General features: G+C 60.1%; 241 protein-coding genes, 3 tRNA genes, 1 other RNA gene and 1 riboswitch (2 of these 246 running past the window's edge). Of the genes, 121 read left to right on the top strand and 124 right to left on the bottom strand.

Annotated elements, in window-relative coordinates:
• Both WNY37_RS04135 and WNY37_RS04130 read right to left on the bottom strand, forming a co-directional pair.
• A protein-coding gene (locus WNY37_RS04135) for a hypothetical protein (RefSeq protein ID WP_342972194.1) crosses the window boundary here: on the bottom strand, positions 1-361 show its 5' end (the start). The gene continues 1,013 nt to the left of window position 1, outside the view; the window shows 361 of its 1,374 coding nt (coding positions 1-361); the start codon lies at positions 359-361; its stop codon lies beyond the left edge, outside the window.
• Positions 362-371: 10 nt separating this feature from the next.
• Positions 372-773 (bottom strand): hypothetical protein, encoded by a 402-nt coding sequence (locus WNY37_RS04130; RefSeq protein ID WP_342972193.1) that lies wholly within the window; start codon positions 771-773, stop codon positions 372-374.
• 151 nt (positions 774-924) lie between these two features.
• On the opposite strand from WNY37_RS04130, the gene WNY37_RS04125 reads away from it, so the two are divergent.
• The 4 genes from WNY37_RS04125 to WNY37_RS04110 all read left to right on the top strand — a co-directional run bounded on the left by WNY37_RS04125 (position 925) and on the right by WNY37_RS04110 (position 4,384).
• On the top strand, positions 925-1,752 hold the full coding sequence (locus WNY37_RS04125) for a methyltransferase domain-containing protein (RefSeq protein WP_342972192.1): 828 nt from the start codon (positions 925-927) through the stop codon (positions 1,750-1,752).
• A gap of 66 nt (positions 1,753-1,818) precedes the next feature.
• Positions 1,819-2,298 (top strand): MarR family winged helix-turn-helix transcriptional regulator, encoded by a 480-nt coding sequence (locus tag WNY37_RS04120; protein WP_342972191.1) that lies wholly within the window; start codon positions 1,819-1,821, stop codon positions 2,296-2,298.
• Positions 2,291-3,049, top strand: coding sequence for an enoyl-CoA hydratase-related protein (locus tag WNY37_RS04115; protein ID WP_342972190.1), 759 nt, complete (start codon positions 2,291-2,293; stop codon positions 3,047-3,049). The genes WNY37_RS04120 and WNY37_RS04115 overlap by 8 nt, the downstream gene beginning before the upstream one ends.
• Positions 3,050-3,133: 84 nt before the next feature.
• On the top strand, positions 3,134-4,384 hold the full coding sequence (locus WNY37_RS04110; RefSeq protein ID WP_342972189.1) for a serpin family protein: 1,251 nt from the start codon (positions 3,134-3,136) through the stop codon (positions 4,382-4,384).
• Positions 4,385-4,387: 3 nt separating this feature from the next.
• On the opposite strand, the gene hemN is transcribed toward WNY37_RS04110, so the two are convergent.
• The 3 genes from hemN to WNY37_RS04095 are packed head-to-tail and all read right to left on the bottom strand — an operon-like array spanning position 4,388 to position 7,243.
• Entirely contained in the window at positions 4,388-5,743 is a 1,356-nt protein-coding gene (gene hemN, locus WNY37_RS04105) for an oxygen-independent coproporphyrinogen III oxidase (RefSeq protein ID WP_342972188.1), read from the bottom strand.
• Between the two features lie 49 nt (positions 5,744-5,792).
• Positions 5,793-6,743 (bottom strand): S41 family peptidase, encoded by a 951-nt coding sequence (locus WNY37_RS04100; RefSeq protein ID WP_342972187.1) that lies wholly within the window; start codon positions 6,741-6,743, stop codon positions 5,793-5,795.
• On the bottom strand, positions 6,740-7,243 hold the full coding sequence (locus WNY37_RS04095; protein WP_342972186.1) for a MarR family transcriptional regulator: 504 nt from the start codon (positions 7,241-7,243) through the stop codon (positions 6,740-6,742). The genes WNY37_RS04100 and WNY37_RS04095 overlap by 4 nt, the downstream gene beginning before the upstream one ends.
• Positions 7,244-7,524: 281 nt before the next feature.
• Here WNY37_RS04095 and gyrB point away from each other — a divergent pair, with 281 nt between their 5' ends.
• Together gyrB and WNY37_RS04085 are read left to right on the top strand one after the other, a co-directional pair.
• Entirely contained in the window at positions 7,525-9,948 is a 2,424-nt protein-coding gene (gene gyrB / locus WNY37_RS04090) for a DNA topoisomerase (ATP-hydrolyzing) subunit B (RefSeq protein ID WP_342972185.1), read from the top strand.
• A 105-nt stretch (positions 9,949-10,053) separates the two neighbouring features.
• Positions 10,054-10,962, top strand: coding sequence for a hypothetical protein (locus WNY37_RS04085; RefSeq protein ID WP_342972184.1), 909 nt, complete (start codon positions 10,054-10,056; stop codon positions 10,960-10,962).
• Positions 10,963-11,430: 468 nt separating this feature from the next.
• On the opposite strand, the gene WNY37_RS04080 is transcribed toward WNY37_RS04085, so the two are convergent.
• On the bottom strand, positions 11,431-11,715 hold the full coding sequence (locus WNY37_RS04080) for a GIY-YIG nuclease family protein (protein ID WP_342972183.1): 285 nt from the start codon (positions 11,713-11,715) through the stop codon (positions 11,431-11,433).
• Positions 11,716-11,860: 145 nt separating this feature from the next.
• Positions 11,861-12,229, bottom strand: coding sequence for a hypothetical protein (locus WNY37_RS04075; RefSeq protein WP_342972182.1), 369 nt, complete (start codon positions 12,227-12,229; stop codon positions 11,861-11,863).
• Between the two features lie 108 nt (positions 12,230-12,337).
• On the opposite strand from WNY37_RS04075, the gene WNY37_RS04070 reads away from it, so the two are divergent.
• A complete protein-coding gene (locus tag WNY37_RS04070; protein WP_342972181.1) occupies positions 12,338-12,622 on the top strand; it encodes a hypothetical protein in 285 nt (94 codons plus the stop codon).
• Here the strand turns inward: WNY37_RS04070 and WNY37_RS04065 are convergent.
• A complete protein-coding gene (locus WNY37_RS04065; protein ID WP_342972180.1) occupies positions 12,619-12,747 on the bottom strand; it encodes a hypothetical protein in 129 nt (42 codons plus the stop codon). The two genes, WNY37_RS04070 and WNY37_RS04065, sit on opposite strands and share 4 nt — an antisense overlap.
• A gap of 30 nt (positions 12,748-12,777) precedes the next feature.
• Entirely contained in the window at positions 12,778-13,215 is a 438-nt protein-coding gene (locus WNY37_RS04060; RefSeq protein ID WP_342972179.1) for a hypothetical protein, read from the bottom strand.
• A gap of 161 nt (positions 13,216-13,376) precedes the next feature.
• Here WNY37_RS04060 and WNY37_RS04055 point away from each other — a divergent pair, with 161 nt between their 5' ends.
• Complete coding sequence (locus WNY37_RS04055) at positions 13,377-13,745, top strand: hypothetical protein (protein ID WP_342972178.1); 369 nt, start codon at positions 13,377-13,379, stop codon at positions 13,743-13,745.
• Here WNY37_RS04055 and WNY37_RS04050 read toward each other — a convergent pair.
• Positions 13,742-15,538, bottom strand: coding sequence for a glycosyltransferase family 39 protein (locus tag WNY37_RS04050; protein WP_342972177.1), 1,797 nt, complete (start codon positions 15,536-15,538; stop codon positions 13,742-13,744). The two genes, WNY37_RS04055 and WNY37_RS04050, sit on opposite strands and share 4 nt — an antisense overlap.
• A gap of 131 nt (positions 15,539-15,669) precedes the next feature.
• Between WNY37_RS04050 and WNY37_RS04045 the strand changes: the two genes are divergently transcribed.
• Positions 15,670-17,022, top strand: coding sequence for a dicarboxylate/amino acid:cation symporter (locus WNY37_RS04045; protein ID WP_342972176.1), 1,353 nt, complete (start codon positions 15,670-15,672; stop codon positions 17,020-17,022).
• Here the strand turns inward: WNY37_RS04045 and WNY37_RS04040 are convergent.
• Complete coding sequence (locus WNY37_RS04040) at positions 17,019-17,924, bottom strand: hydrogen peroxide-inducible genes activator (RefSeq protein WP_342972175.1); 906 nt, start codon at positions 17,922-17,924, stop codon at positions 17,019-17,021. The genes WNY37_RS04045 and WNY37_RS04040 overlap by 4 nt on opposite strands.
• 126 nt (positions 17,925-18,050) lie before the next feature.
• On the opposite strand from WNY37_RS04040, the gene WNY37_RS04035 reads away from it, so the two are divergent.
• The 7 genes from WNY37_RS04035 (at position 18,051) to rpsP (ending at position 22,899) form a co-directional block, all read left to right on the top strand.
• On the top strand, positions 18,051-18,614 hold the full coding sequence (locus WNY37_RS04035) for a peroxiredoxin (RefSeq protein WP_342972174.1): 564 nt from the start codon (positions 18,051-18,053) through the stop codon (positions 18,612-18,614).
• Positions 18,615-18,725: 111 nt separating this feature from the next.
• Positions 18,726-19,259 (top strand): carboxymuconolactone decarboxylase family protein, encoded by a 534-nt coding sequence (locus WNY37_RS04030; RefSeq protein WP_342972173.1) that lies wholly within the window; start codon positions 18,726-18,728, stop codon positions 19,257-19,259.
• A gap of 162 nt (positions 19,260-19,421) precedes the next feature.
• A complete protein-coding gene (locus tag WNY37_RS04025; protein ID WP_342972172.1) occupies positions 19,422-20,021 on the top strand; it encodes a GNAT family protein in 600 nt (199 codons plus the stop codon).
• A 187-nt stretch (positions 20,022-20,208) separates the two neighbouring features.
• Positions 20,209-21,663: a signal recognition particle protein gene (gene ffh / locus WNY37_RS04020; RefSeq protein ID WP_342972171.1), complete on the top strand. Its 1,455-nt coding sequence runs from the start codon at positions 20,209-20,211 to the stop codon at positions 21,661-21,663.
• Positions 21,660-21,869: a hypothetical protein gene (locus tag WNY37_RS04015; protein ID WP_342972170.1), complete on the top strand. Its 210-nt coding sequence runs from the start codon at positions 21,660-21,662 to the stop codon at positions 21,867-21,869. The genes ffh and WNY37_RS04015 overlap by 4 nt, the downstream gene beginning before the upstream one ends.
• The gene (locus WNY37_RS04010; RefSeq protein ID WP_342972169.1) at positions 21,866-22,159 is read left to right on the top strand and encodes a chorismate mutase; all 294 of its coding nucleotides are present in this window, start codon (positions 21,866-21,868) and stop codon (positions 22,157-22,159) included. Before WNY37_RS04015 ends, WNY37_RS04010 begins: the two co-directional genes overlap by 4 nt.
• Positions 22,160-22,407: 248 nt before the next feature.
• Entirely contained in the window at positions 22,408-22,899 is a 492-nt protein-coding gene (rpsP, locus tag WNY37_RS04005; protein ID WP_342972168.1) for a 30S ribosomal protein S16, read from the top strand.
• A gap of 160 nt (positions 22,900-23,059) precedes the next feature.
• Here rpsP and lpdA read toward each other — a convergent pair whose 3' ends face one another.
• From lpdA to WNY37_RS03985, 4 genes are all read right to left on the bottom strand, one after another.
• A complete protein-coding gene (gene lpdA / locus WNY37_RS04000; RefSeq protein ID WP_342972167.1) occupies positions 23,060-24,448 on the bottom strand; it encodes a dihydrolipoyl dehydrogenase in 1,389 nt (462 codons plus the stop codon).
• 84 nt (positions 24,449-24,532) lie between these two features.
• Positions 24,533-24,898 (bottom strand): hypothetical protein, encoded by a 366-nt coding sequence (locus WNY37_RS03995; RefSeq protein WP_342972166.1) that lies wholly within the window; start codon positions 24,896-24,898, stop codon positions 24,533-24,535.
• An 83-nt stretch (positions 24,899-24,981) separates the two neighbouring features.
• A complete protein-coding gene (locus tag WNY37_RS03990) occupies positions 24,982-25,398 on the bottom strand; it encodes a hypothetical protein (RefSeq protein WP_342972165.1) in 417 nt (138 codons plus the stop codon).
• 102 nt (positions 25,399-25,500) lie between these two features.
• On the bottom strand, positions 25,501-26,139 hold the full coding sequence (locus WNY37_RS03985) for a hypothetical protein (protein WP_342972164.1): 639 nt from the start codon (positions 26,137-26,139) through the stop codon (positions 25,501-25,503).
• Between the two features lie 133 nt (positions 26,140-26,272).
• On the opposite strand from WNY37_RS03985, the gene WNY37_RS03980 reads away from it, so the two are divergent.
• Complete coding sequence (locus tag WNY37_RS03980) at positions 26,273-26,731, top strand: DUF3429 domain-containing protein (RefSeq protein WP_342972163.1); 459 nt, start codon at positions 26,273-26,275, stop codon at positions 26,729-26,731.
• On the opposite strand, the gene WNY37_RS03975 is transcribed toward WNY37_RS03980, so the two are convergent.
• Together WNY37_RS03975 and WNY37_RS03970 are read right to left on the bottom strand one after the other, a co-directional pair.
• Positions 26,728-27,249: a disulfide bond formation protein B gene (locus tag WNY37_RS03975; RefSeq protein WP_342972162.1), complete on the bottom strand. Its 522-nt coding sequence runs from the start codon at positions 27,247-27,249 to the stop codon at positions 26,728-26,730. The two genes, WNY37_RS03980 and WNY37_RS03975, sit on opposite strands and share 4 nt — an antisense overlap.
• 91 nt (positions 27,250-27,340) lie before the next feature.
• The gene (locus WNY37_RS03970) at positions 27,341-28,015 is read right to left on the bottom strand and encodes an exopolysaccharide biosynthesis protein (RefSeq protein ID WP_342972161.1); all 675 of its coding nucleotides are present in this window, start codon (positions 28,013-28,015) and stop codon (positions 27,341-27,343) included.
• Between the two features lie 15 nt (positions 28,016-28,030).
• Here WNY37_RS03970 and WNY37_RS03965 point away from each other — a divergent pair.
• Together WNY37_RS03965 and WNY37_RS03960 are read left to right on the top strand one after the other, a co-directional pair.
• A tRNA-Leu gene (locus tag WNY37_RS03965) sits at positions 28,031-28,117 on the top strand.
• A 60-nt stretch (positions 28,118-28,177) separates the two neighbouring features.
• On the top strand, positions 28,178-28,891 hold the full coding sequence (locus tag WNY37_RS03960) for an SDR family NAD(P)-dependent oxidoreductase (protein WP_342972160.1): 714 nt from the start codon (positions 28,178-28,180) through the stop codon (positions 28,889-28,891).
• Here WNY37_RS03960 and WNY37_RS03955 read toward each other — a convergent pair.
• The 3 genes from WNY37_RS03955 to hisC all read right to left on the bottom strand — a co-directional run bounded on the left by WNY37_RS03955 (position 28,888) and on the right by hisC (position 31,672).
• Positions 28,888-29,364 (bottom strand): hypothetical protein, encoded by a 477-nt coding sequence (locus WNY37_RS03955; protein ID WP_342972159.1) that lies wholly within the window; start codon positions 29,362-29,364, stop codon positions 28,888-28,890. The two genes, WNY37_RS03960 and WNY37_RS03955, sit on opposite strands and share 4 nt — an antisense overlap.
• A gap of 287 nt (positions 29,365-29,651) precedes the next feature.
• A complete protein-coding gene (locus WNY37_RS03950; RefSeq protein ID WP_342972158.1) occupies positions 29,652-30,587 on the bottom strand; it encodes a prephenate/arogenate dehydrogenase family protein in 936 nt (311 codons plus the stop codon).
• Positions 30,588-30,589: 2 nt separating this feature from the next.
• Entirely contained in the window at positions 30,590-31,672 is a 1,083-nt protein-coding gene (hisC, locus tag WNY37_RS03945) for a histidinol-phosphate transaminase (protein ID WP_342972157.1), read from the bottom strand.
• A 167-nt stretch (positions 31,673-31,839) separates the two neighbouring features.
• Here hisC and WNY37_RS03940 point away from each other — a divergent pair, with 167 nt between their 5' ends.
• Both WNY37_RS03940 and WNY37_RS03935 read left to right on the top strand, forming a co-directional pair.
• Positions 31,840-32,979: a homoserine O-acetyltransferase gene (locus WNY37_RS03940; RefSeq protein ID WP_342974869.1), complete on the top strand. Its 1,140-nt coding sequence runs from the start codon at positions 31,840-31,842 to the stop codon at positions 32,977-32,979.
• Positions 32,976-33,581 (top strand): methionine biosynthesis protein MetW, encoded by a 606-nt coding sequence (locus WNY37_RS03935; protein ID WP_342972156.1) that lies wholly within the window; start codon positions 32,976-32,978, stop codon positions 33,579-33,581. The genes WNY37_RS03940 and WNY37_RS03935 overlap by 4 nt, the downstream gene beginning before the upstream one ends.
• A gap of 64 nt (positions 33,582-33,645) precedes the next feature.
• Here the strand turns inward: WNY37_RS03935 and WNY37_RS03930 are convergent, their stop codons facing one another.
• Positions 33,646-33,990 carry a P-II family nitrogen regulator gene (locus tag WNY37_RS03930; protein ID WP_342972155.1) on the bottom strand — a complete coding sequence of 115 codons (345 nt, stop codon included), beginning with the start codon at positions 33,988-33,990 and terminating at the stop codon, positions 33,646-33,648.
• 5 nt (positions 33,991-33,995) lie between these two features.
• The gene (locus tag WNY37_RS03925) at positions 33,996-34,829 is read right to left on the bottom strand and encodes a methyltransferase domain-containing protein (RefSeq protein ID WP_342972154.1); all 834 of its coding nucleotides are present in this window, start codon (positions 34,827-34,829) and stop codon (positions 33,996-33,998) included.
• A gap of 44 nt (positions 34,830-34,873) precedes the next feature.
• Between WNY37_RS03925 and gloB the strand changes: the two genes are divergently transcribed.
• The 3 genes from gloB to WNY37_RS03910 all read left to right on the top strand — a co-directional run bounded on the left by gloB (position 34,874) and on the right by WNY37_RS03910 (position 37,463).
• Entirely contained in the window at positions 34,874-35,635 is a 762-nt protein-coding gene (gene gloB / locus WNY37_RS03920; protein WP_342972153.1) for a hydroxyacylglutathione hydrolase, read from the top strand.
• A gap of 3 nt (positions 35,636-35,638) precedes the next feature.
• Positions 35,639-36,082 (top strand): cupin domain-containing protein, encoded by a 444-nt coding sequence (locus WNY37_RS03915; protein ID WP_342972152.1) that lies wholly within the window; start codon positions 35,639-35,641, stop codon positions 36,080-36,082.
• A gap of 91 nt (positions 36,083-36,173) precedes the next feature.
• Positions 36,174-37,463 carry a serpin family protein gene (locus WNY37_RS03910; RefSeq protein WP_342972151.1) on the top strand — a complete coding sequence of 430 codons (1,290 nt, stop codon included), beginning with the start codon at positions 36,174-36,176 and terminating at the stop codon, positions 37,461-37,463.
• On the opposite strand, the gene WNY37_RS03905 is transcribed toward WNY37_RS03910, so the two are convergent.
• From WNY37_RS03905 to WNY37_RS03895, 3 genes are all read right to left on the bottom strand, one after another.
• On the bottom strand, positions 37,460-38,356 hold the full coding sequence (locus WNY37_RS03905; protein ID WP_342972150.1) for a hydroxymethylglutaryl-CoA lyase: 897 nt from the start codon (positions 38,354-38,356) through the stop codon (positions 37,460-37,462). The genes WNY37_RS03910 and WNY37_RS03905 overlap by 4 nt on opposite strands.
• Before the next feature lie 11 nt (positions 38,357-38,367).
• Positions 38,368-39,198: an enoyl-CoA hydratase gene (locus WNY37_RS03900; protein WP_342972149.1), complete on the bottom strand. Its 831-nt coding sequence runs from the start codon at positions 39,196-39,198 to the stop codon at positions 38,368-38,370.
• A gap of 72 nt (positions 39,199-39,270) precedes the next feature.
• The gene (locus tag WNY37_RS03895) at positions 39,271-39,837 is read right to left on the bottom strand and encodes a YetF domain-containing protein (protein ID WP_342972148.1); all 567 of its coding nucleotides are present in this window, start codon (positions 39,835-39,837) and stop codon (positions 39,271-39,273) included.
• 38 nt (positions 39,838-39,875) lie between these two features.
• Between WNY37_RS03895 and WNY37_RS03890 the strand changes: the two genes are divergently transcribed.
• From WNY37_RS03890 to WNY37_RS03880, 3 genes are read left to right on the top strand one after another with little or no spacing between them, the layout of a single operon-like run.
• On the top strand, positions 39,876-41,078 hold the full coding sequence (locus tag WNY37_RS03890) for a CoA transferase (RefSeq protein WP_342972147.1): 1,203 nt from the start codon (positions 39,876-39,878) through the stop codon (positions 41,076-41,078).
• Positions 41,079-41,089: 11 nt separating this feature from the next.
• Positions 41,090-41,491: a phosphoribosyl-AMP cyclohydrolase gene (hisI, locus tag WNY37_RS03885; protein WP_342972146.1), complete on the top strand. Its 402-nt coding sequence runs from the start codon at positions 41,090-41,092 to the stop codon at positions 41,489-41,491.
• 29 nt (positions 41,492-41,520) lie between these two features.
• The gene (locus tag WNY37_RS03880; RefSeq protein ID WP_342972145.1) at positions 41,521-42,477 is read left to right on the top strand and encodes an N-acyl homoserine lactonase family protein; all 957 of its coding nucleotides are present in this window, start codon (positions 41,521-41,523) and stop codon (positions 42,475-42,477) included.
• On the opposite strand, the gene WNY37_RS03875 is transcribed toward WNY37_RS03880, so the two are convergent.
• A complete protein-coding gene (locus WNY37_RS03875; RefSeq protein WP_342972144.1) occupies positions 42,474-43,307 on the bottom strand; it encodes an alpha/beta hydrolase in 834 nt (277 codons plus the stop codon). The genes WNY37_RS03880 and WNY37_RS03875 overlap by 4 nt on opposite strands.
• A 232-nt stretch (positions 43,308-43,539) precedes the next feature.
• Between WNY37_RS03875 and WNY37_RS03870 the strand changes: the two genes are divergently transcribed.
• On the top strand, positions 43,540-44,769 hold the full coding sequence (locus WNY37_RS03870) for an aminotransferase class V-fold PLP-dependent enzyme (protein ID WP_342972143.1): 1,230 nt from the start codon (positions 43,540-43,542) through the stop codon (positions 44,767-44,769).
• 2 nt (positions 44,770-44,771) lie between these two features.
• On the opposite strand, the gene WNY37_RS03865 is transcribed toward WNY37_RS03870, so the two are convergent.
• Positions 44,772-44,848, bottom strand: a tRNA-Arg gene (locus WNY37_RS03865).
• 48 nt (positions 44,849-44,896) lie between these two features.
• On the opposite strand from WNY37_RS03865, the gene WNY37_RS03860 reads away from it, so the two are divergent.
• Positions 44,897-45,676 carry a thermonuclease family protein gene (locus WNY37_RS03860; protein ID WP_342972142.1) on the top strand — a complete coding sequence of 260 codons (780 nt, stop codon included), beginning with the start codon at positions 44,897-44,899 and terminating at the stop codon, positions 45,674-45,676.
• Here the strand turns inward: WNY37_RS03860 and phbB are convergent.
• Positions 45,673-46,398: an acetoacetyl-CoA reductase gene (gene phbB / locus WNY37_RS03855; RefSeq protein WP_342972141.1), complete on the bottom strand. Its 726-nt coding sequence runs from the start codon at positions 46,396-46,398 to the stop codon at positions 45,673-45,675. The two genes, WNY37_RS03860 and phbB, sit on opposite strands and share 4 nt — an antisense overlap.
• 172 nt (positions 46,399-46,570) lie before the next feature.
• On the opposite strand from phbB, the gene phaR reads away from it, so the two are divergent.
• Positions 46,571-47,170: a polyhydroxyalkanoate synthesis repressor PhaR gene (gene phaR, locus WNY37_RS03850; RefSeq protein WP_342972140.1), complete on the top strand. Its 600-nt coding sequence runs from the start codon at positions 46,571-46,573 to the stop codon at positions 47,168-47,170.
• Between the two features lie 7 nt (positions 47,171-47,177).
• Here the strand turns inward: phaR and WNY37_RS03845 are convergent, their stop codons facing one another.
• Positions 47,178-47,825, bottom strand: a complete 648-nt coding sequence (locus tag WNY37_RS03845) for a DUF1223 domain-containing protein (RefSeq protein ID WP_342972139.1) — start codon at positions 47,823-47,825, stop codon at positions 47,178-47,180.
• A gap of 113 nt (positions 47,826-47,938) precedes the next feature.
• Positions 47,939-50,710 carry an aconitate hydratase AcnA gene (acnA, locus tag WNY37_RS03840; RefSeq protein ID WP_342972138.1) on the bottom strand — a complete coding sequence of 924 codons (2,772 nt, stop codon included), beginning with the start codon at positions 50,708-50,710 and terminating at the stop codon, positions 47,939-47,941.
• Positions 50,711-50,845: 135 nt separating this feature from the next.
• On the opposite strand from acnA, the gene ccmA reads away from it, so the two are divergent.
• From ccmA to WNY37_RS03815, 5 genes are read left to right on the top strand one after another with little or no spacing between them, the layout of a single operon-like run.
• Entirely contained in the window at positions 50,846-51,421 is a 576-nt protein-coding gene (ccmA, locus tag WNY37_RS03835; protein ID WP_342972137.1) for a heme ABC exporter ATP-binding protein CcmA, read from the top strand.
• On the top strand, positions 51,418-52,080 hold the full coding sequence (locus WNY37_RS03830) for a heme exporter protein CcmB (RefSeq protein ID WP_342972136.1): 663 nt from the start codon (positions 51,418-51,420) through the stop codon (positions 52,078-52,080). Before ccmA ends, WNY37_RS03830 begins: the two co-directional genes overlap by 4 nt.
• 20 nt (positions 52,081-52,100) lie before the next feature.
• Positions 52,101-52,832: a heme ABC transporter permease CcmC gene (gene ccmC / locus WNY37_RS03825; RefSeq protein WP_342972135.1), complete on the top strand. Its 732-nt coding sequence runs from the start codon at positions 52,101-52,103 to the stop codon at positions 52,830-52,832.
• A gap of 4 nt (positions 52,833-52,836) precedes the next feature.
• Entirely contained in the window at positions 52,837-52,989 is a 153-nt protein-coding gene (locus WNY37_RS03820) for a hypothetical protein (RefSeq protein WP_342972134.1), read from the top strand.
• Positions 52,986-53,507, top strand: coding sequence for a redoxin family protein (locus WNY37_RS03815; RefSeq protein ID WP_342972133.1), 522 nt, complete (start codon positions 52,986-52,988; stop codon positions 53,505-53,507). Before WNY37_RS03820 ends, WNY37_RS03815 begins: the two co-directional genes overlap by 4 nt.
• Positions 53,508-53,509: 2 nt before the next feature.
• On the opposite strand, the gene WNY37_RS03810 is transcribed toward WNY37_RS03815, so the two are convergent.
• Positions 53,510-54,193 (bottom strand): MarR family winged helix-turn-helix transcriptional regulator, encoded by a 684-nt coding sequence (locus tag WNY37_RS03810; protein ID WP_342972132.1) that lies wholly within the window; start codon positions 54,191-54,193, stop codon positions 53,510-53,512.
• A 79-nt stretch (positions 54,194-54,272) separates the two neighbouring features.
• On the opposite strand from WNY37_RS03810, the gene WNY37_RS03805 reads away from it, so the two are divergent.
• The gene (locus WNY37_RS03805) at positions 54,273-54,812 is read left to right on the top strand and encodes an NUDIX hydrolase (protein ID WP_342972131.1); all 540 of its coding nucleotides are present in this window, start codon (positions 54,273-54,275) and stop codon (positions 54,810-54,812) included.
• On the opposite strand, the gene WNY37_RS03800 is transcribed toward WNY37_RS03805, so the two are convergent.
• The 4 genes from WNY37_RS03800 to ssrS all read right to left on the bottom strand — a co-directional run bounded on the left by WNY37_RS03800 (position 54,809) and on the right by ssrS (position 58,106).
• Entirely contained in the window at positions 54,809-55,525 is a 717-nt protein-coding gene (locus WNY37_RS03800; protein ID WP_342972130.1) for a septation protein IspZ, read from the bottom strand. The two genes, WNY37_RS03805 and WNY37_RS03800, sit on opposite strands and share 4 nt — an antisense overlap.
• A 7-nt stretch (positions 55,526-55,532) precedes the next feature.
• A complete protein-coding gene (locus WNY37_RS03795) occupies positions 55,533-56,987 on the bottom strand; it encodes a lipopolysaccharide biosynthesis protein (RefSeq protein WP_342972129.1) in 1,455 nt (484 codons plus the stop codon).
• Positions 56,988-57,027: 40 nt separating this feature from the next.
• Positions 57,028-57,882, bottom strand: a complete 855-nt coding sequence (locus WNY37_RS03790) for a DMT family transporter (RefSeq protein ID WP_342972128.1) — start codon at positions 57,880-57,882, stop codon at positions 57,028-57,030.
• 68 nt (positions 57,883-57,950) lie between these two features.
• Positions 57,951-58,106: non-coding RNA, 6S RNA (gene ssrS, locus WNY37_RS03785), on the bottom strand.
• A gap of 164 nt (positions 58,107-58,270) precedes the next feature.
• Between ssrS and WNY37_RS03780 the strand changes: the two genes are divergently transcribed.
• Both WNY37_RS03780 and WNY37_RS03775 read left to right on the top strand, forming a co-directional pair.
• Complete coding sequence (locus WNY37_RS03780; protein WP_342972127.1) at positions 58,271-58,774, top strand: hypothetical protein; 504 nt, start codon at positions 58,271-58,273, stop codon at positions 58,772-58,774.
• Positions 58,775-58,918: 144 nt separating this feature from the next.
• Complete coding sequence (locus tag WNY37_RS03775) at positions 58,919-59,161, top strand: DUF465 domain-containing protein (RefSeq protein WP_342972126.1); 243 nt, start codon at positions 58,919-58,921, stop codon at positions 59,159-59,161.
• Between the two features lie 6 nt (positions 59,162-59,167).
• Here WNY37_RS03775 and WNY37_RS03770 read toward each other — a convergent pair whose 3' ends face one another.
• The 3 genes from WNY37_RS03770 to WNY37_RS03760 form a co-directional block, all read right to left on the bottom strand.
• Positions 59,168-59,584 (bottom strand): VOC family protein, encoded by a 417-nt coding sequence (locus WNY37_RS03770; protein WP_342972125.1) that lies wholly within the window; start codon positions 59,582-59,584, stop codon positions 59,168-59,170.
• A 32-nt stretch (positions 59,585-59,616) separates the two neighbouring features.
• Entirely contained in the window at positions 59,617-59,964 is a 348-nt protein-coding gene (locus WNY37_RS03765) for a hypothetical protein (RefSeq protein WP_342972124.1), read from the bottom strand.
• A gap of 110 nt (positions 59,965-60,074) precedes the next feature.
• Positions 60,075-60,452, bottom strand: coding sequence for a hypothetical protein (locus WNY37_RS03760; protein WP_342972123.1), 378 nt, complete (start codon positions 60,450-60,452; stop codon positions 60,075-60,077).
• Positions 60,453-60,691: 239 nt separating this feature from the next.
• On the opposite strand from WNY37_RS03760, the gene WNY37_RS03755 reads away from it, so the two are divergent.
• Positions 60,692-61,069 (top strand): DUF4168 domain-containing protein, encoded by a 378-nt coding sequence (locus tag WNY37_RS03755; protein WP_342972122.1) that lies wholly within the window; start codon positions 60,692-60,694, stop codon positions 61,067-61,069.
• 59 nt (positions 61,070-61,128) lie between these two features.
• Here WNY37_RS03755 and WNY37_RS03750 read toward each other — a convergent pair whose 3' ends face one another.
• From WNY37_RS03750 to WNY37_RS03715, 8 genes are all read right to left on the bottom strand, one after another.
• Positions 61,129-61,347, bottom strand: a complete 219-nt coding sequence (locus tag WNY37_RS03750; RefSeq protein WP_342972121.1) for a hypothetical protein — start codon at positions 61,345-61,347, stop codon at positions 61,129-61,131.
• A gap of 145 nt (positions 61,348-61,492) precedes the next feature.
• The gene (locus WNY37_RS03745; RefSeq protein WP_342972120.1) at positions 61,493-61,963 is read right to left on the bottom strand and encodes a hypothetical protein; all 471 of its coding nucleotides are present in this window, start codon (positions 61,961-61,963) and stop codon (positions 61,493-61,495) included.
• 189 nt (positions 61,964-62,152) lie between these two features.
• Positions 62,153-62,374: a SlyX family protein gene (locus tag WNY37_RS03740; protein ID WP_342972119.1), complete on the bottom strand. Its 222-nt coding sequence runs from the start codon at positions 62,372-62,374 to the stop codon at positions 62,153-62,155.
• Between the two features lie 435 nt (positions 62,375-62,809).
• Positions 62,810-64,528 (bottom strand): AIPR family protein, encoded by a 1,719-nt coding sequence (locus tag WNY37_RS03735; RefSeq protein ID WP_342972118.1) that lies wholly within the window; start codon positions 64,526-64,528, stop codon positions 62,810-62,812.
• Complete coding sequence (thiC, locus tag WNY37_RS03730) at positions 64,525-66,471, bottom strand: phosphomethylpyrimidine synthase ThiC (protein ID WP_342972117.1); 1,947 nt, start codon at positions 66,469-66,471, stop codon at positions 64,525-64,527. Before thiC ends, WNY37_RS03735 begins: the two co-directional genes overlap by 4 nt.
• Positions 66,468-66,947 (bottom strand): hypothetical protein, encoded by a 480-nt coding sequence (locus tag WNY37_RS03725; protein ID WP_342972116.1) that lies wholly within the window; start codon positions 66,945-66,947, stop codon positions 66,468-66,470. Before WNY37_RS03725 ends, thiC begins: the two co-directional genes overlap by 4 nt.
• A 60-nt stretch (positions 66,948-67,007) precedes the next feature.
• The gene (locus WNY37_RS03720) at positions 67,008-67,430 is read right to left on the bottom strand and encodes a DUF1801 domain-containing protein (RefSeq protein WP_342972115.1); all 423 of its coding nucleotides are present in this window, start codon (positions 67,428-67,430) and stop codon (positions 67,008-67,010) included.
• Positions 67,425-67,560: riboswitch (TPP riboswitch) on the bottom strand. Its footprint overlaps the gene before it by 6 nt.
• A 62-nt stretch (positions 67,561-67,622) precedes the next feature.
• Positions 67,623-68,375 (bottom strand): 2OG-Fe(II) oxygenase, encoded by a 753-nt coding sequence (locus WNY37_RS03715; RefSeq protein ID WP_342972114.1) that lies wholly within the window; start codon positions 68,373-68,375, stop codon positions 67,623-67,625.
• A 253-nt stretch (positions 68,376-68,628) separates the two neighbouring features.
• Between WNY37_RS03715 and WNY37_RS03710 the strand changes: the two genes are divergently transcribed.
• Entirely contained in the window at positions 68,629-69,513 is an 885-nt protein-coding gene (locus WNY37_RS03710; RefSeq protein WP_342972113.1) for an arylamine N-acetyltransferase, read from the top strand.
• 32 nt (positions 69,514-69,545) lie between these two features.
• On the opposite strand, the gene WNY37_RS03705 is transcribed toward WNY37_RS03710, so the two are convergent.
• Positions 69,546-70,304: an SDR family oxidoreductase gene (locus WNY37_RS03705; RefSeq protein ID WP_342972112.1), complete on the bottom strand. Its 759-nt coding sequence runs from the start codon at positions 70,302-70,304 to the stop codon at positions 69,546-69,548.
• Positions 70,305-70,425: 121 nt separating this feature from the next.
• On the opposite strand from WNY37_RS03705, the gene WNY37_RS03700 reads away from it, so the two are divergent.
• Positions 70,426-70,839, top strand: a complete 414-nt coding sequence (locus WNY37_RS03700; protein ID WP_342972111.1) for a helix-turn-helix domain-containing protein — start codon at positions 70,426-70,428, stop codon at positions 70,837-70,839.
• Positions 70,840-70,899: 60 nt separating this feature from the next.
• Here the strand turns inward: WNY37_RS03700 and WNY37_RS03695 are convergent, their stop codons facing one another.
• Positions 70,900-71,622 carry a hypothetical protein gene (locus WNY37_RS03695; RefSeq protein ID WP_342972110.1) on the bottom strand — a complete coding sequence of 241 codons (723 nt, stop codon included), beginning with the start codon at positions 71,620-71,622 and terminating at the stop codon, positions 70,900-70,902.
• 120 nt (positions 71,623-71,742) lie between these two features.
• Between WNY37_RS03695 and WNY37_RS03690 the strand changes: the two genes are divergently transcribed.
• The 6 genes from WNY37_RS03690 (at position 71,743) to WNY37_RS03665 (ending at position 78,191) form a co-directional block, all read left to right on the top strand.
• Positions 71,743-72,729: an acyl-CoA thioester hydrolase/BAAT C-terminal domain-containing protein gene (locus tag WNY37_RS03690; protein ID WP_342972109.1), complete on the top strand. Its 987-nt coding sequence runs from the start codon at positions 71,743-71,745 to the stop codon at positions 72,727-72,729.
• 111 nt (positions 72,730-72,840) lie between these two features.
• Entirely contained in the window at positions 72,841-73,644 is an 804-nt protein-coding gene (locus WNY37_RS03685; protein WP_342972108.1) for a hypothetical protein, read from the top strand.
• Between the two features lie 67 nt (positions 73,645-73,711).
• Positions 73,712-74,470 carry an SDR family oxidoreductase gene (locus WNY37_RS03680; protein ID WP_342972107.1) on the top strand — a complete coding sequence of 253 codons (759 nt, stop codon included), beginning with the start codon at positions 73,712-73,714 and terminating at the stop codon, positions 74,468-74,470.
• Between the two features lie 130 nt (positions 74,471-74,600).
• Complete coding sequence (locus tag WNY37_RS03675; protein WP_342972106.1) at positions 74,601-75,401, top strand: hypothetical protein; 801 nt, start codon at positions 74,601-74,603, stop codon at positions 75,399-75,401.
• A gap of 101 nt (positions 75,402-75,502) precedes the next feature.
• On the top strand, positions 75,503-76,600 hold the full coding sequence (locus WNY37_RS03670; protein WP_342972105.1) for an alpha/beta hydrolase: 1,098 nt from the start codon (positions 75,503-75,505) through the stop codon (positions 76,598-76,600).
• A 103-nt stretch (positions 76,601-76,703) separates the two neighbouring features.
• Positions 76,704-78,191 carry a serine hydrolase domain-containing protein gene (locus WNY37_RS03665; protein ID WP_342972104.1) on the top strand — a complete coding sequence of 496 codons (1,488 nt, stop codon included), beginning with the start codon at positions 76,704-76,706 and terminating at the stop codon, positions 78,189-78,191.
• A 12-nt stretch (positions 78,192-78,203) separates the two neighbouring features.
• On the opposite strand, the gene WNY37_RS03660 is transcribed toward WNY37_RS03665, so the two are convergent.
• Complete coding sequence (locus tag WNY37_RS03660; protein WP_342972103.1) at positions 78,204-78,962, bottom strand: dienelactone hydrolase family protein; 759 nt, start codon at positions 78,960-78,962, stop codon at positions 78,204-78,206.
• A gap of 177 nt (positions 78,963-79,139) precedes the next feature.
• Between WNY37_RS03660 and WNY37_RS03655 the strand changes: the two genes are divergently transcribed.
• Positions 79,140-79,574 (top strand): hypothetical protein, encoded by a 435-nt coding sequence (locus tag WNY37_RS03655; protein WP_342972102.1) that lies wholly within the window; start codon positions 79,140-79,142, stop codon positions 79,572-79,574.
• A gap of 4 nt (positions 79,575-79,578) precedes the next feature.
• Here WNY37_RS03655 and WNY37_RS03650 read toward each other — a convergent pair whose 3' ends face one another.
• Together WNY37_RS03650 and WNY37_RS03645 are read right to left on the bottom strand one after the other, a co-directional pair.
• Positions 79,579-80,127 (bottom strand): pseudouridine synthase, encoded by a 549-nt coding sequence (locus WNY37_RS03650; protein WP_342974868.1) that lies wholly within the window; start codon positions 80,125-80,127, stop codon positions 79,579-79,581.
• Positions 80,128-80,253: 126 nt separating this feature from the next.
• On the bottom strand, positions 80,254-80,595 hold the full coding sequence (locus WNY37_RS03645; protein WP_342972101.1) for a hypothetical protein: 342 nt from the start codon (positions 80,593-80,595) through the stop codon (positions 80,254-80,256).
• A gap of 221 nt (positions 80,596-80,816) precedes the next feature.
• Here WNY37_RS03645 and WNY37_RS03640 point away from each other — a divergent pair, with 221 nt between their 5' ends.
• Entirely contained in the window at positions 80,817-81,209 is a 393-nt protein-coding gene (locus WNY37_RS03640; protein ID WP_342972100.1) for an MAPEG family protein, read from the top strand.
• A 4-nt stretch (positions 81,210-81,213) separates the two neighbouring features.
• Here WNY37_RS03640 and WNY37_RS03635 read toward each other — a convergent pair whose 3' ends face one another.
• Positions 81,214-81,558: an ArsC/Spx/MgsR family protein gene (locus WNY37_RS03635; protein WP_342972099.1), complete on the bottom strand. Its 345-nt coding sequence runs from the start codon at positions 81,556-81,558 to the stop codon at positions 81,214-81,216.
• 168 nt (positions 81,559-81,726) lie between these two features.
• On the opposite strand from WNY37_RS03635, the gene WNY37_RS03630 reads away from it, so the two are divergent.
• On the top strand, positions 81,727-81,939 hold the full coding sequence (locus tag WNY37_RS03630) for a hypothetical protein (RefSeq protein ID WP_342972098.1): 213 nt from the start codon (positions 81,727-81,729) through the stop codon (positions 81,937-81,939).
• Here the strand turns inward: WNY37_RS03630 and WNY37_RS03625 are convergent.
• The 9 genes from WNY37_RS03625 to WNY37_RS03585 all read right to left on the bottom strand — a co-directional run bounded on the left by WNY37_RS03625 (position 81,936) and on the right by WNY37_RS03585 (position 88,407).
• Positions 81,936-82,148: a helix-turn-helix domain-containing protein gene (locus WNY37_RS03625; protein WP_342972097.1), complete on the bottom strand. Its 213-nt coding sequence runs from the start codon at positions 82,146-82,148 to the stop codon at positions 81,936-81,938. The two genes, WNY37_RS03630 and WNY37_RS03625, sit on opposite strands and share 4 nt — an antisense overlap.
• The gene (locus WNY37_RS03620) at positions 82,141-82,578 is read right to left on the bottom strand and encodes a hypothetical protein (protein ID WP_342972096.1); all 438 of its coding nucleotides are present in this window, start codon (positions 82,576-82,578) and stop codon (positions 82,141-82,143) included. Before WNY37_RS03620 ends, WNY37_RS03625 begins: the two co-directional genes overlap by 8 nt.
• A gap of 76 nt (positions 82,579-82,654) precedes the next feature.
• Positions 82,655-82,891 carry a DUF2164 domain-containing protein gene (locus WNY37_RS03615; protein ID WP_342972095.1) on the bottom strand — a complete coding sequence of 79 codons (237 nt, stop codon included), beginning with the start codon at positions 82,889-82,891 and terminating at the stop codon, positions 82,655-82,657.
• Entirely contained in the window at positions 82,888-83,643 is a 756-nt protein-coding gene (locus tag WNY37_RS03610; protein WP_342972094.1) for a phosphodiester glycosidase family protein, read from the bottom strand. The genes WNY37_RS03615 and WNY37_RS03610 overlap by 4 nt, the downstream gene beginning before the upstream one ends.
• 155 nt (positions 83,644-83,798) lie before the next feature.
• On the bottom strand, positions 83,799-85,685 hold the full coding sequence (locus tag WNY37_RS03605; protein WP_342972093.1) for an ABC-F family ATP-binding cassette domain-containing protein: 1,887 nt from the start codon (positions 85,683-85,685) through the stop codon (positions 83,799-83,801).
• Positions 85,686-85,782: 97 nt separating this feature from the next.
• On the bottom strand, positions 85,783-86,100 hold the full coding sequence (locus WNY37_RS03600; protein ID WP_342972092.1) for a hypothetical protein: 318 nt from the start codon (positions 86,098-86,100) through the stop codon (positions 85,783-85,785).
• 22 nt (positions 86,101-86,122) lie between these two features.
• Positions 86,123-86,725, bottom strand: coding sequence for a hypothetical protein (locus WNY37_RS03595; protein WP_342972091.1), 603 nt, complete (start codon positions 86,723-86,725; stop codon positions 86,123-86,125).
• A gap of 364 nt (positions 86,726-87,089) precedes the next feature.
• Positions 87,090-87,524 carry a hypothetical protein gene (locus WNY37_RS03590; protein WP_342972090.1) on the bottom strand — a complete coding sequence of 145 codons (435 nt, stop codon included), beginning with the start codon at positions 87,522-87,524 and terminating at the stop codon, positions 87,090-87,092.
• A gap of 1 nt (position 87,525) precedes the next feature.
• Positions 87,526-88,407, bottom strand: coding sequence for an acyl-CoA thioesterase II (locus WNY37_RS03585; protein WP_342972089.1), 882 nt, complete (start codon positions 88,405-88,407; stop codon positions 87,526-87,528).
• Positions 88,408-88,538: 131 nt separating this feature from the next.
• On the opposite strand from WNY37_RS03585, the gene WNY37_RS03580 reads away from it, so the two are divergent.
• A complete protein-coding gene (locus tag WNY37_RS03580) occupies positions 88,539-90,329 on the top strand; it encodes a long-chain-acyl-CoA synthetase (RefSeq protein WP_342972088.1) in 1,791 nt (596 codons plus the stop codon).
• Here the strand turns inward: WNY37_RS03580 and WNY37_RS03575 are convergent.
• A complete protein-coding gene (locus tag WNY37_RS03575; protein ID WP_342972087.1) occupies positions 90,326-93,010 on the bottom strand; it encodes a ligase-associated DNA damage response DEXH box helicase in 2,685 nt (894 codons plus the stop codon). The two genes, WNY37_RS03580 and WNY37_RS03575, sit on opposite strands and share 4 nt — an antisense overlap.
• Before the next feature lie 96 nt (positions 93,011-93,106).
• Here WNY37_RS03575 and WNY37_RS03570 point away from each other — a divergent pair, with 96 nt between their 5' ends.
• Positions 93,107-93,784: a hypothetical protein gene (locus WNY37_RS03570; protein ID WP_342972086.1), complete on the top strand. Its 678-nt coding sequence runs from the start codon at positions 93,107-93,109 to the stop codon at positions 93,782-93,784.
• Between the two features lie 6 nt (positions 93,785-93,790).
• Here the strand turns inward: WNY37_RS03570 and WNY37_RS03565 are convergent, their stop codons facing one another.
• Positions 93,791-95,263, bottom strand: coding sequence for a serine hydrolase (locus WNY37_RS03565; RefSeq protein ID WP_342972085.1), 1,473 nt, complete (start codon positions 95,261-95,263; stop codon positions 93,791-93,793).
• 124 nt (positions 95,264-95,387) lie between these two features.
• Here WNY37_RS03565 and WNY37_RS03560 point away from each other — a divergent pair, with 124 nt between their 5' ends.
• Positions 95,388-96,419, top strand: a complete 1,032-nt coding sequence (locus WNY37_RS03560; RefSeq protein ID WP_342972084.1) for a ligase-associated DNA damage response exonuclease — start codon at positions 95,388-95,390, stop codon at positions 96,417-96,419.
• A gap of 63 nt (positions 96,420-96,482) precedes the next feature.
• Entirely contained in the window at positions 96,483-96,821 is a 339-nt protein-coding gene (locus WNY37_RS03555; protein WP_342972083.1) for a hypothetical protein, read from the top strand.
• Here WNY37_RS03555 and WNY37_RS03550 read toward each other — a convergent pair whose 3' ends face one another.
• Entirely contained in the window at positions 96,822-97,262 is a 441-nt protein-coding gene (locus WNY37_RS03550; RefSeq protein ID WP_342972082.1) for a PaaI family thioesterase, read from the bottom strand. It abuts the gene before it with no gap.
• A 29-nt stretch (positions 97,263-97,291) separates the two neighbouring features.
• Between WNY37_RS03550 and WNY37_RS03545 the strand changes: the two genes are divergently transcribed.
• A complete protein-coding gene (locus WNY37_RS03545; protein WP_342972081.1) occupies positions 97,292-98,923 on the top strand; it encodes a cisplatin damage response ATP-dependent DNA ligase in 1,632 nt (543 codons plus the stop codon).
• 53 nt (positions 98,924-98,976) lie between these two features.
• Positions 98,977-99,729, top strand: coding sequence for a hypothetical protein (locus WNY37_RS03540; protein WP_342972080.1), 753 nt, complete (start codon positions 98,977-98,979; stop codon positions 99,727-99,729).
• Between the two features lie 10 nt (positions 99,730-99,739).
• Here the strand turns inward: WNY37_RS03540 and WNY37_RS03535 are convergent, their stop codons facing one another.
• Positions 99,740-103,369, bottom strand: a complete 3,630-nt coding sequence (locus WNY37_RS03535) for a peptidoglycan-binding protein (protein ID WP_342972079.1) — start codon at positions 103,367-103,369, stop codon at positions 99,740-99,742.
• A gap of 215 nt (positions 103,370-103,584) precedes the next feature.
• Here WNY37_RS03535 and WNY37_RS03530 point away from each other — a divergent pair, with 215 nt between their 5' ends.
• The 7 genes from WNY37_RS03530 to WNY37_RS03500 all read left to right on the top strand — a co-directional run bounded on the left by WNY37_RS03530 (position 103,585) and on the right by WNY37_RS03500 (position 111,886).
• Positions 103,585-104,061, top strand: a complete 477-nt coding sequence (locus tag WNY37_RS03530) for a MerR family DNA-binding transcriptional regulator (protein WP_342972078.1) — start codon at positions 103,585-103,587, stop codon at positions 104,059-104,061.
• An 83-nt stretch (positions 104,062-104,144) separates the two neighbouring features.
• Complete coding sequence (locus WNY37_RS03525; protein WP_342972077.1) at positions 104,145-105,926, top strand: acyl-CoA dehydrogenase C-terminal domain-containing protein; 1,782 nt, start codon at positions 104,145-104,147, stop codon at positions 105,924-105,926.
• A gap of 163 nt (positions 105,927-106,089) precedes the next feature.
• Positions 106,090-107,253, top strand: coding sequence for an acyl-CoA dehydrogenase family protein (locus WNY37_RS03520; RefSeq protein ID WP_342972076.1), 1,164 nt, complete (start codon positions 106,090-106,092; stop codon positions 107,251-107,253).
• A 2-nt stretch (positions 107,254-107,255) separates the two neighbouring features.
• Positions 107,256-107,441 (top strand): hypothetical protein, encoded by a 186-nt coding sequence (locus WNY37_RS03515; RefSeq protein ID WP_342972075.1) that lies wholly within the window; start codon positions 107,256-107,258, stop codon positions 107,439-107,441.
• A 25-nt stretch (positions 107,442-107,466) separates the two neighbouring features.
• Positions 107,467-108,672, top strand: a complete 1,206-nt coding sequence (locus WNY37_RS03510; protein WP_342972074.1) for an acetyl-CoA C-acetyltransferase — start codon at positions 107,467-107,469, stop codon at positions 108,670-108,672.
• 14 nt (positions 108,673-108,686) lie between these two features.
• On the top strand, positions 108,687-110,918 hold the full coding sequence (locus WNY37_RS03505) for a 3-hydroxyacyl-CoA dehydrogenase NAD-binding domain-containing protein (protein WP_342972073.1): 2,232 nt from the start codon (positions 108,687-108,689) through the stop codon (positions 110,916-110,918).
• A gap of 296 nt (positions 110,919-111,214) precedes the next feature.
• Entirely contained in the window at positions 111,215-111,886 is a 672-nt protein-coding gene (locus tag WNY37_RS03500; RefSeq protein WP_342972072.1) for a hypothetical protein, read from the top strand.
• Between the two features lie 78 nt (positions 111,887-111,964).
• Here the strand turns inward: WNY37_RS03500 and WNY37_RS03495 are convergent, their stop codons facing one another.
• Positions 111,965-112,603, bottom strand: a complete 639-nt coding sequence (locus WNY37_RS03495) for an OmpA family protein (RefSeq protein ID WP_342972071.1) — start codon at positions 112,601-112,603, stop codon at positions 111,965-111,967.
• Positions 112,604-112,720: 117 nt separating this feature from the next.
• On the opposite strand from WNY37_RS03495, the gene WNY37_RS03490 reads away from it, so the two are divergent.
• Positions 112,721-113,392 carry an SOS response-associated peptidase gene (locus WNY37_RS03490; RefSeq protein ID WP_342972070.1) on the top strand — a complete coding sequence of 224 codons (672 nt, stop codon included), beginning with the start codon at positions 112,721-112,723 and terminating at the stop codon, positions 113,390-113,392.
• Positions 113,393-113,497: 105 nt separating this feature from the next.
• Here WNY37_RS03490 and WNY37_RS03485 read toward each other — a convergent pair whose 3' ends face one another.
• The 5 genes from WNY37_RS03485 to WNY37_RS03465 all read right to left on the bottom strand — a co-directional run bounded on the left by WNY37_RS03485 (position 113,498) and on the right by WNY37_RS03465 (position 118,025).
• Entirely contained in the window at positions 113,498-114,547 is a 1,050-nt protein-coding gene (locus WNY37_RS03485) for an alpha/beta hydrolase (protein ID WP_342972069.1), read from the bottom strand.
• A gap of 13 nt (positions 114,548-114,560) precedes the next feature.
• Positions 114,561-115,187: a helix-turn-helix domain-containing protein gene (locus WNY37_RS03480; protein ID WP_342972068.1), complete on the bottom strand. Its 627-nt coding sequence runs from the start codon at positions 115,185-115,187 to the stop codon at positions 114,561-114,563.
• A gap of 31 nt (positions 115,188-115,218) precedes the next feature.
• Positions 115,219-115,923 carry a DUF6498-containing protein gene (locus tag WNY37_RS03475; RefSeq protein WP_342972067.1) on the bottom strand — a complete coding sequence of 235 codons (705 nt, stop codon included), beginning with the start codon at positions 115,921-115,923 and terminating at the stop codon, positions 115,219-115,221.
• Positions 115,924-115,996: 73 nt separating this feature from the next.
• On the bottom strand, positions 115,997-116,665 hold the full coding sequence (locus WNY37_RS03470; RefSeq protein WP_342972066.1) for a M23 family metallopeptidase: 669 nt from the start codon (positions 116,663-116,665) through the stop codon (positions 115,997-115,999).
• 28 nt (positions 116,666-116,693) lie between these two features.
• Positions 116,694-118,025 (bottom strand): NAD(P)-binding domain-containing protein, encoded by a 1,332-nt coding sequence (locus WNY37_RS03465; RefSeq protein WP_342972065.1) that lies wholly within the window; start codon positions 118,023-118,025, stop codon positions 116,694-116,696.
• Positions 118,026-118,125: 100 nt separating this feature from the next.
• Here WNY37_RS03465 and WNY37_RS03460 point away from each other — a divergent pair, with 100 nt between their 5' ends.
• Positions 118,126-118,641: a PaaI family thioesterase gene (locus WNY37_RS03460; RefSeq protein ID WP_342972064.1), complete on the top strand. Its 516-nt coding sequence runs from the start codon at positions 118,126-118,128 to the stop codon at positions 118,639-118,641.
• A complete protein-coding gene (locus WNY37_RS03455; RefSeq protein ID WP_342972063.1) occupies positions 118,638-119,060 on the top strand; it encodes a PaaI family thioesterase in 423 nt (140 codons plus the stop codon). The genes WNY37_RS03460 and WNY37_RS03455 overlap by 4 nt, the downstream gene beginning before the upstream one ends.
• Here the strand turns inward: WNY37_RS03455 and WNY37_RS03450 are convergent.
• From WNY37_RS03450 to WNY37_RS03435, 4 genes are all read right to left on the bottom strand, one after another.
• Positions 119,025-120,329: an MFS transporter gene (locus WNY37_RS03450; protein WP_342972062.1), complete on the bottom strand. Its 1,305-nt coding sequence runs from the start codon at positions 120,327-120,329 to the stop codon at positions 119,025-119,027. The genes WNY37_RS03455 and WNY37_RS03450 overlap by 36 nt on opposite strands.
• Positions 120,326-121,879, bottom strand: a complete 1,554-nt coding sequence (locus WNY37_RS03445) for a GNAT family N-acetyltransferase (protein WP_342972061.1) — start codon at positions 121,877-121,879, stop codon at positions 120,326-120,328. Before WNY37_RS03445 ends, WNY37_RS03450 begins: the two co-directional genes overlap by 4 nt.
• Before the next feature lie 76 nt (positions 121,880-121,955).
• Positions 121,956-123,797 carry a DNA helicase RecQ gene (recQ, locus tag WNY37_RS03440; protein ID WP_342972060.1) on the bottom strand — a complete coding sequence of 614 codons (1,842 nt, stop codon included), beginning with the start codon at positions 123,795-123,797 and terminating at the stop codon, positions 121,956-121,958.
• A gap of 42 nt (positions 123,798-123,839) precedes the next feature.
• A complete protein-coding gene (locus WNY37_RS03435; protein WP_342972059.1) occupies positions 123,840-124,745 on the bottom strand; it encodes a histone deacetylase in 906 nt (301 codons plus the stop codon).
• A 102-nt stretch (positions 124,746-124,847) separates the two neighbouring features.
• On the opposite strand from WNY37_RS03435, the gene WNY37_RS03430 reads away from it, so the two are divergent.
• Both WNY37_RS03430 and WNY37_RS03425 read left to right on the top strand, forming a co-directional pair.
• Positions 124,848-125,765, top strand: a complete 918-nt coding sequence (locus tag WNY37_RS03430; protein ID WP_342972058.1) for a hypothetical protein — start codon at positions 124,848-124,850, stop codon at positions 125,763-125,765.
• Between the two features lie 52 nt (positions 125,766-125,817).
• Complete coding sequence (locus WNY37_RS03425) at positions 125,818-127,146, top strand: MATE family efflux transporter (protein ID WP_342972057.1); 1,329 nt, start codon at positions 125,818-125,820, stop codon at positions 127,144-127,146.
• On the opposite strand, the gene WNY37_RS03420 is transcribed toward WNY37_RS03425, so the two are convergent.
• The gene (locus WNY37_RS03420) at positions 127,094-128,221 is read right to left on the bottom strand and encodes a quinone-dependent dihydroorotate dehydrogenase (RefSeq protein ID WP_342972056.1); all 1,128 of its coding nucleotides are present in this window, start codon (positions 128,219-128,221) and stop codon (positions 127,094-127,096) included. The genes WNY37_RS03425 and WNY37_RS03420 overlap by 53 nt on opposite strands.
• On the bottom strand, positions 128,221-128,580 hold the full coding sequence (locus tag WNY37_RS03415; protein WP_342972055.1) for a DUF952 domain-containing protein: 360 nt from the start codon (positions 128,578-128,580) through the stop codon (positions 128,221-128,223). The genes WNY37_RS03420 and WNY37_RS03415 overlap by 1 nt, the downstream gene beginning before the upstream one ends.
• A 91-nt stretch (positions 128,581-128,671) precedes the next feature.
• Between WNY37_RS03415 and WNY37_RS03410 the strand changes: the two genes are divergently transcribed.
• Positions 128,672-129,289, top strand: coding sequence for a helix-turn-helix transcriptional regulator (locus tag WNY37_RS03410; protein WP_342972054.1), 618 nt, complete (start codon positions 128,672-128,674; stop codon positions 129,287-129,289).
• A gap of 73 nt (positions 129,290-129,362) precedes the next feature.
• Positions 129,363-130,277 carry a LysR family transcriptional regulator gene (locus WNY37_RS03405; protein ID WP_342972053.1) on the top strand — a complete coding sequence of 305 codons (915 nt, stop codon included), beginning with the start codon at positions 129,363-129,365 and terminating at the stop codon, positions 130,275-130,277.
• Between the two features lie 217 nt (positions 130,278-130,494).
• Here WNY37_RS03405 and WNY37_RS03400 read toward each other — a convergent pair whose 3' ends face one another.
• A complete protein-coding gene (locus WNY37_RS03400) occupies positions 130,495-130,956 on the bottom strand; it encodes a Dps family protein (protein ID WP_342972052.1) in 462 nt (153 codons plus the stop codon).
• 91 nt (positions 130,957-131,047) lie between these two features.
• The gene (locus WNY37_RS03395) at positions 131,048-132,259 is read right to left on the bottom strand and encodes a pyridoxal phosphate-dependent aminotransferase (protein ID WP_342972051.1); all 1,212 of its coding nucleotides are present in this window, start codon (positions 132,257-132,259) and stop codon (positions 131,048-131,050) included.
• 209 nt (positions 132,260-132,468) lie between these two features.
• Between WNY37_RS03395 and WNY37_RS03390 the strand changes: the two genes are divergently transcribed.
• The 3 genes from WNY37_RS03390 to WNY37_RS03380 are packed head-to-tail and all read left to right on the top strand — an operon-like array spanning position 132,469 to position 135,340.
• Positions 132,469-132,777: a hypothetical protein gene (locus WNY37_RS03390; RefSeq protein ID WP_342972050.1), complete on the top strand. Its 309-nt coding sequence runs from the start codon at positions 132,469-132,471 to the stop codon at positions 132,775-132,777.
• A 46-nt stretch (positions 132,778-132,823) separates the two neighbouring features.
• Entirely contained in the window at positions 132,824-134,713 is a 1,890-nt protein-coding gene (gene uvrC, locus WNY37_RS03385) for an excinuclease ABC subunit UvrC (RefSeq protein WP_342972049.1), read from the top strand.
• Between the two features lie 21 nt (positions 134,714-134,734).
• Positions 134,735-135,340 carry a CDP-alcohol phosphatidyltransferase family protein gene (locus WNY37_RS03380; protein ID WP_342972048.1) on the top strand — a complete coding sequence of 202 codons (606 nt, stop codon included), beginning with the start codon at positions 134,735-134,737 and terminating at the stop codon, positions 135,338-135,340.
• A gap of 1 nt (position 135,341) precedes the next feature.
• Here WNY37_RS03380 and WNY37_RS03375 read toward each other — a convergent pair whose 3' ends face one another.
• On the bottom strand, positions 135,342-135,800 hold the full coding sequence (locus tag WNY37_RS03375) for an NUDIX domain-containing protein (protein ID WP_342972047.1): 459 nt from the start codon (positions 135,798-135,800) through the stop codon (positions 135,342-135,344).
• A 186-nt stretch (positions 135,801-135,986) separates the two neighbouring features.
• On the opposite strand from WNY37_RS03375, the gene WNY37_RS03370 reads away from it, so the two are divergent.
• From WNY37_RS03370 to WNY37_RS03360, 3 genes are read left to right on the top strand one after another with little or no spacing between them, the layout of a single operon-like run.
• Entirely contained in the window at positions 135,987-136,976 is a 990-nt protein-coding gene (locus WNY37_RS03370) for a calcium/sodium antiporter (protein ID WP_342972046.1), read from the top strand.
• Positions 136,963-137,730: an SDR family oxidoreductase gene (locus tag WNY37_RS03365; protein ID WP_342972045.1), complete on the top strand. Its 768-nt coding sequence runs from the start codon at positions 136,963-136,965 to the stop codon at positions 137,728-137,730. Before WNY37_RS03370 ends, WNY37_RS03365 begins: the two co-directional genes overlap by 14 nt.
• Positions 137,730-138,752, top strand: coding sequence for a beta-eliminating lyase-related protein (locus WNY37_RS03360; RefSeq protein WP_342972044.1), 1,023 nt, complete (start codon positions 137,730-137,732; stop codon positions 138,750-138,752). Before WNY37_RS03365 ends, WNY37_RS03360 begins: the two co-directional genes overlap by 1 nt.
• On the opposite strand, the gene WNY37_RS03355 is transcribed toward WNY37_RS03360, so the two are convergent.
• The 5 genes from WNY37_RS03355 to WNY37_RS03335 all read right to left on the bottom strand — a co-directional run bounded on the left by WNY37_RS03355 (position 138,738) and on the right by WNY37_RS03335 (position 142,717).
• Complete coding sequence (locus WNY37_RS03355; protein WP_342972043.1) at positions 138,738-139,379, bottom strand: hypothetical protein; 642 nt, start codon at positions 139,377-139,379, stop codon at positions 138,738-138,740. The two genes, WNY37_RS03360 and WNY37_RS03355, sit on opposite strands and share 15 nt — an antisense overlap.
• Positions 139,380-139,467: 88 nt before the next feature.
• Positions 139,468-141,207 carry a pilus assembly protein TadG-related protein gene (locus WNY37_RS03350; RefSeq protein WP_342972042.1) on the bottom strand — a complete coding sequence of 580 codons (1,740 nt, stop codon included), beginning with the start codon at positions 141,205-141,207 and terminating at the stop codon, positions 139,468-139,470.
• 1 nt (position 141,208) lies between these two features.
• Positions 141,209-141,634: a TadE/TadG family type IV pilus assembly protein gene (locus WNY37_RS03345; RefSeq protein WP_342972041.1), complete on the bottom strand. Its 426-nt coding sequence runs from the start codon at positions 141,632-141,634 to the stop codon at positions 141,209-141,211.
• Positions 141,635-142,215: 581 nt separating this feature from the next.
• Positions 142,216-142,290 (bottom strand) — tRNA-Val (locus tag WNY37_RS03340).
• Between the two features lie 67 nt (positions 142,291-142,357).
• Complete coding sequence (locus WNY37_RS03335; protein WP_119375949.1) at positions 142,358-142,717, bottom strand: response regulator; 360 nt, start codon at positions 142,715-142,717, stop codon at positions 142,358-142,360.
• Positions 142,718-142,849: 132 nt separating this feature from the next.
• On the opposite strand from WNY37_RS03335, the gene WNY37_RS03330 reads away from it, so the two are divergent.
• From WNY37_RS03330 to WNY37_RS03300, 7 genes are all read left to right on the top strand, one after another.
• The gene (locus WNY37_RS03330) at positions 142,850-143,731 is read left to right on the top strand and encodes an N-formylglutamate amidohydrolase (protein WP_342972040.1); all 882 of its coding nucleotides are present in this window, start codon (positions 142,850-142,852) and stop codon (positions 143,729-143,731) included.
• A gap of 246 nt (positions 143,732-143,977) precedes the next feature.
• Positions 143,978-144,370, top strand: coding sequence for a helix-turn-helix transcriptional regulator (locus WNY37_RS03325; RefSeq protein ID WP_342972039.1), 393 nt, complete (start codon positions 143,978-143,980; stop codon positions 144,368-144,370).
• Positions 144,371-144,403: 33 nt separating this feature from the next.
• Positions 144,404-145,210: an inositol monophosphatase family protein gene (locus tag WNY37_RS03320; protein WP_342972038.1), complete on the top strand. Its 807-nt coding sequence runs from the start codon at positions 144,404-144,406 to the stop codon at positions 145,208-145,210.
• Positions 145,211-145,265: 55 nt separating this feature from the next.
• Positions 145,266-148,091 carry a [protein-PII] uridylyltransferase gene (locus WNY37_RS03315; protein WP_342972037.1) on the top strand — a complete coding sequence of 942 codons (2,826 nt, stop codon included), beginning with the start codon at positions 145,266-145,268 and terminating at the stop codon, positions 148,089-148,091.
• A gap of 28 nt (positions 148,092-148,119) precedes the next feature.
• Complete coding sequence (gene murJ, locus WNY37_RS03310) at positions 148,120-149,673, top strand: murein biosynthesis integral membrane protein MurJ (protein WP_342972036.1); 1,554 nt, start codon at positions 148,120-148,122, stop codon at positions 149,671-149,673.
• Between the two features lie 23 nt (positions 149,674-149,696).
• Positions 149,697-150,737 (top strand): tryptophan--tRNA ligase, encoded by a 1,041-nt coding sequence (trpS, locus tag WNY37_RS03305; RefSeq protein WP_342972035.1) that lies wholly within the window; start codon positions 149,697-149,699, stop codon positions 150,735-150,737.
• A gap of 42 nt (positions 150,738-150,779) precedes the next feature.
• Complete coding sequence (locus WNY37_RS03300) at positions 150,780-151,265, top strand: copper chaperone PCu(A)C (RefSeq protein ID WP_342972034.1); 486 nt, start codon at positions 150,780-150,782, stop codon at positions 151,263-151,265.
• Between the two features lie 13 nt (positions 151,266-151,278).
• On the opposite strand, the gene phaZ is transcribed toward WNY37_RS03300, so the two are convergent.
• Both phaZ and WNY37_RS03290 read right to left on the bottom strand, forming a co-directional pair.
• Positions 151,279-152,514, bottom strand: coding sequence for a polyhydroxyalkanoate depolymerase (gene phaZ, locus WNY37_RS03295; protein ID WP_342972033.1), 1,236 nt, complete (start codon positions 152,512-152,514; stop codon positions 151,279-151,281).
• Between the two features lie 62 nt (positions 152,515-152,576).
• Positions 152,577-153,191 carry an SCO family protein gene (locus WNY37_RS03290; protein WP_342972032.1) on the bottom strand — a complete coding sequence of 205 codons (615 nt, stop codon included), beginning with the start codon at positions 153,189-153,191 and terminating at the stop codon, positions 152,577-152,579.
• 93 nt (positions 153,192-153,284) lie between these two features.
• Between WNY37_RS03290 and WNY37_RS03285 the strand changes: the two genes are divergently transcribed.
• Both WNY37_RS03285 and WNY37_RS03280 read left to right on the top strand, forming a co-directional pair.
• Positions 153,285-154,682: an ActS/PrrB/RegB family redox-sensitive histidine kinase gene (locus WNY37_RS03285; protein ID WP_342972031.1), complete on the top strand. Its 1,398-nt coding sequence runs from the start codon at positions 153,285-153,287 to the stop codon at positions 154,680-154,682.
• A gap of 2 nt (positions 154,683-154,684) precedes the next feature.
• Complete coding sequence (locus WNY37_RS03280) at positions 154,685-155,257, top strand: ActR/PrrA/RegA family redox response regulator transcription factor (protein WP_342972030.1); 573 nt, start codon at positions 154,685-154,687, stop codon at positions 155,255-155,257.
• Between the two features lie 141 nt (positions 155,258-155,398).
• Here the strand turns inward: WNY37_RS03280 and WNY37_RS03275 are convergent, their stop codons facing one another.
• The gene (locus WNY37_RS03275) at positions 155,399-156,172 is read right to left on the bottom strand and encodes a tetratricopeptide repeat protein (protein ID WP_342972029.1); all 774 of its coding nucleotides are present in this window, start codon (positions 156,170-156,172) and stop codon (positions 155,399-155,401) included.
• 322 nt (positions 156,173-156,494) lie between these two features.
• The gene (nth, locus tag WNY37_RS03270; RefSeq protein WP_342972028.1) at positions 156,495-157,217 is read right to left on the bottom strand and encodes an endonuclease III; all 723 of its coding nucleotides are present in this window, start codon (positions 157,215-157,217) and stop codon (positions 156,495-156,497) included.
• 61 nt (positions 157,218-157,278) lie between these two features.
• Here nth and WNY37_RS03265 point away from each other — a divergent pair, with 61 nt between their 5' ends.
• Positions 157,279-157,779: a DUF2244 domain-containing protein gene (locus WNY37_RS03265; protein ID WP_342972027.1), complete on the top strand. Its 501-nt coding sequence runs from the start codon at positions 157,279-157,281 to the stop codon at positions 157,777-157,779.
• Positions 157,780-157,879: 100 nt separating this feature from the next.
• Positions 157,880-159,211 carry a cytochrome P450 gene (locus WNY37_RS03260; RefSeq protein WP_342972026.1) on the top strand — a complete coding sequence of 444 codons (1,332 nt, stop codon included), beginning with the start codon at positions 157,880-157,882 and terminating at the stop codon, positions 159,209-159,211.
• A gap of 57 nt (positions 159,212-159,268) precedes the next feature.
• On the opposite strand, the gene WNY37_RS03255 is transcribed toward WNY37_RS03260, so the two are convergent.
• The 3 genes from WNY37_RS03255 to WNY37_RS03245 form a co-directional block, all read right to left on the bottom strand.
• Positions 159,269-160,042: an SDR family oxidoreductase gene (locus WNY37_RS03255; protein ID WP_342972025.1), complete on the bottom strand. Its 774-nt coding sequence runs from the start codon at positions 160,040-160,042 to the stop codon at positions 159,269-159,271.
• Between the two features lie 56 nt (positions 160,043-160,098).
• The gene (locus tag WNY37_RS03250) at positions 160,099-160,266 is read right to left on the bottom strand and encodes a DUF465 domain-containing protein (RefSeq protein ID WP_342972024.1); all 168 of its coding nucleotides are present in this window, start codon (positions 160,264-160,266) and stop codon (positions 160,099-160,101) included.
• A 113-nt stretch (positions 160,267-160,379) separates the two neighbouring features.
• Entirely contained in the window at positions 160,380-161,060 is a 681-nt protein-coding gene (locus WNY37_RS03245; RefSeq protein ID WP_342972023.1) for a GGDEF domain-containing protein, read from the bottom strand.
• A gap of 101 nt (positions 161,061-161,161) precedes the next feature.
• Between WNY37_RS03245 and purE the strand changes: the two genes are divergently transcribed.
• The 3 genes from purE to WNY37_RS03230 are packed head-to-tail and all read left to right on the top strand — an operon-like array spanning position 161,162 to position 162,904.
• Positions 161,162-161,653, top strand: coding sequence for a 5-(carboxyamino)imidazole ribonucleotide mutase (purE, locus tag WNY37_RS03240; protein ID WP_342972022.1), 492 nt, complete (start codon positions 161,162-161,164; stop codon positions 161,651-161,653).
• Positions 161,650-162,732, top strand: a complete 1,083-nt coding sequence (locus tag WNY37_RS03235; protein WP_342972021.1) for a 5-(carboxyamino)imidazole ribonucleotide synthase — start codon at positions 161,650-161,652, stop codon at positions 162,730-162,732. The genes purE and WNY37_RS03235 overlap by 4 nt, the downstream gene beginning before the upstream one ends.
• Positions 162,656-162,904, top strand: a complete 249-nt coding sequence (locus WNY37_RS03230; protein WP_342972020.1) for a histidine phosphatase family protein — start codon at positions 162,656-162,658, stop codon at positions 162,902-162,904. Before WNY37_RS03235 ends, WNY37_RS03230 begins: the two co-directional genes overlap by 77 nt.
• Here the strand turns inward: WNY37_RS03230 and WNY37_RS03225 are convergent.
• On the bottom strand, positions 162,849-163,676 hold the full coding sequence (locus WNY37_RS03225) for a DUF481 domain-containing protein (RefSeq protein WP_342972019.1): 828 nt from the start codon (positions 163,674-163,676) through the stop codon (positions 162,849-162,851). The two genes, WNY37_RS03230 and WNY37_RS03225, sit on opposite strands and share 56 nt — an antisense overlap.
• Before the next feature lie 190 nt (positions 163,677-163,866).
• Positions 163,867-164,499 carry a COQ9 family protein gene (locus WNY37_RS03220; protein WP_342972018.1) on the bottom strand — a complete coding sequence of 211 codons (633 nt, stop codon included), beginning with the start codon at positions 164,497-164,499 and terminating at the stop codon, positions 163,867-163,869.
• Between the two features lie 118 nt (positions 164,500-164,617).
• Between WNY37_RS03220 and rpsU the strand changes: the two genes are divergently transcribed.
• Positions 164,618-164,827 (top strand): 30S ribosomal protein S21, encoded by a 210-nt coding sequence (rpsU, locus tag WNY37_RS03215; RefSeq protein ID WP_026180774.1) that lies wholly within the window; start codon positions 164,618-164,620, stop codon positions 164,825-164,827.
• A 173-nt stretch (positions 164,828-165,000) separates the two neighbouring features.
• Complete coding sequence (locus WNY37_RS03210) at positions 165,001-165,492, top strand: N-acetyltransferase (RefSeq protein WP_342972017.1); 492 nt, start codon at positions 165,001-165,003, stop codon at positions 165,490-165,492.
• Between the two features lie 18 nt (positions 165,493-165,510).
• Here the strand turns inward: WNY37_RS03210 and WNY37_RS03205 are convergent, their stop codons facing one another.
• Together WNY37_RS03205 and WNY37_RS03200 are read right to left on the bottom strand one after the other, a co-directional pair.
• Positions 165,511-166,968: an ABC transporter permease gene (locus WNY37_RS03205; RefSeq protein ID WP_342972016.1), complete on the bottom strand. Its 1,458-nt coding sequence runs from the start codon at positions 166,966-166,968 to the stop codon at positions 165,511-165,513.
• Positions 166,968-167,930 carry an ATP-binding cassette domain-containing protein gene (locus tag WNY37_RS03200; RefSeq protein ID WP_342972015.1) on the bottom strand — a complete coding sequence of 321 codons (963 nt, stop codon included), beginning with the start codon at positions 167,928-167,930 and terminating at the stop codon, positions 166,968-166,970. The genes WNY37_RS03205 and WNY37_RS03200 overlap by 1 nt, the downstream gene beginning before the upstream one ends.
• Positions 167,931-168,034: 104 nt before the next feature.
• Between WNY37_RS03200 and WNY37_RS03195 the strand changes: the two genes are divergently transcribed.
• Entirely contained in the window at positions 168,035-168,289 is a 255-nt protein-coding gene (locus tag WNY37_RS03195; protein ID WP_342972014.1) for a hypothetical protein, read from the top strand.
• A gap of 12 nt (positions 168,290-168,301) precedes the next feature.
• Here the strand turns inward: WNY37_RS03195 and sugE are convergent, their stop codons facing one another.
• The 4 genes from sugE to WNY37_RS03175 all read right to left on the bottom strand — a co-directional run bounded on the left by sugE (position 168,302) and on the right by WNY37_RS03175 (position 170,679).
• Positions 168,302-168,622 (bottom strand): quaternary ammonium compound efflux SMR transporter SugE, encoded by a 321-nt coding sequence (sugE, locus tag WNY37_RS03190; RefSeq protein WP_342972013.1) that lies wholly within the window; start codon positions 168,620-168,622, stop codon positions 168,302-168,304.
• Positions 168,623-168,718: 96 nt separating this feature from the next.
• A complete protein-coding gene (locus tag WNY37_RS03185; protein ID WP_342972012.1) occupies positions 168,719-169,681 on the bottom strand; it encodes an acetyl-CoA carboxylase carboxyltransferase subunit alpha in 963 nt (320 codons plus the stop codon).
• A gap of 33 nt (positions 169,682-169,714) precedes the next feature.
• Complete coding sequence (locus WNY37_RS03180) at positions 169,715-170,263, bottom strand: GNAT family N-acetyltransferase (protein WP_342972011.1); 549 nt, start codon at positions 170,261-170,263, stop codon at positions 169,715-169,717.
• Positions 170,260-170,679: a nuclear transport factor 2 family protein gene (locus tag WNY37_RS03175; RefSeq protein WP_342972010.1), complete on the bottom strand. Its 420-nt coding sequence runs from the start codon at positions 170,677-170,679 to the stop codon at positions 170,260-170,262. The genes WNY37_RS03180 and WNY37_RS03175 overlap by 4 nt, the downstream gene beginning before the upstream one ends.
• A gap of 143 nt (positions 170,680-170,822) precedes the next feature.
• Here WNY37_RS03175 and WNY37_RS03170 point away from each other — a divergent pair, with 143 nt between their 5' ends.
• Complete coding sequence (locus tag WNY37_RS03170) at positions 170,823-171,023, top strand: dodecin family protein (RefSeq protein WP_342972009.1); 201 nt, start codon at positions 170,823-170,825, stop codon at positions 171,021-171,023.
• Positions 171,024-171,082: 59 nt separating this feature from the next.
• Here WNY37_RS03170 and WNY37_RS03165 read toward each other — a convergent pair whose 3' ends face one another.
• The 7 genes from WNY37_RS03165 to WNY37_RS03135 form a co-directional block, all read right to left on the bottom strand.
• A complete protein-coding gene (locus WNY37_RS03165) occupies positions 171,083-171,634 on the bottom strand; it encodes an energy transducer TonB (protein WP_342972008.1) in 552 nt (183 codons plus the stop codon).
• Positions 171,635-171,671: 37 nt separating this feature from the next.
• Positions 171,672-172,727 (bottom strand): CoA ester lyase, encoded by a 1,056-nt coding sequence (locus WNY37_RS03160; protein WP_342972007.1) that lies wholly within the window; start codon positions 172,725-172,727, stop codon positions 171,672-171,674.
• Positions 172,728-172,803: 76 nt separating this feature from the next.
• Positions 172,804-173,040 carry a hypothetical protein gene (locus WNY37_RS03155; protein WP_342972006.1) on the bottom strand — a complete coding sequence of 79 codons (237 nt, stop codon included), beginning with the start codon at positions 173,038-173,040 and terminating at the stop codon, positions 172,804-172,806.
• A gap of 90 nt (positions 173,041-173,130) precedes the next feature.
• A complete protein-coding gene (locus WNY37_RS03150) occupies positions 173,131-174,045 on the bottom strand; it encodes a tyrosine recombinase (RefSeq protein WP_342972005.1) in 915 nt (304 codons plus the stop codon).
• 99 nt (positions 174,046-174,144) lie between these two features.
• Positions 174,145-175,836 (bottom strand): alanine/glycine:cation symporter family protein, encoded by a 1,692-nt coding sequence (locus WNY37_RS03145; protein WP_342974867.1) that lies wholly within the window; start codon positions 175,834-175,836, stop codon positions 174,145-174,147.
• 139 nt (positions 175,837-175,975) lie between these two features.
• On the bottom strand, positions 175,976-176,443 hold the full coding sequence (locus tag WNY37_RS03140; protein WP_342972004.1) for a hypothetical protein: 468 nt from the start codon (positions 176,441-176,443) through the stop codon (positions 175,976-175,978).
• A 204-nt stretch (positions 176,444-176,647) separates the two neighbouring features.
• Positions 176,648-177,379, bottom strand: a complete 732-nt coding sequence (locus WNY37_RS03135) for a glycosyltransferase family 2 protein (RefSeq protein ID WP_342972003.1) — start codon at positions 177,377-177,379, stop codon at positions 176,648-176,650.
• 131 nt (positions 177,380-177,510) lie between these two features.
• Between WNY37_RS03135 and hrpB the strand changes: the two genes are divergently transcribed.
• A complete protein-coding gene (gene hrpB, locus WNY37_RS03130) occupies positions 177,511-179,958 on the top strand; it encodes an ATP-dependent helicase HrpB (protein ID WP_342972002.1) in 2,448 nt (815 codons plus the stop codon).
• Positions 179,959-180,010: 52 nt separating this feature from the next.
• On the opposite strand, the gene WNY37_RS03125 is transcribed toward hrpB, so the two are convergent.
• The 5 genes from WNY37_RS03125 to folE form a co-directional block, all read right to left on the bottom strand.
• Positions 180,011-180,436: a hypothetical protein gene (locus WNY37_RS03125; protein WP_342972001.1), complete on the bottom strand. Its 426-nt coding sequence runs from the start codon at positions 180,434-180,436 to the stop codon at positions 180,011-180,013.
• 105 nt (positions 180,437-180,541) lie between these two features.
• Positions 180,542-181,633, bottom strand: a complete 1,092-nt coding sequence (locus WNY37_RS03120) for a transporter (RefSeq protein WP_342972000.1) — start codon at positions 181,631-181,633, stop codon at positions 180,542-180,544.
• A 63-nt stretch (positions 181,634-181,696) separates the two neighbouring features.
• A complete protein-coding gene (locus WNY37_RS03115) occupies positions 181,697-182,053 on the bottom strand; it encodes a hypothetical protein (protein WP_342971999.1) in 357 nt (118 codons plus the stop codon).
• A 48-nt stretch (positions 182,054-182,101) separates the two neighbouring features.
• Positions 182,102-182,863 carry a ThuA domain-containing protein gene (locus tag WNY37_RS03110; protein ID WP_342971998.1) on the bottom strand — a complete coding sequence of 254 codons (762 nt, stop codon included), beginning with the start codon at positions 182,861-182,863 and terminating at the stop codon, positions 182,102-182,104.
• Positions 182,864-182,980: 117 nt separating this feature from the next.
• A complete protein-coding gene (folE, locus tag WNY37_RS03105) occupies positions 182,981-183,595 on the bottom strand; it encodes a GTP cyclohydrolase I FolE (protein WP_342974866.1) in 615 nt (204 codons plus the stop codon).
• Between the two features lie 382 nt (positions 183,596-183,977).
• Here folE and cysS point away from each other — a divergent pair, with 382 nt between their 5' ends.
• From cysS to WNY37_RS03060, 9 genes are all read left to right on the top strand, one after another.
• Positions 183,978-185,363, top strand: coding sequence for a cysteine--tRNA ligase (cysS, locus tag WNY37_RS03100; RefSeq protein WP_342971997.1), 1,386 nt, complete (start codon positions 183,978-183,980; stop codon positions 185,361-185,363).
• Positions 185,364-185,457: 94 nt separating this feature from the next.
• Entirely contained in the window at positions 185,458-186,009 is a 552-nt protein-coding gene (locus tag WNY37_RS03095; protein ID WP_342971996.1) for a hypothetical protein, read from the top strand.
• A gap of 161 nt (positions 186,010-186,170) precedes the next feature.
• Positions 186,171-186,722 (top strand): phosphoglycerate mutase family protein, encoded by a 552-nt coding sequence (locus tag WNY37_RS03090; protein WP_342971995.1) that lies wholly within the window; start codon positions 186,171-186,173, stop codon positions 186,720-186,722.
• Positions 186,703-187,332: an exopolysaccharide biosynthesis protein gene (locus WNY37_RS03085; RefSeq protein ID WP_342971994.1), complete on the top strand. Its 630-nt coding sequence runs from the start codon at positions 186,703-186,705 to the stop codon at positions 187,330-187,332. The genes WNY37_RS03090 and WNY37_RS03085 overlap by 20 nt, the downstream gene beginning before the upstream one ends.
• Before the next feature lie 40 nt (positions 187,333-187,372).
• Positions 187,373-187,822: an iron-sulfur cluster assembly scaffold protein gene (locus tag WNY37_RS03080; protein WP_342971993.1), complete on the top strand. Its 450-nt coding sequence runs from the start codon at positions 187,373-187,375 to the stop codon at positions 187,820-187,822.
• Positions 187,823-187,943: 121 nt separating this feature from the next.
• The gene (yidD, locus tag WNY37_RS03075) at positions 187,944-188,279 is read left to right on the top strand and encodes a membrane protein insertion efficiency factor YidD (RefSeq protein WP_342971992.1); all 336 of its coding nucleotides are present in this window, start codon (positions 187,944-187,946) and stop codon (positions 188,277-188,279) included.
• 18 nt (positions 188,280-188,297) lie between these two features.
• The gene (gene thrS / locus WNY37_RS03070; RefSeq protein WP_342971991.1) at positions 188,298-190,271 is read left to right on the top strand and encodes a threonine--tRNA ligase; all 1,974 of its coding nucleotides are present in this window, start codon (positions 188,298-188,300) and stop codon (positions 190,269-190,271) included.
• 7 nt (positions 190,272-190,278) lie between these two features.
• Positions 190,279-191,553 carry an O-antigen ligase family protein gene (locus WNY37_RS03065; RefSeq protein ID WP_342971990.1) on the top strand — a complete coding sequence of 425 codons (1,275 nt, stop codon included), beginning with the start codon at positions 190,279-190,281 and terminating at the stop codon, positions 191,551-191,553.
• Positions 191,550-192,377, top strand: a complete 828-nt coding sequence (locus WNY37_RS03060; protein ID WP_342971989.1) for a glycosyltransferase family 2 protein — start codon at positions 191,550-191,552, stop codon at positions 192,375-192,377. The genes WNY37_RS03065 and WNY37_RS03060 overlap by 4 nt, the downstream gene beginning before the upstream one ends.
• A 3-nt stretch (positions 192,378-192,380) precedes the next feature.
• Here the strand turns inward: WNY37_RS03060 and WNY37_RS03055 are convergent, their stop codons facing one another.
• The 4 genes from WNY37_RS03055 to WNY37_RS03040 are packed head-to-tail and all read right to left on the bottom strand — an operon-like array spanning position 192,381 to position 196,823.
• Positions 192,381-193,451 carry a DUF4340 domain-containing protein gene (locus WNY37_RS03055; protein WP_342971988.1) on the bottom strand — a complete coding sequence of 357 codons (1,071 nt, stop codon included), beginning with the start codon at positions 193,449-193,451 and terminating at the stop codon, positions 192,381-192,383.
• Positions 193,448-195,337, bottom strand: coding sequence for a Gldg family protein (locus tag WNY37_RS03050; protein WP_342971987.1), 1,890 nt, complete (start codon positions 195,335-195,337; stop codon positions 193,448-193,450). The genes WNY37_RS03055 and WNY37_RS03050 overlap by 4 nt, the downstream gene beginning before the upstream one ends.
• Positions 195,334-196,098: an ABC transporter permease subunit gene (locus tag WNY37_RS03045; protein ID WP_342971986.1), complete on the bottom strand. Its 765-nt coding sequence runs from the start codon at positions 196,096-196,098 to the stop codon at positions 195,334-195,336. Before WNY37_RS03045 ends, WNY37_RS03050 begins: the two co-directional genes overlap by 4 nt.
• The gene (locus WNY37_RS03040; protein WP_342971985.1) at positions 196,095-196,823 is read right to left on the bottom strand and encodes an ABC transporter ATP-binding protein; all 729 of its coding nucleotides are present in this window, start codon (positions 196,821-196,823) and stop codon (positions 196,095-196,097) included. The genes WNY37_RS03045 and WNY37_RS03040 overlap by 4 nt, the downstream gene beginning before the upstream one ends.
• A 359-nt stretch (positions 196,824-197,182) precedes the next feature.
• On the opposite strand from WNY37_RS03040, the gene WNY37_RS03035 reads away from it, so the two are divergent.
• Positions 197,183-197,524 (top strand): DUF2794 domain-containing protein, encoded by a 342-nt coding sequence (locus WNY37_RS03035; protein ID WP_342971984.1) that lies wholly within the window; start codon positions 197,183-197,185, stop codon positions 197,522-197,524.
• Positions 197,525-197,528: 4 nt separating this feature from the next.
• On the opposite strand, the gene WNY37_RS03030 is transcribed toward WNY37_RS03035, so the two are convergent.
• Positions 197,529-198,200: a cupin domain-containing protein gene (locus WNY37_RS03030; RefSeq protein WP_342971983.1), complete on the bottom strand. Its 672-nt coding sequence runs from the start codon at positions 198,198-198,200 to the stop codon at positions 197,529-197,531.
• A 109-nt stretch (positions 198,201-198,309) separates the two neighbouring features.
• A complete protein-coding gene (locus WNY37_RS03025; RefSeq protein ID WP_342971982.1) occupies positions 198,310-198,885 on the bottom strand; it encodes a sigma-70 family RNA polymerase sigma factor in 576 nt (191 codons plus the stop codon).
• Between the two features lie 177 nt (positions 198,886-199,062).
• Here WNY37_RS03025 and WNY37_RS03020 point away from each other — a divergent pair, with 177 nt between their 5' ends.
• The gene (locus tag WNY37_RS03020) at positions 199,063-199,563 is read left to right on the top strand and encodes an invasion associated locus B family protein (protein ID WP_342971981.1); all 501 of its coding nucleotides are present in this window, start codon (positions 199,063-199,065) and stop codon (positions 199,561-199,563) included.
• Between the two features lie 52 nt (positions 199,564-199,615).
• Positions 199,616-200,782 (top strand): 23S rRNA (adenine(2503)-C(2))-methyltransferase RlmN, encoded by a 1,167-nt coding sequence (gene rlmN, locus WNY37_RS03015; RefSeq protein ID WP_342971980.1) that lies wholly within the window; start codon positions 199,616-199,618, stop codon positions 200,780-200,782.
• On the opposite strand, the gene WNY37_RS03010 is transcribed toward rlmN, so the two are convergent.
• Positions 200,779-202,155, bottom strand: coding sequence for a TAXI family TRAP transporter solute-binding subunit (locus tag WNY37_RS03010; protein ID WP_342971979.1), 1,377 nt, complete (start codon positions 202,153-202,155; stop codon positions 200,779-200,781). The genes rlmN and WNY37_RS03010 overlap by 4 nt on opposite strands.
• A 132-nt stretch (positions 202,156-202,287) precedes the next feature.
• Here WNY37_RS03010 and ftsH point away from each other — a divergent pair, with 132 nt between their 5' ends.
• From ftsH to WNY37_RS02985, 5 genes are all read left to right on the top strand, one after another.
• Complete coding sequence (ftsH, locus tag WNY37_RS03005; protein ID WP_342971978.1) at positions 202,288-204,189, top strand: ATP-dependent zinc metalloprotease FtsH; 1,902 nt, start codon at positions 202,288-202,290, stop codon at positions 204,187-204,189.
• Positions 204,190-204,240: 51 nt separating this feature from the next.
• Entirely contained in the window at positions 204,241-204,822 is a 582-nt protein-coding gene (locus tag WNY37_RS03000; RefSeq protein ID WP_342971977.1) for a hypothetical protein, read from the top strand.
• 56 nt (positions 204,823-204,878) lie between these two features.
• Positions 204,879-205,703 (top strand): bifunctional hydroxymethylpyrimidine kinase/phosphomethylpyrimidine kinase, encoded by an 825-nt coding sequence (gene thiD, locus WNY37_RS02995; protein WP_342974865.1) that lies wholly within the window; start codon positions 204,879-204,881, stop codon positions 205,701-205,703.
• Positions 205,704-205,833: 130 nt separating this feature from the next.
• Complete coding sequence (locus WNY37_RS02990; RefSeq protein ID WP_342971976.1) at positions 205,834-206,646, top strand: PhzF family phenazine biosynthesis protein; 813 nt, start codon at positions 205,834-205,836, stop codon at positions 206,644-206,646.
• Between the two features lie 68 nt (positions 206,647-206,714).
• Positions 206,715-207,305, top strand: coding sequence for a DUF998 domain-containing protein (locus WNY37_RS02985; RefSeq protein WP_342971975.1), 591 nt, complete (start codon positions 206,715-206,717; stop codon positions 207,303-207,305).
• Between the two features lie 12 nt (positions 207,306-207,317).
• On the opposite strand, the gene WNY37_RS02980 is transcribed toward WNY37_RS02985, so the two are convergent.
• Together WNY37_RS02980 and WNY37_RS02975 are read right to left on the bottom strand one after the other, a co-directional pair.
• Positions 207,318-208,157: a TauD/TfdA family dioxygenase gene (locus WNY37_RS02980; protein WP_342971974.1), complete on the bottom strand. Its 840-nt coding sequence runs from the start codon at positions 208,155-208,157 to the stop codon at positions 207,318-207,320.
• Positions 208,158-208,230: 73 nt separating this feature from the next.
• On the bottom strand, positions 208,231-209,133 hold the full coding sequence (locus tag WNY37_RS02975) for a DMT family transporter (protein WP_342971973.1): 903 nt from the start codon (positions 209,131-209,133) through the stop codon (positions 208,231-208,233).
• Between the two features lie 187 nt (positions 209,134-209,320).
• Between WNY37_RS02975 and WNY37_RS02970 the strand changes: the two genes are divergently transcribed.
• From WNY37_RS02970 to WNY37_RS02945, 6 genes are all read left to right on the top strand, one after another.
• A complete protein-coding gene (locus WNY37_RS02970; protein ID WP_342971972.1) occupies positions 209,321-210,493 on the top strand; it encodes a phosphoserine transaminase in 1,173 nt (390 codons plus the stop codon).
• Between the two features lie 159 nt (positions 210,494-210,652).
• Positions 210,653-212,248: a phosphoglycerate dehydrogenase gene (gene serA / locus WNY37_RS02965; RefSeq protein ID WP_342971971.1), complete on the top strand. Its 1,596-nt coding sequence runs from the start codon at positions 210,653-210,655 to the stop codon at positions 212,246-212,248.
• Between the two features lie 101 nt (positions 212,249-212,349).
• Positions 212,350-212,940, top strand: coding sequence for a flavodoxin family protein (locus tag WNY37_RS02960; protein WP_342971970.1), 591 nt, complete (start codon positions 212,350-212,352; stop codon positions 212,938-212,940).
• A 93-nt stretch (positions 212,941-213,033) separates the two neighbouring features.
• Positions 213,034-213,621: an acyloxyacyl hydrolase gene (locus WNY37_RS02955; RefSeq protein WP_342971969.1), complete on the top strand. Its 588-nt coding sequence runs from the start codon at positions 213,034-213,036 to the stop codon at positions 213,619-213,621.
• A 77-nt stretch (positions 213,622-213,698) separates the two neighbouring features.
• Entirely contained in the window at positions 213,699-215,165 is a 1,467-nt protein-coding gene (locus WNY37_RS02950; protein WP_342971968.1) for an NAD(P)/FAD-dependent oxidoreductase, read from the top strand.
• Positions 215,166-215,260: 95 nt separating this feature from the next.
• Positions 215,261-216,556 (top strand): adenylosuccinate synthase, encoded by a 1,296-nt coding sequence (locus tag WNY37_RS02945; RefSeq protein ID WP_342971967.1) that lies wholly within the window; start codon positions 215,261-215,263, stop codon positions 216,554-216,556.
• Here the strand turns inward: WNY37_RS02945 and WNY37_RS02940 are convergent.
• Complete coding sequence (locus WNY37_RS02940) at positions 216,553-216,879, bottom strand: RcnB family protein (protein ID WP_342971966.1); 327 nt, start codon at positions 216,877-216,879, stop codon at positions 216,553-216,555. The two genes, WNY37_RS02945 and WNY37_RS02940, sit on opposite strands and share 4 nt — an antisense overlap.
• Positions 216,880-216,963: 84 nt before the next feature.
• Positions 216,964-217,758 carry an RNA methyltransferase gene (locus tag WNY37_RS02935; RefSeq protein ID WP_342971965.1) on the bottom strand — a complete coding sequence of 265 codons (795 nt, stop codon included), beginning with the start codon at positions 217,756-217,758 and terminating at the stop codon, positions 216,964-216,966.
• 83 nt (positions 217,759-217,841) lie between these two features.
• Between WNY37_RS02935 and WNY37_RS02930 the strand changes: the two genes are divergently transcribed.
• Positions 217,842-219,050 carry a hypothetical protein gene (locus WNY37_RS02930; RefSeq protein ID WP_342971964.1) on the top strand — a complete coding sequence of 403 codons (1,209 nt, stop codon included), beginning with the start codon at positions 217,842-217,844 and terminating at the stop codon, positions 219,048-219,050.
• Here WNY37_RS02930 and rpoH read toward each other — a convergent pair.
• Positions 219,047-219,934 carry an RNA polymerase sigma factor RpoH gene (rpoH, locus tag WNY37_RS02925; protein ID WP_342971963.1) on the bottom strand — a complete coding sequence of 296 codons (888 nt, stop codon included), beginning with the start codon at positions 219,932-219,934 and terminating at the stop codon, positions 219,047-219,049. The two genes, WNY37_RS02930 and rpoH, sit on opposite strands and share 4 nt — an antisense overlap.
• A gap of 264 nt (positions 219,935-220,198) precedes the next feature.
• On the opposite strand from rpoH, the gene WNY37_RS02920 reads away from it, so the two are divergent.
• Entirely contained in the window at positions 220,199-220,426 is a 228-nt protein-coding gene (locus WNY37_RS02920; RefSeq protein WP_342971962.1) for a hypothetical protein, read from the top strand.
• 548 nt (positions 220,427-220,974) lie between these two features.
• Positions 220,975-221,096, top strand: partial view of a twin transmembrane helix small protein gene (locus WNY37_RS02915; protein WP_342971961.1) — the 5' portion only. Its footprint extends 82 nt past the window's final position; only the first 122 of its 204 coding nucleotides appear in the window; the start codon lies at positions 220,975-220,977; its stop codon lies beyond the right edge, outside the window.

The following is a 221,096-nucleotide window of genomic DNA, read 5'->3' as shown; positions in this document are numbered from 1 at the left end:
ACGCCTGGCTGACACTGTCGGCACGCTGGATTTCCCGCGCGAGATCGGCCTGCCGACGGGCCGCCTCATTCTCTTCGCGAATGGCAACGATAGCGGCCTGCGTCGATTCTCGCTGGCGCCCAGCCTCTCCGGCAACGATACGCAAATTCATCTCGTTGAGACGCGTCTGTTCGGCATATTGCTGCTTCAGGCCGGACAGCTGCATGTAGAAATAGATCACGCTGCCCGCCACGATGACGGCCGCCATGCCAATGATCGCCGCGAGCGCTGTCATCAGGAAGCGGAAACTCTGTTGCTCTTCCCGCAGCTCGGCGAGCAGGTCGGCCGATGTGATCTGATGCTCTTTCGTCGTGTCAGTCATTCAATTTCCTTCACGCACGCGCGCTGATTGTCTGTCCATCGGTCTCATCCCAGACCTCGTCGCCGAAGACCGGTTCAAGCAAGAGTTTCATGGCGGTATCCTGATCGTCTTCCCGGATGAACGCCTCGGCGATCATCAGCTTGACCCTCATCTGCCGAAACCGCCACATCCGCAGCGCCGCGCCGATCGCAGTCATCATGAAAAAATTGGTCGCGCCGAGCAACCGCTCCGGCTTTCCGGCAAAAATCTCGGCCCCGATGGGGAGAGGGTAGTCGCCGGACAAGGCCGAAATGAAGGTCGCAAAACAGGTCAGCGTCGCCATGATCGCGAGCAGCAGGATGTAGCGCGATCTGCGCGACCTTTCCTTGATCTGCGCTCTATGGCGCCCGATGAGCGAGTTCAACGTCCCCATGACGGAAAAAGGAATCCGCCTTCCCGCCCGCGAAGTCAATTCATTTCCAGATCGCGCCTCAAGGCTCAGCCATGCTGCAAATCAGGCGCATGATGACTGTACGCGCTGTCGGAAATCCTTACAGAATAACCGGGTGAGGGAGGCGAAAGCGATGCCAGGTCCGGTCAGTGATCACTACAATTCTATCGATTTATTATCGCGCATAGAGCGGGCCCTGGGCACTATAGATCGCACGCCTGACACGGTGACGATCGAAGAGATTGCACCGCTCGAGGAATTCCATATCGGCGCTCGCGCGGCGACCGCGGCCCTTATTCCGAAACTCGAACTGAAATCCAGCCATCGCGCGCTTGATGTTGGCTGCGCCACAGGCGGCGTGTCCCGCTACGCCGCCAACCGCTACGGATGCGCGGTGGATGGCGTGGACCTGACCGCCACTTTCATCGAAGCTGGAAAGACGATCTCATCCTGGCTCAACCTGACCAGCAAGGTGCGTCTGCATCACCGCAATGCCGCAGAGACCGACTTCGAAGACGACACATTCGATTGCGCGTGGATGTTCCATGTAGGCATGAATATCGAGCACAAAGGCGAGCTCTTTTCCGAAGTTAAGCGCGTCGTGAAACCCGGTGGCCGCTTTCTCATTTACGACATCATGCGCGGGCGGGATGCGAGCACGCCGCTCCGCTTTCCGATGCCATGGGCCAGCGAAGGCTCGATCAGCTTCGTTGAACCGGTCGAAACCTATGAGGATGGCCTCGAAGCCGCCGGGTTCGCAATCCATAGCAGCGTGCCTCAGTCGGATATCGCCGGCGCTTTCTTTGAGCGACTGGCAGAGCAGACAGGCAAGAAGCCCTCAGCGATCAGCACGGCCACCCTGATGGGTGACGGCGCCGGCGAAAAAAGCGCCAATCTGCTTGCCGCATGGCAGGCAGAGCAGATCATGCCGACCGCAATCCTGGCGAAAGTCCCCGGGTAAGCCAACATCCGAATTGATTTTTCCAGATACTCCCCTTAGACGTGTAAAGTACGAATCCGTACTATTATGCACCAACCCAGAATCTTCCACCTCCTCCAGCGCGCCCATGGCGCCCTGTTTCGCGCCGCCGACCGCAAGCTGCGCAGCGATGCAGGCATATCCTCCTCTCAGCAGGGCGTGCTGTTCGTGCTGCATCAGAAGGACGGCCGCCCCATTGGAGAGATCGCCAAAGTTCTGAGCATGAGCAAATCGACCCTGACCAGCATCGTTGACCGCCTTGTCGAAGACGGTCTGGCGCGCCGCGAAACGAGCTTTGACGACGGGCGCAACCAGCTGGTCTATATCGAAGACAAGGGCCGCGCCCTCATCGAACGCGCTGCCATCCAGACGCGCGCGGTCAACGCAGCGCTGCTTGAGGGCTTCACAACAACAGAAATCGCGGCAGTCGAGCGATTTCTCACCCATGTTTCGGAGAATGGCGACCGCATCGTGTCCGGCATCTCCCACCCCAATTCAGCAGATCAGACGGAGACACATCATGACTGAGCACATCAAGACGACGACCCAGGACCGCATCCTCACCATCATGATCAACCGCCCCGAGCGCAAGAATGCACTGACGCAGGCGATGTACGGCGCCATGGCCGACGCGATCAAGGATGCCAATAGCGACAAAGGCGTCCGCGCCATCGTCATTACCGGCAATGGCGACCTCTTCACCGCCGGCAATGATCTCACCGATTTCGCGGCCGGCATGGAAGAGGGAGAGCCACCGGTTCAGCGGTTTCTCAACACGATCCGCGATGCGGAAAAAACCATCATTGCCGCCGTGAATGGTCCAGCCATCGGCGTCGGCCTGACCATGCTGCTCCACTGCGACATCGCCTACGCCGCCGAAACCGCTGACTTCCGGGCGCCCTTCACCGCGCTCGGCCTTGTACCGGAGGCGGGCTCCTCCATGCTGCTGCCGCTGACCGTCGGAAACTCCATGGCGAACGAAATCCTGCTCGCTGGCCGCGCCCTCAGCGCGGAAGAAGCGCTCTCCTGTGGACTGGTCTCGCGTGTCCTGCCGGCCGGTAAAGTAGTCGAAGCAGCCATGAAATGTGCCGGCAAGATCGCGGCCTCGGCCCCGCAAGCCACGCGGCTGGCGAAAACCCTCATCCGTCACAACCGTGACGCCGTCGCCGCCCAGATGCAGGCCGAAGGCAAGATCTTCTCCGCCCAGCTGAAATCGCCCGAATTTGCCGAGGCCGCCGCCGCCTTCATGCAGAAACGCGCGCCGGTCTTCGAGGACTAGGACAAACACCAGCTTCTGGACCGATAACGCCCCTTTCTGCGCCTTCTTTATTGAGCCTGTATCGGCTCGGTATTGGAGGCGCTCATGACCACCCCTTCGCTCAGAAACATCATCTCAAGCGTTCGACAGAATGCAGACGCGCCCGCAAAGCCACCGGAAAGCTTCGCGGCTGCGCTTTACAACACCGTCCGCGACCGGCCGGGCAACCTGTTCATATCGCCGGTCAGCCTCGAAGCGTGTCTTGCGCTGCTGCTGCCGGGCGCTCGCGGCGAAACGCTAGCGGGCTTGCAGGAAACGCTCGGGCATGGCGGCGACGCCGATGCCACCATTGAAGCCAGCAGTTTCCTTCAAAGACGCCTCGCCACGGGCGACACGCTGTCTGAACGTGACGAAGCCATGGGCCGGGAGCCCGAACCGCAGCCCATCTACATCAACAACTCGGTCTGGTTCGATCCGTGCGTGGTCGTCGAACAGGCCTGGCTGGATGCCGTTGCGCAGTATTTTGACGCCGAGGAACACCGCGCACCGTTCAGGGAGGACCGGGGCGAAGCGGCCAGCACGATCAACCGCTGGGTCGAGGACAAAACAAATAACCGCATCAAGAATCTGCTGGACGCAGGGTCGATGTCGCCCGACATCCGCGCCGTTCTGGTCAACACGATCTACATGAAAGCGGGCTGGGCCACTGAGTTCAGCCACAGAGACACAACCGATCATGATTTTGAGCTGGCTAGCGGACAGACGGTGCAGGTGCCCATGATGGGACAAACGCGGCGCTATCAGTTCCATCGCGGCAAGTCGTTCAGCGTGGCGCGTCTGGCCTATCGCCCGGCTGGGCTTTGCATGGACGTGATCCTGCCCTTAAAAGGTGTTTCGGTCAGCGAGGTCGAACGACTCCTCGTCTCAGGTGACACGCTGACCGAAGAGCTGGACCTCTCGAACGCTGACTTTGAGAAACTTGACCTCAAGCTCCCGAAATTCCGGGTCGAGAAAACCTACGAGCTGTCTCCTGCTCTCAACGCCATGGGCCTGCGCAAATGCTTCGGTCTGGACGCCGATTTTTCAGGCATCGCAGACCCTGCGCGCCAGCCCGATGGCAAAGGCATTGCGTTTGACGAGGTCATCCAGAAGACCTTTGTCGAGGTCGACGAGGAAGGCACAGAAGCAGCCGCTGCCACCGCCATTGAGATGGTTGACATGATGATAGCCCCTTCCGGCTATGAGCCGCCTCCGACACCCTTTCATTGCGACCGGCCTTTCCTTTTCGTGATCCGTGAGCAGGAGACCGGTGCCATTCCCTTCATGGGCCGCATCGAAGACCCTAGGGCCGGCTGACGGTCACACCGCCTTGGCGTGACGGGGCGCGGCGGTCTCATCCGGGACATAGGCATCGAAGCAGCGCGCGACGGTCCGCATCAGGGCGCGGGCAGGCTCCGGCACGGTTATCCGTGTCCCCTCGATCACGCAGAGGCCTGCTGCCGCAAGCGGCGCAGCGCGCGTCAGCGCGTCATCCAGAGCGTGTGGGTCCGCCCCCATCTCGCGGCAGACCGCCTCAACATCGACGGTCAGTGAACACATCAGGGCTTCGATCGCCCGGCCGCGCAGCCGGTCTTCTTCGGTCACGACGACACCCCGCTCGGTCGGCAGCTGGCCCATCAAAACGGAGGTTTCCCAGGCCCGCCGGTCCTTGGTCGATTGCACGAAGCCCTGCCGGAACGCCGAAATGGACGACACACCGAGCCCGATAAGTGTTTCGCAGGGGTCGGTCGTATAGCCCTGGAAATTGCGGTGCAGGAGCCCTTCTCGCGCCGCAGCGGCCATTTCGTCGCCGGGCCTTGCAAAGTGGTCCAGTCCGACGGGCTCATATCCAGCCGCCGCCAGCGTCCCGGCGACGGCTTCGGCCTGCCTGAAGCGCTCGGTCAGCCCCGGTAGCGCCGCCTCATCGATCGCCCTCTGATGCTTGGCGAACCATGGGACGTGCGCATAGCCGAAGACCGCGACGCGGTCGGCGCCTGCCGCCGCGGCGAAGCAGGCCGTATCGATGACGTCGTCCACCGTCTGGTGCGGCAGACCGTACATGAGATCCATATTGATCCCGGAAATCCCGGCACCGCGCATGTCCTCAACGGCACGCGCGAGCATGTCTCGCGGCTGGATGCGGTTGATCGCTTCCTGCACATGCGGCGCGAGCGTCTGGACGCCGAGGCTGGCACGGGTCACGCCGCTCATGGCGAGCGCGCCGATCCGCTCAGGGGTGAGCGAGCGCGGGTCCAGCTCCACAGCGAACTCGGCGTCGGGCAACAAACCAAACGCCTCACAGATATGCTCGGAGACCTCGATGAAATCATCGGCTGAGAGAGCGTTGGGAGAGCCGCCCCCGAAGTGAAGATGCTTTACCCCACCATGCGTGGGCACATGGCTCGCCCAGAGCTCGATTTCCTTGTGCAGCAGGTCGACATAGCGCGTGACGCGCGAATAGCCGTTGGGCACGCTCGTATGGCACCCGCAATACCAGCAGAGGCGCTCACAGAAGGGGATATGGACATAGACCGAGATCGGCTTGTCATGATCGACACTATCAGCCCAGCGCTCGGCCTCTACCGCGCCAACGCCATCGTGAAACTGCACCGCCGTCGGGTAGCTCGTATAACGCGGCACCGCAGCGCGCGCATAGGGGATCCATTCGTTTTTCATGCCGTGTAGAAACACGATGCAGAACGGTCCCCGCTATCCGGGGTTTCCCTTAGTCGGCCGTCTCTGCTGCAAGCAATATCGTCAGGTCATCGAGCGCCGCATCGAGCGCGTCGCTTGCGTCAACCACAAGATCGGGCGGCACGCCGGCGCCTTCCCAGTTACCGCCAGTATGCGGGCTGATCGGGCGCTCTTCTGGCATGTAAAGGCTGAAACTATCTGACAAGGCCAGGCCATCGCCGACCATGTGAGCCCCGCCGCCTGTCGCTTCGCCGACCACGCGCGCACGACCTGCGGCCTGCAAACCATAAGTGACCGCTTCGGCCGCTGAAAATGTTCGGCCACTGGTCAGGATGTAGAGCGGCCGCCGGGCGCCATAGCGCGGCCAGTCAATTTCCGGCACGGGCCGCTGCTCCAGGCCATCGGCGCCCCGATCCATGACGATCGGCGGTGTGGTACCCGGCTCAAGCATCGACCATTGAACGCGCAGCTCTGCTTCAGGAGACCCGCCACCATTGCCGCGCAGGTCAAGAATCAGGGCTTCAGTGTCCTGCAACAGGGTGAAGGCCGCGCCATAGCGCGCCCATGTCTCAGGCAGGTCGTAGAAACTGGTAAGCTTCAGATAGCCGATATTGCCGTCGAGAATCTCGACTGCGGCAACGCCATGGTTTTTCGATGGTGCAGCCGCATACCAGTCCTCGATCCACGACCCGCCCTCATCGGCCTCGGCGTCCTCTGGCGATGCGCGTGTGGCGTCCAGTTTCACATGCCTGTCGTTCGACACATCGCGCAGATAGGCTGTCGCCTCATCCGCAAAACGCTCGGGGGCCTGACAGGCATCACTGCGCGGTAGCACGGCAGCGTCCTCGCGGATCGCCAGCGCGATTGAAGGCGCCCGGTCCTGCAACACATAGTGCGCCTCAAATGCACGGGCAGCCTCGTCCATCACATCGGCCTCGACCGGGCAAAGCGCAGCGAGGGCCGCTGCAAGAAGAACGCTCATATCTGATTTTCCTTTTCAGTTTTCCGCGCGGCCTCAATCCGCGCAGCAAAGCCCTTCGCCTCGAGCGCCGTATCCAGCCGGTCGAGGCTCGTCATGAAGTCAGGCGCGGCTTCTTCGAGCAGCGCCTTTGCCGCCATATCAACGCGACGGCTGACGGTTCGGACACGCGAAAGCACATCCTGGCCGGCATCGCTCAGCGCAATCAGGGACACGCGCCTGTCGGCCTCGTCTGCGCGTTTCTCGACAAGGCCCTTGCGGGTCATCTCGGTCACCGAATGGACGATTGCGACATGGCTGACGCCGAGCGCGCTTGCCGCCTCCCCCATTCTCACCTCTCCGCGATCGCCGAGCAGCTGAAGCAGCGCAAACCAACGTTGCTCAAAACCAAGCTCATCGCGGTAAAGCTGCGTCACCGGCCCATTGAGCCGCTCCAGCAGCCGCCTGAGCCGCGTCCCCAGCGCCGACACGCCGAGCCGTTTGAGAAAATCATCATCCGTCATATTTTATGTAATAACTTACACATCCATAAGTGACAAGCCCCGTAAGTGCGCCTGGCAGTGCGGCCGGCAGCCCCGTAATTTCCATGAAAACACCTCATGGATCAGGGTCAGAAACACCGGTCTGGGAGCGGCAGAATTCCAGCCCCTGTAACCCCATGTTTTCATTGCGGAAAATACCCCGTTTTTGTGGCGGATTTACCACAGCTCGCGATTTCCCTTTCGGGGCCGAATCCTGTATATTTTCAGGGTATTTTGACGAATCAAACAGCGGCGGGAAGAACATGGCTGAACCAGCAGAAAATATGCCGGAGTATGGTGCCGATTCCATCAAGGTCCTGAAGGGCCTCGAAGCGGTCCGCAAACGCCCTGGCATGTATATCGGCGACACGGATGACGGCTCTGGTCTCCACCACATGATCTACGAGGTTGTCGACAATGCGATTGACGAGGCGCTGGCCGGCCATGCCGACGAAGTGACCGTCACGCTGCACGCCGATGGCTCTGCCGAAATCACCGACAATGGCCGGGGCATCCCGGTTGAGATGCACAAGGAAGAGGGCGTTTCGGCCGCCGAGGTCATCATGACCCAGCTGCATGCGGGCGGGAAGTTCGACCAGAATTCCTACAAGGTCTCCGGCGGCCTGCACGGGGTTGGCGTATCCGTTGTGAACGCCCTGTCGGACTGGCTCGAGCTGCGCATCCACCGCGCTGGCAAGGAGCACTATGTCCGCTTCATCGATGGCGGCATTGTCGAAGCGCCCCTGAAAGAGGTCGGCGTGTCCCCGATGCGCGAGAACGGCAAGCCGCTGACCGGTACGGCCGTCCGCTTCATGGTGTCGGCCTCGACCTTCACCATGACCGAATATGACAGGAAGACGCTGGAGCACCGCCTGCGCGAGCTCGCCTTCCTCAATTCCGGCGTTCGCATCGTCTTCCGCGACGAGCGGGGCCCCGAGACTTACGAAACCGTGCTGGAATATGATGGCGGCGTGAAAGCCTTCGTCGAGCATGTCGACCGCCAGAAGACCGCCCTCATCCCTGAGCCGATCTACGCGATCGGCGAGAAAGACGGCATCACGGTCGAAGTCGCGATGGAGTGGAACGACACCTATCACGAGCAGGTGCTCTGCTTCACCAACAACATCCCTCAGCGCGATGGCGGCACCCACCTTGCCGGTTTCCGCGGCGCGCTGACCCGCATCATCAACAAATACGCCGCCGAGACCGGCATCGCCAAGAAAGAGAAAGTCGACATCTCTGGCGATGATGCCCGCGAAGGCCTCACCTGCATCCTCTCGGTCAAGGTGCCAGACCCGAAATTCTCCTCGCAGACGAAGGACAAGCTCGTCTCCTCCGAGGTCCGCCCCGTCGTCGAGAGCCTGATGGGCGAGAAACTGTCTGAATGGTTCGAAGAGCATCCCAAGGAAGCTCAGATGATCATGATGAAGATCGTCGAAGCTGCCGCCGCCCGTGAGGCTGCTCGCAAGGCTCGTGATCTCACCCGCCGCAAGACTGCGCTCGACATCACCTCCCTGCCCGGCAAGCTCGCCGACTGTCAGGAGAAAGACCCGTCCAAATCCGAAATCTTCATCGTCGAGGGTGACTCCGCTGGCGGCTCGGCCAAACAGGGCCGCGACCGCTCCAACCAGGCCATCCTGCCCCTGCGCGGCAAGATCCTCAACGTCGAGCGCGCCCGCTTCGACAAGATGCTCAGCTCAGACCAGGTCGGCACGCTGATCATGGCGCTTGGCGCAGGCATTGGCCGCGACGAGTTCGACATCAACAAGCTGCGCTATCACAAGATCATCATCATGACTGACGCCGATGTCGACGGCGCGCACATCCGCACCCTGCTGCTCACCTTCTTCTATCGCCAGATGCCGGAAGTGATCGAGCAGGGCTATCTCTACATCGCCCAGCCGCCGCTCTACAAAGTCTCGCGCGGCAAGTCCGAGCGCTACCTCAAGGACGATATGGAGATGGACAATTACCTCATCGAGGAAGGCACCACCGGCGAGACGCTGATCCTCGCGGACGGCACGCAGATCGCCGCCGAGGACCTGCGTGAGAATGTCCGTCAGGCCGCCGCCTTCAAGACGGCCCTCTGGCGCCTCAGCCTGCGGGCCCCCGGCGCGATCGTGGAACAGGCCGCCATGGCCGGTGCCCTCGCCCCCGGCGCTGCCGATGAAGCGGCTCAGAAAACCGCCGCCCGCCTCAACCTCATCGCCGAAGAAGGCGAGGACACATGGGAAGGCCGGTTCGAGGACGGCAATCTCATTCTCGTGCGCGAGGTTCGCTCGGTCGAGGAGAAGGCCGTGCTCGACAAGGCTCTGCTTGCCAGCCAGGACGCAATCCGCCTCAACAATCACGCGACCGCCATTCGCCACCTCTATGTGGAGCCATCCGTGCTGCGCAATGACAAGGCCGGCGAGACCGTCATCCACGGCCCGGTTGCCCTGTTCGAAGCTGTCCTCGCCTCAGGCCGCAAGGGCCTCAAGATCCAGCGCTATAAGGGTCTTGGCGAGATGAACGCCGACCAGCTCTGGGAAACCACACTCGACGCCAACGCCCGCACCCTCCTCCAGGTCAAAGTCGCCCACGCCGACGAAGCCGACGAGATGTTCACAAGACTGATGGGCGACGTGGTGGAGCCGAGGCGCGAGTTCATCCAGGACAATGCGCTGGAAGCTGAGGTGGATGTTTAGGCTTAGCTCTACGAAGTGTTCTAGATGGCTGGACTAAGCCTACCAGAGCCCGACTACGAGATTTGGCACCAAAACGGACGAGCCAGCATTTGGTGGGCAGGTCTCATGCTTCTGAGCACTGGACTACTGACTGGTGCTTTGTGCCTAACTTGGACCTCCACCAATTCCATTGAATTGAAAGTCTTCCTCACGTTCATCGAAATCGGGCTATTTTTCTATTTCCTTGTTTATCAAGGTGCGCGCGAGCAAGCCTACCTTCGACGTCGCGAAGCAGCTAAAAAGGAAGGCTTGTCTCGTCCGATTTGGCGACTCTCTGAAAAGCAACTGATTCAACGCGCCTACAAATTTTCTGGCTCGCACGGCGGCATCAAGGTTTACTCAAAAGAGTGCTCCACAAAACGCGCTGCGCAGCCGAGAGTGGAAGTTGTTCTACAAATTGAAGGTGACACCGTCGCCTTCGCTGACATTTACGTCATTCACCACGAAGCCTGCTGGTACAAACGTAGCAGCCACCATTTTGAACTTGATGGAGAAGAGCTTTCAATTTCGAGCGTGTTCGAAACCGACGATGTTAGGACGCTAGTCGCGGAAGCTCAGGCTGAAGGAGCGGAATTCATTACTATCGGGTTGGCGTCGTACATAGATGATGCTCCGGTTGAATCCGACGGACGAATATTAACCCGCGAACGCGCAGCACGTCTGGCGGAGGGATTAATCCGGTATGCTAGAGCAAGTACGGCAAAAAGCCGGTTTCGAGCGGCGGGCTTGGGGATATCAACCCAGCCGACATCAGCAAATTCAAGAGAGGCAAGACTTCAAAGATCAGCAGTTGTTCTGGCCCTAAAGAGGAGAATGTCCGTCGAGGCCGAACTCTCTCTTGAAGAGGCGGCATCGGTAGTCATCCAGCAAACCAATTCAGATCGCGTCAATCTATCGGAGTATTATCTCTCCAGATCAGCTTTCGATCAGTTGAAGGAAAGAATTGTCGACTTGGCAGGCGACGGCGCTCGCTAGATTGGCTGTGTCGCCAATGTAGCCATCATCTTCACGGCGAATGGCACGGCGTCCTTGGACACGTTCAGGATGAGGGCCGCCTGGCCTTTAGGGCTGAAACAGATCGGACACCTCCCAAAGCCGCCATGGTGAGCGAAGTCGAACCACAGCGGCGGGTGCGCCAGGTTTCCTCATGGTTCGCCCCTCATCCTGAGCGTGTCGAAGGACGCTCAACATGGCGTTGTACGGTGCCGCCGGTTCCTGCGAAAGCAGGAACCCATGGCGCATCGCTTCAGCCGGTTGAGCCATGGATACCTGCCTGCGCAGGTATCTGCGGACATGCGCGCCCAAACCCAACTCCGATCATCCCCGCGAAGGCGGGGATCTCGGGCCGTAAAAGTCAGACGTAGCCGCACAAGATTCCCGCCTGCGCGGGAATGAACGGATGGAGGCGGGAATGAGCGGGTGTTGGGGTTTATGTAATGGACTTCAAATCAGCACGTCGGCCAAGTCCCGCCAGTCCGGGTTCATCTCCTCGATGAGACGAACCTTCCACGCCCGCTCCCATTTCTTGATCCGCCGCTCGCGCTCAAATGCGGATTCGCGCGTCTCGTGCGCCTCATACCATACGAGCGTCTCGCAATTGTACTTGGACGTGAAGCCTTTCAGAATATGCTCCCGGTGCTCATAGGCCCGCCGATTGATGTCGTCCGTCATGCCAATATAAAGGACGCCGCCCGGCTTGTTGGTCATGATGTAGACGTAGAAGGCCATCTGGTTCTGTAACCATTTCCAACGCTAACCCAAACACCGCTCATCCCCGCGAAGGCGGGGATCTCAGGCAGGTGAGGTCTGACCTAGCCGCACGAGATTCCCGCCTTCGCGGGAATGAGCGGAGGGAGGCGGGTTGGAGCAACCCTCAAACCCCCGCCCGCAACACCGCCACAACCTTCTCGCGCACCTTCCAGGGCCGCCAGCTCGTATGCAGCCGTGAGAGCCAGTGCGAATTGGCCTGGCCGAGCCCGTCCGTTACCTGCCAGGGGCGTGGCAGCACTTTTTGCCCCAACACCTCGGCGACATGCGCCATCTCCTCCGGTGAGGCAAAGCGCAATTCCCGGCCCTGATGCTCAAGGATCCAGACCGGCCAGCCCTTGCCCATTTCCTTTGGCGGCATGGGCGGATCAGTCTGCGAAAGCTCGCGCGCCACGCCCGCATTCACCCGCCGGTGCACATAAAGACTGACAGGGGTAAACACCCGCTCGGCGCGATACTCCTTGCGCAGTTTCATGGCTCGTCCTTCCCAACCTGCCGCAAACGCATCAGGATTACCCCGTAATGACACGCCTTCGCCCGGTCCGCCATCATGGCGGCACCTGAAGAAAGGGAGACGCCCATCATGTCCATGCCATCAAGACTGGCCATCGCCGCCCTGAGCCTCAGCGCTGTCGCCGCCTGTGAGCCAGCGGCAAACGATTATGACACATTCATCGACAAGTGCCTGCCCGTCGCCCAGATGCAGGAACAGCCCGGCACGTCGACCAATCTCATGAGCGCCCAGAACGCCGCTGCTGCCTGCGATTGCGCGTGGGACCGCTACAATCATGATGGCGGCTCGGCCTCCTCCGGCGCCATCCGCAGCATGGTCTCCAGCTGCCTCGCCGAGATGGCCGTACAAGGCTAGTCCAGCACCAGCTGCATCTTGTCGACGACCAGGGGCAGGTCAGCAGGCGGGCCGAAGACAGCGCAGCCGGAAATGACCCGCAATCGGCCTAGGATCGGCCCGTAATCGGCCTGCTTTCGGCCCATCCAAAACGCATGGAATCTCGCGAAATTTCCCTAGCCGCGGAACCCGGCCTGGCGATTGAGCATGGCCATCTTGCGATGCATGTCAGCCACGTCCGAAACCTCGATACGCTGCACCTGATCGAACTCGAAATCGCGCTTCTGGCCATACTGGGCCTCATAGGCGCGGTCGAATTTCTCGGCCGTCAGCTTGCCCTCAAACGCGTACTGATCGTACGCGTCGGACGCATCTGCACGTCGGCCGCCCGGCAGGTAGATGGCGCCGGACCCGAAATCGACAGCAAAGGCGATGAGGCCAGGTACCAGGAATAGCAGCAGGCCCAGCCCATCGAGGATCACAACGGCGGTATCAAGGCGCCCGCCTGTCTGCCCGCGGCGTTCGGGGTAAAGCAGCGTTCCGCAGGCGCTGAGCGGTGCGGCAAGCGCGGTGGTTCCGGCCAGCATGAGCAGGCGGCGACGGGACTGATCCATGAGATACCCTCCTTGGGTGGCGACCCCTCTTCTGGGGGCGAGAACAGACTGCATTCGACTGATGATAGCTGTAAACGCTGCCCGGCCCGATTTAATTTGCCGTTAATGTCTGCCGCGCGCGGCTTGACCAATGCAGCCCCATACGCCAATCGCTCCTGCGCATGTCTCTCAAGGATTACCCCCACACCCCCGACGGTCGCTACTTCGTCGCCAATGGCAAACTCTGGCGCTGTTCGAATCCGCGCCTGACGCCAGCAGGGCGCAAGGCGCTCATGAAAAATCTGATGGCGGCCCGCCGCAAGGTGAAGGAAGTCCAGAACAATGAGCGCCTGCTGAGGGCGGCCCGGCGTCAGGTCAACGCCGCCAAGGAAGCGCTTGGGGAACGCGGCCCGGTCTGGTGGGATGACGGCGCACCCGACGAGACGATGAAACACCCGAAGGGGTCATCCTATGCCGACTGGTGGGACAGCCTGCCCGAAGAGGCAAAGGAACGGGGCCTCGCCGCGCCCCGCAGCGCCAGGACTGACTAGCCAGCCGGGCAGTCGGCCTCATAGCGAACCGCGATGAAGGCGACCGGATCATTGTTCGAATAGTTTAGCGCGTAGAACGGGTCAGACCGCGTTTCACATCGGCCGAGCGCCGCCGAAGACGCCTCCACTTCGGCAAATTCAACCTGCGCACGCTGGTCTTCGAGATTGACCAGATAAACAACCGGATAGGCAGCCTCATCATCCGGCAGGACGCTCGGCGTCTCAGGCGGATGAAGGTTCTGCGTACCGAGCGTCAGCACATAGGACGGCTCTGCATAACCGAGCGCCAGCACGCGGTCCGGCCCGGCCTCGCCGTCGCAAGCCTGATGCGGAATCCCGCACACCTCTTCCAGCGCGAGCTTGGCCGTTTCGGTTGCCTGCACCCAGGTTTGCGTCGGCAGGACAAAGATGCGCGCCTGCCAGCCAAGGAGTATACTTGCCAGAACACCGCCCAGTACTGCGAGGGGAATGCGGCGCACAGCCAGGGCAATACCACCAAGAAGGACAGCGCCCGCGCCCATATACCAGAAAAACATCGGATAATCGGTTGCGCCGGCCCACTGCGCCATGACGGCGCTTTCTTCGACGGTCTTGAAATCACCCGCCTTGTCCGCCTGCAGCGCCTCAACTGCCCACGGTGAGGTGAAGCCCGCAAGCGCGACACCACCGATCAGGAACAGAATGAGTGAGACGTAGCGTGAAATCACAGCCCGGTTACCCTCGATCAGCTTCACCGCCGCCCAGCCGCACAGAAGGGCAAAGGCAGGATAAGCCGGAAGGATATAATGGCTGAGCTTGGTGAGGAGTAATTCGAAGAAAATCCAGGTGGTCACGGCCCAGGCGACGAGGAATTTCAGCCCGTCACGGTCGACATCTCCGAGCGATTCCAGCGTCTTGTGACGCAAATACCGCCAGGTCAAAGCGACAGCCGGGACCAGTAATAGAATGCCCGGGAAGAACCAGGCCGGCAGGTGCATGAGATGATAGCCCGGCAATCCGCCATGCCCCTCGGATGCTGACACCAGCTTGTCCTTGAGGTCCTTACCGACGGCGCCCTCGACATAGGTGCCCTGCGTCGCGATCTGGATCATGATGAACCATGGCAGCACCATCAACACGGTGATCAGCGGTCCCGGCCACCACCACAGCGCGCGCATCCAGTCACGGTCGCGCCGGTCCCAGAGCCAGAGTACCAGCACCGCCATTCCGGCCACGAGCGTGATGACCGGCCCTTTGATCAGGAAGCCCGCGCCATGGATTATCCAGAACGCCAGGGCGAGCCGCTTGTCATTATCCTTGCGAAGATAGAGCCGCAGCAGACAGCCCATCGCCGCCGTGATCAGGAAGACGAGAACGCCATCCGTCTTTGAGATGTGCGCTTCCGATGTCAGCAAAAGACTGGAGCCAAACAAGGCCGCGCCAATGAAAGCGCCGCGCCGACCAATCGCTGCGATACCTAGCCAAAAGCAAGCAAGCGTCGCAAGCCCGGCCCCGATCCAGCTCGGCACACGATACGTCCAGACCTCCAGATGTTCGCCTTCGCCGAAAGCGGCTGTCGCGCCTGCCTGAAGCCAGTGAATGCCAGCCGGCTTCTTGTTACGGTACTCATCCTGATATCGGATCGTGATGTAGTCGCCGGTTTCGAGATATTGCTTCGAGGCTTGCGCGAAGCGGCTCTCGTCACGGTCAAGCGCCGGCAGATTGAACACGCCAGGTGCGGCTGCCGTAATCGTCAGCGCAAACAGCAGGACCCAGGCTTTCCAGCCGGTCGAGAGGCGATCAATCCAGTTCATCTGCGCTGCGTTGTAGACTGTATTGGCTGTCGGCGAAACGGCTTTGGCTCGTCTCTTACATATGCAGCTTTGATTTCGGTGCGGCCCACTCTAGGCTGCGCGGCAAGGATTGGCATTTAAGGGGTTGCGGCATGAAGGCCTGGTTCAGGATTGATCTGTGGAAGCGCGTGATGATCGGCCTCGTGCTCGGCACTGCGATCGGCCTCGTCATTCGCTATACGATGAGCGAAGCTGAAGCCTCAGCCGTCGGCAACTACTTCAAGCCTTTTGGCGACCTCTTCCTCAATCTTATCCGGATGCTGGTCGTCCCGCTCATCTTCCTGACGCTGGTCTCAGGCGTTCTGGCGATGGGAGACCCGAAGAAGCTCGGCAGTCTCGGTGGCCGCGCCATTGCCATCTATATGGGCACAACGGCCGTCGCCGTTACGATTGGCCTCATCATGGGCACGCTGCTGCAGCCCGGCGCAGGCTTTGATGTCAATTCAGTATCCGCTGACGATATCGAGGCGACGCGCCAGCGGCTTGAAAGCGGCGGTGCCATGGAAACGGTCGGCGTGTTCGAGCAGATCATGCGGACCGTTCTTTCCATCGTCCCGACCAATCCTGTCGCCGCGATGACAAATGGCGATGTCCTGCCCGTCATCTTCTTCGCCATCATGTTTGGCATTGGTATCCTGCTCGCGGGCGATGCCGGCAAGCCGGTTGCAGATGTCTTCAACTCCGCCTCTGAAGCGATCCTGAAGCTTACTCTGCTTATCATGGAAGTCGCACCGTTCGGCGTGCTCGCCCTGATGGCCTGGGTGATGGCCGCCTACGGCCTTTCTGTGGTCGCAGCGCTCGGCATGATGACGCTCGCTCTTTATCTTGCGTGCGGCCTGCACATGCTGCTGACGCATGGTTTCCTGATCAAATTCGTCGCGAAACTGCCGCTGCTTCCCTTCTATCGCGGCATTACCGACGCGCAGATGGTCGCCTTCTCAACCTCGTCCTCGAACGCGACCCTTCCCGTCACCATGTCCGTGGCGCAGAAGAATCTCGGCGTCAAAAAGCCCGTCGCCTCCTCCGTGCTGCCGCTCGGCGCGACCATTAATATGGACGGCACGGCGCTTTATCAGGGGCTGATTGCGCTGTTTGCGGCCCAGGCGCTCGGTCTCGAGGTCGATTTCGGCATGTATGTGACGGTCGCCGTGATGGCGACGCTGGTCTCAATCGGCACCGCCGGTATCCCATCCGTCAGCCTGTTCCTTGCCACAACAACGCTTGGCGTCATTGGCGCCAACGAAACCCAGATGCTGCTCATCCTCGCGCCGCTTTTTGCCTTCGACCGCCTGCTCGACATGATGCGGACCGTGACCAACATCACAGGTGACCTCGCTGTCTCGACGGTCGTGGCGAAATGGGAAAACGAATTTGATGAGGGGATCTACCGCGCCGAGGACAATGTCACCGCCGAGATCGACCGGACAGTGACTCACGAGACTTAGGCTCGAGCGGCCAAAGTCTTCTTCACGCTCTTGCCGATCATCCGCGCTTCTTTTTCGCGCGGGCTTCCAGCGCGCCAGGCAATACCGATCTGACGTCCGATAACCGGCTTGTCGAACTGACGAATTTTCACGTCCGTACCCGTCCCGAGACCGGCTTCGGCCGCGATTTTCGGCACGAGCGAAATACCAAGGCCACCCGCCACCATCTGAACGAGCGTTGCCAGCGACGTCGCCGACACGTTGGACGGCGACGCAGAAGGAGACAGCGCACATGCCGCGATCGCATGATCGCGCAGGCAATGGCCGTCTTCGAGCAGCAACACATCTTCACCATTCAGGTCTTTGGGCGACAGCTTCTTGGCTTTTGAAAGCTTGTGGTCCTTTGGGGCAATGAACAGGAACTCATCGTCCCCCAGTGTTTCGGTTTCGATGCCGGGCGACTCCCAGGGCAAGGCGATCAAGGCGGCGTCCAGCGTGCGGTTGCGCAATCCCTCTATGAGCCGATCGGTCTGGTCCTCTCGAAGGTATAGCTTCAGTTCGGGGTGCCCGGACCTCAAGGCCGATAGCGTACGCGGCAGCAGATAGGGCGCAAGCGTCGGAATGGCCCCAAGATGAAACGGGCCGGTCAACGGCGTGCCCGCCTGGTGGGCGGCAGAGACCAGATCGGCAGCGCTCGAAAGAATGGCCCGGGCGCGTTCAACGGTTTCTTCGCCAGCCCGCGTCAGGGACGCTCCCCGCGCCTCTCTCTCGACCAGTTGAACCCCAAGAATGGCTTCCACTTCCTTGATAGCTGACGATAGCGTCGGCTGCGTCACATTCGAGACGTCGGCCGCGCGCGAGAAAGAACGCTCATCGGCGAGCGCACAGAGAAATTGAAGCTGTCTCAACGTAGGCAGGTGCATAGATATAATCTATCGAAACAATTTTATTTATCAATTGGATTTTACCAACAACTGCATGCCAAAGATGCATTACAGAAGCAACTTGCAATGCATTTTCGCATAGCAGATATTACGAAAGGTCCTCCCATGCTTGGTATTGGCGACATCCTCCCTGACTTCAAAGTCGTCGGCGTAAAGCCGAAGTTCATGCAACACGAGCAGAACGGCGAAAGCGCGTTCGAAGAGCTCAACCGCGACAGCTTTGACGGTAAGTGGAAAGTTATCTTCTTCTACCCGAAGGACTTCACCTTCGTCTGCCCGACCGAGATCGCAGAGTTCGGCCGCCTTGCGGGCGAATTCGAAGACCGTGACTGTGTCGTTCTCGGCGGCTCCACCGACAATGAATTCGTCAAGCTCGCTTGGCGCCGCGACCACCAGGACCTCAACGAATTGCCGATCTGGCAGTTTGCTGACACGAATGGCTCGCTCGTCGACGGCCTTGGCGTGCGCAACCAGGACGAAGGTGTCGCCTATCGCGCGACCTTCCTGGTCGACCCGCACAACGTCATCCAGCACGTCTACGTCAACAACCTCAATGTCGGCCGCAACCCTCAGGATACGCTGCGCGTTCTCGATGGCCTGCAAACCGACGAGCTTTGCCCGTGCAACCGCCCGGTTGGCGGAGATGTCCTGAACATCGCGGCCGAATAAGCCGCTGACGTTCAAGCGTTAAATAGCAATGACAGTCCAGCGCCGCCCGGCCCGTTCGGGCGGCGTGTTCCTGTCTACCCTCTCAGACTTCAAGATATCCGGAACAATACAATGTCGATCGACACACTGAAATCGGCCCTGCCCGATTATGCCAAGGACCTGAAGCTCAACCTCGGCTCCCTGTTTAACGAAACCATCCTCGACGATGAGCAGAAATATGGCTGCATGCTCGCCTGCGCCTACGCGGTCGGTACAGGCGATATCGTCAAGGGCATCGCGGCCGAGACAGACGGTAAGCTGAGCGAGGAAGCGACGAAGGCCGCGAAGGCTGCCGCGGCGATCATGGGCATGAACAATGTCTATTACCGCTCCATCCACCTTCTCTCCAACGAGACCTACCGCACCCTGCCAGCGCGGCTGCGCATGAATGTGATCGGCGCGCCCGGGATTTCGAAAGCGAATTTCGAACTGTTTTCCATGGCGGTCTCTGCCGTGAATGGTTGCGGCATGTGCCTTGACGCGCACGAAGCCGAGCTGCGCAAGGCCGGCATGACATCAGAGCAGATCCAGGCGTCGCTGCGCATTGCATCGGTCGTCAATGCAGTCGCCCGCGTGCTGGAAGCAGAGAAAGCTGCCAGCGAATAGCGGCACGCAGAATAATTGGGACTGCCCGCTTGAGTGTTTCCCGTTCGTCGCCCCTGAATTGAATACTGTTCACATTCAGGGGCGACGGCGGCGTGGACGGGGATCACATTTTTGCGCGCAGCGTTGCACAGCGTTCGCTTTCGAACGACAATGGACCTCGCAATGGAACTCAATGCTCCCGGTCTCGAAACATCAATGATTCGACTTCAGCCCCTGGCTGAAGAGCATCGCGCCGTGATCCACAACAGGAACGCGATCAATGACATGTGGAAGTTCATGCCGGTCATTCCTGACGGTCACAATCTGAACGCCTATTTCGACCATACGCTACGCATGTCGCAGCTCGGCACAGGTCAGGCTCTGGTTGTCCTGTCAAAGGAAACCGATGAACTGATCGGGATCGCGGCGTTCATCCTTCCGAACCGGCTGCACCGGCGTGTACGCGTCGGCTATACCTGGCTGGAAGAGGCTCACCGCGGGACCGGCGTTGCAACACATGTCCAGTACCTCATGATCAAGCGATCGATTGAATGGCGGGCCCGACGGGTCGAATGGCTGATGTCATCACGCAGCGAGCGGGCCTTCGCGCACATCGAAAGCCTTGGTGCCATCCACGAGGGCACATTGCGAAAATACTCCAGAATGGCGGATGGCAGCTGGGCAGACGTTTATGTGTTTTCGCTGATCGATGACGAGATAAGAGCCGCGCTGGACAAGATCGGCGCAATGATTGGTGAGACGCTACCAGCGCCTGGCGCTTGATTTACCGGCCATGACGTGCTTTACGCACGCGAAATCCGCGCAAAACATGAAGCGCGCTTTTCCGAGGCTATGAACTCGGCGAAGCCCCCGCCCGGCGAAGTTTCGCTCAGCGGGGCTCTCATGCTTTGCGCGAATGGCACGGAGCGCTTACCTGTCACCTATTGGCAGACGAGCAAGGAGTATCGCGATGTTTGACGCGCTGACAGACCGCCTTGGCGGCATATTTGACGGACTGACCGGGCGCGGCGCCCTGTCGGAGAAAGACGTCACGGCAGCCCTTCGCGAAATCCGCGTGGCGCTGCTGGAAGCCGACGTCGCCCTGCCGGTCGTCAAGGACTTCATCAGCAAGATCAAGGAACGCGCGGTTGGCGAGGAAGTCATCCGTTCGGTGAAACCTGGCCAGCAGGTCATCAAGATCGTCCATGACGGCCTTGTCGACATGCTGGGCGGCGAGGATGCCGAGACAGGCCTTCGCGTCGACAATCCGCCTTCCGTCATCATGATGGCCGGCCTTCAGGGCTCTGGTAAAACAACGACCACGGCCAAGATCGCCAAGCGCCTTGCCGAACGTGACAAGAAGAAAGTCCTCCTGGCCTCGCTCGACGTTCGCCGTCCGGCCGCGATGGAGCAGCTTGCCATCCTCGCCAAACAGGTTGGCGGAAGCGTTACCTCGCTGCCGATCGTCGAAGGTCAGATGCCGGCAGAGATCGCCAGGCGCGCGCTGCAGGCGGCCAAGCTTGGCGGCCATGATGTCGTCTTCCTCGACACCGCTGGCCGCACGTCCATCGATGAGCAGATGATGGCCGAGGCGGCCGAGATCGCGAAGATCGCGCAGCCCAAGGAAACCCTCCTCGTCGCTGACGCGCTGACCGGTCAGGACGCTGTCGAGACGGCCCGTCGCTTCCATGAGCGCCTGCCGCTCACCGGCCTCGTCCTCACCCGTATGGACGGTGACGGCCGCGGCGGCGCCGCGCTCTCCATGCGCGCGGTCACGGGCCTCCCGATCAAATTCCTCGGCACGGGCGAGAAGCTCGACGGCCTCGACGCCTTCGAAGCCAAACGCGTGGCCGGACGCATCCTCGGCCAGGGCGACATCGTCTCCCTCGTCGAAAAAGCCGGCGACCAGCTCGACGCTGAAAAAGCCGAGCGCATGGCCAAGAAAATGCGCAAGGGCGAGTTCGACCTCAATGACCTCGCCGACCAGCTCAAGCAGATGCAGAAAATGGGCGGCCTTGGCGGCATCATGGGCATGCTGCCCGGCGCCAAGAAAGCCAAGCAGGCCCTCGCCGCCGCGAATATGGATGACAGCGTCCTGAAGCGTCAGGAAGCGATCATCTCCTCCATGACCAAGAAAGAGCGCGCCAAGCCCGCCCTCCTCAATGCCTCACGCCGCAAGCGGGTCGCCGCTGGTGCGGGCGTTTCGGTGCAGGACGTCAACAAGGTGCTGAAAATGCACCGCCAGATGGCCGACATGATGAAAAAGCTCGGCAAGGGCGGCATGAAGGGCATGATGAATGCGCTCGGCGGCGCGGGCGTCTCTCCGACAGATATCGCCAAGATGGGCAAGGGCGGAATGCCGGGAATGGGCGGCGCCATGCCTCCAGGCGGTCTTCCCGGCCTTGGCGGGGGGAAGAAGAAGTGAGCGACGAGAAAAAGACCTTCACCATTACCGAGACAAGACTTCGTGTTGTCCGGGCGATTGGCGCGTTTGTGATCCTCAGCGGCCTGTTTCTCGAATTTGTAGACCTTGGCAGCTTGAGCAATTTCAGCGACAAACTCATGTATCTTGGTTTCGGATGGGTGGTCGCGACGCTGATCCTTGACCCGAAAATGAGGGCGAATAAATGAGCGCCCTCCCAGAACTCGAACGCCTCCGCGCCAGCATCGACAATATGGATGCGATCCTGCTGCATACGCTGGCAGAGCGCTTCAAGCTGACCCAGCAGGTCGGCCACCTGAAGGCCGAGCATGATCTGCCACCATCGGACAAAGCCCGCGAAGCCCGCCAGATCGAGCGCCTGCAGCGCCTCGCCAAGGAGAGCGGCCTAGACCCGGCCTTTGCCGAGAAATTCCTCAATTTCATCGTGGCCGAAGTCATTCGCCACCATGAGCAGATCAGGGATGGCCAACACTCATGAGCCATTCCGCACAATATCCGCAGACACCTGCACAGGCAGGTGTCCATGGACAGCCCTTTCCCCGTCGTGCAGCCGCTGAGGTCGCACCATGGGTCCCTGCCTTCGCAGGGACCGGCGGCAAAGGATTACGCCCCAGTCTTGCTCCTCACAAGCAAGGCGAAGGCGCAGTGGCCGCTGGCGCATACCAGCGATCAGCCACGAGCAAACACTAAACCAGAGACGCCATAAGACACTTAAGGAGATACACCATGGCCCTGAAAATCAGACTCGCCCGAGGCGGGTCCAAGAAACGCCCCTTCTACCGCGTTGTCGTTGCTGACAGCCGCGCCCCGCGCGACGGCCGTTACATCGAGAAGATCGGCACCTACGACCCTCGCCAGCCGAAAGACAGCGAAGAGCGCATCAAGATCGACGCCGAGAAAGCCGCTGAATGGGTCGCCAAAGGCGCCAAGCCGACCGACCGCGTCGCTCGCTTCCTGAGCCAGATGGAAGTTGACGGCAAGCCAGTGGTCGCCTGGGAGCATGGCAACAACCCGAACAAGGGTGAGCCAGGCACGAAGGCGAAAGAACGCATCGAGGAGAAGGCTGAAAAAGAAGCTGCCCGCAAGGAAGCTGAAGCCGAAGCCAAGAAAGCCGCTGAAGAAGCCAAAAACGCTCCAGCCGAAGAAGAAGCGCCTGCTGAAGCCGAAGCTGAAGAAGCACCGGCCGAAGAGGCTGCTGAAGAAGAGAAAGCCAGCTAAGGCGGGTCTCTTTCGAGCATTTCAGGCCGGGCGGGAAACCGTCCGGCTTTTTTTGTTCGCAATGGGATTGGAATACTGTTCGCGTGCTGCATCTGGCCGCTTCATCCTTCGACAGGCTCAGGATGAAGCGGCCGAGTGCTGTGACAGAACCCGGCGCTGCCTACATCTGCATCGTCCAGCCTTCGACGCCCATGGCGGCCTGGCGGACGGCTTCTGACATGGTCGGGTGCGCATGGCAGGTGCGGGCCACATCTTCCGATGCCGCGCCAAATTCCATGGCAACGCAGATTTCGTGGATCATCTCGCCAACGCCGACGCCCATCATGTGGGCACCGAGGATGCGATCGGTCTTCGCGTCTGCGAGGACTTTCACGAAGCCTGTCGTCTCATGATTGGTGCGCGCGCGGGAATTGGCCTGGAAGGGGAATTTGCCCTTCTTGTACTCGATGCCCGCTTCCTTGAGTTGCTCCTCGGTCTTGCCGACCCAAGCGATCTCCGGATTCGTGTAAACGACGCTAGGCACGAGATTGTAATCGACATGGCCCGCCTTACCGGCGATCAGCTCAGCGACGGCCGCACCATCATCCTCAGCCTTGTGGGCAAGCATCGGGCCGGGGATACAATCGCCAACAGCCCAGACACCATCTGCCACCTTGAAGTGGTCGGTGACCTCGATCACCCCGCGCTTGTCGGTCTTCCCGCCAACCGCTTCGAGGCCGAGGCCTTCAGTGTATGGACGGCGTCCGACGGCAACAATGACAGCATCAGCATCAAGCACTTCCTCATCGCCGCCCTTGGCCGGCTCCATGAAGAGCTTGAGTTTGGATTTCATCTTTTCGACGCCGGTCACCTTCATGCCGAGACGGAAGTCGAGGCCCTGTTTCTTGAAGACGCGCTGGGCTTCCTTGGCGATCTCATTGTCAGCGCCCGGCATGATCCGGTCGAGATATTCGACAACGGTCACATCTGAGCCGAGGCGCGACCAGACAGAACCAAGCTCAAGACCGATCACGCCCGCCCCGATGAGGATCAGCTTCTTCGGTACCTCTTTCAACGCGATGGCGCCGGTATTGGTCACGACGCGCTCTTCATCGATTTCGATGTTGGGCAGCGTCGAAGGCTCGGAGCCAGTTGCGATGACGATGTTCTTTGTGGTCAGCGTCTTGCCGTCGACGTCGACCTTGCCGGGGCCGGTGATCTTGCCGAAGCCCTTGATGTAGTCGACCTTGTTTTTCTTCATCAGGAATTCGACGCCCTGGGTGAGGCCTTCGACGGCATCATCCTTCTGGCCCATCATGGATTTCAGATCGAGCTCTACCTTGCCTGTCTTGATGCCAAGGCCTGCGAACTGGTTCTTGGCGGCATCGAACAGCTCGGACGCATGCAGCAGAGCTTTTGAAGGGATACAACCGACGTTCAGGCAGGTCCCGCCCAGCTTGCCGCGCTTCTCGATGATCGCCGTCTTGAGGCCAAGCTGGCCCGCGCGGATCGCGCAATTATAGCCGCCGGGGCCACCGCCGATGATGACGACGTCATATGTGTCTGCCATGGAATGTCTGCCTTGTAGGATCGCAAGTGATTGACTCGTCGCGAACCTAAGCACTGATCTGTCGAAATCAATGCGGCTTTGTCGTCAATTCCTGTGGGTCAGAAGCAGCACGCCGCTGATCACCATCAGGAAAGGGGCGAGCACCGCCTCATCGCGCCAGAGGGTGTAATCGGAGCCGTACCCGACCAGAGCGCCTGTCAGGACAGCGAAGACCAGCGCGCCGGCCGTGAACACGTATGCACCGCCGCGCACGCTCAGCACGGCCAGAATACCCCCAACAATCATGAGCGGCGTTGAAATGAAACGAAGAAGCGTGGTCGGTGGATTGAGCAGTTCCGTCACGAAGTCAGATCCAAACGAGATCTGCCGCATCACCGGATTGATAGTTTCCCAGAGCATCCAGGTCGCGACAACGATTCCGACAAATCCAGCGAGACGCCTGATCAGCATGGCACACCCTCCCCTGTCTCATCATGGGGTCCTGCAATTGCCAGTCGTGAGGTATGGCAAGCCGGGCAAACCGGCAAGGGGTGCTATGAGACGGGCTCAGCCGTATCGTAGACGACCTCGTCATCATGTTCGGCCTCGCGGCGCAGAACCACCAGGGCGAGGAAAAGAATGGTGAGGATGGAGAGATACAGGTAATCGTCGCGCCAGACGGAAATGTCGTGGCGTCCCTGGATCACACCAAAGGCGACGCAGGCGAACATGAAGGTTGAAAGCCCAGCGAGCCAGGCCCCGCCCTTTCGTTCAGTGAGGGCTGCAAGACCGGCAAGAAAGGCCGCCAGCGCCGACATGATACGCATGGTCACGCTGGGCTCCATTATCGCGCCCGGAATCGTCACATTGTAGGTGGAGTGGATGAAGTGAGCCAAGCCAACGCCGACTTGCCACATGAACCATGTACCGAGGAGGCCGAGGCAGAAGCCGCAAAACTGTCGGAATCTCATCTTGGTTGGCTCCCTCTCGCCGAGACTGCCTCGAACGCTAGCCACATGTCCTCAAAACTTTCTGAACAAGGTCGTCAAAGTTGACACGAACCTGGTAGGGTTTCAGCGTCCACGCCGTGCCTTCATGCGGCGGCCTTCGGCAGCAAAATGCGCGCGCTGGCGAGCAATCGCGGCCGGAACGGGGCCCCGGCGGCGAACCGGGCGTACTGTCTCTTCAGCGGGCGCCGAGCGCGCCTCTGATCTGGCGATTAACGCCTCGAACTGCTCCTTGCTGAGCTGTACGCTGCCATCTTCTTCACCGTCTTCGCTCACCACTTCGCCGACACGTCGTCTCCGCAGGAGCGCCACTGCAATGCCAAGCAGGATGATCATCACAGCCCCACCCGCGACCATGCCCTCCGGGCCACTGGGGTTGCGCCACCAGCCCTGCTCGAAATCAACCAGATAGAAGCTTGGTGTCGCCGACACACAGCCCATGATGTACCAGATGATCGATCCCTTGCGCCGCGATGCGACACAGATCGATGAGGCGTAGAAACAAAGCGCTGCCAGGAAGTATGGCGCGCCATAAGCAAAGCCGAGTTCCCGCCAGTTAATATTGCTGAGACCCAGCGACGGGTCGGGATGAAAGAACAGGCCCAGAAACATCATGATGCTCGGCCAGCGGATCGCCGTCAGCGCGCCAAAGGCGAACACGATGGAAATGCCGGAAATAAGGAGGGCAATCAGGCGACGAGGCATGACAGAGTTGTAAACAATCGTGATTTACACGGCATGAATGCATAGTTTCAATTTCACACAATCCGACAACGAGTTGTTCACGAATTAGAGCAAATCGCTGGACCGCTGCATCGTCGGCCCCATATTGGCCTGCATGATTGATCATAGCTCCGCCTTTCGCCGCACCGCGCTCATTCTGACCGCCGCTGGCGCTCTACCGTTTCTCGGTTTCTCGGTCGCCACGGCGACACTTGAAGCCCCTACCAATGCGACGGCTGGATTGTGGCTTCAGACCTATGCTGCCGTCATCCTCAGCTTTCTCGGCGGGATCAGGTGGGGGATGTCACTGACGTCCGACAGGTCGCGGTCCTCGACGCTCATCCTGTCCGTCATGCCGGCCCTGCTTGGCTGGGTCATCCTGCCATTCGCCATTATCCTGCTGCCAAACCCGAACTGGTATCTGGCGCTCGCCGCCCTCTTCGTGATCCAGCTGGCCTGGGACTGGACGTCGACCAGGGTGCCAGCCTGGTTCAAGCCGATGCGGCTCGGCGCGACTGTGGCGGCAGCGGGCAGTCTGGTTTTCGCCTGGGCTGTTCCAAGTTTCGGGCTTTAGGCGAGATCCTTTGGAAGCGCCTTGGTTGCAGCTATAAAACTGAACGCGGCCAGCACGATCGAAGCGAGCGCATTCCAGCCGGCCATGGACAGACCCAGAATGCGGAACGGCGCATCGAGACACGACGCCGTGGCCGTGCGCTCATCAAGGCCGCCCATATCAATACTCATCACATCGACAGGCCCATCCACGCACCCTGTCGGGGCGGGCCACCAGCGCCATTCAACGCCCGAATGGTAAACCGCGACAACGGCTCCTGTCAGGAAAACCAGCGCAAGCATGACATTGAAGGCAACCAGGAAGCGTCGGTTCTGGCGAAAGTTCCAGAGAACCAGTCCGGTGACCGCCATTGCTGCGGCCGCCCAGTACACCTCTCTCTGGCGCAGGCAAAGCTGGCAGGGGAGAAAATAGGCAAGACGCTCGAACGCATGGGCAGAAGCCAGCATGGCAAGCGAAGCCAACAGCGCGATCAACGGCCAGCGCCACGTTCTGAAAACCGGTGCCAGAAATGCGGTCATTCGTCCCTAATGTCCAAATCTTGGTCGTTTGATTAGCTGGACAATGACCAAGGCGAGAGCATGGCGCAATGCGGCGTTCAAGCGCGCCTCGTCATGAACCTGTGACAGTCTTGATGCCGAGAGCGACGAGGATGATCAACGTCGCGATCCAGGCCGTTCCGATAATCGACCCCAGGATCACGAGGATTCCATCGCGGGCCATCAGACCGAATGCAACAATTGCAACGCCGATTCCGGGAACTGTATTGGTCGACGGCAACGGCACTAGAATGGACGCGCAAAAGAAGACCAGGAAAAGTCCGATAATTCGCTCACCACGATTGCCCATCAGGAAAGTGAACCGCGGCCTGGCGATTTTCTCCAGCCAGCCAAACCACTTACGTCCCCCTTTGGCTGTCCGCGTGAGTCCCTTTTTGTCGATCATCCGCTTCGCGAATTTCTCCGGCAGCCACGGCTCTTCCCGGCCCGCCACCATTTGGGCGGCAAGCGCCATCATTGGCAGTGAGACGACCTGTGGGACGCCGTAGAGAAAAGGGATGCAGCAGGGCAATGCCAGAATGAACAGCGCCGCGCCAAATGCGCGCTCGTCGAGCCGGTCAAAGATCTGGCGCAGGGAAAATCCCTCCTCCGTCGCCTCGTCGGCCATGCGCTCAATCGACTGCAAAAAGGTGTGCGGAGTGATCTGTTCGGTCATGAAAATCGGGTATCGCGCTTTTGTGTGGTGGTCGAGACGATTGACGCATCTTTCCTCTTGAGGCAGGAGCATGCCTTCCATCCGAGTGCCTCTGTGGCGGAATCGGTAGACGCGACGGATTCAAAATCCGTTTCTGGCAACAGAGTGCCGGTTCGAGTCCGGCCAGAGGTACCATTCGCGATGGATAGAGCGGCAAAGCCTTGCCAATTTCTCTGAAACACTACCTCATTCTCCATGTCAGCAGTCATCATCGGTGCTAGCGGAGGTATTGGCCGCGCCCTCACCCTCGCTCTCAGCCATAACAGCAAGTTTGGGACCATTCACGCCTTCTCGAGACGCGAGGTTCGCGATTGGCCTGCCGGTGTCGTGCCCGGGCATATCGACATTCTGGATGAAGCCACCATCAAGGCAGCGGCAAACCAGGTCGCAAAGGCTGGGCACCCAGAGCTCGTTATCGTGGCATCCGGCCTTCTGTCCGAGGGCGACACGCAGCCTGAAAAAAGCTGGCGTCATCAGGGTTTGGACTCCTACCGGCGGGTGTTCGATATCAATACATTCGGCCCGGCGCTCATCGCCAAGCACTTCCTGTCGATCATGCCAAATGATCGACGCGCAGTGTTCGCAGCCGTCTCTGCGCGTGTCGGCTCCATCAGCGATAATCGCCTCGGCGGCTGGCACGCCTACCGCGCTTCCAAAGCCGCACTGAACATGCTGATCCGCAACTTCGCAATCGAATGGCGGCGCAAGAATGACCAGTCGATCTGTGTCGGCCTGCATCCGGGAACGGTTGATACCGATCTCTCGAAACCCTTTCAGGCCAACGTTCCTGGCAAACAGCTCTTCAGTGCTGAACAATCAGCAGGCTACCTGCTCGGCGTCGTCGATCGCCTGACGCCAGAGGACACCGGAAAAGTCTTCGATTGGGCCGGGAAGGAAGTCCCGGCCTAGTATCCTGCCGTGTTCACCAGGACTGACCGCGCATCATAGGCGTTCGGTTCATCGGGCTTTGATCCCGATCCGGTTATGATTTCAAGGGCTTCAGTGGTCTTGGAGTCTCCGCCGCCGAGGGGAAGACCAATACCGACACCGACACCCACGCCAGAATAGCGACCGCCCGACGATCCGCCGACCGAAACAGACGACCCGCCGGACCGGGAGTAATCCTGGTCGGTATAGTTAGAAACGACGCGGAACCAGTCCGCACCCTGCTCCACGGTCACTTCAGCCGCACGGCGCAACGCATACCGACGCGCCTCGTCGGGCGTCAGGGCCGTATAGGAGACGCGGTAGCGATTGGTCTCAATCGGCTGGACCAGGTAGCCCTGCGCTGTTGCGGACGCTGCGGGCCCATACGGTTTGGCCGTGGTGCAGCCCATGAGGCCTGCCGCGAGGATGGCGATGGCGCTTGCAGTTCTGATCATTGGTGCAACCTCTCTTGGTTTGTCGCTTCAGCTATCAGTTCATATCCGAACGCAGCATGAACACAAAGCAACGCGTGTGCGGCGCACCTGTTCAGCTTGGGTCCGTTAAATTGCGAATATCAGCGCCGGTGGCCTTCTCCCCTGAACCACAGAAGGCGCTGTGCGGCTTCGCGCCGCCCTGTCCTTGATGCGTTCAAGCGGCAGGGCAGGCCGCGCGATCGCGTTGCAGAACGCGCGCGGGGGCGGACAGGCCTGAGGGGACAGCGTCCGCCCCACCGCTCTGCTTTTCAGTCGTTCTTGTCAGGTGTGTTTCGGCCGAAATTGGTCTCGTCCGTATCCTGCCCGGCCTCGATGATCGCCTTGCGTATGCCGCGAGCCCGCTCGAACTCCCGCATCAGCGTGTCGCCATCGCCCCAGCGGATCGCGCGCTGAAGCGCTGCCAGATCCTCGCTAAAACGCCCCAGCGTCTCCAGCACGGCGTCCTTGTTGTTGAGGAACACGTCTCGCCACATTGTCGGGTCGGACGCGGCAATACGGGTAAAATCGCGAAAACCGCCAGCCGAGTATTTCACCACCTCGCCCTCGCCGACGCTTTCCATATCGTAGGCGGTGGAGACGATATTGTAGGCGATGAGGTGCGGCAGGTGAGACGTGATGGCGAGGACGCGATCATGACGAGCGGCATCCATGATCTCAACACGCGCGCCAAGGCGCTCCCAGAACGCGGCGAGCCGGTCAACCGCGCCATTATAGGCTTCGCCCTGCTTCGGAATAGGCGTCAGGATATGCCATGCACCGCGAAAAAGGCTCGCAAACCCGGCTTCGGGACCAGACTTCTCCGTGCCGGCGATGGGGTGACCCGGAATCAGGTGCACATGGGCCGGGCAATGCGCCTGCATCGCCGTCAGCGCGCTTTCCTTGACCGAGCCAACATCTGTGATGATGGAGGCAGGCTTCAGGTAGGGCGCAATCTCCTGCATCGTTGCCTCAATCGCACCAACCGGCACGCAGAGAAGGACACAGTCAGCAGACTGGCAGACCGATTTCAGATCATCGCAGACATGACCAAGGCCCAGCCTTGATGCAGTGCTGCGCACCTCTTCATTGGCGTCGTAAAGGCTGACTTTCGTAGCAGCGCCGGTTTCCCTGGCGGCGCGCGCCAGCGACGAGCCGATGAGGCCAATGCCGATAATGGCAATCTCATCGAAGGTCGCGGGGCTCATTTTCAGCTGGCTTTCTTGAAGGCTTTAAACGCCGCGAGCACATCGTCATTGGCTTGCTTGGTGCCAATCGAGAGGCGCAGGCATTTCGGCAAGCCGTAAGCATTCATGTCACGGATCACGATGCCGCGTTCACGCAGGAAGGCGTCCGCATCTGTCGAGCGACGGCCATCCTTGTCTTCAAACTCTATCAGCAGGAAATTGCCGACGCTTGGATAGATCTTGAAGCCCAGCTTTTCGAGACCAGCGCCAACACGCTCAAGCTCGGAATTATTGTGTTCGACCGATTCAGATACAAACCGCTCGTCGCTGAGCGCTGCAATTGCCGCGGCCTGTGCGACAGAGGTCGTGTTGAACGGGCCGCGCACGCGGTGGATAGCATCGATCACGCTTTCAGGGCCGTAAGCCCAGCCCATGCGCAGACCGGCGAGCCCGTGAATCTTCGAGAAGGTTCGCGTGACCAGAACGTTCGGCGCTTCGCCCGCCAGCTCCATGCCGGCGGCGTAGTCATTCTTCTGAACATATTCAGCATAGGCCCCGTCCAGAACCAGCAGGATGTCGTCGCGCAGACCGGCATGCAGCCGCTTGACCTCCTTGAACGGAATGTAGCTGCCCGTCGGATTGTTGGGATTAGCAAGGAAGATGATCTTCGTCTTGTCGGTGACGCGCTCGAGAATGGCGTCGACATCGGCTTTCAGGTCCTGTTCGGGCGCACTGATGCATTTCGCACCAGACTGCTGGGCCACCAGCCGGTAAACCAGAAAACCGTGCTCGGACTGGATAATCTCATCGCCCGGCGAGAGATAAGCGCGGCCAAGCAATTGAAAGATCTCATCCGACCCGGCGCCGCAGACGATCCGGTCGGGATCAATTCCGTATTTCTTGCCAATGGCTTCGCGCAATTTGAGCGCCGAGCCATCAGGGTAGAGTTCAAGATGCTCTGCCGTTTTCGAAAGGGCTTCGCGCGCCGCCGCACTGCAGCCGAGCGGGTTCTCATTCGACGACAGCTTCCAGCCATGGTCGAGTTTCTGCCCGCCCTTGTACGGCGTGATCTCAAGAATATTCGCAAGCGGCTTCGGCCCGGTCATGTGTCCTGCTCCTCAACTTGCCCTCCTCGTGATCAAAGACGGAGGGAAAATCAAGTCAGCCAATGCGTTCTGCGCATCTGCACCGATAAGTTCCAGATGATTATTGCGCATCTCCATCAGTCTGAATTGACTTGACTTCACCCACTGCTGCCGACACCTCAGGCGCGATGTCCGACCGGTCAAACCTTGCCATCAGCGAAGTGAACCATCTGACGCTGCCCGATCCGCTCCCGCTCGATTGTGGAGAGCGATTGCAAAACGTGCGCATTGCCTACGAGACCTGGGGCGAGTTGAACGCCGACAAGTCGAACGCCATCCTGATATGTCACGCGCTGACCGGCGACCAGTTTGCAGCCTCCCCGAACCCGATTACCGAGCGACCCGCCTGGTGGACGCGCATGATCGGCCCCGGCCTGCCAATCGACACAAATCGCTTCCATGTCATCGCGACCAATGTCCTCGGTGGCTGCATGGGCACGACCGGACCTGCATCGGACGCCCCCGACGGCAAGCCCTGGGGCACACGGTTTCCTGTGATCACGATCAGCGACATGGTACGGGCCCAGATCGCCTTCATCGATGCGCTCGGCATCGACACGCTGTTCTCTGTGATTGGCGGCTCAATGGGCGGCATGCAGGTGCTGGACTGGGCTGAGAAGGCGCCGGACCGTGTCTTCACGGCCATTCCAATTGCAACCGCCGCCCGCCATTCGGCGCAGAACATTGCCTTCTATGAGGTCGGACGCCAGTCGATCATGGCGGACCCTGACTGGTGCGGCGGCCAATACCTCGCGCAGAACAAGCGGCCGTCACGCGGTCTCGCCATTGCGCGTATGGCCGCACACATCACCTATGTCTCCGAAGAGGCGCTGAAGCGGAAATTCGATCGCGGCCTCCAGGACCGCGACAAGACGAGCTTCAGCTTTGACGCAGACTTCCAGGTCGAATCCTATCTGCGTCACCAGGGCCACTCATTCGTCGACCGGTTTGACGCCAACTCCTATCTCTATGTGACGCGGGCCATGGACTATTATGACCTTGCCGCCCGCCATGATGGCCGCCTGGCAGACGCTTTCGTCGACACTCCCGTCCGCTTTTGCCTGTTCTCCTTCTCATCGGACTGGCACTACCCACCCTCGACGACGCGGGAAATCACCCGCGCCCTCGCGGCGGCTGGGGCCGAAGTCAGCTATCTCGAAATCGAGACCGATAACGGGCATGATGCGTTCTTCCTTGAAGAGCCACTTTTTGAAGATGCGCTCGCGGGCTTCCTGTCCGCCAATGCCGTCAAACGAGGCATTCAATGACCGAGCCGTCCCTGTCCCGCGCCGACCACAAGGCGATCGCAGAGCGCGTGCCGGAAGGCGCACGCGTGCTTGATGTTGGCTGTGGCAATGGAGACCTGCTCGCCCTTCTTGTCGCTGAACGGAATGTTCGGGCGAGGGGTCTGGAGCTGTCTGGTGAGCTTGCCGGCGCTGCAATGGCGCGCGGCCTGTCTGTCATTCAGGGAGACGCCGATAGCGACCTTGAAGTCTTTCCCGACAATGGCTTCGATTTCGCGATCCTGTCCAAGGCGATCCAGCAAATGCGCCGGCCGCACCTGGTGCTGCGGGAGCTGGCGCGTATCGCGCCCGATGTGATCGTGTCGTTCAGGAATTACGGTCTCTGGCGTCGCCGCCTGTCGCTCTTCTCGTCGGGCCGTATGCCGGGCCATCGCATCTGGCACGACGAAGCCGCGCTACATCCGTCAACGGCCCGCGACATGGTGGAGCTTTGCGGTGACCTCGGCCTTGAAACTGTGGCCATGGCCGCTGTGAGAGACGGAAAGGTTGGCGGTTTCAGGGAAGCCGGGCTGTCGCGCCTAAACTGGGGCGCCGACGAGGTTATCCTGCATCTTCACCGTAAATGAAAAAGCCGGTCGGGCCCTGACCCCCGACCGGCTTTCTGCGCGTCCTGACGGACTGCGCTTTGACTTAGCCGCTCAGGGCTTGTTCGTTCTTTTCACCGGTGCGGATGCGGGTGACAGAGTCGAGCGCGGAGACGAAAATCTTGCCGTCGCCGATCGTGCCTGTGTTCGCGGCACCGATAATGGACTCGACGAGACGGTCAATGTCAGCGCCGGCGCATGCAACCTCGACCTTCACTTTCGGAAGAAGGCGAACTTCGTATTCAGCGCCGCGGTAAACTTCGGTCTTGCCTTGCTGGCGGCCATAGCCACGCACCTCAGATACGGTAAGGCCGGCAACACCAGCCTCGCTGAGTGCGTCTATGACGGCGTCAAGCCGGCTTGGCTTGAAGATGGCGGTAATCAATTTCATGGCCCCTAAGCCTCCCATTTTTCAACTTCTACAGTTGAGCGCGCCCGACCTTGCGGGTCAACGCGTGTTTTCTGCCGTTTTTCAACGCTTTTCACCTCTGCCTCTTTTCTAGGCAGTTGTGCCACACCTTTGCGCCCCTTTGACAGAGCCGTAACCGGTGCGACGGCGCCACTACCAGGTTTTGCATACATCCTTTTGACCGCTTCGACCATAACAACACCGCCTAGACCGGGGGCAAAAATCTGTCCGACTTTCTCCCAGGCCTCGGCCCCGGACACCATGAAGCCGAACTTGATGGGCGGCATATGGACCGTGGTTGTGCTGGCTGTCACCTGCAACAAGTGGTCATTGAGGTAGGCAATCAGCTGCCGGCGGGTCCAGGGACGGCCATGACCAAACGGTGTGCCCTCGACAAGAGACCAGCTGCTTTTGCGATTGGCGACCGCGACCAGCATTCTGCCTTCCGGTGCGAGCAATCGCCACGCTTCACGCAAGACTGCGCGCGGGCTGTCTGCCTCTTCAATCGCATGCAACAGGATGATCCGGTCAAAACTGCCATCGGCAAAGGGCAACCGGTCTTCTTCGGTAAGACATGTCGAGATTCCCCGCTCGCTCGCGGCCCATCTGGTGTCGGCGCCGAGATGCGGCGTTGCAGACAGGCACGCCTTGGCGCTCGCCCCAAAGCCGGTCAGCAGCGGCCGGGCGTATCCCATGCCGAGCAAGTTGAGCTCTGCGCAGTCGCCCCAGAGATCACCAAGGCGCTTCAGCATGAGGAATTGCGCGGCTTTCCCGAGCCGGCTGGCATAGAAATCCTCGAGGTCTTTTGCCGACAGTCGCATCTAGGTCCTTGTTCGCGTGTACCTTCATGGCGTTAAATAGGATCATGATCGATGTACACCAATTCCCCTGCCTGAATGATAATTACGGTTTCCTGGTTCACGACCGCGAAAGCGGCGAGACAGCCGCCATCGATACCCCCGATGGCGACAAGTACCTTCAAGAGGCTGAACGCCTGGGCTGGACGATTACCGCCATCTGGAACACGCACTGGCATCCCGACCATGCCGGTGGAAACCTGAAGATCAAGGAAGCGACCGGTTGCCGGATTTACGGGCCAACCGGTGAAGCCGGCAAGATCCCCGGCATCGACGCCCCTTTGGGCGGCGGCGACGCGATCAAGCTCGGCGACTGGTCAGTGAAGGTCATGGATGTGCCCGGCCACACGCTCGGCCACATTGCCTACCATATCCCTGAAGCAAAAATGGCCTTTGTCGGCGATGCCCTTTTTGCGCTGGGGTGCGGCCGCGTCTTCGAAGGCGACGCCAAAATGATGTGGACCAGCCTGTCGCGTCTCAAGGCACTGCCCGCCGAAACCGTTATCTATTGCGCGCATGAGTATACCGCTGCCAACGCAAAATTCGCTCTGTCAGTCGATCCGGAAAACCCGGCCCTTCGCGCCTACGCCGAGGAAGTGACCGTCAAACGTCAGCGGGGCGACTGGACGGTACCGACAACGATTGCCCGCGAACTGGACGCCAATCCGTTTCTGCGCGCCGATGACAGCGCCATGCAGGCAGCCATGGGACATCCAGGAGACCCTGTCGCGACGTTCGCAGAAATCCGCTCGCGCAAGGATAACTTCTAGCCGATGGTCAGCCTGTCCGGTGATCTTGGTGCGAACGAGATTGTTCGCCTGCTTGGCCTGAAACCGCATCCTGAAGGCGGCCACTATGCCGAGATCTATCGCTCGGACGGCGAGGGCCGGGGCGCATGCACGACAATCTATTACCTTCTGCAGGCCGATGAAGTCTCGGCCTGGCACCGCGTCGACGCCGACGAGGTCTGGGCCTGGCATGCTGGCGGGCCCCTGTCGCTGACGATTTCTCCGCCGGACGGCAAGGGTGCGACGTCAACAACGCTCGGCCCTGACCTTCGCGCCGGGCAACGCCCTCAGGCCGTCGTTCCAAAAGACCATTGGCAAACGGCAGAAACCCTCGGCGCATGGACGCTGGTCAGCTGCTTCGTCGCGCCCGGATTCGAATTTTCAGGCTTCGAACTGGCCCCGGAGAACTGGCGACCAGACACCAAGTGAACCATCTAAACTTGATTGTTTGTGCTTCATAACTCCTTATGGGTGAGTGCTCTAGCTGATCTCTCAGCCTGCCCGGAGTTCACCGATGTCCTTGAAAACTGCGTCTGGTTGCGCGCTCGTATTGGCTCTATCTGCGTGCGCCACACCGCCTTTGCCGTACGATTCATCTCCGGACACTCAGAGTATTGTTTCTGCGAACTCAGACTTCGGGGTCGACATCTATCGCGCGGGGCTGGAAGCAGCGGAGAAAAATGCTGCAAAACGCGGAGAGACAGTCACCAACTTTGCAATTTCACCCGCCAGTATCTCAACCGCCTTGGCCATGACCTATGCTGGCGCACGCGGCGAAACCGCGGCGCAGATGGCGGAAGTGCTGAGATTTGATCTGCCACCGGAGACCCTGCACGCCTCGATGGCCAGTGTGTTGTTTGGTCTGCAGAGTGACGCAGAGGGCCAGACCCTAAAGGTCAATAATCGCATCTTTGTCGATGAGCCGGTGACCGTCGAAAAGTCATTCGAATCGTTGATGAAGAATACATACAAGGCGCCGTTGGAACGCCTGGACCTGCGAGGTGAGCCTGAAGAGTCGCGCCAGCACATCAATGCCTGGGTCAAGGACAAAACCGAAGACCGTATTCAGAATCTGATTCCATCAGGCGAAATCAAGAAATGCACACGAATGGTTCTCGTTAACACGGTCTATCTGGATGCAAACTGGGCAACCCCATTTTCTGCGCGAAGCACAAGAAATGAGCCTTTCACAACTGCCGAAGGCAATGACGTCGTTGCTCAACTGATGTCGATGGACATTCGCCCCAAGTATCTGAAGACGAGCGGGTTTCAGGCAGTCCAGCTTCCATACAAAGGCAATCAGATGAGCATGGTCATCATGCTGCCGGACAGCGAACGCGGATTGCCCCGTCTACAAAGGCAGTTGAGTGGCGAAAAGCTGGATCGCTGGCTGGCAGAGCTCTCAGAAAGTGAAAACACGCTCGTTGACCTGAAACTCCCCAAAATTGAATTTCTCGCTTCCGTCACTCTGGGCGACTCCCTCTCCGCACTCGGCATGCCGCTGGCGTTCTCTAACGACGCCGATTTTGACGGCATTGCGGACCCAGTCGAGAATCCCGTCGATTCTTGCTTTACCCCGATGCGCCTGAAGCTGGATGAGGTCGATCATCAGGTTTTTGTCAAAGTGGATGAAGACGGAACGGAGGCTGCTGCCGCAACATCCGCAAGAATGACTGTTGTTGTTAGCGGGCAGCTAAATCCGCCAACTCCTATCCCATTCCACGCTGACCATCCGTTTCTCTTCGTCATCAAGGACAATGAAACAGGCATGGTGCTCTTCCTTGGCAGAGTCACCGACCCGACAAGTTAGGACGGAAACCCGCCGGCCTTGCTGAGGCTTGAACTCACCGGGTGGCCGAGCACGGTCTCCAGCCACTTGGCGGTCTCGATCAGCTTGCTGAGGTCGAGCCCCGTCTCAAAGCCAGCCCGCTCAAGCATGTAAACGACGTCTTCGGTTGCGACATTACCGGTTGCGGCCGGGGCGAAGGGACAGCCACCAATCCCACCGCAGCTGGCATCGATCACGTCAACGCCCTCATCAATTGCGGCGGCGACATTGGCGAGCGCGGCGCCGCGCGTGTCGTGGAAATGCATGCGCAGATACACGTCAGGCGCTTCCATACGAACGCGTTCGGTCAGCGCCTTCACCTGCCAGGGCGTTGCCACACCGATCGTATCGCCGAGCGCCAGCTCATTTACCCCGGCCCGCTGCGCCCGTGCTGCCAGGTTGCCAACGACGGCCGGGTCCACATCGCCATCAAACGGATCGCCAAAGGCCACGGAGATGGTCGCTGAAAACGGTATGCCCGCATCAAGGATAAGCGGCGCACACTGGGCGAGCATTTCTGCGCTTTCGGAAGGGCTCATGCCCTGATTGCGCTTCCCGAAGGTTTCACCCGCGACCAGCACAAAATTGATCTCGTCCGCCTTCGCATCAATGGCGCGGCGAACACCCTTTTCGTTCAGAGCCAGCGCGATGTGCCGCGTCGGCCTTGAGCGGTCGAGGCCCATAAAAACCTCGGCTGAGTCAGCCATCTTGGGCACGGCCTTGGGCGAGACAAAGCTGCCGGACTCCATACGGCGCACGCCGCAGTCTTCCAGCCGCGAGATGAATTCCAGCTTCTGATCCGTTGTCAGATTAGCCGGGTCATTCTGCAGCCCGTCGCGCGGGCCGACTTCCACAATATCGATACGTCTCGTCATAAGTATCCTGTCTAGCGCCCCTGAAAGGCCGGCGGGCGGCGCTCCACGAAGCTGTCGACGCCTTCCTTGAAGTCAAATGTCTTGAAGCTGTCATTCATTTCCCTGTCAGCCACTTCAAGGCTTTCCTCGAAGCTCTGGAAATAGGTTTCGCGCACCTGACGCTTCATGATGGCAACCGACCGAGGCGAAACCTGGGTGGCCAGGTGACGCGCCACGAGGTGCACTTCACCCATCAACTCACTGACCGGGTAGGCCGCATTCACAAGCCCGAGCTTTGCCGCTTCCTTGCCGTCGAATTTGCGGGCGGTGAAGAGGAGGTCAAGCGCATTCGCTTCACCGATGAGGCGCGGCAGGAGCCAGGAAATACCATGCTCGGCAATCAGGCCGCGCTGCGCAAACGCTGTCGTGAACTTGGCTTCCTCCGCGCAATAACGAAGGTCTGCATAGAGCGAGAAGATAAGTCCAATCCCGGCGCAGGCCCCATTGATGGCCGCGATGATCGGTTTAGGACAGGCATAGAGATAACCGAACCGGCCGGGATATAGATCCTCGATCGGATCAGAGCGGTCCACCCTGGTCGTTTCGCGCGCTTCACCCGAGCCCTGAATGGATTGCAGGCCTGCCATATCGGCACCAGCGCAGAAGCCACGGCCTTCACCTGTCACGATGATGACGCGAACCGCATCGTCGCTGCCCGCCGCGCGAACCGCCTGCTGCACCTCGGCTTCCATCACGCCGGTCCAGGCATTGAGCCGGTCGGGGCGATCAAGCGTGATGGTCAATACACCTTCGCTTTTATCGGTCTTGATTTCCGTGAACTGGCTCACCGTCGCGCCTCCCATTTTATGGTTGGTTTACAATAGCGCGCCCGGCTTCGGTCTGTCATCAGCTGCCGCTGATTCGCTCCCCGGCGTTCAGACAGGATTGGCTATACCGGAGGGTCTATGACGCTCAGGGTCATAACCAATGACATCGGTCAACAGACCTTCGTCGAGCGTGGTGCCAGGTTCGCCGTGCAGAACGGACACGTCCCCGGTGGTCTCGGCGATGACCGCATAAATCTGGTCAAATCGCGTGACATTCGCCTCGCGGAGTTTGGCGATGACATCCGAGCGGGTGATCTTTGCCTTTTTCATCTGGTCTTCGATGTATTCGGTGCGCCACATGATGAGCCGCGGCTCATTGGCGACGAGTTTCTCGACGAAATCGCTACGCTTCCGGACCGCTGCAATGGCCATCTGCATTGAGAACAGCACAAAGAGTGCAAACAATCCCTGCAGGAGCGGCGGGTCCTTCGCGATGAAGATCGCGGCAGCAGCCGAACCCGTGGCGACCGTCATCGCAAAGTCAAATCCACTCATTTTCGAGAAGCTTCTGAGCCCGGAGATGCGGGTCAGAAATATGATCCAGGCATACACTGCGATTGCGCTGATCAGGACCATGCCCAAGGCCGACCAACTTGTTTCGATCCAGCCCGACATATCTTGCATCCTCTCAGGTGTTGTACATAAGACAGCGCATGCCAGACACTTCCGTTCCTGCGCCCCCCTTAAAGGGCATTCGCGTGATCGAACTCGGCCAACTCATCGCCGGGCCCTTTTGCGCTCAACTGCTTGGCGATTTTGGCGCCGAGATTATCAAGATCGAAGCGCCTGGAATGCCGGATCCCGCGCGCGGCTGGGGCGCGGCCAAGAAGAACGGCATTGGCCTCTACTGGCCGATTATCGGCCGCAACAAGACATCGCTGACGCTGAACCTCCGGGAAGCTGAAGGCCAGGATATCCTCAAACAGCTTGCCGAGACGGCAGACGTGCTCGTCGAAAATTTCAGGCCCGGCACGCTGGAGCGCTGGGGCATCGGCCCGGACGTGCTGCATAAACACAATCCACGCCTGATCATCACCCGCGTCTCCGGCTACGGGCAGACGGGGCCGGAAAGTCACAAGGCCGGCTATGCCAGCGTTGGGGAGGCGAAGGGTGGCCTTCGTTACCTCATCGGCGAACCCGACCGCCTGCCGTCGCGCGCTGGCGTCTCCCTCGGCGACACGATGACTGGGACATTCGCTGCGCTTGGCACGATGATGGCCCTCTTCTCCCGCGAGAAAACCGGCAAGGGCCAGGTGGTCGACGCCGCAATCTACGAAACCGTCATGGCCTTTATCGAAGGCCTGATCCCTGAATATGCGATTGCCGGGCACACGCGAGAGCGCAGCGGCCCCATCCTGCCAAAGGTCGCCCCTTCCGGTGTCTATCCGTGCAGCGATGGCATGGTCATCATCGGTGCCAATCAGGATGGTCCTTTCAAGCGCCTCGCGGAAATGTGCGGCGCGGACTGGGCGACGGACGAGCGCTATGCGACGCATGATGCGCGCGGTGACAACCAGACCGAACTGGATGAAAAGATCGCCGCCTGGACCCGCCAGAGACCCATGGCGGACGTCCTTGCCGCCTGCGAGGAACACGGTGTGCCATGCGGGCCGGTCAACCGGGCAATGGACATGCTTGAGGACGCTCACATCAAGGCGCGTGAGGCCATAATTCGGATGGTTCACCCGGTCATGGGCGAAATCCCCATGCAGGGCGTCTTTCCAAAACTATCGGAAACACCAGGCGGCGCTGTGCGTCCCGCTCCGGCCCTTGGCGAACACAGCGAACGCATTCTCTCCGACCTCGGCAAATCCGCGGCAGACATCGAAGCGCTGCGCGAGCGCGGCATCATCTAAAGGCACTCGACATGGCTGACTTCTCCCCACCGCTTGCCGGTAAGGATCAAGACGAAGCGCAAACCCTGCGCCCGAAATTTGATTCAGACGGCCTTATCGCCGCGATCGCCCAAGACGCCGAAACCGGCGAAGTGCTGATGCTCGCCTGGATGAACGCCGACGCGCTACAGCAGACCATTGAGACAGGCCTCGCGACCTACTGGTCGCGCTCACGTCGGAAGTTGTGGGTGAAAGGTGAGACCTCGGCCAGCCTTCAGCACATTGTCGAAATTCGGGTCGATTGCGATCAGGACGCAGTTCTGCTCAAGGTGCGCAAGGATGGCCCGGCCTGCCATACGGGACGCCGCTCCTGTTTTTACAGGGTCGTCGGCGAAGATGGACGTACACTTTCCAAATCTGGCGGTTCTGCGTAACTAGACCTCTTGGAATCGGGGTTGAACACATGAAACACATTGTCCTGGCTGCTACGAGCGCCTTTGCCATTGCCCTTGCTGCCTGCTCAGGCGCGAACGAAGCGCCAGAGTCCGGCGAGGAGACCACGCCCGCCGCCGAAAGCGAAACAGGCACGCCATCAGAGACTGCCGACACCGAGGCATCAAGCGCTGTTGACGCCCTCCAACTGATAAAGCTGGACTGCGGAACAATCTATGTCTCCGATCTCGATATCTTCTCGACCGCCGGTGACTATGCCGGCCAGACCGACACATTCACCGACACGTGCTGGCTGATCCGCCATCCGGACGGTGACCTGTTGTGGGATCTTGGCTTGCCGGGCATCCTGACCAGCCAGGACGAGCAGACAACCGGCGTTTTCACGGTCTCACTCGATCGGACGATCGCCGACCAGCTCGCTGACATGGACCTCGCCATGTCCGACATCGAATACGTCGCCGTCTCCCACAGCCATTTTGATCATACTGGCCAGGCCGATCTGATCGATGGCTCGACCTGGCTCGTGAACCAGCTGGAATATGACTACATGTTCCCGGAGCCGGAGGTTTCAGACGAAGCGCCGGCGGAGGGCGAAGCCGAGTCAAATGGCAGCGATGCGGCCAATCAGTTTCCGGCTTTCGAGACGCTCGAATACCAGATCATTTCTGATGATTATGACGTTTTCGGCGACGGCTCGGTCGTGATCTTCCAGACGCCCGGCCACACGCCGGGTCACGCCTCACTGCTGGTCAATCTGCCGGAAACCGGCCCCGTCATGCTGACCGGCGACCTCTGGCACAAGGACACAAGCCGCGAACTCAAACGTGTTCCTCAGTTCAACTCGGACGAAGAGGCGACGCTTGCATCAATGGAAGTTTTCGAAGCCAAGGCTGCAGAGCTTGGCGCCAAGGTCATCATTCAGCATGAAGACGCTGACACTGACCCGCTTCCCGATGTGATGCGCTAGTCTTCCCACACGCCGAGCATGTCTTTCAGGATAGCGGTTTCCGCCTTAAAAGCCGCTGTGCCCGGTGTGATCAGCTCGACATGTCCGGTCTCGGGAATGATTGCGACGTCGGCATCGTCGCCGGCTGATGCGGCCTTTTGCGCATACCCCTCGCCTAGGAGAGGCGGCGCAATCGGGTCGTCCGCCCCGTTCACGCTGTAGGCCCAGACACCAGCCGGAAGAAGCTCAGCTGGTGAGGTGTCTGAGAAGACATTCGCTCGTGTTTCGCTGGGCGCGCCGGTGAGGCTGGTGAGCACGTTCGCCAGACATTCGGGTTGCGTGTGCGGCACGGAGGCTTCCAAATCCGCCAGCCCACCTGAATTCACCACCCCCGCAATCGGAAGTGGGTCAGGCGAATAGAGCGGGCTGTCGGCCGGGATTTTATGACGGCTCGCCGCCCAGAGGGCCAGATGGCCGCCCGCCGAGTGGCCAAAGGCTGCGACTCCGTCCGTACGGAGCCCGAGCTCCGGCCCGAAGGCTCGAAGCGCATCCACAGCCTGCCCGACATCCTGATAGGTTCCAGGATACCCGCCGCCCTCTTCATCGACACCGCGATACTCGATGTTCCAGACGGCCATGCCCTCCTTGCGAAGCGCATCGGCCGCATAATTCATGATGGTCCGGTCTGCGATCGACTTTTGCCAGCAGCCGCCATGGACGACGATGACTGTCGGATGCGGTCCTTCGCCGTCCGGCAACCAGACGTCCACCACATCAGTCGCGCTCTCGCCGGTCTCCACCGTCCGGTCAGGCGCAGGCATTGGACGGGCGAAAAGATCTGCCCACGTCATCAGAGAGGCTGCTTCAGGCGTCAGGTCATCCTCCGGCGGCGCTGTATCTGTCGCGGGCACTGTAGAGGTCGAGACCTGGCCACCACCGCCACACGCCGCAATTGCTGCTATAATCAGTAGCGCGAATATTCTCATCGTCGACCCTTGCCCTATGTCACGGGAAAGCGGCATGTGAACGCCTCAGCCAGACGAGCGCAAGGGCCGCGACCGCAACGGGCAGGACAGGTTTGAAATGAGCGACGATATTCCGGCATCGAGGGCTGAGGCCGCCGCTTGCGACGCGTCTGACCCGCTGCGCCAGAAGCGGGACGCCTTCGATCTTGAAGCCGGGCTGATCTATCTGGACGGGCACTCGCTTGGTCCGGCCTCCCACTCGTCTCTGGAGGCCGTCAACGTCGCCGGTCATCAGGAATGGCGGCGCGGCCTCATCCGGTCCTGGAATGATGCCGGCTGGTTTGCCCTGGCGCGAGACACCGGCCGCCGCCTCGCCCGCCTTATCGGTGTGGACGCGAACGAGGTCATCGTCGCCGACAGCGTGTCACTGAACCTCCACAAGCTAGCTGCTGCCGCCCGCGCCCTCGCCCAGTCTCCCATGTTGATCGTCGAGGAAGACGAGTTCCCGACCGATCAATACATGATCGAAGCGCTCGCCGAGCTTGCCGGTGCTGACTTTGTCAGAGCAGCGCCAGGCGCCGGTCTGGACACGCTGTCTCGAACGGGCGGGATCCTGATCAAGTCTGTCGTCAGCTATCGCTCCGCCGCAGTGACCGATATCAAAGCAGCAGAACAGCGCGCCCGTGAAGCCGACGGCGTCATCATCTGGGACCTCAGTCACGCAACCGGCATCATCGACCTGGATCTCAAAGCGGCCGGTGCCCGGTTCGCGGCCGGCTGCACCTACAAATACCTCAATGGCGGCCCGGGCGCGCCCGCCTTTCTCTATGTTGATCAAGACATCGTCCAGTCAGTGTCCTCGCCGCTGCCGGGCTGGATGGGGCATGCCCGCCCCTTCGCGTTCGAACCGGCTTACGCACCCGCACCAGACATTCGCCGCTTCGCCGCCGGAACACCGCCGATCCTGTCGCTTCGCGCCATGGCCGGGGCACTGGATGTGTTCGACGATGTCGACATGGCGCAGAGTGAGCTGAAGGCCCGCCGCCTTGGCGACCTTGTCCTTTCACGAACCCGTGCAATGAGTCTCAAAACAATTTCACCCGGCAGCGGCAAACGGCGCGGCGGTCATGTCAGCGTCCTGCACGAGCACGGATACGCCATTGTCCAAGCGCTTATTGCGCGCGGCATCATCGCCGACTTCCGGGCGCCCGACACAATCCGCTTCGGCGTCGCGCCGCTCTATCTCAGCTTCACAGACATCTGGGACGCCATGGACGCGCTCGAAGATATTCTGAGCAGCCGCTCTTACACAGCCCCAGAGTTCAACCAACGCGCAGCAGTGACATAAAATGGCGACCCCGGCGCGATTCGAACGCGCGACCTACAGATTAGGAATCTGTTGCTCTATCCTGCTGAGCTACGGGGTCACCCTGTATTTGCGATAGCCTGTTTTCGGAAAGGGTTGAAGGGGAGCAATGCGTCTTTCAGGCTGGATCATGTTGCTTGCCCTGGCTGTAAGCGCCGGATGCTCGAAGCCGGGGCCGCTGGACGCCATGCATGAGGGCGAGCGAGGCCGCGTGGTACGCATTATCGACGGCGATGCCCTCGTCCTCGATACAGGCCAGAGCGTGCGCCTGGTTGGAATCGAAGCCCCAGCTCTCAACAAGCGCTATGGCGACCCCGACGCCTATGCCGAAAAGGCGGCCCGGGCGCTTGAGGACATGGTCATGGGAAGAGAAGTCCGCCTGCACTATCCCGGCCTCACCCGTGACCGCTATGACCGCGCCCTGGCGCACCTGTCGACCGAAGACGGGGCAGGCCCTTCCTATTGGGTCAATCTGGAGATGGTCCGGCAGGGGCATGTGCGTGTGAGGCTCTACCCCGACACAGATGGGGCCGGCGCCGAACTGTTCGCCGCAGAGAAGGAGGCGCGTGAGCGCGGCCTCGGCCTCTGGTCTTTGAGGGACTACCGCCCGAAACCCTGGGCCGACTTCGATCCGGATTATCGCGGATTTGCCATCGTCGAAGGTGTAATCGACGGCGAGGTAGACCGGCCGGACGAAGAGGCGCGGCGGACGCTATGTGCGCGCGCCATGCGGAACAGTGACCTGGTCATCGATATAGCTTTCACAGCCCGAACGTCTTGCGACGTGGCCGCAGGAACGCGCGTCGAGCTACGCGGCTGGATAAGTGAAAAGCGGATGGAGCTTGTCCACCCGCTTCACCTTGAAGTCCTGCCCGAAGGCGGCGACTAGCCTGCGATATACTGCGCGCCGTTCACCGTCATGGTTGCGCCGGTAATAAAGGCCGCCTCATCTGAAGCGAGGAAACCGCACATGGCGGCGATCTCTTCAGCCTTGCCGAGCCGGCCCACGGGAATGGTCGAGATAATGCTCTCAAGCACCTTCTCCGGCACCGCACGCACCATTTCAGTGTCGATATAGCCGGGCGCGACGACATTCACCGTGATGCCCTTCTTGGCGCCTTCCTGGGCGAGCGCCTTGGTGAAACCGATCAGACCAGCCTTGGCAGCAGAATAGTTCGCCTGGCCGAACTGGCCCTTCTGTCCGTTGATTGAGGAAATATTGATGATGCGGCCCCAGCCGCGCTCGCGCATGCCTTCCCAGACCTGCCGGGTGACATTGAACGCGGAGGTCAAATCGACATCGATGACCTTGTCCCACTGCTCTTTCGACATTTTGTGAAACGGTCCGTCCCAGGTGATGCCGGCATTATTGATAACGACGTCGACAGGCCCAAGATCGCTTTCGATCGCTTTCAGGCCCTCACCCACAGCGTCATAGTCAGAGACATCGAACTGATAGCACTTGATGCCCAGTTCCTCTTCACATTGTTTCGCCGCTTCAGCGTTGCCACCATAATTGGCCGCGACGGAAAAACCCTTCTGCTTCATGTATTCACTGATGGCCCGCCCGATCCCGCGCGTCCCCCCTGTCACCAACGCAACTTTCGCCATTCATTCCTCCCGGCTTGCTGCGCAGCAAAAATTTTGCTGCATCTGCTCAACTTGATGTAAGGATGCTATGTATAAACAAGGCGCGGGCTTTGGGAAGTTTAGTTACAATTTCCTGTCTACCGGCGTCAGCACGAATAATTTCGCCGCACTCAAGCGGAGATAAGGGAAAGAAATGGCCAAAGGGCATGGATCAGGCGACACAGTTGTAATCAAAAAGTACGCGAACCGGCGACTTTATGACACGTCAACATCCTCCTATGTCACACTCGACCATCTCGCCGAGCTTGTGCGCAAGGAAGTCAATTTCGAAGTTCTGGATGCAAAAACGGGTGAAGACCTGACCCGCGCTGTTCTCACGCAGATCATCTTCGAGCGTGAAACCAAGGGCGACGGGGCATTGCCGCTCTCATTCCTTCGCCAGCTGATCGGCTTTTATGGTGGCGGGTCCCAGTCCATGCTGCCGGCCTGGCTGGACATGAGCATGAACAGCTTCGCTGCGAGCCAGGAAAAGTTGAAGAAAGCGATGGGCGGTGCCCACCCGATGGCCTTCTTCGAAACCCAGGCGCGGCGCAATATGGACATGTTCGAGCAGGCGATGAAAATGTTCACCCCGCCAATGGCCGGTGCAACCTCAGCGACCGAGCCGGAAGAACCCGCAGCGCCTGACGCGCCCGAAGAGGAGCCTGATGACGAGCGCGACGCCGCGATGTCAGCGCTCAAGGCGCAAATGAAAATGATGCAGGAACAGCTGGAAAGCCTGTCGAAGAAATAGGCTTTGCCTATTGAAGCGAGCTTGCCGCCAAGACTTCGCCATGCCCTCGGGCCTGGACGATGACGGCACAGCTGCCATCGCAGGTGTAACCGTATGTTACCCGGCCGCCAGTCCATGTGCCGAGCAGCTCTGACCGGGTGACGGGGTTCACCATATCTGTGGTGTTGGCGTCGCCGGAAAGGTAGCTCACCAGGCGGACTTCAACAGGCTCGCGCAGGACGCCGTCCACAGAGAACCCACCGCGGACCGGTTCGATCGAAACGCCGCTTGCGCGCTTGTGCGACTGGTCGTCGATATTGGCTTCAACCGTTTGTTTCCGGGTTGCAGGACACTGCTTCTCACCATCATACACTGATTGAGGCGTATAAGGCGCGCGAAGGCCAAAGCGTTCTGTGTAGGCTTTCTGCCGCTCGCTCGCGAATGGCATCGCCATAGGGTCCGGCTGGCCCACATAATCCCAGTAGTCGACTGACCAGGTCAGGATCAGCACATCATCGACATGTCCGGCTTCAACATCGCGAAGGGTGCGGTGCGCCTTCGGGCAGGCCGTGCAGTTCTGCGACGCGAACAGTTCGACCAGCACCGGGCGCTCAGCCATAGCCGGCGCAGAGGGCGCCAGAAGCATAGCAGAGAGAATCACGAGCCATTTGATCATCGCGCTCACATATCGCCGTCTTGTGACACTTTTAAATCACTTGGCCGTGAACGCGCAGATGCCGCGCCCTTTTGGAGCGCGGCATCGTTGATTTTCTTCAGAATGACTAGTGACTAGGCAGCGTCGCGCGCAAGATTGCGCAGCACATAGTGAAGAATGCCGCCATTGCGATAATAATCGAGCTCGTTCTCGGTATCGATGCGCACGATCGTGTTGGCCGTGACTTTCGATCCGTCTTCACGAGTGATCTCGACGTCCATCTTCTGGCGCGGCGTGATGCCTTCAATGCCCTTGATCGTGACCTGCTCCTTGCCGGTCAGGCCGAGCTCCTTGGCGCTTTGGCCTTCCGCAAACTCAAGCGGCAGGACGCCCATACCGATCAGGTTGGAGCGGTGGATCCGCTCGAAGCTGCCAGCGATGACAGCGCGGACGCCAAGCAGGATCGTGCCTTTGGCGGCCCAGTCACGCGACGAGCCATTGCCGTAGAGGTCACCAGCGAACACGACGAGTGGCGTGTTCGTCGCTTCATACTTCATGGCCGCATCATAGATCGGCATCTGCTCGCCGTCCGGATAGTGAACCGTCACGCCGCCTTCGACACCCGGCACCATCTGGTTCTTGATGCGGATATTGGCAAACGTACCACGCATCATGACTTCATGGTTACCGCGGCGCGAGCCATAGGAGTTGAAGTCCAGCGGTTTGACGCCGTGCTCCTGAAGATAGATGCCAGCCGGGCTGGAGGCCTTGATCGAACCGGCCGGAGAAATGTGGTCGGTCGTGATGGAGTCGCCGAACAGCGCCAGCACGCGCGCGTCCTTGATGTCTTCCTGCTTATCGAGGTCGAGGCCCATGCCTTCAAAGTAAGGTGGGTTCTGGACGTAGGTCGACTCAGGTGGCCAGCTATAGGTCTGTCCACCGGACACCTCGATGCCTTGCCAGAGCTCGTCGCCCTTGAAGACGTCGGAATAACGATCGCGGAACATGGCTGGCGTCACGGCGCTCGCCATGATGTCGGAGATTTCCTTCGAGGTCGGCCAGAGGTCTTTCAGGAAGACGTCATTGCCGTCCTTATCCTTGCCAAGCGGGTCAGTCGCGACATTGCGGTGCATCGAGCCAGCCAGCGCGTAGGCAACGACCAGCGGCGGCGAGGCGAGATAGTTGGCGCGGATGTCCTGGCTGATCCGGCCTTCGAAGTTGCGGTTACCGGACAGGACAGAACAAGCGACAAGATCATTTTCGTTGATCGTCTTGGAAATGGCCGGCGGCAGCGGGCCGGAGTTACCGATACAGGTCGTGCAGCCATAGCCAACGAGGTTGAAGCCGAGCGCATCAAGATCGTCCTGCAGGCCAGCACGCTCAAGATAGTCCGTCACGACCTGTGAGCCGGGTGCGAGCGATGTCTTCACCCAAGGTTTGACCTGCATGCCTTTTTCACGCGCCTTGCGGGCGACAAGGCCTGCGGCAATCAGCACGGACGGGTTTGAGGTGTTCGTACAGGAGGTGATGGCTGCGATCACGACGGAGCCATCATGGATGTGATAGTCGCTGTCGGGAACGGCAAACTTCGGAATGCCATAGTCTTCCGGCTCAGTGTTGACCATATTCGCGCCTTCGTCCTCGAAGCGGGCTTCGGCGCGCGTTTCAGGCTGGTGGTCATCAGAGACACCGCCGCCCTTGATAACCTTGACGTCCTTGCGGAACTGCTCAGGCGCGACGTCGAGCAAGATCTTGTCCTGCGGGCGTTTCGGGCCGGAAATACAAGGAACGACGGTCGACAGGTCAAGCTCGATCGTGTCGGTGAAGACAGGATCCGGCATGTCGTCACGCCAGTAGCCCTGCGCCTTGGTGTAGGCTTCTACCAGTTCAATGCGATCATCCTCGCGGCCGGTTGAGCGCAGATATTTTAGGGTCTGCTCGTCAGTCGGGAAGAAAGCACAGGTCGAGCCGAATTCAGGCGACATGTTGGAGAGGGTCGCCTGATCTTCCAGCGTCAGATTGGCGAGGCCAGGGCCGAAGAATTCGGTGAACTTGGCGACAACGCCCTTGTCACGCATCATCTTGGTGACGGTGAGGACGAGGTCCGTCGCGGTTGCGCCCTCTGGCAGCTTGCCGGTCATCTTGAAGCCGATCACTTCAGGGATCAGCATGGAGACAGGCTGGCCGAGCATCGCCGCTTCAGCCTCGATACCGCCAACACCCCAGCCAAGGACCGACAGGCCGTTGATCATTGTGGTGTGGGAGTCGGTGCCGACGCAGGTGTCGGGATAGGCAACCGTTTCGCCGTCTTCTTCGCGGGTCCAGACGGTCTGGCCGAGATATTCGAGGTTCACCTGGTGGCAGATGCCGGTGCCGGGCGGAACGACGCGGAAATTCTCAAATGCCGAGGCACCCCAGCGCAGGAACTCATAACGCTCCTGGTTGCGCTCATATTCGATCTTCACATTCTTCTGAAAGCTGTCGGCGTGCGCGAAATTGTCGACCATGACGGAGTGGTCAATGACGAGGTCGACGGGCACTTGCGGGTTGATCGCCTGCGCCGAAGCGCCGAGCTTCTTGGCGGCATCGCGCATCGCGGCAAGGTCTACGACGGCTGGGACGCCGGTAAAGTCCTGCATGAGGACGCGAGCCGGGCGATAGGCGATTTCGTGGCCCGTCTTACCTTTATTCTCGAGCCATTTTGCAAAAGCAGCGATGTCGTCTTTGGTAACCGTCTTGCCATCTTCAAAGCGCAGCATGTTCTCCAGCAGCACCTTGAGCGAGGCCGGCAGGCGTGACACATCTCCCAAACCGTTTTCAGATGCGGCTTTGAGAGAGTAATAGGTGTAGGACTTGCCGTTGACGTCGAGGGTGCGGCGGGAATTGAAACTGTCGAGGGATGGCATCAGTTGAATGACCTCTTCTTGTAAGAATGTGATCGGCGCGCTGAGAGGCGCTGCCTGCTGTTGCCAGCGTCATACAGGCCAAGTCGCCAGTGTGCAATCGCAGCAATGTGACCCATTTTCAGAGCGTTGGCCGCTTTGAGCGAACAATCCCTCATTAACGCGACCGGGCTTGGTGCCATTCGCGGCGAACGCGTGCTGTTTTCAGCGCTCGATCTGACGCTTGGCTTTAATGAAAAACTTGTTCTTCGCGGGCCGAACGGCTCAGGCAAATCGACCCTGCTTCGAATTCTCGCAGGCCTGACAAAACCGGACGCGGGCACCGTCGAGCGACAGGGAAGCCACCACTGGCTCGGCCATCGCAACGGTATCAAATCCCATGAGACCCCGCGCCAGCACATCGCCCATTGGGCGCGCGCCTGGGGCAGCGAGGCCGACCCTGTGACCATCGCCACGCAGCTGGGGCTGCAACGACCGATGGATGTCGCCGGGCGGTTGCTGTCTGCCGGCCAGAAGCGGCGCACGGCGATCGGACGGCTGCTGCTGGTGGACCGCCCGATCTGGTTGCTGGACGAGCCGTTCACGGCGCTCGATAGCGACGGGCGTGCGCTGCTCACGCAGATGATTGACGAGCATTGTAAGGCGGGCGGCGGCGTCATTGCGGCGCTGCATGGCGACGCGCCATTCGAGGCGAGCCGCGAGGTGATGCTTTGACTAGCCCCTCACCCATTCACGCCGCCTTCCGGCAGGCGATCAGCGAGGCTTGGGCCGGCGGGGCGGGCGCGCTGCTGCCCATCGGTTTCTTTGCAGGCGCGGCGATGCTTGTACCGTTCACCATCGGCTCTGAAGCAGAACGGCTTGCAGCGATCGGCACCGGCGTGCTCTGGGTCGCGCTGGCTCTGGCATCGCTCGTCTCCATGGAACGGCTCTTCCAGGCCGATCTTGAAGATGGGACGCTAGAGCTGTGGGCGCAGGATGAGACGCCGCTCTTCCTCATCGCTGCAGCCAAGATTCTCGCCCATTGGCTCATCTCCGGCCTGCCGCTGGTCATCCTCACACCGCTCATCGGCATCACGCTGCAGGTGCCAGCCGAGCAGCTGGTTCCAGCGATGCTGGCTTATGGACTTGGTGGCCTTGCCTTCTTTCTTTGGGGCGGGGTGGCTGGCGCACTCGCGGCCAGCGTGCCGCGCGGGGGTCTTTTGATTGCGCTGCTGGCGCTACCTCTCTTCATCCCGACGGCAATTTTCGGCGCTTTGTCAGTCCAGACGGGGCTTGAAGGCCCGAATATTCTCTTCCTCGCGGCCTCGACGCTATTCGCGCTGGCAGTGGCACCAATTGGCGCATCTGCGGCCTTACGCTTGGCTGTGGACTGAGGCGCGAGTATCAAGACCCCATGATTTCAGCCTTCGCCAATCCGCATCGCTTCATGGCGCTTTCAAAATGGCTCGCGCCTGCCTGTCTCATCGTGGGTGCGCTGCTGATCGCCTATAGTGTCTGGCAGGGCCTCTGGGTGGTTCCGCAGGACGACTATCAGGGCGGCGATATCATGCGCGCCATGTTCATCCATGTGCCGTCTGCCTGGCTCGCCATGGGCAGCTATCTGGGCCTCGCCCTTGCGAGCTTTGTCTGGTTCATCTGGCGACATGAACTTGCCGACATGGCCGCCAAGTCCATCGCGCCGCTCGGCGCAGGATATACGGCCATGTGCCTTGCCACCGGGTCGATCTGGGGCAAACCGACATGGGGCACCTGGTGGCTCTGGGATGATGCACGGATGATGTCGGTCCTCGTCATGTTCTTCCTCTTCCTCGGATACATGGCCCTTCGCGCCGCCATGGAAACGCGCCAGAAAGCGGCTCGCGCTGGGGCGATCCTCGCCATGATCGGGGCGGTGAACGTGCCGCTGATCAAATTCTCGGTCGATATCTGGTCGTCGATCCATCAGGGGCCCAGCGTCATTCGCGCCGATGGCCCCGCCATGCCAGCCGTGTATCTTACGCCGCTCCTCATCGGCGCGCTGGGCCATATGATCTTCTTTGCAGGTCTCACCATGTTGATGATGCGCGCCGAGGTCTGGCAGCGCCGCAGCGACGTGATCATCGCGCGCAAACTGGCGGGGGGCTGACGCGATGCTACCGAATTTCGACGACAATGCTCCTTTCATATGGGCGGTCTATGCGATCGGCCTCGCCGTGCCTCTGCTGCTGCTGATCTATGCTAGCCTGAAAGCCAAAGTGTCGAAGGAAAAGCTTGAGACACTTCGCAAGGAGAAGACCGGATGAAGCGCTGGCAAGCCATCCTGCCACTCGCTGCGCTGGTTGGTCTTGGAACGCTGGGCGCGATCCAGCTGATGCGTCCGGCCGAGGATAGTTTCACCGCCAAGGCCGACCGGATTGCCCCGGCGACCGTCTTCCCGCTGCTGAACGACGAGACCGAGACGATCAGTTTCGATCCGCCGCCGGGCGACAAGCCTGTCATGGTCAATCTGTTCGCCAGCTGGTGCGCACCGTGCCGGGCCGAACACCCGGAAGTGACCGCGCTCGCCGAGGCACATCCCGGCCAGGTATTCGGCCTCGCCTATAAGGACAGGCCCGAGGATACGCTTGGTTTTCTTGCAGAGCTGGGCAATCCATTCGAGAAGATCGGCGTCGACCGCTCCGGTCAGGGCGGCCTGGAGTTCGGCCTCACCGGCGTGCCTGAAACCTTCGTGATCAGCCCAGACGCCAAGATCATCCTGCACGTTCGCGGCCCGCTGGATGCAGACCGGCGCGAAAAGGTCCGTGCAGCCCTGGAAGGCTGACCCTACTTTTTCTTCTTCTTTTTCTTCTTCGAAGATTTCTTGTCGGACTTGGACGACTTCTTCGCAGCCTTCTCAGCCTTGGCGTCGTCGTCCTTGGCGGGTTTCGCCTTTGACTTTTTAGGCTTTGTTTTTGTGTCGGTCTTGGCGGGCGCTTTTTCCGCGGTCGGCTCTGGCTCTGTCTCCGACGGCGCCTCGACGACCGGCTCTTCCTCTTCAGGCCCACCGATCTTTGCAAGGGACTCCAGGAAGCCGGCCCGGCGGTTGGCGCGAACCAGATCGAGTAACTCCTTGTCAGCAGCCACAACGCTCGGCAGCGCGGCTTCATAGGCTTTGCGGCCCTTGGCCATCAGCGACACAGCCTTGGCGCGGGCATCCTCCTTGGACGTCACCCGCTTGATGTGGCCGGAGGCTTCCATCCGCCGGACCATTTCGGCCAGCGTCGACCGGTCAATGCCGGTCTCATCCACGAGGCGCGCCTGGCTTTGACCCTCTTCCTTTGCCAGCGCAGCAAGCACCGCAAACTGACGAAGCGTAAGGCCTTTTTCGGCGAGAGCGGCGGCGGAGATATTCACCGCAGACTGCTGGGCACGATGCAGCAAGTGGCTCGGAGATGCTCTCAATTCAAAGCTGGTCTCTGCTTGTTCGCCCGCCATATCGCCCTTACCCTCATCGCTGCTGGACATCATTTATTGTTCCGTGCGTCAGTTTGGGTACTAACCGTTTACGGATCAACGGCTTTCTCCAATAAAGCGAGACAATTACAGGATGATGACACCTGAACGGACAGAAAACTTCGAGCATCGCATTCCCGAGGGCGACGACCGGACAAGGCGCGTGTGCGGAACATGCGGTTTCATCGATTACCAGAACCCGCGCATCGTCGCCGGGTCGGTGGTTTGCAAGGATGACAAGATCCTGCTCTGCAAGCGGGCGATCGAACCGAGGTTGGGCTTCTGGACCTTGCCTGCCGGCTATATGGAGCTTGGCGAAACGGTTGAGCAGGCTGCCATGCGCGAAGCGCAGGAAGAAGCCTGCGCTGACATCGAGATCGACCGTGTGCTGGCGGTCTATTCTGTCCCGCGTATCGGTCAGGTGCAGGTGATGTTCCGGGCCAATCTCATGTCTGATTTCAAGCCGGGACCGGAAAGCCTCGAGACCGAACTGGTGGCCTGGAAAGACATCCCGTGGGCAGAGCTGGCCTTCCCGACCGTGGTCTGGGCGCTGACGCACTTTGCTGAAACGCGGGATCAGGCCAATTTCGCGCCCTTCGCAAATCCGCCGGGCACGGAGAAGCTGACGACCTAGTTCTGCGGCTCTTCTTGCAGGTGCTTCAGCGTGTACGGCACGTTCAACGCCCCGAATATGAAGGTGATGACCATGTTGCCAAGCTTCCAGTTTGCCCAGACGTCTTCTGCATTCTTGTCGCCAAAGGTGAGGCCCAGGAACTGATAGGTGCCGGCCGGGGCTATGGTGAGGCCGGCAAATTCAAGCGGCGCTTCGAAGCCGGGCGCATAGGTGCGCCACAGAAACTCGTTCCAGACAGCCATGGCGACGAAGAACAGACCCCAGCGGATGGCCAGCTGGTTCCAGGCATGGTCCGGCAACGCGAACACAGACTTGAACATCACGCGCCAGACATTCTGGCCGACCGCCATACTGCCGAAGATGATCGCCGCCAGGAACAGGTTCTGGATGGTCGGCTTGATGTAGATGAATGATTTTTCCTGCAGCAGGATACCGAGAAGGCCAAAGCCACCGACAATCGCCGACGTAATCACCAGGAAAGGCGGGATGGGCTGCTTGTGACGAACCTTGTTGGCAATGACGCCCAGCGTCAGAACGATCAGCACACCGGTTGCCCAGTAGAGCGCGCTGTCCTTGTTGACCCATCCAAAGTCGATATTGGTGATCCGCAACAGATTGTAGACCAGCACGAAGCCGATGACGGGAATGAGGTCGCCCCAGATCTGGTTGGCCTTGTCGGCAGCGGTTCCGATGTCGTTTTTCTGTTCAGTCATGCTTTTCTTACGAAGCTCCGGCCTGTCTGGATGCAGCGCGACTGTCTTGCACGAATGAACGCGCGCCGCCAGCGTCGATGACAAATGCGACGACGACATAGGCTGCTCCGCCGACGATGGCCTTGGCGAACAGCTCCGCCCAAGCCCCGATTTCAGGCACCAACATAACAGCAGGCCACATGGCAAGGCTCGCCAGCGCGATCTTTCCGAGATCAAGCAGAGGCAGCGGCAGCGCAACATACTTCCGTCCGAAACCGCCGAGAAGCAGAATGCCAACGCCATAGCTCCCGATCGTCGCGCCAACCGCGCCGAGCAGGCCGAATTGCGGGATCAGGACAAGATTAGCGACGACGTTCACGACGACCGGGATGCCCATCAGCAGCGCCCGCTCTTTCGTCTTCTTCGCCAGTTGGAAAGCTTCTGAATAATAATGGATCAGAAGGCCGTTCATCAGCCCAGAGAACGCGATCCACGGAATGATCTGCATGGCGCCCTGGCGCAGGTCTTCGCCAATCATCGCTTCCGCCAGAGGCTTCGCAACGAGGGCTAGACCGGTCGCGGCCGGCAAACCGACAAGCAGAATAATGCGAATGAGTCCGCCTGCCTCTCTTGAGGCCGCCTCTGGTCCGTTTTCTTCGTAAGCGCTCATGACGAGCGGAGAGCCGGCCATGGCGGCCCAGGCGCAGATCAGAAGGACGGTCTTGTCAGCGACGCCATAGCCGGCAGCGTATTCACCGACGGACGCTTCACCCATGAAGACAGCAATCAGGAGACGGTCGGCAGCCGACAGGAAGAGGTCGAGACAGAGCGCGGCGGCAATGGGCAGGCCGTATCCGAGATAGGTCTTCATTCGGGCCGGATCGGCGCGCCCACCCTTGCCTTGCGCCCATAGCCAAGGGGCTTCTGTCAGAAAAAGCAGGGCTGACGCCGCCACAAGTCCGATGAATGGCGCCGCGGCGCCAGCATCAGTTTTCCACGCGGCGAGGACGCCGACAGCGAAACCGCCCAACAGCTTGCTTGTCGCGACCAAGGCATAGCGGCGGACCTGATGGTTCGCCCTTTGCGCTTCCAGAGATGTCTGGATGGCCGTGTTGAGCGGAAGCAGAAGCGCGATCCATGGCAGGATGTCGAAGTAGTCCGGCATGTTTCGCAGCGCGACCGCGACAACAAGAATGATCAATCCTGCGACGACCAGAGACCGCAGGAGCAGGCCGCGTATCGTGGCGTAATGGTTCGCCAGATCACCCTCAGCCTTTGCCGATGCTGTGAACCTGTAGGCCGCCGATTCTGCTGGTGCGAGCGACGCTGTATGGATCAGCGCCATGACCGAGAACATCAGCGCATAGCGTCCGTATTCATCGGGGCCCAGCAACCGGCTGAACGCATACACCCCGCCAAACGAGGCGAGCGCCGTCGCCAGGTTCACAGGCAAGTATCCAGCAAGGTGGCGGGCGAATTTCATCGAGCGTTTGTAACAGGGATATCCGAAGGGAGGATTAAACTCAGGCTTCGAGCATCAGGAGGCCTGCGGCCAGCACAATGGCGGCAGCGATGCGCCGCTTGCCCAGCCCCTCCTTCAGGAAAACAGCGCCGAGGATCGCGCCGAACACAACAGAGGTCTCGCGGATCGCGGTCACCGTCGCTGCTTGCGTCATGGAAAATGCCAGCAGGGCTGCGCCATAGGAGAAGACGCTGGCAACGCCGCCGACCACACCGCCGACCAGCTGAGGCCGAAGACGCGTGACCAGCACACCGCGCCTCGTCCACATCGTCACAATTGTCACGCCAATCCAGTCGAGCAGGAAGAGCCAGACGATGAAAGTGAAACGGTTCTCAGCGATGCGTACGCCATAGGCATCCGTCACGGAGTAAAGCCCGATGCCGATCGCTGTCAGGCCGGCCCATATGAGGGCTGTCTGGTTCAGCTTTCTCTTGCCGGTATCCTCGCCCTGCGGCAGCGCAAAGATCAGCAGCGCGACCGAAGCCAGTAACAGGCCAAGCCAGCCCAGCGCCCCCGGATACTCATTTAGCGCAAAGACGGCGATGATGGCCGTCATCAGCGGTGCCAGTCCGCGCATGACCGGAAAGACGAGGGACAGGTCACCGCGGTGCAGCGCGCGGATCATAAAGAACTGGTAGATCCAGTGGGCGGCGATGGCGAGCGCTATCGGCCCCCAGAGCGCCGGCTCCGGCAGAGGCACGACAAAAGCGAAGGGTGCCATGCAGAGCGCCGAGCTCACCGACAACACCATGCGCGCGGTCAGGACGTCCCCGCCACGCTTGACGGCAAAATTCGCCACCGCAACCGTAATCGCGGAGAAAAGGCAAAGGGCGATGGGGGTGAGGCTTTCGGACATGGGCGAGGTCGCCGTTCGTCCAGCGGCGGCGCAAAGTCAAGCGTGCCGCGAAGAGAGAGAGAGAGAGCACAAGAACCGCAGGCGCCGTCTCAGCTTTCGTGTCCCGTCGACCTAACTACTAGGTGGGTGCCAGATGGGATAGGCCACGGCCAGTCCCAGCGCCAGCTCCCTGACGGAACTTAAGGTCGGCGGACAACTAGCGTCCTCGAACGCCGCAGCCCTTGTGCAGCCCTTAGAGATAGTGTGCCGACCGGCCTTTGAATAGTGGGGCGCAGCTGAATTCGCCGTAGGGTTCGTTCATCATCTAATTCATTGAATCTTCTTGCTTCCTGCGTGATCGGGTGAAACTCTGGTAATGAACCAGTGAAGACATTCGGGAGATTTGAAGATGCGCATCATGGTCCTCACCCTTGCTGCCCTGGCGCTTGTGGCTTGCGGCAAGAGCGAAACCCCCGATGACCCTGCTGCTGATACCGAGACTGCCACAACTGCCGAGGCGAGCGACGTCGCCACGCAGGAAACGGCCGCGCCCAACCCGCTGGATGCCGGCCAATACTGCTATTTTCGCGATGATGTGAATGTTACCGAGGGGCTCGAGGTCACGGTCGCCGATAATGGCATCGTGACGGGGACCAATTTCGGCCAGATCCATCAGGAAGCGGCTGGCTATTTCGCGAGCTTTGACACACAGCTAACCAATGGCGTCCAGGGCGAGGGCGACGAGGTGACATTCGATCATGTCACGAAAGTCGATGGTGACACCCAGACCGGCCGGGTGATGTGGACTCTCACCCCAGACGTCGCTGCGCCCGACGGGCTGGAAACGAAGCTGACGGCAGCAGACTGCGATGGCCTGATGGATCGCATCTTCCCGGTCATCGACGAGGAATAGCTAGCCACACGCGAAAACCATGGCGGCGCTCCTGTCACGCCGGCTGCCCACGAAAAGCGGCCCCATATACGTAATCTCCGCAATTGGCAGGCTTTTGGTGATGACCGAAACTTGGCCTTCCATACAATTCAATGGAGAGCCACCATGTCCCATGTGCCACATGAACTCGCCGAAGAGTTTCCGAACCACGTCGACCGGATGCACGTGCTGAAACAGTCAGATCCACATTTCGCCCGGCTGGCCGAGCAATATCATGACATCAACCGCCGCATTCACCGCATCGAAACCGATATCGAACCAGCGAGCGATGCTTACCAGACGGACCTGCGCAAGAAGCGCCTCTTCCTGAAGGACTTGCTCGTCACGCGGCTGAGCAGCGAACTCTAGCCTCGATCAACGCGCAAAAAGCTGCGAGCGGTCGGCGAAGGCCTTGATCTCAAGGGCGTTGCCTGACGGGTCCTTGAAGAACATGGTCGCCTGCTCGCCGGTCTCTCCCTTGAAGCGAATATAAGGCGCGATCACGAAGTCCACCTTGCCAGCAAGTCTGTCGGCGAGGGACTGCCACTCGTCCATTGGCAGGACCAGACCGAAGTGCGGGACCGGAACGCCCATGCCATCAACCGGATTGTTCGCCCGCGCCCCGCAGGCGTCCGGCGCCAAGTGCGCGACGATCTGGTGACCACGAAAATCGAAGTCCACCCACTTGTCCGATGAGCGCCCCTCCGGACAGCCGAGCACGCCGCCATAAAAGGCGCGAGCGACGGCCAGATCATGCACCGGGAAGGCGAGATGGAAGGGGGAAAGGGTCATGTCAGGCAGCCTCCAGATCGGACCTTACAGCTCTAGCGGGACCAGACCCACACCCGAAAGCATATCCCGAGCGCCAACATGGTGATGACGAAACCGGCGGCCTGGGCGGCGACCTTCTTGTCTTTAAGGTCCAAATCCTTCAGCCCCTTGAGGGTGAGGCCGACAAAGCCGAACGCGACAAGAATGAAAGTGGCAGCGCTACCGGCGAGGATGGCATCTGCCCAGCTTATCGACGCCGGTGAGCCGGATCCGAACTTGAAGAAGAGCGAGACGAAGAGGCCGACAACGACGTTGGCAATCAGCGGCGTTATCAGGCCGATCGCGAAGTTCGGCAAGAAGCCTTCAGGCCCGGTTCTGGGCTCGCGCTTTTGCTTTTCCATCCAGGACGTCCCACCCGTCTGCACGGCCTCGATTATAGCGCCCAGCACGAGCGCCCGCAAAGTCGGCAGGACTTGCGGCGCGAGGAACTGAATTCGGGCTGGGGTGCGCGCTAGCCGGGCGCGAGGTTGAGGGGTCTGAAAACAGGCCGATCATAGGCCGATACCAGGTCAATTCCGGTCGGGTCACAGGCCGACCCGGCGAAAGTGGCAAAGGCGGCAGCGAGCGTATCTGGGTCGAGGGCGAACCAGGGCGTCCGCGGCGCATGGACAGTCCAGTCCGCGTCGGAGCGGATATCGGCTGTCACCTTCCATTTGATGTGAATGCGGCCCTTATGCGTGACGCCGATACCGACCATACCGCCTTCAGGATGCGCCGCCCGCTGGGCACGCATATAGCGCTGCACCCAGAGCAGATCCAGAAAGAAGACCGGCCAGTACAAGACGGGCAGCCTTGCCAGGGTGGAGAGGATCCAGTCACGGTCGAGCATGATTATATTCAATCATGAAACGCAGAGGCGCGGATAAATGAAGTTTAATCCGCCCCCTTTAAATGAATAAACGGATATATATTCGCGCCAAACGCCCGGCATGGCAGGCGATGTGAGCCCGGTTACAATATGTATACATTACAGCGCATCCACATGGATGATGTTTTATTTGCCCTTCATTTCCTCAGATGTTCGGCTGGTCGCCATAGATTTTCAACCAGCCAGAAATGAGGACAATCATGAACAAGCTGATTTCGAAAGCCCTGACATCCGTCGCCGCCGTCGCCCTGATGGGCGCGCCCGCTGCCTTTGCGCAGGGCACAGCCCCGGCCACCGAAGCGGCGCCGCAACAGGTCGCGCCGGTGACCGACACCGAGGTGACGCAATTCGTAGCCGCCAATGAAAAGGTCGGCAGCATCGCCGCCGACATGAATGAAGACTTGTCGGGTGATGAAACCAAGGCCGAACTCGCCGAGCTTCAGGAAAGTGCGCAGACGCAGATGATCGCCGCCATCGAGGAAGAAGGCCTGACTGCCGGACGCTTCACGCAGATCATGCAGCTTGCGCAGACCGACCCTGACGTGAACGCACGGGTCGTCTCCGAAATGGACGGTTAGGGCGTCCCGACCCCCCTCCCCTGACCGCCAGAAAAGCCCCGCCATCGCGCGGGGCTTTTTTAGTGGGCGCTGTCGAGCTTCGGGCGTGCGCGGTCCATCGTCCAGTTGGACTGGCCGCGGACTTTCGGGTTGGGCGCACACCAGATCTCGCCGGTGGCATTGATCATGGTCACCCAGATAAGATTATGTTCCTGGCCATAATCAATGACGCCGATGGCAAAGCCATCCCCCTTGTCGAGGACCGTCATCGGGATTGGCGGGTTCAGCTGGGTGAACATGGGGTGCCGGGCTTTCTCATGGAGTAAAGAAAGAACAACATCGCGGCGCGGGCTTTGGTTGCCGCGCTACAGTACGAATATGAAGGCGCGGCGCTCCGTTCTCAGGCAGGCGACCTCGGCCGGAGCCGCCCACCCGAGCGACAGCCTAGGGACAGTCGCCTGACCACTGGACCATGACGCCGAAGACATCATTGGACGGGGTCGAGTAGCTCACCACCAGGGGTTTATCGGCAGCCGCTGCGCGCTCGATCGTATCGAGGATGCGGGTCCATTTCAGGGTCTGCGCCGTCGTGGCGAGCGGCAGGGGATCGCCGGGCGGAACGTAGCGGATCTTGTCGCCTTCGAAGTTGACGCGCCGGTCGCCTTCGCTGGTCTCAAGCACCACAAGGACAGAATAGGCCGTTACCGACTGGGTGTTGTAGACTTCGGACGCAACACAGCCGAGCAGGTTCGCCTGACCGGGCTTCTTCGTGTCCAGAATGTCTGGCGTCATGTTGAGCGGCGGTCTCTCGGTTGGGATCTGGATCTGGTCCAGCTTGCCTTTGACCTGAGCACTGGCGGACAGCGCGGCAGCGCTCGTCGCGGCGAGCACGAGGCCCGTAAGGATTAGTTTCATGTGACGTCCCCTGAATGTGGGCGCCCCCTGCCAGGGACGAGCCTAGCGAAGGGGCTGAAGGGCGTCCAGCAGGAATCAATTCCGACCATCGGGTTATGGACGCCGCGCAGCTCGGCTGCGCCCACACAGCGCGCCCTCATCCTCAGCCTGTCGAAGGACGACGTCGCGCCGCCCTTGCGTCATGCGGCCCTAATAGTGAGGGGGCGGGCGGTCGACAGGGGCCGCGTCGCCGCTTGACTGTTCGGCGTCAGCGACCCGCTCGGCGAGGCGCGCGACCTCACGCTCCAGCCGCTCGATCAGCTTCCACTGCGCCGTGATGGCCGCATTGAGGTCCTCAATCGTCTGGTCCTGATGGACCACACGCATTTCAAGCTCGTCGAGGCGGGAGGCGGTGCTGGGTGTGTCGGACATGGCGGAGGGATTAGCGCTGGGGGTGGGGGGAGGCAATATTCTACGTCCGCTCTTTCCCGCGAAGGCGGGAATCTCGTTCAGCAAAGTCTGACTTCAATTGCCTGCGATCCCCGCCCTCATCCTGAGCCAGTCGAAGGACGCGGGGATGAGCGGAAAACTCGAACCTTCATGGTGAGCGAAGTCGAACCATGAGGAAACCTGGCGCACCCGCCTTCGTGGTTCGACTTCGCTCACCATGAAGGCTTTTCAGATGTCGCGCGTGTCCAATCTGATTTTGCGGGTCAAGGGCTTCGCAGCCGGTCGCGGAGCGATTAATCGCGCAGCCCGTAGGGCGGCGATGGAGGCGTAGCCGCAATCCCGCCAATTGTCGTTTGAGGCATCGGATCACAGAAGCGGGATTTCATCCCGCCCTACGGCGAAACGGAGTTTCACTTGCTAGTCATCCTTTTCCAGCTTCACCAAATGCTTATTTATGTCTTGCTGGGAGGCTGTTTTCTTGAAGTAATTATTCAAATTTACGAAGCTCTCGTTGTTTTCATCCACTATATCAAAAAGTATGTCTGTCGCACGCTCATGGACTTTTTCGATACGCTTAGTTCCGCTTCTAATCTTTGTAATCAGCGAAGCGTGATCGGCGGTGTCAATATCTGTCTCTTTCTCCAGAACCCACCACATAATTCTCGTGATGTGGAATACACCGTAATTTAGAATATTCCTCAGGGGATCATCATCTTCGAGTTCACGGTACGCTTTCCGCCCAAGCGTTTCCGAATATTTGTACAGTTCATGAGAAACAGCAATTTGCGAAGGTCTGCCCTTCTCAAATATTTCAGAATAGTATTCCGGTGCATATACTTTGTATTTTTGAGCCCGACTAATTGTTGGCTGGCGTTTGAAGACCGCTAAATATGCTTGCCCAGCCTTCTCCATGTTAATGACTTTAGACTTTGGGACGTTCGCGCTCTTCGCTTCGCCTCGCTTTCGTTCATAGAACAAGTCATAGTCTTCCTCAATGCGCCGCTGGATGAGAAGCTGGATTTCGTCATTCGCATGCAAGTCTCGGGTGCCGATAGCGTTTTGATTGTTGGTCGCCACAACAACATTGTCTACGAAGCTCCGGTCTTTTGACTGGTAAATTTTTAGCTGCAACTTCACATCTTCAGACAATTCACCAGCCTCATATGCGGCCCTAATCGACGAAGTGGTCTGACAACCATTTATAATCTGCAGGTTCGTGAGCTTAACCATAGGAGAATCTGGATCACGCACGATGCTAAATGCATCGCAAACCATGGTGATGCCATTGTTCATAAACCAGAAGTACTTGGCTTGCTCGTTCTCGATAGAACTGGCGTAGATGTTTTTGTTCACTCGCCCGCCCAACCCCAAGTTTCCGCGGACGTTGGCATCGAATACGGCATCGCGAGGCTCAACTAGAGCAAGCTTTGCTAAATCTTCTCCTCGGACAGTACAGAGCAAACTTCCAACACCGGCACTTTCAAACTCGATAATTGAGGGTCGGTTGGCGTCATACGCAATTGGGAGGTCGAAGTTTATCTTTCGGGCCCGGTTCCGCCGAATGTTAAGAATGCGGTCGAGTTCGTGAACCCCACAAAATTTAAACTCAAAGTCCCCAAACACGCCTCCAGACTCATACTCATCCATTATATTGGAAGCGTTCTCGAGCGCCTCTTCCGGTAGGTTTTGATCATCCCCAAGTGTCACATACAGGCACGAAACAGAGATATTTGTGTTTCCATACTGTTTGATAACGTCGCGTGCTTCGAGTATCTTTTGGACAAACTTTTGGTTCTTTAGTTCGAGAACCTTTTTTCGTTTAGTTTTGAAGATGAAGTCGAGTCCGGCCTTCATTAACGATACTGTATTTGCACCAAAACTCTTCGAAGTTTTCGTTTGGATCAGCCATATGTGCGAGCGTTGCTCAATGTCATCAATGTCGATTCGAAACAGGTCGATTTGGCGTTCGCCGGATCCGTCTACAATTTCGTCAGGTGGTATCTCATCTTCGTCATCAAGGTCGAAATGCCTGCGATAAAACCAATGCATGAAGGCCAGGTCGTCCGTGAGGTCGGCCTCCTCTGAGAAAAGGTCTAGCTCATCCTCTAGAAAACTCCGCTTTAGTTCCAAGCTCATTTCGTTCCCCGCTCCACATAGAGCTTCCGCCCCATCGCCTCATATTCCGCGCTCTTGGCCTTCATGCCTTCCTCGGCCTCTTTCGCCTGTTTCTCCAGGTCGGCCTTCTCATTGTCGGTCATGCCGGCCGCATAGTCCCGCACCTCTGCCGTGATCTTCATGGAGCAGAATTTCGGGCCGCACATGGAGCAGAAATGGGCGACCTTGTGGGCTTCTTTGGGCAGGGTCTGGTCATGATAGTCGCGGGCGGTTTCCGGGTCCAATGAGAGATTGAACTGGTCCTCCCAGCGGAACTCGAACCGGGCGCGGGATAGCGCATCGTCGCGGATCTGCGCGGCGGGGTGGCCCTTGGCGAGGTCTGCGGCGTGGGCGGCGAGCTTGTAGGTGATAACGCCGACTTTCACGTCGTTCCGGTCTGGCAGGCCGAGATGCTCCTTCGGCGTGACGTAGCAGAGCATGGCCGTGCCGTACCAGCCGATCATCGCCGCGCCGATGCCGCTTGTGATGTGGTCATAGCCGGGCGCGATGTCGGTGGTGAGCGGGCCCAGCGTGTAGAAAGGCGCCTCGCCGCATTCGCGCAGCTGCTTGTCCATATTGATCTTGATCTTGTGCATCGGGACGTGGCCCGGCCCCTCGATCATCACCTGGCAGCCCTTGGCATGGGCGATCTTGGTGAGCTCGCCGAGTGTCTCCAGCTCTGCGAACTGGGCCGCGTCATTGGCGTCCGCGATGGAGCCGGGGCGGAGGCCATCTCCGAGGCTGAAGGAGACATCATAGGCGCGCATGATGTCGCAGATGTCCTCGAAATGGGTGTAGAGGAAGCTCTCCGTGTGGTGGGCGAGCATCCACTTCGCCATGATCGAGCCGCCGCGCGAAACGATGCCCGTGACGCGCTTGGCGGTGAGGTGGATATAGGCAAGGCGCACGCCCGCATGGATGGTGAAATAGTCCACGCCCTGCTCGGCCTGCTCGATGAGGGTGTCGCGATAGACCTCCCAGGTGAGGTCCTCGGCGACGCCGTTCACCTTTTCCAGCGCCTGGTAGATCGGCACGGTGCCGATGGGCACGGGGCTGTTGCGGATGATCCATTCGCGCGTGTTGTGGATGTTGCGGCCCGTGGAGAGGTCCATGACATTGTCGGCGCCCCAGCGCGTCGCCCAGACCATCTTGTCGACTTCTTCTTCCACCGAAGATGTGACGGCCGAGTTGCCGATATTGGCGTTGATCTTGACCAGGAAGTTGCGGCCAATGATCTGCGGTTCAAGCTCGGCATGGTTGATATTGGCCGGGATGATGGCGCGGCCTTTGGCGATCTCGTCGCGGACGAATTCCGGGGTGACGAAGGCGGGGATCTCGGCGCCGAAGGACTCGCCCTGGGCGGTCTGCGCCTCCGCGTTTTCGAGCGCTTCCTGACGGCCGAGATTCTCGCGCTCGGCGACGTAGATCATCTCTTTCGTGATGATGCCGGCGCGGGCGAATTCATACTGGGTGACGGGTTTGCGATTGGCTTCGCGGTCAGCGTCGGAGCGCTTCGGGTTGAGCGTGACACTGCCCGTCGGGTCGAAGCCGATGGCCTTGAGGGGGCGGTGATGGGTCGGGAACTGGCGGGCGAGATGCTTGCCGCTGACGCCGCCATTATCCTCGGGGCGGACATCGCGGCCCTCATATTCCTCGACGCCGCCGCGCTCCAGAACCCAGTCAGTGCGGGGACGGGCAAGGCCCTTCTCGACATCGATCGTGACCGACGGATCGGAATATGGACCAGACGTGTCATAGACCGGCACAGGCTCTTCATTGGCGGACGGATGAAGATCGATCATCCGGCGCGGGACGCTGAGGCTCGGGTCGGCCTTGGGATGGGTGTAGACCTTGCGGCTGGCAGGCAGCGGGCCGGTGGTGACTTTGGGGGTCTGGAATTCAGATTGGGGGGTGGGCTTGTTCATGAGGGATACTCCACGATGGAAAGCGTGACGGCGATCGTCACCAGGACGAGTGTGATCAGTGTTAGCGCCCAGCTGAAACGGTAACGAAGCATACGAGAACGCGTCACCTTCTGGACATTCTCAATAGCGGACCGCACATCTATAGCGCGTCGGCAAATAGCGAACAGATCAATGACCCATAGACAGGTCATTGAGAGTATGGCGCTCAAGATGGCGCAAGCCATCCCGGCATATACGAAGAGCGCCTGCGACAGCGAAAGGCCGCCAAGCTCGACAGCGTGGTAGGGGCCCGGCTGCGAAGCTACGAGAAGCGTAGCACCCACCAGAATGCTGGTGAATGTAAACAGTGCGGAGACCTTTTGGTCGATAATATCGAGCACAGTAAGCGCGTGCCCCCCACGCGCACTTTTCTTTAATGCATGCATCAGCAGTTCGTCGGCGGAAAGCGGCTCCTCGATGTCATGAGTTTCAGTCATTGCCTATCCTCTGGACAATCCACCGACCTACAGCGAAGGACTCACGAAATACGCTTCTGGTCATACCCCGCCCTTCCGCGTCTTGTAGGTGAGCGCCATGGCGATGCAGTGGCGGAGAGTGTCGAGGGGGAGCGGCGCGCCAAGGGACAGGCGGATTTCGCGGTTGCCGATGAGGTCAAGGGTATCGGAATAGTGCGTGCGCCACTCATCGAGCAGGGTCGTCTGGCAATTGACGAAGAGGCCGATAGCGTCCGGGCGTTTGGGTGACCAGGCGAGGCGGATCGTCGTGCAAGCCTTGTTCAGATAGGACGGCTCGCCCCATTTCAGCGTCTCTGTAATCGGGCCGGTTTCGGGCAAGCTGGCGGCGGTCTCGAAGACGAGGTCACGCAGTTTCAGGAGCTGAGTGCGCGCGGGCTTCGGGTATGCGTCATAGACCGCTTTCACGGCGGCCGGGATATTCGGAAGGGTGACGCTGGCGCCCAAGTCTTGCTCCGTTCCTACGCCGGTTTGGGACCTCCAAGCACGATGCTTTGGCCCGCCGGATCAGGTTCTAAGGGTGCTGAGGCGGAACGGCCTCATCTCAGCGCTTCCAGACGCGCCCCTCGGATCATTCTGACACTAAACGAAACATGGTCCGGTGCATAGGGCAGCAGCACTTTGCCCCTCATGACTGACCTAGCCGTCGACAGGTTTTGCGCCCGGCTCCTGCCAGAGTGTTGAATGGAAGTCACGGCGTTCGCTTTCCGGGCGACCGTTCGAGTAATAGTACATCGCGATGGAATTCCGGGTCCGGTCAGGGGGGCACTGCAATGGCTCTGGATGACCATGATAGGATGTCGACGTCGTACTGAATATCACGCCCCGATTGAAGATCGGGCTGACTTTCTGGACGCAAGCGCTCATATCCCGGTCCCACAATTCCAGGTCACCGCCATATTCGGGTTTCCAGTCCTTATTGAAGTAGATGAGGACGTTAAGGCGCCGGTCGAGCTTCAGGTGACGATGCTGATTGAAATCGGCATGTATTTTCAGAAATCCCCCCGGCAGAATCTGGTGCAACGCGCCGCCGCGATAATGCGGATCGGGGATCAGGCCACTAATCCCTGTCAGCCTCTCCAAAAAATTGACAAAGACAGGTCCGTTGAGATCGTAAAGCAAATGCCGGATCGTCGCCGGGACGCCCACAAATTCATTGTCCTGTGTCCGGCCCAGCTTGTTCTTCTGAAACGCATTATCGGGTTGGTCGAAACTTTCCAGCTTGCGCGTCGGGAAGGCTTGTTCGACCGCGTCGGCGAGGCCTGCAGGTAGAAAGTTATCGATCACTGCATGTGGAAACGGCGCCGCTTTGGAATAAGGCGTGCGCGGTTTCTGCAGGATGTCGTCAAAATGACTGCGACGAAGGAACGGGTAGTCTGAGACCTGTTGCATGTTTCTCCAGCTCTTGGCGTCATTGCCCTGATGACCCCATTCAGAATTCGAGAACCTCAACGAGCACCACTTTATGGGGGAAGTCCAACGACTTAACCGGCTCTCATTTGAGATCAAGACCCGCGATAGGCGCACCATACCGCTCAAGCCCCAAATCCACCGGGCGCGTCTTGAACCTTCAGCCCGATCTCAGCGCTAGCAAGACGCGCCGCTCGGGTGGTCTGAGCCTGGAGCAATAGGCTCGCTTCGGACAGTGGGCGCGCGCGGGCCGCTTGCATGCGCGGCGACTGTCCGTCATCTCTTCGCGATGACGCTGGACCTCGACGCCTATCTGAAACGCATCGCCTATGACGGCCCGGCGCGGGCCGACCTTGAGACGCTGAATGCGCTGCACGAGGCGCATATCAATGCGGTGCCGTTCGAGAATCTCGATGTTCATGCCGGGCGGCCTGTGACGCTGTCGCTGGAGGCCGCATATGATGAGATCGTCACGCGGCACAAAGGCGGCTGGTGCTATGAGATGAATACCGTGTTCGGCTGGGCGCTGGCGGAGATTGGCTTCGATGTCACGCGCATCGGCGCGGGCGTGCGGCGCGCGTCTTTGGGGGACGAGGCGATGGGCAATCATCTGGCCCTGCTGGTGCGTCTGGACCGCGACTATCTCGCTGATGTCGGGTTTGGCAGCACGCAGGTAACAGCCATCCCGCTTGAAGAAGGCGTGACCGATCATGCGCCGGTGCGGATGGCCATGGCGCGCACCGAAGATGGCTACTGGCGCCTGCATGAGGGCGGGCCGGGCGCTGTCATGAGCTATGATTTCCGGGCCGAGCTGGCAGACGAGGCCTTGCTGGCCGAGCGGCATGCCTGGCAGATCACCGATCCCAACAGCATCTTCTACAAGACGCTTTCGGCAAAGATCCGGCGCGGGACGAAGCATTTTACGCTGCGCGGGCGGGTGCTGGAAACGCAGATGCCGGGACGCAGCCAGCAGCGCACGCTCAACACGCCCGAGGAGGTGTCAGGCGTGCTGAACGATGTGTTCGGACTTGAGGAGCCCGACCTTGAAGCGCTCTGGCCAAAAATCTGCGCGCGCCACAAACAGCTTTTCCCGCATGCCTCCCGCCAGCCCGTCGGCTGAGACCGGTCGGACCGGCGAGAGCGCTACGCTGATTACCCGCCGAGGGCTTCGTTCAACTGCTCCACGGTCTCGTAGAAGCGGCCCTCCGCTTCTGCAAACCGCAGGAAGTGGACGTTCTTCACGAGGTTCTCGCGCGCATCCGGGTCGGCCTCAAAGTTGGCCATGGTCTCATCGATGAAGGCCTCAAGCGGCATATAGCCCTCCCGCGTGGACTGGCCTGGCGTCAGTTCGGTCTGGACCGCTGGCGGGGCGATCTCAATCACGTCCACCGATGTCTGCCTGAGCTTGTGGCGCAAGGCCACGGTCCATGAATGAAGTCCGGCCTTGGTGGCGTTATAGGCGGCGGTCTTCGTCCAGGGCACAAAGGCGAGGCCTGATGTGACGTTCACCACACTGGCCCGCGGCTGAGCCCGCAGATGCGGCAGGAGCGCCGAGGTCAGGCGGATGGGTCCCAGAAGATTGGTGGCGATGGTCGCTTCGGCAATCTCGACATCCACGGGGTCGGCCAGCAGGTCCTCATAGCGCATGATGCCGGCATTGTTCATGAGGACGTTGAGGGCCGGGTGCTCATCCAGCACGCGGGCCGTGAGGTCCTCGATGGAGCCGGCATCTCCGGCATCGAAGGTCATGGCGTGCATGCGGTCCCGACCGGCGATGGTGTCGTCCAGCTTCGCCTTGGTGCGGCCCGCGACGATGACGGTGTTGCCAAGATCGTGGAAGCGGTGCGCAAGGGCGCGGCCGATACCGGAGCCACCACCGGTGATGAGGATCGTGTTTCCTGAGAGTTTCATTCCTGTCTCCTTTTCTCTGGATGACGGGAAGTTGGCTTTCAGCTATCTTTTCGAAAGAAGGCACCAGAAAGAATTATACTTACCTGATGGAGAGTATTGAGCAGTGACGGCAAAACACGACATGACGGACGATGAAATTTCTCTCGCCGAGAAGCGCCTGGACGAGGTTCCGCCGGAGTCCGACCCGGAGATCGATGCCCTTGTCATGGAAACGATCGGTCGCGTGGCGGACAAGTGGACCATGCTTCTGATCGAGGAGCTGACCGAAGGCGGGGTGATGCGGTTCTCGCAGCTAAGCCGGCAAATTCCCGATATCAGCCAGAAGATGCTGACGCAGACGCTGCGCTCCATGGAGCGCGACGGTCTGGTGACGCGGACGGTCTATCCGGTCGTCCCGCCAAAGGTCGAATATGAGCTGACCGATCTCGGAGTTCGTCTCGCGCGCGCTTTCTGCGGCGTCTGGGTCTGGGCGGAACGCTATCATGACGAAATCCGTCGGGCGCGGGAAGCGTTCGACGCGCGTAAAGACGGTTGAAGGCGGTCACGGCTATCTGCTGATCCTTCGACGTCGCTCAGGATGAGCAGCCCCTCACCATCAGGCGTTCTGCTCGAACTGCGCGGTATCGACAGCGAACCAGAGCGTGTCAGCATGCGCGAGCAGCGTGCCGTCCTTTGTATAGAGCGCCGTGCCGGCCGTGTGCTTGCGGCCCTTTCCACCGGTGCGCCATGAGGCGATGATCAGCGGCTCACCCACGGGTGGACGCTCAAGGATCTGCGCATTCATCTCGCCGAGCAGCGCACGGTCGACATCTGGCAGCGAGAAGCCACCGGGACAGTCGAGCGCCGCCCAGACAATCTCGGGCCGCACGAGGCCGTCTTCATCGGCGAATGTCTCATGCGGGGTCCAGATCGTCGCGGCGGTTTCCGGCTCTTCCAGCTGGCCGCAGAAGATGCGGAGGCCCTCACCCGGCTCGCGGCCACGACCGCAAACGAAGCAGACGGAATTCTCACCCGCGCCGAATGGCCGGGGATGCTCGCTCGCCTTTTTGGCCGCCTCAAAGGACGGGGCCGGACGCGGCGCGATGCCGGGGGCTTCCGGGCGGGCCGTCATGATGCGCGTGTCTCCCGCCATCAGGACGGTGTTGTCGCCATCGGCCGCAATGGTGAGCGGCGTTTCCAGCGGGATTGGCGCATTAATTCGGATCGTGTGCGGGCCGTCGAGATGCTGGGCGAGCGACCCCGCCGAATAGCCGCCATTGCCACTGCCGGGCGGGCCGTTGAACTGGTTCGGGATGGTGATCGTCTCGCGCACAGTCATGGCCAGGCTCCTCTATCGACGGGACGGCGCTATCCACAATTGCATGCGCATGCAAGTGGACGCCTGAGGCAGGCTATGCGAGGCGAGGACCGTTGATACCGTCCGATGGAGTGCCCCATTATGCTGTTTTCGTTCCGCCAGCTTGGCGCGGCTGCCTGTCTTGCTCTGCCCCTGATCCTTTCATCCTGCCAGTCAGCGCCCGGGACGCCGATGAGCGCCGCTCAAGCCGCGCCACCGGCCATACCGGACGATGTCATCGAACTGCGCGAGCCGGACCTGATCGCAAACTTCTATCCCGCCACAACCACCGACGCGCCCGGCCCGGCCATTCTGATGTTTGGCGGGTCCGAAGGCGGGCTGAGCGACGGCGTTGCGCGTGATGCCGAGGCGTTGCGCGCGGAAGGCTTCAGCGTGCTGCAGATCTCTTTCTACCGCTTCGAGGGCCAGGAACAGAACCTTGAAATGGTGCCGCTGGAACGGTTCGACCGCGCCCTCGACTGGCTGCTGGCGCGCGGAGAAGTGGACGCAGGACGCGTCGGCATCTTCGGCACATCGAAGGGTGCGGAAGCGGCGCTGATCGTGGCAAGCCGCCGGCCGGAGATCGAGGCGGTTGTTGCAATCGTCCCGTCGAGCGTCTCGTGGGCCGGCATCAACTGGGACTTTGACGGGCGCGTGCCGGAACCCTCCTGGTCACTGAAGGGCGAGCCCTATCCCGCGCTGCCCTATGGCGACTTCGACTATAAGACAGGCCTCTACTCGCTTTATGCCAATGGGCTGAAGGCTGTCGGCGAGCATGAAGAGGCGGTGATCGCCGTCGAGGAGAGCGACGCACCGACGCTGCTCATCTGCGGCGGGTCGGATGCGCTCTGGCCGAGCTGCCCGATGGCGGAAGCGATCGAAGCGCGGGCCGAGGCAATGGGCGGGCCTGAGGTGACGGTGCTTGCCTATCTGGACGCCGGACATGGCGCGGGCGGCCTGCCATCCGAGGCGCTGGACCCGGAAACCGCGGACGAACCGCTAGACTGGGGTGGCACACGCCGCGCGAACCGGGCCGCGCAGCAGGAGAACTGGCCGAAGACGCTCGAATTCCTGAAAGAGACGCTCTAGGCGCAGGCGATACTTAACGAAAAGCGTTCATCCATTAACCTTATGTATATACGGCCCTGCGAATGTTCTGGCGTACATGTCGAACATTCAGCCCGCAGGAGAATCCCGCGTATGGCCATCACAGCTGACAGCACTGCTTCGTCGCGCGATCGCACAAAAGCCAAATGGCGCCGTTTCAAGGTCGATCTCTGGCTGACCGATATCAACACCGTCGAGCTCGGTATCATGAAGCATACCCAGCATGAGGCCGACTCCGATCAGTTCACCAAGGACATGGAGGTGATCGGCCAGGTCAAGGAGGACGGCGAACGCACCGGCATCCTCGCCTATCGCAAGGAGGCGTGGAATGAGAGCGACGGGATGAAGCGCCGCCTGATCATCAAACAGTTCACTGATTCCATGAACTGGCGCGGCTCGATGGAGTTCATGATGGGCCGGTCACTGGCGCTCAGCATCGGCGCGCGCGGCGTGCCAGTCAGCGCCTATACGCTGAACCTCGCCCGCCACGACCAGCTGATCCAGCTCGAGCGATCGGCGCACAAATGGCTGTTCATGCCGGAGTATTTTTCCTTCTTCATCGAGACCGATGACGGGCCGCGATTCTATCGGTTGCGGCGCAAGGTGATCGCCATCGGGGCTGATTATATCCTGTATGACGGACGAGGCCGCAAAATCGGTGTGCTTGATCATCACATCCTCAATCTTGGCGGATCGTGGCATGTGAAGCTGCGCGAATCCGCCGCCTATATCGAACTCGAAGTGGCCTTGCAGATGTTCTGCGCCATGCTGCGCTTCAACCACGACGCCCGAAACCACGTCAAACGCCAGCTGCGCAAGGTGACGCGCGGCGAAACCGATCTTGATCTCGACCATCATGAGAAGGATCTCTACGCCAATCCGCGCAAGCTGCGCTGAGAGCATCCCGGAACTCACGCCGCCGGCCAGTCATTGCTGAAGGGTACACCTTTAAGGAGACCCTCACATGGCAGAGACGAAAACCGTAATCGTGACCGGCGCAGGTTCAGGCATCGGCGAAGCAACCGCGCGGCGCTTTTCAGCAGACGGTTGGAATGTCGTCCTGAATGGCCGCACACGCGACAAACTCGAAGCCGTCGCCAAAGACCTGCCGGATGATCGCACGCTGGTGGTCGATGGAGACGTCTCGAACGCCAATGATGTGAGCCATTTGATCGCGCAAACCACAGACCGGTTCGGCGCGATTGACTGCCTCGTCAACAATGCAGGTGTCGCGCAGATGGGCGAGCCGGGAGACCTCACCCTGGAACAGTTCCAGATGATGATGGACATCAATGTGACCGGCATCTTCAACACGGTGAACGCGGCCCTGCCGCAGCTGAAGACCGCCAAGGGATCGATCGTGAACACCTCGTCGGTGTCGGGTCTTGGCGGTGACTGGCAGATGTTCGGCTACAACACATCCAAGGGCGCGGTATCCAACATGACGCGGGCCATGGCGCTGGACCTCGGCAAACATGGCGTGCGGGTCAATGCGGTGGCGCCAAGTGTGACGCGCACGCAGATGTCCGAAGGCATCCGCGAGGATGAGGACAAGCTCGCCAAGGTGAAGAACCGCATTCCAATGAAGCGGGCCGCCGAGCCGGAAGAGATTGCGAGCGTGATTGCTTTTCTGGCCGGTCCTGATGCAGGCTTTGTGAATGGCGTGATCCTGCCGGTGGATGGCGGACTGACCGCTTCAAACGGGCAACCGAATTTCGACTGAGGCGTCCAGCCACTCCGCGAGGCCGGGATTGCTTAACGAAACCGGTTGTTCCGTTAACCTTATGTATAGCCGAAGCGGCGAGGGTCTGGACTGACATGTCCAACACCCAGCCCGCAGGAGCTTCCCGCGCATGGCCATTACTGCCAATCACGCCACCTCGTCGCGCGATCGAACGAAAACCGAATGGCGCGAGTTCAAGGTCGATCTCTGGCTGACCGATCTCAACACGACAGAGCTCGGCATCATGAAGCATACCCAGCATCAGGCCGCCTCTCATCAGTTCACCAAGGATATGGAGATCATCGGCCAGGTGAAGGAGGGGCGCGAGCGGACAGGCATTCTCGCTTTCCGCAAGGACCTCTGGAAGGATGAGGATGGCATGAAGCGCCGCCTCGTCATCAAGCAGTTCAATGAAAACATGTCCTGGCGTGGCTCGATGGAGCTTCTGATGGGCCGCTCCCTGCAGCTCTCACTCGGCGCCCGGGGTGTACCGGTGCCAGCCTATTCAGTGAATCTGGCGCGGCATGACCAGTTGGTGCAGCTCGAACGCTCGGCCCAGAAGTGGACGTTGTTTCCGGAGAAGTTTTCCTTCTTCATCGAGACAAGCCAGGGGCCGCGCTTCTATCGCCTGCGCCGCAATGTGATCGGCATCGGGGCCGACTATACGCTCTATGACGACCAGAGCCGGAAGGTCGGCTCGCTCGATCACCGGATCGTCAATCTTGGCGGGTCATGGAAGGTGAAGGTCGACAAGGCACAGAGCTATGCGAAGCTTGAAATGGTGCTGCAGATATTCTGTGCGATGCTGCGTTACAATGGCTCGGCGCGGCGGCATGTGAAGCGGGAGCTGGAGCAGCTCTGCCGGGGGCGAGCGGTCCGCCAGCTCGATAGCCATGAGCGCGATCTCTATACCAATCCGCGCCACCACTAGAGCCAGAACGAACGCCAAACCGTACCGCTTGACTTTCTTCGCGATAGTTGCCTCTACTCATGTGACGGCCCGGCAAGCAGGCCGCATGGGAGGACAACATAATGACACCGATCAAGACGCTCGCTTTCCTCGCGACGGCAAGCTGCGCCATGGCGCTACTGGCGGCCTGCGCGACCGAAACATCTACGCAAGAGGCTGACGCCGAAACCACTGAAAGCCAGCAGGTTGCTGCGTCCGAACCGGCGGCCGAGACCAGAGAACAGCTCGTTCTGTCTGCTGCGCCTTGCAACGAGCCCCCTGTCGACCGCTGTGTGCGCGGCGAAGAGTGCGGAACACTTGTGGCCGCGCAGGGCCCTGCGGTGAACCCTGCTACCGATCGCAATTATTATCTCGACTATTCCTGCGACCTCAAAAAAGGCGACAAGGTCAATCTCGTGCTGAACCTGCATGGCGCAGGCTCCTATGGAAACTGGCAGCGCCATTATTTTCCGATCGCCGACCATGTCGACGACTACAACCTCGTCGTCGCGACGCCGAACTCGCCGACCCAGTTCTGGACCGAAGGCGATGACGAGCATTTCAAGACAATTATCAGCTCGCTCATCGAGGAGATTGGCGCGGAGAATATCGCATCCTTCTGGATGGCCGGGCACTCGCAGGGCGGCATTACCTCGCGGCGGCTGATCTGCACGCCCTTCTTCGAGGACAAGGTGGATGGGTTTCTGAGCCTGTCCGGCGGACGCGTCAGCCGCGCGCCGCTCTCGCCTGACTTCTACCGTCCCGGCATGGCGCGTCGCACGCTTCCGGCGACCTTCCCGGAGGAGGTTATCCCGCAATGCGACTTCAGCCATATCTACACGACGGGCGAGCTTGAGATCACCGAACTGCCGGAGACGTCCGTCTGGGCCGACAAATATGACTGCGACGCGCGGATTGAGAGCGCGGTCAGCGACAGTGATCCGGGCTATGTCTATGACAATTCCAGCCAGACTGACCCGAACCCCGTCTGGGGGCTTGAGGCACGGCCGGGCGATGCAGAGGTGTTCGTCTACCCGAACTGCAAGGGCGACCGCGTGGTGGCCGATGTCGTCCGGCTCGACAAGGGTCACACCGAAGGGCTTGAGCCGAAGGTGACGGAAACGATCGTGAAGCTGATGATCAGCGCCCCCGGCGGCAAGATCGCCAGCGGGGCGGAGTAGATTTCCAGGCCGGGGCGGGCGTGTCCGTCCCGGCTTTTCGTCTTGAAGGCGGCACGCTTTCCTCTAGGTTTCGGGGCGAACGGATCGCCGCGGAGCCTCAACGATGAAAATCATCACCACCCTTTTTGCTGCCAGCCTTGCCTTCACCGTCTGCACCGCCTGTAGCGATACCGGCACCGGACCTGCGGCTGACACGCACACGTCTGATGCGCCGCAGGCGAGCGAAACCGATACCAACAGCGATATCCGCGCCTCCATTGAAGCGGAAATCGTCCCCGCGATCACGATTGTCGGCGAGACGCGCCCGACACTGGTCGAGCGAATGGCGCATTTTCGGGCGCCGCAGGTCTCCGTTGCGGTCTGGCGGGATGGCACGCTCGACTGGGCGCAGGGATATGGCGAAGGCGCCGATGCCGACACGCTGTTCCAGGCTGCCTCCCTGTCAAAAGCGGTATCGGCCACCGGAATTGTGACCCTGGCCATGAAGCGCGGTGTGTCTCTGGACGACGACATTTCGGATCAACTGGATGGGCTCGACCTTGCCGCCCTGAATCCGGACGGCGTGCCGATCACACTGCGAGGCCTGCTCTCGCACACCAATGGCGCAACCGTCGGCGGATTCCCCGGCTATGCTGCGGGCGAGCCGCTGCCGACGAACCTCGAAGTAATAACCGGCACCGGCACGGCAAACACGGAGGCCGTGCGTATCGAAGCCAATCCCGATGGCAATTTCAGCTATGCGGGCGGTGGCTTCCAGCTTGCGCAGTACTGGGCCGAAAGCGTTAGCGGCGAGGATTTTGCCGTGCTGATGGACCGGCTGGTGCTTGAGCCCGTCGGGATGACGCAAAGCACGTTCGAAATGCCCCCGCCGGAGACCTGGACCAAGGATGGCAATGTCGCCCCGGCCTATGATTTTGGCGGCGAGCCGATTGAAGGCGGCTGGCACACCTATCCCGAGCTCGCAGCGGCTGGCCTCTGGACCACGCCAACCGACTATGGCCGCTTCGCTGTGGCGCTTTCGAAGGCCATGACCGGCGAGACGGGGACGGGCATTGACGTCGAGGTCGCGCGTGAAGTGACCACGCCGGTGTCTGAAGGCTATGGCCTCGGCATAGGCACACGGGAGAAGGACGGCGAAATCATCCTGAGCCACAGCGGCTCGAATATGGGCTACAAGACCTATTTCGAAGCCTGGCCGGGGCGCGGGGACGCGATTGTCGTCATGACCGGCGCGCAGGGCGGCTTTCCGCTGGTCACCGATATCGTTCGCACCGCGAAGCTCGCTTATGGCCATTCGATCAAGGACCCACGCCAGGAAGCCCGCTTTGATATGGCTGATGAGACGCTGGCGGCGCTGGCGGGCGACTATTGGGAAGCCGGCGATGACCAGATGAGCTTCACCCTGCAGGCGAACAGCCCCGACATGATCCTTAATTCAAGGCAGGGTGGGCGCTATCGACTGGTGCCTATCGGCGAGGCATTGCTGATCGATCCCGACGATGGCGAGACTCTGACCTTCGCTGAGAAGGACGGCGTCATGACTATCACGACAGGCGGGGCTGACTATGTGCAGGTTAGGAAAGATCCGTAACGCGCGCGCCAATCAGCTCTCAACGTCGCCGAGATAGCGGTCGGTAAAGGCCATGAAGGCGTCCCAGCTCTTTTCATCGGCGAGTTCCTGATAGCGGTCTGAGCCGAAGACGGTCCAGGCGTGCGGGGCGCCGGAATAGACGTCCAGTTCATAGGTCGCGCCAGCCTCTTCCAGCTTGGTGGCCAGTTCGCCGGCCAGTGAGATCGGGATGCCGGCATCGGCGCCGCCATGCATGATCAGGATCGGCGCATTGACGTTGTCATAGGTCTGGCCTTCCGGCGTATCGAGGCTGCCATGGAAGGTGGCGTAACCGACGACATCGTCACTGGCGGCAGAGCGCGCCAGCTCCAGCGTGGCGCCGCCGCCGAAGCAGTATCCCATGACGATGGCTTTTGTCTCTCCGGAGGCATCCTGCGCCGCTTCGAGACCGCCGAGAATCCGGGTCCGCATCATCTCGCGGTCGCCGTAGAGCTTGCCGACTTCGGCCTTCTTGCCTTCGGTCGTGTCGGGGCGGTTGCCCTTGCCATAGAGGTCGACCGCGAAGGCGTCATAACCCGCATCGGCCAGCATTTCCGCGCGCGTGCGCTCATAATCATCAAGGCCGTCCCAGTCATGAATGACGATGACGAGGCCTTTGGAGTCGCGCGTGGCTTCGGCAAGATAGCCTTCATAGGCCTCTCCGTTGACGTCATAGGTCACGGCCTCTCCGGCAGTGGCAGAGAGCGCAGCGACTGATGTTGCAGCGAGAGTCGAGAGAATGAAGCGTTTCATGGGGGCGTTCCTTCCTGGTTTGGCGGGCCTGTCCGCCTGAATAAAACCTAGCGCACGGCGCTCATGTTCCAAGCAAGCTGCCCCATGGCCAAGCCAGCCACTCGAGAACCCGTTGACGAGATCTGCGTTTCTGGAACTACTGGCACGTGTCATCCGATATGGACGGGAGAATACGCCATGATCAGATCTTACCGCCTTGCGGGCGCCGCTCTTATCTTTTCAACGTGTATTAGCCTGCCCGCGCTCGCTGAGGATTGGGGCGACAAGGCCCTTCGCAGCGGCATCGCCTGTGGCAACATTCTCGATGATGAAACGGCGTCATCGGAAAGCACCGAAGTCTGTCATCGCTGGATCGAGGTCATTGAGGCTGAAGTTCCGCGTGGCAAGCTGGAGCCGCTCGAAGCGAACAAGGCGATTATCGGTGGCAGCGAAGCGCTGTTTGGCCTCGCCGCGCATCAATACGATACCGACCCGGCGCTGGCCTGCGAGACGATGGAAGAGGCGATGCACCTCGGCCACCCCTACAAACGCGGGCTGAATGCAGCCCATGACCAGCTCTATGGTGAACTGAAGGGCGACCTGATGGTGCTGATCGCGACCGAGTGCAGCTGAAACGCTAGACTTTCAGCTCACGCCACTCGCCCGGCGCAAGGCCTCCCAGCGACCACTCGCCGACTTGGGAACGGATCAGACGCACGGTCGGGTGACCGATGGCGGCCGTCATGCGGCGCACCTGCCGGTTCTTGCCTTCGCGCAGACCAATCTCCAGCCAGCTATCCGGCACCGATTTTCGAAAACGGATGGGCGGGTCACGCTCCCAGAGATCTTCCGGCGGGTCCATAGGGCGCGCTTTGGCGGGCAGTGTTCGGCCATCCTTGAGGTCGAGGCCTTTGCGGAACGCGTCCAGTGCGGTCTCATCCGGAAGGCCTTCCACCTGTGCCCAATAGGTCTTTTCCATCTTGTGGCGCGGCTCTGCGATGCGGGACTGAAGTCGCCCATCATCGGTCAGCAGAAGAAGGCCCTCACTGTCGCGGTCAAGGCGTCCGGCAGGGTAAACGCCGGGCACATCGATATAGGCCGAGAGCGTCGGGCGCGTGCTGCCTTCGGTCCCCTTGTCGGTGAACTGGCTGAGCACGCCATAGGGCTTGTTGAACGCGATGAGCATGGCGAGCGGTGTCCATGATCGCGCCGGCTTATTCAAGCCTGAACGCCACTGTCTGACACTCACGCATGAAAAAGCCCGCCACACGGGCGGGCTTTGACGAGCAGGCTAATATTTTGTTGTTCGGGCCTACTGTTTGTATGTTTCGAGATATTCACTCAGCTCGATGTCGCCGTCACTATCGGTATCGTATTCGGCAAATTGCATCAGGTTTTCCTCGCCGCGATTCTGCCAGCGAGCCCATTCGCCTTCAGTGATCAGGCCGTCATTTTGCGTATCGATTGCAAGAAAGACCTGGGTTGCCTTCTGGGCGGTCAGCGCGCTTTCGTCAGCGCTTGTCCAAGCCTCAGCTTTCATGTCGGCATCCATCTCGTGGTCGCTCATATCGCCTTTTTCCATATGGTTGTCGGCGAGCGCCGGAGCGGCTGCAAATGCTGTTGTTGCGGCAAGTGTTGCGATGAGACGTTTCATGATGTTTCCTTTTCGCTCAATAGGTTGAATTTGTTTCACAAGGGCGCGGTCTGCGCGCTCGACTTGCTACACAATATCAACGGGCCGACCCGCCCCATGTTCCGAAAAAGGTTGATTTATCCGGGCCTTGTCGGTTTCAGGCAACGCTCGCTTGGCGCGGTCCAGTTGACGCTGGACACAAAATGGACGGAGATGACCGGGTCATTTCGGGAGGGTTATCAATGACACCTATGGAATCGGCCGCGCTGTATGCTGGCATCTTCGTGCTTTTCTTTTTGCTGTTGAAAGGCCGCGTCGGGCAGGTGCGCAGTGGCGAGAAAGTCATGTTCGGCGACGGCGGGAATGAGCGGCTGCAACGTGCCCAGCGCGTTCAGGGTAATGCCGTCGAGGACGTGCCGGTGACGCTGATCGGCATCCTGGCACTGGGCGCGCTGGCGGCGCCGGTCTGGCTGATCCACGCGCTTGGCATTGCGCTTGTCCTCGGGCGGCTTCTGCACGCGGTTGGGCTCTCCGGCTCAAGCGGTGGCAGTCCCGGACGCATGTGGGGCACGATCCTGACCCTTGTCGCCATGCTCGCCACCGGCATCGCCTGTATCTGGTTTGCGGTAAGCTAGACGCCTAGAACACCGCCTGAACGTCAGCGGTCCAGCCGACATAAACGTCGGCGCCCGTCTCGATGACCGGGCGTTTGATCAGCGTCGGATTGGCGATGAGGAGGGCTTCGGCCTTGCCCTGTTCAACGGCAGCCTTGTCCCCTTCGGACAGGCCACGCCAGGTCGTCGAGCGCTTGTTGACCAGCATGTCCGGGCCGACCTCTTTCAGCCATTGCGGCACTTTTTCCTCAAGATTCGTGTCGGCGCGGATGTCGACCAGTTCGACATCATGTCCGTCCGCATCAAGGGTATTCAGCGCCTTCTTGCACGTGTCGCAATTCTTCAGGCCGTAAAGCGTCAGATTCGCCATGTGTTTCGTCCTCATTTCATCTGCTCGTCACATAACGCGATCATATCGGTGAATGATCCACGCGACGCAATCGCCTGCTTGTTGGAACCATGCTAGGAGCTTGTGGGTTAACCATATCATGAACGCTGCTCAGGTCCGGGCGGCGCGTGTAATCAAAGGGGATGGCCAATGGGCAGACTTTTACAGGCACTCATCGTACTTTTCGCAGCAGTCTTCCTGATACTGCTTCTGTTTTTCCGTGTCACAGAAGGCTCATTTGCCGAGGCCGGTGCCCGGATGGACCGCCTGCTTGGGGCTGCCGCTGAAGAAACAGGCGAAGCCGCCAATGAATTTGCTCGCGAGACCGATGAAGCGCTCCGCGACCTTAATGATGGCGACTAGTCCCGAAGCGAGAACAGATCTTCCACCGTACAACCGAGCGCGCGCGCCAGCTTGAGCGCCAGCGCGGTTGTCGGCACGAAGACCCCGTTCTCGATCGTGTTGATCGTCTTCCGGCTGACAGAGACCAGCCCGGCAAGGTCGGCCTGTGTCAGCCCTTTCGCCTGGCGATAATCTTTCAGCGATGTGGCGAGGTCGGGATGGTCAGGCACCCTTCCCCTCCAGCCAGGCGAAGGCGAACATTGGCGCGACGACGCCGGTGATCAGAACAATCTGGACCGCCTCATGCGCCGGAATTTGCACGAAGAGCGACACGGCGAACACGAGGGCCGAGGCGATCAAAGTGGCCCAGTAGCCCGTCGTAAAGGCCTGTGCACGGTTGGCGCGGACGAGTTCATCATCAAGGGCTGTCTGTGTTGAGGCAGAGGCGTCGCGCATCGCCTTGCCGCCCACCAGCCAAATCAGGATGCCGGCCCAGATGACCGGGGCGACAATGCTGATCACCCGGACAAACCGGCGGTCACCCCCCACAATATCATCAAAAATCCCGAAGCCTGCCGCCTGCCAGACGATAAAGGCCAGCGCCATGGCGACCAGCAGACAACGCCTGCGGCGGGAATATTTTTCAACTTCATCTGTCATGGGAACACCTTCATGATGTAACGTGAAGGTGACATCTAGATCAGAGACAATGTAACGTCAACGTTACATAGCGTGCTTATTTTTCATCCACATAGACTTCGCCGCTGAGGTCATCCAGTCTTGATTGCAAATGGGCCCGCACGTCCTCAACCGCCTGGTTGTAGACGGTGGGCCCAAGTGTTTTCAGCATGATGTCGAGGATTTCACTGGCGCGGAATGCGCTGAGCGTCTCGTCGAATTCGGTGGAGAACAGCTTCTGGAGGTGCGCGATCAGCGCGTCGCGGCGCTCTTCCGTCAGCTCGATCTCTTTCATTCCACCACACCGACGATCGGCCCCATGTCGAGGCCCTGTTCGTCGCGGCCATAGGCGGGCGCGTAGATGCGCGAGACCTGCCCATCAAGGAAGAGTGCATTCGGGGCGCGCAGTTTTTCACTGAAAAGCGTCGCAAAATCGTGGAAGGTCACCGGCACATCCGAGATCACGAAGAAGACCGTCTCCCCATTCGCGGCAACACCCACGCCATTGCGGCGCCTGCGGGAGGTCCCATCAGGGTTCAGCGACGGGTGAATCTCACCATCGACCACCACCATGGGGCCTGACTGCGTCGCGAAATCAGGGTCGAGCCCCTCATCGAGATAGGTCTGGGATTCGGTGACGCCGGCCCGGTTGCCGTCGAGCCAGAAGACGCCGTTTGGCTTCATGTGGAAGTTGCCGGGGCCATCATTGGTGTTGACGGTCGCAACATCGCCATTGCCATCACGGTAGAAACCGACGGGGCGGCGGTCATCGTGATACATGCCGCCATTCATCGCGAAGACGAGCGCTTTGCCCTCAGCTTTCGCCGCATCGGACACTGCGCCGAACTGAAGATATGGCTCACCTTCGTCATTGTTGAGGAACAGGCGGATATCGTCGCGCGCGGCGTTGAACGTGCAGACGGTGAATGGGCTGGATTTGTGCTCAAGCGAGCGGCAATTGTCGCCGACGGCTGGCTGACCAAGGCCGCAGCTGGCCAGGGCGAGTGACGCCGCAGCCACGAAGATGCTCCGCAAACGACGTGTCATCCTGCCTTGCAAGTCAAATCACCTTTCCACCGGGGACTTGCCCCGACTTTACCATCACCCACAGCCACATAGGTGGAAGGGTTCGCTGGTTCGATCAACTCCCGCATGCAATCAGCGTTCCGTGGCGAGAATATGGTTTGCCGGTCAGGCTGCGATCAGGCGGTTGCCGCCGCTTCATAGGCCTCGCTGGCGGCGAGCCAGGCCTCCTCTGCCTTGTCGAGGTCAGCCTGCGCCTTGTCGCGAGAAGCACCAAGGCGGACCGCCTCGTCGGGGTCGCGCTCATAAAGCGTCGGATCGGCCAGTTTCGCATCGAGTTTGGCGATCACACCGCGATGCTTTTCCATCTCGCGCTCTGCAGCAGAAATCTGCTTGCGGATGTCGACCGTGGCGCGGCGGATGTCCGATTCCGAGCGCTTTGGAGGTGGTGGCGGGGCCGGCGGTTCATCCGGTACGATGGTGGGCGCACCACCGCGGGTCTTGTCGGCAGCGAGCACCAGCGCGCGGTAATCCGACAGATCACCCTCATAGGGCGCGGCTTTGCCATCATTGACGAGCCAGAGCCGGTCAGCCGTCGCTTCGGCGAGGTAAACATCGTGCGTGATGAGAAGGACGGCGCCTTCATAATCGTTCAGCGCATGAATGAGCGCCTCGCGGCTATCGATATCGAGGTGGCTGGTCGGCTCGTCGAGGATGAGAATATGCGGCTGTTTGAGGGCGGTGAGGCCGAGCAGCAGACGGACCTTTTCGCCGCCAGACAATTTCTCGACCTTGGTCTCTGCCTTGTCGCGATTGAAGCCGATATTGGCGACGATGGAGCGGATCTGGCCATCACTGGCCTGAGGGCGCATGCGGCGCACATGGTCGAGCGCATTCTCGCCTTCATTCAGCTCATCAAGCTGGTCCTGGCTGAAATAGCCGATTTCGACTTTCGGCGCGGCGACGCGGTTACCACCCAGCAGTTTGAGCCGGTTCGCAACGGATTTGACGAGGGTAGACTTGCCCTGCCCGTTGGCCCCGACAATCGCGATGCGGTCATCATTGTCGACGCGCAGCTGGACATTGCGCAGGACGGGCTGGCCAGGTGCATAGCCGAGATCAGCATCGTCCAGCACAAAGAGCGGCGAAGCGAGTTCACCCGGCGCCGGGAACTCGAACGGATGGGTGCGCTCTTCCAGCGGGATGATGATGTCCTGCATCTTCTCCAGCATCTTGAGGCGCGACTGGGCCTGCGTCGCTTTCGAGGCCTTTGCGCGGAAGCGGTCAACGAAGCTCTGAAGGTGGGCTTTCTGCTTGTCCTGCTTGGTTTTCTGGGCCTGGGCGAGGGCGAGTTGCTCGGCCTTCTTCTTCTGCCAGCTATCATAATTGCCGGCATGCACGGTCAGCTTCTGGTGCTCCAGAGCGAGAATATGCGTCACAGCGCTGTTCAGAAGCTCCCGGTCATGGCTGACCAGCAAGACAGTGTGCGGATAGGTCTTGAGATAGCTCTCAAGCCAGGCGGCACCCTCAAGGTCGAGATAGTTGGTCGGCTCGTCCAGCAACAGCAGGTCAGGCTCAGCAAAGAGCACGCCAGCCAGCGCGGCGCGCATGCGCCAGCCGCCGGAGAACTCTTTACAGGCGCGCGAGAGATCGGCCTGCGAGAAGCCGAGGCCGTTCAGGATCGAGGCGGCCCGCGCTTCGCCAGACCAGGCATCGGTCGTCATCAGGCGCTCGTGAATGTCGGCAAGTTCGTCAGGGTCGGTCACGGTCTCTGAGGCGTGCATCAGCTGGGCGCGCTCGGTGTCTGCGGCGAGCGTTTCGTCCAGCAGCGTGCGGTCGCTGGCTTCGACCTCCTGCGCGACCCAGCCCATCTTGGCGGCTTTGCCGATGCGGATCGCGCTGTCGCTTTCCTGCAGGCTCTCGCGGATGAGACGCAACAGGGTTGATTTGCCGCTACCGTTGCGCCCGATCAGGCCCACTTTCCAGCCAGCCGGAATCCGCGCCGAGGCGCCATCCATCAGCACCCGGCCCTGAATCCGGTAAGTAAGATTGTCGATCGTCAGCATGGCGGGGGTGCTAAGGCGTTCGGGCTACCTTAGCAAGTTGCCAATCGCGCCATCCAACTGGACGTAGCTGCTAGGATCTTCGGTCGGCGAAAAAGCCCTATTCAATCAAGTAGGCGGTATAGGGCTGCGATTGAGACGTTTCAAATCTTGCGAAACCCTTGCAAATTTCTTTTCCGCCTTGCGGAGGTTCTTCGCTTTCGCCAACAAAGCGCACTTCCCCTGAACGTTTGTTGACCCCATCGAAATGCATAACAAACCAATTCGCGTGCTTTACCGGCTTGTTTGCGAAAATTGTCGAGAATCCGAAAGCAGTGAGATCGTATCCCATGCTGTAGAGCTTTGTTGCCTCGTCTCCCGCGCGCTCTGCCGTATCAAAAGCCTCTCTATTCGATCCAGAGATATACAGCTTAAACACGGGCAAACTCCTGTTACATAAGTCAGTTGCTGCAGGCGCGCTGAATATCTTCGATCGAATATTCCCCTGGACTATCAAGTAAGGATCCCAGAAAATCCTCTGCTCCAAAAACTGAGTCCTCGTTCCACCCCAATCGGCGAGCAATTCGCTCAGCTTCATCTGGGTCATAATAACCGTCAATGCACTCGCCAGCATCTATTCGGCTGTCGATTTCGGGTGGGCTCAAATATTCTAGGCTCTCAAGGGTGCCAGCCAACTTGGCCACAGATGTGGGATTAGTGCTTATATTCCTTGCGGCACGGCCCGTCGCAAATCCATGAGTCAACGTGTACCCATTGTTCTCTACGCTGTTTTCAAAAACGACGATCGCGCTTTTCGCATCGGTTTGACTAGCGTTATAGCCACCGCTCTTTTGAGGCGCATACACATAAAGTTCTCGCTTGATAGCAAGTGAAACCTCAGCCGGCGTCGGGTTCGTTCCGGCCGTTGCCTGAACCGTCACACCTGCGCTGAATCTGTCATATATCGCAACCGGAGCATCGTTTGCACAAGCGGCGAGGGTCGTCGCAGCGAAGGCCAGAAGACTTGTCTTTGCGGAAAAGCATCGAGCGTAGCCAACCATCATGTACCCCCCTCGCCATCCTTCTTCTCCTCGCGAATAGCTTTGAACCTTTCGAAGCACCCTAGAGCTTCAACGCCACCGGGACTTTTTGAAAGTTCGTCAGCGGCCTCGCCGACGGCGAAATAGTCGGCAACTTCCACGTCTACGAAATTGGATACTGTTGTTTCTGAGCAGCCCAAGGCGGACATTGCTTCACCGTCTGTAGCGCCATCAGCTGTTCCAACTACGGGTATAATTTTCCGATACGCCCCGACAACTAAAGACCCACCACTTTCGGCCGTTGACACTGACCCGTCTATACCTAGAACTGTTCGCTGATAGTAGTATACCGAATTCGAACATCCGGACAACATAAAGCTTGCCAGTATTAGTCGAGCCAGCATTCCGATTTGCCGAAGCACCCCCGTGTAAATAGGTGATTTTTACTGTCGAATTCGATTTTTGCAACCCCAGATTTCAAATTTTCGAGGTTCGAAACTAACGTCTGGCTTGTTGCACCCAATGTGATGCCGAAGTCCGGCGCACCAATTCGCAGGTCTAACCCAATAACCTTGCGATGCTCAAAGATTACAATGTTGACGTTTTGGCGCGATTCGGTTTCGACCTGAATCGTACCTGTTATCATGGTCACCGATCCTAAGCTTAACGCATTTTGAACCCCTGAAGAAATCCAGGGCCCGAAGGTCTTTCGCTCCTCGAACTTTATGGCGCCCGACGTATCGAGTTGATCGGGATTCAGTACTTCGTGCGAAACACATGCTCCAAGCAATCCCGCAGTGATAAGGAACGCCAGGATCCGCACGTCACTTCCTTCCCATCTTCGTCATCTTCCGCATCAGGCCTTCCTGGGCGACCGAGGCGACGAGCTTGCCATCGCGGTTAAAAATGGAGCCGCGATTGAAGCTACGGCCGCTGCCGGCCTTCGGGCTGTCCATGGAATAGAGCAGCCATTCATCCGCGCGGATCGGCTCATGGAACCAGATCGCATGGTCGAGGCTGGCGGTCATCAGGTCCGGGTTTATCCAGTGCAGACCGTGCGGCCGCAGACTGGAGCCGAGCAGGCCCATATCGCTCGCCCAGGCGACGAGGCAATGATGCATGGCGGGAGACGCATCGATCTCGCCATCGGTCTTGAACCACATCTGGTTCACATCTGACTTGGGCTCGGGCTTGAACGGATTGATGCCGCTGATCTCCTTCATCACGAAGGGCTGTGGCCGCATCCATTGCTTGCGCATTTTTTCCGGGATCCTGTCGGCATATTCGTCAACGTACTCTTCTCGCGATTTCAGGTCTTCGGGCGGCTTGGTTTTGGGCATCTCATGCTGGTGCTCCCAGCTTTCTTCATGCACATGGAAGGACGCTGTCATGTTGAGGATTTGCTGGCCGTGCTGGATCGCAACAACGCGCCGGGTCGTGAAGCTGCCGCCATCCCGGGAGCGGTCCACCTCATAAATAATCGGGATTTTCGGGTCGCCGGGGCGGATGAAATAGGCGTGGAGTGAATGGCACAGCCGGTCATCCCCCACCGTGCGATAGGCCGACGCCAGCGCCTGCGCGATGACCTGGCCACCAAAGACGCGTGGCCGCTCAGCCTCAAACTCCGGCGTGAAGCCGCGGAACAGGTCCACTTCAAGACGCTCAACGTCGAGAAGGGCTAACAGATCGGAAACGGCTTCAGTCATATTTCAAACTCTTCCCCATCAGAATTCTAACCACGCGCGATTATCACTGTCGGCAGAAACGTCAAATCTGCGCGCGGCATCAAGCAAATCCGAAAGCTGATTGCTTCGCGCCCCAAGCGCAAGGCCGGGTTATGAAAACGCTGCTGAAAAGCCTGAAACGTGAAGCAACTGCCATTCGAGTGCTGCTCGGAGTGAAGCGCTGGCTGGATCCGGTGACGCCGGACTCCACCGAGCTTCTGGCTGATGATTTTGAGAAAGTCGTCGACACGTTTGCCGACAAGACAGCTTTCCGCTTTGAAGGCCGCGAGATGAGCTATGGCGAGTTTGATACCTATGCGAACCGCGTGGCTCACTGGGCACTGGCCTGCGGGCTCAAACGCGGCGAGACGGTTGCGCTGTTCATGGACAATTGTCCGGAATATGTCGCCATCTGGTATGGCCTATCGAAGGTTGGCGTCGTTCCGGCGCTGATCAATAACCAGCTGGCCGGCCAGTCGCTGGCTCATTGCATCAATATTGTCGACGCGAAGCTGGTCGTCGCCGGGGCCAATCAAAGCGAGGCCATGCGCTCGGCAACCGAGTTCATGACCGATACGCCGGACGTCTGGAGCGTGGGCGGGGCGTGCGGCCTGTCGCTTGATGAAGACCTGCCAAATTTCTCCGCTGAGCGGCCTTCCGCAGAGCTTCGCGCCGGCCTCACCAATGCAGACAATTGTCTCTATATCTACACGTCCGGCACGACCGGCCTGCCCAAGGCCGCACGCATGTCTCATGCGAAAGTCCGCTCGACGATGCGCAGTTTCATCGTGCCCTGCGGCATCACCAGGAATGACCGCGTCTATGTCGCCATGCCACTCTATCACACGACGGCGGGCCTCTGCGGGATCGGTGTCGCGCTGATGACAGGCGCCACAGTCGTGCTGCGCGAAAAGTTCTCCGCCACCGCCTTCTGGAGGGATTGCGTGGAAGAAAAGGTCACGGCCTTTGTCTATATCGGCGAGATCTGCCGCTATCTCCTCAATCACCACACCTCGATCAATGACCGGGCGCACAAAGTCCGCGTCGGCTTCGGCAATGGTCTGCGCGCCGATGTCTGGGGCGCCTTCCTCGAGCGGTTTGGCGTCAAGAAAATGGTCGAGTTCTACGGCTCCACCGAAGGCAATGTGAAGTTCATGAATTATGACGGCACGATCGGCGCCTGCGGCCGCGTGCCATGGATTGCCCGCAAGACCTACAGCCACGTGGCCTTCGTGAAATACGATGTCGAGAGCGATGCGCCGGAACGCGATGAAAATGGCTTCTGCGTCCGCGCGCCGGTTGGCGAGGTCGGCGAAGCGATCGGCCGGATTGGCGAGGATACCATGACCCGCTTTGAAGGCTATCAGAGCGACGAAGCCTCACAGAAGAAGATTCTGCGCAATGTCTTCGAGGAGGGCGACGCCTGGTACCGGACCGGCGACCTGATGCGCCAGGACAATCTCGGCTACATGTATTTCGTGGACCGCGTTGGCGACACCTATCGCTGGAAGGGCGAAAACGTGTCGACGAATGAAGTGGCCGAAGCACTATCTGATATTCCGGGCATCCAGACCGCGAACGTTTATGGCGTGCCGATCCCCGGCGCTGAAGGCAAGGCTGGCATGGCATCGGTCACGACCAATGGCTATCTCGACTATAAGGACCTTCTGGATCGCCTGTCCGCGCGCCTGCCGAAATATGCGATCCCGGTCTTCATCCGCGAGCAGCAGGAAGCCGTCACGACCGGCACGTTCAAATACCGCAAGGTAGAGCTGGCCGAGGATGGCTATGATCCTGAGCGCGTGAGTGACCCGGTCTGGTATGTCGACCCCGAAACGGGCGCCTATCGACGCCTTTCAACCGAAGACTTCAAGAAAATCGGATCGGGCGGCGGGCGCTTCTAGCGCCCCATCGCTTCGCGCACGAGATCGGATTCGGCTTCCGCCACGATGGCGTCGATGACGCTGTCGGAATTGACGCGCTCCTTGCCGACTTCAAGCATGACCGGGACGGCGAACGGGCTGATCCGGTCGAGCTTCTGATGATCGATCTTGCCGCGAATACGGGTCAGCATGTCAGACAGGCGGCGAATGTCGAGCAGCCCGGTGGCCGCGTCCTGGCGGGCGGCCTGGAGCAGGATGTGGTCCGGCTCATGGCTGCGCAGGACGTCATAGATGAGGTCGGTTGAAAACGTGACCTGGCGACCGGTCTTTTCCTTGCCGGGCAGGCGCCGCGCAATGATACCGGAGATCTGGGCGGCCTGAGCAAAGGTCCGCTTCATCAGCGGGCTTTCATCCAGCCACGCCTCAAGATCATCGCCCAGCATGTCCGGGTGGAACAGCGCGTCCATGTCGATCGTGGACATGTCATCCATCGCCCAGACAGCCATCGCATATTCAGACGCCACAAAGCCGAGCGGCTTGGCCCCTGCCCGCTCCAGCCGGCGCGTCAGCAACATGCCGAGCGTCTGGTGGGCGAGGCGGCCTTCGAAGGGATAGGTGACGAGATAGTGCCTGTCGGCGCGCGGGAAGGTCTCGACGAGGAGATGGTCCGGCGGCGGGATTTCCGATTTTTCGCGCTGGATCTCGAACCATTCGCGCACCTGATCGGGAAGGCCCTGCCACTGCTCCGGGTCATGGATCATGTGGCGCACCCGCTCGGCAAGGAAGGTGGTCAGCGGGAACTTGCCGCCATTATAGGTCGGGATGGCGGGCTTGTCGGTCTTGGCGCGTGTCACCAGCACATCGAGTTCGGAGATGCCGATGAAGCGCAGGATTTCGCCCGCGAACAGGAAGGTGTCGCCGGGTGTCAGCGTGGAAATGAAGTATTCCTCGATCTCGCCCAGCTTGCGGCCGGGGCGGATGGCGCGCTGCTCGCCGCGCACCTTGGCCGTCTCCTGCCCGCCTTTCGCTTCGCCAATCTTGCCGACAAAGTTTGCAAGCCGGACATTGAGGAGCTGTGCCTCGACAATGGCGCCAACATTCATCCGGTGCTGCTGGGCATCACGCGCTGTGCGCACACGCCAGACGCCATCCTGCATGCGGACGATGCGTTTGAAGCGGTCATAGGTCTTGAGGGCGTAGCCGCCGGTCGCAACAAGATCGACGACGCGTTCATAGGTCTCCCAGTCGAGGTCTTGATAGGGGGCCGCGCGGCGGATTTCGTCAAAGAGCGGCTCGAGCATGAAACCGACCCCGCAGGCCCGGCCCATAATATGCTGGGCGAGGACATCGAGCGCGCCCTGTCGCATCGGCTCGCCGTCGATCTCACCGGCTTCGACAGCGGCTTCAGCGGCGCGGCATTCCAGCACCTCAAAGCGGTTGGTCGGCACGAGCAAGGCGCGGCTCGCCTCATCCATGCGGTGATTGGCGCGGCCGATGCGCTGGATGAGACGGGCCGCCCCCTTCGGTGCGCCCATCTGGATGACGAGATCAACGCCGCCCCAGTCAATGCCAAGGTCGAGCGTTGAGGTACAGACGACGCCCTTCAGCACGCCTTTTGCCATCGCCGCTTCGACCTTGCGGCGCTGTTCGACGGCGAGCGAGCCATGGTGGAGCGCGATGGGCAGCGCGTCTTCATTGGCGCGCCACAGCTCCTGAAAGATGAGTTCCGCCTGGCTGCGTGTATTGACGAAGACAAGCGCCATCTCGGCCTGTTTTATGGCCTCATAGACTTCCGGGATCGCGAAGCGCCCCGAATGGCCGGACCACGGGATGCGCTCACGCGAAACGAGGATATCGATATTCGCGCCGACACCGCCTTCAGCGCGGATGAGTCTGGTTTCTCTCCCGTCGCGCTTTGGCAGCCAGGAGGCGAGCAAGCCCGGATCACGGACGGTCGCCGACAGGCCGACGAAGCGGCATTGCGGGGCCCATGTCGCGAGCGTCGCGAGGCCCAGCGAGAGCAGGTCGCCCCGCTTTGAGGCCGCAATCGCGTGGATCTCGTCAATGATCACGCATCTGAGGTCAGAGAAGAATGCGTCGGCATGGTCAGAGGCAAGAAAGAGCGCGAGCTGTTCCGGCGTCGTCAGCAATATGTCCGGCGGATTGGCCCGCTGGCGCTGGCGTTTCGATTGCGGTGTGTCGCCCGTGCGCGTTTCGATGCGGATGTTGAGGCCCATCTCAGAAACCGGCGTGTTCAGATTGCGCTCAACATCCGTCGCGAGCGCCTTGAGCGGCGAGATGTAGAGCGTGTGGAGCGCAGGGCGCTTCTTGGTTTTATCACCCGCTTCGTCCCGGATCATGTCCGGGGCTTTTCCTCCCCCGTTCACGGGGGAGGTGGGCGGCGAAGCCGCTCGGAGGGGGGAGCCATCAACCGTATCGATTGGCGCTTGCCCCCTCCGCCCTTCGGGCACCTCCCCCGCAGGCGGGGGAGGAGAAACCGCACCACTCAATTCGATCAGGCTTGCGAGAAACCCCGCCAGCGTCTTGCCGCCGCCCGTCGGCGCGATCAGCAAAGCGCTGTCGCCGTCGAGGGCGGTTTGCGTCAGCGCCAGCTGGTGTGGACGCGGTGCCCAGCCCCGGCCTTGAAACCAGCCCTCGAACCGGTCTGGCAGGTGAAATGTCTGGGGCGCGGCGTCGGGCATGATTACAAGATAGATCGTTGCGCGCCTTCCCGCATCCTGTTCATGTAAGTTTCAGGCGAGCGGCCCTCAAATGTCCGCAAAACCATCGGAGCCTCTATGCGCGCCCTCATCGCACCTGCCGCCCTCACCCTTGTCTGCGCAATCCCAGCATCTGCCGACCCTCTCCTGCAGAAGGCCCGCGCGTCTACAGATGCCGACGGGCCGCTCTATGCCTACGAGGTGGATTACTTTGATGGCGACGTACGCACGGTCGGAAAGATCGATCCCGGTCAGCCGGAAGGCAGCCGGATCAGTGTTTACAGCCCGGATGAGAGCGAATGGGACGAGGATTTCCGCGAGATGATCGAGTCGATGGATGAAGGCGTCGACGGAGACATTTTCTGCGACGATTTCGCGGCGCAGATTCCAGATGACGCCAAGCGGAGCGGCGAAACTGAAGACGGCGTTCGATATGCCTTCACGCCGCTGGCGGATGCCGACGCAGACGGAATGGAGCGGAAGGTCATGAAGCGCATGACGGCGAGCGCTGTGCTTAGCAAGGAGGATGGGCAGGTGCTGTCGATGCAGATGTCACTGCCAAAGCCCTACAAGCCGTCAATTGTCGCAAAGATCGAGACCTTCACGCTGGATGTGTCGTGCGCGCGGACGCCGGATGGTCGGACTTATTTGCAGGACATGCAGATGAAAGTGTCCGGCTCGGCCATGATGCAGAGCTTCGATCAGACGGTCTCGAGACGCATCACAAAGCTGCTTGAGCCTGTGACGCGCCCCTGATCGAACCTAATTGTCCTGACGTTCGAGATCGGAAGCGGCGGTGCGGGCCGACAGAATATCAGAGGTCGCCATGTCGATGCTCGACAGCACGTCGCGTGTGAAGGCGACAATGTCGAAGCCGTCCTGCCCGGCAACATCAAAGCCGCGGCGCACGATCACAACATCAAGCGACGGGACGATCACCATGTACTGACCGCGATTACCGATGCCGGCATAGGTATCACTTGGTATGCCGGGGAAGCGGTCCATCAGCCAGAAGCTGGCGCCATAGCCGAAAGAGGCTGGGTCGCTGCGGTCAGGCTGGGCCGAGCCGGGGGTCGAAACGAACTCGACAAAGCCCTGCGGCAGGATGCGCTCGCCGGCCCAATAACCGTCCTGGACGTAAAGCTGCCCCAGGCGGGCCATGTCGCGCGCGGTCATCCAGACCTGGCTTGATGAGACAAAATCACCGCCCCAGTCGGTTTCAAGCGTCGTGTTGAGCGCGCCGATCTTGTGCAGCAGCGCTTCGTACGGGAAACGCCAGTAACGCTGGTCATCCTTGATCGTCTCGCGCAGGCCCCGCATGGCGGCCAGCGTGTCATAGTTCGAGTACTTGAAGCGTTCGCCCGGCGTGACTTCGAGCGGATTGGTGAGTGCGGTATCGACGACACGCGCGCCGCCGAAATAGGTGCGGTCCGTACGGCTGCCGGTGACGCCGGAATCAAGACCGGTCGCCATCTGGAGGGCATCGCGCAGCGTGATGTTGCGGCGCGGGTCACCGCCAGCAGTCCAGTTCTCGACAAGCGCGGGATAGTCCAGATCCATCATGCCCTGCTCTAGCGCCGCGCCGATGATCGTCGCGGTGAGAGACTTTGCGACAGACCATGTGCGCTGCGGCGTCTCAGCATCAATGCCTCGGCCATAGCGCTCGGCCATGACCTGTCCGTCCTTGACGATGACGACAGCGCTGGTGCGGTTGCCGCGGCCATAGGTGTTGCCGTCAAAGGCAAAGTTCACCGGCGCTTCGAGGCGGACATTGTAGAAAGTGGAATCGACCAGGCGGACGTCTGAGCCAAGGGCCGTTGAGACATCGCTGGCCTGACGCGGCACCGGACCGCCAAAGCGCGGCAGCCAGTCTTCTGCGCTCGGATCGGCGCCAATCGGCAAGAGTGAACAGCCAAGCCCGTCGCGCCACACCGCAATGCGTGGCGGCTCTCCGCGCTCATAGCGCACGGCGACGGTGCGGTTGCGGTCATTGATGCTTGGCTCCGACGTAGAGCGCATGGGCTTGCGATAATCGACATAGATGCCGTCGAGCTCGTTGAATTCGATCTCATTGAGAGACTTGCCGGCGGTGAAGGTTGCCGAGCAGGTGAACAGCGCCTTGTAGCCGGCGGCCAATGCGTTCTGCATGATCTCGGTGTCGCCGCCCTCCTGCGCATTGGCGAGGGCGGGGGTGAGCAGGGCTGCAGCCATGACAGGCGCAATCAGTCGTCTCATGATCGAAAGGCTCCATTCAGATCGGATGTTTTAACGCTCACCTGTTTCCCATGATGAAAAGGCAGAAACATGGCAGTGCAGAGGGGCGACTACAGGGCGCAAGTCTGAGACCTATATTAAGCGCATGATCCGTCCGGACCTCCTTCTCTGCCCGACGCCAAAGGGGCTCTATTGTCCGCCCGGTGATTTCTATATCGACCCGGTGCGAGGCGCAGTGGACCGGGCCGTCGTCACACATGGCCATGCCGACCATGCGCGCGCGGGACATGGATCGGTGCTCGCCACGCCCGAAACGCTGGCCATCATGGCGGCGCGCTATGGCGAGGCTTTTGCGAAGACGACCCAGGCCATCGAATACGGCGAAACGGTCGAGATAAATGGTGTCACTGTGTGGATGTCACCGGCCGGGCATGTGCTTGGCTCCGCGCAGGTCGTCGTCGAATGGAAGGGCCTGCGCATGGTGTGCACGGGCGACTATAAGCGCCGGCGCGACCCAACCTGCCGCCAGTTCGAACCGGTAGAAGGCACACATGTCTTCATCTCCGAAGCAACGTTCGGCCTGCCTGTGTTCAAACACCCAGATGATGCGGGCGAGATCGCCAAGCTGCTGGACAGCGTCGCAGCCTTCCCGGAACGCACGCACCTTGTCGGGGTCTATGCGCTCGGCAAGGCGCAGCGCGTGATCAAGCTGATCCGGGAGGCCGGATATCAGGACACGCTGTACATTCATGGCGCGCTGGAAAAGCTCTGCACGCTTTATGAGGATCATGGCGTTGTGCTTGGGCCTCTGGAAACGGCGACGCTGGAGGCAAAGGACCGCGGCGCGCAGGAGCGGTTTCGCGGCAAGATCGTGCTCGGCCCGCCCTCCTCCTTCCATGACAAATGGGGCCGGCGCTTTCCCGACCCCCTGCCCTGTTTCGCCAGCGGCTGGATGGGCGTTCGCCAGCGGGCAAAGCAATCAGGCGTCGAGCTGCCGCTGATCATCTCCGATCATGCCGACTGGGACGAGCTGACTGAAACCGTGCGCGAAGTTGACCCCGAAGAGCTCTGGATCACGCATGGCCGCGAAGACGCGCTGGTACGCTGGGCCGAGCTGGAAGGACGCAAGGCGCGGCCGCTACGGCTGGTTGGCTATGAAGATGAGAATCTGGATTAGACGTCATTAGGAAAATTCGCGTTTCAGGTGCATGATCTGGCCGGCCCAAGGGCGGAGAAACACATGAAACATGCAATCTTGTTGAGTCTGACGGTCCTGGCGCTCGCGGCCTGTCAGGGGTCTAATTGTTCGAAAGCCAAGCCAACGCTGTTAACCGCCAGCAACGCCGCCACAACGGCGAAGGCGGCGGAAGATCTTGCGCTCAACGAAGTCTACACCCGCCATCCGTCCCGCGCGCTGGTCGATATTGCGACCGCACGCCGGCGCAGCATCCAGCCAAGTGTCTACGAGGTGCATGTCGAAATGACAGGTTCGCCTGAGGCGCGAGCGATCTATGACGTCATCATCGGCGAGGATGAAGACGGTGAGATGATTGTGACAGGGTTCACCAAGGTGCAGTAGTCAGGCCGCTTTGCGGGCCTTGAGGATCTTGAAGGTTGCATTGGCGCGCGCCACCACATCGCCGTCCGCCGTGACAAGCGCGTCGGTGAAGCAGATCGAACCGCCTGTCTTCACGAAATGCGTATCGACTTCCAGCCACTGGCCGATCCGGGCAGAACCGATGAAATCAGTGTTCAGGCTAACCGTGACGAGACCAGCAATGTCGGTACGGTTTTCGGCTTTCAGGACTTCGCCAGTGCTGAGCCCCATGGAATTGTCCGCCAAGGCGGCGATGAGACCGCCATGGGCGAAGCCGCGCGAATTGCAGTGGGCTTTGGCGACATGCAGGCCCATCAGGAGCTTTCGATCGGCGCGCTTTGAGTAAAGCGGCTCCCATGGGTCTGTGAAACCAGACTTTTTGAAATGCGGCGCAAACCCTGCCGGGATTTCCATGTCTGTCATTGTTCGCCCTCCCACCTATCTATTCGTGCATGCAGGCCTTTTCCGACCTTCTTGAACGCTTGATCCTCACGCCTTCTCGCAATGGGAAGATCGCCCATCTTGTAAATTACTTCACCAGTGAAGTAAATCCGGCAAGAGGCTGGGCGCTGGCCGTTCTGGCTGGAGAACTGGAGCTGCCGGGCGTCAAGGGCGGCACGATCCGCAAGCTCATCACCGAACGCACCGACCCGGAATTGTTCCGCATGTCCTATGACTATGTCGGTGATCTGGCCGAAACCGTCAGCCTGATGTGGCCGGGCCAGCGGGGCGCGAACCGGGTGCCGCCGATTGATGATGTGGTCGAGGCGCTGCGCGGCGCCACGCGAGCCCAAGGGGAGCGGCTGGTTGCCGGATATCTCGACATGCTCGACCCGCGCCAGCGCTGGGCACTTCTGAAGATGGTGACAGGGGGCCTGCGCATCGGTGTTTCGGCGCGTCTGACCAAGCTCGCGCTCGCCGAAATGGGCGGCGTCGACCCGGCAGAGATCGAGGAAATCTGGCACGGGCTGGAGCCGCCTTATGAAAGCCTGTTCGACTGGCTGGAAGGCAACGCCGACAAGCCCTCGCCTGACATTGATGCGCCGTACCGGCCTGTGATGCTGGCGCATCCGCTGGTGACCAAGGACAAGCGCGATGACCCGGATGCCGTCGATCCGGCCCTGATTGATCCTGATGTGTTTGCTGCAGAGTGGAAGTATGACGGCATCCGCGTCCAGGCCGTCAGCGAGAACGGTACGCGCCGTCTCTATACACGCACGGGCGATGATATCTCGCACACCTTTCCGGATGTGCTGGCGGCGATGGATTTCGAAGCGGCGATCGATGGCGAACTGCTGATCCGCGCCCCGGATGGCGGCGTCGCGCCGTTCAACGAGCTTCAGCAGCGCCTCAATCGCAAGACGGTCAGCAAGAAACAGATGGACGCGCGCCCGGCCATGATCCGCGCCTATGATTTGCTGGTCGATGGCGATGTGGATTTGCGACCGCTAAGCTTCAGGGACAGGCGTGAGCGGCTCGAAGCTTTCATCAAACGCCACGGCGGCGACCGGTTTGATCTCTCTCCGCTTGTGCCCGTCACGACCCTCGAAAAGCTCGAAGAGGCGCGTAACAACCCGCCAGCCCCGGAGATCGAAGGCCTGATGCTCAAGCGCTGGGACAGTGTCTATGTTGCCGGGCGGCCAACCGGTCCATGGTATAAATGGAAGCGCGATCCATTCCTGGTCGATGCGGTGATGATGTACGCACAGCGGGGTCATGGACGGCGCTCAAGCTTCTATTCCGACTTCACCTTCGGCGTCTGGCGCGAGGGCGAGAACGGCCGCGAGATCACGCCCGTCGGAAAGGCCTATTTCGGCTTTACCGATGAGGAGTTGAAAGACCTCGACAAGTTCGTTCGGGAAAACACGATCGACCGGTTCGGGCCTGTCCGGTCGGTCACGGCGAGCGAAGAAAAAGGGCTGGTGCTTGAAGTCGCCTTTGAGGGCCTGCAGCGAAGCCCGCGCCACAAATCCGGCATCGCCATGCGCTTTCCGCGCATCAACCGGATCCGCTGGGACAAGCCCGCAGCAGAGGCCGATACGCTGGACGCGCTCGAAAAGCTGTTGCCGCCGGCTGTGTCGTGACGATTGCTGATGCGAGTTTTCAGTCGGGCACAAACAGGCTACAGGAAGCGCGCATGCAACGATCCTACGCTCTCCCGCTCCTGATCACGGCCATCCTTCAATGGACGGCGCCGCTCCTGCCGCTCTTCGGGCTGGGCGAGACGGTCGGACGCCGTGCGACGGGGGAAGGTATTCCACCGGAAATTCCGCTCGGCATCTTCTTCTCGATCTGGAGCGTGATCTTTCTTGCCTATCTGGTCTTTGCCTTGCTGGCCGTGTTCAAACCGACCTATCTGGAGCAGCGCCTGACACCGCCGCTGCTGATTGCTGGCGCGGGGAATGTTGTCTGGATGCTCAGCGCTCAGTTTTTCGGCAATGACTGGGTGAACTTTCTCCTGCTCATGCCGATCCTGGTCTTTGCCTGGGAAAGCGCGTTCCGGCTGCACCGGATGGGCGGCTGGGACGGGACAGGCCGACGGTTCCTGGCCGCGCTGCTGACGGGGCTGCTGTCGGGATGGATTGCCGTCGCTATTTCGATTTCGGTCCCAGGCCTTGTGCGCGACTTGCGGGGGCTGCAGGAAACCGATCAGGTCTGGATTTCGCTTTGGGCGGCGCTTGTGCCGGCCGCGATCCTCGCCTGGGCCTTTGCCCGTTATGTCAGCCGGGGCTGGTGGTTCTATGTCGCCTTTTCATGGGGGCTGACAGGGGTCGTGCTCAATAACTGGCTGCGCACCGGCACGCACCTGCTTGCTATCGCGGCAGCGATCGCCGGCCTCTATATCCTCTGGCGCCGTCTGCGGACTGAGCCGAGACCAGCGTTCCAGTAAGTGAAGCCCCTTAACTCTGGATCGACGCTTCGACCGTGTCGTTGAGGCTCTTCACAAGCTGCGGCGTGATCGTGCCGTCTGCTTCGAGACCGTTCTCGGCCTTGTAATTGGTAATGGCGGCAATTGTACCGGCGCCCATGATGCCGTCGGCAGGGCCGGGCTGATAGCCAAGCGCAGCAAGGACCGTCTGGATGGCGGATACCTGCTCCACCGAGCTGACCTGCCATGCCTGGCTCGTGAAACGGCCGTTTGCCAAGGCTTCGGGCTCGGCCGGCGACCAGGCTGCGGCGCGGCGTTGCGCCTGCTGGGCGACTTCCAGTGACAGGATCGAACGCAGCTCTTCAATCTTGTCTGGTGCGCCTTCGTCACCCTGACGGGCGGCGACTTCGTACCAGTACAGCGCTTCAGACTTGCTCGGAGAGATGCCAAGCCCTGCTTCGTATAGAACGGCGAGGTTATACTGGCTGTCGGTGAGGCCATAATCAGCGGCCTTGCGGAACCATTCGGCTGCGGCGGCATAGCTTTGTGAGCCGCCGTCGCCCTCAGCATAGTAGACAGCGAGGTCATGCATGGCCTTGACGTTTCCGCCTTCCGCCGCGCGCTCGGTCCATTGACGCGCCATGGCGAGGTCACGCGGCACGCCGAGGCCCTTTTCATGAAGCTTTGCGAGACGGTACTGGGCTGCCGGCTGGCCGTCTTCAGCGGCGCGGCGGACCAGGGTTGGACCACCGGTATAGTCGCCGGCTTCAAGGCGCTGCTCGCCGAGGATCAGCTGCGCGACCGCATTTCCATCAGCCGCCGCCGATTCCAGCGTCGGCGTGTCTGGAATGGTTGGCAGGGCAGCAAAATCTATCTGGGGCTCAGGCTCAGGCTCCGGCTCTGCAACCGGGGTTTCTTCGACAGGCGCGACTGCCGCCGTCTCCGTTTCAGGTTCGACCAGCGGGGGAGATGGCTCGGTCATGCCGACGGGGACCGCTTCGGCTGCGTCATCGAACAATTCGTCTTCAACCGCAGCGGCGTCAGCCTCGCTAAGCGGCGCCTCCACAGGGGCAATATCATCGGCGACGGGCTCTTCGACCGCCGTTTCAGCCGGCGCAACCGTCATGCCCTGTGTTGCGACAGTCGGCTTGCCGGGGTCGTTCTGCAGGCCGCGCAGGGTGATGAGCGTCCCTGCGGTCGCGGTCGCCAATGCAACAACGGAGACCGCCGCGATGAGGGGCACCTTGTTCGACTTCTTCTTGGCAGGGGCAATTGCGGCGGCGCTGTTGCGCCCGTTTCTGCGTGAGCTGCTTTCATTCGCTGCCATGGCCGCCTGGCGCGCCCGTGAGAGATAATCGAGCGGCTCATCTTCCTCGTCCAGAGCCACCTGGAATTCAGCCTCGTCCTGTTCTCCTGTCTGGGTCGGCAGAGCGGCCTCAGCGAATGCCTCGGAGGTTTCTCCGTCGGCATCACTCAGGTCAAAGTCGTGCTCTTCGCCAAAAATGTCGCTGTCGCGGGTCTCATCGCGCCCGTCATCCCAATCGACCAGTGCAGAAAGCGGATCGTCCTCTTCGCTCTCCTGGGCAGCCTCAAACGGCGCTGGCTCATCAGCGAAGACGTCGTCATCCATGGCTGGGAAGGCTTCATCCATGGGCGGGGACGCTTCGTCCTCGATGAGGTCGTCCAGATCATCGAGCTCGGGCAATCCGGCGAGGAACTCGTCATCGTCGTCTTCGGGCTTTGGCTCTTCGGCAGGCGCGGCATCCAGGGCTGCGGTCAATTCTTCCAGATCGCCGACTTCAGGTTCGTCAGGATCGAAATCGACCTCTTCGGTCAGCCAGTCGCTGGCTTCGTCCTCGGCGTCGAACGATGGCGCAGGCGGTGGCGTTGGCTCGGGCGCGGCAGCGGGCTCTTCAAAATCATAGGACTGCGCCGCCGGCTTTTCCGCGTGCGGTGGGGTCGTGAAATCCTCGAGGGATTCCAGCCGTGTCGCGAGCGAGGCAATTGCCTTCTGCACCGGTGAAAGCGCGGAAGACTGCTGCGACTGCATCTGTTCGATACGGTCCGACACGCCGGTCAGGGCATCAGATAGGCGCATGTCCTGCTGCTTGCGAGCGCTTTCGAGCGTTTGCTTGAGCTCGGTAAAAGCTTTGTCCTGACGTGCCTGCAGACGTTGCGCGACGCTGGCAACCTGTTCGCCCACCTGTTCGATGGCTGACGCGCTGCGGGTCTCGCTGTCATCGACACGCTGATCGAACTGGTCAGCGAGCGATTTCATCTGGCCGGTGATCCGGTCAATGACATCATCATTATGCTGGCTGAAGTCTTCCAGGCGCTGGGAGACTTCGTTCGACAGCGCTTCAACGTCGCGGCGCACTTCGGTGACGGCTTCGGAGGCATCGCGCGCTTCAACGTCGCGGATACGGGCATCGAAGGCAGATGAGATCCGGCCCATCTGTTCGGTCATGCTTTCCAGCGCGCGGCTTGAGCGCTCTTCGCCGGTTGTTACACGCTTATCAAGCGACCCGATCGAGTCCTCGATGGACTTCAGTGCGTCTGGCGAAGCACCGGCGGCCGCGGCCTGCTCGATCTCGCGGGCCAGCTCCTGGCGCGTGCCCTCAATGGTGGAGCGCAGCTCCTCGGCCAGGCCATCAAAGCGTGATTCAAATTGCTGCCGCAGCTCGGCCGCCTTTTCGGGCGATGCCTGCTCGGCGATGGTCTCAATACGCTTGTCGAGGTTTTCAAAGGTCTGTTCCAGCGTCGTCATCGCCGAGTTCGTCATGGTCTCAGCCCGGTGCAGGCGTTCCTGCATGCGCGTCATTACCGACTCGATGGAAGACAATGCGCCGGCGACATCGCCTTCAACCGCGCCGATGCGATCATTGAACTGGTCGATACGGGCGAGACGTGAAGACACGCCGGTCTCCAGCTCGGAGAACCGTTCGGAGAGGTGTTTTGCAGTGCCTTCAGCGCGCAGCTCGGCCTGCTCGACCTTGCGCTCTACTTTCTGGGCTGCTTCCGACAGGGTCGAATCGATTTTAGTCTCGACGCCGGCAACGCGGTCATTGAGGTCTTCGATACCGGTCTCGACGCGGGCGCGCACAGAAGCGGTCTCGTCCTGGCGGCGCGTATTCTCGTCGTAGATGTGGGAGGCGAGCTGACCAACAGCCTGCTCAAGTGACTTCAGCGTTTCCAGATTCCGGTCGCTGCGGTCGTCTTCCTCGATGGTTTTGATTTTGGTCTGCAGCGCATCATAAGTCTCGCGCAGGTCCTGCAGGGTGGATTCGACATTCTCGACGACATCGTCGGTCTTGGCGTCGGTGCGGTTAAGGCGTGTGACCAGTCCGACCAGAGACTGGTCGATGCCGGTGAGCGCGAGGGTCGAGCGGGCCTCAACAGCTTCAAGCCGGGCGATCAGGCGGTCGAAAGCACCACGGGACGGGCCCTGATCGTCTTCGCGGTGATCACTGGTTTCAACGGCGCGCGGATAACGCGGCGTGCCACGATCACGAGCAGAAGGCGTGTCCTCCTCGCCGACTTCCAGCAGCATTCGGTTGATGTATTCGCCAATCGTCAGACCTTCTTCGCGAGCGGCATCCCGCGCTGCGTCGCGCGCGCGCTGGTCGATACCCTTCACACTCCAGGGTCCGTAATTGCTCATACGATTACTCCATCAACTTTCCGGCGGAAAAGCTCTGCAGGAATGCCCCATGCCACCAGAATCTTTTCATGGATGGGGCGCGTCGTATTAAAAGCTGGTTAAAAAGGTAAACAGGCGGTGCGAATTTATTCAGTGTCTGAAAACGTCTGCGCAATTTCGCAAAGGTGAATGACAAGTCAGTTGACGTTCGCGTAAAGGGAATACATATTTCCGGCATGCCAGACACAGCTTCACTCTCCATTTCCGAGAGCCGTACATATTCGATCTCGGAACTCGCCCGCGAATTCGGCATCACGCCTCGCGCCCTCCGTTTCTATGAAGACAAGGACATGCTTCACCCTGCACGGGACGGCATGACCCGCGTCTACTCGCATCGTGACCGCGCCCGTGTGACGATCATTGTGCGGATGAAACGCCTTGGCCTGCCGCTTGCCGATATCCGCGAGATTCTCGACCTCTACGGCCTCGGTGACAATGAGCGCGCCCAGAAGCGCAAGACGCTCGAAAAGTTCCGCAACCAGGTCCGCGAATTCGAAAGCCAGCGCGAAGATATCGAGGTTGCCCTCGTCGAATTGCGCAAGGGGATCGACTGGCTTGAGGAAGACCTCGCCAAGATTGGCCCGTCGGACGATCATGCTGACAGCGTCGCCGCCTATGATGCGGTCGCCCGCAAACAGCTTGATGACGCCTGATCCGGACTGAAATTCTAAACAGATAACAGGCTACCGGATCTGAAAATGATCCGGGGCCTTTTCCCAATTCAAGGAAACAAAAAATGCCGCGCTATGATGCCCCCGTCCGCGACATGCAGTTCATTTTTCATGATGTCCTGTCGCTGCAGAACTATTCCAATCTCGAAGGCTTTGCCGACGCATCGCCAGACATTATCGACCAGATCCTGGAAGAAGGCGGCAAGTTTGCAAAGGAAGTCCTCTTCCCTCTGAACAAGGTGGGCGACGAGCAGGGATGCGTGCGCGCCGATGATGCGTCGGTCAAGACGCCCGACGGGTTTCCAGATGCCTATCAGCAATTTGTCGAGAATGGCTGGCCGCTGCTGTCCAAGCGCGAAAGCCATGGCGGACAGGGCTTGCCGCATCTACTTGCGATCGCGATGAGCGAAATGGTGTCGTCCGCCAATATGGCGTTCGGCATGTATCCCGGCCTCACATCTGGCGCTTATGAAGCGCTGATGGCCGGTGGTTCGGACGAGCAGAAGGCGACGTACGGGCCGAAAATGGCCTCCGGCGAATGGGCCGGCACGATGAACCTCACCGAGCCACAATGCGGCACTGATCTCGGCCTCATCAAGACAAAGGCTGTCCCGCAAGACGATGGCAGCTACAAGATCACTGGCCAGAAGATCTGGATTTCCGGCGGTGAGCAGGACCTGACAGACAATATCATTCATCTTGTCCTCGCCCGCATCGAAGGCGCCCCCGACGGCATCAAGGGCATTTCGCTCTTCGTAGTGCCAAAGCACATCCTCAATGAAGACGGCACGCCCGGGACACGCAATGCGGTCTCATGCGGCGGGCTTGAAGAGAAGATGGGCATTCACGGCAATGCGACCTGCGTCATGAACTATGACGGGGCGACGGGCTGGCTCGTTGGTGATGAGCATAAGGGCATGCGCACCATGTTCGTGATGATGAATGAAGCGCGCCTCGGCGTTGGCCTGCAGGGACTGTCTCAGGCCGAAGTGGCCTACCAGAATGCGGCAGATTTTGCCCGCGAGCGCCTGCAAGGCCGGGCGCTCTCTGGCCCAAAAGCGCCGGAACAGCCAGCTGACCCGATCATCGTTCATCCCGATGTGCGCCGCATGCTGATGGACACCAAAGCCTTCATCGAAGGCGGCCGGATGTTCACCTACTGGACGGCGCTGCACGGCGACCTTCTCCACAAATCCCCGGACGAGAAAGTCCAGGAGAAGGCCGGCGACTACATGGCGCTGATGACGCCGGTGGTGAAAGCTTTCCTGACTGACCGTGGCCTGAAAGCCTGTAATGACGCGCTGCAGCTGCATGGCGGCACAGGCTTCACGCAAGAACAGGGCGTCGAGCAGTTCGTCCGTGATGTGCGCATCACGCTCATTTATGAAGGCACAAACGGCATCCAGGCGCTCGACCTTGTCGGCCGCAAACTGGCCGCCAATGGTGGCCGGGCGATCTTCACCTTCTTTGCCGAGATGGATGACTTCATCGGCGAGCATGAAGGTGATGACGACATGGCGCCCTTCGTCGAAGGCCTGAAAAAGGCGAAAGCCGAGCTTCAGGAAGGCACGACCTGGCTGATGCAGAACGGCATGAGCGACTTCAATAATGCCGGGGCAGCGTCCACCGACTATCTGCAGCTCTTCGGACTGACCGCGCTCGCCTATATGTGGGCATTGATGGCGAAGACGTCACTTGAGAAACAGGGGTCTGACCCGTTCTATGACGACAAGCTGACCACGGCGCGGTATTATATGAGCCGTGTTCTGCCGGAAACGAGCGCGCACCTCGCCAAGCTGAAAACTGGCGCTGAACCCCTTATGGCGCTCGACGCAGAGCGCTTCTAGGCCGGGCGGTTTCACCCGTTCGGACCAGCGCCTGAACGGGCTGAGATTGGTGCCGCACTATGACGTTACGTGAGGGCTCGCGCCACAATCGTGTGAGCCATATATGTTGACGTGAACGTAAACGGCAATTGCCGTCCGATCACGGACAAATTTGGAGAAGTCTATGCAAGACGTGTTGAACGTCGCCCCCTCGAATTGGCGCCAGGATGAGGAAATCTCGATCTTTTCGGACGCCGTCGGTCAATTCTTCGAGCGCGAATGCGCGCCGCATGTGGAAGAGTGGCGCAAGCAGGGCTACGTGCCCCGCGAAACCTGGAAGAAAGCCGGTGAGGCGGGCCTGCTCTGCGCATCGATTTCTGACGAATATGGCGGCGCTGGAGGTGATTTCCGCCATGAGGCCGTGATCATCGAACAGCAGCAATGGAAAGGCATCGACGGCTTCGGCATCACGCTGCACAACGCCATCATTGCGCCCTATATCGAGGCCTTCGGCTCAGAAGAGCAGAAGAAGAAATGGCTGCCGAAAATGGCATCCGGCGATCTGGTGACCGCTATCGCGATGACCGAACCGGGCACAGGCTCCGACCTCCAGGCGGTGAAAACCACCGCGAAGAAGGACGGCAATCACTACGTCATCAACGGGTCGAAAACCTTCATCTCAAACGGCCAGACCGCAAACCTCGTCGTCGTTGTCGCCAAGACCGACCCGACAAAGGGCGCGAAAGGGATCTCGCTGATCGTTGTCGAGACCGACGAGGTCGAAGGTTTTGAGCGCGGCCGCAACCTCGACAAGATCGGCCAGAAAGCGGCCGATACGTCTGAGCTGTTCTTCAATGATGTGCGTGTCCCCACTTCAAACCTCCTCGGTGTCGAGGAAGGCCAGGGCTTCGTCCAGCTGATGCAGAAACTCCCGCAGGAGCGCCATGTGATCGGCCTGCAGGGCGTTGGCATGATCGAGCGAGCGATCAAGGAAACCACCGAATACGTCAAACAGCGCAAGGCGTTTGGCGGCACGATCTGGGACTTTCAGAACACGCAGTTCAAGCTCGCCGAAGCCAAGACCGAAGCGACCGTGGCGAAAGTCTTCGCCGATCACTGCACCGAGCTTCTGCTGCAAGGCAAGCTCGATGCAGCGACGGCCTCCATGTCAAAATACTGGATCAGCGATCTGCAGTGCAAGATCGTGGACGAGTGTCTGCAGCTGCATGGTGGCTATGGCTATATGGATGAATATCCGATTGGCCAGATGTATGCCGACGCCCGCGTCCAGCGGATTTATGGCGGCGCGAACGAAGTGATGAAAATGCTGATCGCGAGGACGATGTAGACGTGACGAAGTGGCTCGGCATCGCCTCCATCATTCTCGGCATCATCGCTGTGGCGCTCGGCGCCTATGTTGAATTTGGCCTGCCTGAGACGCCGGGAGCCGATGGTTATGTCCCTGCCCTGTTAGGTCTCGGCTCAATTGTCATCGGTGCAATCGTCCTGCGCCTACACAAGAATATCGATCTATGAACTTCCCCCGAAAGGAGCCCCCGAAATGACTGAAGCTTATATTTACGACGCCGTGCGCACGCCGCGCGGCAAGGGCAAGAGCTCAGGCTCTCTGCACGAAATCACATCGCTGTCGCTGGCGACGCAGACCCTCCAAGCCATTCGCGACCGCAACGAGCTGGACACCTCCTATGTGGACGATGTCATTCTCGGCTGCGTCTCACCGGTTGGCGAACAGGGCGCAGATATCGCCCGTGTGGCCGCCCTCAACGCAGACTATGATCAGGAAACAGCTGGCGTTCAGGTCAACCGTTTCTGCGCGTCGGGCCTTGAGGCCTGCAATATGGCAGCCGCCAAGGTCATGGTCGGTGAAGCCGACATGGCCATCGGCGGAGGCGTCGAAGCCATGTCCCGCGTCCCGATGGGCGCTGATGGCGGCGCCTGGTCGACCGACCCGCAAGTCGCCCTGAAGACCTATTTCGCCCCGCAAGGTGTCGGCGCTGACACGATCGCCACCAAATGGGGGTTCTCACGCGACGATGTCGATGCCTATGCGATCGAATCCCAGCAGCGCGCTGCGAAGGCCTGGGAAGAAGGCCGCTTCAAGAAATCCATCGTGCCGGTGAAAGACCAGATGGGCGCTGTCATCCTCGACCATGACGAGCATATGCGTCCGGACACGACGATGCAGTCTCTGGCATCGCTCAACCCATCCTTTATCGGCCTCGGCGGCATGGGCTTCGACGAGGTGATCAAGCAGCGCTATCCTGAACTTGAGAGCATCAACCACGTTCACCATGCCGGTAATTCGTCCGGCATCGTCGACGGGGCTTCGGCGGTTCTCTTCGGTTCAAAGGAAGCCGGCGAGAAACTCGGTATGAAGCCGCGTGCCCGGATCAAGGCGATGGCCTCCATCGGCTCAGAGCCAGGCATCATGCTGACCGGCCCGTCCTATGTGACCGAAAAGGCGTTGAAAAAGGCTGGCATGGATGTCGGTGATATCGACATTTACGAGCTGAACGAGGCTTTCGCGGCGGTGGTGCTGCGCATGATGCAGGCGCTCGATATTCCGCACGACAAGATCAATGTGAATGGCGGCGCGATTGCCATGGGCCATCCGCTCGGCGCAACCGGCGGCATGATCCTCGGCACCATGGTCGATGAGCTGGAGCGCTCCGACAAGGAAACCGCGCTCATCACGCTTTGCGTTGGCGCCGGCATGGGCACCGCAACGATCATTGAACGCGTTTAAGAGGTAGACTGAAGATGAACCTGGAAACATTCAAATTCGATATTGATGGCGATGGCATCGCGCACGCGCAGTTCGACGTGCCGGGCCGCAGCATGAACACGCTGACGGGCAAAGCCATCGCAGACATCATCGCGATCTCCAAAGAGGTCGCGGAGAATGACGACATCAAGGGCCTCGTCATTTCATCCGGCAAACCATCCGGCTTCTGCGCCGGGGCCGACCTGGGTGAGATGGGCGACCGCGCCGGGGCTTCCTCCGGCGGCGATATGAGCGAAGACGAGAAGCTGAAAGCGAAGTTCGATCAGGGCTTTTCGCTGAACAAGACGCTTCGCGAGTTGGAAACCTGCGGCAAGCCGGTGGCCTGCGCGCTAAACGGTCTCGCACTGGGCGGCGGCCTCGAAGTGGCACTCGCCTGTCATTACCGCGTTGCGGCCAACGACAATCCAAAGCAGCAATTCGGTCTGCCGGAAGCCAAGATCGGTCTCCTGCCCGGTGCTGGCGGCACGCAGCGCCTGCCGCGCCTCGTGGGCGTCCAGGCGGCTCTGCCGCTGATCCTGCAGGGCCAGAGCTTTTCCGCCGAAGACGGCAAGGGCATGGGCGTCATTAATGAGCTCGCACCCGGTGCCGAAGTTGTCGAGAAAGCGAAAGCCTGGGTGAAAGCCAACCCGACAGCCAAGGCCCCATGGGACGAGAAAGGCTTCAAGGTGCCCGGCGGCGTTCCGCACAAGAGCCCGGGCGCTGGCCAGGTCCAGACCATGGCGAATGCCATGCTGGCGGCCAAGACCTATGGCAATTATCCGGCCCAGAACAACATCCTCTCCTGCGTCTATGAGGGCATTCAGGTGCCAATCGATGCCGCGTTGCGGATCGAGACGCGCTACTTCATCAACACCCAGTCACGCCCGGAAGCCAAGGCGATGATCCGCTCGCTCTTCCTGTCGACGCAGGCCCTCTCCAAAGGCGGTAACCGTCCGGATGGCTATCCGAAAACCGAGTTCAAGAAGATCGCGGTGATCGGGGCTGGCCTGATGGGCGCGGGTATCGCCTACGTCCAGGCCAAGGCGGGCATTCCGACCGTGCTCGTCGACATCTCGAAAGAGAATGCCGAGAAGGGCAAGGATTATTCCCGCAAGATCGTCGAGAAGGACATCTCTCGCGGCAAGTCGACCAAGGAGAAGGGCGACAAACTGCTCGACCTGATCACGACGACCGACAATTATGATGACTTCAAAGGCGCTGACCTTGTCATCGAAGCGGTGTTCGAGAACCCGGAACTGAAAGCCAAGATCACTGAGCAGGCCGAAGCCGTGCTCGGCGAGGATGCGGTGTTCGGATCCAATACCTCGACGCTGCCGATCACCGGTCTCGCCAAGGCGTCCAAGCGCCCCGAGAACTTCATCGGCATCCACTTCTTCTCCCCTGTGGAGCGGATGGGGCTGGTTGAGATCATCTCAGGCGAGAAGACCTCTGAAGAGACGCTTGCCAAGGCGATCGACTATGTGCTCGCCATTCGCAAGACGCCGATCTCGGTCAATGACAGCCGCGGCTTCTACACCTCGCGCTGCTTCGGCACGTACACGCAGGAAGGCATGCAGATGCTGGCTGAAGGCATCAAGCCTGCCATCATCGAGAATGTCGGCCGCCAGTCCGGTATGCCGATGGGGCCGCTGGAAGTCTCCGACTCTGTCGGGCTCGACACGGCTCTCAAGATCGGCCGCCAGATGGCCCAGGCCTCTGGCATGGATTACGACAAGAACGAGCTTGGCCAGATGATGGCCTGGCTGGTTGAGGACCAGGGCCGGGTTGGCCGCAAGGCCGGCAAGGGCTTCTACGACTACAATGAAAAGGGCAAGCCAGAGCGGCTGTGGCCCGACCTCAACAGCCGGATCGACGTCAAGGTGGACGAATGCCCGCCCGAGCTGAAGCAGCATCTGAAGAACCGCTTCCTCGTACGTCAGGCCATCGAAGTGGCTCGCTGCTTTGAGGAAGGCGTCATCACCGATGCACGCGACGCCGACATCGGCTCCATCCTCGCCTGGGGCTTTGCGCCCTATACCGGCGGATGCTGCTCCTATGTCGACCTGATCTGGGGCGTCGGCCCGTTTGTCGAAGAGGCTGAGAAGCTCGCCGAACAGTATGGCGACCGTTTCAAGGTCCCTGCCCTGTTGAAAGACATGGCCGCCAAGGGCGAAGGTTTTTACGACCGCTTCCCGCCGGGCGGTGTGAAGGAAAAAGTCGCCGCCTAGACCGGCGACGTCGCCAAAGAGTGAAATGGAAAAGCCGGGGCCACGCGCTCCGGCTTTTTTGCATGAACCCTCAGAACCAAGGCGCTCAGGACCCGCTGAGCTCGACATACCAACTCCGCCTCTCGGTACGTGAGCTGCCGAAATAAGGCGCGAAAGGTCGACGGCCGGTCCGATCGGTTTAGGTCGTGGTCCAAGTGACCGATCAACTGCAAAAGGACAGCAACATTCTGCAAAGCTTAAAAGTCTCTCGCAGGTTGCTGTGGTAAGGTTAATTCTATCCAGAACGGAAGAGATTGATGGCTCGCCCAGTAGGTGTAAGAAATCCAGACTTCGAAAAGAAGAAAAGTGATCTGATCGACAAACTGACGAGTTTTGTCCTGTCAGACGGCGTTGCGCTGCCTTCAATGCGGCAGCTGGCAATTGCAGCTGACACGTCTCAACCGACGCTGAATCACTATTTCTCCGATCGCGATGGCGTGATCATTGCGGTCATCGAACGGCTACGAATCATGTCGGAGCCATTGCGCCGGCAGCTGCGATATGCCGAACGCACCGTTGAGGAATCGATTGCCGGCTTTATCAAGATCGTGAAGGACCTGTCGGGCAACGACACCTATCTTCGGTCTCATTCGTTTTCGATCCGCGAAGGCATGGTCAATCCGGCGGTTCTGAAAGCGTACATAGAACAACTTGTCGATCCAGCGATTGATGCCATCGCCGAGCGGATTGTGAAAACGCCGGGTGGATCAAAGAACTTTGCAACAGCACGCGTCGCCGCGCGTGCGCTCTACGATGCCGCAAACAGTATCGCCATGCGGACCGCCCTGGCGGGTATGAGGCCGGATGCAGACGAGTTTGAGCGCCAGTTGGCGCTTATGGAAAACTGGTTCCTTCACGGCTTTCTGGACTATCCTGATGGACCTGTCTTATCGACGGCTTCAGATGGCAGAGAGGCTCGGCCCCGCTAGGTCACCCCAGTGTCAGCCTCCCAATAAAAAAGGCCCCGGCGCTTGCCGAGGCCTTTCGTTTGGGTTGTCCGGTCCAGACTAGCTGGTGGTAACCGGAGTCAGCAGGATTTCGACACGGCGGTTCGTGGCGCGGCCTGCTGCGGTGTCATTGCTGGCGATCGGCTGGGTCTCACCCATGCCATAGGCACGGATACGGACCGGCTGGACGCCCTGGTTCACCAGATAGTTCGAAACCGAATTCGCACGGCGCTCGGAGAGCTGCATGTTGTAATCGTCCGGGCCATCGGACGATGCGTGACCAACGACGTCAACAGAGGTCGACGGATAGTCGACCAGCGTTGCAGCCACATCATTCAGCGGGCCGTAAAATTCAGGCTTCAGCGTCGCGCTGTCGACCGAGAAGGTGACGCTCGACGGCATGGTCAGCGCGATCTGGTCGCCCTGACGTGCCACCTGAATGTCAGTGCCGGCCGTGCGGGCGCGAAGGTCGCGCTCCTGCTTGTCCATGTAAGTACCAACGGCTCCACCAGCGAGGGCGCCAATAGCTGCACCAATTGCAGCGTTGCGGCCATCATCACCACCTGCGAGCGTACCAAGGGCTGCGCCTGCGAGCGCGCCACCACCTGCTCCATAAGCCTGACGTTCGCTAAGGCCTACGCCTTCACATGCGGTGAGCATCATTGCGCCAGCTGCGACGCCGATCATAATCTTTTTCATGTTGGGAATTCTCCTGTTGGATTCACCCCCGGACCTTGGGGATAGTCAACTGAACGTAATTTGAACAGCTTTGTTCCCTCTTTTTCACCGTGAGCAAGACAGGCTATAGGGCATAAGATGTGTGGACGTTTTTTCAGATACGGCGTGACGTGGTCCGATTACAGGGCCTGGCTCAACCTTGTCCCACCGGAGGACACGGACCCGCCAGAACCGACCTATAATGCGGCGCCCCACTCCTATCAGCCGATCATTCGCCTGACGCGTGACGGCACCGCTGAACTCGCCCCAGCCATGTGGGGGCTTGTGCCGAGCTGGTGGAAGAAACCGCTCAAGGAAAAGACCTTCACCACTTTCAATGCGAAGTCAGAAACGGTTGCGGAGAAACCGGTCTTTCGCGGGGCCTTCCGGCATCATCGCTGCCTGGTGCCCGCCAGCGGCTATTACGAGTGGACGGGCCGCGCCGGAGCCAAGACACCGTTCGCCGTCGGTCTTCGCAACCGGCGGCATTTCTGCTTTGCAGGGCTGTATGACGTGGCACACATAGATGGCTCAGAGCTGCACAGCTTCACGATCCTGACAACGACGCCGAACGATGCGACGGCGGGCCTGCATCACCGCATGCCCGTCATCCTGCACCAGTCCGACTATGCCCGCTGGCTCGACACGGACAATCGCAAGGTGGACGATCTGTTCGAACCCTTCCCATCAGAGGACGTCCATGTCTGGCCTGTGGATCCGGCGGTTGGAAATGTCCGGAATAATTATGCTGAGCTTGCACAGGAAACCTAAACGCGACTTGCGCGTTTAACCGGTAAGACGAACCCGGAAAGCCCCATGCGGACTATCTTCTTTATCTTTGTCGGAATTCTGGCCCTGACCGCCTGCGCGGTCTGATCAGTCGTCTTCAATTTCAAAGCCGCTATAGGCTTTGGCGACCATTCCAGCGATTTCCTCACATGCCCTGCGGGCCTCATCGACAGCGCCTGTAAAGGCGGTGAACCCGTGCGCGAGGCTATCATAGCATTTATAGGTCACATCGACGTCTGAGCGGCGAAGCAGCTCCGCATAGGCGGCGCCATCGTCCACCAGTGGATCAAAACCGGCTGTCACGATGATCGCAGGCGGCAGGCCCTCAAGCCGGGTTTCCTGCGCCGGAGAGATACGAACATCCGACTTGTCCTGGCCGTCCGGCAGATACTGCTCCATGAACCAGCGCATCGTTTCGGCATCCAGCGGATACGTCTCGCCAAACGCGGCGTAAGACGGAAACTCCTGCTCAATCTCTGTGGCCGGATAGATCAGCAGCTGCAGCAAGGGCAAAGGCTTGCGTTCACGCATCATCTCCTGCGTCACGATGGCAGAGAAATTGCCGCCCATACTGTCACCGCCAATCGTCGCCACGCCTGCGGGCGCACCGAGCTTGGCGGCATTGCGCAGCGTCCACTCATAGGCATCGATGCAGTCTTCAAGCCCGGCCGGGAATTTGTGTTCCGGGGCCAGCCGGTAATCGACCGAAACGATGGGGCATCTGGCCCGCTTCGAGATCATCGTGCAGAAGACGTGGCAGGTGTCGAGATCGCCGATGACGCCGCCGCCGAAGTGAAGAAACACCATGGCCGGGGCTTTCGGGTCCTGGTCGTCGGGGCGGTAGATGCGGACAGGGATCTTGTGACGCCCGGAGGACGGGATTTCATCATTCGTCCAGGTGACGCCGCTGACCGGTTCATCGGCGAACATGGCGAGGCCGGCTGCGGACGCTGCCCGCGCGTCTGCAGGCGGCATACTCGTCAAGGGCGGCTGGGACTTTGCGCCGTGCGCGAGAAACTGGAACTGGGTATCGAGCTTTCGGCCATTGATCTCGACCGGCTTGCCGCCGGCCAGCTTGACCAGAAGGCCATCCGGCAGTTTCAGCAGGAGTTTCGCAATCTTCACTTGCAGGCTCATCAGGCCGTCTCCCTCAATTCGTTTCCTGGGCGAGCGAGGCGCCGCCCTCAAGCAGCAACCGGGTCGCAAATTCAGTGGCGCCGTCAACGTTTACCGGCCGCCGCGTCAGCATATGATCACCGAGCTCGCGCGCAATGCCTATCGCGGCGGCAGTGAAATATTCGGAATCGGAAAGCGCAATTCTCGCCTCCTTGGCAATGGCCTCAAGGTCATTGCGGATTTCATCGAACACAGCGTGCATTTCGGGCGTATCGACGCGCACGCCGACCAGGGCCGCGTGCGGCGCGCCGTCGCGAATATCGTCCTCATTCTCTTCCTTGAGCCATTGGAAATATTCGCGGTAGGCGGCACGGATATACTCCTCCAGCGTAGACGCCCGATGGCGCACCGTCGCCAGCTTGGGCCGAAACCGCTTGGCGCTTTCATCGGCGATCGCCTGGAAGATTTCTTCCTTGGACTTGAAGTAGTTGTAGAAAGTGCCCGCTGCGAGATCGGTTTCGCGGATAATGTCGCGCACCGTCGTCGCCTCAACGCCGAGGCGGGCAAAAACACGCCGGCCGGCCTTCAGGATCGCATCGCGATTGGCGGCCTTTGTGCGCTCTCTCTTGCCGAGGGTCTGCGCGGGTCTGGAAATCGACATGCTGGATGCTTTCTGCCTGAACCGTCAGCAATCAAATTCGTGACGCCTCGTCAACTTTAAATGCTGCGTCATCCTGTTCTTCATCAATCGCGATGCGCCGGAGGACCGTCTGGTAGACGCCCCACATCGCGCGCAATGCGATCAGGCCAAGCACGCCAAGCATTGGTTGGCCGAGCGCCAGCATCAGGCCGAAGCCAACAAAAATACCAATATGAAGGACGACAATACGCCCATAAGGCTTGGCCATCTCAGTCATTGGATCGCTCTCACGAAATTCGCCTCGTCCGAGGAAATCCCGCAGGAAAAGAAGCATCTGCAGGCCAATGATGGCGCCGACGAAGACGATCATGTGGCGGCCGCTAGGCAGGGCATAGTCAATCACACCAGTCGGCGTTGGAAAGGGTGGTTCGCTCCCTGCACCGAGCTGCGCCATCACGACCAGAAACACACCGTGCACAAAGCAGAACATGCCATAGTGAAAGGTGAAAAACGGTCCCATGACGAGCATGACGGTGGGACCGAATGGCCCCCAATTCACAGTCGTCACTGCCATTCGAAGCAGGGTCATCGCTCCAATGACGAGGTTTTCGAGCCAGTACAGGAAGACCAGCGAGGTCGCGTCCCAGCCATAGGCAAAAATCGCATAAATCGGGAAGAGGTCGACCAGCAGGATCGCCCAGGCGATCGGGTCGCGATAGGTGCGCGACAGGGTTTGCGGGTCCAGCCAGCTCAGCATGGACGCGCGCTCGCAATCGGTGCTGTCTCACGCTTCATCCGCATCCCCAATGCCCCCGACCGGCAAAAGCCGTTCAGCCCGCTCCCGCATAGGGCGGAAAGGAGAGCGGGTCACGCGCCGTGAGCCCGAATGAGCGTTTTGGCGTGTTGTAATTGCCCGTCAGCACTTCGAAATGAAGGTGAATACCGGTCGCGTTGCCAGACTGGCCGATTAAGCCGAGCGGCTGACCAAACCCGATCGACATGCCCTGGTGGATACCTGGCGAAAAACCCGACATGTGGGCATAGCGCGTAAAGATGCCCTGGCCGTGATCGATCACGATATAATTGCCGAAGCCCGTACTGTAATCGGCTTCCCTGATGATACCGGGCGCGGCTGAGTAGATCTGGGACCCCGGGCGGGCTTTCACGTCCAGGCCCTTATGGACCCGCCCTGACCGCTTCCCGAAGCCGGAGGTCATGCACGCATTGTTCATGGGCACAGGCGTCAAGACGACCTTGCCGTCAACCAGCACGATCGGATTGAAGTTCAGGATGCGATTGTTCGGATCGGCCTCGAAGGCGTTGGTAACGGTACTGCTCGGGCAGAGATAAAGATTGGCGTCGGGCTGGAACGGGCCCTGCACCGCTTTGACGGTCGCGGTTTTGGTGATCGCTGGCGGCGGCGCCACCCGGGGCGGCGTGGTCGAGCACCCGGCCAGCCAGAGCCCAATGAGCGAAACAGTTAGGGCGACTTTTCTCATGATAACCTGACCCGCTGGCTACAGGGCCTCACGCCATGGCTTTGGCCCGCTTCTGCCCCCGCGCAATCTCTTTCATAAGATCTTTTACATATGCGTTAAAGTCCACCTGCATCGTGTGCCTTGGCGCGTCGTAGAAATGCCCGGTGTGAAACGCTTCGTCAGCCTTGGTGATCCGATCCATCTCGTCAGCAGACGGCAGTTCATACTCTCCTGCGATCAGGGCCGCGCAGAGCTTTGACTGCTGCTCGGCGAAATTGACGAGCGTCGGCAGGGGCTGGGCGAGCGCAAGAAAGAAGAGGTTTTCATAGCCCGGCTTCACCATGCGCTTGAACAGCGGGAATCTGTTTTCGACCGGCTGAAGCTCCGGGTCATCGAAGAAGGGGAAGCTGACATTGTAGCCCGTCGCCCAGATGATCGCATCGAGCTGTTCGCGCGTGCCATCTGTGAAGACAACGCCATCGCCATCGAGTTTCTCAATCGCGCCTTTTGGCGTGATATCCCCACAGCCGACCCGCGTCAGGAATTCGCCAGAGACGGATGGATGACCATCCAGCGGCTCATGATCTGGCTTGGGAAGGCCGTAATCTTCCATATTGCCGATATTCTTCTTGATCATCTTGCGCGCCAGCTTGCGGCCAAGCCCAGTCGGCAGCCAGGTCGGTAGCGCCGCTTTATCGGCCGGCTGGCCATTCAGATACTTCGGCATGACCCAGACGCCGCGCCGCATGGAGATGAAGAGTTTCTCAGCCAGGGGGCGCTGGGACAGTTCAGACGAGATATCCATCGCCGAATTGCCCGCGCCGACGATCATGACGCGCTTGCCGCGAAAGTCATAGGGCTCGAACGGGTCGCGATAGTGGTGGGAGTGGACCTGATAGCCGTTGAACTCACCGGGATATGTCGGCGTGCGCGCATCCCAATGATGGCCATTGCCAACGAAGAGCCACTGATAGGTGCGGGTTTCACCGGTCGAGAGTGTGACGTCCCAATCGCCATCATCGCGGCGCCTGGCAGAGGTCACTTCGGTGTTAAAGGTAATGGTGTCGCGCAAATCGAAATGGTCGACATAATCGTGGAAGTACTGGAGCAGCTGAGCATGGTGGGGGAAGTCCGGCCAATCGTCGGGCACAGGGAAATCCTCAAAGGCGAGACGCCACTTCGATGTATCGATGTGCAGGCTCTGATAGCACGAGGAGAGCCCGTTCGGATTCTTGTAGTACCAGTTGCCGCCAATATTGTCCGATTTCTCGAAACAATCATACGCAATGGCGTAATCCTTCAGCCGCTTTGCCATTGTGAAACCGGAGCAGCCTGCCCCGATGATGCAAGCCTTGCCTCTTGAGGCCGACGTGGCTGCCATATTTTCCTCCCGCCGCGTCATTGGTTGCGCTGGCTGGTAAGGATGGTATCGACGCGTCACTATTCGTCAATTCCACGTAGCGGAAGCAGGAAGCCACCCTATGAGTTCAGCAGAAGACCCACAGGATAAGATGCTGAAAGTGATGCAGGAGCATGCCTCGCGCATCATGGACGCTGTCCCGTGGGCGCAAGCGCTGGGTCTCAAGCTGACGAAGCTGGAGAAGGGCCGCGCCTTTGCGAAGGTCGACTGGCGCGAAGACCTTGTCGGGGACCCGGACACCGGTGTCATTCACGGGGGCGTGCTGACCGCCCTGCTCGACAATCTGTCGGGAGTTTGCATCACCACCGCGCTGGCCAAGCCGATGTCGATGGCGACGCTCGACCTGCGCATTGACTATATGAGACCAGCCGAGAAAGGCCGCCAGATCCTCGCCGAGGCGGAGTGCTATCATGTTACCCGCAGTGTCGCCTTCACCCGCGCATGGGCCTATCATGAGAGCCGTGACAAGGTGATTGCGACGGCGGCCGCGACCTTCGCGCTGAATGATATTTCACGCTGGGCCAGCGGGAACACAGCTCTGAACATGGCAAACGAAATGCTCGGAGACGAGATATGACCGAACGCCTTCAAGACCTGCAGGCCTTTCTCGCCCGCATGCCGTTTGCGACCTTTCTCGGTATGGAGTGTGACATCCGCGATGGCGAGATGATCGCGACCCTGCCTTATCAGGAAAGGTTGCTGGGAAACGTAGCCATCAACGCACTGCATGGGGGCTGCACCGGGGCTTTTCTGGAATTGACGGCCATGGCTGGCGTTTTCCTCGAGTCAGACCTGAACCGACCGCCAAAGCCGATCAACATCACGGTCGATTATCTCCGTTCCGCCAAGGGCGGCGGCGACCTTTATGCCCGCGCCATCGTGCACAAACTCGGCCGGCGGATGGCTAGCGTGCGCGCCGAAGCCTGGCAGGGCGAGGACCGCAGAAAGCTCGTCACAGCGCTACAGGCGCATTTCCTGGTCGCGCAGGACGGGTGACGGCGTGGCGCGCCCGCTCAGGCGTACCGACAAACCATAAAAGACGATCGCGGCAATGCTGAGCACGGCGCAGGCGAGGAAGGCGGCATCATAGCCACCACTCGCGCGCAGGCCTTCCAGCCGGGCGGCGCCGAGACTCGTCCCGAAATTCAGAAGCGCCATGAAGATGGAGAATTGCGTCGCTGCAACCGTGCCCCTCGATTGGCCCATGGCGATGGCATAGGTGCAGACCGACATGAGGACGAAGAGCACGCTGTAGATCAGCAGATAGGCGAAATAGAAGTCGCCGGACGTCCACCAGATGGCGGCGCAGGCATTGAGGACGGCCATGCCGAGCAAAGCCGCACCAAGCGCCCTCATGGGCCCGACCTTGTCGGCGAGCCAGCCCGAGACGAAGATGCCGAACAGGCCGCCGATCAGGTCGGCCAGCGCATCGCGTTCAGTGAAAAGCTCACGGTTCCATTCCAGGTCCTGCACGGCAAGCGACGGCGAAAACGCGGTCTTCAGGCCGTAGGCGGCAAAGGCGATGAGGACCCCCGCGCCAAGCAAAAGGCTGGCCGGTTTCACCATGGCAGCGCCAACCGACTTCAGCAAAGGCCACCAGCGCGTCAGCTGTCGCTCTCGCGCGATGTCTGCAGCTTCACCGCTGGTCCATGGCATCAGTTTTTCGCCGGGCCGCTCCCGCAGGAAGAGAGGCGCGAGCATGACCAGCGCCACAAAGCCTGCTGTGGCCAGCGCCGCAAGCTGATGGCCCTGATCGCTGATAAGCTTGCCGGTCAGGAAGGCGAACCCCGCCGTACCCAGCGTCTTGCCGCCCCACATCAGGCCATTGGCCGTGGCGCGTTCTTCCTCGCTCAAAATGTCGATCGCCATGCCATCAATGGAAACGTCCTGAAAGGCACCCGCGAAATTCACCGCAAAGCCTGCGGCTGCAAACCAGTAGAAACTTTCCGTCGGCTCGCTGAGGCCCGCAAACCAGACCAGACTGCCGATGAGGATGAGCTGCGCGAGGATGAGCCATGGCCGCTTGCGCCCCATGGGCAGCCAGGTGAAGCGGTCCATCAGCACGCCATTGAAGAGCTTGAAGCTCCATGGCAGCAGGATGATTGCGATATACCCGCCGATCGCCTCGGGGCTGACGCCTTGCGACGCAAACCAGGCGGGGATGGCGATGTAGAGAAGACCTTCAGGCGCCCCCTGCGCCGCGTAGAGAAGCATCAGGCTGCCAAGCCGGAGCGGCTTGTGCTCGCTGAGCGCCGGAAGGCTCATCCACCATCATTCCATTTGACCCGGTAGAGGTCGAACCGGCGGTCGCGCAGGTTTCGAACCGTGCCTTCCGAGCGCGCGAAGGACAGGTCGGTGAGGTCGAGATCAGCCATAACGACAGCCTCGACATTCTCGGCGATCTCGGCGGCGATGCCTTCGCGGGCGAACGGATAGTCACACGGCGTCAGAATGGCGGACTGGGCGTAGTTGATGTCCATGTTCTCGACATTGGGCAAATTGCCCGTGCAGCCGGATGTCACGACATAGAGCTGGTTCTCGATGCAACGGGCATGGCAGCAATAGCGCACACGCAAATAGCCCTGCCGGCTATCGGTACAGAACGGCGTAAACAGGATACGCGCGCCTTCATCAGTGAGGCGGCGGGCAAGCTCCGGGAACTCTGAATCATAGCAGATCAGCACGCCAATCGGGCCGCAATCGGTCGGGATGACATCGACACTGTCGCCGCCCTGGATGTTCCACCAGTGGCGTTCATCCGGGGTCGGATGAATTTTCTCCTGAGCATGGACAGACCCATCGCGCAGGAAGACATAAGCAACGTTCTGGATATCGCCATCATCCGTACGCGTTGGATGGGAGCCACCGATAATGTTGATATTGTAGGAGATGGCGAGGTTTCGCATGTCCTCAATGAAGCGCGGCGTATAGCGTGTGAGCGCCTCTATGGATTCGGCGGGCGACAGTTTTCGCTTTTCAAAGGCGAGAAGCTGCAGGGTGAAGAGTTCCGGAAAGACGACAAAGTCGGCGCGGCGATCGGAACAGACATCGACGAAATATTCGACGTTGGAGATGAACTCCTCAAAGCTTTTGACGGCCCGCATCTGCACCTGGACGGTCGCGACGCGCACCGATTCCTTGACCTGCTGGGTCAGCTTCTGAGGCTGTTTCACTTCCTCGGCATAGGGGTTTCGCCAGACCATATGCGTCGCATGGCCACCGGAATCGGTGTCCTCGTCGAGATAGTTGCGCAGCACACCGATTGGCTCGAACCCCGCCCGCAAATGGTAGCGGATGACCGGGTCGGTGATCTTCTGCGCTTGCACGGCGGCAACATAGTCCGCGGGGTCAGGATAGATCTTTCGCTTGCGGCGCCAGCCTGGCATACGGCCGCCGAAAACGATGCCCTTCAGCTCAAGATTCTCGCAGAGCTGTTTGCGGGCATCATACAAACGCTGACCGATACGGGTGCGGCGGATGTCCGGGTCGACGCAGACTTCCATGCCATAGAGCCAGTCACCATTCGGGTCATGACGAGCCGCATAGCCATTGCCGGTAATCACGATCCAGTTGTGCGGGCTGAGGCCCAGCTCTTCAGCAATGAGGAAGCTCGCCGCATAGCCGACAACTTCACCGTCATACTCGACCAGGAACTGGCCTTCGGGAAAGGCGGAGATCTGTCCCCGCAGCATGCCGGGCGTATACCCATCGGCAGGGCGGCCATAGACCTTGATGACCAACGCGGCGATTTTCTCTACGTCCGCAAGGGTTGCGTTGCGCACGACGACAGACGCCTTGTTTCTCTGGCTGGTCATCAGACCTCCTTTTTTACGATGTCGAATTAGACCCCTTCAATGAAAGGGCAACGGGAGAGGAAAACAAGGGTTCCGATCAAGCTGCGTCAGCAACAAGTTTCGATATTTCAGCGGCGTAGCGGCTCGCCTTCTTCTCGCCAACCCCGGAAATCGCGCGAAGGCCGTCCTCTCCGGAGGGGCGCTCCTGCGCGATGGCGGCGAGCGTCTTGTCGTGGAAGATGACATAAGGCGGCACGCCCTTGGCCTTGGCGGTTTCCAGCCGCCAGGTCCGCAGCGCATCGAAGAGGGAGCGGTCCCGATCCGACATGTCCATGGATACCGCCGAGGCCGAAGCCCGCTTGGCACGCCTCGACTTGCGCTGGCTCGGGTCCTCACGCAGCCAGACTTCGCGGTCGCCCCGGAACAGGGCCTTGGCCTCATCGGCGTCCGGCACGATGATGACGGGCCGCATGACTTCTCCGCTCTCGGCGAGCAGTCCGGAGAATAGCAGCTCATCAAACACCGCGTTCCAGCCCTGCTTTGAGAGATCGGTGCCGATTCCATAGGTCGAGAGATTGGCAAGGTCTTCGTCGAAGCCATCCTTGGCCTGCCCTGTGAGGTGAATGATCAGCCGGCCCCGCCCGATGCGCTGGCCGCACCGGATGACAGCGGAAACCGCCATCTGGGCGAACTTGGTCGCATCAAATCCTGATCCCGGCTCGCGCTGGCAATTGTCGCAGACGCCGCATGGATCGACTTTGGTTTCGCCGAAATACTTTCGCACCGCGCCGCGGCGGCAGTCCGTTCCATTAAAGAACGCAAAGAGCTGCCGCGTCTTGTTGAGCTGGACCCGGCGCACCTCTTCAGAGGCATCGCTCTCCATCGTCCAGCTGATCGAGCGGCGCAAATCGGCCGGGCCGTAGAGCGCATAGCCCTCTGCCGGTTTGCCGTCACGCCCTGCCCGGCCGACTTCCTGCCAGTAGGCTTCGAGCGTCTTGGGCGGGTCGGCGTGGATGACGAAGCGCACATCCGGCTTGTCGACGCCCATGCCGAAAGCGACGGTCGCGCACATGGTCAGGCCCTCTTCCAGCAGGAAACGGCGCTGGCGCTCGGCGCGGATCTCGCTGTCGAGTCCGGCATGATAGGCGAGCGCCGGCACGCCGGCCCGCTCCAGCGCCTCGGCCAGCTTTTCCGTGCCGTCACGCGTGGCGGCATAGACAATGCCACTCTCGCCCTTATGGGCTTTCACGAGCGCAACGACGCGGTCTGATTTGCCGCCTGTTTTCGGTTCTGCGCCAAGCGTGAGGTTGGGCCGGTCAAAGCTTGCGACGTGGGTCTCAGGCGCTGTCAGGTCGAGCTGGGCAAGGATATCATCGCGCGTGCGCTCATCTGCGGTCGCGGTGACGGCGATGCGCGGCACACCGGGAAAGAGCTCTTTCAACCGGTCCAGCGCGCGATAATCGGGGCGGAAGTCATGGCCCCACTGGCTGACACAGTGCGCTTCATCGATGGCGATGAGGGACACGTTGAGCCCCGACACCCGTCGGCCCATGCCATTGGCGAGCGCTTCTGGCGACACGTAGAGCATGTCCATCTCGCCGCGAGACGCAGCCTCCAGCGCGGCGGTCTTTTCCTCGTAAGACATTGAGGAATCGAGCCGCTCTGCGCGAACGCCCAGCGCCTTTAACGCATCGACCTGGTCGGCCATCAGCGCGATCAGAGGCGAGACGACGAGGCCGACACCCGGTCGCAGGATGGAGGGGATCTGGTAGCAAAGCGACTTGCCGCCACCCGTCGGCAGCACGGCGAGAACGTCCTTGCCCGCCATGACATCAGCGATGACGTCGTCTTGCAGACCGCGAAACGCCTCATAGCCATAGACCCGTTTCAAAAGGTCCAGCGGTGTTTCGTGCTCAGGCAATTTCGGGGCGGCGCTCATCGGCCGAACCTGCCGGGAGTCGGCAGGCGGAGGCAAGCTGGCTCAGGCGGAAACCGCTGCAATCTCCTGCAAGGCTTCGACCATGAAGACATGACGCCGCGCAACGGCCATCGGGTCCTTGGAATATCCGCCGCCCAGCACGCCGACAATCGGGATGGCACGGGCCCGGCAGGCCTCCGCCACGATACGGTCACGCGCTTTGAGGCCGTCATCACTCAGTTCGAGGTGGCCGAGCCGGTCGCCAGCATGCGGGTCAACGCCGGCATTGTAGAAGATGAGATCTGGTGCGGTGCGCGCAAAGACTTGCCCGATCATATTTTCGAGGGCCGAGAGATAGGCGCCATCGCCCATGCCTTTGTCGAGACCGATATCGAGATCAGACGGAGGCTTTTCGCGCGGCCAGTTGTCTTCGCAGTGGATCGACGATGTGAAAACGCGCGGATCATCGGCAAAGATGCGAGCGGTCCCGTCGCCATGATGGACGTCGCAATCGATGACCGCGATCTGGCGCACCAGCCCCTCTTCCAGCGCGACGCGGGCTGCAACCGCGACATCATTGAAAACGCAGAAGCCAGCGCCGCCCTCATAATCGGCATGGTGGCTTCCGCCAGCAAGGTTCACCGCCGCGCCATGCTCCAGCGCAAGCCGTGTGGCCAGGCACGTCCCGCCAACCGATGCGCGCGTTCTCGCCGCGATGGCCGGTGTCATCTCGAAACCAACGCGCCGGGCGGTCTTCCTGTCGAGCGATGAGGTGAGCACGCCCGTCACATAAGCCGGATCATGCGCCAGGTGCAGCCAGCTTTCGGGCGCGTGGGCGGGAACAAGGAAGGTCTCGCCCCGCTCGCGGAGGATATCGGCCACGAGCGTGTATTTGCGCATCGGGAAACGATGGCCGTCCGGGACGCTGTCAGCATCGTAGTCTGCATGGTGGACGATCGGCAGGGGCATGGCTCTGCAAGTGCGCTCGCGCCGACGATTGTCAAGCGGCGCAGGTTCAGACTTGCGGGAAAAGAGCTTACGCGTTCAAACTCGTATCTAAAGGGAGAAATTATGTCTTTTCAGCTCGCTAGATGCATCGTGCTTTGCCTGGGACTGGTCACATTGGCGGGCATGGCGAACGCTCAGCTTAGCGAGGATGGCCGCGCGCTGATCAAGTCCGGCGTGACGGGCGATCAGTTCGATGACGCCCTTGTCGATTTTCTTCAGGACGGCTCCCAGGCTGAAACGATGGTCAAACTTGCCCGGAATGGGCACCCCGTCGCGATCCAGACCATCGCGCACCGGTGCCTGTACGATGATGTGTGTCCGGTCAGCCGCAAGGAAGCGCATGACATGCTTGCCGCGCACGCCCAAACCGACGGCAAAAGCGCGACCGATCTCGGTGTGATCTACAGATGGGGCAAGTATGGCCCGGTAAATGAGGTGCTGGCGGCCCAATGGCTAGGCCATGCCCACTCGCTTGGTGGGCCCAATGCGCTGCACTTTCTGGAAGCGCTTGACCCGGACGCTGTAGAGCAGGCCGGGCTGACACATCTCATCGCGAAAAGCGCGCCTGCGGGCGGTCAGTCGACCACATCTCCAGCGGTTCTGGCGTGGCCGGGCGAGGGTGGATTCCCTGTCCTGGCAGACACGCCGCTGCCCGATGGCATGGACGCGGCGCTCTCCTGTCATCTCGTCCTGGGCGCGGCGTTCGATAAAGAAGCGGCCCGTTTTGGTCTGAACCAGCGCATGAGCGAAGTCGACTATCTACAGCTTGAATCCCTCAATGACGCCGCACAGCGCGCGCTCGACTTGTTCACTGAGGATCGACAGAAAGCCCGTCTCCCGGACGAGGTTCTCGATACCGCCGTCAAGGCCCATACGTCTCAGCAGAAGCGCGCGCCGGATTCTGGTCCGACAGCGAAATTCTGCGAGTTCAATCTTCTTCCTTACCGCATAGACCTGTTCCTGACGGAAACAGGCCAGTAGCCTTCCTCCACACCTTGATTGTCAAGCGATGCCTCGGCGCCTAGAGCGGAGCATGGCCGGCACATTGCTCTCTCGTTCGAAGGTTCTGAAACTCGCTGTGCCCGTCATGCTGGCACAGGCAGCGACGGCCACGACCGGCGTCGTCGACACGATCGTCATGGGCGTGCACGGCGACAAGGTGGACCTTGGGGCCGTGGCGGTGGCCTCCGTCGTGATGAGCTTTCTCTACTGGGCATTCGGCTTTCTTCGCATGTCGACGACCGGGCTGACCGCGCAGGCCGCGGGGGCAAATGACCAGGTAGAGGTACAATCAACGCTGCAACGCGCTTTGCTGCTCGGCGGGGCCCTCGGCCTCACCATTCTCGTCCTCTCACCGCTTCTCAAGCTGATCGTCTTCCAGCCTTTTTCGGCAACCGACGATGTGAAATCGCTCGCCCGCGCCTATTTCGATGCGCGGGTCTGGGGCGCGCCGGCCGTCCTGATGGGCTATGGCATTACCGGCTGGCTGCTCGGCACCGGAAAGACCGGGCAGCTGCTCGCCTTCCAGATCGTGATGAATGGCGTGAATGCCGGGCTCGACATCTGGTTTGTGGCCGGCCTCGACTGGGGGCCTGCCGGCATCGGGGCTGGCACAGCCATCGCCGAATGGGTGGCGCTGGCTTTTGGATTAGTCCTGGTGCGCGGCGGCCTCACGCGCTCGAAAGACCTCTTTGACCGCGCACGTCTGTCGGCCCTCATCAATGCCAATCGCGATATCCTGATCCGCACGCTGGCGCTCCTGTTCAGCTTTGCGTGGTTCGTCAATTCCGGCGCAAGCCTTGGTACGGCGGAGCTGGCTGGCAATGAAGTGCTGCTGCAATTCGTCAGCGTCTCGGCCTTCGTGCTCGACGGGTTCGCTTTCGTGGCAGAGAAAGAGATCGGCGAAGCCTATGGCGGGCGCAACCGGGCGCGGCTGTTGCGCGCGATGCGGATCACGACGGAGCTCGCCTTTGCCTTCGGCGCGGCAATCTCGCTGACCTATTTCCTGACGGGCGGGTTGATCATTGAGAGCTTCGTTTCTGATCTCGATGCCCGCGCTGTCGCCCTCGCCTTCCTGCCATACTGCGCCATCATCCCGCTGCTCGGACTGCCCGCCTGGCAGCTGGACGGCTTCTTCCTCGGCGCGACGCAGGGCAAGGCGCTGCGCAATGCTGGCGTTGCATCCTGCCTGCTCTATATCGGGACAGACCTCTTGCTGAGGCCAGCTTTCGGGAATGTCGGCGTGTGGTCTGCCTTCCTCACCATGTATGTCTGGCGGGCGGCGGCGCTGGGGTTCTACCTGCCGTCGCTTATCCGGCGGACCGTTTCAGATCAGCCCCAACAGCCTCTTCAACAGAGCTGAAACCATCGGCTTTCAGACGCGCGGCAAGGTCAGCATTGATGTCTGCGACAAGCTGCGGCCCATGATAAACGAGCGCGGAGTAGAGCTGCACGGCATGCGCGCCGGCCTTGATCTTGGCGTAGGCATCCTCGCCGCTTGCAATGCCGCCTGCGCCTATCAGATCGAATTCTCCGATCAGTTCTGACGCAAATTCCTTCAGCACGTTTGTGGACGTCTCAAATAGCGGCGCGCCGGACAAGCCGCCCGCTTCACCCTTATGTTCGCTTTTCAGCGTGTCGGGGCGGGCGAGTGTCGTGTTTGATATGATCAGGCCCGACAACCAATGGCCGGCGCCTCTCACCACCTCGATGATGTCACGAATGGCCGTTTCATCGAGATCGGGCGCAACTTTCAGGAAGACGGGTTTCCAGTCTTCCTCGTCCTCAAAGCGTCCCTCATCCTTGAGGTCCTGGCCATAGTCGGCCTGCGCCTTGTCGCGCGCCGTGCCGCAGCGCTCAAGCAGCTCATCAAGGGCGCTCTTGTCCTGCAGGCCGCGCAGCCCCGGCGTATTGGGCGATGAGATATTGATCGTGATGTAGTGAGCGTAGGCGTAGACCGCTTCGATCCCGGCCTCATAATCGGCGATGCGGTCTTCGCTATCCTTGTTCGCGCCGACATTGGCACCGACCGGCGACAGACGTTTGCTGGCCTGGCGCATGCGGGCCGTGAAGGCACGCAAACCCTCATTGTTGAAGCCCATGCGGTTGATAACCGCCATGTCTTCGGTCAGCCTGAAAAGACGGGGTTTGGGATTGCCGGACTGTGGCCGCGGCGTGACCGTCCCGCACTCAACAAACCCAAAGCCGAAGCGCAGCATCTCTTCAAAGACTTCGGCATTCTTGTCGAAACCCGCCGCCAGGCCGACGGGGTTGAACAGGCTGAGCCCGGCATTCGGCAGCTTGACCGGCGTATTCCATTGCAGTGGGCTGACATTGGGTAGACCTACACCCGCCTTGAGGCCCCTTATCGTCGCTGTATGCGCCGCTTCCGGGGGCAGCAGGCGAACGAGTTTCGTGCCGAGACCGGTCAGTGACATCAGCGAAGCTCTCCTGGCAGGACCGGGTTTCCGGCGGAATCAGTCTCGAGCGCCCAATGCCGGTTCGCCGCTGAGAGACGCAGCGTTCCGTAAAGGTGCGGGAAAAGCTCGCCACCGCGCGACTCCTCCCAACGGACATCACCGCTGAAGCGCTCAAGAACATATTCGTAGAGGTGCACGCCCTCCTCTCCGCCATAGTGGAGCGCCAGGGTTTCAGCGACCTGGTCCCTGGATGAGAGGTGCACATAGCCATCGCGGGCATCGAGATCGGTATCGGTATGGCCGAGCTCCTTCGCCCGCGCATGATCGGCGGCACTGAGGATCTTGTAGACATAGGTCTCAATAAGCATGCCCGGCATGAAACAGGCTTTTGCCGAGTCGGCAAGGCGGCACGCTTGCTAGGTATTTATTCCCATGATAGGAAGAGCTTAAAATAACGGAGAGACTCCGATGCGACATTCACAGGTCTGGCGCGGCATTGACCTGCTTGCCGAACAGAATGGCCTCAGCGCCTCGGGACTAGCCAGACAGGCCGGTCTCGACCCGACAAGCTTCAACCCCTCCAAGCGTGAGAGCAAGGATGGCCGCCCACGCTGGCCATCGACGGAGAGCATTTCGCGGGCGCTGGAAGCCGTTGGCGCCGGCATGGATGATTTCGCCGCCCTCGTCGAAGGGTATCGCGGCGCAACAGCCCCTCTGATCGGTTTTGCACAGGCTGGCGCAGATGGGTTTTTCGACGATAGCGGCTTTCCGGCCGGAGGCGGCTGGGACGAAGTGCGCTTTCCGGGTCTGGGCGATGAGCCAGTCTATGCCCTGGAGATTTCCGGCGACAGTATGGAGCCGGCCTATCGCGAAGGAGACCGGATCATCGTCGCGCCAGGCGCCCAGCTGCGCAAAGGCGATCGGGTTGTTGCAAAGACCGTCAATGGTGAAGTCATGGCCAAGGTGCTGGGCCGTCAGACCGAGAAGCAGGTGGAGCTGATGTCGCTCAACCCGGATCACCCGACTCGCCAGTTCAAACCTGTTGATATTCTTTGGATGGCCCGCATTTTATGGGTCAGCCAATAGCGGCAGGCCTTCGCACTCGCAGCACAATATCCGCTTGCCCTACCGGCAATCCGTGTGCAAACGGGGAGGCCTGATGGACTGGGATAAACTGAAATCCTTTCACGCTGCTGCAGAAGCTGGCAGCCTCACCGCCGCCGGCGAACGGCTAGGTATTTCCCAGTCTGCCGTGTCGCGGCAAATTTCTGCCCTGGAAGAACAACTGGGTGTTTCGCTGTTCCAGCGCCATGCCCGCGGCCTTGTGTTGACCGATGCAGGGCACACGCTTCACCGCTCCACAATGGACATGTCGTCAGCCGCCCAGATGGCGAATGCCGCCCTGCGCGACCAGCAGGATACCGCGCAAGGTGACCTCGTTGTGACAGCGCCCGTTGCCTTTGGGTCGACCTGGCTGGTTCCCCGCCTCGGCAACTTCATCTCGGCCAATCCTGACATGCGGGTCGATCTTCGTCTCGACGATGGCGAAACCTATGACCTCCTCAAGCTGGAGGCCGAATGCGCAATCCGGCTATGGGCGGCTGAAAAGTCGGACCTGATCCAGCGCAAGCTCGGGACTGTGGCGACCAATCTTTATGCCACGCCTGAATACCTGAAGCGGCACGGGACACCGCGCACGCCGCAGGATCTCGATAATCATCGCATCATTGGCTATGGCACCGAGAAATCGATGCTGGACGCGATGAGCTGGGCCCAGCGGATTGGGCGCGACGACACGCTGCCGCGTAAGGCCAGCCTGTCTGTGAACAATGTGCCTGCCATGCTGCGCGCGGTTGAAGCGGGTCTCGGCATCGCCGACCTGCCAGACTATATGGCGAGCGCATCACCTCGCCTTGTCCGCGTGTTGCCGGACCATACCGGCCCGACATTCGATCTCTACTTCATCTATCCAAGCGACCTGAAACGCTCAAAGCGCATTGCGGCCTTCCGCGACTTCCTCACGACAGAAGTCGAAGCGATCAAACGCGAAAGCATCCAACTTCGCGCTAGTTGACTATACATTCATGCAAAAATGCATGGCTTGCTTACTGATTCGCATCTTGGCTTTTCAGGGGCCGATCCCTACTTCTTGGGTTGAGCCGTGGTCCCGGCCTTTACAGCCAATCCCCTCCGATTGGTCGTTTCCTCCCTTAAAGTAGGGACCCACTTGATAAAAGCCCGGCGCGAGATTTCGCTGCCGGGCTTATTTTTTGTCACATTTATGCAATTTTTCAGAGGCTGGAGCGCAACATCCAGGCCGTCTTGTCCGCAATTGTGGCCCGCTGGGTCAGCATATCAGCCGTGACATCATCAAAATCAGCGACGGCGGCAATGCCATCCTTTGCGGCGCGGGCAACTGCCTCGTGCCCCTTGGAGAGGTTGGTCACCATCGCTTCAGCATCCGGGACCCCATTATCGGCGCGGATCGTCGCGTAGGAATACATCTCTTCTGGCGACGCGGGCGCGTAAAAGTCGAGCGCCCGGATACGCTCTGCAAGCTCGTCCAGCGCCTGCCAGAGCTCGGTATACTGCTCCATGAACATGGTGTGCAGCGCCTGAAAGCGCGGGCCGGTGACGTTCCAGTGATAGCTATGCGTCTTGGAATAAAGCGCATAGGTCTCGCCGAGCACCTTGCGGATCGCTTCGACGGATTTTTCTCTTTGTTCGTCGCTCAGACCAATATCGATCGGCATTTTCAAGTCTCCTCAGTTATTGATGCAGTCTATGTGGGCACTAATTTCACAAGAGCCAATCAATTACACCCGGCCGACATATAGAAAATTCCTATTTCAGGGCGGCGCAGAACCGCTTGATGCGCGTCATGGCGTCTTCGAGCGCTTCCGTCGATGTCGCATAGGAAATGCGGAACGCTGGCGACAGGCCGAATGCCTCGCCGAAAACCACGGCCACTTTCTCTTCTTCCAGCAAAGCCGCCGCGAAATCCTTGTCCGAAGTAATCTTGCTGCCGGCCGGCGATGTCTTTCCGATCACACCCGCGCAGCTTGGATAAACATAGAACGCGCCTTCCGGCGTGGCGCAGCTGAGGCCCTCGCACTCATTCAAGGCTTTCACGACCATGTCCCGACGGGATTTGAACACCTCATTGCGCTCGGCAAGAAAACCGTGATCCCCATTCAGCGCCGCCACGCTGGCCCACTGGCTGATCGAGCAGGCATTGGATGTCGATTGCGACATGATCTTGCGCATGGTCGCGATCAGTTTTTCGGGGCCGCCCGCATAGCCGATGCGCCAGCCTGTCATCGCATAGGCCTTGGACACGCCATTGACGGTCAGCGTGCGCTCGTAGAGCTTCGGCTCGACCTGCGCGATCGTCCAGTATTCGAACCCGTCATAGACGAGGTGTTCGTACATATCGTCAGTCATCACCCAGACATGCGGGTGCTTCAGCAGCACGTCTGCGAGACCGCGCAACTCCTCTTTCGTATAGGCCGCACCGGTAGGGTTGGATGGCGAGTTCAGGACAAGCCATTTCGTATTGGGCGTGATGGCGCTCTCCAGCGCTTCAGGCGACAGCTTGTAGTTCGAGTTCGGGCCACACTGAACGAAGACCGGCGTACCACCGGCCAGCAGCGCCATGTCCGGATAGCTCACCCAGTAAGGCGCCGGGACGATGACTTCGTCGCCGGGGTTCAGCGTCGCCATGAAGGCGTTGTAGAGCACAGCCTTGCCGCCCGGCGAGACGTTGATCTGGGATGGTTTATAATCAAGGTCGTTATCGCGCTTGAACTTGGCGCAGATCGCTTCCTTCAGTTCAGGAATGCCATCGGCCGGCGTATATTTCGTCTTGCCGTCGTGAATGGCCTGGATGGCGGCTTCCTTCACATGGTCTGGCGTATCGAAATCGGGTTCACCGGCCCCGAGGCCGATCACATTGATGCCAGCGCGCTTCATTTCATTGGCCTTTGTCGTCACCGCAATGGTGGCGGAAGGCTGTACGCGTTCAACGGCTCGGCTCAATGTGAGGTCGCTTGCCATGAAAAAGGCTCCTGTCTGTCTTGTGCAGCGCATCCTTACGACTGGCTCATTCGACACGCAAGGCGACAGATTATCTGTGTGGCCCGGTCAGGGCTGCCACCAGCGAATGCATCAAATTTTACGCTTCGGTTTTAGTTAATTTTCGCCTCTTCGTATTAGCCTTGGCGGATCATCTGAACTTGCCCAGGGGGGCTGGTCGGAGAATGCTCATGATTAACGCGGCAGCAAGAACGCCCTTCGAAAAGATCTACAGCGACGTCAAGGCTGAAGGTGTTCGTCTCTATCACGAGACGATTCACTGGCTCATGCAAAGAAGCGATGCCGAACAGCTCGTCATCGCCTGCATATTCATCCTGCTGCTTCTCTGGCTCATGATCCGCATGTCCATGCGCAAGAAAGATGGCGGCACCGGCCGCAATTTTGGCGGGTCAGTCGTCCTTATCATGGTGTTTGCCTTCGGCCTCGGCTGGATGCTGGACAGCGGCGGCGGCAGCCTGTCTTTCATGTTTAACACCTGACACACGCGCGCTAGGCGAACGGGCCCGCAGCCCCTAGATTGGCGTCATGTCTGACTCGCCCACATCACAGGCGCCGAAACGCGGCGTCGATGTCATCAAGGACAACCTGAAACGCCTGCCTGCCAAGCCGGGCGTCTACCGCATGTTCGGCGCAAAAGATGAGGTGCTCTACGTTGGCAAGGCGCGGAACCTGAAAGCGCGGGTGTCGAACTATGCGCGCCTGGGCGGACACACCCAGCGCATTGCCGCGATGATCGCGCTCACGGCCCGCATGGAGTTCGTCGTCACGGAAAGCGAGACAGAGGCGCTGCTTCTGGAAGCGAGCCTCATCAAGTCGCTTCGGCCGCGTTTCAATATCCTGCTGCGTGACGACAAGTCTTTTCCCTACATCCTCATCCGGCGCGATCATGATTATCCGCAGATCCTGAAATATCGCGGTTCCAAACAGGACAGGGGCGACTATTTCGGCCCCTTTGCGAGCGCCAATGCCGTGACCCGCACGCTGGATACGCTGCAGAAGGCCTTCCTGCTGCGCACGTGCGAGGACAGCGTCTTCTCCGTGCGCAACCGCCCGTGCATGCTGCACCAGATCAAGCGTTGCTCTGCGCCCTGCGTCGGCCTTGTCAGCGAGCAGGAATACACCGCGCTCGCCGACCAGGCAGCGGACTTCCTGCGCGGCAAGGGCGTCGACCTGCAAGCAGAGCTGGCCAGGGACATGGAAAATGCATCCGAAGAGATGGACTTCGAGCGCGCCGCCAGTCTCCGCGACCGGATCCGCGCCCTCGCCGTGGTGCGCGCCCAGCAGGACATCAATCCGGACGGGATCGAGGAAGCCGACATCTTTGCGATTGCCATGGAGGGTGGGCAGTCGGCCGTGCAGGTCTTCTTCATCCGGGCCGGTCAGAACTGGGGCGCGACCATCCATTTCCCGAGACATGAGAAAGATGAGACCCAGGAGGAAATTCTCTCTGCCTTTCTGGTGCAGTTTTACGACAAGCGCCCTGCCCCGCGCCTGATCCTCACCAATGAGGATCCCGACCAGCGCGAGCTTATCGGCGAAGCCCTTGAGCTGAAGGCTGATCGCAAGGTCGAGATCCGCACACCTCAGCGCGGGGAGAAACGCGAGCTGGTCGCCCAGGCAACCCGCAACGCGGCCGAAGCGCTTTCGCGCAAACTTGCAGAGACGGCGAGCCAGCAGCGCCTTCTGAAAGACCTCGCCAAGGCGCTTGATCTGCAGGAGCCACCCAAGCGCGTCGAAGTGTACGATAACAGCCACATTCAGGGGTCGAACGCGGTTGGCGGCATGGTCGTCGCGGGCCCCGAGGGCTTCATCAAGGGCCAGTATCGCAAGTTCAATATCAAGGATACGGCGCTCGAACCGGGCGATGATTACGGCATGATGCGCGAAGTCATGACGCGCCGCTTCAAACGCCTCCTGAAAGAGGCGGACGAACAGAGCCTGCCGATCAATGAGCTGGAAACCTATCCGGATCTTGTCCTGATCGATGGCGGGCTCGGTCAGCTTAGCGCCGTCACCGAAGCGATCAGCGAGCTTGGGCTCACGCCAGACGACATCACGCTGGTCTCTATCGCAAAAGGGCCGGACAGGAATGCGGGACGCGAAAAATTCTTTCGCCCGGGCCGCTCCCCTTTCCAGCTGCCACCTGATACGCCCGTCCTGTATTACCTGCAGCGTCTTCGCGATGAAGCGCACCGCTGGGCGATCGGCGCACATCGCTCGAAACGGTCCGCTGACATAAAATCCTCACCGCTGGATGAGATTGAAGGCATCGGGCCTTCGCGTAAAAAAGCCTTGTTACACAGGTTCGGATCGGCCAAAGGCGTGTCACGGGCAAAGCTTGTCGACCTCGAAAATGTCGACGGCATCAACCGCGCCCTTGCGGAGCGCATTTATGGTCATTTCAATGGAGGCTAGGCGCGCGTGGGGCTGAAGTGGTTGCCGAATACTGTCACCATCCTCCGGTGCGTTCTCGCCATCTGGGTGGGTTATCTGATCCTGGAATTTGGACGGCATCTCGATGCGGGACGCGAAGCGGGCTACTGGGTTTTCATTCCCTTTGTCGCCTTCGTGATCATCGGCGCCACCGATTGGGTGGATGGTGCGCTGGCGCGCGGCCTGGACGCCGTCAGCCCGCTCGGCGCTCGGCTCGATCCAATTGCCGACAAACTCCTGACTGGCGCATGCCTGCTCACGCTCGCCCACCTCGACAGCTGGACATGGATGGTCTCCATTCCGGCGCTTGTCATCGTCGGGCGGGACCTCCTGATGACAGCAATCCGCGAATCGCTGGGCAATCCGAAAAACCTCAAGGTGACCAGTGCCGCCAAATGGAAAACCGCGGTCGTCCTCGTTGCGATCGGGGCCTGCCTCCTGGGCATGGCCATTAGCGAACTGGCGCATTACGCCGAACGCTTTTCACCCGCCTGGATCGCGACGCGCACCGTGCTGATGGCAGGTATCGTTGGCATATGGGTGGCGGCCTTTCTGTCGGTTGTGACGGCGGTCGACTATATCTCGGCGCTCCGCCGGCAAGATAATTGAGCTACCAATGGCCGTCGGATGGCCCGTCTCCATAGACCTCAGCCAACCGTCTTTTTGTTCCGGGCGTGGCATCATCTGGCGGCCTGAGCGGATCAACCCACAAACGCTCTGAAATCTCCCCCCGGCTGGTTGGCTCAGTCACCGACCAGAGGTCCGCACCGATCCGGTAGAGAACGACATGGTCATTGGGAAAGACGTTGTGATTGGAGTAGATTCCCACCAGATGCGGTTTGCCCGTCAGGGTTGCTCCCGCCTCCTCGACCAGTTCGCGGTGGAGCGACACCTCAACCCGCTCACCCTTTTCGACGCCACCGCCCGGCAGAAACAGGCCGGACGTGTAGGTGTGGCGAACCAGCAAGACGCGGCCTTCGCTGTCTTCCAGCATCGCTCTCACGCCAAGCGTCTTCGGGCGGCTGAACCGAAACCAGGACTGGAAAATTCGCGTACGGAGTCTTGTCATGTTTACCGCTTCCGGTGAATTGAACCCTCGCCAAATGAGACAACACAGTCTATCAAGCCCCGCAACAATGGGTATTCAGGGTAGCTAATCATGTTTGCATTCATCGCAATCGGCGTCACAGTTGCAGTTTTCGGGCTTTTGAATCTGATCGACTATCGCCGTATCGACTAAGAGGTCTTCCTAGATTTGCCAGATCTGGCGCTCCTTGCAGCCCTTGTTGGCGGGCTCGTCATTCTTGCCCTCGCGGGCGACTTTCTGGTCAATGGCGCTATGGACGCTGCACGGCGTCTCGGCATTTCGCCGCTTGTCGCGGGGATTCTGATCGTCGGGTTCGGTACCTCCGCGCCTGAAATGGTCGTCTCCTTTGACGCTGCATCGAGTGGCCAGCCCGGCCTCGCCATCGGCAATATCGTCGGCTCCAACATCGCCAATGTCTGGCTGGTGCTTGCCGCCCCGGCCATGCTTTTTCCAATCACAGCCAGCCAGTTCGGCCTGCGACGGTCGTTCTGGTTCATGCTCGCCGTAACGGCCGGCTGGATTGCATGGACCACATACCACCCGCTTACACCGCTCTTCGGTCTCGCGCTGCTTGGTATCCTGCTCCTCTACAGCTTCATGATGCTGTGGTGGACGTCATCGGCGCTCCGGAAGGGGGTCGATGTCGGCCTTGAAGAAGGCGACGAGCTGAAGACGTTCACCATGGTTGCGAGTCTGCTCGTCGGCATTGTGGGCCTGCCCTTGGGCGCGCATCTGATTGTGGAAGGCGGCACAGGCATCGCTCGGACCTATAACGTCCCGGAAGAAATTATTGGCCTGACGCTGCTCGCGATTGGCACGTCGCTGCCGGAACTGGGCGCGGGCCTTGCCGCCGCCATGCGAAAGCGCGGCGATGTCATTATCGGCAATGTCATCGGCTCGAATATCTTCAACCTCGCCGGCGCCGGCGCCATCATCTCGCTGTTCGGACCGACTGATCTTGCGCCCACCTTCCCGCAATTCGACCACTGGATCATGGCAGCAGCCGCCATCACGCTCGGCCTGTTTGTCATTCCGCGAAACAAGATCACGCGCCTTGCCGCGCTCGCCATGGGCCTTACCTATTGCGTCTACATCTACGGGCTGGTGAACGGCTGGAACATATTGGGCGGAGTGGAAAGTCTCCTTGGCGGCAACTGACCAGAATACACGGCGCGCACTGATCACTGGCGCAGGCAAACGGATTGGACGGGCGCTCGCCGAAGCGCTCGGCGAGGACGGATGGGCGGTGGCCGTTCACTACCGCTCCTCGGCCAAGGGCGCAGAAGAGACCGCCAAGGCGATCGAAGAGGCCGGCGGCAAGGGCGTCATCGTCCAGGGCGATCTCACCGAGGAAAAAGACCTCCGGCAAATCGTACCACTTGCTGTCGAAAAGCTTGGTGGCCCGCTGACACTGCTCGTCAATTCCGCCTCGACCTTTGAGCCAGATACCGCACGCGACCATGACCGCCAGGGATGGGACTTCCATTTCGATGCCAATTTGCGCGCACCCATTGCGCTCGCCCAGGCCTTCGCGAACAATCTGCCCGAGACCGAGCGAGGACTGGTCGTCAACCTCATCGACCAGCGCGTCTGGAAGCTCAATCCGCAATTCTTCACCTACACCCTGTCGAAATCTGCCCTGTGGACGGCGACACAGACGCTGGCCCAGGCGCTGGCGCCAAACATCCGCGTCAATGGCATCGGTCCCGGCCCGACGCTGAAAAGCGTCCACCAGAGCGAGGAAGAGTTTGACGCCGAGCGCAAGGCGACGCTGACACAGGAAGGCTCGCGGCCGGAAGAGATTGTCCGCGCTCTGCGCTATCTCATCGAAGCGGACAGCGTCACCGGCCAGATGATCGCTGCCGATGGCGGCCAACACCTGATGTGGCAAACACCGGACACCCAGATTTGATGGATTTTTCTTCCGATACATCAGCGCCGGCCCATCCGCGCGTGATCGAAGCGCTTGGCCGCGTGAATGAAGGCTACCAGCCAAGCTATGGGAATGACGCCATCACCGCCGAATTGCGGGGACTGCTGTCACGGGTCCTGGAAACCGAAGATTTCGATTTCTGGCTTTGCGCGTCCGGGACCGCATCGAACGCGCTTGCGCTGTCCTGCTTCTGTCCACCAACAGGCGCCATTCTTTGTCATGCAGAATCGCACATCGCCCGCGATGAACGCGGCGCGCCGGAGTTCTTTTCAGGCGGCGGCAAGCTGCACTTGCTGGGAGGGGTGGGCGCGCAGATCGATGAAACGGAATTGCGCGGCGCGCTGGCCCGGATCGACCATGATTTCGTCCACGAAACGCCGGCGCACGTGCTGTCTCTTACCAATCTCACCGAAAGCGGCACCGCCTATCCCGCCCAGCAGATCGCCCACTATGCCGCACTCGCCAAAGAGGCAGGGCTGACGGTCCACCTCGACGGCGCGCGCCTGGCCAATGCCCTCGTCTCCTCCGGCGCCAGCGCCGCAGAGATGAGCTGGAAGGCCGGTATCGACGTGCTCAGCCTGGGCCTGACCAAGACGGGCGCGATCGGTTGCGAGATCATCGTCCTGTTCGGCGAGGCCCGCTCGAAGCTCGCCGACCTGAAAGCGCGCGCCAAGCGCTCAGGCCATATGCCACCGAAAATGCGATACCTCGCCGCGCAGGCCATCAGCCTGCTCACCGACGATCTGTGGCTTGACCTGGCCGGGATCGCCAATCAGCGCGCCCAGGAAGTCGCCAATATGCTGTGCAAGGCAGCGGGCACCGAACTGGTTCAGCCCGTGCACGGCAATGAGATTTTCGTCCGCCTTGATGAGGACACCGCTGCAAAGCTGCGGGCGGCTGGCGCGGTCTTCTACACCTGGCTGGACGGAAGCTCGCGGCTGGTTACGAGCTGGGCGACGGGGCCAGAGACTATTGACGCGGTTGCCTCAGCGATCAGCTAAGGCGTCCGGATTGCCATCATAGCCATCCTTCAGCCAGATCTTCAGATGTGAAAAATACTTATCAACGTCGAGCGGCGCATGCTCCTTACCGTTGAGCAGCTCCTGATAAAGGATCGCGAAGATGGACGACGCCATCAGCATCACCGCGGCGGAATGCGCCGCTTCCGGCGTTTTCGGGCCGTTCGGCGAGCCTTTCAGCTTGTGTTTGATCGCCTCGATACCTGGCGTCAAGATATAATCGAGATAGGCCTTGCGAGCGGCCTCATCGACCATGCTTTCCCGAATGCCCAGGCCATGCGCCTCAATGTATCGGGCATCGCGTCGGTACTGGCTGACAGAGTCGAGATAGGAATCGACGGACCCGCGCAGGCTGTCTCCAGGTTCGGCGACGCTCTCGCGATAATGAGCGACCGTTTCGCTGATATGTTTGAACACAGCCACCAGGACGCCGCTGCGATCGCCGAAATAGTGCCTCAGGGTTGGCTCTGACGTGTCTGCTGCGATGGCCATCTGCCGAAAGGACGGGGATTCAATCCCCGGAGACTGCACATAGTCTGCGACGGCTTTTACCAGAGCTTCTTTTTTCTCTTCAAAGTCCTGATTGCGCACGCCCGCAGGTCTAGACATACATGGCCCTCCCAAGCCCTTTGATCCTTTTTTTTGGCGCGTCCAAAAAAGGACGGGACCGGAAGTTGCCCTCCGGTCCCGCCTTTGATTATTGCACCAGCACGGATCTGTTACATCGCGCATGGTGTACCCATACGTCAGCCTCGCCGAGGCCTATACCGAGCATACTGGTCAGGCTTTCGACGATTGAATCGACCGGGCCGGCTGCAGACTGAAGTGTGCTGTTCACCAGGCCCTCCACGGTTGTTGGCGTCGTCAGGGAAAGGCCCGCGACATCGATGTCATAATTCATGGTTCCAATCGTGGAGGCAATGGCACCGCGCAAGGCCTCACGAGTCTCGACCGTTTTCGGGTCTCCTCCAATATCCCACTCATGGAAGCGCAGCGTTCGCGCGTTCGGAGATGACAGGCTGGTGCGCGATGAGCCACGAACCTCGATCAGGCGGGCATTGAGCAGACGGGCCTGCTTTAACTCCTGGTCCTCATTCAAAGCCACAAGACCATCCTTCAGATCCGCGATCTGAAGCGTCATGATCGACGGCTGGACTTCTACATCGACGCGCTGGACCTGCGTGTTATTGTCGGTGCAGATCACGTCGACAATGCGCGCTTCGGCGGAAGCAAGCTCGATATAAAGCGGCAGACGAACAAGATCACCGCCAAGCAAACTTCCGGCACTCACAGACGTATCTATGAAGAGACGCAGCTGAGCGGTCGAGACCATCGACGAGCCATCATCCGTCAGCGAAAACCAGCTTGCCGATTGCGGACGCTCACCGACCAGCAAGGAAATCCTGGTGTCTACAAGGCCTGGCACAGACGCACCGAGGTCAAGGTCGACCTGATTGTCACCATTGGCGGCAATCGCGCTGGCCGTCAGCATTTCGACGGCGTCCAGGTCGAGATCCATATCGCCGTCGACACTGCCGAGTTCAGCCCGGCCGAGGGGGCCGAAGTCGTACAGCTGCGCGAGTGGAACGGTCAGATCCGCCATCGCATCATCGCCCGCGAGTTCACGCAGCACCGTTTTGGCCCGTGCAGACCCATCGCTAACGTCTGCCATCGCGTCGAAAACCTGGGCCAGAGACACATCGCTCTCCAGCACATCGTCGTAATTCACGGCGGTGAGATCGAGATTGCTGGCCAAGGCATCGGAAAACTGCAGGAGGTCCACGTCAGCATCCAGCAAGGCGTTGTAATCCATCGCCGAGAGCGAAACTTCAGAGCCTGTCAGGCCGGACAGCAAAGCGTTGACAAGTCCGCCCTCAAGACTGACCAGCCGGGACCCGATGGACATTGCGACTTGTGACGACACGGTCGCCGTACCGGACACAGAAATCGCCGTGCCACCCTCGCCCAGGAAGTCAAAATAACGGGCCGGCGCATCTTTCAAAGAGACGCGGACGGCGTTTACCGGCTCGCCACCAGGTACGAACCGAACACTGTAGGCGAGCTCTTGGTCGGGGACATACCGACCAAGCTCCACCGAAATTCTGTTATCATACCCTTCCAGCGCGAGCTGTCGGTGGCTCTCGGCCTGGTTGCGGAGCGTCTCGGTATCAAGGGACCCGAAATTGTTGTCGGCAAGAAGCGTATAAACGGCTTTTTCAGCATCGTCGACGTTCGCTGCGGCCGCGATAGCGGCAATATCAGCAAGCCCCTGAAGCCGGCGCTTCTGCTCAGACGTTGCGCCGATGTCGACCGCAAAAGCCGCCATCAGGACAATGATCGGTGCCATCATGGAAACGATTATGACGACCTGACCCGATAAATCGTCGGCGAGCTTCCGGCAGAACCGGACATATGGGAGTGACGGAAGGGACAACATATCAGTATCCGCCTGCGCGGATCAGTGACGTACGTGTGATCGTTTTCTCCGGCATGGGCAGCCCATTGTAGAGATTCCACACGGGCAGTTCGCTTGCGTCATAGGACACAGTCACAACCAGGAAGTCGGAACGCTCCTCATTGGCCGATACCTGTATCCCAACATGATCGTCCAGAAGCAGGCCACCCTCTTCCAGAGCGGTTGTGACATAGGCATGAACGAGCTCCTGGCGCTCTTCCATGTCGAGACCGCCCATTGCCGCGCGCGCACTGTTGGCCGCAAGTTGTTGCACAGAGTGCGCGGCGCCGAAATACACGCCGTATGCAATAATACCGAATACGAATAGAAGTAATAAGGGAACGACAATCGCGAATTCTATCGCAGCAACACCATCATTACTTTTAGCAAATTTTGGTCGATTACTCATTCTGTTACCTGTTTCTCAAGCACATCCATCAGGCTCAGGGCAGGTTTCTATTTTTGGTTTTCCAAACCTAATCCTGAACACTTTAGGGAGAGAGTTGTGCGTGAGAAATTAACAAAATCATTCCCGGAAACGTGGAAATTCAAATAATCGTGTCACGCGAACACATGACACGGATCAACCTACTGTTTTATATAGGTTTTTTGGAATAATTCTAAACTTCTTAATTTTAAAGAATTGAGTATTGTATATAGTATAGTAAAGCCGCCTCTGGAGGCGCTTGAGGAGACACTCCACGTCTTGTGACCTGCAATGTTTGCTACAGGTTAAGACATTTTCTCGATCCTAATAATCGGGCTTACAAAGTGCAGTATACCAACATCAAGCCAACCGATTTCATGAGGCGGCGAGCAGAGGGGATTCTGCCGTCATTTCGCATAATTTTGACGACTTCGCCGACGGTCTCCCCGCTCTGAAAAGCATGGGACAAAGCAGCGTGCTCGGGCAGTCGCACAAATGGACAATTAAAGACGCAGCGAAAGACCAGGCGTTTGCCTGACTCTCTGTATCAAATGCGTGAAAAATGGTGGGCGGTACAAGGATCGAACTTGTGACCCCTACAATGTCAATGTAGTGCTCTACCGCTGAGCTAACCGCCCACTCGTTTTGAAGCGGCCCTAATCGGGCTTTGGGGGGCGCAAGTCAAGCCCGCAATGTAGACGAATGTCAGGCCGCGATCACACGGTCGACTTCCTCGACCAGTTCTCTCAGGTGAAACGGTTTTGACAGGATCTTGGCGCCGGCCGGCGTCGGTGTGCCGGACGCCAGCGCGACGGCGGCAAAGCCTGTGATGAAGACGATTTTCATGGCCGGGTCGAGTTCAGCGCCGCGGCGGGCGAGCTCAATTCCGTCAATGCCCGGCATCACGATGTCCGTCAGAAGCAGATCGAACACTTCACGCTCGAGCGCCGCAAGCGCGGTTTCGCCATCTTCGAAGTCCTGGACATCATGGCCCGCGCGCTTCAGAGACGCCGCCAGAAAGGTCCGCATCATCTCATCATCTTCTGCAAGCAGGATTTTGCTCATGGGGGCCGACTCCGCAATCGCCGTTTATTCTGATAGTGATTCCATAGACAGTGCTTCGGGTAAATTCGAAGTGAACAGAACCGATATGCTTGACCTTCCTGCCAAATGCTCAACCATCTGTGTACAATGAGCATGATCGATGATGCAGGCAAAACCGATATGGACGCGGCCGATAAGGTCGCTCCCTTTACGCTGTCTCGGTCGGCCGAGGCCGAATGTCCGGTTATCTTCGCATCGCCTCATAGCGGACAATACTACCCCAACCCGCTGCTGAAGAAGCTGCGCGTTCCATTGCTCGACCTTCGCCAGATTGAAGATGCTTTCGTGAATGATCTGTTTTCCGGCGCGCCGGCGGCAGGCGCCACACTGATCGCAGCCACACATGCGAGAAGTTTCGTGGATCTCAATCGCGACGCACGCGAACTCGACCCGGACATGATCGACGGGGCCGCGCCCGGTCCTGTCGCTGCCCCATCAGCCCGGGTTCAGGCCGGCCTTGGCTGTTTCCCGCGGATAGGCGCCCGCGGCGAGAATATCTATTCCGGCAAGATCACAGCAGACGATGCCCGCACCCGTCTCGAAGGCGTGCATGCGCCCTACCACACGGCTCTGGCCGATGAGATCAGGAGATTCCGCGAGGCGTTTGGCTGCGCCATCCTGATCGATTGCCACTCCATGCCGTCCAATCAGCCGGGACGCCGGGAATTGCCCGACATCGTTCTGGGCGACCGGTTTGGCTCAAGCTGCACAAGCCAGCTGACCAACCTTGTCGAGCGCGCTTTTCGTAAGGCCGGCTACACAGTCGTGCGCAACGCGCCCTATGCTGGCGGGTATACGACCCGGCGCTACGGTCGGCCAAAGCGGCATGTTCACGCCCTGCAGATCGAGATCAACCGGCAGCTCTACATGGATGAGACTCTGGTTGAACCAAAACCGTCCATGCAAACTGTCATATCTGCGGTGCAGCATGTCATAAGCGAGATATGTCGGTTTTCTGTCCGCCTCTCAGCGTAAGCGGCAAAAAAAAGGGCCGCGCCAAGCCGGCGCGGCCTATAAGGTAAAGGGAGGAAACGCCAGAAGGCGTTAGCACCGCAGTGCTGAGACCAATCTATTGTGCGCCGCAGCAAATGCAACCCCTAAAATGACAACCAATGCATTTTCGCATGCGGCAACCCGCCACACATTCCGGCATGAAGCTTGCTCTCCTGTCTCATCAGGAACATTCCGGGACTTTTCCCGGGGGTAGATGGGAGCCGGGATATGACGGACAAGACGGACTTGCATGTGGGGAAACGCCTCCGCCGCCGCCGTAGACTTCTGGGACTGACACAACAGGAACTCGCCAATCAGGTGGGTGTGCGGTTTCAGCAGATTCAGAAGTATGAGTGTGGTGCAAACCGCATGACTTCTTCGAGACTTTTTGATCTCTCGCGGGCACTTCACGTGTCTGTGCAGTACTTCTTTGACGGGATCGAGACAGATGACCTTCTCGCTGCGAATGATGCCGACCAGATGGATGGCGACATTCTGAGCCAGAAAGAGACACTTGAGCTGGTTCGGGCCTATTACCGCCTCGGTGAGCGTCCGCGCCGCCGCCTTCTCGATCTCGCAAAGGCGCTGGAAACCGACAATAGCGATAGCGGCGCTGCTTGACGCTCGCCCTTGTCTGGCCCAAAGCGCTGGGGCATGAGCCAGACAATCGATGAAAATGACATCCTGAACCTGACCAGGCGGCTCGCAGATGCCGCCTGGTCTGCGATTCAGCCCTATTTCCGGACAGGTACCGCTGCTGAAAACAAGGCGAGCGGCGCGGCCTTCGACCCTGTGACAGCCGGCGACAAGGCCGGCGAGCAGGCTATTCGCGATATTCTCGCGAAAGAACGGCCTGATGACGGCATCGACGGCGAAGAATTCGGCAAGCATGAAGGCGCGTCTGGCTGGACCTGGCTGATCGACCCGATTGACGGCACCCGCGCCTTTATCGCCGGGCTGCCAGTATGGACGACACTCATTGCGCTTGTGGACCCGGACGGACACCCCGTTATCGGCGTGATCGACCAACCGGTCGTCGGCGAGCGATATTATGGCGCTCCGTCCGGTAGCTTTCTCGAGACGGCGGATGGAAAGTCCGCGCTCACTGTGTCGGCGTGCACGGATCTGAGGCAGGCCATCATCGCCACCACCGATCCCTTTATCATGACACCTGCCGAACAAGGCGCATGGACGCATTTGCGCGCCACGGCGAAAGTCAGCCGCTACGGGCTGGACGCTTATGCCTATGCGCGCCTCGCCGCGGGTACGATCGATCTTGTCTGTGAAACCGGTCTCCAGGCGCATGATGTGGCGGCCCTGGTGCCGGTCGTGCGCGGCGCTGGGGGTATCGCGCGGGACTGGCGCGGAAACGAAGCCAGACTCGGCTCCCAGATCGCCTGCGCGTCTTCAGAAGGCGTGTTCGAACAGGCCCTGATCTCGCTGCGCCGATCAGCGATATGAGCCGAACTGCAGCATTGCTGGTCATTCTGCCCGAAATCGCGCTAGATAATCTGGCATGACCGACAACAGCCAATCTCTCGTTCACAAGAAGCTGCCGACCAAGGCCTGGCCGAATAACTGGAAAATTTCCAACATCATCGATGGCCGGTCGCTGCGGATCAAACTAACGGCAGCGGCGCTCGACAATCTGGGCGACGAGGCGGCCGCTCGCAAGGAAGTGTTGAACCATCTTCACGGCGCGCTCTTCCGCGGCCGGATGATTGCGCAGGAGCGGCTACAACAGGGCTCGGATGGGCTTGATACGGCCCGCCTGCTCGCCGCGGTGCAGGACGAAGTTCTGCACGCCCTCTATGATTATGTGACAGTCCACGTTCACCGCGCCCGCAACCCCACAGAAGGCGAACGGCTCGCTGTTTTCGCTACCGGCGGCTATGGCCGTCACGTCCTCGCCCCTTCGAGCGACATCGATCTTCTGTTTATTCGTCCCTACAAGGCGTCCGCTCACGCAGAGAGCGTGATCGAATACATGCTGTACGCCCTCTGGGATATGGGCCTGAAGGTCGGGCACGCGTTTCGAACGCCAGAGGAGTGCGTCCGCCTGTCCAGGGAGGATGTCACCATCAAGACGTCCCTGCTCGATGCCCGATTCCTGTTCGGCGACGAGGACCTTGGCAAGACGACACTCGAGACCTTCCACGCACAGGCCATTGAAGGCCAGGACGCGCAGTTCATTACGGACAAGCTGGAAGAACGCGACAAGCGCCACGCCAAACAGGGCAATACGCGTTACGTTGTCGAGCCGAATGTCAAAGACGGAAAAGGCGGGTTGCGCGACCTGCAGACGCTCTACTGGATCGCCAAGCACATCAAGCATGGCGAAACGCTGGAAGACGTCATGCAATCGGGACCGTTCACCAAGCATGAATATGCCGTCTTCATCCGTGCCGCGCGCTTTCTATGGACGGTTCGCTGCCATCTCCACTATGTGACCGGCCGCGCCGAAGAACGCCTCAGCTTTGATCTGCAACCGGAAATCGCTTCCCGCATGGGATACCGCGACCGGGCCGAACAGCTTGGCGTCGAGCGCTTCATGAAGCACTATTTTCTCGTCGCGAAAGATGTTGGCGGCCTGACCCGAATTCTCGCCGCCAAACTTGAAGCCGAGCAGAAAAAGAAACCCGAAGGCTGGCGCCGCTTCATCCCTGCCGGCCAGCCCAAAGCCCTGCCCCAGGAAGGCTTTGCCATTGATAGTGGACGGATCAACGTCACCGCAGACAATGTCTTCAAGAAGGATCCGGCCAATCTGATCCGCCTGTTCGCGATCGCCGACGAGACCGAACATGATATCCACCCCGACGCCGTGACGCTTGCGGCCCGCAGCTCCAAGCTGATCAATTCGAAGACGCGCCAAAACCCCGAAATGCGGGATGCATTCCTGAATCTTCTGGTCGAAGGGCGCGACCCGGGCCTGGCCCTGCACAGGATGAACGAAGCCGATGTGCTCGGCCGCTTCCTGCCGGAATTTGGCGGCATCGTCGCGCAGACACAGTTCAACATGTACCACCACTTCACCGTGGATGAGCATACGATCCGCGCCGTCGAGTACATGGCAGAGATGGATCGCGAAGGCGGCGAAGGCTTTGAGCTTGCTCACCGCCTGTTCCAGCGGATCGAGAACAAGCAGGTTCTCTACCTCGCCATGCTGCTGCACGATACCGGCAAAGGCCATGGCGACCAGCAGATCGAGGGCACAAAGACGGCCACCAAGGCCGGCAAGCGATTGGGGCTTTCCGAGGCCGAAACCGATCTCATCGCCTGGCTGGTAGGGCATCACCTCGAAATGAGTGAGACTGCCCAGAAGCGAGACATCGCCGACCCGGCCACGATTGTGCGGTTTGCCGCCATGGTCGGCTCTGTCGAGCGGTTGCGCCTGCTCTACATCCTCACCATCGCGGATATTCGCGCTGTCGGCCCGGGCATCTGGAATGCCTGGAAAGGACAATTGCTGGAAGACCTCTACCACAATACCGAGGCCGCCCTTCGCGGCGGGCGTACCGATGAACGCGGCGTGTCCATGGAGCTGGAAATGCGCGCCAGCAAGAGCCGTGAGGCGCTAGAGGAACGCATCGGCTCGATCCCGCAGGTCATGGCCGATATGGACCCGTCCTACTGGACAGGGTTCGATGTGGACGAACTTGCCGACCACGCGTCGAAACTGACATCGACTGAATCGCCCATCATCTCTGCAAATGTGCGCGAAGACGGGGGCGGCGTCTCTCTCCTGGTGGCCGGCCATGACCGTCTCGGCCTGTTTGCCCGCCTGGCTGGCACAATCGCCGCGCAGGGCGCGAACGTCGTGTCAGCGCAGGTCTATACCGGACCGTCAGGCTTCATTGTCGACGTCTTTATCCTTCAGGATGGCAAGGGGGGCGTGTTTGCTGCCGGCGATGAGAGCCGGCTGCGGCGGCTCGAGAGTGAAGTGCGCCGCGTGTTCACCAGCGACGCCCCGATCGCCAGCATCCCGACCCCTGCTGACCGCCGTGAAGCGGCCTTCAAGGTCATCCCGCAAGTGGAGATCGATGAGGCTGTCTCAACCGAATACACCGTGATCGACGTGGCGGGACGCGACCGCCCCGGCCTTCTGCATGATGTCGCAACCGTGCTGGCGGACCAGAATATCTCGATCCACTCGGCGCATGTCGGCAGCTATGGAGAGCGCGTTTTCGACGCTTTCTATGTTCAGCTGCCGGACAATTTTGACGCCGACAAGATATCGTCACTCAAAGAGCAACTTCTGGACGTTCTGAAGCGCGATGAACCGGACGCGCCGCGAACGCCGGCGCGCAGCCTGAAACAGGCCAACGCCGCCGACAGCTTCTGATCGCCGTTCCGGAGAGACTTGCCCCAATATGAGTGTCCTTCGAAATACCCTGACCCAGTCGACCTGGACACTTGGCAGCCGCGCGCTGGGGTTTCTGCGCGACGCCGTCATCCTGGCGAAAATCGGCGCGGGCCCGGTGGCAGATGCTTTTTTCACCGCACTGATGTTTCCGAACCTGTTCCGGCGGGTCTTTGCCGAAGGCGCTTTCGCGCAGGCCTTCATTCCGGTCTATGCCCGCACGCTGGAGGCAGAAGGCCCGGAGGCGGCGCAGAAGCTGGCAAATGAGACATTGCGGGGGCTGCTTGCCGTCACGGCCTTGCTGGTCATCATCGCGCAGGCGGCGATGCCATGGATCATGTTGGTCATCCATGGCGGTTATCGCGATGATCCGGTTCACTTCCCACTGGCGATCCTGCTGACGCAGATCACCATGCCGTATCTCTCTTTCATGGCGCTCGCAGCGCTATTGTCTGGCGTTCTGAACTCTGCCGGGCGGTTCGGCATGTCGGCAGGGGCGCCGACACTGCTCAATCTCTGTCTGCTCGCCGCCGCCTTTTATGGCTCGGACAATTTCGCGGTTTCAAAGTCTCTTGCAGTGGCGGTTTCCATCGCCGGTTTTCTGCAGGTCTGCCTGCTCTGGTATGGCGTCTCGCGCCAGAAGATCCGTCTGAGTCTTGGCTGGCCGAAATTCACGCCCGGCGTCCGGCGCGTTGCAGCGCTGGCGATCCCGGGCACGATTGCTGCCTCGGGCATGCAGATCAACATTCTCGTCAGCCAGTCGCTCGCCAGTTTCGAGGAAGGCGCAAAGACCTGGCTCTATTCGGCAGACCGGCTTTACCAGCTCCCGCTCGGACTGGTCGGTGTGGCCGTGGGTCTCGCCATTCTGCCGCGCCTGGCCAAGGCCGCACGCTCGGATGATCATGCAGGGTCTCAAGGCGTTATGGATAATGGTCTTGGCCTCGCCATGGCCCTCACCGTGCCCGCCGCTGCAGCGCTGATGGCGGCCCCGTTCCTCTTTGTCGACGGCTTCTTCAGCCGAGGCGAATTCACGTCCGACGACTCCCTGCAAACAGCCCGCGCGCTCTTTCACTTTGGCTGGGGCGTGCCTGCCTTTGTGCTGATCAAGGTATTGGCACCGGCCTTTTTTGCGCGCGAAGACACCAAGACGCCGATGAATTTCTCGCTGATCTCCGTAGCAGTGAACACCGTGCTCGGCGCGAGCCTGTTCTTCTGGCTGAAATCGCAGGGCATCGCCGGCTTCCCCGGCCTTGCCATTGCGACCAGTACCGCCGCATGGGTGAATGCCGGTCTCCTGTTTCTGACGCTGCAAAAGCGCGGATGGTACAAGCCTGGCCCGCGCCTCTTGCAGCGGCTCGCCAGCGTCCTTGTGGCCTCTGCAGCGCTGGCCGCACTGCTTATCTACCTGTCCGGCATGAGCGAGACGGTTCAGGCCTATACGCTCAATTCCAAATTCCTCGCGGCCCTCGCCATCGCTGCGGCGGGCGCAGCCGCCTACGGCCTGTTCGCCGTTCTTTTCGGCGCGATCCGGCTGAGTGACATCAAGGGGGCTAGGCGCGGCTAGGCCCTTGCGCTATTGGCGGCGCCATGAGCGATACACAGACCCCAGCCTATACCGGACCGCAGCGCGTCTTCTCCGGTATCCAGCCCACCGGCAATCTCCACCTTGGGAATTATCTCGGTGCCCTGCAGAAATTCACCCGGCTGCAGAATGACGGGTGGGACTGCGTCTTCTGCGTCGTGGATTTACACGCCATCACCATGCCGTTCGACAAGTCGCAGCTTGCCAACCAGACCCGCCAGATTGCCGCCGCGATGATGGCAAGCGGCGTGGAGCCCGGCAAATCGGTTCTCTTCGCACAGTCTTCCGTTCTGGCGCATACAGAGCTGACCTGGGTTTTCGACAGCGTTGCGCGGATGGGGTGGCTGGAGAAGATGATCCAGTTCAAGGAAAAGTCCGGCAAGGACGCTGAGCGCGCCTCGGTCGGCCTGTTCAACTATCCGGTCCTGCAAGCCGCAGACATCCTCGCTTACAAGGCGACGCATGTGCCTGTGGGCGAAGACCAGCGCCAGCATCTTGAGCTGTCACGCGACATCGCAGACCGCTTCAATCGCGACTTTGACGCGCCCGGCTTCTTCCCGCTTCCCGAAGCGCTGACCGAAGGGGCCGGCGCGCGGATCATGTCACTCAAGGACGGCACGAAGAAGATGTCGAAATCCGATCCGGCGGAGAATTCGCGGATCAACCTCATCGATGATGCCGACACAATCTCGCGCAAGATCAAGAAGTCCAAGACCGACACGATGGGCGACATGCCAAGTGAGATCGCCGGACTGGAAGGTCGCCCGGAAGTGGCAAACCTTGTCGGCATTTATGGTGCCCTGGCCGGCCTGACAGACGAGCAGGTGCTCGCCGAGTATGGCGGCAAAGGCTTCGGCACCTTCAAACCGGCACTGGCCGATCTTGCTGTCGACCACCTCGCGCCGATCACCACGCGCATGCGCGAGCTTATGGACAATCCAGACGAAATCGACGCAGCGCTGCGGCAAGGGGCTGAGAAGGCCAATGCGATTGCTGCCCCGGTCATGGAAGAGGTGCGTCAGATCGTCGGCTTCTGGCGTCCCTGAATTCGGCAGACGATAGACCCTTCAAACAAGAGGCCTTCAGCTATGAAACACTTCATTCTCGGATTTGCTGCCATCCCGCTTTTTCTCGCTGCCTGCAGCCAGGCCTCCGAGCCGTCAGAGACAGAAGCGACGCCTGCTGCGGACGGTCCTGTCCTATCCTATACCGACGCCTTCATCATGGCCCCGATCGGCGGGCGTGATGTCACAATGGGCGGCATCGAGATCACGGCAAATGGCGGCGATGTGCGCTTGACCGGTGCGACCAGTGAGGTCGCCTCGTCCGTCGAAACGCACACCATGTCGATGGATGAGGGCACGATGAAAATGCGCCCTGTAGATGGCTGGGACATTGGCGATGGCGAAACGCTCGACCTCGATCGCGGCGGTGACCATTTGATGTTCTTCGGCCTGGAGCCAGGTCTGGCGGCCGGTGATGTCGCCAACGTCACCCTTTATTTTGACGTGGACGGCCGCGACGAGCCGCTGACGCTCGAAGCAGAGGCAGAGGTGCGCGCTGTCGGCGAATAGCCGACGGCTCCTCCTATTTCTTTTTCTTGGTGACTTTCTTCTGGAAGTCGATGACGCGCGGGACGATCTCATCGCGGAATCGCGAGCCGTTGAACACGCCATAGTGGCCAACACCGGGCTGCACATAATCGGCTTTCATCGCGTCCGGAATACTGGTGCAGAGATCGTGCGCGGCCTGCGTCTGACCGATGCCCGAAATGTCGTCCAGTTCGCCTTCGACCGTCATCAGTCCAACCGTCTCGATGAAGCCCGGCTTGACGAGGCGCTCATCGCGGTAGCGGTATTCACCCCGTGCCAGCAGGCATTTCTGGAACACACGCTCAATCGTCTGGATGTAGAATTCTTCGGTCAGGTCCAGCACGGCGAGGTATTCGTCATAGAAGGATTTGTGCTTGTCCGCGCCGTCGCCATCACCCTCAACCAGGTGGTCGAAGAAACGGGCCTGCGCATCGACATGGCGGTCCCAGTTCATGTGCATGAAGGAGGTCAGCTGGATGAAGCCCGGATAGACCCGGCGGAACGCCCCCGGCCAGGGCGGTGGAACCGTATGGATCATCTTGGACCGGAACCAGTCCAGGCTGCGCTCTTCGGACAGGCGGTTCGGCACTGTCGGCGAACGCCGCGCGTCAATGGGCGACCCCATATAGGTCATCGTGGCCGGCAGCGCCTCGGACCCATCCTCGGCCATCATCGAAATGGCCGCGAGGACAGGCGGTCCGGGCTGGCAGACAGCCAGCACATGTGCGCCTGCGCCAAGATATTCCAGCATCATGCGGGTGTGATCGATATAATCGTCGAGATCGAACCGGCCGAGCCAGACCGGTGCCATCCGGGCGTCCGTCCAATCGGTGATGTAAACCTCATGGGTTGGCAGGAAGGCTTCGACGGTACCGCGCAGAAGGGTCGCGTAATGGCCCGATAGCGGCGCAGTGATCAGCAGCTGCGGACGATCAGGCGCGACATTCTCGGTATTGAAGTGAACCAGCTGGCACCACGGCGTCGCCCACACTGTGGTTGGCTCAACGGCGTGTTCCTTGCCCTTGATTTCGGTGGACGCGATCTGCCATTCTGGCTTGCCATAAAACCGCGTGGCGCGCTCGAACACTTTCGAGGCCGCAGAAACGGACTTCGCAAATTGCGTTTCGCGAAGCGGGTTAACCGGCGAAGACCAGATAGAATTTGTGGCTTTGGCGTGCAGCCGTAAAGGCGCCATCGCCGCGCGATTCATTTCAACGAGTGAATAGAGCACTATACGATCCCATCATGTTGCACTGCAACATATGCGATCTTTATACCAGATTGCAAATGGATTCAGGAGCCAAGCAGCGTTCCGAGGCAGGCCGCCATATCATCTGGATTGGTATTTGCCTCGGCGAAGAACGTCTTCAGCTTCCAGTTCTCGTCCATCAGATAGAGCAAGGAGGTGTGATCCATCGTGTAGCCGGCGAGGCTGTCAGGCGTCTCGACCTTATTGTAGCCGACGACGAATTCGTCAGCCACTTTCTCGATGTCTTCTTCACTGCCGGTCAGTCCGATCAGGCCGTCGGGGAAGGCATTGCTGGCGACATAGCTCGCCAGCTGTTCCGGCGTGTCGCGCTCAGGGTCGATGGAAATCAGCACCGTACGCGGCGGCTCAACGCCTTCGGGCAGCTTCTTGTAGGCATTCGCGATACCGACCAGCGTTGAAGGACAGACATCCGGGCAAAAGGTGAAGCCGAAATAGATAAGGGTCGGCTTGCCGAGATAGTCCTGCTCGGTCACGCGCTCCCCGAGATGGTTGGTGAGCTCAAATGGCCCGCCTATCTCCTCATAGGCTCGCGTCGTACAGGACGCCTGTGCACCGCCGGCCGTTGCCGTGACATTTGAGGTCGCGCTTTCATCGCCGCCACCACACGCGGTGAGGCCGAGTGCTGCAGCGGAAAGCATTAAAGTGTGGATCATACGCATGCACGAAGGTATGCGACTGGCCACTAGGCGCGGCAAGGTGCAAACTGCCGCACACAGGGTCGCAGGGAGCTGATGGAAGACACACACGCCACCAGAGAGGGGCTCGAGCAGGCGCTCTACAGCCTGCTACCCACAGGGCTTGCCGGCGTCGACGCGGCCCGTGGCCGGGCCCGCCTGCGCACGCTTGTCACGCTGCGCTGGCTGGCGGTGCTGGGACAAACGCTGGCTGTGCTGTTCGTCCAGTTCCGTCTCGGCTTTGACTTACCGCTCGCCTGGTGCCTCACCACGATAGCCGCATCTGCATGGCTGAATGTCTTCCTGTCGATCACCATTCGCGAGCAGGTCTTGCTGAAAGGGTGGGAAGCAGCCTTGCAGCTGGCCTTTGACACAATGCAGCTGGCCGTCCTGCTTGGCCTGACGGGCGGGCTGTCGAATCCCTTCCTGCTGTTCCTGATCGCACCCGTAACTGTGGCAGCGACCAGCCTGAGGCGGCGCTACTCCGTTGCCATCGCCATCTTTGCGGCCTCCTGCGCAGCCCTGATGCCAGCGCTGGCCTTTGACTTGCCCTGGAGCGAAGGCGAGATCTTCACCCTGCCGCCTCTTTTTGAATGGGGGCATTTCGCAGCGCTTGTCATCGGCATTGTCTTTTTCGCGACGTCTTCGCTGCGTCTCAGCGAGGACGAGGCGCGCCTGGTACGGGCGCTCGATGCAGCATCGGTCGTGATGGCCCGTGAACAGCGGCTTTCAGCGCTCGGCGCCATGTCCGCCATGACGGCACATGAACTGGGCACGCCGCTCGCCACCATCCACCTCGTCGCCAAGGAGCTGAACGCGGAGTTTGACCGCGACGATCCGCGCTTTGAGGATATCCACCTCATTGCCGAACAGGCTGACAGATGCCGCGAAATCCTCGGCAAGCTGTCGAAATCCCGTGAGGCGCAGGACATTGTCCACGCGAACATGCCGCTATCCAGCCTGGTCGAAGAGGCCGCAGCGCCGTTCAAGGGCCTCGGCGTGGAACTGAACGTGACCTACTCTCCCGGCGATAATGGCGAGCCGCGCGTCCCGATGATCCGCCGAAGTCCGGAAGTGCTGCACGCGCTTGGCGCCTTCATCGAGAACGCCGTCAGCTTTGCCGACAGCCAGGTCCGCGCCGTCGCCAGCTGGACGGATCGGCAGTTCATGGTGACGATTTCCGATGACGGGCCGGGCTTCGCTGCCGACGTCATGCCCAAGCTTGGCGAGCCTTATGTGTCCCAGCGCGGCGAGGCGCATCTCGGCGGCGGCGACATGGGGCTTGGCTTCTTTATTGCTAAAACTTTGATCGAACGAACGGGCGGACGCATCGCGACTCGCAACCGTTACCCGCCGAGACACGGCGCAATTGTGCAGGCCGTTTGGCCACGAACAGCACTCGAAAGCTTGGAATCTGACCGGATACAGATAAATAACCCGGCAGTGGAGACTTGATCATGGACTATAATGTCACCGTAAAACTTCATGAATCCTTGAAGGATGTCGAAGACCGCACCTGCCTGGTTCTCGATGATGACGGCCCTTTCCTGCAACGCCTGGCGCGCGCCCTGACGCAGCGTGGCTTTCTGGTATCGGCTGTTTCATCGGCGGCCGAGGCCAAGGACATTGCGCGGATGAACCCACCGGCCTTTGCCGTGCTGGACCTGCGCCTTGAAGATGGGTCTGGCCTTGATGTCGTGGAGGTTCTGCACCGTTTCCGTCCGGAAGCACGCGCCGTCATCCTGACAGGGTACGGCGCAATTGCGACCGCGGTTGCTGCTGTGAAAGCGGGCGCCGTCGACTATCTCGCCAAACCTGCGGAAGTCGAAGACATCGTTCGCGCGCTGGTCAATAGCGGAGACGGGCTACCGGAGCCGCCGGAAAACCCGATGTCTGCCGACCGCGTCCGCTGGGAGCACATTCAGCGGGTCTATGAGCTCTGCAATCACAATGTCTCGGAAACGGCCCGCCGTCTGAACATGCATCGCCGGACATTGCAGCGCATCCTGGCCAAGCGGGCGCCGCGTTAGCTCTTTACCTCATGAGAATTCTGGCGCGTCGAAGCCAATGTCGGCGCGCCAGAAGGCATTTAAGGCATCAACCGCAGCTATGACTATTTCCTGTCGCTGCGCTACAGCCTGAGCTGGCCGTTAAAGCGGCAGGCACTGAAATCACGTGTCGCAAATAACGTCTAGCGCCGGTTCGCGCATTCGAACTCGCGTCAATGGCGACTGCTTCAGCGCGCAAGCGCGAATCTTGTAGGTTTCAGCCAGTTCGTCTTCCCCTTCGCGGGACGAAAGCTGAAACATCCTGTGACAAGCCTTGGGGTCTCCGGTGTCGCAACCGCGCTCGTAGTAGTCTTTCGCTAGCGCTTGGTCTTGCGCAAACTCTTTACCCTCCGCGTACAACTTGGCCGCGATGAAGCAGGAATCCCAGTCACCCAGCTTGCATCCTTTTTCCAGAAGCACTTTGGCCTTCTCGATCTTTGGCTCAAGTCTGAAGCTATCCCAGAAATTTCCGCCGAAGTTCACGTGTAGCCCTGCCAAATTATAGCAGGCCAGTCCGTCATTCTCGTCACAGCGGTCCGCAAAGAAGGTTCGCACCTTAGCCTGGCGTTGAAGACAATCTTGCCTCTGGTCGTCGGACGCGCCGCGAGAAGTAACATACATGCCGTTGCAGTAGTTTCGTCCCGCATCTAGGCAGGCATAATAGTCGCCTAAGGCGCAGCCCTTCATCTTGTATTCAAGGCCCAGATTGTAATCCTGAACCACGCCGGAAAAGCGCGGACGCTTCCGGCCATCCTGCAATGTCCAAATTTCGGCAGAGAAGCGGCAAGCTTCGACGACGCCTGCATCGCAGGCATCCTGAATAGCAATCCGGACCGCACTCAAGTCTTCTCTGGGAAACAGATCTTTGCTCAATCGGCTGACCTTCCAGCCCTGCACCTCGACGTCTCCGCGGCGCTGGGTCTGTTGTGCTGCCGCTTCCTGAAGCTCTATTTTGGCCCAATATGTACTGTTGAGACGTCTGCAGACCATCACTTCGCCAGACATACATTGCTCGCGATATTCAGCGATGGAGGATCGTTTGTCGCCCGGCGATCCGTTCGGCTCTCTTGTGCAGCCGGACGAAACGATCATTGCCGGTAGGGCCAGCGCGACAAGAAGGACATTGGATCGGGATATCTGCATTTGGCCGGAATAGCCTTCACGCGTGAAGACAGCCTTAAACCGAAGGATGAATTCCAGACTTCAGCGATAGTTGCGCTCAAGGCCCCTTCGGCCCGAGCGAGGATGTTTTCCTTGCTGGGTCGGGCGTCTTGTCCTTGAACTTGCAGATATCCGCGATCACGCAGTCCCAGCATTTCGGCTTGCGCGCCACGCAGGTGTAACGGCCATGCAGGATCAGCCAGTGATGCGCGCCTTTCTTGAACTCCGGCGGGGTGACGCGTTCGAGCTGTTCCTCAACCTCGTCAGGCGTCTTGCCGGGGGCGAGACCTGTCCGGTTCGAGACCCGGAAGATGTGAGTGTCGACGGCAATTGTCTCATGCCCGAACGCTTCGTTCAGGACGACATTGGCCGTCTTGCGTCCGACACCCGGCAGGCGGGTCAGCTCGTCCCGCGTCTCGGGCACCTTGCCGCCAAATTCATCGACAAGGAGCTGGCTCAGCGCGATGACATTCTTCGCCTTGTTGCGCCAGAGTCCGATCGTCTTGATATGGGTCGCGACCCCTTCCTCGCCGAGCTCGAGCATCTTCTGCGGCGTGTCAGCAATCTCGAACAGTTTCTTCGTCGCCTTGTTGACGCCCACATCGGTGGCCTGCGCAGACAGCGCGACAGCGACGACCAGCGTATAGGGGTTGTGGTAGTCGAGTTCAGTCTTGGGCGCGGGGCGGTCCTCAGCCAGCGCCGCATAGAGCTGGGCGGTCTTTTCCGGGCCAAGCGTCGGCGATCGGCGCTTTTTCTTTCGGGGGGTTGGTGTCTTTGCCATGGCCAAGCGGTGTAAATGCCGCACAAACCTAATCAAGGCTTCACTTGCCGATTGGCGCGCCGTGACTAATTTCGGACGTATGGAACAGGTTGGCTCGACAATTTACTTCGATGCAACGCTGAAGCCCAATGTGGCGCTCAGCCCAAGGGCCTTCATGATCATCATGGGCCTTGTCGGGGCGATGAGTTTTCTCGGCGGCATGCTGTTCCTGTCCATGGGCGCCTTTCCCGTCATCGGATGGTTCGGCCTTGATGCCCTCGCGATCTGGTTCGCCTTCCGGAAGAATTTTCAGAATCTCAAGGAAGAAACCTCGGTGCGGATCACGGCTGAAGACATCACGCTGGAGCACAGCCGGCCCGGGCATGAGCTGAAAAGGGTGAGCCTGCCAACGGCCTTCACGCGGCTGTCGCTCGTCTACCCTGACCGGCGTCCCAGCGAAATACGTCTCGCACACGGCCAACTGGCCTATGTGATCGGCCGTTTCCTGACACCAAGGGAGCGAAAATCACTGCATCAGGCGATGCAGCTTGCCATCACAAAAGCGCGAGCTGAACGATATTGAGAAAAAAATGACGCATGCGTCATAGTTTTCAAACTCGCTTCGTGCTAGTATTGGTCTTGGAACGATAATCACCGGAAAACCGGGATACCAGGAGGCAATCATGGCAGACACTATCCAAACCGTTGATCACAAGCTCAAGCGCCCTGAGTCCACGGCACGCGACAAGCTTATGGATTTCCATCTCGACTTTGGCGCGAAGATTCCTTCGCCAGAAGACGTCGACATGGCCACATTCGATATTCTCGACCCGGAACTCTGGCGCCGCGATGCACACTGGAAATTCTTCGAGTGGCTGCGCGACAATGATCCGCTCCACTACACACCCGACAGCTTCTCGGGCCCTTACTGGTCAGTGACGCGGTACGAAGACGTCCAGAAGATCGACATCGATCACAAGCGCTTTTCCTCGTCCTGGGAATATGGCGGCATCACGCTCGGCGAACCGTTTGAAGATTTTGAATTGCCAATGTTCATCGCGATGGACGAGCCGCGCCACTCCGAACAGCGCAAGACGGTCCAACCGGCCGTCGCGCCGAACATGCTCAAGGATTTCGAGCCGCTTATCCGTTCACGCACACAGGGTCTTCTCGATAGCCTGCCTGTCGGCGAGCCGTTTGACTGGGTCGATAATGTCTCGATCGAGCTCACCACGATGATGCTCGCCACCCTGTTCGACTTCCCCTTCGAGCAACGCCGCAAGCTGACCCGCTGGTCGGACATTGCCGTGAACCCGTACAATCCGGATATTGTTCCGGGCGGTGTCGACCAGTGGAAACAGGAACTCATGGAGTGCCTGACGACCTTTATGGGTCTTTATCAGGAGCGCCAGGCTAAACCCCTGCAGAACGACCTGATCAGCCTGCTCGCCCACGGCGAGAAGACCAAGAACATGACGCCGATGGAATTGCTCGGCAATGTCATCCTGCTCATCGTCGGCGGTAATGACACGACCCGTAACTCCATGTCCGCATCGGTCTACACGCTGAACAAATGGCCAGAACAATATGAAAAGCTGAAGAGCGATCTTTCGATCATTCCGAACATGGTGTCGGAAGTGATTCGCTGGCAGACGCCGCTCGCGTATATGCGCCGCACCGCGCTCGAAGATGTCGAGATGCACGGCAAGACCATCAAGAAAGGCGACCAGATCGCCATGTGGTACGTCTCCGGCAACCGCGATGAGCGGTTCTGGGATGAAGACCCCTACAAGCTGATCATCGACCGCAAACAGGCGCGCAACCACCTGTCCTTCGGCTTCGGGATTCACCGCTGCGTCGGCAACCGCCTTGCCGAGCTGCAACTACGCATTCTCTGGGAAGAGCTGATGGAGCGTTTTGAGCATATCGAAGTGCTGGACGAGCCAAGCCGTACGCCGCACAGCTTCGTGAAGGGCTACACTTGGATGCCCGTGATCTGCCATCCGAAGAAATAAGGCTGGAAAGCCTCACAAACACCAAGCCCCGCAGTCTCCTGCGGGGCTTTTTTGTGCCTAGTCGTCATCCACATCGATGAGACCACTGAGACGGGAGCGCCCGCCATCCATGGTCAGCATTTCACCAGTAATGATAGCGCTCGACGGCAATGACAGGAAAAGCGCCGCATCGGCGATTTCGTCGGCAAGGCTTGCCCGGCCGAGCGGTGTACGTTGCTTCAGCCATTTGACTTCGGTGCTTTCAGCGCGAGGGCGCAGGGCACAGATGGCGTTGCTGCGTATTTTCTTGGGTGCCAGTTCAACAGCGGCCGCGCGCATGACGCCGAGAATGGAATGCTGCACGACGGCATCGGCAAAGTCGCCTTCATTGATCTGCTGCGCGGAAAGCGACAGCACAAACGTTACGCTGCCAAATTGCGAGCGCCTCGTCATTGTGTCGCCCTGCTCCTCAACGCGGCGGGCGACGTGCTTTTCGAATAATTGGAGCGTCAGGATCGCCCCGCGCACGGAGCGAAGGTGCAGCCGCTCGAACTCCTGAACATCCAGCTCGGTCAGCGTCACATTTGGCGGAATGGGGGGAACCGAGACGATGTGGTCGACATGGCCATAAGCCTCGATCGCGGCCGCCAGACAGTTCTTCAGACCAATCCGTGTGTGGAGTTCTTCCTGCTGGACGACCGCTTTGTCGCGGAGACTGTCCGCGACCCGCTCCACCCGTTTGGGTTGCGGGTCGCAGGCGATGACGGCGTGGCCCTGATCAGCGAAGCGGCGCGCAACCGCTTCGCCGGTGAGCTGGCCCAGCCCTAAAATGAGAGTGACGGGTTTTTCCATGTCGGCTCCTGATCCGCATGCCGCTGCATCCGGTCAGGATTAACCGGGATTCGCGACTAGTTTGGCCGCAGCTGAACCAGTTCCTCTTTAATCTTCAGTTTCTTTCGCTTCAGTTCGTGCAGTCGGACCTCGTCTGCAGCAGGGCGTTTCTGTTCGTCACTAATCTCCTCATCCAGTCTACGATGGCGGCTAGCGAGTTCCTCGATACGTCCTTGAAGTGACATAGGCTTCTCCTTCTTTGCTGCTTGGAAACTGTGACATTATGGGCACAGTTAAGCACAAGCGGAGGCCTTGGTCACGACCCGGCGATATAAAAAATCTTCAATGATAGCGAGTCCTAGTGCCGGTTCGTTTTGCGGGCAGACTTTACCCGGAACATGGCCTCATCGGCCTCCGCGATGAAGGCTTCGGCGGACGGCTGGCCCGACCAGGACATCACGCCGCAGGACGCACCGAGATAGAGATCACCGCCAACCCTCAGCCGGTCGATGCGTGCCGTCAGACGGTCTGCCTTCAGCTGGCTGTCGGCAAGTTCCGCATGGGTCAGGATCACGCCAAATTCATCGCCGCCGAGACGACCAACAATGTCCGTCTGGCGCACCTGGGAGAGAATGATGTCGCAAACCCGCAATAGCGTCTTGTCGCCCGCCTTATGACCAAACGTGTCGTTCACGGCCTTGAAGCGGTCGAGATCGAGATAAACGAGGCACAGCGGCAAGCTGTGGCGCTGCGCAAGCGCGATTTCGCGGGTGAGCTCCCGCTCGAAGGCGCGGCGATTGAAGACCGGACAGAGGGCGTCATGGTCGGCAAGACGCTCGGCCTCGCTCAGCGCCTTCTTGAGCGCCGATTCGCGATCCCGAAGGTCCAGGACTTCCTCGGCCAGCGCCCGAAAGGCTGCACGGGTGCGAAGATCGTGATCGGAAAGGTCGATCCCGACCGCACGCAAGAGCTGGCCGGCTTCGTCAGAGGCACTGCCGACAACCCGATTTTGCCCACCATTCTTGGCGATTCGATCCATTCAGACTCTATACGTTAAAGGCCAGGAGACATCTACACACAGCGCGGCTTGACGGGGCAAGGCCCAAGTCTATTTTGTGCCGCTTCCTGAAAGGGGGCGAGATGAGCGCACCACAACCCGTCGTCGGAGTCATCATGGGCAGCCAGTCCGACTGGCCAGTGATGAAGCTTGCCTGCGAAATGCTCGATAAGATGGGCGTGGCCTATGAAGCGCGCATTGTCTCGGCCCACCGCACGCCCGATCGCCTCACAGACTATGCAAAGACGGCGAAGTCCCGCGGCCTCAAGGTCATTATTGCAGGCGCCGGCGGCGCGGCCCACCTGCCCGGCATGACCGCAGCGATGACGCCTCTGCCTGTATTGGGCGTTCCGGTTCAGTCTCGCGCCCTTAACGGCCAGGACAGCCTTCTCTCCATCGTGCAGATGCCGAAAGGTGTTCCAGTCGGAACACTGGCCATCGGCGAAGCAGGTGCGGCGAATGCCGGGATCATGGCCGCGTCTATCATTGCGCTCAATGATCAGGCCGTCGCCGACAAGCTAGACGCGTTCCGTGAGGCCCAGACCGCCAGCGTCGGCGAGGCTCCTGAAGGATGAAACCCCTCCCGCCAGGGTCTGTGATTGGCATTCTCGGGGGCGGCCAGCTTGGCCGTATGCTGGGCAGTGCGGCGGCCAGACTTGGCTTTGACGTGCACATCCTGGCGCCGGAGGACAGCCCACCAGCGGCCCGCATCGCCGCCGTCTACTGGCAGGCCGCCTATGATGACGAAAGCGCGCTGCGTGAGTTCGCCGATGCCTGCGATGTGATCACTTACGAGTTCGAGAACATACCGGTCAGTTCGGTCGAGTATCTTGTGTCGATTGGTTCAGTGGTCCGCCCGGGCGCAGCTTCGCTGGAAAAGTCGCAGGACCGGCTTGCCGAAAAGCAGTTCCTGAACGCGATCGGCATCGAAACAGGCGCATACGAACCGGTATCGTCACCCGACGACCTCGCCACAGCGCTGAACACGCTCGGCGGCGCCGGCATCCTGAAGACCCGCCGCGACGGCTATGACGGCAAGGGTCAGGTTCGCCTGAAAACGGGGGATGATCTTGCCGCCGCCTTTGCCGATATCGGCAAAGTGCCCGCCATACTGGAAGCCTATGTCCCCTTTGAGCGCGAAATCTCCGTCGTGATTGCGCGCGCGTCTGACGGCACAGTGACAGCATTCGACCCAAGCATGAATGATCATGCGGGCGGGGTTCTGCGCACGTCCATCGCGCCCTGTGGGCTGTCTGAGCCGGTCATTGCCAAAGCGCGCTCCATGGCTGAGACACTGGCCCGCGAGACGGGCCATGTCGGCGTTTTGGCGCTCGAACTCTTTGTCCTTGAGGACGGCACGCTGCTCGCCAATGAGTTCGCCCCACGCGTCCACAACTCCGGCCACTGGACGCCAGAAGGTTGTCTGACAGGCCAGTTCGAACAGCATATCCGGGCCGTTGCCGGCTGGCCCCTTGGGCCCGTGACCCGCGTCTTCGATGTCGAAATGCAGAATCTACTCGGCGAAGAGGCCCTCGCCCCCGCTGACAGCTACGGCGCTGACGCCGTCATCACGCTCTATGGCAAGCGCGACGCCAAGCCAGGCCGCAAGATGGGCCATGTGGTGCGGCGGACATCCATTCGTGCGCTATCCTGATCAGCCCTTATTCCTAGCCCGACACTGCCAGACTGAGTGGAACAGCGCGGGCCGATATCAGGGCACAAAGAATTCTGCTCTAACCGAGCGCGGCCGGCTGCAGGAGCAGGAATTGACTAGTACGAATACTTTACGTCGAACCTCAGAACCCGGTCGATGTTGTTGCTCATGAGAGGCGGGTTGGACTCGTAGCGCAGATCATAGGACACGCCGGCGCTGACGCGCTTCGAGACGGCTGTATTCATCCTGATCGTCGGATTAAAGGTGGAGGTCGGGCCGGATATGTTTGCCTTCGCATCAATCTCCAGCGTAAGATCGTCCCGGATCAGCCAGTCGAGTTCAGTCGCACCATATAGACCCACTGCGCCGATATTATAGTCGCTACCGGCTATTTCGAGATACCGGTAGCCAGGGCCAAGCTCGCTTCGAAGCGTTACCGTTTCAGTCTGTTTCAGGTAGGCGCCAGCGCCGATGCCCACGAAAGCGTCCGTCTCGAAACCCGCAAAATCATCATGGGCAACGGAGCCACGAACATAGCCGAAATAGTCGTCGGTCCAGAGTGTATCGAGCTGGTAGGACGCGCCCCAATTGTTCTGGCTGTCCACGCCATTCGCTTCTGCCATATTGGCGAAAGCTTCGAGCCGGTGGATCTGCGCTTTGCGCATTAGATTGACCTTGCTGTGCAGGCCGAGGAACAGTGTGTCGGTGTTTCCTTGTGTCTCGGCCGCATTCAAGGTCAGCTCTGCGTTGAAGTCCTCCCAATAGCCGGGCTGTTCGATCTCGACCGGCTGCGGCGCTGGTATAACGAGCGGCGCGATCAGCAAGGGCTCCACTGGCATTTGAAGGTCGGCCACGCGTGCATCGATCTCAGCAGCAAATTCCGGATAGGCTGATTTAGCCGCGGCAACGACCGATGCGAGCGCGTCATCATCATTCAAGCTCACGGCTGCCGACAACATCCGAACAACCGGACTCGGCAGGGTTTCCGGCATTGAGGCGACTAGTTCGGGCGATCCGCCTACAGCGACTGCAGGCGCAAGTACTAATTCCAACATTCTTGCTGTCTGGCGCCGGGAGGGTTACCGAAAAGTTGATAAAGGGAATTGCGACTGCACGAAACAGCGCCGGCATGACTCAAGAGCCGCGCCCCCTCAACCGGTCCAGAAGCTCCAGCCCCGGCTTGGCGAATTTCGAGCCCCACTGACCAAGCTTCATCGCGCCCTTGAGGCGGCTCTCGATGAAGGCGTCGAGTTCTTCTTCCTCATAGTCATCATCGAGCCAGTAAAGGACGATGGTCGGCAGAGTGGCCGACAGGAGCGCACGCTTGGTCTCGCGATTATAATCCTCCGCCGTGTCGCCCGCTGCGAGCCAGATCGCATCAGCGGTCTTCCAGGTCCGCTTGGCCGCGGCTGGCGCGTTCCAGGGGGCGAATCCGCGGGCCGACGCTTTCTTCACCGCTTCGCGGTGCGGCTCCAGCGCGGAGAGCCATGCCTTGATGCCGGCGGCAACTTTCTCATGTGTGCGCATGTCTGACAGGTCCTGCGCTTCAAGCCCGGCCAGCATGTCTTCTTCGGCACGGTCAAAAAAGCGCTCAAGCAGGTCTTTGATCCCGTTTGGGGCGGCCAGTGCTTTTTCTTCGGAACTTATGGCGGCCTCGCGCGCTGATACAGTAGCGGCCCTATCCGTCCAGCCCTCATCATCAATGAGCGGCAAGAGATGGTCGAGCCATTTATCCTGTAGTCTGATAGACGGTCTTGTTGCTGTCATTACTGGCTCCGGGAGTAGGCAAGCCTGAATTTTGGTGTTATAGGCGCGCCTTCACTTTGAAAACCACGCCAGACTATTGCTCGGGCTACCATCCGAGCGAACTAATGGAGATTGAACCATCGTACAGATCGTCGTCCGCGACAACAATGTCGAACAAGCCCTTCGCGCGCTGAAAAAGAAGATGCAGCGTGAGGGTCTCTTCCGGGAAATGAAATCCCGCACGCACTTCGAAAAGCCATCTGAAAAGAAGGCTCGCCAGAAGGCAGAAGCTGTGCGCCGCGCTCGCAAACTTGCTCGTAAGCGCGCCCAGCGCGAGGGCCTGGCATAAGCCATAGGTCCGCCTGATCTGGCGTGAAATTGAGCCCCTTCGGTGAAAACCGGAGGGGTTTTTTTCATTGTGGACATAAAAGACCGCGACGCCGTCCTGGGACAGACTATTCAAAGTGTGGCGGTCGATCGTGCAATGAACCGTTTTCGTCGCAAAGCTTCAAGAGGACTTTGATGGATATCAGAGCAGAATCGGCTGGAGACCGCGATGCGATCTACCACCTCACCGAAATCGCTTTCGCTCCCATGCCATTCAGTGCCGGTAATGAAGCCGACTGTATCAACAGGCTGCGCGCAGACGGTGATCTGACGCTCTCACTTGTTGCTGTGGAGGCTGGCGAACTTGTCGGACACATTGCGTTTTCGCCCGTCAAGCTCAATGGACTGGCTGACAACTGGTATGGCTTGGGCCCCGTGTCCGCTTTGCCGGGCAGGCAACGAACCGGCATCGGCAGCGCATTGATCGAGCATGGCCTCGACCAGATACGAGCTCTTGGCGCTCATGGCTGCATCCTGATCGGCGACCCTGCCTACTATTCGAGATTTGGCTTCAGGGCAGACGGCCGGGTGACGTACCGCGACCTGCCTTCAGAGCTTGTTCAATGGCTCGCCTTCGGAAGTCAGACGCCTTCGGGCGTACTGACGTTCTCTCCAGGTCTCGAATAAGAGAAATAAAGCGCCGACTTAGCTCTCGGACTTCGCCTTCTTCCCGGGGATCATCTTGGCGAACCATTTGCCGACGTCGCCGACCCCGGCCCCGTGGACAGCGCCCGCGCGGTAAACGCGAGAGGCCAGCCAGAGGACGGTGAAGCTCGCCACCACCATGAGCAGCAGCAGGCCAGCGACTTCCCACATTGGCGGGGATGTCGGAATGCGCAGGATGAGCAGGAAGGGCGTGAAGACCGGGACCCAGCTCATCACTGACAGGATCGGCGATTCAGGATCGGAGAGCGCGACAATGATCATGAACATCGGCACCATCAGCATGACGATGAGCGGCGTCATCAGCGTCTGGGCTTCCTGGATTGTGTCACAGAGCGAGCCAAGCGCCAGGAACACCGCGCCATACATGAGATAGCCGAGCACAAAGCTGAGGATGGCTGGGAGCAAGAGGCCGGGTTTCAGGACGGCGCCAGCAACAGAGAACATGCTCTCCCGCATATCCGCCGGCATGCTGCCCGACAGGACCGTACCCATCACCGTGCCACCGATTGCCCAGACCATCATCAGCGTCAGCGCAACAGCAAGCACCGCAAGCAGTTTGCCGGCCAGCATGTGGGGCAGTTTCACGGACGTCAGAAGCGAATCGAAGATCTTGTTGGAGCGCTCCTCAATCGTGCCCATCAACAGGTAGTTCACGACCGAGAAGATCAGGAACCAGAGCAGGAAGGCCATGAAGACCGACGCGATAAAGGGGGCGCGATCCGCCATCGTAACGGCCGATCCCGTGTCTGAAGACGCCGGACGCGCGCGGCGTTCGGTGATTTCGCGGCGCTGATTCTCGGCCTCGTTCAAAATGCGTGGGCTGACGCCGGCCGCTTCAAAGACCTTTCTCTCGGTGAGCTTGCGCTCTGCAGCACGGACCTGATTGAGCAGGGCGCGCGAGGTAACATTCTCGCTCCAATATTCGATCTCGCCATCATTGTCCGGCACGAAAATCGCCGCAAAGAGAGGCTGCTCGCCGTCATTCGTCTGAATCAGGCGCTCGCCCATCAGATATGGCCTGATGGAGTCTTCATCCATGGCGGGCGGGTCCACCCTGATAAAATCGGCTTGCGGCAGGGTGATTTGTGCATCCCCGGCCTCGGCCAGCGCAGCTTCAACGGTCTTTCCCGCTTCAATGGCCGCATCAAAGGTCTGGACCTTGTCATTCGGCTCGCCATTCATGACGCCAACCGGGTCCAGCGTCATCCGCGCCATCGATATTCGGTCTTCCTGGAGCTCAGCGCGCAGGGCATCGGCAAAGTCGGTTCCCTGTTCGATGACGGTGTAATAGCGCGTCGGCTGTGAGTTGGCGGCCCAGGTCGGGGCCATCATGCCAACGCCCATCAGGATCGGTGTCAGCAGCAGGCCGAGCCAGAAGCCCCAAGCCTGTACATAGCCAAGATAGTCGCGGCGGGCGACGAGATAGATTGAACGCATCAGGCGGCCTCCGTCGCTTTGCTGGTGGCAAGGGTCTTTGCAAGATCCTGTGCTTCGGCCTCAGAGACGAGCGAAACGAACACGTCGCGAAGCCGCGCATCTTCCGGCCGGAAACTGGTAATCGGCGCGCCAGCATCAATGGCGGCGCGAAGGGCGTCCTGAGCATCCTTGCCTACAGGCAGCGACACGCGCCAATAATCACCGACCTGCTCATTGTCGGCAAACCCCTTCGGCGCAATGGCGGCATTCAGGTCATAGCCTTCATCGACCCCGATCAGCGCCGCGCGTCCAAGCGCGCCGAATGCCTCGTCCAGCGTGCCATCGAAGACCTTGCGGCCGCGCGCCATCATCACAATCGAGTCGCAAAGGCGTTCTGCGTGTTCCATGACATGCGTCGAAAACAGAATGGTGGCGCCGCGCTTGTGCTCCTCGATGATCATGTCCTCAAGGCCCTGCTGGTTCACAGGGTCGAGCCCCGAAAACGGCTCGTCCAGGATCAGGAAGTCCGGCCTGTGGGCGAGCGCTGAGAGGATCTGGACCTTCTGGGCCATGCCTTTCGACAGCTTCGAAATCCGCGAGCGGCCAAAATTCTCAAGCCCCATCACTTCCAGCAGCTCATCAGCGCGCTTGCGGCTTTCAGACGCCGTCATCCCTTTCAGGCGTGCAAAATAGGAAATGATCGCGCGCGGGCTCATCTTTTTGTAGAGGCCGCGCTCTTCGGGTAGGAAACCGACCTGTTTCAAGGTTTCGATATTCGGCGGACCGCCAAACAGGCTGACCTCGCCCTCATCCGGGCTCAGCACGCCGAGCGCCATGCGAAGGCTTGTCGATTTGCCGGCGCCATTCGGCCCAAGAAAGCCGACAATTGAGCCCTGTGGCACCGTCAGGCTCAGATTGCGCACGGCCGTAAAAAAGCCGAAGCGCTTGGTAACGGACGTCATTTCAAGTGGATGCACGCTCATCACCCCTCCATTTTCCGGAGTCTTTTCCGACTCTCGATAATCCACACCCAGTGTTTGATGGCTAGCCCTTGCAAAGTCATTAAAGCAGGCGCAGGCTAACTGTCATGACGCGGCAGTCCGGACCTCGCCCCTCGGCTATGACCTTCATTCGCACGGCGCGCCCTTCAGGGGACGATGGCGGCGATCGCACGACCATGCCTGTCGAAGGCGAAGCGACGCTCAAGCGGATTGATGCCGCTCTCAGACGCCTGGACACGGGCCGCTTTGGTCACTGCCTGTACTGCGGAGACCAGATCAACATGTCCCGCCTGACGCATGATCCGGCGACCGAAAGCTGCACCACCTGCGACGAGGACTGATCCCGGTTCAGCTCACGGCGACGTTGATAGTCGCATCAGGACGATCCCGCCGATGATCAGCGCGACAGCGGAAAGCCGCATGGCATTTGCGCTCTCCCCGAGAAACATGACGCCGACCAGGAACGCACCGACAGCGCCAATCCCGGTCCAGACCGCATAAGCGGTGCCGAGCGGCAGAATTCGCATTGACCAGGCCAGCAGGCTGAAGCTGGCAACCATGGCGATGATCGCGATGACGGATGGGATCAGGCGTGTGAATCCCACCGACTGCTTCATGGCAAAGGCCCAGACCACTTCCAGAAGGCCCGCGACAAAAAGTACAATCCAGGCCATTCCAAGGCTCCTTCTGACAAGCGCCGGGCCGTCCCGGACTTTCTTCCCAGATGGGCGAGGTCGTGGCCCCTGCGAGTCAGATTGTGACCGGCCGGCCTAGTTCAGGCCTTCACGGCCGATCGCGTAGAACCTCTCGCGGCGCTGGCGCTTGAGTTCGGCTTCCGACAGGCCATCAAGCTCAGAGAGGGCTTTTTCAATCGATTTTCCCGCCTGACTGACCGCACGCTGTGGGTCTCGATGGGCACCGCCCAACGGCTCCTTCACGACGGCATCGATGATTTTCAGCTTGAGCAGGTCTTCAGACGTGATCTTCATCGCTTCAGCCGCATCGCGGGCCTTTGCGGCGTCTCGGTAAAGGATCGACGCACAGCCTTCCGGCGAAATGACGGAATAGATGGAGTGCTCCATCATCAGCACCTTGTTGGCCGCCGCGATGGCGATCGCGCCGCCGGAACCGCCCTCGCCGATGATCAGCGAGACCATCGGGACCGAAAGGGTCAGACAGCGCTCGGTCGACCGGGCAATCGCCTCGGCCTGGCCGCGCTCTTCGCCGGCTTTACCGGGGAAGGCCCCGGCAGTGTCGACAAATGAAAGTACGGGCAGATTGAATTTATCGGCCAGATCCATCAGGCGCACAGCCTTGCGGTAGCCTTCCGGGTGCGCCATGCCGAAATTGTGCCGCAGGCGACTTTCGGTCGTCCGGCCTTTTTCGTGCCCCATGACGACAACGCTGCGGCCGCGGAACGTGGCGAGGCCACCAATCACGGCTTCGTCATTGCCGAAGACGCGATCACCGGCCAGTTCCTGGAAATCATCCAGCAGGTATTCGACATAGTCAGAAAAATGCGGGCGCTCAGGGTGGCGCGCCACCTGCGTCTTCCGCCAGGGCGTCAGCGAGGAATAAGTATCCTTCAACTGCTTGGCCGCCTTATCCTTGAGCTTCTTCAGCTCATCGGAAATGGACGGGCCTTCGCCCGCCTTGGACAGCGATTCCAGCTCGGCAATTTTTGTCTCAAGCTCGGCAATCGGCTTTTCGAAATCGAGATACGTCGTAGGCATGGCGGGCAAACTAGCTTGCGTTGACTGAGAATCCTAGACCTTTTGACCGGTCATCTGTCGTTCGAACAGCTGGACCTCATTTCCGCGATATTCCGTCATCATTACAAAGCGGAAGCCACACTTTTCGGCGACACGCCGGGATGCGACATGCTCGGTATCAATGATGCAGACGATCCTTGCGGCCTGGAGCGCCTCGTCCGACCAGTCGAGAACCGCCTGCAGGGCTTCAGTCGCATAGCCTTTTCCATGGGCGTGCGTGGCATAGGCCCACCCGGCTTCAGGAAACTCAGATATGTCAGGCTTCAGGCCGCGCATGAAGTTTGCGAGGCCGACCTCTCCCAGGAATTTGCCGGTGCTCTTTTCGCAGACGACCCAGTTTCCATATCCCGCGACATCCCACATGCCGCGCATCCGGCAGAGGGTGAACCAGGCATCCTGACGGTCCCGTGTCTGGCCACCAATATGTTTGACGACGGCAGGGTCGCCCCACATTGCCGCGCTGGCTTCAAAATCGCTCGCCTCTGCCCCGCGAAGCAGAAGGCGGTCGGTTTTCAGGATCGGGACGTCGCGTCCTCCGCTCACACCTGACTGGCCTTCATTTTTTCGAGCATCGCCTTCATCGCCGCGTGAACGGCCTGCATACCCTTGAGCGGGCGCACCATGACTTTGAAATCTGTGATTTTGCCAGCATCATTCCACTCGATCATGTCGATACCGTTGACGAGAACCCCGTCCATTTCGCACTCGAACTCGAGCACCGCCTTGTCGCCGCAATCAAAGACCCGGACATAGCGGAACGTATCGTTCGCAAGCGTCTGGCCGGCTGCGCCGAGATACATCATCGTTATGGCCTTGCCCTCTTGAGGCGTATGGACCACGGGGCTGCGGAAGATCACATCATCGTGAAGCATATCGGCGAGGTCAGCCGGATCATGACTTCCAAAGAGATAGTCCATCCAGCGTTGCAGGTTTTTTGAATGTCCTGTCCTGGCGATCATTTTGTCCTCCCGGGCTTGCGCGTTGCTCACCTGTAGCCCGCAAATCGCGCCGCGCGAAGACCTTACGCTGGAACCTCCTGCCGGTTTATGGTTTGGTTCAATGGGCCTGGGGTGGGCTTCATTACTTGCAAGGAGGGCCAACAATGAGTGTTGCCCGCGTCACAGAAATCACTGCCAAAGGAAATTCGATCCAGGATGCGATCGAGGAAGGCGTCAAGCGCGCCTCGAAAACGCTGAAGAACGTCGAGCATGTCTGGGTGTCTGACATCAAGGGCCGCGTCTCGGACGGCAAGATCGACGATTTTTATGTCACCATGAAAGTGACCTTCGTCCTCGACGATTAGGGTTGTAACCGGACGGCGCCAAGGCGCGTCGTCCGGGACCTTGAATGGCGCCGCCAGCCTTATCCGCCAAGGCAGTATTGCAGCGGATAAACCACGTTCAGCCGTCGAACATTGCGTCCGTCCACGACTTTCGGCCCGAAGCGCACGCTCGAAACGGCATTGAAAGCGGACGCATTGAACTCCGGTGAGGAGCAGGCCGTCAGAATCTCTTCCGGGGCGCCGGACTTGTTCACATCAAACATCACCTCACAAACGCCCTCACGTCCCGTCATTGCCGCATTGGACGGATAAGTCGGGACAGGTGGCGAGATTGGCTTTGCATTGCGGTCCACAACTTCAGTTGTGACCGGCCCGCCAAGCAGCTCGTCATTCGACGCGCTCTTGGTTGCCACTTCTGCCAACCGCATCTGCCAGCCATCGGGAAAGACAATGCTGGCCAGATCAGCCCCAGCATGACCGCATTCGGCAATCATCAGGTCGGTGGCCGGCGAAGAGGCGGTTGCACCGGTCCCGGCAGGGTTAGGCACATAGACGGGACTAACCGGGTCAACAGCGCAAGCGGCGACGAGGCCAAGCCCCGCTGCCATCGCTGTGATTGTTGAAATTCGCATAAGGGAAACGTCCTTCTGTCGTTAACGCCTCATCCTATCAGGCCGAATAAGCCGCCGCCAGATCAGGATCTTTCGCCGCAACGAGGTCAGCCAGATCAGAGATCACTTTGGCCTGTTTCCAGGTGGCATCGTCCTGCATCTTGCCATCCAGCATCGCCACACCAGAGCCATCCGGCATCGCTTCCAGAATGCGGCGGGCAAACTTCACCTCGTCAGCATCCGGGCTGAACACTTTCTTGGCGATGGCAATCTGGTTCGGGTGGAGTGACCATGTGCCCGAGCAGCCGAGCAAATAGGCATTGCGGAATTGCTGCTCACAGGCATCGAGATCGGAAATGTCCCCAAAAGGGCCGTAGAAGGCATTGATCCCAGCCATGCGGCAGGCATCGACCATGCGGGCAATCGTATAGTGCCAAGGGTCCTGCTGGGCATTGGCGCGCGGGCTTCCGTCTTCATTCGGATCGTCGATGACGCGGTAGAATGGGTGACCACCGCCGACGCGGGTCGTCTTCATCTTGCGGTCAGCGGCAAGGTCTGCCGGGCCGAGCGAGATGCCCTGCATGCGCGGGGAAGCGAGCGCAATATCCTCGACCAGCGCCATGCCCTGCGCCGTCTCAAGGATCGCGTGGAAAAGGATCGGGCGCTTCAGCCCGGCCTTCGCTTCGAGTTGGGCGACATACTGATCGGCGAAATGAATATCCCACGGGCCCTCGACCTTGGGCAGCATGATCACATCCAGCTGGTGACCGGCTTTCAGGACGAGTTCGGAAACGTCTTCCTGGAACCACGGCGAATTCAGCGGATTGACCCGGCTCCAGAAGCCCGTGCCCTTGGCCTGCCAATCGACCATGTTCGCCATCTCGATGGCGCCGGCGCGAGCGGCATCCTTGGCATCAGACGGGATCGCATCTTCCAGATTGGCGAGCACAACGTCAGCCTGATCGGCCATTTGCGGCACCTTGGCGCGCACCTTGTCCAGATGAGGCGGCACGAAATGGATCATCCGCTCCAGACGAACGGGCAGATCCCGCATCGGGTCGGGCGCGCCAATCGCGAGCGGTTTGAAGAAATTCCGTGGTGTTTTCTGACTCATAAGGTCCTCCGTTGCAGCGCAACATAGCCGCAGCGGGAGGCCCGTCAATCAACCGATGGGGCCGAGGCGGCGAGACCTAGTCTTCGGTGTCGCGAGCAGGCGAAAGCGCCATGCTCTTCTCGCTCTTGAAAGCGCGAAGGAAGAACAGGAAGGAGACATACACAGTTGCCGCAGCTGTAATCGCTTCAACACTCCAGAAGGCGATGCCATGCACGTGAAGCGCGAAGAGAACGAGCGTCGCAAAGCCAAGCGCGAACGCGCCGGTGATCTCGAAAACAAAGAGGGAAGCGACGAAAGCGCGAATGAATGCCATGGGTCTAGTCTCGTTAAATCGGGCGCAGCCATCCTGCGCGTGGGTGGATATTATATCGACTGCGCGGAATCGCGAGGGGCGGACCGCAGTTTATTTCAGTTGCAGCGGATGAGTCGTCTCCAAAAGCTCTGCCAGTTCGTCCTGCAAGACATGCGTATAGATTTCGGTCGTTGATATATCGGCATGACCAAGCAAGGTCTGTACCGACCGCAAATCTGCCCCGCCTTGCAGCAGATGGGTCGCATAGGCGTGGCGCAGCGCGTGCGGGTGGACGCGCGCCGGGTCAAGACCAGCCTCAAGTGCCAGATCTTTCAGGAGTTGGCCCAGACGGCGGCGGGTCAGGTGCATGTCCTTGCCACGAGACGGAAACAGGTAGGCGCCGGCTCCGCCGCGCTTTAGCGTCTTCTTCGGCAGGCTATCTTCGCGCACTGACAACCAGTCCAGGATGGCGTCGAGCGCCGGACGCCCCAGCGGGCACAACCGGTCCTTACCGCCCTTTCCGCGCACGATAATGTCGGTTGTTTCCCAGCGCTCACCTTTGCGGCGCGGGAGGTTTCCAAGTTTCAGACTTACAAGCTCACTGACCCGCAGCCCCGCCCCATAGAGCAGTTCGACCAGGCATCTGAGGCGCACATCCTCGCCGCACGCGGCAATCAGGCGGTCCATCTCCTCGCGCGACAGCACGTCCGGGATATCGCGCCCCGCTTTCGGCCCTTCAACGCGCGAGGTCGGGTCGTCCTTGCGCGCGCCCTCTTCGAACAGGAAGCGAAAGAAACGGCGCAGGGATGAAAGCTTCCGGGCCTGGCTGCGCGGCGCGAGCCCCTGCCCCGCCAGCCAGCTCGAATATTTCGAGACCTTCGCCGCATCGGCATTGATCAGCTTGCCCTTCATGAAATCGGACGCATCGCGCAGGTCGCGGCCATAGGCGTCGAGCGTATTGGGCGAGGCCCCGCGCTCGGCGCTCATCATTTCAAGGAATGCATCAATGCGGGCAGCGTCAGACATTTGCCGAGTGTGGCGCCCTGATGCTTAACATCCCGCTTAAAATGAAGAGGGCGCGGCCATCGCTGCCCGCGCCCCGTCCCTTAATTCAAACCCCGGCTCTTACTCGGCAGGCGGATCCTCTCTCTTGTCGATCACAGGATGTCCGTGATCGGGGTCATCATTCATCTTGTGCATGGCAATCACAACGCTGGATAGCGCGAGGATCGCGATCAGGTTCGGGAAGGCCATGGACGCGTTCGCGATATCACCGAACAACCATAGCGCGTCCGTATTCGTGACCAGCGCGCCCAGGAAAATGACGATCACCCAGAAATACCGGAAGGGGTGAGTCGCCCACTCCCCGATCAGATAGGTCACCGCCTGCTCACCATAATACGACCAGCCGATAATGGTGGTGAAGGCAAAGAAGAACAGAGCAACCGGCACGATGAACTGGCCGCCCGGGAACGCCGCGCCATAAGCGCGTGTCGTGATGGCCGCAGAGTTCGCATCCGTCTCCCAGGCATGGTCGACATCAATCAGAATGTCCGGATTGGACGCCGCGGCGATCGCCGTCTCATCCATCTCAACGCCCGCCGCCTGACATTCCTGAAGCCAGGCTGTCGCCACGGCGCCGTTTTCCGCGATGAGCGCTTCACGGCCATCGGTGTAGGCACTTGGGAAAAGCGTATCGAGGTCTGTGCCTTCCGGCAGTTCCTGTCCGGCTTCAACACACTGATTAGCGGCCATGAGGGCGCCGGATTTTTTGAAGTCTCCCGTCACCGTCAGGATGACAAGCGCCGTCATCGTACAGATCACGATCGTGTCGATGAACACACCGATCATCGCGATCTCGCCCTGCTGGACCGGGTTCTTGGTGCGGGCCGCCGCGTGCGCGATCGGGGCTGAGCCCTGACCGGCTTCGTTGGAGAAGAGGCCCCGAGCGATGCCGTAGCGAACCGCCTGCATCACCCCATAGCCCGCAGCTCCGCCAGCCGCTTCTTTCAGACCGAAGGCCGACTCGATAATCTGCATGAAGGCTTCGGGGACTTTCGGCGCATTGATGATCAGAACGATCAGGGCCGCGAGCACGTAAAGCCCCGCCATGAACGGAACGACCTTGCCGGCAAAGCTACCGATGGACTTGATACCGCCGATAATGACGGCGAAGACCAGCCCTGCGAGGACCAAACCAATCGCCCAGGGCGGAATGCTCAGCCCAAAGGTCGACTGACTGGTTTCAGTGACCGATTCCATGATGGAGTTGGCCTGGATCATACCGCCCGTCGCCACAGCGGAGATCAGCGTGCCGATACAGAAGATGATGGCGAGCCAGAGCCATTTTTTTCCAAGCCCGTTCTTGATGTAATACATCGGGCCGCCATTGATGCGGCCATATTCGTCGGTCTCGCGATATTTGACGGCAAGCGAACTCTCGGCAAAGGCCAGCGCCATACCGAAGATCGCAACAACCCACATCCAGAAAACCGCGCCCGGCCCACCGAGCGTGATGGCCGTTGCCACCCCAGCGAGGTTCCCGGTACCGACCTGCCCTGAAAGCGCGGTCGAAAGCGCCTGCCACGGCGTGATCGCCCCGTCGTCGCTCTGGGCTTTGCGGCCCTGCCAGACTTCCACCAGCGCCGGCACAAACCGGCGGAGCGGACGGCCGGCCAGACGGATCATAAAGAAAAGGCCGGTGCCCAGGAGGACAACGGCCAATGGTCCGATATTGCCAGGGATGACAGTCGCGTCTCCCCAGGTTCCGCCCCAGATAAAACCTGCGACATTCTCAATGAGAGTTACGATATCCAAATCCAAGATTAGCCTCCCCGGCACACTGACACTCGGTAATGAGTGGGCGACACTAGACAGGTTTTCGCTTCTGTGAAGCGGAACGGGGCAGATTTTACATCTGCCCCGCCCGGTTGAGTAAGAATGTTGCGCAAATTAGCTAGGCGCTGAAGCCCTCGCCCACGCCGAAGTCGCGGCGGGCCGAAACAATCGTCACGACAACACCTGCCAAGACATCCAGCAGCGTCATGATCGTGATGATGAAGAAGACCGAGGTCGCAAAGTTCGGCAGCAGCAGGAACTCGACCAGGCAGACGATGAACAGGATCATCGAGATGGCGTGGTTGATGATGGTGGCCGTGCCGGTACTCGTCGACTTCAGGATTTCCATGAACAGCAGCGCGATGGAGAACAGGATCAGCATCTCGCCATTGGTGATGGCCCAGTTCACCCCCGAAATCATCGGAAAGGTCATCATCGGCTCGCTGAGCATCTTAACAATGGGTGCGATATTGTCAGTGACGACGCCGTCAACCGGCTCAGCCGTTCCACCAAAAGGCAGCGCGATCAGATTGTAGATCGCGACCGGAATGATCAGGAGCGGAAATATACCGAGTAGCACGCGCATGTTGGATCCCCTGCGTTGCGTTGACCGGCCGGAGGTGGCCTGTCGTTTTCTTCGATCCTCGAGCCGGGCTGCAGCCGCAGCCCCGAAGATTCCTCTAAGACTCATGCCTAACGTCCCCGTGCAGGCCTGTTAAGCATGAAATTCTAGCACACTATCTGTCGATATTGAGGCGTGTCTTTTCGGAACCAGCCTTTTTGCCGGTGATCAGACCTCGTCAGCCCCTTGTGGATTGCGGCGGCGGCGGATCAGCCAGGTCACACCGCGCAGGTCTGACAGGGCGGCCCAGAGGCGCCCAAAATTCGTATATTTTGAATTGCCCGTCCCGCGTTCACGGTGGTTCACATCCATGAATTCGGCCTCATAGCCCTCTGCCTTGATCAGGGCGGGCATATAGCGGTGCATATGGTCGAAATAGGGGAGGGAGAGATAGGCATCGCGCTTGATCACCTTGATCCCGCAACCACTATCGTCACAGTCATCCTTCAGCATGCGCCTGCGGATGGAGTTGGCGAACTTCGACCCGAACCGCTTCCAGGCCGTGTCCTTGCGGCTGGCGCGGCGGCCCATGACCATGGCGAGATCGTCTGGCGCGTCAGCGCGCGTGAGAGCGCGATAAAGGTCTGGCAGGTCAGCCGGGTCATTCTGTCCGTCACCGTCAAGCGTACCGACAACGCGGCCACGCGCGGCGCGCACACCGCTGCGGATGGCCCGACTCTGGCCGGCATTCTTGCGGTGACTGAGAACGCGAAGGGCCGGAAAATCCTTCTTCAGGCCCGCCAGCACCGCCCGCGTGTCATCGGTTGATGCATCATCGACGAAGAGCATCTCATAGGATCGCCCATCGAGCGCGGCGGCGATCTCTCGCACCAACGCTTCGACATTGCCGGACTCATTATGGACCGGCACGACAACGGAAAATTCTAGCGGTTCAGCCATCTGGCACGGACCTTTCCCAAATTCTGCTGAGCCTCTTTAAGCGCTTCGACCCTATTTCAAAACACAAGATGACCGCAAATGCTGCGTTGGCTCGTGCCATGTGGCCGAGAATGCACTAGAGACCGCTTCAAATGCCAACGCCTACCGACCTCCCCATCGAAAGCCTGCTCGGCGAGATCAGCGATAAACTGCGCGGTGAAAAACGCCTTGTTCTGGCCGCCCCGCCCGGCGCCGGCAAAACAACGCGTGTGCCGCTCGCCCTTGCCGGACTGACCGAAGGGTTCGCTCCAATGGACGGCCGGATCATCATGCTCGAGCCGCGCCGGCTGGCCGCCCGCATGGCCGCCGACCGAATGGCCGCAACGCTGGGCGAGCGGACCGGGGGGCGGATTGGCCTGTCGACGCGCATTGAACGGAAAGTCTCGAAAGAGACCGTGGTTGAAGTCATCACCGATGGCCTGTTCGTGCGCCGTCTCCTCGCCGATCCGTCGCTGGATGGCGTCGCCTGCGTGATCTTTGACGAGATCCATGAGCGCAGCCTCAATGTCGATCTCGGCCTCGCCCTTGCCATGGAAGCCCAGTCTGTCTTTCGCGAAGATCTGCGCATCCTTGCCATGTCCGCGACGCTGGATACGGACAAGGTTGCTGGCGTGATGAACGCCCCGGTCGTCGAGAGTGAGGGGCGGCAGTACCCGGTCGAGACAAAATATCTTGGCCGCACGCGGGACCGTATTGAAGACCAGATGGCGACGGCCATTGAGAAGGCAGCGCGCGCCGAAACCGGGTCGATCCTGGCTTTCCTGCCGGGCGCTGGCGAAATCCGGCGAACGGCGGAGCGATTGTCAAACCTGCCAGCCAATATCAGCGTTCACCCTCTCTTCGGCGCGCTATCGCCCAGAGAACAGGACGAAGCGGTAAAGCCCGCACCTGACGGTCAGCGCAAGATCGTCCTCGCCACCGACATCGCCGAAAGCGCACTGACGATTGATGGCGTGCATGTCGTCGTCGATTCCGGGCTGGCGCGCGTGCCGGAATTTGAACCCTCCAGCGGCACGTCCGTCCTCAGAACCATCCGCGCCGCTCGCGCCAATGTCGACCAGCGCCGCGGGCGAGCCGGGCGCCTGGGGCCAGGCGTCTGCTATCGGTTGTGGGACGAAGAAGAAACGCGTGGGCTAAATGCGGCGCCATCGCCTGAAATTCTGAACGCCGACCTGTCGGGCCTTCTCCTCAGTCTTGCTGAATGGGGCGAGAACGATCCTTCGCGCCTCACCTGGCTCGACGCACCGCCATCCGGGCGTATCAAGGCGGCGCGAGAAACGCTGATCGAGTTCGGCGCGCTGACGGAAGATGGTCAGCTCACCGAACACGGAAAGCGAATGGCTGCCCTGCCGCTAGCCCCGCGATATGCCAGCCTCGTGGCGAGCGCGACATCAGACGGTGAACGCGCCCTCGCCTCGCAGATCGCCGCGCTTGCCAGCGAACCGGGCATTGGCGGCAGCTCGATCAATCTGAAAGACAGGATCGAAGGCTTTGACCGGGACGGATCAGGCCGCGCGAAGGCGCTTCGGCGACAAGCTGATCGCTGGTCAAATGGCGCCAGAGCCTTCGGCGACCCCGCCCTGCTTCTTGCCAAGGCCTGGCCGGGTCAGGTGGCGCGGCGCAGGGATGGCTCAGCGACGAGCTATTTGCTCGCCAATGGCCGGGCGGGCGATCTTCCGGCGGACTCAGCCATCGCTCAGGCGCAATGGATTGTCGTCGCAGACATGGTGGGCGCGGCAGGCCGCTCACGGATCACGCTCGCCATCCCCATCCGCGAAGCCGACATTTTGGCGATGTACCCGCCCGAAACCGAGGAATGGGCGAGTTTCGACCCCGCCTCGCGCAGCTTCAAGGGCCGGCAGGTCAAGGCTGTCGGCAAGATTGTTCTATCCGAAACGCCCCTGCCCCAGCCCTCCGGGAATGCGGCCCGCGAGGCTTTTCTGGGTTTCGTGCGTGAGAACGGGCTGGACGCTGCCGGTCTGGGCAGGGCTGTCCGGCCCGTTCTGGCGCGCTTGAAGCTCCTGAACGATGCGTTCGGTGAGGACTGGCCTCTGATCGGGGAGAATGCCCTGGTGGAAACAGTGGATGAATGGCTCGCTCCAGTCCTTGGTTCGAAAGCCTTTCAGTTCCCGTCCGATGGCACGATAGCCAACGCCATCAAGCAATCACTGGGCTGGCCAAAGGCGCAGGAAATCGATGAACTTGCGCCGACCAGCATAGATCTACCCAGCGGACGCAAGGCCGACATCGATTATCTCAGCGAAAATGCGCCCCTCGTCGAAGCCAAGGCGCAGGAGCTTTACGGTCTCACGCGCCAGCCCGCCATCGCCGGTGGCCGCATGCCCGTGACCCTGCAACTGATATCACCCGCCGGTCGGCCGATCGCCGTTACACAAGACATTTCAGGCTTCTGGTCCGGCGGCTATCTCGACATGGCCAAGGATATGCGCGCGCAATACCCCAAACATGACTGGCCGGACGACCCGGCCAGCGCGAAGCCGCACGTCGGCATGACGAAGAAGCGGCTGGGCTCTCAATAAATGCAAAAGAAGCCCTCATCCTGAGCGACGTCGAAGGATGAGGCTGGAATGATCAGTGCGGCCGGCGCTCGTCGCCCCAGTCCATGCCCATCGTCTTCTTCATCCAGTCGGAGAATGTGGCTGGCTTTTCGAGCGTTTTCGGGTCGAGCGAACCATAGGCGACAATCGGTCCATCGGCCGTTTCGAGACGCACACCGCGCAGACGCTGCGCTGAATCGGTCAAGCTGCCATAGTCGGTTGCCGGATCGAGGATCAGCATGATCTTGGTGCCGCCATTGCCCTCGCGGTCCTTGCCGAAGACCAGGCCATAGACTTTCTCGCGGGCGAACCCACCCGAATGCGCCTGGCGTTTCCCGTCGAGCAGGACTTCATCCCACAGCAAATTGCGGCGCCATTGCAGGACGTGCATCTGCTCGTCGTCGGTGACGATCTTGATATCGACATGATGCAGCGAAACACGGACAAGTTCAGCACGCATGGGAGGCTCCTTCTTGTTATTATCGAAAAACGATAACCCATGGAGCGGAACGCGTCAATTCGAAATTGGCCGGGCAAACCGCAAAGGCTTGCCCGGCCATTCTCGCTAGAAAGCTTTCTGCCAGCCCAGGGTCAGCGTGTAGTCCGTTTCCATCTGAGGGCCGTTGAGATCGCGGTGAAGCGGCACCCCGAACTCAAGCGCCAGCCTGTGCCCCTTCTTCCAGCCTTCAGAGCCAGCGAGATTGACACCGAAGAGAGCTTCGACCGTTTCGCTACCCTGATAGTCAGGATCCGCGGTCTGCACGGGCGCCATGATCCTGGGGTCGATTCCGTCGATCTGGCCCTGCGATTTCGCCTTCAGGCGACCGGAGATGGAGACCCATGGCTGTGGCTCAAAGGCGAGCCAGGCCGTGCCTTCGAGCACATCGCCGAGCGCATAGCCTTCATCATTGTCATCAAGACGGATCACGCCAGAGACCTGGGCTCCATAGCTCCACCGGCCGCTCCGGCTGCGCGCCGTCAGGGCCGGCTTGAGGTCATATGTGCCGGAGCCAAGCTGCATCGGATAAGGCAGACGCATGTCCGTCTGCATGTTCATCGGCGTGAGCACAGTGTCGGTCTCGGTGATTGAACCGGTCGGGATGGACACCATGACGGACAGATTGACCTGGCGGTGTTCATAGCTGCCATCGTCGAGGCCGATAATCGCGCCGACGCTGGTGTCGCCAAAGCCGGAGACCTCGGTCGTGAAGTCACCGAGCACATTGGTGCCCATTCCGCCCATATAGGTGCGCAGGTCCATCTCCTTGGTGATATAGTTGACCATGCCCATCAGCGTGATGCGATCCGCCAGGCCGTACATCGCGCCGCCCATATGCATCTGCATCGGCATTTCCAGTGGCACGACACGCAGGGTTGGCGGCATCATGGGCGCGCCGGCGAACCGGTTTGGCACTGTTGTCACAATCGGGTCGGGATCGACCTCATCGGTCCCGATCCGGTTTCCCTCCATATCCATGTACATGTAACGGTAGGAGACCATCCACTCGCCTTTTTTGTGGCGGTGGTCGGCCATGACGCCGATGGGCGCGTGGTCACTGGCATAGGTCACGTTCCCGCCATCGCCATCATGGGCGTAGGCAACAGGAATGATTGCGGCATTGAGCGCTACCGCGGCGCATATCATCTTGATAGTCATCAAATCTCTCGCAGGATTGAACAGACCGCGCTGTCGCGCACGGCTCGAAGACTTCGGTTCAGATCAAACGAGAATTGGCGGGCCTTGCGGCGGCGCGCCCGGCCATAAAGGCGAGCGCGGATGAGCGGCGCCTGTGACGCCTGAAAACGAGAGGACATGCGCAACCTGCGCCTGGACCGGCTGGCTCGGCGGTTCAACGCCAATCGCCATCGGAACGGCACAATCACCGCAGCACGTCGTGTCGGAGGTGTCTTGTGGCTCACCGCCGACTTCCATTTCGATCGTGCGATGCAGACCGTCACCACAGATCGGGACGATAATTGTCTCGCCGGAAACAATCTGCATGTGAGCTTGGGCGCCGTTTGCGAGGTAAGCAAACAAGGCGAGCAGCCCGAGCATCTGACGTAACCGTCGCAACATGATTGTGCTGCTATCTCCTATGAGCGCCGCCAACAATGCGGCGATTGATCAATCAGCTTTGCCGAGTGTCCAGTCGAGCCCACCTTCGACATGGGAGAGAAATAGCGGGTCTGCATAGCTCTCTTTCGTATGTCCCATGGCTGTGTAGAAGACGCGTCCACTTTCGAATTCATGCCACCAGCTTATCGGTTTTGCCTCGCCCTCTTCGCCGATGGACGCGGGATCGAGCGTAACCAGAAGACCGCCCGGCACCGTAAAGCCGTCTATCCAATACCACTCATCGGTCCGCGAAAACCGGTCCGGCAGGTTTTCAGTCGACGGGTGGGCATGGTCCAGCGTGGTCAGCGTACCGGTCGGCGTGCCGGGTGGGTGATGCTCAAACCAACCGCCGATCATCTCCCCATACCACGGCCAGTCATAATGGCTGTCGGCTGCACCGTGGATCGCCACAATGCCCTTGCCGTCATGCACAAAATCCTGAAGGGCCTCGCCGCGCGGCCCGATAAACCATTGATCGCCATCATGGCCCGTCGTTGTATTTAACAGGATGATCGCCTCGAAGGGGTCGAGCGAGGTCTCGCTGAAAATGTCCGGGTCTTCGGTCGCGACAACGCTGTAGCCCTTGCTTTGCGCCAGTGAAGTGAGCGCTTCAACGCCCGTCTCTATGGAATCGTGTCGCCAGCCCGTCGTGTGCGAGAAGATAAGGATGTCAGCGCCGTCTGTCGCGCCTGATGAAGGCTCACTCTGGCAGGCGCCTACTAAGGCACATACCCCGATGATGAGGGCTGTGATTGACACGCGTTTCGCCATGCTGCCCGCTCCTCCCTTATTGTTTTGGGAGACGCTATCTCGACGCGCCCTGAAGGCCAACAAAAAAGCCGCCCCTGAACCGGAGCGGCCTTGATGGCTTTGATTTTGTCTTCCGTCTTACCGACCAGCAAGACGAAGGAAGCGGTCGCGTATGTCCTTGTCCGTCTTGAACACACCCGTGAACTGCGTCGTGATCGTCGAGACGTTAGGGTGGTGCACGCCGCGGGTCGTCATGCACTGGTGGACCGCATCGATCAGGACGGCGACGCCAGCTGGCGCAAGGCTTTCGGTCAGCGCGTCACAGATCTGCGCGGTCATCGTTTCTTGCGTCTGCAGGCGCTTGGCGAAAATTTCGACGACGCGGGCAATCTTGGAGATGCCGACAACGGCCTGTGTCGGCATGTAGGCGACATAGGCCGTGCCGAGGAACGGCGCCATGTGGTGCTCACAATGGCTCTCGACGTCGATCTCGCGCAGCATGACCATGTCGTCATAGCCCTGCACATCGTCGAAGGTCCGCGAGAGGTATTTGACCGGGTCTTCGTCATAGCCCTGGAACCATTCCTTATAGGCATTGACGACACGTTTCGGCGTGTCGATCAGGCCTTCGCGGCGCGGGTCGTCGCCCGCCCAGGCGAGCAGCGTGCGCACAGCATCTTCGGCTTCTTCCTGTGTCGGTCGCTTCACCGGGTCGGCATTTGCGAGTGTCTTGTCAGTCGTGATGGTATCCATCGCCATGGCTGAATCCTGTATTCTGAGGGACGGGGGTCGAGCCAGATGTTCTGTGAGTGCGCCCTTGCACTCCAATACCGGACTTAACGCCCGCCCGAGTTGTACCCTCAGGGCGTAAAGACAGACATAGGGCAGAACAGATTGGTTTTCCAGAAAATCGAACGGTTTTCGCAGCGTCAGCCTTTTTCGACGCGGCCTGCAACGCTGGCGCCACTTGGCGCTGAGGACCCGCTGTGTCATAGAGCCCGCAACCAGAACGAGGAACCGTCAGGGATGGTTTTCGCCGCATACAGATCGTGTTGTCGCTGCTGCTGATGCCGAAAGGCTGCGCCCGCGCGTGCCCGCTTCCTTTGTTTTTACTTTCCCGGATTAGAACACACCGATGACTATCAAACTCTACAACACGCTTGGGCGTGAAAAGCAGGCCTTCGTTCCGCAGGACCCGTCGCGCGTGACGGTGTATGTCTGTGGTCCGACCGTCTATAATTACGCCCATATCGGCAATGCTCGCCCGCCCGTCGTGTTCGATGTGCTGAACCGCCTGCTGCGCCGCACCTATGGCGAGAGCGCGGTCGTTTATGCGCGCAACATCACGGACGTGGAAGACAAGATCATTGCGCGGTCACAGGCCGATGGCACGCCCATCCCCGAAATCACGCGCAAATATGCCGAGATCTACAACGCCGATATAACGGCTCTGAATGTTCTGCCACCGACCATTGAGCCGTGGGCGACCCGGCACATTGACGGCATGCTGAAGATCACCCAGCAACTGGTGAAAAAGGGCTATGCCTATGTCGCCCCATCCGGCGTCTTCTTCGACGTCGAGCAGATGGAAGACTATGGCAAACTGTCGGGCCGCAAGCTGGAAGACAATGAGGCCGGCGCCCGTGTCGCCGTTTCGGAGGAAAAGCGAAATCCGGCTGATTTCGCCCTCTGGAAGTTCGCCAAGGAAGGCGAGCCAGAAGATGCGATCTGGGATAGCCCCTGGGGCCGCGGGCGTCCCGGCTGGCATATCGAATGCTCGGCCATGATCGCTGCGACACTTGGCAAGACGATCGACATTCATGGCGGCGGGATCGACCTCCAATTCCCGCACCACGAGAACGAGATCGCCCAGTCCGAATGCGCCCATGGCGAGCCGATGGCCCGCTACTGGCTGCACAATGGCTTCCTCGACATGGACGGCGAGAAAATGTCGAAATCGCTCGGCAATGTGAAGCTGATCCATGACCTGTTGGCTGATTGGCCGGGCGAAGTGCTGCGGTTTGCACTGCTGTCGGGCCATTACCGCGCCCCGCTCGACTGGACGCGCGACCTTCTGGAACAATCCAAGACCACGCTGGGCCGCATTTATGGCGCGCTCCGCCGCGTCTGGCAGGCCGAAGGCGGTACAGCGAAAGACAAGGGCGTCCTCAAGGCCTTGCAGGACGATATCAATACGCCTGTGGCGCTAGCCGAACTCTCACGACTCGCCTCTGAGGCGAATCAGGCTGCAGATGCCAAGGATGAGTCTCGCATGGCGCAAGCGCGCGCGGACCTGCTTGATGCCGGCGCCCTGCTCGGCCTGCTGACGCTCACACCTGCCCAGTGGGAACAGGGCGGCAGTGATGACGACAAGGCCCGTATTGATGCCTTGGTCCAGGCCCGTGTCGACGCCCGCGCCAATAAGGACTGGGCTGAAGCCGACCGCATTCGGGGCGCGCTCGCCGAAGAAGGCATCGAAATCATGGACGGACCGCAGGGCTCGACCTGGCGTCGCATCTGATTGTTTTGTGAATTTCTCTCGTCCAGTCTGGACGCCCCAAAAAAATTCGCCTTAAAGGGGAGACGCCCACAAGGGGTGAAGGGGAGAGAAATCTTTGAAAACCATCATGATGAGCAGCGTCGTAGCGGCGTCTGTACTGCTTCTGGGCGCGTGCGAAACAACGTCGAGCCGCCCGTACAAGGCATCAACTTCCAATATCATGGCCGCACAGGACGCCATGCCGACCAATGCCAAAGTGACAGTTGGCGAATTCACGGCCGCTGAAGGCATCGATACATCGCCGACTTGCCGCGCAATGGGCGCGCTTGAAGTGGCTCCGGGCCAAACGCCCGTCGAATATATTCACGACGCCTTTCAGGAAGAGCTCTTTGCGGCCGGCCTGATAGCGTCGGGCGCGCCAGCCATCAGCGGCGAAATTACGGAGCTCAGCTTCAATTCCTTCGGTACAGGGTCATGGACTGTCGCCCTGAATGTCTCGTCACCTTCGCTGCCGGAAGGCTACACGGTCACGACGGAGTACGACTTCAAGACCAGCTTCAGCGCCATCAGCGCCTGCCAGAACGTCATCGACGCTTTCCAACCAACGGTGAGTGATCTGCTCGGCAAAGTGGTCAATGACCCGCAATTTCCGGCTCTGGCCGGGTAAATGGCCCCGGCCAGCCAAGGCTAGCCGCCCAATGCACTAATCGAGAGCCGGAGGCCAAGCGTCCGGCTCTTTTTTGTGCCACTTGTGCAGACTTGCACCGATTTTCCGGTTTGCCCCCTCTTTGTCTCGACCTAAGCGCCGGTTTCAGCTTAGGTGTCGCCATGAACCCGTTCCGCGCCTGGTCTCTTCTGGGAATAATTGTCGTTCTTCTGTCCGCCTGTTCGGGGACAACAGGAGACGCTGCACTCGATGGTGCTGACGGCAGCTACACACTCTACCTCGTGCGCCATGCCGAGAAGGTAGTCGACGTCGACAATCCGCCTCTATCGCCTGAAGGCGAGACGCGGGCGACGGAGCTGGCCGAGATGCTGAAAGATGCAGGGATCAAGGCGATCTGGTCGACGGATTATCTGCGCACCGAGCAGACAGCCGGGCCGCTCGCCGCCGAACTTGGCATCGAGATCGAATTCTATGACCCGGGCGACCTCGAAGCCTTCGCCGAAACACTGCGCGGCAATGCAGAAACCGCGCTCGTCGTGGGACACTCCAACACCACGCCTGACCTTTCCGCCGCGCTTGGCGGTGAGCCGGGCGAACCGATCTTTGAACCCGCCGAATATGACCGGCTTTACGTGCTGACAGGCGTCGGCACCGGTACTGTTGAGACAGAGATCAAACGCTTTGGAGCGCGCTATGACCCAGACGAAGGCTAGGCGTCCCGTCAACAATCTCGAAAGCCTGATGCAGAGCCTTTGCGAGCAGACAGAAGGCGAAACGGTTTCGGTTCGCGACCTGCTCAACGCCGTCGGGCGCCGGGCCTATGGCCCCATCCTGCTCCTGCTCGGTTTCATCTCGGTCAGCCCGCTGACGCTCATTCCGGGCGCGACGTGGCTGGTTGCACTCGTGACGCTTCTCATCTCGATCCAGATCGTCTTCGGCAAGAAATTTCCATGGGTGCCGCGCCGGCTTCTGGACTTTGAATTCAAGCGCGAACATCTCATCGCTGGCGTCGATAGCGGGCGCAAATACGCCAAGATGATCGACCATTACGTAAAACCGCGCCTGACATTCCTGACAGCACCCATTGTTGCACCGCTGATCGGGATGATCTGCGTTGCGGCAGCGCTTGTGACGATCCCGCTCGGGCTGTTTCCCTTTGGCCCGGTCCTGCCCGGCCTGACCATTCTGCTGTTCGGCCTCGCCCTGACGGCGAGAGATGGCGTGTTCCTGCTCTTGGCCGGAGCCGCCCTGACCGGCGCGATCATTATCCTCGTCCGGGTCCTGCCGCGTGTGATCGACGTCGTGCACGGCATCTTCACCTGATTCACTTGATCTTCAGGCGTTTCGGGGCGATTTAAGCGTCATGAGCGCTGAGCTTTATCATAATCGCGTGCTGGAACTGGCCGCCAATATCCCGCATGTCGGGGCCCTTGAGGGTGCAGACGCATCCGTCGAGAAGGTCTCGCGCGTCTGCGGCTCTGTCGTACGTGTCGATATTGCGCTCAGCGAAGATGGCGAAACGGTCGAGGCCGTGGCCGTCGATCCGCGCGCCTGCGCGCTCGGCCAGGCCGCAACGGCGATCCTGTCGGAGCACATCGTCGGCGCCCCGGTGTCTGAGGTTTTCGAAGCGCGCGACGCCCTGCGGGCCATGCTGAAAGACGGCGCAGAGCCACCCACAGGCCGGTTTGCAGAGCTTCGCCACCTTCAGGGCGTTGCCGATTATCCGCCGCGCCACACCTCCACAATGCTTGCTTTCGAAGCGGCCTGCGAGGCCATCGAGACCGCGCGAACTAATCGGGCTGCAGCGGCCTGAACGCACCGCTGTAGCCAATTGCCGGCTCGAAGCTCACTTTAGCGCAGCCCTATCGGGTTGTGAGCCGCCCCCCGCGCGTCTAGAACCGCTTTCGTAAGAACAACAACCGGAATCGAAGCGCATGCCCGCCCTTCGCAGAAAAGCTGCCTACGCAGTCCTTAAAGGATACAAGATGACGCTGTCCCCGGCCTTTCAGGTCTTTGGGGCCAAGTGTCGTCATGTCCCGACCTGCAGCGAGTATTGCGCCGAGTGTGTGTCCCGTCATGGTCTGTGGACCGGCGGCTGGATGACGCTCGCCCGGCTGTCGCGATGCCGCCCCGGCGGCTCGCGTGGCTTCGACCCGGCACCAATGAAAGCAGAACCTTCACCCTTCTGGGCTCCATGGAGAGCCGGAGATTGGGCGAGGGGAGAACGAAAATTCCCGGATGCCCATGAGAGCGGCCGCCCCTCAGACTGAATTTGAAAAGCAAGATTTATGATTAATGTAACGCTTCCCGATGGATCGGTGCGACAATATGAAGACGGCGCCAGCCCGGCTGATGTCGCCATGTCCATCTCACCAGGCCTCCACAAGGCCGCGCTTGCGGCAAAAGTGAATGGCGAAATGTATGACCTCAATCGACCGCTCGAAGGCGACGCGAATATCGCCATCGTAACGGCGCGCGACGCTGAAGGCCTCGAGCTCATCCGCCATGATGCCGCCCACGTGCTCGCCCAGGCCGTCCAGGAGCTTTATCCTGATGCACAGGTCACGATCGGCCCCGTCATCGATGACGGCTTCTATTACGACTTTGCGCGCGAGGAGAATTTCTCGACGGAAGACTTCGAAAAGATCGAAGCCAAGATGCGCGAGATTGTCGACAAGGACTATCCGATTATCCGTGAGGTCTGGTCCAAGGATGATGCGATTGAGATGTTCAAGAAGATCGGCGAGGACTATAAGGCGCAGATCATCGACGACATCATCCCGCCGGGCGAACCGATCACGGTCTATAAGCAGGGCGACTGGTTCGATCTCTGCCGCGGCCCGCACCTGCCCTCGACGGGCAAGCTGCCCAAGGCGTTCAAGCTGATGAAGCTCGCTGGGGCCTATTGGCGCGGCGATTCCAAGAACGAGATGCTGCAGCGCATGTACGGCACGGCCTGGGCCAATGAGAAGGACCTCAAGGCCCATCTCGTGCGGATCGAGGAAGCTGAAAAGCGTGACCACAGAAAGCTCGGCCGTGAGCTTGATCTCTTCCACCTGCAGCCTGAAGCGCAGGGCTCGGTGTTCTGGCACGCCAAAGGCTACATGATCTGGCGCCAGCTGGAGGCCTATATCCGCCGCCAGCAGGATGAGGATGGCTATGTCGAGGTGAAGACGCCGCAATTGCTGGATTCTGTCTTCTGGCAGCGCTCCGGCCACTGGGACAAGTTCCGTGAGAACATGTTCGTCGTGCCCGACGAAGTGCCATCGACGGAAGATGAAGGCCCCGTGCTGTCAGGCGACGCGGAACTGATGGCGCTGAAGCCGATGAACTGCCCGGCGCACGTGCAAATCTTCAAGCATGATCAGCGCTCTTATCGCGACCTGCCCATCCGCATGGCCGAATTTGGCTGCTGTCACCGCAACGAGGCTCACGGCGCCCTGCACGGCCTGATGCGGGTTCGCCAGATGACGCAGGATGACGCGCATATTTTCTGCCGTGAAGACCAGATTGGCGACGAGACGCTGCGGTTCCTGAAGCTGTTCGAACGCGTCTATGGCGATTTCGGCCTGTCTGAGATTTCCTACAAGCTCGCCACGCGTCCTGAAGTTCGCGGCGGCACCGATGAGAACTGGGACCGGGCCGAGAAGGCGCTGGCCGATGCGCTCACCGAGGCCGGACTTGAGTTCGAATACGCCGAAGGCGAAGGCGCGTTCTATGGGCCAAAGCTCGAATTCCACCTGACGGATGCGATTGGCCGGACGTGGCAATGCGGCACGTTCCAGCTGGATTACGTCCTGCCGGAGCGCCTCGACGCAGAGTATACTGGGTCTGATGGCGGCAAGCACCGCCCGGTCATGTTGCACCGCGCCGTCTATGGCACGTTCGAGCGCTTCATGGGCATCCTGATCGAAAACTATGCCGGTGCCTTCCCGATGTGGCTGTCGCCGGTACAGGTGGTTGTTGCAACAATCACGTCCGAGGCCGATGCCTATGCGGAGAAAGCCGCTGAGGCGCTGCGCAAGGCAGGGCTTCGGGTCGAAGTCGATCTTCGAAATGAGAAGATCAACTACAAGGTCCGCGAGCACTCGCTACAGAAAGTCCCGATCATTGCCGTCGTGGGCGAACGTGAAGCGGCCGAAGGCACGCTTGCCCTTCGCCGGTTCGGATCGAAAGGACAGGAAATTCTTGGCCTTGAAGAAACGGCGCAAAAGCTGTCGGATGAGGCAACACCTCCTGATCTGAAGCGCGCGAAGGCTTAAGCCAGGCATGACCATACCCCGCGGTATCAGCTACGCTGTCGTGCTGGCCGCGGCGTTTATCCTCTGGACCCCTGTGGCCCTGGCGGGCACGCAGGGGTTCTCGGCCCTGCTGGGCCTTGCGGCGATCCCCGCCGTACTCTTCGCGCCGCTCAAGAAGGTCAACAAGATCACAATCGCCGTCGCTCTGATCGCGCTCTGGGCGACAGTGTCGAGTGCGTGGTCGGAGGAAAGCTCTGCAATTGTCGGCGGCACGCTGACAAAAGGGACATTCAACATCGGCGCGGCAGCAATCCGTATCGCGCTGACGGCGCTGGCGGGCGTCCTCGTCATCTCGGCAGCGCTTCGCATCAAGCCGTCGGGCGACCGCATCGCCCTTTTTGTGATGCTCGGGTGCCTCATCATCCACGCCGCCTGGACGCTCGCCATGGCTTTTGCGCCGGACTGGATTCTCAGCCTTTATGCGCCGTTCAGCGATGTCGAGAAGGAAGCGCCCCAGAACATGCTGCGCAGTACGAATGCCTTCCTGCTCGGCCTGCCCATACTGCTTGGTGCGGTGTGTGCGCTGCCGGACAAGGTGCATCTGCCCAGCATTGTCGCCATTCTTCTGGCCTCCGTCATCGTCTTTGTCATGATCGGGTCTGATGTCGCCTGGATTGGAGTCGTGCTTGTTGCCGTCGCGATCGGCCTGGTGATCGTCGCTGCTCGAACCGGTTTCAAAGTCCTCTTCGCTTCTATTTCGGCCTTCATATTTCTCTCGCCGCTAGTGCTCGGCGTCGGGGGCGCAGCCATCTCGAATGCGGGCGTTCCATTGCCGTCTTCAGTCCAGTCTCGCGTCTGGGCGTGGCAGCTCACGACAGAAAAGATTGCCGAACGACCGATCACCGGCCACGGGATCGAAGCGTCCAAGGAATGGCGCGAAACCTTCGGCGACCGCCCCGTCCTCTTGAAACAGATGGTGGCGCGAACCGGCATCGATGACGGTCGCTGGAGTGTCTATCGCATCCTGCCGGGCCACCCGCACAATATGGGCCTTCAGATCTGGGCCGAGACAGGCCTCATCGGGGTGATGCTCAGCATTGGCCTGCTCCTTCTCATCGGCTGGAGCTTGCCAGCACCCGCGTCTATGCCCCTTTCGAGCCGCATAGCCACCGCGTCTCTCACGGCTGCGTCCTTCGCCTTGTTCAGCCTGTCCTACAGCGTGTGGAACGAAGCGTTCTGGGCGACAGTTGTTCTGGCTGCAGCGGGTGTCATCCTGTTGCACAAGCGTGTTGGCGAGCCATGAGCGGCCCTTTCACCACGGCAATCGTCGTCTCTTATAGGACCGGTCCGCGCCTGCACGAATGCCTTTACGCGCTCGCCTATGATCCTGCTGTTTCGAAACTCATCGTGGTCGACAACGGAAACCCGGAAGACGAAACAGCATGGCTGCGCGCCTTTGCCGAAAAGCGTGACCACGTCACTTTAGTTGAGCCTGGCGCAAATCTTGGCTTCGGCGCCGGCGTGAACCTCGCCGCAAGAGACGCGCTGGAGGGAGACCTTCTGATCATCAATCCCGATGCCGTGTTAAAGCGCGGCTCGATTGAGGCGATGCGCACAGCCGCAAAGGGGCTCGACCAGCCGTGGATCATTGGCGGAAAGATCTTCGATGAGCGCGGCACGGAGCTTCGCGGCCCGCGAAGGCGGAAGCTGACCCTGTTTCGCGCGATGACGCGCTATATCGGCTGGAACACCTGGACGCTGGAGCACACTGCGCCGCCTGATGGTCCGGTACCGATGGACGTGGTTTCAGGCGCGCTGATGTTCATCAGCAAATCCGGCTTCGACCAGCTCAACGGTTTCGATGAAGACTATTTCCTGCATGTCGAGGATGTTGATATCTGCCGCAGGGCCTGGGACGCCGGAGGCTGCGTCAGATACTGCCCAACGGCTGGCGCGCTCCATTATGGCAGCACGTCGGAAGCGCCATCAAAAACCGTGGCGAGGCACAAAGCGAACAGCCTTATCCTTTATTTTCGCAAATTCGCGTCAAACCCATTCGAGAAGGTGCTGATCAACCTGCTCGCCCCGGTGATCCGCATGGGCGCGCAGGCACGGACAAAAGACTAGACCTCAGGGCTGGAAGTCCGAGGTAATTGGCGGCGGACCATCAATGGCTTGAGGCGGATCGGCCTTTATCACGATACTGGACACGCGCGGCGCAAATTCCTGCCAGTCATATTCGGTCAGCTTGAAGGCCCAGCCTTCCGCCCGATCATTGATCGTCTGGGCCCGCCGGGCCGCGTCGCCCGCCTCTACAGCCCGCAGGGTCACCCAATACCCATCGGGCTCCTTCCAGGCGCGCAGATCGATTTCGAGGCCGTCATAGGTCTCGGTAATGTGGCGCGCCACGGCCCGGCTTGTGAGGTCGGCTTCGGGTTTGACATCAATCGGTGACAGACGGGAAATCGCCAGCGCCGTCGTCGACGCAGCAAGGCGGCTGCGCAACCGGTCATGCTGATGCGGCGGTGCTGGCGTGAAGCTGCGTGGGCCACCGCCCGGCTCCCGGGTCAGGTACATGGACCGACCCCGCGCATCGGTGAGCCGCACCGCAGAAATCGCGCTCTCTTCAACATCAACAATGTCGAGGTCGAGCCAGGCCTGGCGGGTATAGAGAGGCGGCAATTCACCGTCTGCGCGGAAAGCAACCGTCTCGGCGGCATCGCGCGCATAGAGCCGGTCGCCGCGCCGGCCTGTAATCATTTCCGCCGTCAGGGCGCCATTCGTCGCGAAAACCTGCACCAGTACGCCATTGCCGCCTTCGCGCGGGTCGCCAAGACCAAGCCGCTCCATACGTTCTGGATTGTCTGTGCGCCGTTCGCCCCAGCTCAGCGTTTCAAGCCCCTCAGCGAGCGTATTCAGCCGGTCCGTGCGCACGGGGTATCCGCCGGTTTCCGCCATCACCCAATCATTGCCGCGCCGCTCCAGCGTGTAGCTTTCATCAGCCATAGTGACCTTGATGGATCCGGTATCACCGCGCACAGCCGAGAAGTTCTTCAGGACCGGGTCGCCCGTGCGCGGGCTGATATCATTCGTACTTGGCGCAAACAGGCTCATCAGGATCAGCCCCACCCAAAGCGTCGCGGCGACGATGGACAAGCGCTGGATGGTAACCCGGCGACGTTTATCGAGAGCGAGGCTCATGCGCGCGCTCCCGGGCGGCGGCGCCACCATACGAACAGGCCGATCGCACCGATAATGATGGGGCCACCAAAGATGTTGATAAATTTCAGCCAGGATTCGAGGCCGTCAATCTCGCGCCGGAAATCTCTTTCGATGGACCGGAGCCGTGAGCGCGTCTCCACAATATCCTCACGTAGCTGCGTCAGCTCAGCGCGCTCCTCATCATTGAGGTTCGCTTTCAGGTCGCCTTCAAAAAAGCCATCGGTTGAGCCGACCTGCTGAAGCTCCTGCAGGCGAGCCTGCGATTGCTCGAGACTGCTTTCAAGACGGGCCTGCTCGTCGAAGAACCGTTCCTGGGCGGCATCGCGCATCGCCTCGACACGGGTCATCGGACGACGACTGGAGGCACGGGCACGCAGGCTGAGCAGGTTTGCGTCGCCAGACAGCACATCCAGCGCATTCATCAGGAAATTGCCATTGTCAGCAAAGGCCGTGGAATTTTCGAGGTTCACATAAAGGCCGTCATCGACCATGTCTGCGTCAGACACGATCAGGATTTCCGCATCGCGTTCGCTGGTCGAAATGTGCGGCGGAGATTTTTCCGCCTCCGCGCGCGCCAGTTCCGCGAGGACAGCGTCATCTGGCATATCCGGCGTTGGCGCGCCGTCCGGGAAGGCTGATACCAGCGCGCCATGCAGGCGGATCGCCAGAGGCTGAGCGGTGTCCTGGGCCTCATACAGCTCGAGCGTGTCCTGCGCGGAGAGTTCGGTCACGGCGCGGTCTGCCGGGATCCAGGAGGGCGCCGGCCCGGTTCTCACCAGCACTTCAGTCTCGAACGGCGACTCCTCGTCCAGAATCAGCGCGCCGGGGGCACCGAAATTGACGGTCCGGCCAAGGTCTGCGGTGATCAGACTGTCATGCGACATCAGTGCTGGCGGGGCGGCGAGATAAAGAGGGTGGCGCAGAACGGTCGTACGTCCTTCACCGGCTTCCGCCTGGATTGGCAGGGCCGTTTCCGTATCGGCCAGCGCGTCATCCGACAGCGTCACGCCCCAGACATCGCCGAAACGGCCGAGGTCCGACCGGATCTGGCGTTCCCCCATGCCCGCAAAAGCGCTGCCTTGCGATGTTTTCGCAGCCGGATCGACCAGGATAATGGCGCGCCCCTGACGCAGGATGAACTGGTCGACCAGCCAGGCCTGCCAGTCATTCAGGACGGGGGGATGCACCATGACCAGCACATCCATATCCTCTGGAAGCGAGAAGAAATCCTCATTGATCTCTTTCAGCGTGAAGCTCTTGGCAATTTCCTGAAGGAAGGTGTAGCCGCTGTCGCGCCCGTCCCCGCTCATCCCCTGAAGCGTGGACAAAACGCCAACGGTCGGGGGTTCTGGTCGATCCAGGCGGGCAATGAGACGGGTGAGGTCGTATTCGAGGGTCTCTTCCTGCTCCGGCGCGAGGAACGGAATCACCCTTTCATCATCAACCGTATTGCCGCCGATCAGGCCGAAATAAAGCGGATCACTCCCATCCGTGTCGACCGCGACGATGCCGGCCGCAAGGGCTTCGTCTTCGGCTTCGGAGAAGGGCTCAGGGTCAATCTCACGAATGCGCAGGTCCGGGCCAGCAACCGCTTTATAGGCGTCGAGCAGTTCGCGAATCCGGGTCGCATAGGCCCGCACTGCAGGGTATTCCTGCCCGGTGCGGCGCGTATAGACGAAGGTGAGGTCAACCGGCTCATCGATGCTGCGCAGGACATTCTTCGTGCCATCGGAGAGCGTGTAGAGCTTTTGCTCCGTAAAGTCGGCGCGCGCACCGCGCATCACCGGCTGCAGGATCAGGACCACCGCGACAAAAATCGCAACAATCAGGGCCGTGGCGGCAGGCTGAAAGGCTCTTGGGGTCATCGCGCCGCACTCCTGCGCTGCGAAACCCAGATCACGTTGAGCGCCAGCCACAGGGCGACAAACCCGATAAAGAAGAGAAAGGAGCGGAACTCCAGCACACCGCGCTCGGCGGTTTCAAAGTGCGTAAGGAAGGAGAACTGCGCAACGAGATCGCCAACCGCCGCGCCCAGCATGCCTGCCACCGCCCCGGTCACCATTGGCCAGCCGGCTGCTGTAAAGGCGAAGGCGATGACCACACCGATGATGTAGGCCAGCACCTGGCTGTTCACGAGCGCTGAAACCGCCGCCCCAATCGAGAGATAGGCGCCCGCCATCACGAGGCTCATCATATAGGTGAGCATGATGGAGGCGTTGTCGGGGCTGCCGAGATAGTTGACCGTGATCCACATCGGAAAGGTGAATACGAGGCTGAGCGCGGCCACGGTCCAGGCTGCCAGCAGCTTGCCCGTCGCCAGTCCGGTAATAGTCATGGGCAGGGACAGAAGAAGTTCTGCGGTTCCGTCCGCGCCCTCATCTGCCCAGAGACGCATGGAAAGCGCCGGCAGGAAGATCATGAACAGCCACGGGTGCCAGTAGAAGAAGGGCGATAGATCAGCTGCCCCGGTGTCGAAGAATCGCGAGGCTTCCCAGGTGAAGAAACCGAGCATCATCAGGAAAATGGCGATGAACACATAAGCGAGCGGCGTCGCGAAATACGCCCGCAGCTCGCGCAGATAGCTTGCCCGCAAACCGGTCAGTGTGTCCTCAAGCCAGACCTTCATGCCGCTTCGCTCTCGCTGGCTTCTGTGAGTTTGATGAAGGTCTCCTCAAGCCCGCCGGGGTTTTGCTCCGCCAGGCTTGCCGGTGTGCCATCAGCAACGATGCGGCCGCGGTCGATCACGATCACGCGGTTACACATGGCCGGAACTTCCTCGAGCGTGTGCGTAGAGATGAGAATGGCTTTTTCAGGGGCCATGCGCGCGATGAGGGCCCGGACAGCCCGCTTCTGGATCGGGTCGAGACCATCGGTTGGCTCGTCGAGAACAAGCACGTCCGGGTCATGCAACAGGGCACCGGCCAGACCAACGCGGCGGCGATAGCCCTTTGACAGATTACCGATTCGGCGGTCCGCGACAGTCGCGATCCGGGCATCAGCGATCACCCGGTCGATGCCGGCATCGCGCTCAGCCTTTGAAAGGTGATGCGCCGCTGCCATGAATTTCAGGAATTCGACCGGGGTCATGTCCTTGTAGAGCGGTGCGCCTTCCGGGAGATATCCCAGATGTCGCTGGGCTTCACGGCGGCTGGAGATGACGGAACTGCCGGAGATCAGAACGTCGCCCTTGTCTGGCTCGATCACGCCGGCGACCATGCGCATTGTCGTCGACTTGCCGGCGCCGTTCGGGCCCAGAAAGCCCAATACCTCGCCCTTTTTCAGCGTGAAGCTCACCGCATCAACGGCTTTGTGGTCGCCAAATGACTTCGCGAGCTGCTTCAATTCGAGCATGTGCCGGACCCGTTGCCTGTCGCAAAAAGCCTACCTAGCGGCCACGTCTTGGGCTGACCAGAGGCAGGATGAGCAAATCGGCGGCAATCGCGCCCATGTGAATGAAAATTCACCAAAAGCGGTCGCTTCAATTCTGGAAAATCTGGAAAAGGGAAGATGAAGTCGGGTGGAGGCTATGCAAGTGCCCCGGGGGGCTGGGGGGGCTGATGGGTCCGGGAAACTCGCTGGACACCTTCACCCGACAATTGCAGACTGACCGTAATCGGCGGCGCTCGCAAGGCGAGATTGCGGCTAAATCCTGTCAGACGCATTAAATATGCGTCATGTGAATCAGCGGGGGGAGAACGGTCGAAAAACCCATGTCCAGTATTACATCGCTGCAACGTCATCCTCAACCAAACATCGCCTTTCATCGCACCGAGATGAGTAGCATTTTGAATGTTTACGGGAAAATGGTGATGGCCGGCCAGGCCCGCGATTACGGCATCGGCATGTTTCCAGACCATGCCGTGTTCGCAATCTACAGGCGGCATGCCGAAGCACCCACCTGGCGCATCGAAAAAATTCCGGCGCTTCGAAACCAGCAGGGCAGCTATGTCGTCTATGGTAGCCAGAATCAGGTGCTCAAGCGAGGGCACAATATTTCGCAGGTTCTGAAAGTCTTCGAAACGCGAAAGTTCGAGGTCATCAGCTCAAGCTGATTTCCTATTTGCGCAGCACTTTCTGGATCATCCCGAGCAGGCCGGTAAATTTCAGCCCGCCTTCACTGATGACCAGCGCCATACAGACACCATCATCGTCGGCGACGGGCTGGTGCGTGTCGGTCGGGCTCTGAGTGCAGATATCACCCGGTCCATAGGTGCCAGCGTGATCGGTAAATCCGCCCTGCACGACCAGCGTGTATTCGTCGCCGCGGTGTGAGTGTTGCGGCACCCCTGCGCCAGGCTGGATACGGTAGAGATGAGCCTGCACAAAGGCATTGCCTGAGAGATCCAGCCGACTGACACCGCGCGTCATCTTGTTCCAGCCGCCATCCGAACAGGCCTCGATCGCGCGGGCGCGCAAGGGCTCTGGGAGCGCCAGTAATTCATTGATGCCTTCACCGGCCTTTTTTGCGGCGCTCACGGCCGCAGCCTCATCCGCCTCGATGGCCTCAACCGCCTTTAATGCGCGCTCGAACGCGTTGGGCGCGAGCAGGACCTTGTCCTCGCGCTCCAGCATGCTGCCAGCAATGGCCTCGCTTGTCGCAACGTCCTCAGCGATATCAGCCCGGATCGCCGCCTGCGTTTCGACCATCAGCGCAAACGCCGGGCTCAGACGACCGGCGGCATAGGCGCTGTAAAGCTCCGACATGGAATTGGGATCGTTAGGCGACACTAGATTCTGCTACTTTCTTGCTCGATCACGAAAAGTTGAACCATGACGGATATTGAGCGCAGACAGAATTCGTCAAGGCAGCGCCCCCTTCGAATGCAAGCGGCATGCCCTATTCGCCCGAAAGTTTGCCGCGCAGGCGCTCGAATGCCAGACGGATGCGCGACTTCACCGTCCCGAGCGGAAGATTGTAGGTCGCGGCAATTTCCGAATGCGACAGTCCCTCATAAAAAGAGGCCTTAAGAAGTTCGAGCTGCTCGGCAGGCAGTGTTTTCAGCTGTTCGCGGACGCGGGCCTCGACCTGAGCGCGCGAGACCGTCTCATCGGGCTGCTGTTCAGCAGCCGGCTGCAGCATCGGCTCATCTGGGGAGAGATCGGGTCGGGTGACCTGACGGTGGATATCGATCTGCCGGTTACGGGCGATGCGGAAAATCCATGTCGAAACAGAGGCTTGCTTCTCATCGAACTGGCCAGCCTTGCGCCAGACTGTGAGCATGACGTCCTGCACGATTTCTTCGGCCTGCGCGTCATCTGCGCCCATACGTTTCAGATAGGATTTGAGGCGAGGCCCGAAATATTCGAAGAGCGTTCCGAAGGAAGCGCGGCACTTGTCATCGGCAATGCGTTGCATGCACGCCGCGTGGACGGCGCGTTCACCATTTCCACTCGCCTTAGGCGTGACAGACACTGCATAACCCAAATCGTCCACTCACTCGTATTAAATGCATTTCCCTAAACTTTTGCAACCAACAGCACCATGATCAGTTCCCTGCAGCCGACAATTCAGCTGCCAAACTTCGGCCTTAACTTTCCTGCAGTTTTACTGAGGTAGACCTTACAAACTGATTTCATAGCTCATCCCCATATGCTCACCAGATTTTCTCTTGCGACTCTCTTCTTTACGACTGCCGCGCTCACCGTCGCGCATGCGGCGCCGACGGCGGTTGGCCGCTATAAGGACTGGACGGTGTTCACTGAAACGGTGAATGGCGAAACGCTTTGCTATGCCGCCACCGAAGCGACCGACAAGGCGCCGCGATCGGCCGACCATGGCGATGTCTGGTTCTTCGTCTCCAACTGGAGGTCCGGAAAGGCCCGCAGCCAGCCAAGTCTCAAAGTGGGTTACGAACTCCGTGCCGACCTGCCGGGCCGTGCCTCGATCGGCCGCTCAGGCTGGACCCTTTACGGCGTCGGGCGCGAAGCGTTTGCGCAGGACCGTGACGATTCCAAGATCGTCTCGGCCCTGAAGAAAGGCAGCGAACTTCGTGTCGAAGCGGTGTCCGCGCGTGACACCAAAGTGTCCTACCACTTTTCCCTCTCAGGCTCTGCGGCAGCCATCGACAAGGCCTCTTCGGCCTGCCGCTAGGCTGAACTCCGGGTTCGCGGCTTGTCCACAAGTGTGCTAAAGGCGCCGCATCATGAAGATCGAACTCGACCTCTCGCGCCGCGCTGACGGCCAGACATCCGCGCCCAGATCGCTGGCAGGCCTGTCCGTGCCTGCCCTGAAGGCAGAGATGGAAGCGCTCGGTCTCGATCCAAAAAAGGCAGGCATGCGCGCCAAGCAGCTGCGCCGCTGGATCCATCATTTCGGCGTGCAGGACTTTGCCGGCATGACCGACATCGCCAAGGAGCTGCGCGCAGACCTCGCGGAAAAGTATATCCTCACCCGGCCTGAAATTGCCGAACACAAGGTCTCTGTCGATGGCACCCAGAAATGGCTGACACGCTTCCAGCCAGGCGTCGAAGGCGAAAGCGTCTACATTCCTGATGTCGGCAAGTCCGGCGCGCTTTGCGTCTCGAGCCAGGTCGGCTGCACGCTGAACTGCACCTTCTGCCACACCGGCACGCAGAAGCTCGTTCGCAATCTGACCGCGCAGGAAATCGTTGCGCAGATCCTGATCGCACGCGACCAGCTGGAAGAGTGGCCATCGTCCATGGAGAACCGCAAGCTCACCAATATCGTCTTCATGGGCATGGGTGAGCCTCTATATAATCTCGATAATGTGGCAGAAGCCATCGACACGATTTCCGACGGCGACGGCATCGCGCTCGGCCGCCGCCGGATCACGGTGTCGACCGCTGGTGTCGCCCCGAAAATTCCGGAACTGGGAGAGCGCACCGGCGCCATGCTGGCCATCTCGCTGCATGCTGTGCGTGATGATCTTCGCAATGAGATCGTCCCGATCAATCGCAAATACGATCTTCAGACCCTGTTCGAAGCGATCCGCGCATATCCCGACCTCGGCAATTCCAAGCGTGTGACATTCGAGTACGTCATGCTGAAGGGCGTGAACGATTCGATGGCCGAAGCCCGCGATCTTGTGAAACTGCTGCGCGGTGTCCCGGCGAAGATCAACCTGATCCCGTTCAATCCATGGCCCGGCAGCCCTTATGAATGCTCGGACTGGGAAACCATCGAGAATTTCGCAGAGATCGTGAACCGGGCCGGTTACGCCTCGCCGATCCGTACGCCGCGTGGCCGCGATATCTTCGCCGCCTGCGGACAGCTGCGCTCTGAAAGCGTCAAGAAGTCAGCCGCCGAAAAGCGCCGCGAAGCGCTCGAAACCCAACAAGCCGAAGCCTAGGCCGTTCGCGGCGATCCCATATCGACGGGGCGCTCATAGAGGCCTGTGACGAGGTTGCGCACAAACGTAATGTGGCTGCGCAGGTGATAGACTTCCTCGGTGTAGGAGAGCGGAACGTCGAGTTCGCCGACCTCCTTCTGCAGACCTGAAAGCTCATCAAGCACCTTGCCGCGCTCTTCGTCATTCTCGGCCTGACGCCCTCTCGATTCGAGTTCGCGAAGGTCTGAATACCAGACATAGATCTTGCGGCGCACCCGCCAGCGATACAGCGGCGGTGCCATGCGCACGAGCGGAATGAGAAGCGTGATCAACGGGATCAGAAAGACCCACGCCCGGTCCAGGAAGTTGGCGACCTGGAAGGAGAAATAATTGCGCAGGAAGGACGGCCCGTTCTTCCAGTACCGTTCAGCCTCGCTGGACAGCGGCAGATCGATAAGGTCCTGATCAGGAAAAGCACCGCCCTGCGCAAAGGCCGAGTTTCCAGAATGAATTTGCTCGGACGCTTCCAGAAGCAGAGACTGGATGGCCGGATGCAGCTCCTTGTCGACGGCCAGCTGCGCGACAGATGCGATGAGCGGAATGTCCTGCGCCGGGATGTCGTTCTGCAGGTCGAGAATGCCCTGATAAAGCGTCACTTCATCGAGCGCGGCGGTGCGGCGGGCCAGGGCCGGTGCGCGATCAAAGGGAAGCAGGCTGATCCCCGGCGTTTCGAGTAGGTCGGTGATATAGGGCGCACTGATAGAAGCGGAAAACGCAGCCGCATCGAGATCGCCAGCCTTCAGCGCCGCAGCGGCGGCAAGGCCGCTCTCTGTGCGCCGGGCGCTCTCCGACCATTCGCCTTCCCAGTCATCCTGCAGCTCTATGGCAAGCGCGCGCGTTCCAGATCCTTCTGCGCCAATCGAAAGGCGGACAGACCGAAGGTCACCAAAGTCCTCAGCGCCCGTATCCGCGCGCACGAACACCCAGAACGGCTCATGAAACATCCCGGCAAGCGAGCGCAGCTCCTCGCGCGCGTCTTCGCCTGCAAGCCCACCCTGTATAAAGGCGATATCGGCCTTGCCGGCCATCAGGAGTTCAAGGTTCTCGACCGAGCCTCTTGTTTCCAGCACTTCGACATCAACATCGTTTTCCGCAAGCGCTGCTGCGTATTGCTGGGCGAGCGAATAATACGCGCCGCTAGACCCGCCTGACGCAAATGTGACCTTCGATGGCGGCGCAGGATCGATCAGCGACAAGGCCAACCAGATGCTCGCTATGACAAGCAAGGCCAGAGGCGCGTAGACCTTCAATGCATCTTTCATCCGCTTTTCCACTGCGTCGTCCACCCACTGCGCGGTACTTAGCCTGCTCTTGCGCGCCACGTCGAGTGGCATTCGAAGCCTTCCACCCAATCGGCATGCATGTTGAATCAATTGCAGAGACTTAACGGCTAATAGAGTCGTTTTCTGCTATAAGTGTGCCTATGTATGGTGGGTAAGACCACCCAAGAACCGACGGATACAAACATGAATATGCGTAATCTCGCAGTATGGGGCCTTATCGCAGCGCTCGTCGTCGCCATGATGATCGCCATGCAAAGCTCTTCTGTAGCGGTTGGCTCCGAGAAGGTTCCGATCTCGGAACTGCGTCAGATGGCCAGCCAGGGTCAACTTGAGAAAGTGACGGTCACCAATGATCGCGTCACCGCCACGACCAATTCTGGCGAGACTTATTACGCCGAAAAGCTGCCAACCAATATCGAGGTCTCGACCTGGTTCGCTGACCAGGGCGTGCAGGTCACCGAAGATGCCGAAACCGGCTTCAGCCTTGGCGGTCTTCTTCTGAACCTTCTTCCGCTGGTCCTGATCCTCGGCCTGTTCCTGTTCCTGATGCGTCAGATGCAGGGCGGCGGCGGTGGACGCGGCGCGATGAGCTTCGGCAAATCCCGCGCCCGCATGCTGACCGAAAAGTCCGGCCGCGTGACATTTGATGATGTCGCGGGTGTCGATGAAGCCAAGGAAGAGCTTCAGGAAGTCGTGGAGTTCCTTCGCGACCCTGCCCGTTTCCAGCGTCTCGGCGGCAAGATCCCGAAAGGCGCTTTGCTGGTCGGCCCTCCGGGCACCGGTAAAACGCTGCTCGCCCGGGCTGTGGCCGGCGAAGCTGGCGTTCCCTTCTTCACGATTTCCGGTTCGGACTTTGTCGAAATGTTCGTCGGTGTCGGCGCAAGCCGTGTCCGCGACATGTTCGAGCAGGCCAAGCGCAATGCTCCCTGCATTATCTTCATCGACGAGATCGATGCCGTTGGCCGGTCCCGCGGTGCCGGTATCGGCGGCGGAAATGATGAGCGCGAGCAGACGCTGAACCAGCTTCTGGTCGAGATGGATGGCTTTGAAGCCAATGACGGCATCATCATCATCGCCGCGACCAACCGTCCCGACGTGCTCGACCCGGCACTGCTGCGCCCCGGCCGTTTCGACCGTCAGGTGACTGTCAGCAATCCGGACATTCTCGGGCGCGAGCGCATCCTCAAAGTGCATATGCGTAACGTGCCGCTGGCCAAGGACGTCGTGTCGAAAGTCATTGCGCGGGGTACGCCAGGCTTCTCCGGCGCCGACCTTGCCAACCTCGTCAACGAGGCCGCTCTGCTGGCGGCAAGGCGTGGGAAGCGCGTTGTCTCCATGGCCGAGTTCGAAGATGCCAAGGACAAGGTGCTGATGGGGCCGGAACGGCGCTCCATGGTCATGTCCGACAAGGAAAAGCGCCTCACCGCCTATCACGAAGCCGGTCACGCCCTTGTGGGCATCCGGATGCCTGGCACCGACCCGGTCCACAAGGCGACCATTATTCCGCGCGGTCGTGCCCTCGGCATGGTCATGCAGCTGCCGGAAGACGACAAGCTCTCCCAGACGCGGCTTGAGATGACCTCCAGGCTCGCTGTCCTGATGGGCGGTCGCGTCGCAGAGGAACTGGCATTCGGTGAAGAGAACGTCACCTCCGGCGCATCATCCGATATCCAGCATGCGACCCGGATTGCCCGGGCCATGGTGACCAGTTTTGGCCTCTCCGATGTCATCGGGCCTGTCGACTATTCCGACAATTCGGACCCGTACACACGGCCGACCCATGTTTCGGAGGAAACCTCCCGGAAGATCGAGGCCGAGGTGCGTGCCCTTGTCCAGAAGGGCATGGATGAAGCCCGCCGGATCCTGACCGATCACCGCGACGAATGGACGACCATCGCTGAGGGCCTGCTCGAATATGAGACGCTGTCTGGCCAGGAGATCACTGATCTCATCAACGGCAAGCCGCCGACCCGTCCGGAAGAGCCCGATGAGCCACAGGGCCCTGCCTCGGCTGTGCCGGTTACCGGCAAGCGCCGTAACAAGGGCCGCGACGGAGAACCGGGCGGCGAACCGGAACCGGCCTGATTATCAAAAAATATAATTGCCTTGGGGCGCAGTCTGCATAGGCTGCGCCCCATGTTTTTCAGACTCTCTGCCATCGCGCTCGCCATGACTGTTTCCGCCTGCGACCGGACAACGCCCGCGGACCTCTCCGCTGACGAGTTTCTCGCCAATGTCCAACCCTATTGCGGCCAGTCCTATCAGGGCACGATCACCAGTGATGACCCGCAGGATGAAGACTGGCGCGGGGAAACCATCATCGCCGATTTCGAAACCTGTACAGAAACCGGGCTTCGCATCCCGCTCCATGTCGGAGACGATCATTCGCGCACCTGGCTTGTGGCGCTGAACGATGATGGCCGTCTCGCCCTGAGGCACCAGCACAATCATGAGGATGGATCGCCCGACGCCCTATCCCTTTATGGCGGCAAGTCGTCTGGGGCATCGAATGCGACACGGCAGGTCTTTCCCGCCGACCGCAAGACAATGGACCTCTTTGACGCTGAGGATATTCCAGAGTCGAAGCACAATATCTGGACCATGGAAATCGACCCGGAAGACGATATTTTCGTGTATGACCTGCATCGCCCCGAACGTCATTTCCGCGTGGAGTTTGATCTCTCGGCGCCTGTAGAATCGCCCGGAAAGCCCTGGTGAGCCGTCCAGTGCTGTCGCCGCTTTTGCCGGCGCGATGAGTGCTCTATCTGTCTTGCATGGAAGACACTGAAGACAAGCAGGGCCGCGTGCTCGTAATCGCCGGCTCAGACTCCGGCGGCGGGGCTGGCATTCAGGCCGATATCAAGGCCATCATGGCGATGGGCGGCTATGCGATGACAGCCATTACGGCCATCACCGTCCAGGACACAAAAGGCGTCCACGATGTCCACCCGGTCCCGCTCAAGACGGTCCGGGACCAGATGCTGGTCTGCCTGAACGACATTGGCGCCGACGCGATCAAGACCGGCATGCTGGGAACAGCTGACCTCGTCGAAACCATTGCCGAAACGCTGGAAGAGCGCGCAAAGGACGCGCCGCGCATTATTGATCCGGTCATGGTTGCGTCATCGGGCGACCAGCTGATCAGCCAGAAAGCGGTCGGCGCGCTCACTTCTCTTCTCTTGCCAGGCGCTCATTTGCTGACGCCGAACGCGCCTGAAGCTGAAGTGCTGACCGGCAAGTCTGTCGACGGCATCAACGGCCAGCGCCGCGCCGCCGAAGCGCTTCTGAAACGCGGCGCAAAGGGTGTTCTGGTCAAGGGCGGGCACATCCCGGGGCGCGTGATCACGGATGTCCTCCAGACCGAACATGGCGAGTGGATGTTTGAAAGCCAGCGCATTGAGACGAGCTCCACCCACGGCACGGGCTGCACGCTGGCGAGCGCCATCTCTGCTCTGGTCGCGAAAGGCACGCCCATCCAGGACGCCGTGGAGCAGGCGCGCGATTATCTCCACAAGGCCATAGAAACCGCCAAGGGCTTCGGCCATGGCCACGGCCCCATCAATCACGGCTGGGCGCTGGATGACAACGAAGACGGGTGACGTCGTGGGCGTCTGCATCTTCAGCTGACGCTCCACCTTTAAGACCCGACCTAAACCACAGCTTAGATTCTCTGGTTTGTCTCCGCTGAGGCAGTCGATAGGATGATCTGCCCACGTCCGGAGACGCACCATGACCACCCTGCCCTTCTATCAGATCGACGCTTTCGCCACGCGCACCTTCGAGGGCAACCAGGCCTGCGTCATGCCGATGGACGAATTCCTGCCCGACGCGCAACTTCTTGCAATCGCCGCCGAAAACAATGTGGCGGAGACAGCCTTCATCGTTCCGAAGGGTGATGGCGTCTGGGCGCTGCGCTGGTTCACACCGACCATTGAAGTGCCGCTCTGCGGACACGCAACGCTCGCCGCGGCGCACGTCCTGTTCAGCCATATGGGTTTTGACGGCCGGGAGATCGGTTTCGACACGGTGAAGTCCGGCCGTCTCACCGTGAAGAAGGCCGCCGGTGGGCGCTACGAAATGGACTTTCCAGCCCCAGACGTGCGCAAGATGGACATTACCGATGATGTCGCCGCCGCGCTCGGCGCATGGCCGCTCGAGGCTTGGGGCGGCCCGTTCTATGCCTGCGTCTTCGCGAGCGCCGACGATATCGTGCAGCTTCAGCCCGACCTTGACCTCATCAGGAAGCTCGGCGTGATGCAGGATGTTGATCGCGGCAATCTCGGCTGCCTCGCCGTTCAGGGCGACGGTATCGATGTCGTGAGCCGCTTCTTTGCGCCCGCCAGCGGCATCCCGGAAGATCCCGCCACGGGCAGCTGGCACTGCATGATCGCCGCCATTCTCGGCCCCCGCTTCAAACGCCCGCTCGACTGCTATCAGGCCTATCCCGGCCGCGGCGGCCAGATCGGGATTGAGCTCATCGGCGACCGCGTGAAACTGCGCGGAAAAGCTGTGACGGTGATCGAGGGCACCTTCTCTCTTTAAGGCAAGCGTTTCGACTTCTGGCAACGGTAATGGCCGCCGCGCGTTGATGGGTTGAAGGTCCGAGGCCCATGCTCCTGAAATCGCGGTACATCCATTATTATGTCATCGCGTCCTGTCTGGTCGCGGGCGCCATCGATCTGACCATGGCCATTGCCATGAACCGCCAGAGCCTTCTCACCTCCACCATCAGCGACCTTGCTGCGGGCGATTTTGCCTCCGCGCAGGATATCGGCCTCATTCTGGTCGCCATCGCCATTGCGTTGACCGGTCTTATTGTCTGGCGGACAGGCGACCAAGGCTGGCCGAGCGGCATTGCGGCGGTTCTGTTCGGCCTGACCGGACCCCTTATCATCCTTATCTCGCTCTACGAGGCCTATTCAAAGACCAGCCCCGAAAACCCGGTCATTCATTATTATGCTGTCGCCGCGATCGGTATCTTCCTGGCCGTAGCCCTCGCCATTCTGGCTATTGTGCGAGGTGGCGGCCGCCCACTCTTTCGATATGGCACGCTGCTCGCGGCGCTGATTTACCTGCTAGCCGGTGCGGCGACTTTCGGTGTGTCGAATGATATCATCGGCCTTGTCGAACGCCTTGCAGCGATCGGCCTGCTGGTCTGGCTGCTCAGCTTCCATATTGGCCACCTGGTTGAAGACGAGTAGACGTCGATCCGCCTAGAAAGGCCGGTCTCCATTCACCGTCACCCGCCGCATATGTCGGCGATGGCCCTGATAATCGTTGAGCGCAAAGTGCCAGGTCGAGCGGTTGTCCCAGAAGGCGACCGAGCCAGCCTCCCAGCGGAAGCGGCAGGTGAAGGGCTCCTGACGGCAATGTTCGAACAGATAGTTCAGCAATGGCCGGCTCTCGCGCCGCGTCCACCCTTTGAAACGCATGGTGAAGGCAGGGTTCACATAGAGCCCTTTACGCCCTGTTTCAGGATGTGTGCGCACGACAGGGTGCTCGAACTCCGGCGCATCTGGCGCAGCTTGCGTGTCCATGCTCTTGCGCCCCAGCGCCGACTGGCCTTTCGGGCCATATTCGCCCTTGGCCGAGTGGATCGCCGTAAGGCTGGCCAATGTCTCTTTCAGCCCATCCGACAGCGCATCATAAGCCGCATGCTGGTTCGCCCAGAGCGTGTCACCGCCAAAGGGCGGGACTTCAATCGCGTGCAGGATCGAGCCGAGCGCTGGCTCTTCGAGGAAGGACATGTCGGTGTGCCAGCCGCCGCCGAAATTGGTTGTCTCGTCCGGCTCCTTGATGATTTCGAGGATTTCCGGATGGCCGTCCATGCCTTTGACATAAGGGTGCACATTCAGCGTCCCGAACCGGCGACCAAACGCCTTGTGCTTCTCGGGGCTCAGATCGTGCTGGTCGCGAAAGAAGATCACGTGATGATCGAGAAAGGCCTGATGCACCGTGTCGAATGCTTCGTTTGACAGGTCATCGGAAAGGTCGATGCCTTCGATTTCAGCACCGAGCGCACCTGCGATCGGACGTACATTTATTTCTGTCATGGCTCCTCCCGGACGGCCGTCTTGAACGCGGCCATTGCCGGGACTGTAAACCGTTGCGGTTTACCTTGGAAGGTCAGTATCGGCGCTTCATCCGGCCGCTTCGCTGCGACAGCCAGACCCCAGCCAGAATCAGCACAAAGGCCAGCAGCGCGTTCCAGTTCTGCGTCTCCCGGAAGAAAACGTAACCAAGGATCACGGTCATGATCGGAATGACATAGCCAGTCAGCGAGATGAAAGTCGCACTGGTTCTCGACACAAGCTCCATCAGAACGACGCCCGCAAACGCCGTCGGAACCAGCCCCAGGGCGAGCACAGCCGACACGTTTGAAGCGTTGAAAGTCACCTCATCCCAATCGGTGAAGAACAGCATCGGCATGACCACGACCGATGCCACCGTCAGAAAGCCGGCTGGCATCACAGCCGGGGCAAGCTTTGGTGCGCCGCGCGCGATGATGCTGTTGACGGCGTAGCAAAGCGCCCCGCCGAGAACGAGCAGCTGTGCAATCAGATTGGCGTTGCCAATACCCTTGATCGCGTCGGGCCCAAGCAGCACAGCCACGCCGATGAAGCCGACAATCAGGCCGATCACCTTGTTGACGGTCATCCTGTCGTCCTTGAACCGGAAATGCGCCATACCCGCCACGAAGAGAGGCGCGCCCGCGATGAGCAGGGACGCCGTGGACGCATTGATCGTCTTCTGGCCAAGCGTAATCAGATAGAAGGGCACGGCCGTCCCGATCACGCCAAGACCGATGATGGAAAGCCAGGACGCCGTCGCCGACAATGGCGGCAGGCGCTCGCCCCGCATCAGCATCACCGCCCACATGCAGATCGCCCCGACAATCAGCCGGCTGGGAATAATGACGCTGGCCGGCAGATCCTGGACGGCGACCTTCGTCATGAGGAAAGCGCTCGCCCAACATCCCGACAATAGCAGGAACATGGACCAGTCCGTCATGGATCTCTGCGGTGTCATTGAAACGGGTGGCTCCTGCGGGACTGACAGATGCGATTTGCACTCATCGCGACAGTGGGCAACCCCTGCCCTCACGCAGCTGTCATAAATCTCCCCCTATCAACGCCGTTTGAAATCTGCCATAGAGGCGGCGGGCCAGCCTTCCCCAACGAGGGCCAGCCTATCTGTAAGGATAGGAGTAAAACAGATGACGATTCCCGCTAAGCCGGACGTGCGCCCTGCATGCCCGCATTTCTCTTCCGGTCCGACCGCAAAGCGTCCCGGATTTTCGCTCTCACAACTCGAAACGACCGCCTTTGGCCGCTCGCACCGCGCGAAAGATGCCAAGGCCAAGCTCGCCGAAGCGATTGAGCGCACAAAACAGATATTGAACCTGCCTGAAGGCTACCGCGTCGGTATCGTACCGGCCTCGGACACCGGCGCCGTCGAAATGTGCATGTGGTCCATGCTCGGCGCGAAGCCGGTCGACATCTTTGCCTGGGAAAGCTTCGGCAAGGACTGGGTCACCGACGCGCAGAAACAGCTGAAGCTCGACGATTGCGAAGTCTATGTCGGCGATTATGGCGTCCTGCCACCGTTCGAAAAGGCGCGCGACGATGCCGACATCGTCTTCACCTGGAACGGCACCACATCGGGCGTTCGCGTGGATGACCATAGCTGGATCAAGCCAAATGCGGACCGTGTCGTGATCTGCGATGCGACCTCGGCCGTTTTCGCGCAGGACATCCCGTTCGAGAAGCTCGATGTCATCACCTATAGCTGGCAGAAAGTGCTCGGCGGGGAAGCGGCCCATGGCATGCTGATCCTCAGCCCGAACGCCGTCAAACGCCTCGAAAGCTACACACCCGATCGCCCGCTGCCGAAACTCTTCCGCATGACGAAGGGCGGCAAGCTGAATGAAGGCATCTTCGAGGGCGCGACGATCAACACCCCGTCCATGCTCTGCGTTGAGGACTACCTGAAAGCCCTCGACTGGGCCGAAAGCGAAGGCGGACCAGCAGGCCTCAAGGCGCGCTCCGACAAGAGCCTCAAAACCCTAGAGGACTGGGTCGCGAAGACCGACTGGATCGACTTCCTCTGCGCTGACGCGGACACCCGCTCGAACACAGGCGTGACCTTCAAGATCGCCGATGCGCGCGTTGCAAAGCTCGCCAATGATGAGCAGGAAGCCTTCGTCAAGAAGCTCGTTACCCTGCTCGAGAAGGAAGGCGTGGCCTACGATTTCAACTCCTATCGCGACGCGCCTCCCGGCCTTCGCATCTGGGTTGGATCGACGGTTGAGCCTTCCGATGTCGAGAAGCTGACGCCGTGGCTCGACTGGGCCTTCGCAACCGTCGCCGAAGAGCTTCAGAACGCCTGATTTCCCCCTCCGCCTGCTTGCGCAGGCACCTCCCCCGTAAACGGGGGAGGATCAGGGCCCCGCTTCAATCCTTCATCCTCCCCCGCTTGCGGGGGAGGTGGCCCGAAGGGCCGGAGGGGGCCAGCCGGACCAACCATTTTCCAGACTGGAACAAAACCCATGCCTAAAGTCCTTATCGCTGATGATCTCAGCCCCGCCGCCGTCGATATCTTCAAGAATCGCGGCATCGAAACCGATATCAAGGTCGGCCTGTCGAAAGACGAACTCCTTGAAATCATCGACCAGTATGACGGCCTCGCCGTGCGCTCTGCCTGCAAACCGGACGCCGATGTCATCGCCGCGGCCAAAAACCTCAAAGTGATCGGTCGCGCTGGCATCGGTGTCGACAATATCGACATCAAAGCCGCGACCGCCAAAGGCGTCGTCGTCATGAACACGCCGTTCGGCAACGCCGTCACCACAGCCGAGCACGCCATCGCCATGATGTTTGCCGCCGCCCGCCAGATCCCGGCGGCCGACGCCGGCACGCAGGGCGGCAAATGGCCGAAGAAGAATTTCGTCGGTGTCGAGCTGTCCTACAAGACGCTCGGCCTGATTGGTTCGGGCAATATCGGCTCTCGCGTGGCTGAGCGCGCCAAGGGCCTGCTCATGAAAGTCATCGCCTATGACCCGTTCCTGACAGAAGAACGCGCCATCGAACTCGGCGTGGAGAAGGTCGACCTCGACACGCTTCTGGCCCGCGCCGACGTCATCACGCTACACACACCGCTGACCGATCAGACGCGCAACATCCTGTCGCGCGAAGCGCTTGAGAAGACCAAGAAAGGTCTGATCCTCGTCAACTGTGCCCGTGGCGGCCTGGTCGATGAAGCCGCTGTGAAAGACCTGCTTGAAAACGAGCATATCTATGCCGCTGCCTTCGACGTCTTTGCCGAAGAGCCTGCCAAGGAGAATGCGCTGTTCGGCACGAAGAACTTCGTCGCCACCCCGCACCTCGGCGCGTCGACTGTCGAAGCGCAGGAGAATGTTGCCCTGCAAGTGGCCGAGCAGATGAGCGATTATCTGCTCTCCGGCGCGGTCACCAATGCGCTGAACATGCCATCCGTCACGGCGGACGAAGCCCCACGCCTCAAGCCTTTCATCGAACTGGCCGAAAAGCTCGGTGCCTTTGCTGGACAGGTCTCCGACCATGGCTTCGACGAAGTCGTCATCGAATATGAAGGCGAAGTGGCAGAGCTTAATCGCAAGCCAATCACGGCAGCGGCGCTCGCCGGCTTGCTGCGGGCTTCGCGCGGCGACGTGAACATGGTGTCGGCCCCGGCCATCCTCGCCGATGCGGGCGTCAAACTGTCAGAGACCAAGACCGAGGACAGCCCCGTCTATGACAGCCTGATGCGCATCAAGGTGAACGTCCCGAAGACCGCCAATTCCGATGAAAGCGGATGGCGCTCGCTCGCGGGCACTGTCTCAGCTGGTCGCCCGCGCGTCGTTGAGGTGAAGGGCATGCCGCTGGAGGGCGACTTCTCGCCGGTCGCGCTCTACATCAACAATATCGACAAACCGGGCTTCATCGGCGCGCTTGGCGCGATGCTGGGTGAGGCCGGCGTCAACATCGCAACCTTCCATCTCGGACGTCAGGACGCTGGCGGCGAAGCGATCGCCCTGATCGGCATCGACAGCGAGCCACCGGCCGAAATGACGGACAAGCTCGATGCCCTGCCGCACGTTCGTTACGCCAAGGTCCTGCACTTCTAGGACACGGCCCGTTTCATAACACTTATGCCTGTTCCGGGGGCTGCGCTCCGGAACAGGCCGCTCCACCTGATGTTGCGAAAGCAGATTCAATGGAGCCATTCATGACCAAACTCGCAATCGTCTACCATTCCGGCTATGGCCACACCGCCAAAGTGGCTGAGCATGTTGAAAAAGGGGCCAGCGCCGTCGACGGGGTCGATGTGACCGTCCTCAAGGCCGACGACCTCACCAATCCAGACGAAGGCCCGTGGGACGCACTCGCAGACGCCGACGGCATCATTTTTGGCGCGCCCACCTATATGGGCTCTGCCTCAGCCGTCTTTAAACAGTTCCAGGATGCGACATCCAAAGTCTGGATGAACCAGGGCTGGCGCGACAAGATCGGTGCCGGTTTCACCAACTCAGGCTCGCTCGCGGGCGACAAGCTCAACACGCTGCAGCAGCTCGCCATCCTGGCCGGTCAGCACGGCATGATCTGGGCCAATTACGGGGCATTTTCCGGCTATAATTCCAGCCAGAGCGACTATGAGACCGCCTGGAATCGCGCCGGCCACATGATCGGCCTCGGCACGCAGGCCCTGACAGACCTGCCAGCCGAACAGACACCTGACAAAGCCGATCTCGAGACGGCCGAAGACTTCGGCAAACGCGTTGCTGAGGTCACGAAGCGTTGGGTGGCAGGAAAAGCATAACGCCTGAGCATTCCGCCCGCGCACGGTTTCAAACCTCTTGATTTTAGGCCCGCCCGGTTCTTTCTGGGCGGGTCTTACACTTAAGGATTCGCCATGAAACGCCTTCTTGCTACCGCCGCGCTGACCACTGCCGCCACTATCCCGGCCCTCACTGCTGATGCCCAACTGGTGGAGGAAGCCCGCCTCGGCGTGATGCAGCATAATATCTGCGTCATCGACTGCAAGAATGCCGACAAGGAAGACGGCCCCAATATCGAAGGCGAAATCGTCTTCGCCAGCCCGGACTTCCTGTCCTTCATCTTCGAACCACGCCCTTATATTGTCGGGTCCTACAACACAGCCGGAAACACGAACTTTGGCGGTTTCGGCCTGATGTGGAACTGGGATTTCGCCCAGGGCTGGTCGGTTGAGCCAAGCCTTGGCTATGTCATCCATGACGGCGCGCTGGAAAGCCCGTTCCCGCAGGGCGACCCGCGCAGCGACGCCTTTGCACGCGAGAATGTCTATTACGGATCTGAGGACCTCTTCCGCACGGGTCTCGCGCTGAACAAGGATTTCGGCGCCAATTGGGGCCTGCAGCTGCAGTACGAACATCTGTCCCATGGCCAGATCCTCGGCAATGGCCGCAATCAGGGCGTCGATAATGTCGGCGTGCGCGCTTACTGGCGCTTCACTGAGTAGGCTTCCGCTTCGTCAGGCTTGCATTGATCGCACAGAAGGCGAATCCTCCCTGAAAATATAAATTCAGGGAGGAATGCATGGCTCAGAAACACGCCATCATCATAGGCGCCGGTCTCGGCGGGCTGACGGGTGCCATCAAGCTGCAGGAGGCCGGTCACAGTTTTGACCTGCTCGACTGCAACCCAAAGGTCGGCGGCACCTGGTTCGAGAACACCTATCCCGGCTGCGCCTGCGACGTGCCCGTCGCGCTTTACCAGCTGTCTTTCGCGCAGAGCATCAACTGGACGCGGGCTTTCCCCCAAGGCCCGGAAATCCAGGCCTACGCTGAAGAGATCACCGACCGCTACCAGCTGCGCCCCAACCTTCACCTCAATGATGCCGCCCGCACGGCCATCTGGAATGAGACCACCAATAAATGGACCGTCACCACTGAAAGCGGAAAAACCTATGAGGGCGATATCCTCGTCGGGGCGCTGGGACAGCTGAACCGGCCGAACTGGCCAGACATCGATGGCATCGACAGCTTCAAGGGCGCGAAGATGCATTCGGCCCGCTGGGACCATTCTGTGTCGTGGGAAGGCAAACGCGTGGGCGTCATCGGCTCGGCCGCCAGCGCGGTACAACTCATCCCCGAAATGGCGAAAACCGCCGCTCACCTCACCGTCTTCCAGCGCACGCCGAACTGGGTCACCCCGCGCCGTGATATACCGATCACACCGCAAGAACAGGCCCTGATGTTCACCGAGCCGGAGACGGCGATGGAACTTGGCGCCCGTCAGCGCCAGCTGATCTACGACAATGCCGACCATTTCTTCTGGCAGGTCTTCGAGTGGACGGAGGCCGGCCGTGAGGCCTACACCACGATCGCTCTCAACCACTTGAACGCACAGATCAGCGACCCCGAGCTGCGCAAGAAGCTGACCCCCGATTACCCGGTTGGCTGCCGCCGCATCCTGATCGCGGACGACTATTACCCCGCGCTTGAGCGCGACAATGTCGAACTCATCACAAGCGCGCCGGAATCCATCGACGAGACAGGCGTCACCACCCCGGACGGCAAACACCATGAGTTCGACATTCTCGTCTTCGCAACGGGCTTCGAAACAACCGGCTGGAACTGGTCGGTCGATGTCGAGGGGCTGAACGGCCACCACCTCAATGAGGTCTGGGCCGATCATCCTGAGGCGTATGCCGGGATCACCGTGGCCGAGTTCCCGAACCTCTTCGTGCTGTACGGCCCGAACACCAATCTTGGCCACAACTCCATCACCTTCATGCTGGAGCGGCAGGTTGAGTACATGATCAAGGCGCTGGCCGCGCTCGATGAGGCATCCGCAAGCGCCCTGATGCCGAAGAAGGCCGCCCAGGACCGGTGGAATAAAGAGCTTCAGGACAAGCTGAAGAAGACGGTCTGGGCCGATGATGCCTGCAATTCCTGGTACAAGACCGAGGATGGCCGGATCACACAGAACTGGTCGTCTCACACCCGCGATTACGCCAAGGCCGTCGCCGAGGTGAAAGTCGAGGATTACGAGCTCGCCTGACGCTAGTATTCTCTGGGGACAGACGACAATTCGCCTCTTGAAATTCGCCGGTAAACACTGTCTGTGGCGCACGGGATCTCAAGGAGTGCGAACCCATGGCTGGTGTGGTTGTTGTCGGTGCCCAGTGGGGCGATGAAGGCAAGGGCAAAATCGTCGATTGGCTTTCGAGCCGCGCCGATACTGTGGTCCGTTTTCAGGGCGGCCATAATGCCGGCCATACGCTCGTCATCGACGGCAAGGTCTTCAAGCTCGCGCTCCTGCCGTCCGGCCTCGTTCGCGGCGGCAAGCTTTCCGTTATCGGCAATGGCGTCGTGGTCGATCCGTGGCACATGCTTCAGGAAATTGAGGGCATCCAGTCGCAAGGCGTCGAGGTGACGCCGGAGACGCTGGTGCTGGCGGACAATGCCTCGCTTATCCTGCCCTGGCACAAGGATATCGATGCCGCTCGCGAGGGCGCGCTTGGCAATGCCCAGATCGGCACCACCAAACGTGGTATCGGCCCGGCCTATGAAGACCGCGTCGGCCGCCGCGCCATCCGCGTCGCCGACCTCGCCGATCCAGCCGCCCTCGACCTCAAGATCGAACGCCTGCTGGCCCATCACCGCCCGCTACGTGGCGGCCTGGACCTGCCCGAGCCGGACGGCGACCAGCTGAAAGCTGACCTCCTGAAAATTGCGCCGCAAATCCTCGCTTATGCGCAACCGGTCTGGAAGGTGCTGGACGAGCAGGTTCGCGCCGACAAGCGAATTCTCTTCGAAGGCGCGCAGGGCGTCATGCTGGATGTCGATCACGGCACCTACCCATTTGTGACGTCTTCCAATGTCGTGGCTGGCAATGCCTCTGCGGGCGCAGGTGTTGGCCCCGGCGCGATCTCCTACGTCCTCGGCCTGGCAAAAGCTTACACCACCCGGGTTGGCGCTGGCCCCTTCCCAACCGAACAGGACAATGAGATCGGTCATAGGCTCGGCACAATCGGGCGCGAGATCGGCGTAAATACCGGCCGCACACGCCGCTGCGGCTGGTTCGATAGCGTCATGGTGCGTCAGGCCTGCGCGACATCTGGCGTCAACGGTCTCGCGCTAACCAAGCTGGACGTTCTCGATGGCTTTGAAGAGATAAAAGTCTGCACGGCCTACAAGCTGAATGGCGAGGTGATCGACCATTATCCCGCCGGACTGACCGATCAGGCCGCTGTTGAGCCGATATACGAAACCCTGCCCGGATGGACAGGGTCTACGGCGGGGGCTCGCAGCTGGAATGATCTGCCAGCAGAGGCCGTGAAATATGTCCGGCGGCTGGAAGAGCTTGTCGGGAAGCCCTGCGCATTGGTGTCGACATCCCCAGAGCGCGAAGACGTCATCCTGATGCGGGACCCATTCGAACGGGTCTAGTTAAAGGCCGAGATGACCGCTTCAGTGATAATGCCGCTGGTCACATCAATCAGGTAAGCCTCATTGTCGACGCGGACCCAGCGATAGCCGTCGGGTGCGCGCCGCAGATCATATCGTTCCCAATCGGAAATGCGCCCATCACGATAGCGAAGCGGCAGCGCTTCTCCGCGCTTCCACATCTTCTTGGCGTGGCCCGGTGGCACCTTGTTCTGCTTGGCAAGACCCGGCGGCAGATTATCGCCCTTGGCATGGCCAGGCGGATCAGCGTGAATCGCGCCTACAAACGCAAGGGCTGCGGCGGCGGGAAGTATCACTTTGAGCATTCTGCTCTCCTGTTTGGTCATTTGATCAATGAAGCAACGGGGCGTGTGCCCTGCCTGTTCCCCGACACGTCTCTCGGAGCGCAGCTATCTGGTTGTGTACAGATGGGCGAGCGCAACCGCGCCTGCGGTCGCGACATTGATGCTGTCAAAGCCCGGCGCCATTGCAATTCGCACGGGACGGCAGCGATCAATCAACGCGCGCGGGAGGCCGGGCCCTTCAGCGCCGAGCAGGATCGCGGTCTTTTTTCCGGCCGGGACGGCGTGCAGCGCCTCTGCCTCCAGAGACGGCGTCATCGCCCAGATATCGAAGCCGGCGTCTTCCAGAGCGCTGATATGATCCTCACCCGTACCGCCATGGCGGAAGGGCAACCAGAGCGCACTGCCGGCCGACACCCTTATGGATTTGCGATAGAGCGGGTCGCAGCTACGCTCATCGAGCAAGACACCGCCAACACCGAACGCCGCCGCGTTTCGAAACGCAGCACCGACATTGTCATGGTTCGAAATATCATTGAGCACGAGCACGGTCTCATTCAACACCAGGTCGGCGAGCGGCAGGGCAGGCCCTTTCTTGGCGCAAGCCAGAACACCCCGGTGGATCGCGAACCCCGCGACCTCATCCATCACCGCCTGCGGCGCGACATAGACCGGCACTGAGGGCGGCAGCTTCGCCAGTGTTTCACTCAGCGGCTCCACCCGGCTCTCTCCAATGAACACGCTCTCGATGTCGAAGCGCGACCGCTCAGCCAGAATACCGAGCGTCACCTTGCCCTCGACAATAAAGCGTCCATCGGCGCGGCCGGTCAGGTCTCGCTCGCGGATCGAGATATAGGGCGCGAGGCGCGGATCTTCGGCGTTTTCGATTCGGATTATCGGCATGGCCCTTTATTCCCCGGACTGGCTTTTCACGCTAGGGTCGGCCATCACTCCCGATTGAGGGACAATGGGTGGGACAGAGGCAGATGACACATATCGCATCGCGCATCGCGGTAACGGTCTTCTTTGCGGTGCTCTATACGGCCTTCCTCGCGGAGGTCGGCGTCCTCTTCTATGAATTCGCGCCAGAAGGTCTCGCCATCCAGATGGCGACCCTGTTCGCGCATAATTTCCTGTTCTTTCCGATTGCCGGCCTGCTCGCCCTGATCGCGTTCTGGCGGCCCGCCGTGCTGCTTGTCGATGCACTCGGCACCGGCAAGATCAAAGGCGGGTGGGTGACCCTTCTTTCCGTGGGCGTCGTCATGGGCGCGCTCGCCTTCCTTCTGTCGTCAGCCTTTGCCGCGTCGAATACACGGTCCATTTTCGAGGTCGCGCCGGACGCTATCGTTGCTGACGAAAGCCGCGAGAGCGAAGACCCAGCCGCGCGCCGCGCCTCGATCGGTGAAGCCTTGCTCCAGCTTCACATCATGGCGGATGTCGATGGCGGGCTGCATTCCTTTCAGTCCCGGTGTGAGGAAGACTGGCTGCGTTATGGGATCGCCGCCGATCAGGAAAAGCTCTGCTTCGCGACCGGTACGCGGACTTCGGTCGCCGCCTGCTGCCAGGCCAAGACGGACTTCCGCGCCCATGTGAACGCGCTGCAGGCAGACAACCCTTCCCTGCTCGCGGCGATCCATCGCTATGTCCTGCCGTTCAAGATGGTCTTCCTGCTGACGCTTCTCTTCATCGGCATCCTGCTGGTGTGGTTGCGCAAGCCTTTGACCCGCCTCTACGGAAAAGCCGTCCAGCAAGTCTCGTTTCCGCTGGCGGCTGGCGGCGCGCTCGTTCTGTTATGGCCGCTGATGAACGCAGCCTACCTGTCGACCTCCACCCTGCTGACAGGCGATGGCACGTCGAACGCTTACCGCGTCACCGCCCCACTCTTCGCGCTCGGCTTCGGCGTCTGGGCCATGCTGCTCATCTTCTTTCACCTGCGCACCTATCCCAGCCATATCGAGACCGCGCTGAAATCCGCCGGCGCCATCGCCGCCGCGATCGGTGTGTTTCGCTATGAGGAGATTGTGAACTATCTGACCCGCACGCTGGGTGTGGGCGGCGGGCTGGTTGCCGTCATCGTGTTTACAGTCGCGGTGGCATCGCTGATTGCAGCGGTCATCATGGGCGTGAAGCCCCCGGACTTCCTCGACCCACCGGCCGAGGACCCGGAGCCCTCAGAGACAAAAGTCTCGATCTAGCTGGAAACCGGCAGACCCTGATCTTTGGCCATGCGCTTCATCGCCTTCTGGATTTTTTCGAAGGCCCGCACTTCAATCTGGCGGATGCGTTCGCGGCTGACATTGTAAACCTCTGACAGCTCTTCGAGTGTCTTCGGCTCATCGGTCAGGCGGCGCTCCTGAAGAATATGCTGCTCGCGCTCTGAGAGATCTGCCATGGCTTCCTGGAGAAGCTCCATACGGCTGTCGAATTCCTGACGGTTGGCATAGGTCTCGGCCTGGCCCGGCTCATCGTCGGTCAGCCAGTCCTGCCATTCCATGTCACCCTCAGTGCCCATCGGCGCATTCAGGGAGGCATCAGAGCCGCTCATCCGGCCATTCATGCTGCGCACGTCCTTTTCAGGAACGTTGAGCTGTTCGGCGATGTGCTTGACCTGCTCGGGCTTGAGATCGCCCGCGTCGAGCGCGTTGATTTCGCCCTTGATGCGGCGGAGGTTGAAGAAAAGCTTTTTCTGGGCGGCCGTGGTGCCGAGCTTAACAAGGCTCCAGCTGCGCAGGATGTATTCCTGGATCGCAGCCCGGATCCACCACATGGCATATGTGGCGAGGCGGAAGCCCTTGTCCGGGTCGAATTTCTTGACCGCCTGCATCAGGCCGACATTGCCTTCGGAGATGACCTCAGCCATCGGCAGGCCGTAGCCGCGATAGCCCATTGCGATCTTGGCGACGAGGCGCAGGTGAGACGTCACCATCTGCTCGGCGGCATCGGTGTCTTCGTCCTGCTGCCACTTCTTGGCCAGCATGAATTCCTGCTGCTTTTCCAGCATCGGGAATTTGCGAATTTCTGTCAGATATCGGCTGAGTCCCTGCTCGGGGCTCAAAGCGACGGATGTCTTGATCGCCATATTTTCTCTCCAGTCTACTTCACTGACCCCTGAAACGGGCATCGGTTCCGTATCGGTTATGGAGAAAGCCTTTTAGCCCCGCTTTGCGGCAGCGTCTTTCCCCTGTTTGCGCATGCATCTTATCACGCACTCGCATAAATGGGGTTGAAAGCGGCCATATGAAGGCCATGCGGGCTTTTTCTCGAAGAAAGATGCCCGCGCCATCCGCCGTGCGAATGGGCGGGCGATCTGTACGCGTACGACCGTGATCAGGCCGCTTTTTTCTTGACCGTTTTTTTCGCTGCCGGCTTTTTTACGGCAGGTTTCTTTGCGGCCAAGGCTGGCTTCTTCGCGGCCACCGGTTTCTTCGCCGCAGCGGGTTTCCTGGCGGTCGCAGCCTTTGCTGTCGCAGGCTTCTTCGCTGCGGCGGGCTTGGCTTTGGCGGCCGGCTTTTTTGCTACTGGCTTTTTCGCCGTAGCCTTCTTGGTTGTTGTTGCCATGTCCTGGTCCTGATTGTGTTAGAGCGGACTATACCAATCAATCGCCGCACCGAATCAGTGCGGACACGGGAATCGTGCCCCAGATTTCAAATTTCGCAACCAAATAAAAATCACAATAAATTCGGGCTCTACTTCGCGGCGCCGAACAATTCGTCATCTCTCTACACAATAAAGACCCGGATGCGGGGGCGGCATCCGGGTCTTTCAGGCGCCAGCCTGCTGTATTACTTAGCCTTAGGCTTACCGGGGATTGATGGTTTGCCTGGCTTTGCAGCTGGCTTGGCAGCCGGTTTCGTAGATGGTTTGACAGATTGCGATTTCATCGCGGTTTGCCTTTGCGGACGGGACAAATCTTGTGTCCCACAATCGACAGGGCACGCTTGCCCCGCCAGAATCAAAATACGCTTTTCGCGCGAGTTCAGCAATGCAATCCCAGGTGAAATATTTGTTACCTGCCGAATACTTCAAAACGGGCTGCGTCGAGGCGGCACAGCCTGGTGGTGATGACTTCCATCCGCTTCGCGCGTACATAACGTCAAGCAAACGAGGAGCCTGACTTCGATGGCCAATATTCTGACAATCGGCTTTTACATCGCGCTCGTGATCCTTGTCGTGGTTCTCGTGCTGGGACTGGTCAATCTGACGCGAACGGATGAAAATCAGGCGAGCCGGTCAAACAAGCT

It is taken from the genome of Henriciella sp. AS95 (assembly GCF_038900055.1).
GTDB lineage: Bacteria > Pseudomonadota > Alphaproteobacteria > Caulobacterales > Hyphomonadaceae > Henriciella.
This window is presented reverse-complemented; position numbering and strand designations above follow the sequence as displayed.

Coding starts and splice junctions, on each gene's coding strand:
- WNY37_RS04130 (WP_342972193.1), bottom strand. CDS start 773: ATGGGGACGTTGAACTCGCTCATCGGGCGCCATAGAGCGCAGATCAAG.
- WNY37_RS04125 (WP_342972192.1), top strand. CDS start 925: ATGCCAGGTCCGGTCAGTGATCACTACAATTCTATCGATTTATTATCG.
- WNY37_RS04120 (WP_342972191.1), top strand. CDS start 1,819: ATGCACCAACCCAGAATCTTCCACCTCCTCCAGCGCGCCCATGGCGCC.
- WNY37_RS04115 (WP_342972190.1), top strand. CDS start 2,291: ATGACTGAGCACATCAAGACGACGACCCAGGACCGCATCCTCACCATC.
- WNY37_RS04110 (WP_342972189.1), top strand. CDS start 3,134: ATGACCACCCCTTCGCTCAGAAACATCATCTCAAGCGTTCGACAGAAT.
- hemN (WP_342972188.1), bottom strand. CDS start 5,743: ATGAAAAACGAATGGATCCCCTATGCGCGCGCTGCGGTGCCGCGTTAT.
- WNY37_RS04100 (WP_342972187.1), bottom strand. CDS start 6,743: ATGAGCGTTCTTCTTGCAGCGGCCCTCGCTGCGCTTTGCCCGGTCGAG.
- WNY37_RS04095 (WP_342972186.1), bottom strand. CDS start 7,243: ATGACGGATGATGATTTTCTCAAACGGCTCGGCGTGTCGGCGCTGGGG.
- gyrB (WP_342972185.1), top strand. CDS start 7,525: ATGGCTGAACCAGCAGAAAATATGCCGGAGTATGGTGCCGATTCCATC.
- WNY37_RS04085 (WP_342972184.1), top strand. CDS start 10,054: ATGCTTCTGAGCACTGGACTACTGACTGGTGCTTTGTGCCTAACTTGG.
- WNY37_RS04080 (WP_342972183.1), bottom strand. CDS start 11,715: ATGGCCTTCTACGTCTACATCATGACCAACAAGCCGGGCGGCGTCCTT.
- WNY37_RS04075 (WP_342972182.1), bottom strand. CDS start 12,229: ATGAAACTGCGCAAGGAGTATCGCGCCGAGCGGGTGTTTACCCCTGTC.
- WNY37_RS04070 (WP_342972181.1), top strand. CDS start 12,338: ATGTCCATGCCATCAAGACTGGCCATCGCCGCCCTGAGCCTCAGCGCT.
- WNY37_RS04065 (WP_342972180.1), bottom strand. CDS start 12,747: ATGGGCCGAAAGCAGGCCGATTACGGGCCGATCCTAGGCCGATTGCGG.
- WNY37_RS04060 (WP_342972179.1), bottom strand. CDS start 13,215: ATGGATCAGTCCCGTCGCCGCCTGCTCATGCTGGCCGGAACCACCGCG.
- WNY37_RS04055 (WP_342972178.1), top strand. CDS start 13,377: ATGTCTCTCAAGGATTACCCCCACACCCCCGACGGTCGCTACTTCGTC.
- WNY37_RS04050 (WP_342972177.1), bottom strand. CDS start 15,538: ATGAACTGGATTGATCGCCTCTCGACCGGCTGGAAAGCCTGGGTCCTG.
- WNY37_RS04045 (WP_342972176.1), top strand. CDS start 15,670: ATGAAGGCCTGGTTCAGGATTGATCTGTGGAAGCGCGTGATGATCGGC.
- WNY37_RS04040 (WP_342972175.1), bottom strand. CDS start 17,924: ATGCACCTGCCTACGTTGAGACAGCTTCAATTTCTCTGTGCGCTCGCC.
- WNY37_RS04035 (WP_342972174.1), top strand. CDS start 18,051: ATGCTTGGTATTGGCGACATCCTCCCTGACTTCAAAGTCGTCGGCGTA.
- WNY37_RS04030 (WP_342972173.1), top strand. CDS start 18,726: ATGTCGATCGACACACTGAAATCGGCCCTGCCCGATTATGCCAAGGAC.
- WNY37_RS04025 (WP_342972172.1), top strand. CDS start 19,422: ATGGAACTCAATGCTCCCGGTCTCGAAACATCAATGATTCGACTTCAG.
- ffh (WP_342972171.1), top strand. CDS start 20,209: ATGTTTGACGCGCTGACAGACCGCCTTGGCGGCATATTTGACGGACTG.
- WNY37_RS04010 (WP_342972169.1), top strand. CDS start 21,866: ATGAGCGCCCTCCCAGAACTCGAACGCCTCCGCGCCAGCATCGACAAT.
- rpsP (WP_342972168.1), top strand. CDS start 22,408: ATGGCCCTGAAAATCAGACTCGCCCGAGGCGGGTCCAAGAAACGCCCC.
- lpdA (WP_342972167.1), bottom strand. CDS start 24,448: ATGGCAGACACATATGACGTCGTCATCATCGGCGGTGGCCCCGGCGGC.
- WNY37_RS03995 (WP_342972166.1), bottom strand. CDS start 24,898: ATGCTGATCAGGCGTCTCGCTGGATTTGTCGGAATCGTTGTCGCGACC.
- WNY37_RS03990 (WP_342972165.1), bottom strand. CDS start 25,398: ATGAGATTCCGACAGTTTTGCGGCTTCTGCCTCGGCCTCCTCGGTACA.
- WNY37_RS03985 (WP_342972164.1), bottom strand. CDS start 26,139: ATGCCTCGTCGCCTGATTGCCCTCCTTATTTCCGGCATTTCCATCGTG.
- WNY37_RS03980 (WP_342972163.1), top strand. CDS start 26,273: ATGATTGATCATAGCTCCGCCTTTCGCCGCACCGCGCTCATTCTGACC.
- WNY37_RS03975 (WP_342972162.1), bottom strand. CDS start 27,249: ATGACCGCATTTCTGGCACCGGTTTTCAGAACGTGGCGCTGGCCGTTG.
- WNY37_RS03970 (WP_342972161.1), bottom strand. CDS start 28,015: ATGCTCCTGCCTCAAGAGGAAAGATGCGTCAATCGTCTCGACCACCAC.
- WNY37_RS03960 (WP_342972160.1), top strand. CDS start 28,178: ATGTCAGCAGTCATCATCGGTGCTAGCGGAGGTATTGGCCGCGCCCTC.
- WNY37_RS03955 (WP_342972159.1), bottom strand. CDS start 29,364: ATGATCAGAACTGCAAGCGCCATCGCCATCCTCGCGGCAGGCCTCATG.
- WNY37_RS03950 (WP_342972158.1), bottom strand. CDS start 30,587: ATGAGCCCCGCGACCTTCGATGAGATTGCCATTATCGGCATTGGCCTC.
- hisC (WP_342972157.1), bottom strand. CDS start 31,672: ATGACCGGGCCGAAGCCGCTTGCGAATATTCTTGAGATCACGCCGTAC.
- WNY37_RS03940 (WP_342974869.1), top strand. CDS start 31,840: ATGTCCGACCGGTCAAACCTTGCCATCAGCGAAGTGAACCATCTGACG.
- WNY37_RS03935 (WP_342972156.1), top strand. CDS start 32,976: ATGACCGAGCCGTCCCTGTCCCGCGCCGACCACAAGGCGATCGCAGAG.
- WNY37_RS03930 (WP_342972155.1), bottom strand. CDS start 33,990: ATGAAATTGATTACCGCCATCTTCAAGCCAAGCCGGCTTGACGCCGTC.
- WNY37_RS03925 (WP_342972154.1), bottom strand. CDS start 34,829: ATGCGACTGTCGGCAAAAGACCTCGAGGATTTCTATGCCAGCCGGCTC.
- gloB (WP_342972153.1), top strand. CDS start 34,874: ATGATCGATGTACACCAATTCCCCTGCCTGAATGATAATTACGGTTTC.
- WNY37_RS03915 (WP_342972152.1), top strand. CDS start 35,639: ATGGTCAGCCTGTCCGGTGATCTTGGTGCGAACGAGATTGTTCGCCTG.
- WNY37_RS03905 (WP_342972150.1), bottom strand. CDS start 38,356: ATGACGAGACGTATCGATATTGTGGAAGTCGGCCCGCGCGACGGGCTG.
- WNY37_RS03900 (WP_342972149.1), bottom strand. CDS start 39,198: ATGGGAGGCGCGACGGTGAGCCAGTTCACGGAAATCAAGACCGATAAA.
- WNY37_RS03895 (WP_342972148.1), bottom strand. CDS start 39,837: ATGTCGGGCTGGATCGAAACAAGTTGGTCGGCCTTGGGCATGGTCCTG.
- WNY37_RS03890 (WP_342972147.1), top strand. CDS start 39,876: ATGCCAGACACTTCCGTTCCTGCGCCCCCCTTAAAGGGCATTCGCGTG.
- hisI (WP_342972146.1), top strand. CDS start 41,090: ATGGCTGACTTCTCCCCACCGCTTGCCGGTAAGGATCAAGACGAAGCG.
- WNY37_RS03880 (WP_342972145.1), top strand. CDS start 41,521: ATGAAACACATTGTCCTGGCTGCTACGAGCGCCTTTGCCATTGCCCTT.
- WNY37_RS03875 (WP_342972144.1), bottom strand. CDS start 43,307: ATGACGTGGGCAGATCTTTTCGCCCGTCCAATGCCTGCGCCTGACCGG.
- WNY37_RS03870 (WP_342972143.1), top strand. CDS start 43,540: ATGAGCGACGATATTCCGGCATCGAGGGCTGAGGCCGCCGCTTGCGAC.
- WNY37_RS03860 (WP_342972142.1), top strand. CDS start 44,897: ATGCGTCTTTCAGGCTGGATCATGTTGCTTGCCCTGGCTGTAAGCGCC.
- phbB (WP_342972141.1), bottom strand. CDS start 46,398: ATGGCGAAAGTTGCGTTGGTGACAGGGGGGACGCGCGGGATCGGGCGG.
- phaR (WP_342972140.1), top strand. CDS start 46,571: ATGGCCAAAGGGCATGGATCAGGCGACACAGTTGTAATCAAAAAGTAC.
- WNY37_RS03845 (WP_342972139.1), bottom strand. CDS start 47,825: ATGATCAAATGGCTCGTGATTCTCTCTGCTATGCTTCTGGCGCCCTCT.
- acnA (WP_342972138.1), bottom strand. CDS start 50,710: ATGCCATCCCTCGACAGTTTCAATTCCCGCCGCACCCTCGACGTCAAC.
- ccmC (WP_342972135.1), top strand. CDS start 52,101: ATGATTTCAGCCTTCGCCAATCCGCATCGCTTCATGGCGCTTTCAAAA.
- WNY37_RS03820 (WP_342972134.1), top strand. CDS start 52,837: ATGCTACCGAATTTCGACGACAATGCTCCTTTCATATGGGCGGTCTAT.
- WNY37_RS03815 (WP_342972133.1), top strand. CDS start 52,986: ATGAAGCGCTGGCAAGCCATCCTGCCACTCGCTGCGCTGGTTGGTCTT.
- WNY37_RS03810 (WP_342972132.1), bottom strand. CDS start 54,193: ATGATGTCCAGCAGCGATGAGGGTAAGGGCGATATGGCGGGCGAACAA.
- WNY37_RS03805 (WP_342972131.1), top strand. CDS start 54,273: ATGATGACACCTGAACGGACAGAAAACTTCGAGCATCGCATTCCCGAG.
- WNY37_RS03800 (WP_342972130.1), bottom strand. CDS start 55,525: ATGACTGAACAGAAAAACGACATCGGAACCGCTGCCGACAAGGCCAAC.
- WNY37_RS03795 (WP_342972129.1), bottom strand. CDS start 56,987: ATGAAATTCGCCCGCCACCTTGCTGGATACTTGCCTGTGAACCTGGCG.
- WNY37_RS03790 (WP_342972128.1), bottom strand. CDS start 57,882: ATGTCCGAAAGCCTCACCCCCATCGCCCTTTGCCTTTTCTCCGCGATT.
- WNY37_RS03780 (WP_342972127.1), top strand. CDS start 58,271: ATGCGCATCATGGTCCTCACCCTTGCTGCCCTGGCGCTTGTGGCTTGC.
- WNY37_RS03775 (WP_342972126.1), top strand. CDS start 58,919: ATGTCCCATGTGCCACATGAACTCGCCGAAGAGTTTCCGAACCACGTC.
- WNY37_RS03770 (WP_342972125.1), bottom strand. CDS start 59,584: ATGACCCTTTCCCCCTTCCATCTCGCCTTCCCGGTGCATGATCTGGCC.
- WNY37_RS03765 (WP_342972124.1), bottom strand. CDS start 59,964: ATGGAAAAGCAAAAGCGCGAGCCCAGAACCGGGCCTGAAGGCTTCTTG.
- WNY37_RS03760 (WP_342972123.1), bottom strand. CDS start 60,452: ATGCTCGACCGTGACTGGATCCTCTCCACCCTGGCAAGGCTGCCCGTC.
- WNY37_RS03755 (WP_342972122.1), top strand. CDS start 60,692: ATGAACAAGCTGATTTCGAAAGCCCTGACATCCGTCGCCGCCGTCGCC.
- WNY37_RS03750 (WP_342972121.1), bottom strand. CDS start 61,347: ATGTTCACCCAGCTGAACCCGCCAATCCCGATGACGGTCCTCGACAAG.
- WNY37_RS03745 (WP_342972120.1), bottom strand. CDS start 61,963: ATGAAACTAATCCTTACGGGCCTCGTGCTCGCCGCGACGAGCGCTGCC.
- WNY37_RS03740 (WP_342972119.1), bottom strand. CDS start 62,374: ATGTCCGACACACCCAGCACCGCCTCCCGCCTCGACGAGCTTGAAATG.
- WNY37_RS03735 (WP_342972118.1), bottom strand. CDS start 64,528: ATGAGCTTGGAACTAAAGCGGAGTTTTCTAGAGGATGAGCTAGACCTT.
- thiC (WP_342972117.1), bottom strand. CDS start 66,471: ATGAACAAGCCCACCCCCCAATCTGAATTCCAGACCCCCAAAGTCACC.
- WNY37_RS03725 (WP_342972116.1), bottom strand. CDS start 66,947: ATGACTGAAACTCATGACATCGAGGAGCCGCTTTCCGCCGACGAACTG.
- WNY37_RS03715 (WP_342972114.1), bottom strand. CDS start 68,375: ATGCAACAGGTCTCAGACTACCCGTTCCTTCGTCGCAGTCATTTTGAC.
- WNY37_RS03705 (WP_342972112.1), bottom strand. CDS start 70,304: ATGAAACTCTCAGGAAACACGATCCTCATCACCGGTGGTGGCTCCGGT.
- WNY37_RS03700 (WP_342972111.1), top strand. CDS start 70,426: ATGACGGACGATGAAATTTCTCTCGCCGAGAAGCGCCTGGACGAGGTT.
- WNY37_RS03695 (WP_342972110.1), bottom strand. CDS start 71,622: ATGACTGTGCGCGAGACGATCACCATCCCGAACCAGTTCAACGGCCCG.
- WNY37_RS03690 (WP_342972109.1), top strand. CDS start 71,743: ATGCTGTTTTCGTTCCGCCAGCTTGGCGCGGCTGCCTGTCTTGCTCTG.
- WNY37_RS03685 (WP_342972108.1), top strand. CDS start 72,841: ATGGCCATCACAGCTGACAGCACTGCTTCGTCGCGCGATCGCACAAAA.
- WNY37_RS03680 (WP_342972107.1), top strand. CDS start 73,712: ATGGCAGAGACGAAAACCGTAATCGTGACCGGCGCAGGTTCAGGCATC.
- WNY37_RS03675 (WP_342972106.1), top strand. CDS start 74,601: ATGGCCATTACTGCCAATCACGCCACCTCGTCGCGCGATCGAACGAAA.
- WNY37_RS03670 (WP_342972105.1), top strand. CDS start 75,503: ATGACACCGATCAAGACGCTCGCTTTCCTCGCGACGGCAAGCTGCGCC.
- WNY37_RS03665 (WP_342972104.1), top strand. CDS start 76,704: ATGAAAATCATCACCACCCTTTTTGCTGCCAGCCTTGCCTTCACCGTC.
- WNY37_RS03660 (WP_342972103.1), bottom strand. CDS start 78,962: ATGAAACGCTTCATTCTCTCGACTCTCGCTGCAACATCAGTCGCTGCG.
- WNY37_RS03655 (WP_342972102.1), top strand. CDS start 79,140: ATGATCAGATCTTACCGCCTTGCGGGCGCCGCTCTTATCTTTTCAACG.
- WNY37_RS03650 (WP_342974868.1), bottom strand. CDS start 80,127: ATGCTCATCGCGTTCAACAAGCCCTATGGCGTGCTCAGCCAGTTCACC.
- WNY37_RS03645 (WP_342972101.1), bottom strand. CDS start 80,595: ATGAAACGTCTCATCGCAACACTTGCCGCAACAACAGCATTTGCAGCC.
- WNY37_RS03640 (WP_342972100.1), top strand. CDS start 80,817: ATGACACCTATGGAATCGGCCGCGCTGTATGCTGGCATCTTCGTGCTT.
- WNY37_RS03635 (WP_342972099.1), bottom strand. CDS start 81,558: ATGGCGAATCTGACGCTTTACGGCCTGAAGAATTGCGACACGTGCAAG.
- WNY37_RS03630 (WP_342972098.1), top strand. CDS start 81,727: ATGGGCAGACTTTTACAGGCACTCATCGTACTTTTCGCAGCAGTCTTC.
- WNY37_RS03620 (WP_342972096.1), bottom strand. CDS start 82,578: ATGACAGATGAAGTTGAAAAATATTCCCGCCGCAGGCGTTGTCTGCTG.
- WNY37_RS03615 (WP_342972095.1), bottom strand. CDS start 82,891: ATGAAAGAGATCGAGCTGACGGAAGAGCGCCGCGACGCGCTGATCGCG.
- WNY37_RS03610 (WP_342972094.1), bottom strand. CDS start 83,643: ATGACACGTCGTTTGCGGAGCATCTTCGTGGCTGCGGCGTCACTCGCC.
- WNY37_RS03605 (WP_342972093.1), bottom strand. CDS start 85,685: ATGCTGACGATCGACAATCTTACTTACCGGATTCAGGGCCGGGTGCTG.
- WNY37_RS03595 (WP_342972091.1), bottom strand. CDS start 86,725: ATGATGGTTGGCTACGCTCGATGCTTTTCCGCAAAGACAAGTCTTCTG.
- WNY37_RS03585 (WP_342972089.1), bottom strand. CDS start 88,407: ATGACTGAAGCCGTTTCCGATCTGTTAGCCCTTCTCGACGTTGAGCGT.
- WNY37_RS03580 (WP_342972088.1), top strand. CDS start 88,539: ATGAAAACGCTGCTGAAAAGCCTGAAACGTGAAGCAACTGCCATTCGA.
- WNY37_RS03575 (WP_342972087.1), bottom strand. CDS start 93,010: ATGCCCGACGCCGCGCCCCAGACATTTCACCTGCCAGACCGGTTCGAG.
- WNY37_RS03570 (WP_342972086.1), top strand. CDS start 93,107: ATGCGCGCCCTCATCGCACCTGCCGCCCTCACCCTTGTCTGCGCAATC.
- WNY37_RS03565 (WP_342972085.1), bottom strand. CDS start 95,263: ATGAGACGACTGATTGCGCCTGTCATGGCTGCAGCCCTGCTCACCCCC.
- WNY37_RS03560 (WP_342972084.1), top strand. CDS start 95,388: ATGATCCGTCCGGACCTCCTTCTCTGCCCGACGCCAAAGGGGCTCTAT.
- WNY37_RS03555 (WP_342972083.1), top strand. CDS start 96,483: ATGAAACATGCAATCTTGTTGAGTCTGACGGTCCTGGCGCTCGCGGCC.
- WNY37_RS03550 (WP_342972082.1), bottom strand. CDS start 97,262: ATGACAGACATGGAAATCCCGGCAGGGTTTGCGCCGCATTTCAAAAAG.
- WNY37_RS03545 (WP_342972081.1), top strand. CDS start 97,292: ATGCAGGCCTTTTCCGACCTTCTTGAACGCTTGATCCTCACGCCTTCT.
- WNY37_RS03540 (WP_342972080.1), top strand. CDS start 98,977: ATGCAACGATCCTACGCTCTCCCGCTCCTGATCACGGCCATCCTTCAA.
- WNY37_RS03535 (WP_342972079.1), bottom strand. CDS start 103,369: ATGAGCAATTACGGACCCTGGAGTGTGAAGGGTATCGACCAGCGCGCG.
- WNY37_RS03530 (WP_342972078.1), top strand. CDS start 103,585: ATGCCAGACACAGCTTCACTCTCCATTTCCGAGAGCCGTACATATTCG.
- WNY37_RS03525 (WP_342972077.1), top strand. CDS start 104,145: ATGCCGCGCTATGATGCCCCCGTCCGCGACATGCAGTTCATTTTTCAT.
- WNY37_RS03520 (WP_342972076.1), top strand. CDS start 106,090: ATGCAAGACGTGTTGAACGTCGCCCCCTCGAATTGGCGCCAGGATGAG.
- WNY37_RS03510 (WP_342972074.1), top strand. CDS start 107,467: ATGACTGAAGCTTATATTTACGACGCCGTGCGCACGCCGCGCGGCAAG.
- WNY37_RS03505 (WP_342972073.1), top strand. CDS start 108,687: ATGAACCTGGAAACATTCAAATTCGATATTGATGGCGATGGCATCGCG.
- WNY37_RS03500 (WP_342972072.1), top strand. CDS start 111,215: ATGGCTCGCCCAGTAGGTGTAAGAAATCCAGACTTCGAAAAGAAGAAA.
- WNY37_RS03495 (WP_342972071.1), bottom strand. CDS start 112,603: ATGAAAAAGATTATGATCGGCGTCGCAGCTGGCGCAATGATGCTCACC.
- WNY37_RS03490 (WP_342972070.1), top strand. CDS start 112,721: ATGTGTGGACGTTTTTTCAGATACGGCGTGACGTGGTCCGATTACAGG.
- WNY37_RS03485 (WP_342972069.1), bottom strand. CDS start 114,547: ATGAGCCTGCAAGTGAAGATTGCGAAACTCCTGCTGAAACTGCCGGAT.
- WNY37_RS03480 (WP_342972068.1), bottom strand. CDS start 115,187: ATGTCGATTTCCAGACCCGCGCAGACCCTCGGCAAGAGAGAGCGCACA.
- WNY37_RS03475 (WP_342972067.1), bottom strand. CDS start 115,923: ATGCTGAGCTGGCTGGACCCGCAAACCCTGTCGCGCACCTATCGCGAC.
- WNY37_RS03470 (WP_342972066.1), bottom strand. CDS start 116,665: ATGAGAAAAGTCGCCCTAACTGTTTCGCTCATTGGGCTCTGGCTGGCC.
- WNY37_RS03465 (WP_342972065.1), bottom strand. CDS start 118,025: ATGGCAGCCACGTCGGCCTCAAGAGGCAAGGCTTGCATCATCGGGGCA.
- WNY37_RS03460 (WP_342972064.1), top strand. CDS start 118,126: ATGAGTTCAGCAGAAGACCCACAGGATAAGATGCTGAAAGTGATGCAG.
- WNY37_RS03455 (WP_342972063.1), top strand. CDS start 118,638: ATGACCGAACGCCTTCAAGACCTGCAGGCCTTTCTCGCCCGCATGCCG.
- WNY37_RS03450 (WP_342972062.1), bottom strand. CDS start 120,329: ATGAGCCTTCCGGCGCTCAGCGAGCACAAGCCGCTCCGGCTTGGCAGC.
- WNY37_RS03445 (WP_342972061.1), bottom strand. CDS start 121,879: ATGACCAGCCAGAGAAACAAGGCGTCTGTCGTCGTGCGCAACGCAACC.
- recQ (WP_342972060.1), bottom strand. CDS start 123,797: ATGAGCGCCGCCCCGAAATTGCCTGAGCACGAAACACCGCTGGACCTT.
- WNY37_RS03435 (WP_342972059.1), bottom strand. CDS start 124,745: ATGCCCCTGCCGATCGTCCACCATGCAGACTACGATGCTGACAGCGTC.
- WNY37_RS03430 (WP_342972058.1), top strand. CDS start 124,848: ATGTCTTTTCAGCTCGCTAGATGCATCGTGCTTTGCCTGGGACTGGTC.
- WNY37_RS03425 (WP_342972057.1), top strand. CDS start 125,818: ATGGCCGGCACATTGCTCTCTCGTTCGAAGGTTCTGAAACTCGCTGTG.
- WNY37_RS03420 (WP_342972056.1), bottom strand. CDS start 128,221: ATGTCACTGACCGGTCTCGGCACGAAACTCGTTCGCCTGCTGCCCCCG.
- WNY37_RS03415 (WP_342972055.1), bottom strand. CDS start 128,580: ATGCCGGGCATGCTTATTGAGACCTATGTCTACAAGATCCTCAGTGCC.
- WNY37_RS03410 (WP_342972054.1), top strand. CDS start 128,672: ATGCGACATTCACAGGTCTGGCGCGGCATTGACCTGCTTGCCGAACAG.
- WNY37_RS03405 (WP_342972053.1), top strand. CDS start 129,363: ATGGACTGGGATAAACTGAAATCCTTTCACGCTGCTGCAGAAGCTGGC.
- WNY37_RS03400 (WP_342972052.1), bottom strand. CDS start 130,956: ATGCCGATCGATATTGGTCTGAGCGACGAACAAAGAGAAAAATCCGTC.
- WNY37_RS03395 (WP_342972051.1), bottom strand. CDS start 132,259: ATGGCAAGCGACCTCACATTGAGCCGAGCCGTTGAACGCGTACAGCCT.
- WNY37_RS03390 (WP_342972050.1), top strand. CDS start 132,469: ATGATTAACGCGGCAGCAAGAACGCCCTTCGAAAAGATCTACAGCGAC.
- uvrC (WP_342972049.1), top strand. CDS start 132,824: ATGTCTGACTCGCCCACATCACAGGCGCCGAAACGCGGCGTCGATGTC.
- WNY37_RS03375 (WP_342972047.1), bottom strand. CDS start 135,800: ATGACAAGACTCCGTACGCGAATTTTCCAGTCCTGGTTTCGGTTCAGC.
- WNY37_RS03360 (WP_342972044.1), top strand. CDS start 137,730: ATGGATTTTTCTTCCGATACATCAGCGCCGGCCCATCCGCGCGTGATC.
- WNY37_RS03355 (WP_342972043.1), bottom strand. CDS start 139,379: ATGTCTAGACCTGCGGGCGTGCGCAATCAGGACTTTGAAGAGAAAAAA.
- WNY37_RS03350 (WP_342972042.1), bottom strand. CDS start 141,207: ATGTTGTCCCTTCCGTCACTCCCATATGTCCGGTTCTGCCGGAAGCTC.
- WNY37_RS03345 (WP_342972041.1), bottom strand. CDS start 141,634: ATGAGTAATCGACCAAAATTTGCTAAAAGTAATGATGGTGTTGCTGCG.
- WNY37_RS03335 (WP_119375949.1), bottom strand. CDS start 142,717: ATGAGCAAAATCCTGCTTGCAGAAGATGATGAGATGATGCGGACCTTT.
- WNY37_RS03330 (WP_342972040.1), top strand. CDS start 142,850: ATGATCGATGATGCAGGCAAAACCGATATGGACGCGGCCGATAAGGTC.
- WNY37_RS03325 (WP_342972039.1), top strand. CDS start 143,978: ATGACGGACAAGACGGACTTGCATGTGGGGAAACGCCTCCGCCGCCGC.
- WNY37_RS03320 (WP_342972038.1), top strand. CDS start 144,404: ATGAGCCAGACAATCGATGAAAATGACATCCTGAACCTGACCAGGCGG.
- WNY37_RS03315 (WP_342972037.1), top strand. CDS start 145,266: ATGACCGACAACAGCCAATCTCTCGTTCACAAGAAGCTGCCGACCAAG.
- murJ (WP_342972036.1), top strand. CDS start 148,120: ATGAGTGTCCTTCGAAATACCCTGACCCAGTCGACCTGGACACTTGGC.
- trpS (WP_342972035.1), top strand. CDS start 149,697: ATGAGCGATACACAGACCCCAGCCTATACCGGACCGCAGCGCGTCTTC.
- WNY37_RS03300 (WP_342972034.1), top strand. CDS start 150,780: ATGAAACACTTCATTCTCGGATTTGCTGCCATCCCGCTTTTTCTCGCT.
- WNY37_RS03290 (WP_342972032.1), bottom strand. CDS start 153,191: ATGCTTTCCGCTGCAGCACTCGGCCTCACCGCGTGTGGTGGCGGCGAT.
- WNY37_RS03285 (WP_342972031.1), top strand. CDS start 153,285: ATGGAAGACACACACGCCACCAGAGAGGGGCTCGAGCAGGCGCTCTAC.
- WNY37_RS03280 (WP_342972030.1), top strand. CDS start 154,685: ATGGACTATAATGTCACCGTAAAACTTCATGAATCCTTGAAGGATGTC.
- nth (WP_342972028.1), bottom strand. CDS start 157,217: ATGGCAAAGACACCAACCCCCCGAAAGAAAAAGCGCCGATCGCCGACG.
- WNY37_RS03260 (WP_342972026.1), top strand. CDS start 157,880: ATGGCAGACACTATCCAAACCGTTGATCACAAGCTCAAGCGCCCTGAG.
- WNY37_RS03255 (WP_342972025.1), bottom strand. CDS start 160,042: ATGGAAAAACCCGTCACTCTCATTTTAGGGCTGGGCCAGCTCACCGGC.
- WNY37_RS03250 (WP_342972024.1), bottom strand. CDS start 160,266: ATGTCACTTCAAGGACGTATCGAGGAACTCGCTAGCCGCCATCGTAGA.
- WNY37_RS03245 (WP_342972023.1), bottom strand. CDS start 161,060: ATGGATCGAATCGCCAAGAATGGTGGGCAAAATCGGGTTGTCGGCAGT.
- purE (WP_342972022.1), top strand. CDS start 161,162: ATGAGCGCACCACAACCCGTCGTCGGAGTCATCATGGGCAGCCAGTCC.
- WNY37_RS03235 (WP_342972021.1), top strand. CDS start 161,650: ATGAAACCCCTCCCGCCAGGGTCTGTGATTGGCATTCTCGGGGGCGGC.
- WNY37_RS03230 (WP_342972020.1), top strand. CDS start 162,656: ATGGCAAGCGCGACGCCAAGCCAGGCCGCAAGATGGGCCATGTGGTGC.
- WNY37_RS03220 (WP_342972018.1), bottom strand. CDS start 164,499: ATGACAGCAACAAGACCGTCTATCAGACTACAGGATAAATGGCTCGAC.
- WNY37_RS03210 (WP_342972017.1), top strand. CDS start 165,001: ATGGATATCAGAGCAGAATCGGCTGGAGACCGCGATGCGATCTACCAC.
- WNY37_RS03205 (WP_342972016.1), bottom strand. CDS start 166,968: ATGCGTTCAATCTATCTCGTCGCCCGCCGCGACTATCTTGGCTATGTA.
- WNY37_RS03200 (WP_342972015.1), bottom strand. CDS start 167,930: ATGAGCGTGCATCCACTTGAAATGACGTCCGTTACCAAGCGCTTCGGC.
- WNY37_RS03195 (WP_342972014.1), top strand. CDS start 168,035: ATGACGCGGCAGTCCGGACCTCGCCCCTCGGCTATGACCTTCATTCGC.
- sugE (WP_342972013.1), bottom strand. CDS start 168,622: ATGGCCTGGATTGTACTTTTTGTCGCGGGCCTTCTGGAAGTGGTCTGG.
- WNY37_RS03185 (WP_342972012.1), bottom strand. CDS start 169,681: ATGCCTACGACGTATCTCGATTTCGAAAAGCCGATTGCCGAGCTTGAG.
- WNY37_RS03175 (WP_342972010.1), bottom strand. CDS start 170,679: ATGATCGCCAGGACAGGACATTCAAAAAACCTGCAACGCTGGATGGAC.
- WNY37_RS03170 (WP_342972009.1), top strand. CDS start 170,823: ATGAGTGTTGCCCGCGTCACAGAAATCACTGCCAAAGGAAATTCGATC.
- WNY37_RS03165 (WP_342972008.1), bottom strand. CDS start 171,634: ATGCGAATTTCAACAATCACAGCGATGGCAGCGGGGCTTGGCCTCGTC.
- WNY37_RS03160 (WP_342972007.1), bottom strand. CDS start 172,727: ATGAGTCAGAAAACACCACGGAATTTCTTCAAACCGCTCGCGATTGGC.
- WNY37_RS03155 (WP_342972006.1), bottom strand. CDS start 173,040: ATGGCATTCATTCGCGCTTTCGTCGCTTCCCTCTTTGTTTTCGAGATC.
- WNY37_RS03150 (WP_342972005.1), bottom strand. CDS start 174,045: ATGTCTGACGCTGCCCGCATTGATGCATTCCTTGAAATGATGAGCGCC.
- WNY37_RS03140 (WP_342972004.1), bottom strand. CDS start 176,443: ATGCGCGTGCTACTCGGTATATTTCCGCTCCTGATCATTCCGGTCGCG.
- WNY37_RS03135 (WP_342972003.1), bottom strand. CDS start 177,379: ATGGCTGAACCGCTAGAATTTTCCGTTGTCGTGCCGGTCCATAATGAG.
- hrpB (WP_342972002.1), top strand. CDS start 177,511: ATGCCAACGCCTACCGACCTCCCCATCGAAAGCCTGCTCGGCGAGATC.
- WNY37_RS03125 (WP_342972001.1), bottom strand. CDS start 180,436: ATGCGTGCTGAACTTGTCCGTGTTTCGCTGCATCATGTCGATATCAAG.
- WNY37_RS03120 (WP_342972000.1), bottom strand. CDS start 181,633: ATGACTATCAAGATGATATGCGCCGCGGTAGCGCTCAATGCCGCAATC.
- WNY37_RS03115 (WP_342971999.1), bottom strand. CDS start 182,053: ATGTTGCGACGGTTACGTCAGATGCTCGGGCTGCTCGCCTTGTTTGCT.
- WNY37_RS03110 (WP_342971998.1), bottom strand. CDS start 182,863: ATGGCGAAACGCGTGTCAATCACAGCCCTCATCATCGGGGTATGTGCC.
- folE (WP_342974866.1), bottom strand. CDS start 183,595: ATGGATACCATCACGACTGACAAGACACTCGCAAATGCCGACCCGGTG.
- cysS (WP_342971997.1), top strand. CDS start 183,978: ATGACTATCAAACTCTACAACACGCTTGGGCGTGAAAAGCAGGCCTTC.
- WNY37_RS03090 (WP_342971995.1), top strand. CDS start 186,171: ATGAACCCGTTCCGCGCCTGGTCTCTTCTGGGAATAATTGTCGTTCTT.
- WNY37_RS03085 (WP_342971994.1), top strand. CDS start 186,703: ATGACCCAGACGAAGGCTAGGCGTCCCGTCAACAATCTCGAAAGCCTG.
- WNY37_RS03080 (WP_342971993.1), top strand. CDS start 187,373: ATGAGCGCTGAGCTTTATCATAATCGCGTGCTGGAACTGGCCGCCAAT.
- yidD (WP_342971992.1), top strand. CDS start 187,944: ATGCCCGCCCTTCGCAGAAAAGCTGCCTACGCAGTCCTTAAAGGATAC.
- thrS (WP_342971991.1), top strand. CDS start 188,298: ATGATTAATGTAACGCTTCCCGATGGATCGGTGCGACAATATGAAGAC.
- WNY37_RS03065 (WP_342971990.1), top strand. CDS start 190,279: ATGACCATACCCCGCGGTATCAGCTACGCTGTCGTGCTGGCCGCGGCG.
- WNY37_RS03060 (WP_342971989.1), top strand. CDS start 191,550: ATGAGCGGCCCTTTCACCACGGCAATCGTCGTCTCTTATAGGACCGGT.
- WNY37_RS03055 (WP_342971988.1), bottom strand. CDS start 193,451: ATGAGCCTCGCTCTCGATAAACGTCGCCGGGTTACCATCCAGCGCTTG.
- WNY37_RS03050 (WP_342971987.1), bottom strand. CDS start 195,337: ATGACCCCAAGAGCCTTTCAGCCTGCCGCCACGGCCCTGATTGTTGCG.
- WNY37_RS03045 (WP_342971986.1), bottom strand. CDS start 196,098: ATGAAGGTCTGGCTTGAGGACACACTGACCGGTTTGCGGGCAAGCTAT.
- WNY37_RS03040 (WP_342971985.1), bottom strand. CDS start 196,823: ATGCTCGAATTGAAGCAGCTCGCGAAGTCATTTGGCGACCACAAAGCC.
- WNY37_RS03035 (WP_342971984.1), top strand. CDS start 197,183: ATGTCCAGTATTACATCGCTGCAACGTCATCCTCAACCAAACATCGCC.
- WNY37_RS03020 (WP_342971981.1), top strand. CDS start 199,063: ATGCTCACCAGATTTTCTCTTGCGACTCTCTTCTTTACGACTGCCGCG.
- rlmN (WP_342971980.1), top strand. CDS start 199,616: ATGAAGATCGAACTCGACCTCTCGCGCCGCGCTGACGGCCAGACATCC.
- WNY37_RS03010 (WP_342971979.1), bottom strand. CDS start 202,155: ATGCCACTCGACGTGGCGCGCAAGAGCAGGCTAAGTACCGCGCAGTGG.
- ftsH (WP_342971978.1), top strand. CDS start 202,288: ATGAATATGCGTAATCTCGCAGTATGGGGCCTTATCGCAGCGCTCGTC.
- WNY37_RS03000 (WP_342971977.1), top strand. CDS start 204,241: ATGTTTTTCAGACTCTCTGCCATCGCGCTCGCCATGACTGTTTCCGCC.
- thiD (WP_342974865.1), top strand. CDS start 204,879: ATGGAAGACACTGAAGACAAGCAGGGCCGCGTGCTCGTAATCGCCGGC.
- WNY37_RS02990 (WP_342971976.1), top strand. CDS start 205,834: ATGACCACCCTGCCCTTCTATCAGATCGACGCTTTCGCCACGCGCACC.
- WNY37_RS02985 (WP_342971975.1), top strand. CDS start 206,715: ATGCTCCTGAAATCGCGGTACATCCATTATTATGTCATCGCGTCCTGT.
- WNY37_RS02980 (WP_342971974.1), bottom strand. CDS start 208,157: ATGACAGAAATAAATGTACGTCCGATCGCAGGTGCGCTCGGTGCTGAA.
- WNY37_RS02975 (WP_342971973.1), bottom strand. CDS start 209,133: ATGACACCGCAGAGATCCATGACGGACTGGTCCATGTTCCTGCTATTG.
- WNY37_RS02970 (WP_342971972.1), top strand. CDS start 209,321: ATGACGATTCCCGCTAAGCCGGACGTGCGCCCTGCATGCCCGCATTTC.
- serA (WP_342971971.1), top strand. CDS start 210,653: ATGCCTAAAGTCCTTATCGCTGATGATCTCAGCCCCGCCGCCGTCGAT.
- WNY37_RS02960 (WP_342971970.1), top strand. CDS start 212,350: ATGACCAAACTCGCAATCGTCTACCATTCCGGCTATGGCCACACCGCC.
- WNY37_RS02955 (WP_342971969.1), top strand. CDS start 213,034: ATGAAACGCCTTCTTGCTACCGCCGCGCTGACCACTGCCGCCACTATC.
- WNY37_RS02950 (WP_342971968.1), top strand. CDS start 213,699: ATGGCTCAGAAACACGCCATCATCATAGGCGCCGGTCTCGGCGGGCTG.
- WNY37_RS02945 (WP_342971967.1), top strand. CDS start 215,261: ATGGCTGGTGTGGTTGTTGTCGGTGCCCAGTGGGGCGATGAAGGCAAG.
- WNY37_RS02940 (WP_342971966.1), bottom strand. CDS start 216,879: ATGCTCAAAGTGATACTTCCCGCCGCCGCAGCCCTTGCGTTTGTAGGC.
- WNY37_RS02935 (WP_342971965.1), bottom strand. CDS start 217,758: ATGCCGATAATCCGAATCGAAAACGCCGAAGATCCGCGCCTCGCGCCC.
- WNY37_RS02930 (WP_342971964.1), top strand. CDS start 217,842: ATGACACATATCGCATCGCGCATCGCGGTAACGGTCTTCTTTGCGGTG.
- rpoH (WP_342971963.1), bottom strand. CDS start 219,934: ATGGCGATCAAGACATCCGTCGCTTTGAGCCCCGAGCAGGGACTCAGC.